This is a genomic window from Lutibacter oceani (assembly GCF_003384935.1).
Classification (GTDB): domain Bacteria; phylum Bacteroidota; class Bacteroidia; order Flavobacteriales; family Flavobacteriaceae; genus Lutibacter; species Lutibacter oceani.
Genome location: NZ_QTTQ01000010.1, coordinates 403700 through 634385 on the forward strand (window position 1 = coordinate 403700; position 230686 = coordinate 634385).

Annotated in this window: 192 protein-coding genes (2 of these 192 cut by a window edge); 85 read left to right on the plus strand and 107 right to left on the minus strand. The window is 29.4% G+C overall.

The window, feature by feature from the left end; translation table 11 throughout:
- On the minus strand, positions 1-426 hold the 5' portion of the coding sequence (locus BX611_RS07260; protein WP_115879673.1) for an ATP-dependent DNA helicase RecQ. The gene continues 1773 nt to the left of window position 1, outside the view; 426 of the gene's 2199 nt are visible here — the first part of the coding sequence; the start codon lies at positions 424-426; the stop codon falls past the left edge of the window.
- Between the two features lie 168 nt (positions 427-594).
- On the opposite strand from BX611_RS07260, the gene BX611_RS07265 reads away from it, so the two are divergent.
- The 4 genes from BX611_RS07265 to lptB are packed head-to-tail and all read left to right on the plus strand — an operon-like array spanning position 595 to position 3484.
- Complete coding sequence (locus BX611_RS07265) at positions 595-1560, plus strand: KpsF/GutQ family sugar-phosphate isomerase (RefSeq protein WP_115879675.1); 966 nt, start codon at positions 595-597, stop codon at positions 1558-1560.
- A 1-nt stretch (position 1561) separates the two neighbouring features.
- Complete coding sequence (gene tatC, locus BX611_RS07270; protein WP_115879677.1) at positions 1562-2380, plus strand: twin-arginine translocase subunit TatC; 819 nt, start codon at positions 1562-1564, stop codon at positions 2378-2380.
- Entirely contained in the window at positions 2373-2735 is a 363-nt protein-coding gene (locus tag BX611_RS07275) for a carboxymuconolactone decarboxylase family protein (protein ID WP_115880475.1), read from the plus strand. Before tatC ends, BX611_RS07275 begins: the two co-directional genes overlap by 8 nt.
- A 14-nt stretch (positions 2736-2749) precedes the next feature.
- Entirely contained in the window at positions 2750-3484 is a 735-nt protein-coding gene (lptB, locus tag BX611_RS07280) for an LPS export ABC transporter ATP-binding protein (protein WP_115879679.1), read from the plus strand.
- 2 nt (positions 3485-3486) lie between these two features.
- Here lptB and BX611_RS07285 read toward each other — a convergent pair whose 3' ends face one another.
- The gene (locus tag BX611_RS07285; RefSeq protein ID WP_115879681.1) at positions 3487-5595 is read right to left on the minus strand and encodes a prolyl oligopeptidase family serine peptidase; all 2109 of its coding nucleotides are present in this window, start codon (positions 5593-5595) and stop codon (positions 3487-3489) included.
- A 125-nt stretch (positions 5596-5720) separates the two neighbouring features.
- Positions 5721-6446, minus strand: coding sequence for a CDP-alcohol phosphatidyltransferase family protein (locus BX611_RS07290; protein WP_115879683.1), 726 nt, complete (start codon positions 6444-6446; stop codon positions 5721-5723).
- A 69-nt stretch (positions 6447-6515) separates the two neighbouring features.
- Between BX611_RS07290 and BX611_RS07295 the strand changes: the two genes are divergently transcribed.
- The 3 genes from BX611_RS07295 to BX611_RS07305 are packed head-to-tail and all read left to right on the plus strand — an operon-like array spanning position 6516 to position 9793.
- The gene (locus BX611_RS07295; protein ID WP_115879685.1) at positions 6516-7484 is read left to right on the plus strand and encodes a YheT family hydrolase; all 969 of its coding nucleotides are present in this window, start codon (positions 6516-6518) and stop codon (positions 7482-7484) included.
- Between the two features lie 54 nt (positions 7485-7538).
- Positions 7539-8603, plus strand: coding sequence for a putative type IX sorting system protein PorV2 (locus tag BX611_RS07300; RefSeq protein WP_115879687.1), 1065 nt, complete (start codon positions 7539-7541; stop codon positions 8601-8603).
- A 2-nt stretch (positions 8604-8605) separates the two neighbouring features.
- Positions 8606-9793 carry a lipoprotein N-acyltransferase Lnb domain-containing protein gene (locus tag BX611_RS07305; RefSeq protein ID WP_115879689.1) on the plus strand — a complete coding sequence of 396 codons (1188 nt, stop codon included), beginning with the start codon at positions 8606-8608 and terminating at the stop codon, positions 9791-9793.
- A gap of 5 nt (positions 9794-9798) precedes the next feature.
- Here BX611_RS07305 and recG read toward each other — a convergent pair whose 3' ends face one another.
- Positions 9799-11904 (minus strand): ATP-dependent DNA helicase RecG, encoded by a 2106-nt coding sequence (gene recG, locus BX611_RS07310; RefSeq protein WP_115879691.1) that lies wholly within the window; start codon positions 11902-11904, stop codon positions 9799-9801.
- 94 nt (positions 11905-11998) lie between these two features.
- Between recG and BX611_RS07315 the strand changes: the two genes are divergently transcribed.
- Positions 11999-13207 (plus strand): RsmB/NOP family class I SAM-dependent RNA methyltransferase, encoded by a 1209-nt coding sequence (locus BX611_RS07315; protein WP_115879693.1) that lies wholly within the window; start codon positions 11999-12001, stop codon positions 13205-13207.
- A 90-nt stretch (positions 13208-13297) separates the two neighbouring features.
- Positions 13298-16120, plus strand: a complete 2823-nt coding sequence (locus tag BX611_RS07320; RefSeq protein ID WP_115879695.1) for an endonuclease — start codon at positions 13298-13300, stop codon at positions 16118-16120.
- Between the two features lie 195 nt (positions 16121-16315).
- Here the strand turns inward: BX611_RS07320 and BX611_RS07325 are convergent, their stop codons facing one another.
- From BX611_RS07325 to hisG, 9 genes are all read right to left on the minus strand, one after another.
- On the minus strand, positions 16316-16987 hold the full coding sequence (locus tag BX611_RS07325; protein ID WP_115879697.1) for a DUF2461 domain-containing protein: 672 nt from the start codon (positions 16985-16987) through the stop codon (positions 16316-16318).
- A gap of 85 nt (positions 16988-17072) precedes the next feature.
- The gene (hisIE, locus tag BX611_RS07330; protein ID WP_317047892.1) at positions 17073-17672 is read right to left on the minus strand and encodes a bifunctional phosphoribosyl-AMP cyclohydrolase/phosphoribosyl-ATP diphosphatase HisIE; all 600 of its coding nucleotides are present in this window, start codon (positions 17670-17672) and stop codon (positions 17073-17075) included.
- 144 nt (positions 17673-17816) lie between these two features.
- Positions 17817-18572, minus strand: a complete 756-nt coding sequence (gene hisF / locus BX611_RS07335; protein WP_115879701.1) for an imidazole glycerol phosphate synthase subunit HisF — start codon at positions 18570-18572, stop codon at positions 17817-17819.
- An 88-nt stretch (positions 18573-18660) separates the two neighbouring features.
- Entirely contained in the window at positions 18661-19386 is a 726-nt protein-coding gene (hisA, locus tag BX611_RS07340) for a 1-(5-phosphoribosyl)-5-[(5-phosphoribosylamino)methylideneamino]imidazole-4-carboxamide isomerase (RefSeq protein WP_115879703.1), read from the minus strand.
- A gap of 121 nt (positions 19387-19507) precedes the next feature.
- Positions 19508-20146 carry an imidazole glycerol phosphate synthase subunit HisH gene (gene hisH, locus BX611_RS07345; RefSeq protein WP_115879705.1) on the minus strand — a complete coding sequence of 213 codons (639 nt, stop codon included), beginning with the start codon at positions 20144-20146 and terminating at the stop codon, positions 19508-19510.
- Between the two features lie 34 nt (positions 20147-20180).
- Positions 20181-21317, minus strand: coding sequence for a bifunctional histidinol-phosphatase/imidazoleglycerol-phosphate dehydratase HisB (hisB, locus tag BX611_RS07350; protein ID WP_115879707.1), 1137 nt, complete (start codon positions 21315-21317; stop codon positions 20181-20183).
- Position 21318: 1 nt separating this feature from the next.
- Positions 21319-22365: a histidinol-phosphate transaminase gene (hisC, locus tag BX611_RS07355; RefSeq protein WP_115880477.1), complete on the minus strand. Its 1047-nt coding sequence runs from the start codon at positions 22363-22365 to the stop codon at positions 21319-21321.
- 106 nt (positions 22366-22471) lie between these two features.
- Positions 22472-23755 (minus strand): histidinol dehydrogenase, encoded by a 1284-nt coding sequence (hisD, locus tag BX611_RS07360; RefSeq protein ID WP_115880479.1) that lies wholly within the window; start codon positions 23753-23755, stop codon positions 22472-22474.
- 1 nt (position 23756) lies between these two features.
- Positions 23757-24614: an ATP phosphoribosyltransferase gene (gene hisG / locus BX611_RS07365; RefSeq protein WP_115879709.1), complete on the minus strand. Its 858-nt coding sequence runs from the start codon at positions 24612-24614 to the stop codon at positions 23757-23759.
- 385 nt (positions 24615-24999) lie between these two features.
- Here hisG and purL point away from each other — a divergent pair, with 385 nt between their 5' ends.
- The gene (gene purL, locus BX611_RS07370) at positions 25000-28737 is read left to right on the plus strand and encodes a phosphoribosylformylglycinamidine synthase (protein ID WP_115879711.1); all 3738 of its coding nucleotides are present in this window, start codon (positions 25000-25002) and stop codon (positions 28735-28737) included.
- Between the two features lie 156 nt (positions 28738-28893).
- On the opposite strand, the gene BX611_RS07375 is transcribed toward purL, so the two are convergent.
- On the minus strand, positions 28894-31761 hold the full coding sequence (locus tag BX611_RS07375) for a M16 family metallopeptidase (RefSeq protein WP_115880481.1): 2868 nt from the start codon (positions 31759-31761) through the stop codon (positions 28894-28896).
- Between the two features lie 123 nt (positions 31762-31884).
- On the opposite strand from BX611_RS07375, the gene BX611_RS07380 reads away from it, so the two are divergent.
- The 6 genes from BX611_RS07380 (at position 31885) to BX611_RS07405 (ending at position 40397) form a co-directional block, all read left to right on the plus strand.
- Complete coding sequence (locus tag BX611_RS07380; protein ID WP_240324924.1) at positions 31885-33660, plus strand: AMP-dependent synthetase/ligase; 1776 nt, start codon at positions 31885-31887, stop codon at positions 33658-33660.
- A gap of 81 nt (positions 33661-33741) precedes the next feature.
- A complete protein-coding gene (locus tag BX611_RS07385) occupies positions 33742-35529 on the plus strand; it encodes an AMP-dependent synthetase/ligase (protein WP_115879713.1) in 1788 nt (595 codons plus the stop codon).
- Positions 35530-35695: 166 nt separating this feature from the next.
- The gene (gene dnaX, locus BX611_RS07390; RefSeq protein ID WP_115879715.1) at positions 35696-37399 is read left to right on the plus strand and encodes a DNA polymerase III subunit gamma/tau; all 1704 of its coding nucleotides are present in this window, start codon (positions 35696-35698) and stop codon (positions 37397-37399) included.
- A gap of 53 nt (positions 37400-37452) precedes the next feature.
- Entirely contained in the window at positions 37453-39372 is a 1920-nt protein-coding gene (locus tag BX611_RS07395) for a monovalent cation:proton antiporter family protein (RefSeq protein WP_115879717.1), read from the plus strand.
- Positions 39373-39374: 2 nt separating this feature from the next.
- A complete protein-coding gene (miaE, locus tag BX611_RS07400; protein WP_115879719.1) occupies positions 39375-39956 on the plus strand; it encodes a tRNA-(ms[2]io[6]A)-hydroxylase in 582 nt (193 codons plus the stop codon).
- Positions 39957-40397 (plus strand): DUF4268 domain-containing protein, encoded by a 441-nt coding sequence (locus tag BX611_RS07405; RefSeq protein ID WP_115879721.1) that lies wholly within the window; start codon positions 39957-39959, stop codon positions 40395-40397.
- A gap of 15 nt (positions 40398-40412) precedes the next feature.
- On the opposite strand, the gene BX611_RS07410 is transcribed toward BX611_RS07405, so the two are convergent.
- From BX611_RS07410 to BX611_RS07495, 18 genes are all read right to left on the minus strand, one after another.
- On the minus strand, positions 40413-41801 hold the full coding sequence (locus BX611_RS07410; protein WP_115879723.1) for an exopolysaccharide biosynthesis polyprenyl glycosylphosphotransferase: 1389 nt from the start codon (positions 41799-41801) through the stop codon (positions 40413-40415).
- Positions 41802-41857: 56 nt separating this feature from the next.
- Complete coding sequence (locus BX611_RS07415; RefSeq protein ID WP_115879725.1) at positions 41858-42607, minus strand: glycosyltransferase family 2 protein; 750 nt, start codon at positions 42605-42607, stop codon at positions 41858-41860.
- Positions 42608-43891, minus strand: coding sequence for a phenylacetate--CoA ligase family protein (locus tag BX611_RS07420; protein ID WP_115880486.1), 1284 nt, complete (start codon positions 43889-43891; stop codon positions 42608-42610).
- Positions 43884-44894, minus strand: a complete 1011-nt coding sequence (locus tag BX611_RS07425; RefSeq protein WP_317047883.1) for a glycosyltransferase family 4 protein — start codon at positions 44892-44894, stop codon at positions 43884-43886. The genes BX611_RS07420 and BX611_RS07425 overlap by 8 nt, the downstream gene beginning before the upstream one ends.
- Before the next feature lie 17 nt (positions 44895-44911).
- Positions 44912-46255 carry an O-antigen ligase family protein gene (locus BX611_RS07430; RefSeq protein WP_147296407.1) on the minus strand — a complete coding sequence of 448 codons (1344 nt, stop codon included), beginning with the start codon at positions 46253-46255 and terminating at the stop codon, positions 44912-44914.
- Positions 46256-46333: 78 nt separating this feature from the next.
- Positions 46334-47455, minus strand: coding sequence for a glycosyltransferase family 4 protein (locus BX611_RS07435; protein WP_115879732.1), 1122 nt, complete (start codon positions 47453-47455; stop codon positions 46334-46336).
- Positions 47448-48548, minus strand: a complete 1101-nt coding sequence (locus BX611_RS07440) for a glycosyltransferase family 4 protein (protein WP_115879734.1) — start codon at positions 48546-48548, stop codon at positions 47448-47450. The genes BX611_RS07435 and BX611_RS07440 overlap by 8 nt, the downstream gene beginning before the upstream one ends.
- A 10-nt stretch (positions 48549-48558) precedes the next feature.
- Positions 48559-49083 carry an LbetaH domain-containing protein gene (locus BX611_RS07445; protein WP_115879736.1) on the minus strand — a complete coding sequence of 175 codons (525 nt, stop codon included), beginning with the start codon at positions 49081-49083 and terminating at the stop codon, positions 48559-48561.
- Positions 49084-49109: 26 nt separating this feature from the next.
- Positions 49110-50441: a glycosyltransferase family 2 protein gene (locus BX611_RS07450; RefSeq protein ID WP_115879738.1), complete on the minus strand. Its 1332-nt coding sequence runs from the start codon at positions 50439-50441 to the stop codon at positions 49110-49112.
- A 132-nt stretch (positions 50442-50573) separates the two neighbouring features.
- Positions 50574-50864: a GIY-YIG nuclease family protein gene (locus BX611_RS07455; protein ID WP_115879740.1), complete on the minus strand. Its 291-nt coding sequence runs from the start codon at positions 50862-50864 to the stop codon at positions 50574-50576.
- A 552-nt stretch (positions 50865-51416) separates the two neighbouring features.
- Positions 51417-51707: a GIY-YIG nuclease family protein gene (locus BX611_RS07460; RefSeq protein ID WP_115879742.1), complete on the minus strand. Its 291-nt coding sequence runs from the start codon at positions 51705-51707 to the stop codon at positions 51417-51419.
- Positions 51708-51813: 106 nt separating this feature from the next.
- Positions 51814-52878, minus strand: a complete 1065-nt coding sequence (locus tag BX611_RS07465; RefSeq protein ID WP_115879744.1) for a hypothetical protein — start codon at positions 52876-52878, stop codon at positions 51814-51816.
- Complete coding sequence (locus tag BX611_RS07470) at positions 52879-53808, minus strand: UDP-glucuronic acid decarboxylase family protein (protein WP_115879746.1); 930 nt, start codon at positions 53806-53808, stop codon at positions 52879-52881.
- A 2-nt stretch (positions 53809-53810) separates the two neighbouring features.
- A complete protein-coding gene (locus BX611_RS07475) occupies positions 53811-54989 on the minus strand; it encodes a glycosyltransferase family 4 protein (protein WP_115879748.1) in 1179 nt (392 codons plus the stop codon).
- Positions 54990-54992: 3 nt separating this feature from the next.
- Positions 54993-56168: a glycosyltransferase family 4 protein gene (locus BX611_RS07480; protein WP_115879750.1), complete on the minus strand. Its 1176-nt coding sequence runs from the start codon at positions 56166-56168 to the stop codon at positions 54993-54995.
- Positions 56169-56213: 45 nt separating this feature from the next.
- Positions 56214-57335 (minus strand): glycosyltransferase, encoded by a 1122-nt coding sequence (locus BX611_RS07485; RefSeq protein ID WP_244923635.1) that lies wholly within the window; start codon positions 57333-57335, stop codon positions 56214-56216.
- A gap of 321 nt (positions 57336-57656) precedes the next feature.
- Entirely contained in the window at positions 57657-59039 is a 1383-nt protein-coding gene (locus BX611_RS07490) for an asparagine synthetase B family protein (RefSeq protein ID WP_115879754.1), read from the minus strand.
- 208 nt (positions 59040-59247) lie between these two features.
- Entirely contained in the window at positions 59248-60177 is a 930-nt protein-coding gene (locus tag BX611_RS07495; RefSeq protein ID WP_115879756.1) for a glycosyltransferase family 2 protein, read from the minus strand.
- A gap of 257 nt (positions 60178-60434) precedes the next feature.
- On the opposite strand from BX611_RS07495, the gene BX611_RS07500 reads away from it, so the two are divergent.
- From BX611_RS07500 to BX611_RS07510, 3 genes are read left to right on the plus strand one after another with little or no spacing between them, the layout of a single operon-like run.
- Positions 60435-61871, plus strand: a complete 1437-nt coding sequence (locus tag BX611_RS07500) for an MBOAT family O-acyltransferase (protein WP_115879758.1) — start codon at positions 60435-60437, stop codon at positions 61869-61871.
- 2 nt (positions 61872-61873) lie between these two features.
- The gene (locus tag BX611_RS07505) at positions 61874-62773 is read left to right on the plus strand and encodes a hypothetical protein (RefSeq protein WP_115879760.1); all 900 of its coding nucleotides are present in this window, start codon (positions 61874-61876) and stop codon (positions 62771-62773) included.
- A 24-nt stretch (positions 62774-62797) separates the two neighbouring features.
- Positions 62798-63601: a sulfotransferase family 2 domain-containing protein gene (locus BX611_RS07510; protein WP_115879762.1), complete on the plus strand. Its 804-nt coding sequence runs from the start codon at positions 62798-62800 to the stop codon at positions 63599-63601.
- 5 nt (positions 63602-63606) lie between these two features.
- On the opposite strand, the gene BX611_RS07515 is transcribed toward BX611_RS07510, so the two are convergent.
- From BX611_RS07515 to BX611_RS07570, 12 genes are all read right to left on the minus strand, one after another.
- A complete protein-coding gene (locus BX611_RS07515; RefSeq protein WP_115879764.1) occupies positions 63607-64857 on the minus strand; it encodes a glycosyltransferase in 1251 nt (416 codons plus the stop codon).
- Between the two features lie 54 nt (positions 64858-64911).
- Positions 64912-65892, minus strand: coding sequence for a glycosyltransferase (locus tag BX611_RS07520; protein WP_115879766.1), 981 nt, complete (start codon positions 65890-65892; stop codon positions 64912-64914).
- Positions 65893-66153: 261 nt separating this feature from the next.
- The gene (locus BX611_RS07525; protein ID WP_115879768.1) at positions 66154-66921 is read right to left on the minus strand and encodes a sulfotransferase family protein; all 768 of its coding nucleotides are present in this window, start codon (positions 66919-66921) and stop codon (positions 66154-66156) included.
- Positions 66912-68006: a glycosyltransferase family 4 protein gene (locus BX611_RS07530; RefSeq protein WP_115879770.1), complete on the minus strand. Its 1095-nt coding sequence runs from the start codon at positions 68004-68006 to the stop codon at positions 66912-66914. The genes BX611_RS07525 and BX611_RS07530 overlap by 10 nt, the downstream gene beginning before the upstream one ends.
- 50 nt (positions 68007-68056) lie before the next feature.
- Entirely contained in the window at positions 68057-68938 is an 882-nt protein-coding gene (locus BX611_RS07535; protein ID WP_115880488.1) for a glycosyltransferase family 2 protein, read from the minus strand.
- A gap of 118 nt (positions 68939-69056) precedes the next feature.
- A complete protein-coding gene (locus BX611_RS07540; RefSeq protein WP_115879772.1) occupies positions 69057-69977 on the minus strand; it encodes a class I SAM-dependent methyltransferase in 921 nt (306 codons plus the stop codon).
- 8 nt (positions 69978-69985) lie between these two features.
- Positions 69986-70753 carry a class I SAM-dependent methyltransferase gene (locus tag BX611_RS07545; RefSeq protein WP_115879774.1) on the minus strand — a complete coding sequence of 256 codons (768 nt, stop codon included), beginning with the start codon at positions 70751-70753 and terminating at the stop codon, positions 69986-69988.
- 7 nt (positions 70754-70760) lie between these two features.
- Complete coding sequence (locus BX611_RS15255; RefSeq protein ID WP_115879776.1) at positions 70761-71360, minus strand: CatB-related O-acetyltransferase; 600 nt, start codon at positions 71358-71360, stop codon at positions 70761-70763.
- Positions 71357-72670: an ABC transporter ATP-binding protein gene (locus BX611_RS07555; RefSeq protein ID WP_115879778.1), complete on the minus strand. Its 1314-nt coding sequence runs from the start codon at positions 72668-72670 to the stop codon at positions 71357-71359. Before BX611_RS07555 ends, BX611_RS15255 begins: the two co-directional genes overlap by 4 nt.
- 355 nt (positions 72671-73025) lie before the next feature.
- The gene (locus BX611_RS07560) at positions 73026-73373 is read right to left on the minus strand and encodes a four helix bundle protein (protein ID WP_115879780.1); all 348 of its coding nucleotides are present in this window, start codon (positions 73371-73373) and stop codon (positions 73026-73028) included.
- Positions 73374-73574: 201 nt separating this feature from the next.
- A complete protein-coding gene (locus tag BX611_RS07565; RefSeq protein ID WP_115879782.1) occupies positions 73575-74444 on the minus strand; it encodes an ABC transporter permease in 870 nt (289 codons plus the stop codon).
- A gap of 430 nt (positions 74445-74874) precedes the next feature.
- On the minus strand, positions 74875-75927 hold the full coding sequence (locus BX611_RS07570) for an NAD-dependent epimerase/dehydratase family protein (RefSeq protein WP_115879784.1): 1053 nt from the start codon (positions 75925-75927) through the stop codon (positions 74875-74877).
- 328 nt (positions 75928-76255) lie between these two features.
- Between BX611_RS07570 and ftcD the strand changes: the two genes are divergently transcribed.
- The gene (gene ftcD / locus BX611_RS07575) at positions 76256-77944 is read left to right on the plus strand and encodes a glutamate formimidoyltransferase (RefSeq protein WP_115879786.1); all 1689 of its coding nucleotides are present in this window, start codon (positions 76256-76258) and stop codon (positions 77942-77944) included.
- Between the two features lie 323 nt (positions 77945-78267).
- Here ftcD and BX611_RS07580 read toward each other — a convergent pair whose 3' ends face one another.
- The 5 genes from BX611_RS07580 to BX611_RS07600 all read right to left on the minus strand — a co-directional run bounded on the left by BX611_RS07580 (position 78268) and on the right by BX611_RS07600 (position 83312).
- The gene (locus BX611_RS07580) at positions 78268-79707 is read right to left on the minus strand and encodes a CCA tRNA nucleotidyltransferase (protein ID WP_115879788.1); all 1440 of its coding nucleotides are present in this window, start codon (positions 79705-79707) and stop codon (positions 78268-78270) included.
- Positions 79708-79916: 209 nt separating this feature from the next.
- Complete coding sequence (locus BX611_RS07585; protein WP_115879790.1) at positions 79917-80480, minus strand: L-threonylcarbamoyladenylate synthase; 564 nt, start codon at positions 80478-80480, stop codon at positions 79917-79919.
- Positions 80481-80482: 2 nt separating this feature from the next.
- Complete coding sequence (locus BX611_RS07590) at positions 80483-81517, minus strand: CDP-glycerol glycerophosphotransferase family protein (RefSeq protein ID WP_115879792.1); 1035 nt, start codon at positions 81515-81517, stop codon at positions 80483-80485.
- Positions 81518-81521: 4 nt separating this feature from the next.
- The gene (locus BX611_RS07595) at positions 81522-82202 is read right to left on the minus strand and encodes a phosphocholine cytidylyltransferase family protein (RefSeq protein ID WP_115879794.1); all 681 of its coding nucleotides are present in this window, start codon (positions 82200-82202) and stop codon (positions 81522-81524) included.
- Between the two features lie 294 nt (positions 82203-82496).
- Positions 82497-83312 carry a 2,3,4,5-tetrahydropyridine-2,6-dicarboxylate N-succinyltransferase gene (locus tag BX611_RS07600; RefSeq protein ID WP_115879796.1) on the minus strand — a complete coding sequence of 272 codons (816 nt, stop codon included), beginning with the start codon at positions 83310-83312 and terminating at the stop codon, positions 82497-82499.
- A gap of 97 nt (positions 83313-83409) precedes the next feature.
- Between BX611_RS07600 and ruvX the strand changes: the two genes are divergently transcribed.
- The 5 genes from ruvX to BX611_RS07625 all read left to right on the plus strand — a co-directional run bounded on the left by ruvX (position 83410) and on the right by BX611_RS07625 (position 86481).
- Positions 83410-83820, plus strand: a complete 411-nt coding sequence (ruvX, locus tag BX611_RS07605) for a Holliday junction resolvase RuvX (protein ID WP_115879798.1) — start codon at positions 83410-83412, stop codon at positions 83818-83820.
- Between the two features lie 77 nt (positions 83821-83897).
- Positions 83898-84485, plus strand: coding sequence for a peptide deformylase (gene def / locus BX611_RS07610; protein WP_115879800.1), 588 nt, complete (start codon positions 83898-83900; stop codon positions 84483-84485).
- Between the two features lie 4 nt (positions 84486-84489).
- Positions 84490-84909 carry a DUF5606 family protein gene (locus BX611_RS07615; RefSeq protein ID WP_115879802.1) on the plus strand — a complete coding sequence of 140 codons (420 nt, stop codon included), beginning with the start codon at positions 84490-84492 and terminating at the stop codon, positions 84907-84909.
- 3 nt (positions 84910-84912) lie between these two features.
- The gene (gene mazG / locus BX611_RS07620; protein ID WP_115879804.1) at positions 84913-85692 is read left to right on the plus strand and encodes a nucleoside triphosphate pyrophosphohydrolase; all 780 of its coding nucleotides are present in this window, start codon (positions 84913-84915) and stop codon (positions 85690-85692) included.
- A 57-nt stretch (positions 85693-85749) separates the two neighbouring features.
- Entirely contained in the window at positions 85750-86481 is a 732-nt protein-coding gene (locus BX611_RS07625; protein ID WP_115879806.1) for an SDR family NAD(P)-dependent oxidoreductase, read from the plus strand.
- Positions 86482-86621: 140 nt separating this feature from the next.
- On the opposite strand, the gene lon is transcribed toward BX611_RS07625, so the two are convergent.
- Positions 86622-89075: an endopeptidase La gene (gene lon / locus BX611_RS07630; RefSeq protein ID WP_115879808.1), complete on the minus strand. Its 2454-nt coding sequence runs from the start codon at positions 89073-89075 to the stop codon at positions 86622-86624.
- Positions 89076-89311: 236 nt separating this feature from the next.
- On the opposite strand from lon, the gene BX611_RS07635 reads away from it, so the two are divergent.
- The 9 genes from BX611_RS07635 (at position 89312) to BX611_RS07675 (ending at position 98193) form a co-directional block, all read left to right on the plus strand.
- Entirely contained in the window at positions 89312-89869 is a 558-nt protein-coding gene (locus BX611_RS07635; protein WP_115879810.1) for an RNA polymerase sigma factor, read from the plus strand.
- Positions 89850-90392, plus strand: a complete 543-nt coding sequence (locus BX611_RS07640) for a hypothetical protein (RefSeq protein ID WP_115879812.1) — start codon at positions 89850-89852, stop codon at positions 90390-90392. The genes BX611_RS07635 and BX611_RS07640 overlap by 20 nt, the downstream gene beginning before the upstream one ends.
- Complete coding sequence (locus BX611_RS07645) at positions 90376-91452, plus strand: hypothetical protein (RefSeq protein WP_115879814.1); 1077 nt, start codon at positions 90376-90378, stop codon at positions 91450-91452. The genes BX611_RS07640 and BX611_RS07645 overlap by 17 nt, the downstream gene beginning before the upstream one ends.
- A 12-nt stretch (positions 91453-91464) precedes the next feature.
- Positions 91465-92214: a head GIN domain-containing protein gene (locus BX611_RS07650; RefSeq protein ID WP_240324925.1), complete on the plus strand. Its 750-nt coding sequence runs from the start codon at positions 91465-91467 to the stop codon at positions 92212-92214.
- Between the two features lie 226 nt (positions 92215-92440).
- Positions 92441-93136, plus strand: a complete 696-nt coding sequence (locus tag BX611_RS07655) for a tetratricopeptide repeat protein (protein ID WP_115879816.1) — start codon at positions 92441-92443, stop codon at positions 93134-93136.
- Positions 93137-93670: a YfiT family bacillithiol transferase gene (locus BX611_RS07660; RefSeq protein ID WP_115879818.1), complete on the plus strand. Its 534-nt coding sequence runs from the start codon at positions 93137-93139 to the stop codon at positions 93668-93670.
- A 274-nt stretch (positions 93671-93944) separates the two neighbouring features.
- On the plus strand, positions 93945-94409 hold the full coding sequence (locus tag BX611_RS07665) for an Mpo1 family 2-hydroxy fatty acid dioxygenase (RefSeq protein WP_115879820.1): 465 nt from the start codon (positions 93945-93947) through the stop codon (positions 94407-94409).
- 10 nt (positions 94410-94419) lie between these two features.
- Entirely contained in the window at positions 94420-97851 is a 3432-nt protein-coding gene (locus tag BX611_RS07670) for an OmpA family protein (RefSeq protein WP_147296408.1), read from the plus strand.
- The gene (locus BX611_RS07675; RefSeq protein ID WP_115879824.1) at positions 97852-98193 is read left to right on the plus strand and encodes a tRNA-binding protein; all 342 of its coding nucleotides are present in this window, start codon (positions 97852-97854) and stop codon (positions 98191-98193) included. It abuts the gene before it with no gap.
- Here the strand turns inward: BX611_RS07675 and BX611_RS07680 are convergent, their stop codons facing one another.
- Positions 98194-100719: a M14 metallopeptidase family protein gene (locus BX611_RS07680; protein ID WP_115879826.1), complete on the minus strand. Its 2526-nt coding sequence runs from the start codon at positions 100717-100719 to the stop codon at positions 98194-98196.
- A gap of 105 nt (positions 100720-100824) precedes the next feature.
- Here BX611_RS07680 and BX611_RS07685 point away from each other — a divergent pair, with 105 nt between their 5' ends.
- Together BX611_RS07685 and mgrA are read left to right on the plus strand one after the other, a co-directional pair.
- Positions 100825-101094, plus strand: coding sequence for a hypothetical protein (locus tag BX611_RS07685; protein ID WP_115879828.1), 270 nt, complete (start codon positions 100825-100827; stop codon positions 101092-101094).
- Between the two features lie 19 nt (positions 101095-101113).
- Positions 101114-102112, plus strand: coding sequence for an L-glyceraldehyde 3-phosphate reductase (gene mgrA, locus BX611_RS07690; RefSeq protein ID WP_115879830.1), 999 nt, complete (start codon positions 101114-101116; stop codon positions 102110-102112).
- Between the two features lie 162 nt (positions 102113-102274).
- Here mgrA and BX611_RS07695 read toward each other — a convergent pair whose 3' ends face one another.
- On the minus strand, positions 102275-104902 hold the full coding sequence (locus BX611_RS07695) for a valine--tRNA ligase (RefSeq protein WP_115879832.1): 2628 nt from the start codon (positions 104900-104902) through the stop codon (positions 102275-102277).
- A 114-nt stretch (positions 104903-105016) separates the two neighbouring features.
- Here BX611_RS07695 and BX611_RS07700 point away from each other — a divergent pair, with 114 nt between their 5' ends.
- Positions 105017-105466, plus strand: a complete 450-nt coding sequence (locus tag BX611_RS07700; RefSeq protein WP_115879834.1) for a DUF1573 domain-containing protein — start codon at positions 105017-105019, stop codon at positions 105464-105466.
- 51 nt (positions 105467-105517) lie between these two features.
- Here the strand turns inward: BX611_RS07700 and BX611_RS07705 are convergent, their stop codons facing one another.
- Positions 105518-106870: an aspartyl protease family protein gene (locus BX611_RS07705; RefSeq protein WP_162879986.1), complete on the minus strand. Its 1353-nt coding sequence runs from the start codon at positions 106868-106870 to the stop codon at positions 105518-105520.
- Between the two features lie 150 nt (positions 106871-107020).
- Between BX611_RS07705 and BX611_RS07710 the strand changes: the two genes are divergently transcribed.
- Complete coding sequence (locus tag BX611_RS07710; protein WP_115879838.1) at positions 107021-108214, plus strand: pyridoxal phosphate-dependent aminotransferase; 1194 nt, start codon at positions 107021-107023, stop codon at positions 108212-108214.
- Positions 108215-109216 carry a UDP-N-acetylmuramate dehydrogenase gene (gene murB, locus BX611_RS07715; RefSeq protein WP_115879840.1) on the plus strand — a complete coding sequence of 334 codons (1002 nt, stop codon included), beginning with the start codon at positions 108215-108217 and terminating at the stop codon, positions 109214-109216.
- Positions 109217-109267: 51 nt separating this feature from the next.
- Here the strand turns inward: murB and BX611_RS07720 are convergent, their stop codons facing one another.
- Positions 109268-110404: a cysteine desulfurase family protein gene (locus BX611_RS07720; protein ID WP_115879842.1), complete on the minus strand. Its 1137-nt coding sequence runs from the start codon at positions 110402-110404 to the stop codon at positions 109268-109270.
- 86 nt (positions 110405-110490) lie between these two features.
- Here BX611_RS07720 and BX611_RS07725 point away from each other — a divergent pair, with 86 nt between their 5' ends.
- Entirely contained in the window at positions 110491-110970 is a 480-nt protein-coding gene (locus tag BX611_RS07725) for a hypothetical protein (protein WP_115879845.1), read from the plus strand.
- Position 110971: 1 nt separating this feature from the next.
- Here BX611_RS07725 and BX611_RS07730 read toward each other — a convergent pair whose 3' ends face one another.
- The gene (locus BX611_RS07730) at positions 110972-111535 is read right to left on the minus strand and encodes a DNA mismatch repair protein MutS (RefSeq protein WP_115879847.1); all 564 of its coding nucleotides are present in this window, start codon (positions 111533-111535) and stop codon (positions 110972-110974) included.
- A gap of 86 nt (positions 111536-111621) precedes the next feature.
- Here BX611_RS07730 and BX611_RS07735 point away from each other — a divergent pair, with 86 nt between their 5' ends.
- The 3 genes from BX611_RS07735 (at position 111622) to BX611_RS07745 (ending at position 113425) form a co-directional block, all read left to right on the plus strand.
- Entirely contained in the window at positions 111622-112242 is a 621-nt protein-coding gene (locus BX611_RS07735; RefSeq protein WP_244923636.1) for a low molecular weight phosphatase family protein, read from the plus strand.
- Between the two features lie 100 nt (positions 112243-112342).
- Positions 112343-112738 carry a DUF2752 domain-containing protein gene (locus BX611_RS07740; RefSeq protein WP_115879851.1) on the plus strand — a complete coding sequence of 132 codons (396 nt, stop codon included), beginning with the start codon at positions 112343-112345 and terminating at the stop codon, positions 112736-112738.
- Positions 112739-112750: 12 nt separating this feature from the next.
- A complete protein-coding gene (locus BX611_RS07745; protein ID WP_115879853.1) occupies positions 112751-113425 on the plus strand; it encodes a PrsW family intramembrane metalloprotease in 675 nt (224 codons plus the stop codon).
- Between the two features lie 13 nt (positions 113426-113438).
- On the opposite strand, the gene BX611_RS07750 is transcribed toward BX611_RS07745, so the two are convergent.
- Both BX611_RS07750 and BX611_RS07755 read right to left on the minus strand, forming a co-directional pair.
- Positions 113439-113852 (minus strand): hypothetical protein, encoded by a 414-nt coding sequence (locus tag BX611_RS07750; RefSeq protein ID WP_115879855.1) that lies wholly within the window; start codon positions 113850-113852, stop codon positions 113439-113441.
- Positions 113849-114424, minus strand: coding sequence for an RNA polymerase sigma factor (locus BX611_RS07755; protein WP_115879857.1), 576 nt, complete (start codon positions 114422-114424; stop codon positions 113849-113851). The genes BX611_RS07750 and BX611_RS07755 overlap by 4 nt, the downstream gene beginning before the upstream one ends.
- A gap of 138 nt (positions 114425-114562) precedes the next feature.
- Here BX611_RS07755 and BX611_RS07760 point away from each other — a divergent pair, with 138 nt between their 5' ends.
- Entirely contained in the window at positions 114563-114922 is a 360-nt protein-coding gene (locus tag BX611_RS07760; RefSeq protein WP_115879859.1) for a DUF6249 domain-containing protein, read from the plus strand.
- Positions 114923-114994: 72 nt separating this feature from the next.
- Here BX611_RS07760 and folE read toward each other — a convergent pair whose 3' ends face one another.
- From folE to nadC, 6 genes are read right to left on the minus strand one after another with little or no spacing between them, the layout of a single operon-like run.
- Positions 114995-115681, minus strand: a complete 687-nt coding sequence (gene folE, locus BX611_RS07765) for a GTP cyclohydrolase I FolE (RefSeq protein WP_240324926.1) — start codon at positions 115679-115681, stop codon at positions 114995-114997.
- A gap of 43 nt (positions 115682-115724) precedes the next feature.
- Positions 115725-117095 (minus strand): histidine--tRNA ligase, encoded by a 1371-nt coding sequence (gene hisS, locus BX611_RS07770; protein WP_115879860.1) that lies wholly within the window; start codon positions 117093-117095, stop codon positions 115725-115727.
- A gap of 43 nt (positions 117096-117138) precedes the next feature.
- Positions 117139-117615: a hypothetical protein gene (locus BX611_RS07775; RefSeq protein WP_115879862.1), complete on the minus strand. Its 477-nt coding sequence runs from the start codon at positions 117613-117615 to the stop codon at positions 117139-117141.
- Between the two features lie 16 nt (positions 117616-117631).
- Positions 117632-118366 (minus strand): 3-deoxy-manno-octulosonate cytidylyltransferase, encoded by a 735-nt coding sequence (kdsB, locus tag BX611_RS07780; protein WP_115879864.1) that lies wholly within the window; start codon positions 118364-118366, stop codon positions 117632-117634.
- A complete protein-coding gene (locus BX611_RS07785) occupies positions 118363-119301 on the minus strand; it encodes a YihY/virulence factor BrkB family protein (protein WP_115879866.1) in 939 nt (312 codons plus the stop codon). Before BX611_RS07785 ends, kdsB begins: the two co-directional genes overlap by 4 nt.
- A complete protein-coding gene (gene nadC, locus BX611_RS07790) occupies positions 119301-120158 on the minus strand; it encodes a carboxylating nicotinate-nucleotide diphosphorylase (protein WP_115879868.1) in 858 nt (285 codons plus the stop codon). Before nadC ends, BX611_RS07785 begins: the two co-directional genes overlap by 1 nt.
- Before the next feature lie 77 nt (positions 120159-120235).
- Between nadC and rlmH the strand changes: the two genes are divergently transcribed.
- From rlmH to BX611_RS07815, 5 genes are read left to right on the plus strand one after another with little or no spacing between them, the layout of a single operon-like run.
- On the plus strand, positions 120236-120709 hold the full coding sequence (rlmH, locus tag BX611_RS07795; RefSeq protein WP_115879870.1) for a 23S rRNA (pseudouridine(1915)-N(3))-methyltransferase RlmH: 474 nt from the start codon (positions 120236-120238) through the stop codon (positions 120707-120709).
- Positions 120702-121286: a non-canonical purine NTP diphosphatase gene (locus BX611_RS07800; protein WP_115879872.1), complete on the plus strand. Its 585-nt coding sequence runs from the start codon at positions 120702-120704 to the stop codon at positions 121284-121286. The genes rlmH and BX611_RS07800 overlap by 8 nt, the downstream gene beginning before the upstream one ends.
- Positions 121286-122317 carry a FecCD family ABC transporter permease gene (locus BX611_RS07805; RefSeq protein WP_115880496.1) on the plus strand — a complete coding sequence of 344 codons (1032 nt, stop codon included), beginning with the start codon at positions 121286-121288 and terminating at the stop codon, positions 122315-122317. Before BX611_RS07800 ends, BX611_RS07805 begins: the two co-directional genes overlap by 1 nt.
- Complete coding sequence (locus tag BX611_RS07810; RefSeq protein WP_115879874.1) at positions 122317-123120, plus strand: ABC transporter ATP-binding protein; 804 nt, start codon at positions 122317-122319, stop codon at positions 123118-123120. The genes BX611_RS07805 and BX611_RS07810 overlap by 1 nt, the downstream gene beginning before the upstream one ends.
- Before the next feature lie 29 nt (positions 123121-123149).
- A complete protein-coding gene (locus BX611_RS07815; protein ID WP_115879876.1) occupies positions 123150-124163 on the plus strand; it encodes a M28 family metallopeptidase in 1014 nt (337 codons plus the stop codon).
- Positions 124164-124211: 48 nt separating this feature from the next.
- On the opposite strand, the gene holA is transcribed toward BX611_RS07815, so the two are convergent.
- Positions 124212-125216 carry a DNA polymerase III subunit delta gene (gene holA / locus BX611_RS07820; protein ID WP_115879879.1) on the minus strand — a complete coding sequence of 335 codons (1005 nt, stop codon included), beginning with the start codon at positions 125214-125216 and terminating at the stop codon, positions 124212-124214.
- Between the two features lie 29 nt (positions 125217-125245).
- On the opposite strand from holA, the gene BX611_RS07825 reads away from it, so the two are divergent.
- Both BX611_RS07825 and BX611_RS07830 read left to right on the plus strand, forming a co-directional pair.
- On the plus strand, positions 125246-125695 hold the full coding sequence (locus BX611_RS07825) for a type I restriction enzyme HsdR N-terminal domain-containing protein (protein WP_115879881.1): 450 nt from the start codon (positions 125246-125248) through the stop codon (positions 125693-125695).
- A gap of 46 nt (positions 125696-125741) precedes the next feature.
- Positions 125742-126743, plus strand: a complete 1002-nt coding sequence (locus tag BX611_RS07830; RefSeq protein ID WP_115879883.1) for a glycosyltransferase family 2 protein — start codon at positions 125742-125744, stop codon at positions 126741-126743.
- On the opposite strand, the gene BX611_RS07835 is transcribed toward BX611_RS07830, so the two are convergent.
- The 8 genes from BX611_RS07835 to nusB all read right to left on the minus strand — a co-directional run bounded on the left by BX611_RS07835 (position 126740) and on the right by nusB (position 133208).
- On the minus strand, positions 126740-127360 hold the full coding sequence (locus BX611_RS07835) for an L-threonylcarbamoyladenylate synthase (RefSeq protein ID WP_115879885.1): 621 nt from the start codon (positions 127358-127360) through the stop codon (positions 126740-126742). The genes BX611_RS07830 and BX611_RS07835 overlap by 4 nt on opposite strands.
- 72 nt (positions 127361-127432) lie before the next feature.
- Complete coding sequence (locus tag BX611_RS07840) at positions 127433-128134, minus strand: response regulator transcription factor (protein WP_115879887.1); 702 nt, start codon at positions 128132-128134, stop codon at positions 127433-127435.
- A gap of 11 nt (positions 128135-128145) precedes the next feature.
- Positions 128146-129678, minus strand: coding sequence for a sensor histidine kinase (locus BX611_RS07845; protein WP_240324927.1), 1533 nt, complete (start codon positions 129676-129678; stop codon positions 128146-128148).
- Positions 129679-129806: 128 nt separating this feature from the next.
- Entirely contained in the window at positions 129807-130394 is a 588-nt protein-coding gene (gene coaE, locus BX611_RS07850) for a dephospho-CoA kinase (RefSeq protein WP_115879891.1), read from the minus strand.
- Positions 130391-131362: a CdaR family protein gene (locus BX611_RS07855; RefSeq protein WP_115879893.1), complete on the minus strand. Its 972-nt coding sequence runs from the start codon at positions 131360-131362 to the stop codon at positions 130391-130393. Before BX611_RS07855 ends, coaE begins: the two co-directional genes overlap by 4 nt.
- Positions 131363-131435: 73 nt before the next feature.
- Entirely contained in the window at positions 131436-131759 is a 324-nt protein-coding gene (gene yajC / locus BX611_RS07860) for a preprotein translocase subunit YajC (protein WP_115879895.1), read from the minus strand.
- Between the two features lie 28 nt (positions 131760-131787).
- Positions 131788-132240 (minus strand): DUF1573 domain-containing protein, encoded by a 453-nt coding sequence (locus BX611_RS07865; RefSeq protein WP_115879897.1) that lies wholly within the window; start codon positions 132238-132240, stop codon positions 131788-131790.
- 29 nt (positions 132241-132269) lie between these two features.
- Positions 132270-133208 carry a transcription antitermination factor NusB gene (gene nusB / locus BX611_RS07870; protein WP_115879899.1) on the minus strand — a complete coding sequence of 313 codons (939 nt, stop codon included), beginning with the start codon at positions 133206-133208 and terminating at the stop codon, positions 132270-132272.
- A 173-nt stretch (positions 133209-133381) separates the two neighbouring features.
- On the opposite strand from nusB, the gene BX611_RS07875 reads away from it, so the two are divergent.
- Complete coding sequence (locus tag BX611_RS07875) at positions 133382-135136, plus strand: ABC transporter ATP-binding protein (RefSeq protein ID WP_115879901.1); 1755 nt, start codon at positions 133382-133384, stop codon at positions 135134-135136.
- A gap of 80 nt (positions 135137-135216) precedes the next feature.
- Positions 135217-135585: a PUR family DNA/RNA-binding protein gene (locus BX611_RS07880; RefSeq protein ID WP_115879903.1), complete on the plus strand. Its 369-nt coding sequence runs from the start codon at positions 135217-135219 to the stop codon at positions 135583-135585.
- 118 nt (positions 135586-135703) lie between these two features.
- On the opposite strand, the gene sucC is transcribed toward BX611_RS07880, so the two are convergent.
- Positions 135704-136897: an ADP-forming succinate--CoA ligase subunit beta gene (gene sucC / locus BX611_RS07885; RefSeq protein ID WP_115879905.1), complete on the minus strand. Its 1194-nt coding sequence runs from the start codon at positions 136895-136897 to the stop codon at positions 135704-135706.
- Between the two features lie 220 nt (positions 136898-137117).
- Between sucC and BX611_RS07890 the strand changes: the two genes are divergently transcribed.
- The 9 genes from BX611_RS07890 to ppgK all read left to right on the plus strand — a co-directional run bounded on the left by BX611_RS07890 (position 137118) and on the right by ppgK (position 147018).
- Positions 137118-139532 carry a DUF5916 domain-containing protein gene (locus BX611_RS07890; protein ID WP_115879907.1) on the plus strand — a complete coding sequence of 805 codons (2415 nt, stop codon included), beginning with the start codon at positions 137118-137120 and terminating at the stop codon, positions 139530-139532.
- A gap of 61 nt (positions 139533-139593) precedes the next feature.
- Complete coding sequence (locus tag BX611_RS07895; RefSeq protein ID WP_115879909.1) at positions 139594-140256, plus strand: ABC transporter ATP-binding protein; 663 nt, start codon at positions 139594-139596, stop codon at positions 140254-140256.
- Positions 140257-140266: 10 nt separating this feature from the next.
- The gene (locus BX611_RS07900) at positions 140267-141001 is read left to right on the plus strand and encodes a 5'-methylthioadenosine/adenosylhomocysteine nucleosidase (protein ID WP_115879911.1); all 735 of its coding nucleotides are present in this window, start codon (positions 140267-140269) and stop codon (positions 140999-141001) included.
- 41 nt (positions 141002-141042) lie between these two features.
- Positions 141043-143001 carry a BatA domain-containing protein gene (locus tag BX611_RS07905; protein WP_115879913.1) on the plus strand — a complete coding sequence of 653 codons (1959 nt, stop codon included), beginning with the start codon at positions 141043-141045 and terminating at the stop codon, positions 142999-143001.
- The gene (locus BX611_RS07910; RefSeq protein ID WP_115879915.1) at positions 142998-144251 is read left to right on the plus strand and encodes a dihydroorotase; all 1254 of its coding nucleotides are present in this window, start codon (positions 142998-143000) and stop codon (positions 144249-144251) included. The genes BX611_RS07905 and BX611_RS07910 overlap by 4 nt, the downstream gene beginning before the upstream one ends.
- Before the next feature lie 32 nt (positions 144252-144283).
- The gene (locus BX611_RS07915) at positions 144284-144610 is read left to right on the plus strand and encodes a DUF4870 domain-containing protein (protein WP_115879917.1); all 327 of its coding nucleotides are present in this window, start codon (positions 144284-144286) and stop codon (positions 144608-144610) included.
- Between the two features lie 55 nt (positions 144611-144665).
- Positions 144666-145319, plus strand: coding sequence for an alpha/beta hydrolase (locus BX611_RS07920; RefSeq protein ID WP_115879919.1), 654 nt, complete (start codon positions 144666-144668; stop codon positions 145317-145319).
- 45 nt (positions 145320-145364) lie between these two features.
- Positions 145365-146225 (plus strand): mechanosensitive ion channel family protein, encoded by an 861-nt coding sequence (locus BX611_RS07925; protein ID WP_115879921.1) that lies wholly within the window; start codon positions 145365-145367, stop codon positions 146223-146225.
- A gap of 49 nt (positions 146226-146274) precedes the next feature.
- Entirely contained in the window at positions 146275-147018 is a 744-nt protein-coding gene (gene ppgK, locus BX611_RS07930) for a polyphosphate--glucose phosphotransferase (protein WP_115879923.1), read from the plus strand.
- Here the strand turns inward: ppgK and BX611_RS07935 are convergent.
- The 6 genes from BX611_RS07935 to BX611_RS07960 form a co-directional block, all read right to left on the minus strand.
- Positions 147011-148342 (minus strand): DUF58 domain-containing protein, encoded by a 1332-nt coding sequence (locus BX611_RS07935; protein ID WP_115880498.1) that lies wholly within the window; start codon positions 148340-148342, stop codon positions 147011-147013. The genes ppgK and BX611_RS07935 overlap by 8 nt on opposite strands.
- 66 nt (positions 148343-148408) lie before the next feature.
- Positions 148409-149392, minus strand: coding sequence for an AAA family ATPase (locus BX611_RS07940; RefSeq protein ID WP_115879925.1), 984 nt, complete (start codon positions 149390-149392; stop codon positions 148409-148411).
- Positions 149382-150587 carry a DUF4350 domain-containing protein gene (locus BX611_RS07945; protein ID WP_162879987.1) on the minus strand — a complete coding sequence of 402 codons (1206 nt, stop codon included), beginning with the start codon at positions 150585-150587 and terminating at the stop codon, positions 149382-149384. Before BX611_RS07945 ends, BX611_RS07940 begins: the two co-directional genes overlap by 11 nt.
- A gap of 1 nt (position 150588) precedes the next feature.
- Entirely contained in the window at positions 150589-151329 is a 741-nt protein-coding gene (locus tag BX611_RS07950; protein ID WP_115879930.1) for a DUF4129 domain-containing protein, read from the minus strand.
- 3 nt (positions 151330-151332) lie between these two features.
- Positions 151333-152235 carry a hypothetical protein gene (locus tag BX611_RS07955; RefSeq protein ID WP_115879932.1) on the minus strand — a complete coding sequence of 301 codons (903 nt, stop codon included), beginning with the start codon at positions 152233-152235 and terminating at the stop codon, positions 151333-151335.
- 8 nt (positions 152236-152243) lie between these two features.
- Complete coding sequence (locus tag BX611_RS07960) at positions 152244-153194, minus strand: stage II sporulation protein M (RefSeq protein WP_115879934.1); 951 nt, start codon at positions 153192-153194, stop codon at positions 152244-152246.
- A 105-nt stretch (positions 153195-153299) separates the two neighbouring features.
- Here BX611_RS07960 and BX611_RS07965 point away from each other — a divergent pair, with 105 nt between their 5' ends.
- From BX611_RS07965 to BX611_RS07980, 4 genes are read left to right on the plus strand one after another with little or no spacing between them, the layout of a single operon-like run.
- A complete protein-coding gene (locus BX611_RS07965; protein ID WP_115879936.1) occupies positions 153300-154019 on the plus strand; it encodes an RDD family protein in 720 nt (239 codons plus the stop codon).
- Complete coding sequence (locus BX611_RS07970; RefSeq protein ID WP_115879938.1) at positions 154019-154630, plus strand: trimeric intracellular cation channel family protein; 612 nt, start codon at positions 154019-154021, stop codon at positions 154628-154630. The genes BX611_RS07965 and BX611_RS07970 overlap by 1 nt, the downstream gene beginning before the upstream one ends.
- A 1-nt stretch (position 154631) precedes the next feature.
- A complete protein-coding gene (locus BX611_RS07975; RefSeq protein WP_115879940.1) occupies positions 154632-155264 on the plus strand; it encodes an NUDIX hydrolase in 633 nt (210 codons plus the stop codon).
- Positions 155265-155303: 39 nt separating this feature from the next.
- Entirely contained in the window at positions 155304-156116 is an 813-nt protein-coding gene (locus BX611_RS07980) for a lysophospholipid acyltransferase family protein (protein ID WP_115879942.1), read from the plus strand.
- A 52-nt stretch (positions 156117-156168) separates the two neighbouring features.
- Here BX611_RS07980 and BX611_RS07985 read toward each other — a convergent pair whose 3' ends face one another.
- The gene (locus BX611_RS07985; protein ID WP_115879944.1) at positions 156169-156639 is read right to left on the minus strand and encodes a Dps family protein; all 471 of its coding nucleotides are present in this window, start codon (positions 156637-156639) and stop codon (positions 156169-156171) included.
- 128 nt (positions 156640-156767) lie between these two features.
- Here BX611_RS07985 and BX611_RS07990 point away from each other — a divergent pair, with 128 nt between their 5' ends.
- Positions 156768-157715, plus strand: coding sequence for a hydrogen peroxide-inducible genes activator (locus BX611_RS07990; protein ID WP_115879946.1), 948 nt, complete (start codon positions 156768-156770; stop codon positions 157713-157715).
- Here BX611_RS07990 and BX611_RS07995 read toward each other — a convergent pair.
- A complete protein-coding gene (locus BX611_RS07995; protein ID WP_115879948.1) occupies positions 157712-157924 on the minus strand; it encodes a hypothetical protein in 213 nt (70 codons plus the stop codon). The genes BX611_RS07990 and BX611_RS07995 overlap by 4 nt on opposite strands.
- 122 nt (positions 157925-158046) lie before the next feature.
- Entirely contained in the window at positions 158047-158313 is a 267-nt protein-coding gene (locus BX611_RS08000) for a hypothetical protein (RefSeq protein WP_115879950.1), read from the minus strand.
- 476 nt (positions 158314-158789) lie between these two features.
- Here BX611_RS08000 and BX611_RS08005 point away from each other — a divergent pair, with 476 nt between their 5' ends.
- A complete protein-coding gene (locus tag BX611_RS08005) occupies positions 158790-159155 on the plus strand; it encodes a hypothetical protein (RefSeq protein ID WP_115879952.1) in 366 nt (121 codons plus the stop codon).
- Between the two features lie 90 nt (positions 159156-159245).
- Here BX611_RS08005 and BX611_RS08010 read toward each other — a convergent pair whose 3' ends face one another.
- Positions 159246-160451 carry a glycoside hydrolase family 27 protein gene (locus BX611_RS08010; RefSeq protein WP_115879954.1) on the minus strand — a complete coding sequence of 402 codons (1206 nt, stop codon included), beginning with the start codon at positions 160449-160451 and terminating at the stop codon, positions 159246-159248.
- Positions 160452-160900: 449 nt separating this feature from the next.
- Between BX611_RS08010 and BX611_RS08015 the strand changes: the two genes are divergently transcribed.
- From BX611_RS08015 to BX611_RS08035, 5 genes are all read left to right on the plus strand, one after another.
- On the plus strand, positions 160901-162052 hold the full coding sequence (locus BX611_RS08015) for a glycoside hydrolase family 26 protein (protein WP_115879956.1): 1152 nt from the start codon (positions 160901-160903) through the stop codon (positions 162050-162052).
- A gap of 9 nt (positions 162053-162061) precedes the next feature.
- A complete protein-coding gene (locus BX611_RS08020; RefSeq protein WP_115879958.1) occupies positions 162062-163900 on the plus strand; it encodes a sodium:solute symporter family protein in 1839 nt (612 codons plus the stop codon).
- Positions 163901-163925: 25 nt separating this feature from the next.
- The gene (locus tag BX611_RS08025) at positions 163926-165095 is read left to right on the plus strand and encodes a glycoside hydrolase family 130 protein (RefSeq protein WP_115879960.1); all 1170 of its coding nucleotides are present in this window, start codon (positions 163926-163928) and stop codon (positions 165093-165095) included.
- Positions 165095-166276 (plus strand): AGE family epimerase/isomerase, encoded by a 1182-nt coding sequence (locus tag BX611_RS08030; RefSeq protein WP_115879962.1) that lies wholly within the window; start codon positions 165095-165097, stop codon positions 166274-166276. The genes BX611_RS08025 and BX611_RS08030 overlap by 1 nt, the downstream gene beginning before the upstream one ends.
- A 103-nt stretch (positions 166277-166379) precedes the next feature.
- Positions 166380-167723, plus strand: coding sequence for a glycoside hydrolase 5 family protein (locus tag BX611_RS08035; RefSeq protein ID WP_205417106.1), 1344 nt, complete (start codon positions 166380-166382; stop codon positions 167721-167723).
- A gap of 148 nt (positions 167724-167871) precedes the next feature.
- Here the strand turns inward: BX611_RS08035 and BX611_RS08040 are convergent, their stop codons facing one another.
- The 4 genes from BX611_RS08040 to BX611_RS08055 form a co-directional block, all read right to left on the minus strand.
- On the minus strand, positions 167872-169251 hold the full coding sequence (locus BX611_RS08040; protein WP_115879964.1) for a sialate O-acetylesterase: 1380 nt from the start codon (positions 169249-169251) through the stop codon (positions 167872-167874).
- Positions 169252-169254: 3 nt separating this feature from the next.
- A complete protein-coding gene (locus BX611_RS08045) occupies positions 169255-170352 on the minus strand; it encodes an SGNH/GDSL hydrolase family protein (protein WP_115879966.1) in 1098 nt (365 codons plus the stop codon).
- Between the two features lie 177 nt (positions 170353-170529).
- Positions 170530-171393 carry an AraC family transcriptional regulator gene (locus BX611_RS08050; RefSeq protein ID WP_115879968.1) on the minus strand — a complete coding sequence of 288 codons (864 nt, stop codon included), beginning with the start codon at positions 171391-171393 and terminating at the stop codon, positions 170530-170532.
- 27 nt (positions 171394-171420) lie between these two features.
- A complete protein-coding gene (locus tag BX611_RS08055; RefSeq protein WP_181897239.1) occupies positions 171421-172293 on the minus strand; it encodes an AraC family transcriptional regulator in 873 nt (290 codons plus the stop codon).
- A gap of 356 nt (positions 172294-172649) precedes the next feature.
- On the opposite strand from BX611_RS08055, the gene BX611_RS08060 reads away from it, so the two are divergent.
- The 11 genes from BX611_RS08060 to BX611_RS08110 all read left to right on the plus strand — a co-directional run bounded on the left by BX611_RS08060 (position 172650) and on the right by BX611_RS08110 (position 195626).
- Positions 172650-173879, plus strand: coding sequence for a glycoside hydrolase family 88 protein (locus BX611_RS08060; protein ID WP_205417107.1), 1230 nt, complete (start codon positions 172650-172652; stop codon positions 173877-173879).
- A 38-nt stretch (positions 173880-173917) separates the two neighbouring features.
- Positions 173918-175855 carry a sialate O-acetylesterase gene (locus BX611_RS08065; RefSeq protein WP_115879972.1) on the plus strand — a complete coding sequence of 646 codons (1938 nt, stop codon included), beginning with the start codon at positions 173918-173920 and terminating at the stop codon, positions 175853-175855.
- A 578-nt stretch (positions 175856-176433) separates the two neighbouring features.
- The gene (galB, locus tag BX611_RS08070) at positions 176434-178899 is read left to right on the plus strand and encodes a beta-galactosidase GalB (RefSeq protein ID WP_115879974.1); all 2466 of its coding nucleotides are present in this window, start codon (positions 176434-176436) and stop codon (positions 178897-178899) included.
- A 15-nt stretch (positions 178900-178914) separates the two neighbouring features.
- Positions 178915-181311 (plus strand): glycoside hydrolase family 31 protein, encoded by a 2397-nt coding sequence (locus BX611_RS08075; RefSeq protein WP_115879976.1) that lies wholly within the window; start codon positions 178915-178917, stop codon positions 181309-181311.
- A 17-nt stretch (positions 181312-181328) separates the two neighbouring features.
- The gene (locus BX611_RS08080) at positions 181329-183329 is read left to right on the plus strand and encodes a glycoside hydrolase family 97 protein (RefSeq protein ID WP_115879978.1); all 2001 of its coding nucleotides are present in this window, start codon (positions 181329-181331) and stop codon (positions 183327-183329) included.
- 15 nt (positions 183330-183344) lie between these two features.
- A complete protein-coding gene (locus BX611_RS08085; protein ID WP_115879980.1) occupies positions 183345-185492 on the plus strand; it encodes a glycoside hydrolase family 3 C-terminal domain-containing protein in 2148 nt (715 codons plus the stop codon).
- A gap of 11 nt (positions 185493-185503) precedes the next feature.
- Entirely contained in the window at positions 185504-187747 is a 2244-nt protein-coding gene (locus BX611_RS08090) for a beta-glucosidase family protein (RefSeq protein ID WP_115879982.1), read from the plus strand.
- Positions 187748-187754: 7 nt separating this feature from the next.
- The gene (locus BX611_RS08095; protein WP_115880504.1) at positions 187755-189272 is read left to right on the plus strand and encodes a cellulase family glycosylhydrolase; all 1518 of its coding nucleotides are present in this window, start codon (positions 187755-187757) and stop codon (positions 189270-189272) included.
- A gap of 28 nt (positions 189273-189300) precedes the next feature.
- On the plus strand, positions 189301-191670 hold the full coding sequence (locus tag BX611_RS08100; protein ID WP_115879984.1) for a glycoside hydrolase family 95 protein: 2370 nt from the start codon (positions 189301-189303) through the stop codon (positions 191668-191670).
- A 9-nt stretch (positions 191671-191679) separates the two neighbouring features.
- Entirely contained in the window at positions 191680-192462 is a 783-nt protein-coding gene (locus BX611_RS08105) for an L-fucose dehydrogenase (RefSeq protein ID WP_115879986.1), read from the plus strand.
- 32 nt (positions 192463-192494) lie between these two features.
- Positions 192495-195626, plus strand: a complete 3132-nt coding sequence (locus BX611_RS08110) for a glycoside hydrolase family 2 TIM barrel-domain containing protein (RefSeq protein WP_115879988.1) — start codon at positions 192495-192497, stop codon at positions 195624-195626.
- 11 nt (positions 195627-195637) lie between these two features.
- On the opposite strand, the gene BX611_RS08115 is transcribed toward BX611_RS08110, so the two are convergent.
- From BX611_RS08115 to BX611_RS08185, 15 genes are all read right to left on the minus strand, one after another.
- Positions 195638-196570, minus strand: a complete 933-nt coding sequence (locus tag BX611_RS08115) for an alpha/beta hydrolase (protein ID WP_115879990.1) — start codon at positions 196568-196570, stop codon at positions 195638-195640.
- A 22-nt stretch (positions 196571-196592) separates the two neighbouring features.
- On the minus strand, positions 196593-197951 hold the full coding sequence (locus BX611_RS08120; RefSeq protein ID WP_115879991.1) for a glycoside hydrolase family 28 protein: 1359 nt from the start codon (positions 197949-197951) through the stop codon (positions 196593-196595).
- 2 nt (positions 197952-197953) lie between these two features.
- Positions 197954-198724 (minus strand): rhamnogalacturonan acetylesterase, encoded by a 771-nt coding sequence (locus BX611_RS08125; protein WP_115880506.1) that lies wholly within the window; start codon positions 198722-198724, stop codon positions 197954-197956.
- A complete protein-coding gene (pelA, locus tag BX611_RS08130) occupies positions 198711-200747 on the minus strand; it encodes a pectate lyase (RefSeq protein WP_115879993.1) in 2037 nt (678 codons plus the stop codon). Before pelA ends, BX611_RS08125 begins: the two co-directional genes overlap by 14 nt.
- Before the next feature lie 7 nt (positions 200748-200754).
- Positions 200755-202383 carry a glycoside hydrolase family 43 protein gene (locus tag BX611_RS08135; RefSeq protein WP_115879995.1) on the minus strand — a complete coding sequence of 543 codons (1629 nt, stop codon included), beginning with the start codon at positions 202381-202383 and terminating at the stop codon, positions 200755-200757.
- A 24-nt stretch (positions 202384-202407) separates the two neighbouring features.
- The gene (locus BX611_RS08140; protein ID WP_115879997.1) at positions 202408-203655 is read right to left on the minus strand and encodes a glycoside hydrolase family 88/105 protein; all 1248 of its coding nucleotides are present in this window, start codon (positions 203653-203655) and stop codon (positions 202408-202410) included.
- 13 nt (positions 203656-203668) lie between these two features.
- Positions 203669-204133, minus strand: a complete 465-nt coding sequence (locus tag BX611_RS08145; RefSeq protein WP_244923637.1) for a cupin domain-containing protein — start codon at positions 204131-204133, stop codon at positions 203669-203671.
- Between the two features lie 5 nt (positions 204134-204138).
- Positions 204139-205134, minus strand: coding sequence for a DUF4861 family protein (locus BX611_RS08150; RefSeq protein WP_115879999.1), 996 nt, complete (start codon positions 205132-205134; stop codon positions 204139-204141).
- Between the two features lie 29 nt (positions 205135-205163).
- Positions 205164-206108, minus strand: a complete 945-nt coding sequence (locus BX611_RS08155) for an alpha/beta hydrolase (protein WP_115880001.1) — start codon at positions 206106-206108, stop codon at positions 205164-205166.
- A gap of 45 nt (positions 206109-206153) precedes the next feature.
- Entirely contained in the window at positions 206154-208007 is a 1854-nt protein-coding gene (locus BX611_RS08160; RefSeq protein WP_115880003.1) for a right-handed parallel beta-helix repeat-containing protein, read from the minus strand.
- A 6-nt stretch (positions 208008-208013) separates the two neighbouring features.
- Positions 208014-214688, minus strand: a complete 6675-nt coding sequence (locus BX611_RS08165; protein ID WP_147296409.1) for a pectinesterase family protein — start codon at positions 214686-214688, stop codon at positions 208014-208016.
- 306 nt (positions 214689-214994) lie between these two features.
- Positions 214995-216542, minus strand: a complete 1548-nt coding sequence (locus tag BX611_RS08170) for a DUF5123 domain-containing protein (protein ID WP_240324928.1) — start codon at positions 216540-216542, stop codon at positions 214995-214997.
- A 42-nt stretch (positions 216543-216584) separates the two neighbouring features.
- Positions 216585-218372 (minus strand): RagB/SusD family nutrient uptake outer membrane protein, encoded by a 1788-nt coding sequence (locus tag BX611_RS08175; RefSeq protein ID WP_115880009.1) that lies wholly within the window; start codon positions 218370-218372, stop codon positions 216585-216587.
- Positions 218373-218391: 19 nt separating this feature from the next.
- On the minus strand, positions 218392-221616 hold the full coding sequence (locus tag BX611_RS08180) for a SusC/RagA family TonB-linked outer membrane protein (protein ID WP_115880011.1): 3225 nt from the start codon (positions 221614-221616) through the stop codon (positions 218392-218394).
- A gap of 28 nt (positions 221617-221644) precedes the next feature.
- The gene (locus BX611_RS08185; RefSeq protein ID WP_115880510.1) at positions 221645-223063 is read right to left on the minus strand and encodes a glycoside hydrolase family 28 protein; all 1419 of its coding nucleotides are present in this window, start codon (positions 223061-223063) and stop codon (positions 221645-221647) included.
- Between the two features lie 477 nt (positions 223064-223540).
- Here BX611_RS08185 and BX611_RS08190 point away from each other — a divergent pair, with 477 nt between their 5' ends.
- On the plus strand, positions 223541-224566 hold the full coding sequence (locus BX611_RS08190; protein WP_115880013.1) for a LacI family DNA-binding transcriptional regulator: 1026 nt from the start codon (positions 223541-223543) through the stop codon (positions 224564-224566).
- 68 nt (positions 224567-224634) lie between these two features.
- Here the strand turns inward: BX611_RS08190 and BX611_RS08195 are convergent, their stop codons facing one another.
- The 5 genes from BX611_RS08195 to BX611_RS08215 all read right to left on the minus strand — a co-directional run.
- Entirely contained in the window at positions 224635-226245 is a 1611-nt protein-coding gene (locus BX611_RS08195) for a UxaA family hydrolase (protein WP_115880015.1), read from the minus strand.
- Positions 226246-226279: 34 nt separating this feature from the next.
- Entirely contained in the window at positions 226280-227725 is a 1446-nt protein-coding gene (locus BX611_RS08200; RefSeq protein WP_115880017.1) for a tagaturonate reductase, read from the minus strand.
- A 42-nt stretch (positions 227726-227767) separates the two neighbouring features.
- Positions 227768-229066: an MFS transporter gene (locus BX611_RS08205; RefSeq protein WP_115880019.1), complete on the minus strand. Its 1299-nt coding sequence runs from the start codon at positions 229064-229066 to the stop codon at positions 227768-227770.
- 79 nt (positions 229067-229145) lie between these two features.
- Positions 229146-229814, minus strand: a complete 669-nt coding sequence (locus BX611_RS08210; RefSeq protein WP_115880021.1) for a bifunctional 4-hydroxy-2-oxoglutarate aldolase/2-dehydro-3-deoxy-phosphogluconate aldolase — start codon at positions 229812-229814, stop codon at positions 229146-229148.
- Positions 229815-229914: 100 nt separating this feature from the next.
- Positions 229915-230686, minus strand: partial view of a sugar kinase gene (locus BX611_RS08215; RefSeq protein WP_115880023.1) — the 3' portion only. 269 nt of this gene lie beyond the right edge of the window; only the last 772 of its 1041 coding nucleotides appear in the window; its start codon lies beyond the right edge, outside the window — the gene reads right to left on this strand; it ends in the stop codon at positions 229915-229917.

Consider the following 230686-nt stretch of genomic DNA (forward strand, 5'->3'; position numbering starts at 1 on the left):
AGCGACAAAAGAAATTTTTTGCGACTTTAAAAAATCTATATATTCTTCCTTTATTAAAGATTCTGGAGCAACATATAATAATTTGGTAATTCCGTTTTCAATATCACTTTTAACTTGATTAACTTCAGATTTATTTAAAGACGAATTTAGAACATGTGCTATACCTCTATGTGAAGAGATTCCCCTAATTGCATCAACCTGATTTTTCATTAAGGCAATTAAAGGAGAAACTACAATAGCCGTTCCTTCTTTAATTAATGCAGGTAATTGATAACAAAGTGATTTACCTCCTCCGGTTGGCATTATTACAAAAGTATCATTACCTTCAATAATACTTTTTATTACTTGCTCTTGTAATCCCTTAAACTTGTTAAATCCGAAAAAAGTTTTTAACTCTTTGTGTAAATCAACACTATTATTACTCATTATTTGTATTAAATTATCATTTTAAAAAAATCTGAATTGAATTTTAAAGCATAAAAAAAACAATCAAATTTTTATTTTTTTAATAGTTTATTCAATTTCTAATTAAATAAATTTATTTTTGTTTGATATTAAAGATATAACTTTTTTTTAATTGTAAAACTTAATCTTTTGAAAAATAAAAATACAATTATTGCCATTGCAAAACAAACTATTATTGAAGAAAGTAAAGCGATTGCGAATTTAATAAATTTTGTGAATGAAGATTTTACCAAAACCGTAAATTTTATTTTAACTTCAAAAGGAAGGGTAATTGTTACAGGAATTGGCAAAAGCGCAAATATTGCAACTAAAATAGTTGCTACATTAAATTCTACCGGAACCCCTGCTATTTTTATGCATGCTGCAGATGCTATACATGGCGATTTAGGAAATATTCAGGAGAATGATGTTGTAATTTGTATTTCAAATAGCGGAAATACACCAGAAATTAAAGTATTAGTACCATTAATAAAAAATTATGGAAATAAAATTGTTGCAATAACCGGTAATACTGAATCCTTTTTAGGTAAAAATGCCGATTTTGTACTCAATTCTTTTGTTGAAAAAGAAGCTTGTCCTAATAACTTAGCACCAACATCTAGCACAACTGCACAACTTGTTATAGGTGATGCTTTGGCGGTTTGCTTATTGGAAAAAAATAATTTTTCAAGTAAGGATTTTGCAAAATACCATCCAGGTGGTGCATTGGGAAAAAAACTATATTTACGAGTTCAAGATTTAATTGATAATAATGAACTTCCAATGGTTGCACCAAATACACCTATAAAAGATGTTATTATAGAAATTTCGAAAAAGCGATTAGGTACAACTGCTGTTGTTGAAAACAATAAAATTGTTGGTATTATTACTGACGGAGATTTAAGAAGAATGTTGAAAGATAATTCCGATATTAGCACTTTATTAGCTAAAGATATTATGGGGAAAAACCCTAAAACAATTTCAGTAGATGCAATGGCAATACAAGCTTTGGAAACTATGGAGAATAATAATATTACTCAAATTTTGGTAGAAGATAACTCAAAATACGTTGGAGTTGTACATTTACACGATTTATTAAAAGAAGGTATTTTTTAAGATGGCTAAAGTAGAAAAAGAAATGTCGTTTTTAGACCATGTTGAAGAACTAAGATGGCATCTGGTAAGATCTAGCATTGCAATATTTTTTTTCGGTATTATTGCATTTCTTATGAAAGATTTTATTTTTAATAAAATCTTATTTGCACCAAAAAATGCAGATTTTTTAACTTATAGAGTTTTCTGTAAAGTTTCACAATTTTTTGGCACTGATGGTCTTTGTATAGATGATATTCCATTTACTTTTCAAAGTTTAGCAATGGCCGAACAATTTAGTGTTCATATTTGGACATCAATTACAGTTGGTTTTATTATTGCATTTCCATTTATTATTTGGGAAGTTTGGAAATTTATTAGCCCGGGTTTATATGAAAAAGAACGAAAAGGAGCTCGTAGCTTTATTATAATTTCTTCAATTTTATTTTTTATTGGAGTTTTATTTGGTTACTATATTGTTACGCCACTTTCTGTAAATTTTTTAGGTAATTATTCAGTAAGTGATTTGGTTGAAAGAAATATTAAAATTGGCTCATACATTTCATTAGTCCGCTCATCTTTATTAGCGTCTGGATTTATTTTTGAATTACCAATTATTATGTTTTTTCTTACAAAAATGGGACTTATTACTCCAGACTTTTTAAAGAAATATAGAAAACATGCATTGGTTATTGTATTAGTTTTAGCTGCTGTTATTACACCACCAGATATTATTAGTCAAATAATTGTTGCAATTCCAATTCTAATACTTTACGAAGTAAGTATTTATATTTCAAAAATTGTTATTAAACGTGAACTTAAAAAAAGTAAACAAAATGGCTAATCAAGTTGAAGAATTTAATGCATATCGTTTAAAAATGAACGATAAAATTTTAGCTGATGACAATAAAGTTATTAAGCGTATTTTTAATTTAGATACAAATGCTTATAAAGAAGGTCATCTTAACGTTAAAACAAAAGAATTATTAGGCTTGGTAGCTTCTGCCGTTTTAAGATGTGACGATTGCATAAAATATCATTTAGAAACATGTTTTAAAGAAGGAGTAACTAAAGAAGAAGTAATGGAAACCCTTTCAATAGCTACCTTGGTTGGCGGTACAATTGTAATTCCACACTTAAGAAGAGCCTATGAGTTTTGGGAAGAACTGGTAAAAAACCAAGTAAAATTAAACGATTAATCCTTGAAATATAAATGAAATTAAGAGCAGAAAATATTAAGAAAAAATACGGAAGCAGGTATGTTGTAAAAGGTATTTCACTGGAAGTTGAACAAGGAGAAATTGTTGGGCTGTTAGGTCCAAATGGTGCTGGTAAAACTACTTCATTTTATATGATTGTTGGTATGATAAAACCAAATGAAGGAGATATTTATCTTGATAACCAAAAGATTACTGATTTTCCTATGTATAAAAGAGCCCAAGAAGGTGTTGGATATTTAGCTCAGGAAGCTTCTGTATTTAGAAAATTATCTGTGGAGGATAATATAATGTCTGTACTTCAATTTACAGAGCTTTCAAAAAAGGAACAAAAACAAAAATTAGAATCTCTTATTGAAGAATTTAGTTTAGGTCATGTGCGTAAAAATCGTGGAGATTTATTGTCTGGTGGTGAACGTAGAAGAACTGAAATTGCTCGTGCCTTGGCTTCTGATCCGAAATTTATTTTATTAGATGAGCCTTTTGCAGGTGTTGATCCTATTGCTGTGGAAGATATTCAAAGTATTGTTGCACACTTAAAAGACAGAAATATTGGTATTTTAATTACCGACCATAATGTACAGGAAACATTGGCAATTACAGATAAAACATACCTTATGTTTGAAGGTGGTATTTTAAAAGAAGGAACTCCTGAAGAATTGGCTGCAGACGAAACCGTAAGACGTGTTTATTTAGGAAAAGACTTTGAGTTAAAAAAGAAGAAATTTTAAACTCAATCTTTTTCTTTTTTTAATTCTTCCATTAAAAATCCATATATAAATGCATTTTCTTTAATAATTGAATTTGCTTCATTTGCTCCAAAATGTCCCGTATTATCTTGCGTCCATAAAAGAATAGGGTTTTTCTGTTCTGGATTACTTTGTAATTTTGCGACAAACTTAAAAGAGTGATATGGAGGAACTCTCGTATCATCACTACCAGTAACAATTAACATTGATGGATAATTTACTTTTGAATCTATATTGTGATATGGAGAATAAGACAATAAGTTATTAAATTCCAACTCATTACTTACTGAACCAAATTCATTAATATTTGTAAAAGTTGAACCTACTGCAGAGTTTTCAAACCTTAACATATCTGTCACTCCAACATCAATAACAGCGGCTCCAAATAAATCAGGTTTTTGAATAATTGCTGCTGCCGTAATTAACCCCCCATGAGACCCACCTGTAATTGCAATCTTTTTGGGTTTTGTGTAGCCCTCATAAATCAAATATTCTGCTGCCATTGTAAAATCTAATATGGAATTTTTCTTATTTAATTTTTTCCCAGCTTCCCGCCACTTTTCTCCTAATTCTCCACCTCCTCTAACATGAATATATGCATAAGCGCCTCCATTTTCAATAAAATAAATTACACCTGGTTTATATGTAGGTTTTGCAATTTGTCCATATCCTCCATAAGTATTTAATAAAAAAGGAGTGTTTCCATTTTTAAGTAATGAATCTTTATAAACAATAAACATTGGAACTTTAGTACCATCGTGTGACGTGAAATTCTTTCTTAAAAACTTATATCTTTTCGCATCAAACCCAACTTCAACTTTTCCTAGATACTCAAAATTATAATTCTCTAAATCTAATTGACAAGTTACTGGTGGCACAGTGTACGAAGATAATTTAAAAAAAAATTTATTAAACTCTTCAGAAAAATTCAAACTACTCACGCTTAACCCCTCTGGTGTAACCACCTCTCCTAAAACTTCTGCATTATAATCTATTATTGAAATGAAAGATGATGTATTTGATTGGTATGCAACTACAATCTTATCTTCCAATAATTCATAATCTGTGAATACTGCATTTTTATATATGGGGCTTAATAGTTTCCACTTTTTAGGTTGTTCTAATGGAAATGAAATAATGTATTTATTCTCTTTAATTTTAGTTAAGGCATAAACTGTATCCGATTTATAACCAATAATGCTAATATTGTATTTTATATCTTCAAACATTGGCTTAAAGTCAAAATGTGATTCCTTTGGATTTAAATAATAAAAACTAAATTTTTCTTCAAACTTATTCGATTTTTTTATAATGAATAAGTTTTGTTTTGGCGTACCATAAATATTTAACTCTTCCTTCTCACTATTTGTATCAAAAATTAATTGGTCTTCCGATTGCTCTGTTCCTAATTTGTGGTAGTAAATACTTGGAAAATTTCTTTTCCCCAATTCTGATGTGTATCTAAATTTTTTATAAAAAAATCCTTGACCAAACCAATATATTTCCGAAGTAATAATATGCTTTATAGTTTCTTTAAAATAATGTCTATTTTTTAATTGTACTATTTTCAATTCTTTCCAATCACTTCCGTTTCTGTTGAATTGATAAGCCAAAAATCTTCCATCTCTGGAAGGGCATAAAGATGTAAAAATTATATCATCTTTTTTTGAAATTGAACTAGGACTAATTAACCTTTCATATCCGCCTTTTAAACCTTTAGAATAATAAATACAAGGTTTGCTATTTGCTCCCGGGTACATTAATGTAAAATATAATTTATCGTTCTTAATTGCCTTTGATTCATTATCGTATTCCATATCGTAATACATGAACCTATTCATTTGCCTATTAGAACCTATTTTTCTATCAATTTTATTTAAATATTTTTCTGATAATTTATTTTGAAGGTCCACCCAGTCTCTAACTTCTGGAGATTCAATTTTTTCTAACCACTGATAATCATCGACAATTTTTGTAGTATGATATTGATTCTCAGTAGGTTTTTTTACAGTTTTTGGATATGTAATTTGGGAATTTACTATGTTAACACTTAAAACTATAAGTGAACTAACAATATATTTAGTAATGTTCATTTTGCAATTTTAATCTAACTAAATTAATCTTATAATCAAGGTATAAAGTTATTGTTAATTACTCAAATTCACCTTGATTTATTATAGTATTTTTCTTATAATAAAAAAGAAATTATTTAAGCTCTTTAAAAAAAAATTGAAAGCAGTATATATAATAGTATTACCAATGGAATTGCTATAAATTGCAAACCAATAACCAAAACAACTGTCAGTATTAAAAACACATATTTAACCTTATTCTTTTTCCAGCTATAATCTTTAAATTTTAATGAAAATAAAGGGATTTCAGCATTCATTAAAATACTTAACACAACAGTTATACCAATTAAAAACCATTTATCTTCAATTAAATTTGTTGCAAAATCAAATGAACTATAATTAATTATTAAAGGTAAAGATAAAACTACTAATGCTGCTGCAGGAGTTGGTAAACCAATAAAAGAACTTGTTTGACGCTCATCAATATTAAACTTTGCTAATCTATAAGCTGCAGCCAATGTAATTAGTAAACCAAAAAAAGGTACTAGTTCAACTTCTTGAGATTTCCAAGAAACTATTTCAGTATTAAATAGTTCAATACTATTTTTGGTTTGTAATAGTTTATACATTACAATTCCAGGTACTACACCACTTGTAACAACATCTGCTAAAGAATCTAATTGTTTCCCTAATTCGCCCTGAACATTTAACAACCGTGCAGCAAATCCATCAAAAAAATCAAAAAAGATACCTAAAAACACTAAATAAGCAGCTAGTTCCAATTCGTTATTTACAGCAAAAATTACGGCTATAGTACCTGATAATAAATTTAATAAGGTTAAAATATTTGGAATTTGCTTTTTAAGAGTCATCATTTTTAAATTTCAGTAAATTTAACAAAATGTTTTTCAGTACGTTTAATTATAATTATTTTTGTTTATATGCCAATAACAAAATCTACTTACAAACCTACTTTTCTATTTAAAAACGCCCATTTAAATACCATTTACAAAACGTTATTTTATTCAAAAAAAAATTCATATACGAGGAAAAGAATTTATACTGAAGACAATGATTTTATAGATTTAGATTTTTCAGTAAATAACTCTGAAACCTTAGTAATTGCAATGCACGGTTTGGAAGGAAGTTCAAATTCTAACTATATAACTTCTGTGGTTAATTACCTTAATTTAAACAATATAGACTGCTTAGCTGTTAATTTTAGAGGTTGTAGCGGTGAGGATAATAAGCAGCCTTATTCCTACAATAGTGGAAAAACAGATGATATTTCACTCATAATTAATTATATTTTAAACAATTATAATTATAAAAATATAGTGCTTTTAGGGTATAGTATGGGAGGAAATATCACCTTAAAATATATGGGTGAATCTTCTAAAATTCCACATCAAATAAAAGGTGCAATTGCAATATCAACACCTTGTGATTTGGAAGGCTCATCAAATGTATTATCAAATTGGAATAATGCAATCTACTTAAATAGATTTATGATTACTTTAAAAGAAAAAGCATTATTAAAATTAAAAAAATTTCCTGATTGCAACATTAATAAAACAGCAATTATAAAAGCTAAAACATTTAGGGATTTTGATAACGCCGTAACAGCCCCGCTTTTTGGTTATAAAAATGCAAGTGATTACTGGACTCAATGCAGTTCTAAACAGTTTTTAAAAAATATTAATATTCCCACGTTATTAATAAATGCATTGGATGATTCTTTTTTATCAGCCAGTTGTCATCCTTTTAACGAAGCTAAAAACCACAAAAAACTATTTTTTGAAGCTTCAAAATATGGAGGTCATGTAGGTTTTAATTCTTCATTTTTTGGAAAAGACACATTATGGAGCGAAAACAGAATTTTACAATTTATAAATCATATTATTTCTTAAAATTTAACGTTTACTTGTAAAGTTTTTTTACTTTCGTTTTTAAAATATTTTGACTTGAAAAAATTTATCCTCATTTTTTTGTTTTCAGCACAAGTAATTTCGGCACAATCTGTTAGAAAATACTCGAATGAATTCTTAAATATTGGTGTAGATGCTGCTGCTTTTGGAATGAGCAAAGCTGTAGTTGCAACAAGTAGTGATGTTAATTCAAATTACTGGAACCCCGCAGGTTTGGTAAATATTAATGATTATCAAGGTGCAATTATGCACGCAAATTACTTTGAGGGAATTGCAAAATATGATTATGTTGCATTTGCAATGCCTGTTGATGACAAAAGTGCTGTTGGAATTTCAATAATAAGATTTGGTGTTGATGATATTTTAAATACCACTCAATTAATTGATAATGAAGGGAATATAGATTATAATAACATTAGTTTGTTTTCAGCAGTTGACTATGCTTTAAATTTATCGTATGCAAGAAAATTGTCTGTTGAAGGATTAAACCTAGGTTTAAACACTAAAATTGTTAGAAGAATTATTGGTGATTTTGCAACATCCTGGGGTTTTGGTTTAGATGCAGCAGTTCAATTTGAAAAAAATGATTGGAAATATGGATTGATGCTTAGAGATATAACCACTACATTTAATTCTTGGAGTATTGATGAAACCGAATTTGAAAAGATTCAGAACTCAATTCCAGATCAAAATCAGGAATTACCAGAAACTAATGAAATAACCTTACCAAAAGCACAATTGGGTATTGCCAGAAAATTCAATATATCAAAACAATTTAATTTACTTTCAGAAATAGATTTAAACATGCGTTTTACCAAAACAAATGATATAATTTCATCAGATTTTGTGAGTATTGATCCTGCCTTAGGATTTCAATTAGATTATACAGATATCGTATATTTAAGAGCTGGAGTTGGTAATTTTCAAAAAGAATTACAATTTGACAATACGGAAGAAACTTCCTTTCAACCAAATTTTGGGGTTGGTTTTAAATATAAAGGAATTCAAGTAGATTATGCCCTAACAAATATAGGAAGCGTTGGTAGTGCGTTATATTCAAATGTTTTTTCAATAAAAGTAGATTTTGAAAATCTTAAATAATTATGAAGTTAAAGCATTATTTTTTTCTTGTTCTTTTCTTGTTTTCAATTAATTTTTATTCACAAATTAATCTTTCACAAAAAGCTTCTATTAGTGTTGTTACTTGTGGTCCTGGAAGTGAACTTTATACAGCATTTGGACATAGTGCATTTAGAGTTTATGATCCTGTAAATAAGGTTGATAAAATTTATAATTACGGTACTTTTAATTTTAATGCACCCAATTTCTATTTAAATTTTGCAAAAGGAAAACTAACCTACCAATTATCAACTACCAGATTTGGGTATTTTTTACAAGTATACAGGTATGAAAACAGGTGGGTTAAAACTCAGGAACTAGATTTAAATCATGAAGAAGTACAGGCAACCTTTAATTTTTTAGAAAATAATGCCAAACCCGAGAACAGAGATTATCAATACGATTTCTTTTATGATAATTGTTCAACTAAAATTGAAGATGTTATTAAAATTATTTTACAAGATAAAGTTACGTTTAACAATAATCATATTACCAGTAATAAATCGCATAGAGATTTAATTGCAGATTATACTAAAAATCAGAAATGGGGAAAATTTGGAATTGATTTAGCCTTAGGTTCTGTAATTGATAAAGAAGCATCAAAAGATGATTATAAGTTTTTACCTGATTATATTTTTTACGCTTTTGAAAATGCTACAATTAAAAACGATAGTGAAACAAAGCCCCTAGTAAAAAATACAATTACAATTTTAAAAGCTCAAAAATTAAATACATTCAAGCCTCTAACATATTTAACTACACCTTTTTTTACAATTCTATTTATAAGTTTAATTATTGCTTTTTTAACTTATAAAAATTTCAAAACAAAAAAAAGATCTAAATGGTTAGATTTTATAGTGTTTTTTATAACAGGAATTATAGGCGTAGCAGTTTTATTGCTTTGGTTTACAACTGACCATACTGCTACTTATAAAAATTTAAACTTTTTGTGGGCTTTTGCACCAAATTTAATTGTTGCATTTTATTTATTAAAAGCTCAACTACCAAAATGGACATTGTACTATTTCCTTTTTTTAATTATCCTAATATTTTTTATGATTGTGGTTTGGATATTAAAAATTCAGGTATTTAATAGTGCACTTTTAACCCTTTTAATTGTTTTAGTTGTACGCTATTTATTTTTAATAAAAACCTCAAAAACACTGGCTTAAAAACATCAACTGATATTAGCCCAAATAGTACTGTTTTTACTTATTTGTTGATACGTGTTTCTTATAGCTAAATTTTCAACTTCTTTTAAAGACGGATCTTTAGTTAATGTTTCAATAGCAACATTTCTGGCAGTTTTCAATAATTGGGCATCTTTTACAATATCTGCAATACGAAGGTTTAAAACCCCACTTTGTTGGGTTCCCATTAAATTACCGGGACCTCTTAGTTTTAAATCCACTTCTGCAATTTTAAATCCATCACTGGTTTCAACCATCGTATTTAAACGAATTTTTGCATCGGCTGATAATTTAAAACTCGTCATTAAAATACAATAACTTTGTTCAGCACCACGTCCTACTCTACCTCTTAATTGATGCAGTTGAGATAATCCGAAGCGCTCGGCACTTTCAATTACCATAACACTTGCATTTGGTATATTTACACCAACCTCAATTACTGTTGTTGCCACCATAATTTGTGTTTCACCTTTTATAAAACGTTGCATTTCATATTCTTTATCAGCAGGTTTCATTTTACCATGTACAATACTTACTTGGTATTTAGGCATTGGAAACTCTCTTGTAACACTTTCATAACCATCCATTAAATCTTTATAGTCCATTGCTTCAGATTCGTTTATTAACGGATAAACAATATAAACTTGTCTGCCTTTTTCAATTTCTTCTTTTAAAAATTTAAATACTGAAAGTCTATTTGCATCATATCTGTGGGCAGTTTTCACTTCCTTACGCCCGGGCGGCAATTCATCAATTACAGAAATATCTAAATCACCATAAACGCTCATTGCCAAAGTTCTTGGAATAGGTGTAGCTGTCATAACTAAAATATGTGGAGGTAAAGTATTTTTTTGCCACATTTTAGAACGTTGTGCTACACCAAATCTATGTTGCTCATCTATAATGGCAATCCCTAAATTTTTAAACTTTACTTTATCTTCAATTAATGCATGAGTACCTATTAAAATATCTAATTCGCCTGATTGTAATTGTTCATGAATTATTTTGCGTTCTTTTGTTTTTGTAGAACCTGTAAGTAACTTTACAGTTACATCCATCTCATGTAAAAGTTCAATTACCGAGTTATAATGCTGGGTTGCTAAAATTTCTGTAGGTGCCATAAATGCAGCCTGAAACCCATTATCCAACGCAATTAAAATAGTTAATAATGCAACTATTGTTTTACCAGAGCCAACATCTCCTTGCAACAACCTATTCATTTGCGCATTTGAACCTAAATCTTTTCGTATTTCTTTTAAAACTCTTTTTTGTGCTTTTGTTAAATCAAAAGGTAAATTATTTTTATAGAAATTATTAAAATTTATTCCAACTGATTCAAAATTAAAACCTTTAATTTTTGCTTTTCTTACTAACTTTTTACGAATTAGTTGTAACTGAATAAAAAAAAGTTCTTCAAATTTTAATCTTTTTTGTGCCTTTGTAAGTAATTCCTGATTTCTTGGAAAATGAATATTTAATAAAGCTTCTCCTTTTGAAATTAAGTTTAATTCTTCAATAATTGAAATAGAAAGTGTTTCTTTAAAATTTCCATTCAATTCTTCAAACAAACTCTGTATCATTTTTGAAACAACCCTGTTTGAAATTCCCTTATTTATTAATTTTTCAGTTGAAGGATACACAGGTTGCATTGCTGATCGTAGATTTTTTTTATAGTCTGCTACTAATTCCATTTCAGGATGTGGCATTGAAAACAGTCCATTAAAATAGGTTGTTTTCCCAAAAATAACATATGGAATATTTACTTTTAATGAATCTTTTATCCATTTTGCACCTCTAAACCAAACTAGTTCCATAAAACCAGTTTCATCTCTAAAAGTAGCTACAAGCCTACTTCCCTTTTTCTGTTGAACAGTTTTAATATTGGTAATTTTACCAACTATCTGAATTTCTGAAGAATTTTGTTGTAACTGATTAATTTTAAAAAACTGAGTTCTGTCAATATACCGATTCGGAAAAAAATTCAATAAATCGCTAAAAGTATAAATTCCAAGCTCCGATTTTAACAAATCAGCTCTACTTGGACCTACTCCTTTTAAGTATGATATTGAGGTATTTAAACTATTTATTGACATTCTTTTTTGATAAAACTACGAAGATAATAATTCAAGAGCAATTAACAATTTGTTATTATCTAATTCCGTATATTTGCAGACTTATTTTTTTAACATGAGATTACATAGAAATTTAGTATTTACAGTAATAGATTCAATAAAACTTATTTTTAATGAAGGAGAATATGCTGATAAAGTTGTTCAAAAAGCCTTAAAAAGAGATTCGCGTTGGGGTGCAAGAGACAGAAAGTTTGTTGCTGAAACTATTTATGAAATGGTTAGATGGAAACGTTTATATAATGAAATTGCTGGAACAAAAGATCATTATTCAACTGAAAATGTTTGGAAAAATTTTGCTGTTTTTGCTATTTTAAAAGGTTATAAATTACCTGATTGGAATCAATTACAAGGAGTTCCTGAAAGAAGAATTAAAGGTAAATTTGACGAACTTCAAAAAATACGTGTTTTTAAAGAATCTATACCAGATTGGTTAGATGAATTAGGTATTAAGGAATTAGGTGAAAAACACTGGAGCAAAGAAATAGATGCTTTAAATATGCAAGCTGAAGTTATTTTACGCACAAATACACTTAGAACCAATAAAGCTTCACTTAGAAAAAAATTAGCCGATGAAGGCATTGAAACGGTTTTTATTGATGGTTATACCGATGCTCTAAAATTAGTTGAACGTACCAATGTATTTAAAACAAAATGTTTTTCTGATGGCTTGTTTGAAGTGCAAGATGCATCTTCACAATTAGTTGCTGAGTTTTTAGATGTTAAACCAGGTATGCGCGTAATTGATACCTGTGCAGGAGCTGGTGGTAAAACATTACACCTTTCAGCATTAATGGAAAACAAAGGTCAGATTATTGCAACAGATATTTATGAAAGTAAATTAAAAAAGTTAAAAATTAGAACACGTAGAGCTGGAGCACATAATATAACTACAAAAGTGCTGGATTCATCAAAAGTAATAAAGAAAATGAAAAATTCTGCCGATAGAGTCCTTATTGATGCACCTTGCAGTGGTATTGGAGTATTAAAAAGAAATCCAGATAGTAAATGGAAGCTACAACCTAAATTTGTTGAAAATATAATTAAAACACAAGCTGAAATTTTAGAGAGTTATTCTCAATTAGTTAAAGTTGGTGGAAAAATGGTATATGCTACTTGTTCCATTTTACCTTCTGAAAATGAAAAACAAGTTAAATTATTCATTAAAAATAACCCAAACTTTGAAATTATTAAGGATCGTAAAGTATCACCTTATAAATCTGGTTTTGATGGTTTTTATATGGCTCAACTAATAAAAAACCATTAAAATTTAACCTAATAATTTATTAAAAAATATTTTTTATGTTTGCAATAAATTAATTAAGTTTTATTTTGATAATTACCCCCATTTTTTTATATGAAAAAATTATTACTCCTATTTTACCTCATTTCAATTACAGTTTACAGTCAAATTCCAGCAGGTTATTACGATACTGCTACTGGTACTGGATACACACTAAAAACACAACTTTATAATATTATCCTTGGGCATACAGACAATGGCTATACACCGGGATTATGGGATACTTACCAAACATCTGATAGAGACATTTACTACGAAAATGACAATACTATCTTAGATATGTATTCTGAAAATCCTACAGCAGTTGACCCATATAATTTTACCTACTCAACGGATCAATGTGGTACATATGCTAATGAAGGAGATTGTTATAACAGGGAACATATAATTCCGCAATCTGTTTTTAATCAACTTTCACCTATGCGTAATGATGCTCATTTTATAACACCAACTGATGGAAAAGTAAATGGTTACAGATCTAACTACCCTCATGGAATGGTTGGTACTGCAACATACACTTCACAAAATGGTTCTAAATTGGGTTCAGGATTAAATTCAGGATACTCGGCAGGATATACAGGGACAGTTTTTGAACCTATTGATGAATTTAAAGGTGATATTGCGCGGATGTATTTTTATTTTGCGACTCGCTATGAAAATGTAATAACAAGTTGGGGAGTTTCCTATGACATGTTTGATGGAACAAGTGATAAAGTATTTGCAGAACCTTTTTTAACAATACTTATGACATGGCATACAAATGATCCTGTTAGTACGCGTGAAATAGACAGAAACAATGCCATTTATGCACGTCAAAATAATAGAAACCCTTTTATTGATCACCCAGAATATGTTTCCCAAATTTGGAGTACAACACCAGATACACAAGCACCAACTGCACCAACAAATTTAATAGCGTCAAATATTACAAATACCACTGCAGATTTAAACTGGACAGCTTCTACAGATGATGTTGGTGTTACTTCTTATGAAATTTTTAAAGATGGTGTTTTTTTAACATCTTCAGCTACAAATTCATATAATATTACAGGATTAACTCAAAATACATCTTATAACTTTACAGTGTATGCTAAAGATGCTTTTGGAAATACTTCAACCGTAAGTAATACAGAAACTTTTACCACAACAAATATTATTGATGTTGATGCGCCAACTGTTCCTACAGCTCTAATTGTTAGTAATGAAACTAGTTCAACTATAGATTTATCTTGGACTGCTTCAACAGATAATGTTGGTGTAACAGGTTATGATATTTATGTTGACGGAATTTACAATGCAACTACAGCTTCTGTAACATATACAATTACCGGGCTCACACCAACAACTACTTATAGTTTTACAGTTTTAGCTAAAGATGGTGCAACTAATGAATCTGCTCAAAGTTCAGCTGTTAATGGTACTACAACTGCAATACCTAGTTTCTGTACTTCTGAAACTTTTACAAATATTGGAGCTAGTAGTTCTTCATATACAACGGTAAATTGGACTGGTGATGACGGAGGTTCTTGGTCATCAACAGATACTAGAACCGACCAAACTCTAACTGGATCAGCGATTACAATTAGAAATGGTATTTTAACAGCTTCAACAACAGCTAATGGAATTGGAGATTTAACTGTTACAACCCAACTTGTTTTTACTGGTTCTTCTGGTACTTTTAACTTAAAAGTTAATGGATCAATTGTTGGCTCAATCCCATATAGTTCTTCAATACAAACTACTACAATAACAGGGATAAACATTTCTGGCAATGTTGCTATTGTTTTTGATGGAAATAGTACTACAAGTAACAGGGTTATTTTTGATGATTTATCCTGGACATGTTATGCATCTCCTGATACGGAAGCTCCTACAGCAATTGTAGATTTAACTAGTAGTAATATAACTAGTAGTTCAGTAGATTTATATTGGAGTGCTGCAACAGATAACGTTGGTGTAACTTCTTATGAAGTATATAAAGATGGTGTATTTTTAGCATCTTCACCTACAAATTCTTATGCAGTTTCTGGTTTAAGTGGAAGTACTTCTTATGATTTTACTATATACGCAAAAGATGCTGCTGGCAATACTTCATTAGTTAGTAATACCGAAACTTTTACAACTTTGGGAGGCTCTTCTGTTGCTTCTGAACTTTTTATTTCAGAATATGTGGAAGGGAGTGGTACAAATAAAGCTATTGAGATTGCTAATTTTACTGGAGGCTCTGTTAATTTAGCAATATACTCTTTAGCAAGACAAAGTGCTGGTGCTGGTGCTTGGAGAACTGTTTTAAATTTATCTGGTACTATAGTAAATAATGATGTTTTTGTTGTTGCAAATTCAAGTGACGGAACAATTGTTGCTGCTGCAGATTACTTAGGAACTGATGATGCTTTACTATTTAACGGTGATGACCCTGTAGGATTATTTAAAAATGGTATTTTGATTGATGTAGTAGGCACATATAATGGAGCTACTGGAAATTTTGCAAAAGATGTAACACTAAGAAGAAAACCAGCTATTTCTTCACCTAATACAACTTATACTTTAAGTGAATGGGATTCTTATCCTATTGATACTTATAGCGGTTTAGGAAGTCATACTCTTAGTTCCTTATCAGTTCAGGAATTTGTTGAAAATTTATTTAATGTTTATCCAAATCCAACCAATACAAAAAGCGTTACTATTTCAGTTAATAATAATGAAACAATTAGTGCTGTGCAATTGTATAATTTAATTGGACAATTAATTATTGATATTAAAAACCCAAATGGTTTTCAAAGTAAAATTGAAGTAACAGATATTCCTTCAGGATTTTATATTGTAAAAGTGTTTAATGAAAAAACATATTCAACAAAGAGGTTAATTGTTGAATAAATAGCAAGAAGGTTGTTTAAAAGTATTTATTCTGTCATTCTGTATTTATTTACTCACCCATTTTTTATTTGACAATATGGAATTCGTGAATCTTCAATTTCAGAATATAATTACTTGATAACCAATCACTATGAGAACCAGAAACAAGTTCAGGTTGACGAAAATTGTAGCTTTTATACTACCTCATTTTTCTATCTATATTATAGATTCTCCATTTAAATCCGTAGTAAGAATCTCACTCATATAATCAAAATAAGGTCTCATTGCTTTATAACTATTGTCAATCTCCTGTAAAAAATTAGGTTTTAAAACCTCTTCATCTGTAAACTGACGCGTTATAATAAACTGTTTCATTTTAATTAAATCCATATCAGGATGCTCTTTATCAAAACCTCTAGGTGCAGTTTTTAATGATTCACCTTCTAATTTTCCAAAATAATTTTTAAAAGTTTTATCATTTATAATTTCTCTAATTTCTGAAGTATCCATTTCAAATTCTTTACGAATTCTCAACAAGTCTTCTTTATTAGGTTCCCAAAATCCACCTGCTAAAAAACTTTCTCCTGGTCGTATTCTCAAATAGTAACCTCCTCTTAATCTTTTGGTAGCTCTTGAAAATGAACCTGCAAAATGAGGTTTGTATGGTGTTTTATCTTTTGAAAAACGAACATCACGATAAATTCGAAATAATTTAAATTTATCAATAACGTCATGTGTTTTTAATTTTTCTTCTAAAGCATTGTAAAAATCTTTTGCCCTTTTTTGTTCAATTTGAAACTCAGGTTTATGTTCATTAAACCAATCACGGTTATTGTTCTTTTTTAGTTTCGTCAAAAATTCTAAAGTAGATTTTGATATTGATGTCATTCTTATTTTTTTAGAATTTGAAAATACAAAAAAAATGCCATTACAAAGAAAGCTGTAATGACATTCACTATAATTTCCTTTTATTTTAATGTCTTCCCTCTAAAACTTTTACTATATCTTTTAAAGTATAGCCTTTTGCTTGTAATAAAATTAAATAATGAAACAATAAATCTGCACCCTCATTTAAAAACAATGCTTCATTGTCATCTTTAGCTTCAATAACAATTTCAACAGCTTCTTCACCAACCTTTTGAGCAATTTTATTAATTCCTTTTTTAAATAATGAGGCTACATAACTCTTCTCGGCATCTGCATTAACACGCCTACTTTTTATAACATTTTCAAGTTCAGATAAAAACCCGAAAGTTTGCTCATTAGATTCATCCCAACAAGTGTCAGTTCCTTTGTGGCAAGTTGGTCCTTCAGGATTTACCTTTATTAACAAGGTATCATTATCGCAATCGTTTTTAATTGAAACTAAATTCAAAAAATTTCCGCTTTCTTCCCCTTTTGTCCAAAGTCTGCTTTTTGTTCTACTAAAAAAAGTTACTTTTCCAGTTTCAATAGTTTTTTCATAAGCTTCTTTATTCATGTAACCTAGCATTAAAACTTGTCTGGTTATAAAATCTTGAATTATTGCGGGTACTAAACCATCACTATTTTTATTAAAATCTATATTCATAATTATATTATTTTTTAGCGTTTAATTGTAACTGTCATTGCGAAGCAAATTTTTCATTTGCTGTGGCAATCTATTTATTAGAAACAGATTACTTCTTCGTTGCTCTCATCGTAATGACGACAAATTTACAATGCGTCGATTCCTAAATTACAATCGAACTGGTAGGTTATTTCTTTTTAATTCGTTTTTTAAATCTATAATTTCAATTTCTTTAAAGTGAAATACACTTGCTGCCAAAGCTGCATCTGCTTTTCCTTCTATAAAAGTATCCGTAAAATGCTGCATATTCCCTGCTCCACCAGAAGCAATAATTGGAATATTTACCAACTCGCTTAAATATGCCAACGCTTGATTAGCAAAGCCATTTTTTGTTCCATCGTGATCCATTGATGTAAATAATATTTCTCCAGCTCCACGTTGCTCAACTTCTTTTGCCCATTCAAATAGCTTAATATCTGTAGGAACTTTTCCCCCAACCAAATGCACCATCCATTCTCCATCAATTTGTTTTGCATCAATAGCAACTACCACACACTGACTCCCAAATTTTGCAGCCAAATCATTTATCAATTGTGGATTTTTAACTGCGGATGAATTTATTGAAACTTTATCTGCTCCAGAATTTAATAATATTTCCACATCTTCAACTGAAGATATTCCTCCTCCAACTGTAAAAGGAATATTAACCTTTTCTGCAACATGGATTACCAATTCTACCAAGGTTTTGCGTTTTTGCTCAGTAGCAGTAATATCTAAAAAAACCAATTCATCAGCTCCTTCATTTGCATAAATTTCTGCCAATTCAACAGGATCACCAGCATCTCGTAAATCTACAAAATTCACGCCTTTAACGGTTCTTCCATTTTTTATATCCAAACAAGGAATTATTCTTTTTGTTAACATTTTCTTCTATTTCGTCATTGCGAATGAAATGAAGCAATCTCTATCTAAAAAACAGATTACCACGTCGCTTCACTCCTCGTAATGACAATTAATTATTTAAAATAAAATTCTCTAATTGCTTCATACTAATTTTATGCTCGTAAATTGCTTTACCAACAATGGTTCCTTCACAACCCATTTCAGCCAATTTTGGCAATTCATCATAGGTTGAAATTCCTCCTGAAGCTATTAACTTAATAGTAGTAGTTTCATTCAATATTTTTTGATATAAATCAAATGAAGGTCCTTGCAACATTCCATCTTTTGAAATATCTGTGCAAATTACATAACTAACTCCTTCTTTTAAATAATTTTGAATAAAAGGAATTAACTCTTTATCACTTTCTTCTAACCAACCACTTACAGCTACTTTTTCATCCATTGCATCTGCGCCTAAAATAATTTTATCTGCACCAAATTTTTGTAACCAGCTTTTAAACGTATCAGGATTTTTAACGGCAATGCTTCCACCAGTTATTTGATTTGCACCACATTCAAAAGCTATTTTTAAATCTTCATCCGACTTTAAACCTCCACCAAAATCAATGGATAAACTTGTGTTTGCAGCAATTGTTTCTAATACTCTATAATTTACAATATGACTAGCTTTTGCACCATCTAAATCAACTAAATGCAAATGTTTTATGCCGTGAGCTTCAAACATTTTTGCGACTTCTAATGGATTTTCATTATATATTTTTTTAGTTGCATAATCACCTTTTGATAAACGTACACATTTTCCACTAATAATATCAATTGCTGGTATAATTCTCATTTTATTAATTTTATTGTCTTTTGAATTATTTTAAATCGTCATGCTGAACTTGTTTCAGCATCTCATCAAATTGAGTCTAATCATTATGTGACCCTAAAATAAATTCAGAGTAACGAAACGATTATAATTCTAAAAAATTCTTTAATATTTGCGCTCCTGCTTTGCTGCTTTTTTCTGGATGAAATTGAACTCCATAAAAGTTCTTTTCTTGTAAGGCTGAGGCATATTTAATTCCATAGGTTGTTGTTGCAATAGCTTCCTCATTAATTGGAACATAAAAACTATGCACTAAATACATATATTCTTTTTCGTTAATTCCTTTAAATAAATCTGATTTTAAATTCTCAATTTGATTCCATCCAATTTGAGGAACTTTTTCTCTATCGTCAAACTTTACAACATCAACATCAAAAATATTTAACCCTTTAGTATCACCTTCTTCGCAATATTTACACATTAACTGCATTCCTAAGCAAATACCTAAAACCGGTTGTTTTAACGTTGGAATTACTTTATCCAATCCTGTAGATTTCAACATTTCCATAGCGCTACTTGCCTCACCAACACCTGGAAAAATTACTTTATCCGCATTTCTTATCTCTTCTTCATCGTGCGATAAAACTGCTTCAAAACCCAAACGTTGAATTGCAAATTTTATAGATTGAATATTTCCTGCTCCGTAATTTATAATTACTACGCCCCCTTTTAATCCCCCTAAAGGGGAAACTTCTTTACTTTTATTAAATTTAATTTCTTCCATATTTTCAATTCCCCCCCTTTGGGGATTAGGGGGCTTATAGCATTCCTTTTGTACTTGGTAAAATCATTTTTTCAGCATCTCTTTTTACAGCTGCTTTTATAGCTTTTGCAAAAGCCTTAAAAATTCCTTCAATTTTGTGATGTTCGTTTGTTCCTTCAGCTTTTATATTTAAATTACAACGTGCACCATCTGTAAAGGACTTAAACAAATGAAAAAACATTTCTGTTGGCATTTCACCAATCTTTTCACGCTTAAAATCTGCATCCCAAACCAACCAGTTTCTTCCTCCAAAATCGATAGCTACTTGCGCCAAACAATCGTCCATTGGTAAACAAAATCCGTAACGTTCAATCCCTAATTTATTTCCTAAAGCTTTGGCAAAAACTTCACCTAAAGCTATCATAGTATCTTCAATTGTGTGATGCTCATCAACTTCCAAATCTCCATTCACTTGTATTATTAAATCCATATTTCCGTGACGCGCAATTTGATCTAACATATGATCAAAAAATGCAATTCCTGTTGAAATGTTGCTTTTTCCTGTTCCGTCTAAATTTAATTTGATATAAATTTTTGTTTCGTTGGTGTTACGAGTTAATTCAGCAGTACGATTTTCAAGTTTTAAAAACTCGTAAATTTTTTGCCAATCGTTACTTTCTAAAGCAATAAACGCATCCAACTCATCTCTTTTAACAGTAATTTCTCCTGTTCCAAGATTTGTATTATCATTAATAAAAATTCCTTTAGCACCTAAATTTTTAGCTAACTGAATGTCTGTCAATCGATCTCCAATAACAAAAGAATTTTCCATATCAAATTCATCAGAAAAATATTCAGTTAACAAACCTGTATTTGGTTTTCTGGTTGGAGCATTATCTTTGGTAAATGTTTTATCTATAAAAATCTTATCAAATTTAACCCCTTCATTTTCAAAACATTGAACAACAAAATTTTGAACTGGCCAAAAATCTTCCTCAGGTAAACTAGCAGTTCCTAACCCATCCTGATTGGTAACCATTACCAATTCAAAATCCAATTCCGTTGCAATTTTACCTAAATAAGTAAATGCTTTTGGATAAAATACTATTTTTTCAAATGCATCAACTTGCTCGTCTGCTGGTTCTTTTATCATTGTACCATCACGATCAATAAATAATACTTTCTTTTTCATTTTAAATATCTTTTAATGCTTTAATCAACTTAATATTTTCAATTTTAGTACCAACAGTTAAACGCAGTGTATTTTCGCACAATGCTTGTGTTGTTCTGTTTCTAATAACTATTCCTTTTTCAAGTAAATTGTTATATCTATCAATTGCATTATCAACTTTTACCAATACAAAATTTGAATCTGTTGGGTAAATTTCTTCAACAAACGAAATTGTTTTTAATTTCTCAATCAACTTTTCTCGTTGTTCTAAAATTTTAGAAATTTCATGTTGAACTTTATTTTTACTTAACAACCTTTTTAATGCTTTTTGCTGGGTTAATTCATTTACATTATAAGGTGGTTTTAGTTTATTTAAAATAGTAATAATTTCTTCGGAAGCATAACATATTCCCAATCTAATACCAGCCATTCCATAAGCTTTTGACAAGGTTTGGGTAATTATTAAATTTGGAAATTCTTTCAATCTTTCCAACCAACTTTTTTGTGAAGAAAAATCTATATACGCTTCATCAATTACCACCAAACCGTTGAAAGAATTTAATAATGTTTCCACACTTTCCTGTGAAAATGAATTGCCTGTTGGATTGTTTGGTGAACACAAAAACAAAATTTTTGAATTAGCATCTGCTTTTTCTAAAATTGAATCAATATTTGGTTCAAAATTTTTGTTTAATAAAACTTCTCTCTCCTCTACATTATTAATAGTAGCCAGCACTTTATACATTCCGTATGTTGGCGGAAGTGTAATTACATTATCTATTTTTGGTTCACAAAAAGCTCTAAAAATTAAATCTAATACTTCATCACTTCCATTTCCAAGTAAAATATTAGTTGCTGGAATTTCTTTTAGTTTTGACAGCTCCTTTTTTACTGTAGTTTGTTGAGGATCCGGATATCTATTAACGCCATTCTCAAAAGGGTTTTCATTGGCATCTAAAAATACCATATCTTTAGTAAACTCTTTAAATTCATCTCTTGCAGAAGAATATGGCTTTAAAGATTTTATGTTTTCCCTAACTAAATTTTCTATATTAAAATTATTTTTCATTTTATAACCCTGAACTTGTTTTCGGAGTCTCATTTATTAATATTTTACATTCCCTGTTTCCTAAACTACACTTCGACAAGCTCAGTGTAACAATACGTAATGACAACTACTTTAAACTATTTAAGCGTAAAGTAACCGCCTTTTTATGAGCATCCAATCCTTCTGCTGCCGCTAAAACCTCAATTGACTTGCCAATATTTTGAATCCCTTTTTCAGAGATTTTTTGAAAAGAAATCGCTTTTAAAAACGAATCTAAATTCACACCTGAATACGCTTTTGTATATCCATTTGTTGGCAAAGTATGATTGGTTCCAGATGCATAATCTCCTGCACTTTCCGGGGTGTAATTTCCAATAAATACAGAACCTGCATTTTCAATACCGGAAACGTAAAAATCGTTATTATTTGTACAAACTATAAAATGCTCTGGGCCATATTCATTAATTAACTCCAATGCTATTTCTTTAGTTTCAACAAAAATAAGTTTTGAATTATCTATAGCTTTTTTCGCAATATTTTTTCTTGACAAACCTTCAATTTGAATGTAAATTTCATTTTCAACCTCTTGCAATTTCTCTTTTGAAGTTGAAACTAAAATTACCTGACTATCAGTACCATGTTCAGCCTGACTTAATAAATCGGAAGCTACAAAACTGGCATTTGCACTAGCATCTGCAACAACTAACAATTCACTTGGTCCAGCAGGCATATCAATAGCCACACCAAATTTTGTAGCTAATTGCTTAGCAACTGTAACATATTGATTTCCAGGTCCGAAAATTTTATAAACCTGTGGAATTGTTTCTGTACCAAAAGTTAATCCTGCAATTGCCTGAATACCACCAGCTTTCACAATTTTGGTAACACCACATTGCTGTGCTGCATAAATAATAGCCGGATTAATTTTTCCTTTTTTATTTGGAGGTGTAGAAAGCACAATTTCTTTACAACCTGCAATTTTTGCTGGAATTGCCAACATTAAAACAGATGAAAACAACGGTGCTGTTCCTCCAGGAATATACAATCCAACTTTTTGAATTGGTCTTTTTTCTTGCCAACATTCAACACCTTCTGAAGTTTCTATTGAAACTTTAGTTGTTTTTTGAGCTGCATGAAAATTTTCAACATTTCTTTTTGCAACAGCAATAGCTTCTTTCAGTTCATTTGAAATTAGTTTTTCTGCTTCAATTATTTCTTCTTCCGAAACAAAAAAATCATCTAATTCAACACCATCAAAAATTGAAGTATAGCGTTTAATTCCATCATTTCCATTTCGCTTTACATCATCAAAAATCGCGGTTACAGTTTCTTCAATAGATTCAATGGTTAATGTTGGTCTTTGCAACAACTCCAACCATTCATTTTTTGGAGGATTTATACTTGTTTTCATTTTATAATACCATTTTTTCAATAGGAACTACTAATAATCCTTCTGCCCCATTTGCTTTTAATTCGTCGATAACTTCCCAAAAAGAATTTTTTTCTACAACCGTGTGAATTGAACTCCAGCCTGGTTCTGCCAATGGCAAAACTGTTGGACTTCTCATTCCCGGCAACAATTTAATAATGCTTTCAACTTTATTATTTGGTGCATTCATTAATACGTATTTTGATTTTCTTCCTTTTAAAACTGCTTGAATTCTGAACTGTAACTTATCTAATATTTTTTGATTTTCAGAAGAAATATTTGGAGAAACTGCCAACACAGCTTCACTGGTTAACATTTTTTCAACCTCTTTTAAATTGTTTTTAAACAACGTGCTACCGCTTGAAACAATATCGCAAATGGCATCTGCCAATCCAATATTTGGCGCAATTTCAACGGAACCATTAATAAGGTGAATATCTGGAGTTACATTAAACTTTTTAAAGTAATTTATAACCGTATTTGGGTAGGAAGTTGCAATGCGCATTCCATCCAAATCTTTAATACTCGTATATTTAACTTCTTTTGGAACAGCAAGAGATACTCTACATTTAGAAAAACCTAAACGTTCCACAATGCTAATATCTTCCCCTTTTTCAATTAAAACATTTTCACCAATAATAGCAATATCAACAACACCATCTCTTAAATACTGGGGAATATCTCCATTTCTAAGATATAAAACTTCTAATGGAAAGTTGCTTGCTGAGGCTTTTAATTGGTCTTTTCCATTGTCTATAGAAATTCCACAATCTTTTAATAGTTGAAGAGAATCTTCGTTTAATCTTCCTGATTTTTGAACTGCAATCTTAATTTTATTCATTTTTTAATTTAATGTGTTTGACAAATTAAAATGAGTTAAATAAAAAACCCGCTTGAATTCATCAAACGGGTTTAAAATATATTTTAACTTTATTCAATACATTTTCAGCTCGCTTGATTGCAAGTATGTAAATGATGATGATGTAATTGAATAAAATTCATTTTTTCTTTTGTTTACTTCAGCAAATATATAAAATTGTTTAAAACACAAAGTTATTAAATCAAAAAAATTCACAAACACGTATTAATTGTTAAATAATTAACAACAATATAAAATTGTTTAAAACTCTTTTAATAAAAGGTTAAATTATAAAAAAAGCAGCTATCAAAATTCTATTTATTTAGTTAAATTTGCGCTTTCTAACATTTCACTAAAAAATCAATATATGATTCTTTTCTTTGGGAACCAAAACAGTAAAGTATTTGCTGTGCAAACGTCAAAAGAACTTTCGCAAGAAACCATTCAAAAACTAAACTGGCTTTTTGGAAATCAACCTAAACTAGCTAAAAAAACAATCGATGCTTTTTTTATTGGTCCTCGTGCTGCAATGATTACTCCTTGGAGTACAAATGCTGTTGAAATAACTCAGAATATGGGGATTGAAGGGATAGTAAGGATTGAAGAATTTTCTGCTTCAAACGAAAAAGAAGACTTTGACCCAATGATTTTTCAAAAATATGAAAATTTACATCAGGATATTTTTGATATTCATATTCAACCAGAAGCTATTTTAAATATTGATAATATAGCGGATTATAACCAGCAAGAAGGACTTTCTTTAAGTGATGAAGAAGTTGATTACTTAAATAATTTAAGTACTAAAATCGGAAGAAAATTAACCGATTCTGAAGTGTTTGGATTTTCACAAGTAAATTCAGAACACTGTCGCCATAAAATATTTAACGGAACTTTTATAATTGATGGAGAAGAAATGCCTTCATCATTATTTAAATTAATTAAAGAAACCTCTAAACAACATCCAAACGATATTGTTTCTGCTTATAAAGATAATGTTGCCTTTGTAAAAGGTCCAACTGTTGAACAGTTTGCACCAAAATCTGCCGACAAACCTGATTTTTATGAGAAAAAAGATTTTAAATCCGTTATTTCACTAAAAGCAGAAACACACAATTTTCCTACAACTGTTGAACCATTTAATGGTGCAGCAACAGGTTCAGGTGGTGAAATTAGAGACCGTTTAGCTGGCGGAAAAGGTTCGTTACCATTAGCAGGAACTGCTGTTTATATGACTGCTTATTCTCGTTTATTAGAAAACCGTCCCTGGGAAAAAGGAATGGAAGAGCGTAAATGGTTGTACCAAACTCCAATGGATATTTTAATAAAAGCATCTAACGGAGCATCAGATTTTGGAAACAAATTTGGACAGCCTTTAATTACTGGTTCTGTTTTAACTTTTGAACACGAAGAACACTTCGACAAGTTCAGTGAGACAAAAGGAAGAAAATTAGGTTTTGATAAAGTTATTATGCAAGCTGGTGGAATTGGATATGGAAAGGAAGACCAAGCTTTAAAAGATACCCCGAAAGAACACGATAAAATTGTGATTTTAGGTGGTGATAATTATAGAATCGGTATGGGAGGAGCTGCTGTTTCCTCTGCTGATACGGGTGCATTTGAAAGCGGTATTGAATTAAATGCTGTGCAACGTTCAAACCCGGAAATGCAAAAAAGAGCTGCCAATGCCATTCGTGGTATGGTAGAAAGTGATGTGAATTCAATTGTTTCAATTCACGATCACGGTGCAGGTGGACATTTAAACTGTTTGTCTGAATTAGTGGAAGAAACTGGTGGATTGATTGATTTGGATAAATTACCTGTTGGTGACCCTACCCTTTCAGCAAAAGAAATTATTGGAAACGAATCTCAGGAACGTATGGGATTGGTTATTGGTGAAAAAGATGCTGATTACTTACATAGAATTGCAGATCGTGAACGTGCTCCTTATTATGAAGTTGGGGAAGTAACCAGCAATAATCGCTTTACTTTTAAATCTAAATCTACCGGTGAAAAACCAATGGATTTAGAATTAGATGATATGTTTGGAAGTTCTCCAAAAACAATTATGACAGACACAACTGTTATAAAAAATTATCCAGAATTAGAATACTCGGTTAAAAATATTTCAACCTATTTAGAAGAAGTACTTCAATTAGAAGCTGTTGCCTGTAAAGATTGGTTAACTAATAAAGTTGACCGTTGTGTTGGTGGTAAAGTTGCAAAACAACAATGTGCTGGCCCCCTACAATTGCCATTAAACAATTGTGGTGTTATGGCTTTGGACTACAATGGTAAAGAAGGAATTACAACCTCTATTGGACATTCACCGATAGCAGCATTGATTGATCCTGCCATAGGTAGTAGAACTGCAATTGCAGAGTCATTATCGAACATTGTTTGGGCGCCAATAAAAAATGGTTTAGATGGGTTGTCTTTATCTGCAAACTGGATGTGGCCTTGTAAAAATGAAGGTGAAGATGCACGTTTATACAAAGCTGTTAAAAGTTGTTCTGATTTCGCTATTGAATTGGGAATCAACATTCCAACTGGGAAAGATTCGCTTTCAATGAAACAAAAATATCCAAATGAGGAAGTAATTGCACCTGGAACGGTTATTATTTCAGCAGCTGGAAATTGCACAGATATTAAAAAAGTTGTAGAACCTGTTTTACAAAAGGATGGTGGTTCTATATACTATATAAATCTTTCACAGGATGATTTTAAATTAGGTGGTTCTTCTTTTGCACAAACTTTAAACAAAATTGGAAACGAAGCTCCAACCATTAAAAATGCTAACTTTTTCAAAAAAGCATTCAATACTATACAAGAATTAATTTTAGAAGAAAACATTCTAGCAGGTCACGATATTGGTAGTGGTGGTTTAATTACTACCCTATTAGAAATGTGTTTTGCTGATGTTAATTTAGGCGCTAAAATTGATTTCTCAGTTTTTGAAGAAAAAGACATTATAAAATATTTATTTGCTGAAAATATTGGTATCGTTTTTCAAGCTAAAGAAGATGCTCTTGTAGAAGCTAAATTAACCGAAAATAATGTTTCTTTTTATAAATTAGGAAATGTAACTACTGAAGAAACATTAGATTTTGGACCTTGTAAATTAGACATTCCTAAATACAGAGATATTTGGTTTAAGACTTCTTATTTGCTAGATAATAAACAAACAGCAAATGGCTTGGCTAAAGATCGTTTTGACAATTACAAAAATCAACCATTAAAATATACTTTTCCAAAACATTTTACTGGAAAACTAAAAGACGTCCTTGCGAACGAAGTGAAGCAATCTCTAACAAATGAAAAGATTGCCACGTCGCCAACTCCTCGCAATGACAACAAGCGACCAAAAGCGGCAATTATTCGTGAAAAAGGAAGTAATAGTGAACGTGAAATGGCAAACGCTATGTACTTAGCCGGTTTTGATGTAAAAGATGTTCATATGACCGATTTAATTAGTGGTCGTGAAACCTTAGAAGATATCCAGTTTGTTGGTGCAGTAGGTGGATTTAGTAATTCGGATGTTTTAGGTTCTGCAAAAGGTTGGGCTGGTGCATTTTTATACAATGAAAAAGCCAATACGGCTTTACAAAATTTCTTTAAAAGAGAAGATACACTTTCAGTTGGAATATGTAATGGTTGTCAGTTATTTATGGAATTAGAAGAAATCAACCCTGAACATAAAGTTCACGGTAAACTAATACATAATGATTCTCACAAACATGAAAGTAATTTTACTTCGGTAACTATTCAAGAAAACAATTCTGTAATGCTTTCTAGCTTAGCTGGAAGCACTTTAGGTGTTTGGATTTCACATGGTGAAGGAAAATTTAACTTACCAATGGAAGAAAGTGCTTATAATATTGTTGCCAAATATAGTTATGAGGGTTATCCTGCAAATCCAAATGGCTCCGATTATAATACCGCAATGATGAGTAGCAAAGATGGTCGCCATTTAGTTATGATGCCACATATTGAACGTTCTATTTTCCAATGGAACTGGGCAAATTATCCTGAAGGTAGAAAAGATGAAGTTTCACCATGGGCTGAAGCTTTTGTAAATGCAAGAAAATGGATTGAGAATAATAACTAATAGTATTATAAAATAAAAAGAGGCTTTCTAAAAAGTAAATCTTCGTCAACCTGAACTTGTTTCAGGTTCTCATAATAATTGATTAACCAGTTTGTTGAGATTCTGAAACAAGTTCAGAATGACGTCTTTAAAGATTTTTTAGAAAGCCTCTTTTATTTATTGTTTCACTTTTTCTAAAGGAATTTCTTCACCTTCTTTATCAATTAATTTAACTTCATCAAAGCCCATATTTTTAAATTGTGCATATTGAGTTGCTGCATCTCCTACAACTAAATACATCATTTTAGATTCATCTAAATATTTATTAGCCAATTCTTTATGCTGCTCTAATGTCATATTATTAATAATTGCCTCTTCACCTTTAATATAGTCAGGAGCTAAATTATAATTACTCATTTCCTGCAACATTCCTAATAATGAAAATTGTGTTTCAAAACGACGTGCATTTGATTTTATCAATGAATTTTTAGTGAATTGTAGATCATCGTCACTAATTCCTTCTTTATACTTTGTGATTTGATCTTTAAAAATTTGAACAGATTCTCCTGTTGTATTTGTTCTAACACTTGAAGATGCTGTAAAAGTACCAGGAGTTTTAGATCCACTAAAATTGGTTCTTGCTCCGTAAGTATAACCTTTTTCTTCTCTTAAAATTAAATTTACATTTCCTGAAAAAGAACCTCCTAATTTGTAATTCATTACTTCAACAGGATAAAAGTCTTTATCGGTTCTTGGTAATGCAATATAACCAATATTAATAACCGATTGTTTTGCATTAGGTATATCAACAAAATATAAAGATGATTTATCTCTGTTATTTACAATAGGATATGTTGGAATAATAACTTCCTTAGCTTTCCATTTCTCTTCTAAACTACTTAGTTTTTCAAGACTTTCTTTTTTATTAATATTACCAACTATATGAAAAGTACTAATTGATGGTGAAAAGTTTTTGGTATAAAAATCTTTTAAATCATCAATTGTAATTGCTTCTACTGAGGCAACTGTTCCACTTGTTGGGTAACTAAATATATGATCTTCACCGTATAAAATTTTATTATAAACTCTTCCTGCAACTGCATTTGGATTGGCATCAGAACGTTTAATTTGATTTATTGTACTTGTTTTAATACGCGCAAATTCTTCTTCGTCCCAACGAGGTTCTAATAAAATTTCTTCAACTAAAGCCAATGTTTTATCTAAATTTCTAACCAATGTATTTCCTCTAACAACAATAGATTCGTTGGTGGTGTACATATTAATACTGGCACCTAACATTTCAATTTCCTCTTCTAATTCTTCAGGAGTTTTATTTACTGTTCCTTCCATTAAAATATCGGTCATTAAATTAGCAACACCATTTTTATTTTTATCATCTAATAAATGACCTCCTTCAATAACTAAACTAAAGTTTACTGTTGGTATTTCATTTTGTTCAATTCCAAAAACTTTAATTCCATTATCTAAAGTAGCAGTCCAACTTTCTGGAATATTTAATTTTGGAGTTTCACCTTGAGCTGGTTCAACTGATCTATCAAAATTTGATGGAGTTTTAACAACTTCGTCATTAGCATCTACAACAGTTTTTTCAACATTTTCTTTTATTTCTTCTTCAACAACTTCTGCTTTTACAGAATTGTCAGTAATTAAATCTAATTGTCCCTTAGGCACAAAACTTGTCATTACAAAAGGTTTACCTTTTATATATTTATCATATACACGTACTACATCTTCTTTTGTAACTTTTTTAATATTTTCAATATCCTGCTCAATAAATTCAGGTGTTCCCGCAAATACATTGTACTGTGCTAATTGAAAAGATTTTCCTAAAACACTACTAATTCCGTTGTAAAAACTTGTTTCTAAACCAGCTTTTATACGTTCAATATCTTTATCTGTAATTCCTTCTTTTTCAAATAAATCGAATGCTTCAAATATTCCGGCTTCAACATCTTTTAAACTTTTGCCACTATTTGCCGTGATAATTATATGAAATTCTCCAGCCAATTCTTGAGATCTATTGTATGCAGTTGTTCTTGATGTTAATTCTTTTTCTTTTACAAGTACTTTATACAATGGTGCTTTTTTACCACTTGATAATATTTCAGATAAAAAATCTAATGCATAAGCATCATCAGTATATTGTTGAAGTGTTGGCCATACCATATGAAGTTGCGGAGCATTTGCAAAATTATCTTCATGATAAAAACGTTTAGTTTCAGTAATAGTAACAGGTTGAGGCTCCATAGGGCTCACTTCTTCTCTTCTTTTTATTTCGCCAAAATATTTTTCAATTAATGCTTTAGCAGCATCCGTTTCAAAATCACCTGCTAAAACCAAGGTTGCATTATTTGGTCCGTAAAACTTATTGTAAAACTCTTTTACATCCTCAACTGTAGCATTTTGAAGATCTTCTAATTCACCTATAACTTGCCAGTTATAAGGGTGACCTTCAGGATAAATATTTTTATCTAACACCCAATTTGTATGTCCGTATGGATTGTTATCTACACGTTGTCTTTTTTCATTTTGAACAACCTCTTGCTGGTTATAAAAAGCAGATTCTGTAACAGTATTAATTAAATACCCCATACGATCACTTTCTAACCATAATACAGTTTCTAACGCATTATTTGGAACAACTTCATAATAAATAGTTCCATCTTTCCAGGTTCCACCGTTCAAAGTTCCACCAGCATCTTGAATTTTTTTGAAAAACTGGTCTTGCGGTACATTTTCAGATTCTTGAAATAACATATGCTCAAACAAATGCGCAAATCCTGTTCTACCAGTTTTTTCCCTATTAGAACCAACTCCATATTGAATTGCTAAAGAAACAATTGGATCACTTTTATCTTGATGAAGTACAACATCAAGTCCATTTTCTAATTCATACTTTTCAAATTCAACAGAAAAATTGGTAGCACTCTTCTCATTTTCATTTAAATTCCCTTTACATGAAATAAACATTAAAGGCAATACCAATAAGGCTAAAAATGAAATCTTTAAATATTTTTTAAACATCATTTAATAATTTTTTAGATTTCAATAAATATACAATACAATTTTTAATAAAAAACCTGAAAGTATTTAGATTTTGTTAATTCTTAATTTTATAACTATTTTGGTACCAACCAAATGTAATTTATGATTAAAAAAGCAACACGTCTGTTTGATTTTGCATACAATCAACTCTCAAATAATCCACAAGAAAAATGTTTCAATTCTAAAACTGATTCTAAATGGGTTGCAACTTCAACAAAACAATATCTTGAACAAGCAAATACTATTAGCAGAGCATTGCTTCGTTTAGGCATAAAACCAAACGATAAAATTGTAGTTGTTACAACAAACAACAGGGTTGAATGGAGTATACTGGATATTGCAATTTTACAAATTGGCGCTGTTAATGTGCCTTTATACCCTACAATATCAAGTGCTGATTACCAATACATTATCAACCATTCTGATGCTGTTTTATGTTTTGTTTCAGATAATGATTTGGCTAAAAAAGTTACCAAAATAAAGGAAAAGACAAATTTAAAAACTATATATTCATTTGATACACTTGAAGGTATTTCCAGTTGGGAATCTCTTTTAGAGCTAGGAGAAAATACTTCAAATCAAAATGATGTTGATGTATTAAAAAAGCAAGTTTTACCAGGTAATCTTGCTACAATTATTTATACTTCAGGAACAACTGGTGTACCAAAAGGCGTTATGCTTTCACATAAAAACATTGTAGAAAATACCATAGTAAGTGCAAAAGCTTTGGATTTTAAACCTGGAAATTATAAAGTTTTAAGCTATTTACCCGTATGTCATATTTTTGAACGTTTTGCTTTATATTATTATCAATTAATGGGTTTTGAAATTTACTTTGCTGAAGCTATTGATAAATTAGGAGATAATTTGAAAGAAGTAAAACCCCATTTCATTCCTGTAGTACCTCGCTTACTAGAAAAAATTTATGATAAAATTGTTGATAAAGGAAGTAATTTAAATGGTATTAAAAAAACACTTTTCTTTTGGTCGTTAGATTTAGCTAAAAAATACAAACCCTATAACCAAAACGGATGGTGGTATCATCTTCAATTAGGAATTGCAAAAAAGTTGGTTTTTAGTAAATGGCAAGAAGCATTAGGTGGAAACATTAAATTTTTGGTTTCTGGAAGTGCTCCATTACAACCTATACTAATTAAAATTTTTACTGCTGCCGGAATTCCAGTTTTTGAAGGTTATGGTATGACAGAGACTTCTCCTGGTATTTCAATAAATGATTTTAGAAATGGTGGTTTTAAAATTGGAACTGTTGGAAAAGTTTTAGAAGACATTGAAGTTAAAATTGCTGAAGATGGTGAAATACTGGTAAAAGGCTCCAATATTATGATGGGCTACTATAAAAATGAAGATTTAACTTCTAAAACTATAATAAACCATTGGTTGCATACTGGGGATATTGGTGAATTAGATAACCAAGGATTTTTAAAAATTACAGACCGCAAAAAGGAAATGTTTAAAACCTCTGGAGGAAAATATATTGCGCCTGCTGTATTAGAAAGTAAATTAAAAGAATCTCGTTTTATTGAACAAGCAATGATAATTGGTGAAAGCGAAAAAATGCCAGCAGCCATTATTCAACCACATTTTGAATTTATAATTGAATGGGCAAAAAGAAAAAATATAAAAAATAATGGCACTTTCGAATCGATCATTTCAAAAAAGAAAGTAAAAAAACGTATTCAAAAAGAAATTAATATCGCAAATGAAACGTTTGGCAAATGGGAACAAATAAAAGCCTTCGAATTAACCCCTGAAATATGGACTGTTGAAAATGGATTATTAACGCCGACTATGAAAATGAAAAGAAGAGAAATTTTGAATAAATATAAAATATTACATCAAAATATTTATAAAAAATAAATTACTACTATTGTTTTTATCATTCTTGTAAATTCATTTTAATTTTTATAATTTGTACCGCACTCAAATATACAATAACAAATGCCAAAAGAAATTACGAGACTGTTCGAATTTGCGTATTACCAACTCGAAAATTTTAACTTAGAAACCGCGTTTTGCACAAAATATGATAACAAATGGGTAGCTACTTCTACGGAAGAATTTATTGCAAAAGGAAATGCAATAAGTAGAGGACTCTTAAAACTTGGCATAAAACCTGGCGATAAAATTGCGGTTATTTCTTCTAATAACAGAACCGAATGGAACATTTTAGATTTAGGAATTTTGCAAATTGGAGCAATTAGTATCCCAATTTATCCAACTATTTCAAAAGAAGATTATGAATATATTTTTAATCATGCTGAAGTAACACATTGCTTTTTATCTGATGAAGAACTTTATAAAAAAGCTATTGCCATTACACAAAATGTTAGCACTTTAAAAGAAATTTATTCGTTTGATAAAGTGGAAGGTTGCAAAAACTGGACTGAAGTTTTGGAACTAGGAAAAGACGAAAGCAGTCAAAATGAAGTAGAAACAATTAAAGAAACTGTTCAATCTAATGATTTGGCAACTATAATTTATACTTCTGGAACAACAGGAAAACCAAAAGGTGTTATGCTTTCTCATAACAATGTAGTTAGTAATGTAATTGATAGTTTACCGCGTTTACCATTGACAATAGGTAATGGCAGAACACTCAGTTTTTTACCCGTTTGTCACATTTTTGAGCGTATGCTTCATTATCTATATCAATACTCAGGAACGTCAATATATTTTGCTGAAAGTATTGAAAAAATTGGAGTAAATATAAAAGAAGTGCATCCAAATTTAATGTCTGTAGTTCCCCGTTTACTCGAAAAAGTTTATGATGGAATTATAGCAAAAGGTTCTGAATTAAAAGGAATTAAAAAGGCATTATTCTTTTGGGCAGTTGATTTAGGCTTAAAATATGAACCTTATGGAAAAAATGGCTTGTGGTATGAGTTTAAACTTGCAATTGCTAATAAATTAATTTTTAACAAATGGCGTGAAGCTTTAGGTGGAGAATTAACTACAATGGTTTCTGGAAGTGCCGCTTTACAACCACGTTTAGCAAGGGTATTTACTGCAGCTAAAATGGCAGTTATGGAAGGTTACGGGCTTACTGAAACTTCTCCTGTAATTTCTGTAAATATGTATAAAGATGGTTTAATGCGTATTGGAACTGTTGGAAAACCAATTGCTAATGTTGAAATTAAAATTGCAGACGACGGTGAAATTTTAGCTAAAGGTCCTAATATTATGCAAGGCTATTATAAAGATCCCGAAAAAACTGCAAGTGTTATGACGGGTGATTATTTTCATACTGGTGATAAAGGTGAAATTGATGCAGATGGTTTTTTAAAAATAACCGGAAGAAAAAAAGAAATTTTTAAAACTTCAGGAGGAAAATATATTGCTCCTGCCCTTATAGAAAATGAAATGAAACAATCTCGATTTATTGAACAGATTTTGGTTATTGGTGAAGGACAAAAAATGCCAGCAGCATTAATTCAACCTAACTTTGATTTTTTAAGAGACTGGGCTAAACTTCATCATGAACCTATTCCCGGCAACAATGAAGATTTAATTGAAAACCCTCATGTTATAGAACGCATTCAGCAGGAAATTGATAAAGGAAATGAAAATTTTGGAAAATGGGAAACTATAAAACGATTTGAGCTTACACCAGATGTTTGGGGAATTGATAATGGTTTACTTACCCCAACAATGAAACCTAAGCGAGAAGAAATTATCAAAAAATATTTAAAGTTATATAATAAAATATATTCAGAAAATCCGAGATAAATTAAAGCTTCAATATAGTAAACTTAAAAAAATACATTTAATTATATTTTTTCAATGCTATAAATTACTATTCTAATTTTTGATAAAAAACTTTCATTTTTTACAAATTAAATACAATATAAATCATTGGTTTTTCTATTTTTGTAAATGAACCTAATTTAACCTTATGGAACAATTTATAGTGTCAGCTCGAAAATACAGACCTCAAACATTTGAGGATGTTGTTGGGCAAAAAGCGATTACAAATACGCTTGAAAATGCTATAAAAAATAATCATTTAGCACAAGCACTTTTATTTACAGGTCCGCGAGGAGTTGGAAAAACAACTTGCGCCAGAATTTTAGCTAAAAAAATTAACGAAAATGCTGGAGAAATAAGTGAAGATGATTTTGCTTTTAACATTTTTGAATTAGATGCAGCATCCAACAATTCTGTAGATGATATTAGGAGTTTAACTGATCAGGTTAGAATTCCTCCTCAAACAGGAAAATACAAAGTGTATATTATTGATGAGGTACATATGCTATCTCAAGCAGCTTTTAATGCCTTTTTAAAAACATTAGAAGAACCACCTGCACACGCAATATTTATTTTAGCAACTACCGAGAAACATAAAATAATACCAACCATACTTTCACGCTGTCAAATATTTGATTTTAAACGTATTGGAGTACTGGATGCTAAAGAATATTTAGTAAAAATAGCAGCAAAAGAAAATATAAATGCTGATGATGATGCGCTTCATATTATAGCACAAAAAGCTGATGGAGCAATGCGTGATGCCTTATCTATTTTTGATAGAGTTGTAAGTTTTTCAGGTAGTGAATTAACACGCAGAGCAGTTACAGAAAACTTAAATGTACTGGATTATGATGAGTATTTTAAAACCACTGATTTACTGTTAGAAAATAAAATTCCCGAAGTGTTGGTTCATTTTAATACTATTTTATCAAAAGGATTTGAAGGGCACCATTTTATTAGTGGTCTGGCTTCTCATTTTAGAGATTTATTGGTAACAAAAGATAAAATTACGCTTGATTTATTAGAAGTTGGTGATAATGCTAAAAAGAAATATTTAGCACAATCACAAAAAAGCGATATTCGTTTTTTACTGCAAGCAATTGAGTTGGCAAATGATTGCGATTTAAAATATAAAAGCAGTAAAAACCAACGCTTGTTAGTTGAACTAACACTTATGCAATTAGCCTCTATCACTTTTGATGGAGAAAAAAAAAATAATAAACCATACATAATTGCTGCAATACATTTTCAAAGTAAGGTAAAACGAAAAACATTTTCCAAACCCATTATATCAAAACACATTGCCGAACAAAAAAAAGAGGTTCCTATAATAAATGAAACAAAAATTGATGTTTCATTAGAAAAAACTCCACCAGTTTTAGAAACAACTACAAGAAGACGGTCTGCACTTTCCTTAACTAGTATCAATAGAAAAAAGGAATTAGAAAAAATTGAAGTTGAATACGATCAGGTTGAAGGACTACCAACTGATAGTTTTAAAGAAAATGAAGCTATAATTTTATGGGAAAAATATACCGAACAGCTTTTAGATAAAGGGAAAAAAAGTGTTGCATCTATTATGAAAGCAAACAAACCTTTCTTAAAAGATGAAAATATTCATTTTGAACTTCCTAACAATTTAATGAAGGATCAATTAGACAGGGCTAAACATTCATTATTAAAATATTTAAGAGAAGGTTTAAATAATTATAAGGTAGATTTAATAATTGATGTAAATGAAAAAGAGACAAAAAAATACGCCTACACTCCTCAGGAAAAATATCAAAAACTAAAAGAAAAAAATAAAGCTATGGAATTATTAAGAAAAACTTTTGATTTAGACTTGTAATCATTAATAATTAAAAGATCAATTAGTTATATTAGCAATTAAAATTTTATAATTTGGACATTAAATTATTACTCACATTTTTAGTAGGTTTTTTAATTGTTGCGATTGCTTCTAATGAAATAGCAAAAATTTTTCAAAAAATCAAATTTCCTTTAATTACTGGTTTAATAATTACCGGGATAATCGCTGGTTCATCAGTCCTAAATTTTATCTCTCCAAAAGCTGTTGATGAACTTTTTTTTCTAAATGAAATTGCTTTAGCAATTATAGCTTTTTCAGCAGGTTCAGAACTATACCTAAATGAATTAAGAAGCCGTGTTAATAGTATTAAATGGATGACTATTGGTCAGTTAGTTATTACTTTTGTAATGAGTTCGGTAGTAATTTATTTTGGTGCATCATATATCCCTTTTATGGCTGAAATGCCTTCAACTCATAAAATTGCAGTAGCTATTTTATTTGCTACAATTTTTGTTGCACGATCCCCTTCTTCAGCAATTGCCGTTATTAATGAAATGCGAGCCAATGGTCCGTTTACAAAAACGGTAATGGGTGTTACAGTTGTAAAAGATGTATTGGTAATAGTTTTATTTGCCATTTGTTTAGCGGTTGCAAAAGCGCTAATAAATGATGAAACAACTAATTTAATGTTTTTTGTCATTTTATTTTTTGAAATATTAACCTCATTCGGATTGGGTTATGTAGTTGGAAAAATTTTACAAATACCATTTTCAACAAAAATGGACACAAAATTAAAAGGTTTTTCAGTATTAATTATTGGATATAGCATTTACTTGTTCGCTCATTATATACAAATAAAATCTCTTGAATTATTTCACCATGAATTTATTTTAGAGCCTTTACTAATATGTATTATTGGAAGTTTTGTACTTACAAATTATAGCAAACACCGTATTGAGTTTTCAGAAGCTTTAGACGAAATTAGCCCCGTAATTTATATAATTTTCTTTACGCTCACAGGTGCCTCATTATCAATTCAAACATTAATGAGTGTTTTTGGAATTGCTGTTGGATTGTTCTTTTTACGTTTAATTACTATGTTTTTTGGAGGAATTTTTGGTGTTTATGCAGCACAAGACCCCAAAAAATATGCTTTAATTGCCTGGATGCCTTATTTAACACAAGCTGGTGTGGCATTAGGTTTGGCAACCATTATTTCAAATATATTTCCTGCTTGGGGTCATCAGTTTGAAACTATTATAATTGCCATTATTGTTTTAAATCAATTAATTGGTCCTCCACTTTTTAAATGGTCATTAAACTTTGTAAAAGAAAGTCATTTACGCGCAAAAATGCCTGCATTGGATAGCACAAGAGATGCTGTAATATTTGGTTTAGAAGATCAATCAATTGCTTTAGCTACTCAATTACAAAAAAACAAATGGGAAGCAAGAATTATAAATGTTGATAGAAAACAAGAAAAAGTTGTAAATGATTTTAAAGTACTTCAATTAACTTCAATTAGTTTTACAGGAATTAAACAATTAGCTTTAGATAAAACAGAAGCAATAATTTTAATGCTTTCTGATGAAGATAATTACAAAATTGCAGAACTTATATACGAACATATTGGTACTAAAGATGTTATAGTACGTTTAAATAATAGAGATAATTTTGAGAAATTTCACAAACTTGGAGTTTTAATAATTGAACCTGCCACTGCAATGGTTAGTTTGTTAGATCATTTTGTACGTTCACCAAATGCAACTTCATTACTACTTGGTATGGATGAAGGGCAAGATTCTATGGATGTTGAAATTAGAAATGAAGATATACACGGTATGCGTTTACGTGATTTACGCTTACCTGCTGATGTACTGGTACTTTCAATAAAAAGAAAAGGTCAACTGTTAGTTTCTCACGGATATACACGTATGCGTTTAGGAGATGTTATAACCTTAGTTGGTGGAGAAACCAGTTTAGAAGAACTTAAATTTAAATTTGACACATAATTATGTTAGGCTTAAAACTTCCAACCGATCCGCGTTGGGTAAATATTGCAGAAAAAAATATTGACGAAATATTAATTGACCATGCTCATTGTGAGTTAAAAGCAGCATCAACTGCTAATTCGCTAATAATGAGTTTCCCAGAGTATTCTGAATTGGTTACAGAAATGGTTTCATTAGTAAAAGAAGAAATGAGCCATTTTAAGTTAGTACATGAAAAACTACTTGCACGAAACATAAAATTAGGCCAAGACAGAAAGGATTTATACGTAAATAAATTGCTGAAATTCTTTCCAAAAGGTGGTAGCAGAACTACTCAACTAGTACACAGGTTGTTGTATGCGGCATTAATTGAAGCCAGAAGTTGTGAGCGTTTCAGGCTACTTTCTGAAGGGATTAAAGATCAAGAATTAGCCAAATTTTATAGAGATTTAATGGTTTCAGAAGCAAATCATTATGTTTTATTTTTGAATTTTGCACGTACTTTTGGAGAACGAAAAGAAGTAGACAAAAAATGGAATGATTTGTTGGAATTTGAAGCTGAAATTATGAAGGACTTAGGAACTACAGAAACCATACACGGATAAATGTTTAGCAAAGAAGCATCTGCAAAACTCAGAAAAGAATTTTGGACAAGTTTTGGGAAATCATTTCCAAGAAAATGGTTATTGTATAATACAAAAATTAAAGATTTCAGTTTTAAATTTGTTGCCGATAAAAAACAAGCATTGGTTTGTTTAGATATTGAATCTTTTGATAGAACTAAAAATGAATTACTTTTTGATCAACTTTTAGAAGTAAAAAGCAATTTAACAGAAGATTATTTACCCGATGTTATATTTGATGAAATTTATCCATTAGATACTGGTAAAATTATTCATAGAGTTTATGTAAAATACAACGGAGCATTTAATATTCATGATAAAAACACTTGGCAAGGAGCATTTGAGTTTTTTTATGAAGCAATGCATCAATTTGAAGAATTTTACGAAGACTTTGAAGATTTTATAAAACGTGCTATTTATTAAATTTAACTATTAAAATTACGTCCCTCTATAAAATAACACGGTACTAATTGTTTTAATTATAATTTTAAAATCCAACAATAAATTCCGTTCTTTTATATAATATAAATCATATCTTAATTTAGTATATTGCTCTTCTTTAGTACTTGCATAAGGATATTCTACTTGTGCCCAGCCTGTTAATCCAGGCTTAATAACATTTCTAATGGTATAAAACGGATAGTTTTCGCTTAATTCTGCAACAAATTCCGTTCTTTCAGGTCTGGGACCTATTATACTCATATCTCCTTTTAATATATTTATAAATTGAGGTACTTCATCAAGTCTTGTTCTTCTTAAAAACTTACCAAACTTAGTTATTCTTTCATCATCTTTTTGTGCCCAAACCGCACCTGATTTTTCAGCATTTTCAACCATTGTTCTCAATTTTACAATCTTAAACAACTTCCCTCCTTTTCCAACTCTTTCCTGGTAATAAAACAATGCTCCTTTATTCCAAATTAAATTACCTAAAAATACAAAAGGCAATAAACCAATTAAAAATACTATTCCAATTATGGAACCAATTATATCAAATACCCGGTGAAAAATTAAATAAACCCTATTTTGCTGGCTTGTACTAAAATTTAAATGATTATAAAAACTCTCATTAAGATGTGTTTCAGGGACTTTCTTTGAAATTGATTCAATAAATTTTTCTGAACTGGTAATTTTATTACCTCTTTTAAAAAGTGAAATTAGTTGTGGCGTAAACTGGTTGGTAAATTCACTTTTATGAAAGTTATCAACTACAACTTCTGAAATTTGACTATTTAAAACAAACTCTTTTAACATTACTTTGTTAGCGTCAAGAAATTTAGCCGGCTGATTTAAAATCTCTTTTGGACTTATATACCCAATAATGTTATTATTTGGAGCTTTCGTGTTTATTAAATTAATTAACTTAATTATTTCATTATTATCAGAACCAAGAATTATTATTCTATTAAAAAATATCGGTTTAAAAATAAACTGAATATAAGCATACCTCCAAATATAAATTGATACAGTTATTGCTAAAAAAAGATATAAAATTTGCAACCTGTTTTCTGGTAAAATTGGCGTAACTACCGGTGTAAAAACATAAAAAAGCGTGGTTGAAAAACCTGTTAAAATTGTACTTCTTAATATTAAATATTTATCGTTTGCAACCTCTAAATTATACATTTCAAATATTTGCCCAAACAAAAGTACATAAGCACTTAAAATAAACATATAACTATAAACAGTGTTATTTTCAAATTTAAAGTAATGAAAATTAAATAAAAAAGATACTAAAACCAATCCTCCAATGGTAAACACAATATCAAAAACGCGCAATAACAGCTTTCGTTCAGAAATTGAAAATGGAACATTTTTTTGGGGCATGATAATTTTTATTTAATAATTTCAAAGATACATACTAGAATTTATAGTACAACCTTTTAAAAATAATATTTACGTACACCATAAAACATCCAACTGAAAAGATAATAAACCGATAACCAAGCAGAAAGTTCAGCAACATTTCTATAAAAATTCCATTGGTGTTTTATTAGGTTGAATTTATTTCTGGAATGTGATTTTTTTCTAATTCGGTAGATTGCCAATGGCTGTTGAATTCCAATTGCATAGTCAATTTTTTTAAGGTATTTTAACCATAAACCCATATCTTGCCTATAAAGTATTGTAGGCATATACAGCTTGTCCAGCTTTTCAATATTTATAAAAGCTGTTAAACAACTAATAGAATTAGATTTTAAAATATCAGAATAATTAACTTTTAAAGGAACAATAAAATCTTTGTATTTTGGTTCTAAAGCCTCATTAAACCTGTGATAAGAAGCAAAAACAAAACCATCAGAATTCATTATATTTTTTTTTGAAATTTCAATAAACTCAGGTAACCAAATATCATCGGAGTCTATAAAAGTAAGATATTTACCTTTTGCAATATTAATTCCTTCATTTCTTACAATTGCAGGACCAACATTTTCTTTTAATTCAATTAATTTTATTCTAGCATCCTTTTTTTGAAATTCTTTAATAATCGTTACCGAATTATCAGTAGAACAATCATCAACAATTATTAATTCCCAATTTTTATAAGTTTGTTTCTGTACACTATGGATTGTTTCTGCAATATACTGCGAAGCATTATAATTTGGCGTTATTATAGAAACTAGTTGGTTCATTTATAAAATGTTTGATATAAAACTTTTATGCTTTCCTTCTCTTGTTTTAAACTCAAAATTAGTATTTATTTTAATTTTTAAATCCTTTTTAAAATAACGTTCAATTTCGTTTTCTAAAAGCTTTTTATGCTCCATACTTAAATCTTGTTCTATAAAAAAATTGAGTTTACCTTTTATATTTTGCACAATTTGATAATTTAAAAACACACCTTGCTTTGCTAAATTTTTAAAAATATAATAAAAATACAAACTTGGATACGTTAATTTTTCTCCATAAACAATAGCTCCTATTCTACCTGTAACTTCTTCAATTATTAAATGTTTTAAACCACAGGCGCATTCTTTATTTTCGGGTGCTAATTTCACATAATCTCCTAAACGATAACGAATTACAGGAAACGATTGCATTTGTAAATTTGTAATAATAATTTCTTCATTTATTTCTTCAACAATTACACCTTCCATATTAATATGCATATTTCCACTTGGGCATTCAAATGCAATAATACCTGTTTCTGCTGCACCATATTCACTTATCATTTTTTGTCCAAAAGCCTTTTTAATTTCATCTTGATAACGCTCATAAATTTTTTCTGAAGTGCCTTTAACCATTTTTAAATTTAATGGTTTATTAAAATGTTGCCTATTTATTTTTTTTGCAGTTTCATAAATAGCAGAAGAATATCCGTGTACATATACTGAATCATGAAGTTTGTTTGAAAATAACTTTAATTGTTTATCATTAAAGTTAAATATTCTAAACCTGTTTTGTAAGACATCTAAACCCCTTGTTTTCAATTTTTCTTTACTTGAAAAATTATAACCCCAAAAATAACCGTTTTTATCCCAAGGGTTTACTTTGTACCAAGAATACCCTCTAAACATGGAGGCTCTATTAAATGAATCTGAAAACTCATCCTTTAAAAAATTTAAAGCTTGTCCCGTGGTTCCTGAAGTACTTGCTTTAAAAAACTTTGTAGCTTTTAATGTAACCTGAATATCTTTATTTTTTGTAATTAAATCTTCTTTTGAAATAATTGGAATCTTCTTTAAATCGGCTAACGAATTAATATCTGAAGGAGATAGTCCATTTTCTTCAAACAAGTTTCTGTAAAATTTCGAATTATTATAAGCAACTGAAACGAGTTCCTTCAGTTTTAATAATTGATAATTTTCAAGTTCTTTTAAAGTCCAAGATTCAGATTTTTTTAAGAAACTAAACCAATTATTTAAAGATGGATTTCTTAATTTCTGACCGAGTTTAAAAATTACTTTTTTAAGCATTTTCCAATAATTTTCTCCATTCTTCTTTAACAACAACGCTATCAAAATTAGCTACTTTTTGCCTTGCATTGTTTGCAATATTAACCGCTTTAATTGGATTTTCAATTAAATTAATAATTGCATTCGCCATTTCAGTTTCATTATTTTTTTCAACTAAAATACCATCAATCTTAGCATCAATTAAATAAGAGATTCCTCCAACATTTGTTGAAATTACAGGTAAACCCAATGCCATAGCTTCAATTACACTAACGGGTGTATTATCAATATTTGTAGTATTTATAAACACATCAAATTCCTCCGATTTTTTAATCCATTTTTTTTTATCAAGTAAGCCTGTAAACTCTATAGAATTCTGTACTCCTAATTCTTTTGCCAACATTTTTGCGTTTGTTAAAGAACCATCCTTATCGGGTCCAACCATACATAAACTTGCATTTGGATACGTTTCTTTAAGCAAAGCTACTACTTTAATTGCCATTTGCGGGTTGTATATTTCATCAAAAGCACGTACCCATAATAATTTAGGACTTATAGTTTTACGTAATTTAAAAGGATAATTTTTAAGTTCAATTCCATTTGGAATAAATACCGTTTTAAAACCATTGCTTTTAAAATGTTGCAACAAATAATTTGAAGGAGCTACACTTAACTCAGCATTTTTAAATATTAATTCTGATAAATACAAACTATTTTTCAATCTTATTGGTAAATTTCCACCATGTAAAATTGGTAGGTATTTTAAATTAAATAATCTGGCTAATTGTGATACTACCAATGCATAATAAAAATTTGAAGTACTGTACGTATCAATTAAAAGAAAACTTGCTTTCCTGTATTTAAAAACACCTAAACACATTGCTAACAAACGAAGTAACTTATTTTTTTTATTTGAATATATGTTTACCTCAAAACCAATTTCTTGCAACAATGTTGAGAGTAACACAATTGTAGTTGGATTCTTTGCATCTAAATTATTTCCTATGTATAGTATTTTTTTCAAATTAATATCCAGCTCAATTATTCCGTTAATGTTTCCTTTTTATTAAAACTTATAATTGTAACACTTAAACCATAAATAAATGCAGGAAAAGCAATCCGCATTGCGGAGTGGTTAATGGTTAAAAACCAAAACATTAAAAACGCAGCTAAAAAAGCACGCGCTAAGTAAGGTTGTTTTAAAATATGACCAACTGGAATTACTAATAACAAAATCAATACAACCAATCCAATCATTCCATGTTCACTTAACAATCTACTAACCTCATTATGGGAGGCTGCTAAAGTATCAGTTTCTTCAAAACGCTCATATTTAGATCCTCCTACACCAATTCCAAAAAAAGGGTGTTCATAAAAATTTTCCAATTCACTCTTAAATAAATCAATTCTACCAGTACTAAAATCGTCTTTTACTATTCCCGCCGCATTTCTATTCGTATACCTATTAATTAACATTCCTCCTGTTAACTCAGCAGTATATAGCAATAATGCTGTTCCAACTAACAAAATAATACCCGTATATTTAAATAATTGCTGTATTTTATCTTTTCTGGCTAGTATATAAAAAAATAGAAAAATGCTTAACGCAAAAAAAGCAGTTACCATGCCTCCTCTTGAAAATGTAATTAGCCCTCTGTAAATAAAGTATATAAATAAAAATACATCCAATACATAAAACGGAAAAATACGTTTTCTAAAAAACAAAAGACTCACAATAATAAAACTTCCCATGCCAATAATTGTTGCTACCTGATTGGGACCATAGCCCCCAGATGTTGCAAAATTGGCATTACTGCTAAACCTTATATTATTAAAATCTGGTGTTTTAAGGTATAGGAGAATTACGATAGATATTATTGGTAATAACATATAAAACAACATATTTAATAATGTTGAAATAGATAATTCTCTTTTGTAAAAATACAATGCAGAAACGCATAACAATATAGGGCCGCTTAAATTAAATGCAATTGCTTTGCGTATAGATGCGTTAAAAGGTATATCGGTAAAAGCAATGCCTATTAATAATAATAAAATTATTATTAAATAGGATATGGAAACATGATGTCTTTTTTTTTCAAAATACAATCCCAATGCTAAAAATAATAAGACTGAATATTTTGGTAATTCATATAAAAAAGTACCTCCAGACATCCTGTACAATACCTCTGAACCAACAATATATGCACTCCAATAAATTGCCTGGTTGTTATCATTTTTTGACTTTATAATGAATATAACTCCGAAAATAACAATTGCCAACGACACTATTTTTGATACAAAACCAAACAGACTTAATGCGCCCAATACTAAATGCAGCAGCACTAAAATAAATTCGAAATTAAATCTTTTATTGTATTCCAAGGGTTTGTTATATTAATTCTGTAACTAAAACAATACATCACAAATTCAAATTTACTGAAATAAGTTTTTATGAAACGTTTAACAAACTATTTCTTTTTGAATCCTTTTTAAATAATAGTTAAAAGTGAATTTTTCAGCCATTTTATAATTAATATCAATGTATTTTATAAAATCAACATTTGAAAGTAATAAACTTTGTTGTATTACATTCCTTAAATTTTCTTCAATTAAAGGTTTAATCAAGTATCCATTGTAGTTATTTTGAACGTATTGATTGATACAGGAAACCTCTGAAACAATAGGAACACAACCAAAATTCATTGCTTCCCCAATTACTTTTGGAAAACCTTCGCTTTTTGAAGGCAACACAATAAAATGACACTTTTTATAAATTTCTACAATACTTTCTTTTGACGAATACCCATGAAAAACAATAGTATTGGTTGCTTTTTTTGCTTCAACTTCCAATCGATTTCTTAAAACTCCATCTCCAACAATGTGTAAGGTTCCTAAATTATTAGCATTTAATTTCGAAAAAACATTAACTAGCATTTCAATACCTTTATTGGCATTTAAACCACCTATAAAACAAAAATTAATTTTATCTTCTAATACTTTTTTAGCTATTATTTCTGCCCCAATAACTCTATCATTAGAATCTAAACAAGGATTTTCAAAAGAAATTATGTTTTTTGGTTGATTTTGCCAATTTCCATTAACTGTAATAGTGGTTTTTGGTGAAATTTTATGTTGAAGCCACCATCGTTGTAATTTATTTCCCAAAGGCAATTCTTTGGCTACCCAATTACCCGCATATTTAACCCAATATGGTTTTTTATTAAAATATTTTAAATATGGAAGTATATACAATCCAATCCCCGTTGGAGCTCTAAATTGAATAATAGTTGCTTCGTTACAATACTTTTTAACAATGGCTAAATTATGAGGCGCATATAAAAAGATGTTCAATTTCATAAATCCTTTTCCTCCAGATGGCTTTAGTGGAACGTATGTAACATTATTTTGATACCGAATTGCACTTTTTGGAGCGGTTTCCTTGTGTAAAGGTGCTAAATGGATTACCTCTTCAAAAAGTGTAGCCAAATAATTGAGTTCTCTAACAGTAGATCCTAACCCAACAATTTCATTATTTTTTAGAGAGTAATGTTCTGTATGTGAAATAATTAATAGCTTATTCAAAGGTGTTTAAATATTTTTTAATAATAATTTTCCAGTCAAATTGCTTTGACCATTCTTTCGCATTGTTTGAATAATTAGTATAGTCCTTTAAAATAGTATTAATGGCTTCAAGAAAAGCATTTGCATCTATAGGATTGATCAATTTACCAGAACAATTATTTTTTATTGCATCAGCTATACCACTATTTCCAGAGCCAATAGCTGGTAAACCCATAAAATTTGCCTCAATTACAGCAATTCCAAAGCCTTCAACATCTCCGGTATTGGTTTTATTACTCAGCATCACAAATATATCACTTTCTTTCAATAGTTGATGCTTCCTTTCCCCTGTAACTTCACCATGAAAAATTATGGAATTGTGAACTCCAAGTTTAAAAGCAACTTCTTTAAACATTTCTTTCATTGTTGGAATCCCCACGATATGATACTGTATTTTTGGGTATTTCTCTTTTAATAAAGGCAATGCCTTTATTACATTTAACTGCCCTTTTCTATCAGTTACATTTCCAACTGTAATTAGAATCGGGTAATTAGCATCTCTATTAATTTTCGGTTCACTTAATTTTGCTGTTTTAAAAGTTTTAAAACCGTTAGGTATTACCTCAATATTTTTCAATTTTAATGAAAAAACCAGGGATTTAGTATATTTTGAAACAGCAATTATTTTATTAAATTTTGGAAGCGATTTATTGATTAATATTTTGGGAATTCCTTTTAAGTTTAATTCAGTTCCATGAATAACAGCATTTTTTTTAGACAGGCTTAAAAAAGGATCTAAACCAACCATCCATAACGAAAATTTACCTGAGGCAATTACCAAATCTCTTTTAGTAACCAAACTTCTATATTTTAATATCCGCTGTATATAGGTAAACCAGCTAATTTTGTTGGGTATAATTCTTACAACCTTAAAAAGTAATGTAGCATCAAATTGTTGTTCTTCTGCTCCATCTTTAGAACGCAGGTCAGCTAATACTGTAACCTTATAACCTTTTAATTGTAACTGTGTAGCTAAATTATAGGCGTGATTTCCTATCCCTCCAGGTTGTGGGGGGAATTCTGAGGTTACTAGTAGCATTTTTTTAGAGTTCATTAATTAAATTTTAAACCTCTTTTGCTGGAATTCCAACTAAAATACTGTTTTTTTGAAGGCAATTATTTATAACACAGGCAGAAGCACCAATAGTAATGTTATCACTTAAAATTAAAGGACCTATTAAAGTTGCATTGCCCCCAAACGTACAATGATCACCAATTATAAAAGAATCTTTTTCACAGTTTTTTTTTGTACCGATTAAATTACCTCCTGTTAAAGTCAAATTTTCCCCTATACTCACTTGACCTGAAATTACAATTCCTAATGAAGGATGTAAAATTAATAATCCTCCTTTAATATTTGCTTTATAATGGATATCAATATTTGAATATGCTTGAAAAAGATAAAATAGAGGCAAAAATGGTATTCTCAAAATTCCATAAAAATTATTGAAAATTAAAAATAAACTTCTTTCAAATCTGTATAAAAATATTCCAACAAAAATTCTACTTAACCAAATATGAATAATTCTAATTTTTCTCTTACCCAGCAGCCTATTTATATCGGAAATAAAATATTTAAATTGTGTCATTCTAAAATATTTTTTTATAATGCAAATTAAATTAACTTTTCAATTAAACTTCCTTCTTCTAACTTTTTACTTGCCAACTTCCAAGATTTAAATACTTGAAATAAAACCAACGGCAATAATAGTACTGAAAGTAAATAACCAATTAACATCATTTTTGGTTGATTCTTATACTTATAAGGTATTAATGAAGGAGGTACTGCTTTTAGTAAGGCAAATCGAGTTAACTTATTTCCAAAATATTTTCTAAATAAATATACCACACTTGGAATAGGTCTGGGAGAAAACCACTTTTTAGGTCTAAAGCCATCCCAACTTCCCATTTGTCGTAACCCTCCTGTTGCTACTTTTAAATGCAACCGTTCCGATGTTGGATTGGATATATTTAAAAAGCCTGCCAAATAGGCTCTTAAGCCAAATTCACCATCGCCCATACGTTGCTTTTCAAATTGCCGGTCAAATAACCCTATTTGTTCAAATACCTTTCTTTTAATAAGTACATTTCCTGTATCAATTTGATCTGATAATTTGAAATAACGATACGATTCCGGGACTTTTGCTCCAACAACAGATATTGAAGTTCCAGAAGATATTTCAGCATTAAAAAAGTCGATACATTTTAAATGGTTTGTAATCCAATCGGTAGCTACCCTACTATCATCATCAAATAACAAAAAATAAGATGCATTGGAAGATTTAATTGCTGTATTTCTTGCCAGCCACAAAGCTTTTTCTTGTTGATAAATCAACTTTAAATTCAATTTAAATTGTTTGTAAAACGATTCTTGAAAAGGTTCTGATTGATCAACTACAATTACTTCAAAATTTTGATAGTCCTGTTTTTCAAGATCTTTTAAAACATCTATTAAATAGTTGTACCTGTTTAAGGTTGGAATAATTACACTTACTTTTGGCTGTTGTTGTAATAGTTCACTTTTAAAATTATCCCATTCCGGGTAACTTATAGGCTCTTTAAATACATTTATTTGTATTATTTTACGCGTTTTAAAAAAAGCTTTAAACTCTTTTAATGGGTTGTGAAAGGTTATTAAACGCAGTAATAAGGTGTAATACACCCATAATTTATTAAAATAAGTTCTTATAAAACGGTATTCATCCTCAATTGGAATTTGTGCTTTAAAATTAATCGTTTTTACATTTCCAATATACCCTTTTTGAATGGCTTGGTAAGCTCCATCCAATTTACTTATTTCTAAATTACTATAAGCTTTATTCAATTTTATTTGCGCTTGTATATTTTTAGGCAAAGCATCCCAATCTGGAAAAACAGTAGTATTGTTATTTCTTTCTAAATTGAAATAATTTGTTGGATTTATATATTTTAAAAATTTGAAGAGCATTTAGTTTGATAATATATTTTAGGCAAATATAAAAGAACCATTAAGTTTAATTAGTTTTTTAGGATAATTTTCGTCAGTTCGAGTGGTTTTAACAAGAACTAAGGTTCTTTTTAAAATTGTATCGAGAACCTCCTACTCAAATTTCTTCTTAGCCAAATTGACCAAATCATCATAACAACCATTAATTAAAGCCTCTTTTTTAACTCTTGACCATTTTTTTAATTGTTTCTCTTTTTCAATTGCTAAATTTATATCTGTAAATTCTGCATAGAAAACCATTGTTACAGGCCTTCTTTTATTGGTATAACAATTTTTATAAAAACCTGATGAATGTTGAAATAGTCTTTTTTCTAAATTACTTGTAACTCCAGTATAATAGGTGTTATCTGAACATTTTAATATATACACAAAACTCTTTTTCATTTTTGAAAGTTAATAATTTTGTTTTTAATTATCGACTTTCTTCTCGATACTATTTCCATACGTTACACTTCTGAAAATCACTCGAAGTGACGTACTTGAATCTTCGTCAGTTCGAGTGACCGAGTGCGCGAGGTTGTATCGAGAACCCGCACGTAATACTTCTAAATACACTATTTCTCCATTGTATTACAAAACACCACTCACAGTGACGTACTTGAATTTTCGTCAGTTCGAGTGGTTTTAACAAGAACCTTAGTTTTTTTTAAAATTGTATCGAGAACCATAAACAAAATTTGATTTACAACTACTTCTCGATACTATTTCCCTCCGTTTCACTTCTGAAAATCACTCGAAGTGACGTACTTAAATCTTCGTCAGTTCGAGTGACCGAGTGCGCGAGGTTGTACCGAGAACCCGCACGTAATACTTCTCGATACACTATTTCTCCATTGCATTACAAAATACCACTCGAAGTGACGTACTTGAATCTTCGTCAGTTCGAGTGGTTTTAAAAAGAACCCTAGTTCTTTTTAAAATTGTATCGAGAACCTCCTACTCAAATTTCTTCTTAGCCAAATTGACCAAATCATCATAACCACCATTAATTAAAGCCTCTTTTTTAACTCTTGACCATTTATTTAATTGTTTCTCTTTTTCAATTGCTAAATTTATATCTGTAAATTCTGCGTAGAAAACCATTGTGACTGGTCTCTTTTTATAAGTATAACAATTTTTATAAAAACCTGATGAATGTTGAAATAGTCTTTTCTCTAAATTACTTGTAACTCCAGTATAATAGGTGTTATCTGAACATTTTAATATATACACAAAACTCTTTTTCATTTTTGAAAGTTAATAATTTTGTTTTTAATTATTGACTTTCTTCTCGATACTATTTCCCTCCGTTTCACTTCTGAAAATCACTCGAAGTGACGTACTTGAATCTTCACTATAACTCTATATTTTCAAACAAAATTTTAAAATACCCACCAAAACATAAATGCGTTTCCCAAAGTAACCTGTTTTGCTCCATAAGCTGTTCCTTTTCCTTAAATGAACGATTCGAATGAAATTCTAAAACTTTATCTGGTAATGTATTTAATTCGTTTTCTTCAACCCAAACTACATGATTTTTCCAATTTATTGTATCAGCTAATGGCATAAAACCCTCAGTGTTAATTAATATTGGAATACGTCCCATTGCCAGAGTTTCATACAATCGCACAGAAAAATTTCCACCACCACGCACACAAACAGTGTACATTGTGTTGTAAATATTATTATAAAATTCATTGGTGGTTTTGGTTCTTTCTTCTGAAGTTTTTACTCCTGCCCTGTATTTTTTTCGTTCAATAAAATTAGTGCTTAATAAGTTACTTTTTTTAATGATTTTTAAGGTTTGTCCTCTTAAATAAGAAGATGACATAATTTTTTGAGGACTGTGAATCGATAACTTTAAATAGTATTTTAAATTCCGATAAAATACACGTCCTATTTCTTTAAAAGCATTCAATAAAGATGCATTTGTTTGTCCACAAAAACCAATTAAAGGCATATTAATACTTTCTTCAAATAGCGGCTTACTTTCAAATTTATTGTTTTTTAAAGGATCTCCTATAAAAATGGGAATTCCAACATGGTTTTCTGGTAATTTAGAAACATATCCATTTGGACGTACAACAATGCAATTTTTATAATATGGAATGGCAACTCCAAAATCACCAGTGGTATGCGTAAACACTTTTTTATTGAATTTTTCGACCTCCTTTATAAAATTTTCGGCTAATAAAAGTTGCTTTGAACGTTGGTAATAATTCCAAGACATCGTTAAAATTGCAAGATCACATTCTGCAATAGTATTCACAAACTGATACTCGTTTTCAGAAACCCCATACATAGCTATTCTATCAATATCTGCAAACAAACTTCCTTTAACAAATGCTTTTAACAAGGGAAATAATTCACCCCTGTGTTTTTTATTATAATGATTTTTAGGGTAAAAAATACGAATCACTTAAATTGATTTAAAATAGTGTATTGTTTTTAACAAGCCTTCTTCTAACTGAATAGTTGGATTCCAGTTTAAAGTTTTTTTAGCAAAGCTAATATCTGGTTTACGCTGCATAGGATCGTCTTGAGGTAAGGGCTCAAAGCGTATTTTAGATTGACTATTAGTTAATTTAATAACTGCTTTTGCCAATTCTAAAATGGTAAATTCTGTTGGGTTACCCATATTCATAGGTCCTGTAATTTCCTTTGGTGAATTCATAAAGGCAATCATTCCATCAATTAAATCATCTACATAGCAAAAACTCCGGGTTTGCTCACCATTTCCATAAATAGTTATGTCTGTATTATTTAAGGCTTGTACTATAAAATTACTCACCACCCTGCCATCATTTGGGTGCATATTAGGCCCATAGGTATTAAAAATGCGCATCACCTTAATTTCTAGTTGATGTTGTCTGTAATAATCAAAAAACAATGTTTCCGCAGCTCTTTTACCCTCATCGTAACAGGCTCTTGGTCCAATAGGATTTACATTACCCCAATAATCTTCCTTTTGAGGATGTACCACAGGATCACCATAAACTTCACTTGTAGATGCCTGTAAAATTTTTATTTTTAATCGCTTTGCCAAACCCAACATGTTAATAGCACCATGTACACTCGTTTTCGTGGTTTGAACAGGGTCGTTCTGATAATGAACGGGGCTTGCAGGACAGGCTAAATTATAAATTTCATCTACTTCAATATATAATGGAAATGTAACATCATGACGTATCAACTCAAAATAAGGATTGCTTAATAAATGTAAAATATTGGATTTCCCTCCTGTATAAAAATTATCCACACATATTACTTCATTCCCTTGCTTTAATAAGCGTTCACACAAATGTGAACCTAAAAAACCTGCACCTCCTGTTACTAAAATTTTTTTCATTTTTAATCTTTTATTTTATAAAAATCCACAAATTCTTGTTGTTGTTTTTGTAAATTAAACTCCCTTTTAATTCTTTCCTTAGCTCTTATAATTATTCTATTTTTTTCAATTTCATTTAAATTAATCACTTCTTTTATTTTATTGGCTAGGTATTTTGGATTACTCGATGAAACCACCCAACCTGTTTCACCATCGAGCACATTTTCTGATAATCCTTCTGCATCTGATACCACACATAATAAACCCATTGCTTGAGCTTCTAATACCGCATTACAAAATCCTTCCTGTATACTGTATTGAAGGTATAAATCTGCATTATTCAATTTATCTTTAACCAATTCAGGTGAAATTTTACCCGTAAAGGTAACTTCATTAATTATATCCAATTGATGTACTGCAAATTTTAATCTTTCATACGCATCGCCTTCACCAATTATTGTATAATGAAAAGAAACACCTTCTTTTTTTAATAAAGATAATGCTTCCAAAGTATCAACTAAACCTTTTTTCCAGTGCAACCTGGCAATTGTAATAAAATTATTTTTTAACGACGTAAATGATTGTTCATTGTTTTTAAAGAATGAGGTATCTATTGCCGGCGTTATTTTAATAATCTCAGCTTTTCCTTTAAAACCATTTTTTAAAACCAATTCCTTAATATCATTTGAGATTACATGAATTTTATCCACTTTTCCCCATAGCTTTAAATAGCAATTTGGATTTTTTAAAGGATAGATACCAATATCAAAACCCCTAAAACTAACTGCCATTTTTGCTCCAATTGCCTGTGCAACATGCTCTCTGTTAAATACCATGGTTCCAAAGCCAAAATGCAGCCAATCCAATGATTCTGATAATATATGAGCATTGGCTATAATATTTTTAATACTTTGTGAAAAACTTAAACCATCTTGTCGTTCCAACTTATATAAACGAATACTTACTTTAAAATGAAACAAAAAAGAATACATCAAGTTAAAAAAACTGACAAATGCTACACGTATTATATTGCCTGAGAGTGTTGGAGCTATTTTAACTTTTGAGGCTATATAGTTGCTTTTTTCAGTGCTATTTGCAAAAACGATTACGGTATGTCCATTTTTTTGTAAACCTTTAATTTTATTTAAAAAAAAAGTTTCTGAATAGGCAGGAACTTTAGGCAACACTAATCCTATTTTCATAACCTAATTTTTTAAAACTTTTAAGTATAGCTCATTCATTTCATGTATCATTTTTTCATGACTATGCTGTTTTTCAATAGTTTTTCTGGCAGCACAAGTTATATTCTGATAGTTTTTTAAAGATAAATCTGAAACTTTAAACAATGTACTCGCCATAGATTCAGGATCTCTAATTGGAATTAAATAACCATTCTCATTATTTATTATTACTTCATTCATCCCCCCACAATCCGTTGATACAACCAAGGTTCCCAAAGCCATAGCTTCAAGTACCACATTGGCAATTCCTTCTTCAACACTTGATAATACTAAAACATCTGCTGATTTTATATTTTTTAATACCTCTTCAAAAGGCATTTTCCCTATAAATGTAACTTCATTTTCTAATCCAAATTGGGAGCGTTTGTATAGTAACTCTTCATTATTTTCAACCCCAACTATCGTATAATGAAAATCTATTTTCATTTCTTTTAAGATTTTCATACTGTTTAAAGCATAGGAGTATCCTTTTTTCCAATGTTCTCGACCAATTGAGATAATTTTTAAACCACATTTTTTATCAATTTCCTTTAATTGAAAAGACATTTGTTCTAAATCTAATCCACTATAAACTACTTTAGTTTTTTGCAATGCTGCATTATATTTCATAGCTTCACTTGCAATGGATTTAGACACTGCATGAAATCCATCTAACTTTGGAAATAAATTAACATATTTATTAGCTAACCTGCTATCTGCTATTGGTGAATAATTAATATGTGCCCCTCTAAGACTTAAAATTAACTTCATTCCAAACTCTTGAACCCATATCCAATCTTCTACACCTTTTCCCCATTGAAGATGAAAAATATCCGGGCAATGATATAAAACAGGATAGTACTTTACTTTTAGCAATCTAGAGTTTTTTTTGGTATTGAATATAATGTTATCTAACCTTTTTTTTTCGTTAGTTTTATAAAGGCTCAATAAAAAACTGTATTTAATTAAAAGTAAAAATTTGCTTATTTTATTTACATAACTAATAATATGGATATTTTTTCTTGAAGCTATTTTTTTATTTTGAACACCAAAAAGGTAAATTTTATGATCCTTTTTTGCCAAACCATCAATCAATCGTTCTATAAAAGTTGTGCTTGGAACTACACCTGAATAAATTGCTATTTTAATAGGGTTTTTCAATATGTTAGTTTTTTTATAAAAATAGTATTTTAAAAAGTGAAACCGCTATTTTCTTCGTATGATATTCTTATAAAGTTCCGTATGCATTTTAATAAATTGTTCCATTGAATATTCATTTTCAACACGTATTCTCATTTCTTGAGCTAATTGGGCACGTTCTTCATAGTTCATATTCATAATAGTTGAAATACTTGTTTTTAAACAATCAACATTATTTGGTTCAAATAAGCACTTCGGAAAAGGTTTTAGAATATCCTTAACTCCACATACATTTGAACCAATCACAATTTTTCCTGAAGCCATTGCTTCTAATGGTGCTACTGGTAATCCTTCCCCTAAAGCTAACGTTGGAATCACAAATAAATCGGCAATTGAATGGTAAGGCCTAACGTCTGTTTTTTTTCCTAAAAAATAAATAGTTGAAGTTTTATTTGCCATTTTTTTCAAGCTTTCTGCATACGCTCCCTGGTCATTTCCTACTATGTAAAGCTTAATATTTGGATTGTTTAATTCAATAAACGCATTTATTAATACTTCAATTCCTTTTACTGGGATTAAATTTACAACTGATACAATTACAAAATCATTTTTGTTACCGGTAAATTCTTCCAAAAATTCATCACTATTTTTAAATTGAGGCGAGTAATAATCGGTATCAACTCCCAAAGGAATCTCTTCAACCTTTTCTAATATTTCTTTTGAAAAGAAGGACTTCATATCCGAATTAATGGTAATTATCTTTGAACTTAAAGAACTCCTCCACTTCCAAGCCTTGTTTCCCCAACCCATAGATTTTTTAGTGAATATCCAAGGAATACCGGCTATTTTTGCAGCCAGCCCTTCAGAAAAATCTGAACTCCAATGCCAGGAATGAATGATATCAAATTGCTGCTTCTTAAAAAAACGAATTATTTTTAGAAGTCGAAATGGAAATGTAAAAAAAGGTCTGTAATTTATAGCAAAAGGAACTAAATGCACTTTAACATTTAACTTTTTAATTTCGTCCATAAAAGCACCTCTCTCGTGGAAACAGCAAATCTCAGGTTCAAAAATTGTGCGATCTAAATTTTTCACCAAATCATACACTACTTTTCCACTTCCAGCTGTATCAAAATTAGGAATTGTATATACTATTTTAATTTTCTTTTGGGTCATATCTATGGGCATAAATATAAGATTATTTTAAAATTTGTAAAATGTAAACTTAAATTGTTTTCAAAGATTATCTTCAATCCAAAAAAATATGATGGCAAAACTTTTAGAATAGGTTTTGTAAAACCCTAAATTCCCCTCTTGAGAGGGGTTAGGGGTGTGTTTTTCAAACTTATAAATATCATCTAGTATCGGTCAGCGTATAATTTCAGGCTTTGTGGAATTATTTCTTATTTTATTAGCAATTCTGTTTATTTTTAATAGAAAGAAATGAACTTTATTTTTATCAAAGTAATCCATAATTTACACACCCCTGCCCCTCTCAAGAGGGGAATTTTATTTATTAAACTTCTTTTGAAACAATGCCAATGTTAACAACATACTCACAGGATGAGAGTATTTTACAGCATTCTTTTCTTTAAAATTATCATAAAATTGTTGAATGAGAACGTTTGGAACAAGTTCTTTTAAATCTGATTCAAATAACCATTTCCTTAACTGCTTGTCATTTTCTTTACCAACAAATTGCAATTCCCAATTTCTTGATACAAATGGTTTTCCTAATAAACTATTCAATTCTCTTTTAAGTTTATTAGTTACTCTATAAGGTAAATTATAAGGAACCTTATTTAAATGAAAATTAGTTAAATTAAAAGGTTTATTTCCTTGCCATGTAATTTTTGCCAAATCTGGTGCTTTTTGTTGAATATAAGCTATTTGTAATTGTCGGTTTGCAAGGTACTCCTCAGGAATTGTACAAATAAATTCACACATTCTATTGTCATAATAAGGCAATGTAATAGGCAACACTTTTTCAAAAACTGCTAAATTATTTGAAGACCAGCTTACAACTGAATATTGGGTTTTAAATGCACGTAATTTTGCATTTGTATTTTCAATTTTAAAACCCTTTAACAAATCTCTTATTCGAGATTCAAAATAATTTTCAAATATACCTTCTAAACCCCAGGAATTCCATAATGAAGTTGCCAATTCTAATCCGCCTTTTTTTAGTAACATTTTAATGATCACTTGCACCTCTTCATCAAAAGATAGCTGATCTAATCCAAAGGAATCAAACATTAAATCTCCCATATGTCCTAAAGAAAAGATGTTACCCAAATCTTTAAATTCATCTATAAATGCCATTTGACGCGGATGTGTAAACTCTGAATAACAAGTATTAATTACTGCTAATTCTTCAATGCAACTCCATAAATAGCCTTTTTTAACAGAAAATGATTGAAATGGAAAATCACATTTTTCTGCTATTTTTTTTCCTATTTTATCCTCAGCATACCCACCTTCAAATGCATAACTATATGATTTTACCTGTGGATGCTCTCTTAAAGCCACAGCTTGCGTTCTACTATCCAATCCTCCGGATAAAGGTAAAATCACTTTTTTACCAACCGTTTGTTCTTCAATAATTGTTTCTAACAATTTTGTAAATTCTCTTAGAGCGTCCTCAAAACTAATTGCTCTTGGTGAATAGTGCCATTGAAACCATTTTTTAGATTCAAGTAAATAAGAATCTTTATCCAAAACATACTTTGTTCCTGGTGCAAGTGTTATTTCATCCCTCCAATAAGTATCAGTATCCAAAAAAAAACCAATGGCTGAAAAAACACAGATAGCCTCTAAGTTTAATTCGTGGCTACCTTCAACCTTAGCAAAAGTTTTTTTAATTGGAATTATTGGAGTTTTAATTGTATTCATTATGTGTTTAATTTTAAGTAATTTACACCCGTTGTATATTTCAATTCGAGTTAATTTCGGCCTTTTTAGGCTTAAAATTAGTATCGAAAATATTTTTTTAAAAATACAAATGTTCTCGATACAATTTTTTATCAAAAATCACTCGAACGGACGGTGCATTCAACTAAATAGTCAAAATGCACAACGGCTTAATTCACCTCGATTATTATTATTTAAAAAATTTCCTATTTAACCTAATAAATAAATCGTTTGAAATAATATTGTATTTTAATAATTTTAGAAATAATAAACCTGCTGTATAACCAAAAAAGGTTATGTATTTTTTTGAATAAAACAGTTGTAAACTATTTTTTACATACTTGATATCTTCTTTTAATTTTGATTTATACAAATATCTAACACAAACAAAATAATATCCTTTTAATAAGCTTTGTTGCTGTTTATTTAACTTATAATTATTGTAAATATTTGTAATTAAATAATTTACAGAATCACATATTAATTTAACAGGTCTTTTTTTTATATCAATGGGTGCTACACAATAAAAGAAATCTACTTTATTATCAATTACTCTATAATTGGTTCCCAATAAAAGTGCTCTAATTGATAATTCTATATCTTGTAAACGTTTTAAGTCAGGATTGAATTTTCCAATCTTAATTAAAAATTCTTTATTCCATAAAATTGCTGTTATAGGCCAAATAAATTTTGCTTGTAAAAAATGATCTAAAAAATTGGAGGATACATTTGAAGCGGGTTTGTTATTTCCATGTTCATCTAAAACATTTGAATTTTTAAAGACTACAAAATCTTCCACTTCAACTGCCCTATTACTCACAAAATCTTCTGAAATAATATCATCTGAATCTAAAAAAACAAGGTGTTCATTTGAAGCGTAATCAACTCCAATATTTCGGCATACCGAACCGTTTGTTTTTGTATCGTTAAAAATTAACTTCACGTTATCACTGGCAAGATTTTCAATATATTCTTTAAGTAGTAATTTTACATTTCCATCTGAAAAATCATCAACTATAACCCATTCCCACTGATCTGAATCTTGATTTTTTAAACAATTATATGTTTGTTTTATACCCTCAAAATCATTAAAATGTGGGGTAACAATACTAATTTTCATTTTGGAATTCAATTTGTAATTTTATGATTCGACTTTAATTCGAGGATTTCATTTTATGATTGTTTAACAGCCTCTACCTATGCAGTTTTATTATTGCAATATACTAAAAACAAAACCAATTGATGACTTATAAATTGAACGATTTTTTGTTTATTTTCAATTTTAAAAGATTTTTTTTATAAACTTGCACAAACAACTAATTTTTCATTTAATTTTTAGTGTATCTAAACTAACAATCAATATTTTTAATTCTATAAATGTTATTTAATTCCATTGATTTTGCTATTTTTCTCCCTATTGTATTTTTGTTCTATTGGTTTGTCTTCAAAAAAAATCTTAAACAACAGAACATTTTTTTGATTATTGCCAGTTATGTATTTTATGGTTGGTGGGACTGGAGATTTTTATTCTTAATAGTAATCAGTACTTTAATAGATTATTTTATAGGGAAGCTATTAGCCAACGAAAACAATCCTAACAAACGTAAATTTCTACTTTGGCTAAGCATTATTGTAAATTTAGGATTTTTAGGTTTTTTTAAATATTACAATTTCTTTTTAGAAAACTTTATTGAGGCTTTTTCTTGGTTAGGATCACCAATTTCACTTCGTTCATTAAACATTATTTTACCTGTTGGTATTAGCTTTTATACTTTTCAAACTTTAAGTTATAGTATTGATGTTTATCGAAAAAAAATGAAACCTACAAACGATATTATAGCTTTTGCTGCCTTTGTAAGTTTTTTCCCACAATTGGTTGCCGGTCCTATTGAAAGAGCTACCAACCTCCTTCCTCAGTTTTATAAAAATAGAGTATTTAATTATAGTAAAGCAGTTGATGGTTTACGCCAAATTTTATGGGGATTATTTAAAAAGGTTGTAATTGCAGACAACTGTGCGTATTATGTAAATACCATATTTGAAAACCATGAGGACTATTCAGGGAGTACGTTATTTTTAGGAGCTGTATTTTTTGCAATTCAAATTTATGGAGATTTTTCAGGATATTCTGATATTGCTATTGGCACAGGTAGGTTATTTGGATTTAAACTTAAACAGAACTTTGCCTTTCCGTATTTTTCAAGAGATATTGCTGAATTTTGGAGACGTTGGCATATTTCACTATCTACTTGGTTTAGAGACTATTTATACATTCCATTAGGTGGTTCTAGGGGGGCAAAAAAACAGCAAATAAGAAATGTGTTTATTATTTTTTTAGTGAGTGGTTTTTGGCATGGTGCTAACTGGACATTTATTATTTGGGGAGCATTAAACGCTTTGTATTTTTTACCTTTATTATTAAGCAATAAAAATCGTACCCATATAGAAATTGTTGCCACTAATAAAAACTGGCCTTCAATAAATGAACTCTTACGTATACTCATCACATTTATTTTAACAACTTTTGCTTGGATATTTTTTAGATCTGAAAGCATTACAGATGCTTTTAACTATATAATTGGAATTATAAACTGGTCAATATTTACTATTCCACAAATCCGTCCAACAGATTTACTTATTCTAATTCTAATATTTATTGGTATAGAATGGATAGGCAGACAAGGTAAATATGCTATTGAAAACTTGGGTTTTACATGGAAAAGACCAATTCGACTGCTTTTTTACTATATGCTTATTATTTTAGTATTTTGGTTTAGTAGAAACGATCAGGAATTTATTTATTTTCAATTTTAGGTATGAAACAGTTTATAAAAAAAAGTAGTTTGTTTATTTTTTTATGTGCTTTAAGTATAGGCTTGACAAGTAGTTTATTTAATAATTATATTGGTGAAAAAGCTTCCTTTAAACTTCCTAAAAACGTTAAAAATGTTGTTTTTGGACATTCCCATCCAGAAGTAGCTTTTAATGACTCACTAATTGCCAATTTTAAAAATTTAGCACAATCTGGAGAATCTTATTTTTATACTTATTTAAAAGCAAAACTAGTTTTAAATCAGAACCCTCAGATTAAAAACATATTTATTGAATTTTCAAACATAGATGTTACCAAAAATAGAGATCTTGAAATATGGAATGACAAATATATAAATTGGAGATATCCAATTTATGCTGCATTAATGAATACTAACGAACGGTTTTTTTTAGCAACTAAAAACCCTTCAAAATTTCTAAATACATTACCAAAAACCTTTAAAAAGCAACTTAAAAGAATACACACTGGGCAGTATAATTATGAATTAAAAACTAGTGGATACCTATTCATAAAAGAAAGTAAACTAGATTCTTTATTGAGTGTAAATACAAATAATATTATTCCTAAATTGGATTATTATAAAGCTTCAACTTATAATATATTATATCTAGAAAAGCTTGTTTCACTCTGTAAATCTAAAAACCTTAATATTTATTTTATTAGAAGTCCTCTTTATAAAGACTCTTATTTCTTATCTAACAATAAATTATTTTATAAAATAAAAAGTGAAAAATTTTCAAATATAACTTTTATTGATTTTGTCGATTTCCCTTTAGAAAATAATGAATATAGAGATTTTCATCATTTAAATAATAAAGGAGCTAGAAAATTTTCCTTGTGGTTTAACGACTGGCTCTATAAAAATATTAACTATAAAAATTAATTTCTCAAAAAACAACTATACCACATGAATAATAATTTAATTTTTTTACACTTAGCAAAAAATGGAGGCACAACTTTTCATTCAATTCTAAATCGAATGTATTTACCACAAGAAACGTTTACAATCAAAACAGTTACACAACCAAAAACCAATTTAGATGTTTTTTTGAGTTTAGATCAAAAAGAGAAAAATAAGATAAGGTTAGTAAAAGGACATGCTCCATTTGGTTTACATAAACATCTACAAGGGACCACAGATTATTTAACATTTCTTAGAAAACCAGAAGAAAGACTTGTTTCTTTTTACTATTATGTTTTAAGGAAACCTAATAATAAATTATTTAATACAATAACTAAAAATAATATGTCTTTGTATGATTTTGTAACACAAGTTAAAAGTGCTGATGTAAATAATTCTCAAGTAAGATCTATTAGTGGAATTGATGATAAAGAAGAATTTATGTTAGAAAAAGCATTAGAAAATATTGAAAATCATTTTTCATTTGTTGGGCTAACTGAAAAATATGACGAATCTCTAATAATGTTAAAAACATTATATAATTGGTCAATGCCTTATTATGAAATAAGAAATAAAACTAAAAAAAGACCAACTTTAAATCAAATTAATAAAAAAACTATAGAAGCCATTAATCATTTTAACCAAGCCGATACCATTTTATATAATACAATAGAAACTAAATTAAATCAAGAATTTAAAACTTTCAAAAACCTTAGGCAAAATGTATTGAAACTTAAACTATATAATAAAATTTATTCTAACCAAATTTCAAGAAACATAGCAGGAAAAATAAAAAGAATAATTTATTAGCTATTCTAGATTTCATCATTATAAATTTTTTTTATTTTTTTAACTAAAATTTTGTGATCATAGTTTTTTACAACCAGTAATCGACCTGCTTCACCCATTTCAAACTTTAATTTTGGGTTTAATATTAACTTTTCTACAGCCTCAACAAACTCCTTTATATTACCTTCAGTTATAACAAAACCACTTTCATTTGGTAACAAACCATATTTCATTCCTCCAACATCTGAAACTATAACGGGTAGGCTCATAGCTTGTGCCTCTTGAATAACTAAACCCTGAGTTTCTGCACGACCAGTTTCCAGATCATACCTTCCCGGTAAAATAAATGCATCTGATTTTTCAAAACATTTAATTAGATTTTCTTGTGAAAGCGCTCCATAAAAAATCACATTTTTCTGTAAATTATTATACGTAACTTGTTTTTTTAATTGATTACGTAAATTACCTTCACCTACCATATGAAGACGAGTATTGGTGTATCCCAAATCATGAAGACTTTTCAAAATAGCTATAGCCATGTCTGGGCCTTTTAAACTAATTAACTTGCCACAAAACACCAAGTCAAAATATACTGTATTATTTTTTATGGGTTTCTGCCTAAAAAAATTAGTATCCAATCCTACTGGCAGTATATAACATGGCTTATGGCAACTATTCACTTTATGAAGCAACCCTTCTAAATAAGGTGTGTTCACTGTAAATGCCGCAGCTTCTTTAAATAAATATTGATACTCTTTTTTATAGGTCTCTAACTTAGTAGGCATTAAATCATAGCCATGAAAAGTAGTTATTAACTTTACTTGTTTAGGAATAATTCCACAAGCTTTTAAATAGGCAATTCTATTACCATTCATACCAAAATGCGCATGAATTAACTCAAATTCAAAGGGAACTAAAAACCATTGCGCTTCAAAAAATAATTTTAAGGTATATGCATCTTTACCATATTTAAACACGTTTAAACTTTTAAAAAATAATCGCCACTTTAATTTAAATACGTTTTTAAGAGTCCACTTAAAAAACACTATTAACCGGCTTAATTTTGAAACAGGAGGCTTTATAAAATAATTCACTTTTTGAAGTAAATTATATTTCTTTAAACTTTCATGTATAATTTTACTTTCAACCTTATTATAAGCATATAAACAAACATTGTAACCACCACTATCCATCAATCCATTAATCTGATTTACAATAAAAGTTTCTGATACTGTTGGAAAGTATGTTACAATAAATGCTACTTGTTTAACTGGCATAAAAGAAATAGTGTTGTTTTGTGTTAAATATACTTATCATAATTTACAATAAGATTAAAATTTCAAAGACTTTAAAAATTCTATATTTCGTTTATAAATTGCATAATTAAAAAGTTGATAACCTAAGTTTCTAAAATAACGTTTTGCTATTTCTTTCTGCTCATAGGTACCTACTAACAAAGCTCCCACCTTTTTTATAGGTATAATAGGCATTCCTTTTAAAGCAGCTTTCAAAAAGTCTTGTTTAGTTTTAGGTTTTTTATTTAAAATATCTAAATATGGCCAAAGTATAAAATTAGAGTATGCCATCGCTTTTCGTAACCGCGATACATAATCTAAACTTAACCGCCCATCTGTCATAAAATGTTTAAAATACAATCGTTCATCAAACCACATCTTTTTACCTAACAAGCGAAGTGCATAACAATATTCGGTATCTTCCCCAGAGCTTAAACTTTTACCAACTCTACCTTTTAATAATTGTTGAAAACCAAGGGATTTTAATTTAAAATAATGTGATTTTCTCAGCACCATTCCTGCACCATAAACACAACCTTTATTATAAGTTATATCACCACTTTGTTTACCTTGTTTAGAAACCGCAAAATATTTGGCATAATTATCAAACCATTTGGGTTTTTCAGTTTCAAAAGTTGCTTCACACCAGCCACCTAAAGCTCCTATTTGTGTATTTTGCTCCATAATATCAAAAGCTGTTTTCATATACGTATCACATAACCAGTTATCATCATCACACCATAACAAAACATCATATATAGCCTGATTTATGCCTTTTACCCTGGCAAAAGCCAAGCCTGGCTGAACTTCATCTACTACAATTAAAGGTGCAGGAGTTCCTAAATTATCCCAAATCGCTTTTGCTAATGAAACTGTATTATCTGATGAGTTGTTGTTAACAATAATCAATTCCCAATTAAAAGAACCATTAACTTGTTGGTTGGCCAAATGTGCTAAAGTTTCTGGCAACCGCTTGGCACTGTTATAGCAACAAATAATTATACTTACACCTTTCATTATTTTATAGTTATTTTCAATCAACAATTATATATATTAATAATTTTTAAAAATTTGTTAAACCCTACCTATTGGAAGCAATTCTTTTTTTATGTGAATTTTTCGTCAATTCGAGTGATTTTCAGAAGAAAATTGTATCGAGAATAGAAAAATTAACATTAAAAACTATTCTCGATACATTTTTTCCCTCATTTCATTCCTCAAAAAATACTCGAACTGACGTTTTTAATATTTATACCCAAAGAGTTAAATCTTCAAAAATTATAAAGAATTTTCATTACTCATTAAAGTAGCTTTACATTTTATATATGATTCATTAGCTTTACTTAATAAATGTTCTGGTACACTAATATTTGGATAACTTTTGGTTGGTTTCAATATACCTGACTTGATATTTTCTAAAGGGTCACCAAAACCTATAACACCCGTATCCTTAAATGTAGCATATGTTTTTTTTAATGGTACCTCTAGATTTAACCAATTGCTAATCTTTTTTAAAGTTGCATCTGAGTTTTCTACTAAATATTTGGATTCAACAAATAAATACTCGTCATCTAATCTATACGATAATTGCTCCATATTATGCAATCTTTTACAATAATATTCAGTTACTTTTAATGGATCTTTATACCAATCAACACCTGTTTTATATCCCATGTTCATGATACTTTTAATAGTTTCTTCAGGTTCTCTTAACAAAAAAAGAATCTTTGGTTGTTTCTTAAATAGTACCTCATCTGAAATAGTAAAATTATTTAGAATTTTGTCTAAAAGGTATTTATTTTTAAGGGAACACTTTAAGTCTTTCACCAATTCTATTTGCATATTAATTAATGACATTCGCCCCTTATACGAGAGATGTAATTCCTTATATCCACAAACTTCAGGATTATTTCCCAAAATATGACTCAAAACACTAGACCTACTTCTCATATGACTCACCACAAACAAATATTTTTTCTTAGAAAATAGTATGTCAGGATTTGTGGCTAATACCACCAATTTTGTAGCCTTCGTTTTTATTGACATTTTTTTTTAATTATTAACCTTTTATATAATCCAACTAACTTTTCAACTTCAGTAGTAGTTGTGAAATTTTCATTTACATATTCAATAGCATTTTTTGAGAATAAATGATATTTTTTAGAATCTTGGAATAACTCTTTTATATAATTTGCAGCTGAATCAACATTATATGTATTAATGCAATATCCAGTTTTTCCATGAATAATAGCCTCTGGGAGTCCTCCACTATTTGAAACAATACACGGTATTCCTTGTGATTGCGCTTCAATTACTGAACCTCCAAAAGATTCTGAATGACTTAACTGTAAATAGAAATCATAAAGTTTTAATTTTTGTTTAAAAATAGTATTTTCAATTTTACCGTAACAATTAACTTCCTTTTCTAATCCATACTTATCTACTAAATAATAAACCTGACCTAAATCTGATCCATTACCAAAAATATCATATTGAACATTAATTCCTTTTTCTTTTAAAATTTTAACCGTTCTTAAATTACCTTCAATATTCTTCTCCCAACACATTCTAAAAGCTGAGATAATTTTTACAATTCCCTTATTGGGATACTTTGGTTCTGCAATAGATTTTACACCAAAAGATATTGGTATGACATGTATTTTATTCTTTGAAACTCCCCATCTTTGTAAATATTCTTTTTGGTGATTACTAACTGTTATAAAAGCATCCACTTTATCACCGTAATTTTTATAAAAATCTTGCCACCTTTTATCTATCCATGGCTTCACATAAGTATCTCCTCCACGTAATGTAATAATTACTTTGGTTTTATTTTTATAATCTTTAAATAAAGGAATTAATTTAGCAAAAAGAAAACTATGTTGCAGATGTACTAAATCAAACTTACTCATTATTTTAACATCCAATGAAGAAAATCTACTAAGCTTCAACTTATATAATAGTCTAAGTATAAAATCTTTAAATCCGTAAGATTCAATAGAGTAATCAGCATCTTCTTTAGAATATGATAACGTTTTTACATTAATTTTCTTTTTTAATGAATCTACCAAAAACAACATGTATTTTTGATATGTTTTTGGTAATTCATCGTATATATAAAGTAGTTTCATTATAAGATATTAAATATATGGATTATTAAAAAATATACTTTTAATTATTGTTACAAATTAATAATCATTTGTTTTTTTAATCTTAAAAAAATAACAAAAAAATCATACGATAGCTTTTCATTAAATGTTGTTCGGTTCTTTATTTTTTTATACCTTCTTATAATATATTGCTTTCTAACTGTATTAGAAAACAAACTATTTTCTTTAAACACCTTATTTATAAAATTTACATTTTCATTAAAGTATATCTTATAATATTGCAAGGATTTTGTCTTGATTGATGAAACTCCTTTATCATGTTCTCTATAGTAGTTAATTGTCTCTTCATTATATATTATTTTTTTATTTAAAAAAAATTCATAATAAAAAACCATATCCCCAATTATACTATATTTAGAAAAGGATGCATCTTCTATTTTCTTATTTTTATTTTTTTTGAACACCATTGAACTAACATTAAAAAGAGGACAATTATAACTGAAATTTTCACTACTTAGAACAACCCTATTTTGATCTCTAAAAGCACTATGGCGCAAAATTCTTTCACTCTTTATAAAATTTTCCAATACAATAGTTTTTGCGACACTTATATCATTTTCTTTTAAATAATTTAAATGAGTTTCTAAAAAATTAAGCTCACAACTGTCATCACTTTCTGCTATCCAAATATAATCACCTTTCGCTAAATCTAATCCTTTTTTCCATTGTTTAAAGGGTGATCCAGAATTGTTTTTATTAATTACAATATGTGAAACTCTTTTATCTCTTGAATAATCTTTAATTATTTCTACACTATTATCTGTTGAAGCATCATCTAATAATATTACCTCAAAGTCTTTGAAGGTTTGATTAAAAATAGAATCCAACCGTTCTTTTAAGAAAAAAGCATGATTGTAATTTGGTATAATAACTGAAACTAATGGGGTTTGCATCAATTTTGGTTTTTGGTAAAAATAAGTATTTAATTTAAAAAACAACTAACACAGTATAAGTTTCAAAATACTACATTCCCTTATTATTGCAAATATTAAAGGGATTATTTTTTTTTTATTATATTATTTTTTTTAACCATAGATTACCTCCTCTATTATTATAGCAAAGAGGCATATTTTTAAACGCTTCTTCATAATTAGTATGCAAATAGTTAGAAAAAATTTCTATTTGAAAATCATTATTATACATTAAAAATGCTTTTAAAAAATAATTTTCATTCCAATTTCTACCTTTATAAACCCATTCTTTAGGATATTCAAAAGGATAAAATATATCATGAAAATGTATATAAACCCCTTCTTTTAATTTAGGTAATATTTCAAATAAAATAAAATGAACATCACTACCTGTTTTAACTACATGGGAACTATCAATAAAAAGTATATCGCCTTTATCCAATTGTTTAAAAACTTCAATGTCAATATTTTGAACAAAATCAACAATTATATTTGATGAATCTTTATCATCTTCTTTCAATAGTGAATATATTCTTTCTGGATAAGGCTCTATAAATGTAAGTTTGATTTGATTGTCAAAGAAAAACTGATTTGTATCTAACATAACAGATGAAGAAAAACCTGACCCAACTTCGATAATTTGTTTAGGTTTAATATATCTAATCATTGAATAAAGGATAATGCCATCAGTGTATGAATATAATCCATTTTCAAAAAAATATCGTGTTTCTTTATTTCTTGTTTTTTTGAATGGAATATCTGAGTAAAACTTATTAAAATGTGAAATCAATTTAATCTGTTCTTTTGTTCTCAAATTAATTCCATCAATACTATCTATTCTCTCACAATTCCAAATTTCATTCTCTCTTTTCTTTATTTCTTCAATTGAAACAATTGGAGAATAATAATGTCCAGGTCTATAACAACTATGTTTTTTAAAATTTTGACTTTCTTTATATAATCCTTTTATGTAAGGTAATCTGTTTAATACTTCTTTAGTATATCTTTTTAAATTCAACATAAATTTATTTATGATTTTGTATTAATCTCCAAAATTCTCATAAAATTTTCAAATGAAATAAGATTTAAACTTTTCACTCTATTCTTATCAAATATTTGAAACTCAAAAAAAGGATTATTAATTTTTGTTGGCTCTCCTAATTTTATTTTCTTAGAAATAATTCCAATTCCCCAATCTGAATCAATACAACAAGAAAAAAAAGTTGTGCTTTTTCTAAACTTATAGAATGCTTTCCATGTTGTACCATTCCAACTACCTCCTGATGGGGATAATACATATTCATAAGTTTCTCTAGCATGGGATTCTGTAGGTGGGTTGCAATCATGTACTATAATAAAGCCATCTTCACTTAAAAATTCTAATGAATTTAGAATATCTCTTTCCACTTGATTTGCTTGGTGTAAACCATCAATAAAAATTATATCAAATTTATTATTTGTAATTAAAATTTTATTACTTTTTAACTCACTAAAAAATTCATCACTAGTCAGTTTAAATTTTACAGGATTTGCTTTGTTTTCTACTCCAGGATCAACACTATATTTAAATTTAGCATTAATTTTATTAAAATTATGATCTGGATACCTTACACCAATTTCAAGATAATGAACCTCTCTATTAAATTTACTTACTAAATAATTTATTACATCTGTTCTTGAAGGGGTTTTGCCTTTTTCAATTACATTTTTATTATAGGCATCTGTATGAAAAAAGTCATTCAAATATCGCTTACCCAATTGATAAGTATTATTGATTTTTTTTAATTTATATCTCATTATAAATCTATTTTTTAAGGCGTTCAAAATCTCCAGAACAAAGAATATCTATGTTATCATTAATTCTTTTGGTTTCCCATTTCCACCATTCAATTTCTAAAAGAGTTTTTATAATCTCTTCGTTAAATCTAAATCTAATCAATTTCGCAGGGTTTCCTCCTACTATTGCATAATCAGGAACATCTTTAGTAACAACACTGCCAGCTCCAATAATAGCACCATTTCCAATTGTAACACCAGAAAGAATTATTGAACTATAACCAATCCATACATCGTTTTTAATAATCACATCTCCTTTTGATTTATGCTCATTATAATTAATAGAAATATCAAAACTAGAAATTGTTTTAAAAGGATATGATGATATCCATTCACTTTGATGTTCACCCCCTAACAGAATTGAGACATTTGGTGCAATTGAACAATAATTACCTATTTTTAAAGTAGTTCCTTCTTTCCATTCTAAAATTTTTGGTGTTCCATAGGTTCCTGCACCTACAGAATATTTTTTAAAATTTTTATCTTGAGAAAGAAAAAAAGGTTGTTTTTTAATTTCTTTATTTTTAATACCTAAAATTTGTTTTAATATGCTTTTAACTGTTTTCATATTTCTTTAGTAATTTCCCATTTTAAAAGTGGTCTAATAATTCCTGGCCAATTTCCTCCAATATTTTTCTTAACTGTCTCAACTCCTTCTATAAAATTATCTCTAACCGAAAATGTTAGCGCATTTTCAATTTTTATATGAATCCTATTTGGATTGTAATTGCCAATTGCCACAAGAACAGAATATTTACCTTCAGTTAAAAAATTTGATGGTATTTTACATTTAGTTTTTATTACAGCTTTATTTCCGTTATGGATAGTTTCCCATATTGGAGAATTAAATTCATTTGATGAAAATAATAAAACGTCATATTCATTAAAAACTTGAATAATTGCAGTGTTTTTATTCTCTATATTGAAATCCCAATAGTCAATTAAAATAAAAATATCCTCTGAAACATCAAAATCATAGTTTGGTATATTCGCATTATTTAATACACTTATTTTTTTAAGTCTAGCAAAAAGGTTACCTGGTGCTTCATTTATAGCATCCCAATTTTTATTAATCTTTATTGAATTCTTTAAAGAAATATAATTTTTAACAGCTTCATCAGTAGATCCTGTAAATACAACTTTTCCATTTTCTAATACTATCGCTCTAGTTGTTAATTTTAATATAGCATCCATATTATGACTTACAAACAACACTGTACGTCCTTCTCCTTTGCTAATATCCTGCATTTTTCCAATAGCTTTCTTTTGGAATTCTGCATCACCTACTGCTAATACTTCATCAATTACTAAAATATCAGGCTCTAAAAAAGCAGCGACAGCAAATGCCAAACGTACTCTCATACCACTGCTATAGCGTTTTACAGGTGTATCAATATAACGTTCACATCCGGAAAACTCAACTATTTCATCATATTTAGCATTTATTTCGGTTTTGGTCATTCCTAAAATAGCACCGTTTAAAAAGATGTTTTCTCTACCTGTAAGTTCTGGATGAAAACCCGTACCTACTTCCAATAAAGAAGCAATACGTCCCCTGGATTTTATACTTCCTGTTGTGGGGCCTGTAACCTTAGAGAGTATTTTTAATAAGGTAGATTTACCTGCTCCGTTTTTACCAATAATACCTAAAACTTCTCCTTTTTTTACTTCAATATTAATATCCTTTAAGGCCCAAACATACTCTGAAGTTCCTTTGGTTGCTCTATTATTTACATCACCTATTTTTAAAAAAGGATCTTCTTTTCCACGCACTTTATGCCACCACCTGTTTAAGTCGTGACTTAGCGTACCTGTGCCTACCGTTCCAAGGCGGTATTGTTTACTTAGATTTTCTATTTTTAATATTATCTCGCTCATTTTAATCGCTCTATAAAGTCAGACGTATTTTAGTCAGGCGTAAGACGGTTGTTCGTGAGACGGTTGTTCGTGAGACGGTTGTTCGTGAGACGTATTTTCGTGAGACGGTTGTTCGTGAGACGTATTTTCGTGAGACGGTTGTTCGTGAGACGGTTGTTCGTGAGACGTATTTTCGTGAGACGACTTCTCACTATTCACTTCTCACTTCTGACTTCTCACTATTCACTTCTCACTATTCACTTCTCACTATTCACTTCTCACTATTCACTTCTCACTTCTCACGTTTGACTTCTCACTATTCACTTCTCACTTCTGACGTTTGACTTCTGACGTTTGACTTCTCACTTTTGACTTTTCACGTTTTTCTTAAATAATTTCTAAATCCTAATATTAATCTTTTAACATCGTTTATTAATACTTCAATATTATTATTTTTCTCAGTATAATTTAACCTAACTGCAATTAGATATTGAGTTTCTAATTCAGATACAGAACCAAGTGCAATATGAAGAAACTGAACAAATTCTTTATCTCCTTTTCTTCCTGCACCTTCTGCAATATTTGAAGGAACTGAAACAGCAGCTCTTCTAATCTGACTTGTTAAACCAAACTTCTCATCATCAGGAAATGAACTTGAAAGTTTATAAATTAAAGCAACCAAATCCATACTCTTCTTCCAAACATCTAACTCTTTATGATTCATTTTTCTTTTTTTTATTCGTGAGATGTATTTTAGTGAGACGGTTGTTCGTGAGACGTATTTTCGTGAGAAGACTTCTCACTTCTGACTTCTCACTATTGACTTCTCAATATAGACTTTTCACTATTCACTTCTCACTTTTGACGTTTGACGTTTGACTTCTCACTTTTGACTTCTCACTTTTGACGTTTGACTTCTCACGTTTTATACCGTATCAATAAAACTCTTTTCCGTCTTGTTAAAAATTACTAAACCTATTAAAAATATAAAAATTGTAAAAACTATTGAAAATAAAATTCCTTTTATATTTAGTTCTCCTTCGTTTAATAGCATATACCTGGATGTTTCAATAATATGTGCCATTGGGTTGTATTCAACTATCCACGATATATTTCCAAGTTTTTCTTTTACTATCGACATTGGATACATTACTGCCGATACGTACATTAATAATTGTACACCAAAGGTTACCAAAAATGATAAATCTCTGTATTTTGTTACCATAGATGAAATAATCATTCCTAATCCAAGCCCTAATAATGCCATAATAATTACCAAAACAGGTAAAAATAATATGGAAATATTAGGATAAATTGCCAACCCTTTAAAAATAAAATAAATATAAAACCCAATAAAAATGAGTAGTTGAATTCCAAATTTCAATAAATTTGAAATCACATTAGATAAGGGCATAATAATTCTTGGAAAATATACTTTTCCAAAAATTCCTGCATTTTTTTTAAAAGTATCTGATGTAGAAGTTAAACACTCTCTAAAATAGTTCCAAGAGGTTACTCCTGCTAAATTGAATAAAAAAGGTGGAATTCCTCCAGTTTTTATCCCCGCAATATTATTAAAAATAATGGTAAAAATAATTGATGTAAATAAAGGTTGAATTAAGTACCATAAAGGTCCTAAAATAGTTTGCTTATATACAGTTATTACATCGCGCTTTACAAAAAGCATTAATAGATCGCGGTAGTGCCAAACTTCTTTTAAATTTAAACTAAGTAGCTTATTTTTAGGGGTTATTTCAAATAACCAATCGTTTGGCTCTGTAATTTGTTCTTTCATTAAATGACTTAGAATCAGTTTTAATTGGGGTTACTTTTTCTATTGGCGTAAATATACTTTATTCAATGGTAAACTAAAAATAAGATTTTGATTTTATACTTCAACAAGCTCAGACTGACTGTATATTTTTTATAAAACGGATTGCAAGATTGTATCACAATGTCAAAGCATACGTCATTGCGAGGAGTGATAATGACGAAGTAATCTTTTAATTTATAATTGCTTTAAATAATATTCGTACTAACTAAAAAGTATTCAACAGACTCAGACTGACCGTGCAACTCTAATCAAGCGAATAACCATACAGTATCACAATATCAAAGCTTACGTCATTACGAGGAGGATACTACGAAGTAATCTTTTAATTTATAATTGCTTTAAATAATATTCGAACTAACTAAAAAGTCTTCGACAGGCTCAGACTGACTTTTTAACTTCCTTTATTCAATTCTAAATACTTTTCTACAAAAGCTTTCACCCCATCTTCAAGCCTGGTTTCAGGTTTAAAATTTATATACTTAAATAAACTTTCAACATTTGCATAGGTAGATTGCACATCTCCAGGTTGCATTGGTTTAAATACAATTTTTCCCTTTTTATTTAATGCTTTTTCAATTGCCTTAATAAAATCCATTAAAGCAATTGGACTATTATTTCCGATATTAAATAGTTGATAGGGCTTGCTACTTTTTGATGACGTAGGCTTTTTGGGATTAAATGCCGGGTTATTCTCTTTTGGTGCCAATGGTAATAAACGTTTTACACTTTCAACAATATCACCCACATAGGTAAAATCTCTACTCATATCACCATTGTTAAACACTTCAAATTCTTTATCTTCAACCATTGCTTTGGTAAAAATATGTAACGCCATATCTGGTCTTCCCCAAGGTCCATACACAGTAAAAAAGCGTAATCCTGTACACGGAATGTTATATAAATTGGCATACGAATGTGCCATCATTTCATTTGCTTTTTTACTTGCCGCATACATTGCTAATGGATGGTCGGTACAATTGTCTTCGTGAAAAGGAATTTCTTCACTTAATCCATAAACAGAACTTGAAGATGCAAAAACCAAATGTTCAACAGGGTATGCTCTGCAACTTTCTAAAATATTTAAAAAACCTGTAATATTACTATCTACATACGATTGTGGATTTTCAAGTGAGTATCGCACTCCTGCTTGAGCCGCCAAATTCACTACATAATTAAATTGTTGTTCTTTAAAAAGTTGTTTTATATTTTCTAAATCGGTTAAATCTAATTTAATGAATGAATTATTTTCAACTTTTAATAGCTTATTATATTCAATGTCTGAAGTATTAAAACCAAGATCCTTTAATCGTGCTAATTTTAAATTTACATCGTAATAATCGTTAATGCTATCCAGTCCAACTACCTCATATCCAGATGCTACTAATAATTTAGCCAAATGATGACCAATAAAACCAGCCATACCTGTAATTAATACTTTTTTCATAAAAATTATTTATTATAAAATAAATTTAATAATTAAAATTAAACCGTCATTGCAGGATGGAGGGTTAAGAAAATGTTCTGTGAACATTTTTACCGTTCAGGCCAGCCGGCACAAGGCAAAATATAAATGAAGTAATCTGTTCCTTAGATGCAGATTACCACGTCGTTTTACCAAACTCCTCGTAATGACATTAAATTTCTTCATCCATCATCAACAAAAATAAAACTAAATACTACAAACAGTTAATATAAGCTGTATTTATTTTGATATAGTAACAATATTTATCAAATTAACTTTCTAAATTTGAACAACCAAATTAATAATAACAATGAATAAACAATTAATAGAATGTGTTCCTAATATTAGTGAGGGAAGAGATTCAATAAAAATAAATACGATAGCTGCTATAGTTGAAACTGTTGAAGGTGTAAAATTATTAGATATTGATCCCGGAAAAGCAACCAATAGAACGGTTATTACTTTTGTTGGTGAACCAGAAAATGTGATTGAAGCTGCTTTTAGATTGATTAAAAAAGCTGCCGAATTAATTGATATGAGTAAACATTCCGGTGAACACCCTCGTTTTGGAGCTACCGATGTTTGTCCGTTAGTTCCTATTTCTAATATAACACTAGAAGAAGCTGCTGTTTATGCACATAAATTAGGTGAACGTGTTGGTAAAGAATTAGGAATTCCCGGTTATTTTTATGAAAATGCTGCTAAAGAAGACAAAAGAAAAAACTTGGCAAATTGTAGATCGGGAGAATATGAAGGTTTAAACCAGAAATTGGTAAATCCTGAATGGAAACCTGATTTTGGCCCTGCAGAATTTAATGATTCTGTTAAAAAAAGTGGTGCTACTGCCATTTCAGCACGCGATTTTTTAATTGCTTATAATGTAAATTTAAATACAACTTCAACACGAAGAGCCAATGCAATTGCATTTGATATTCGTGAAGCTGGTAGAGTAAAATATGAAAATGGTGTTTCAGGAAAAAAAGTCTTGGATAAAAATGGAAATCCTGTTCGTATTCCTGGTAAATTAAAAGCGGTTAAAGGAATTGGTTGGTATATTGAAGAATATGGAATTGCTCAAATTTCTTACAATTTAACAAACATTAGCATAACTTCTATGCATGTTGCTTTTGACGAAACCGTTAAAGCTGCAACAGAAAGAGGGCTGCGAGTTACGGGTTCAGAATTAATTGGACTTATTCCTTTAAAAGCAATGTTAGATGCCGGTGACTACTTTTTAAAAAAACAACAACGTTCTTTAGGAATTTCTGAAGCTGAAAAAATTAAAATTGCAGTTAAATCTTTAGGTTTAGACGATTTAAAACCTTTCAATCCGAAGGAAAAAATTATTGAATATTTATTAGAAGATGACACTAAAAAACTAATAGATTTAACTGTTTCTGAATTTGCTGAAGAAACTGCCGGAGAATCTATGGCTCCTGGTGGTGGATCTATTGCTGCCTATGTGGGATCATTGGGAGTATCTTTGGGAACTATGGTTGCAAATCTTTCAGCTCATAAAGCTGGTTGGGATGATAAATGGGAATTTTATTCAGAATGGGCAGTAAAAGGACAAGCCTATAAGAATAAATTATTGTTTTTAGTTGATGAAGATACCAATGCTTTTAATAAAATAATTGATGGTTTTAGAATGCCTAAATCCAACCCTGAAGAAATGGAAGCCAGAAAAGAGGCTATTGAAAACGCAACAAAATACGCTACAGAAATTCCTTTTCAAGTAATGGAAACTGCTTTTAATTCTATGGAAGTAATGCAGGCAATGCTAAAAGAAGGTTTACAAAGTTCGTTATCTGATGCTGGTGTTGGAGTTTTATGTGCTAGAACAGCGGTAGTTGGAGCATATTTTAATGTTAGAATCAATGCTAAAGACATAAAAGACAGGGTATTTGCCGATAAAATAGTAGCTAAAGCAAATGCAATTTATCAAAATACTATGGCTCTTGAAAAAGAAGTAATTGCTTTTATTGATACAAAAATGTAGTATTTAGAAGAATTGCCAAACTATAACAAAGCAAACGTCATTACGAGGAGGAAACGACGAAGTAATCTTTTTATTAATTAACGGATTGTCACACTGAGTTAAGCCTGTCCTGAGCTTTGTCGAAGGGTTAAAGTGTTCATTTTAATCTAAATAAAATTTGAACTAACAAAAAAGTCTTCGACAGGCTCAGACTGACTGTAAAACTCTAATCAAAAAAACACGCATGTCACACTGAGCTTGTCGAAGTGCTCGTTTTAATCTAAATAAAATTTGAACTAACAAAAAAGTCTTCGACAGGCTCAGACTGACAAAACAAATAATTTCTATAATTTAGAGGAATTCCCAATTTTAACACCTAATTTCTCAGCTTGTTTTAACATAAAATCATAGGCTTCATCATAATCATTTGCAATTTTACCGTCTAAAATAGCTTCTTTAATGGCATCTTTTATCAGGCCTATTTCTCGGCAAGGTTTTAAATTAAAAGTTTCCATAATTAATTCACCCGAAATAGGTGGTTGAAAATTACGTACGTGGTCACGTTCTTCAACTTCTTTTATTTTTTCACGAACAATTTTAAAATTGTTATGATATCTTTCAAATTTAGTTGGATTTTTAGTTGTAATGTCAGCTTCACACAAAGTCATTAAGCTATCAATATCTTCCCCTGTATCAAACACCAAACGTCTAACAGCAGCATCTGTAACGTCAGATGCTAATATTATAGGACGAGAACTTAAAAACACCATTTTCTGAACAAATTTCATTTTATTATTCAAAGGCATTTTTAAACGCTTAAATAATTTGTAAACCATTTTAGAACCTACAAATTCGTGTGAGTGAAATGTCCAGCCAACTTTTTTATCAAATTTTTTGGTGGGTGCTTTTCCAATATCGTGCAATAATGCAGCCCAACGCAACCATAAATCTTCAGTATTTCTAGATATATTATCAACCACTTCTAAAGTATGGTAAAAATTATCTTTATGCTTCTGCCCTTCAACTTCATCCACACCTTGTAAATTAGTTAATTCAGGTAAAAACCGTTCTAATAATTTTGTTTTATGAAGTAATAATATACCCACAGAAGGCACTTCTGAAAGCATTATTTTGTTAAATTCATCTATAATACGTTCCCTGGTAATAATGTCTAAACGTTCAGCATTTTTTGTAATTGCGTTTAATGAATCTGTTTCAATTGTAAAGTTTAATTGTGTTGCAAAACGAATGGCTCTCATCATTCTTAATGGATCATCCGAATACGTAATATCGGGATTTAGAGGCGTTCTAATAATTTTATTTTCTAAATCTTTAATTCCCTCAAAAGGATCCAGTAATGCTCCAAAATCAGCTTTATTTAAACTTAAAGCTAAAGCGTTTATTGTAAAATCACGTCTGTTTTGATCATCTTCCAACGTTCCATTTTCTACTACTGGATTTCTACTATTTTCAGTATAAGATTCTTTTCTTGCTCCTACAAATTCAATTTCAATATCGTTATAACGTAACATTGCTGTTCCGTATGTTTTAAAAACTTGCACTTTTGGTTTATTTGGTAATAATTTAGCCACTTCTTGAGCCAGTTCAATACCACTGCCAATTGCCACAATATCAATATCTTTTGGAGTTCCTCTTTTTAAAAAATAATCACGCACAAAACCTCCAATAACATAAGTATCTAGCTTTAAATTAGTAGCTGCTTTTGAAATGTATTCAAAAATGGGATGCGATAATGCGTCTTTATAAGTATTGTTTTCTGACATATTTTCTAATAACCAAGTCTATAAAATATAAAAACCGTCATTCTGAACTTGTTTACTTATTCCTTACTTATTTTAACATATGGAATTCGTGAATCTTCGATTTCAGAATCTCATCAAACTGATAGACTATTACGATGTGAACCTGAAACAAGTTCAGGTTGACGAAACTTAATATTTTAAATAACTCCTGTTTTTTGCTTTAAAATTTATTAATCGCGAATTACAATTATTTCACCATTTTCAGCTACTTTTAAAATAGTAGATGATTTGTCATTCACTTCTTCGCGCTGCAAATTTACAATATAGTCAACGCTATCCAAAATTGCTTTGTCTATTTCTTTAAAACATTTTGGTGTTGAATTCCCACTAACATTTGCAGAAGTAGAAACTATTGGTTTTCCAAAAGCCGAAATCAACTGCTTGCAAAACTCATTTTGAACAATTCTAATAGCCACCGTGTTATCTGAAGCAACAACATTTTTTGCCAATCCTACTGGATTATTATAAATAATTGATGTTGGATTTGAAGTATTATTTAACAGATCAATAACTGTATTTGGTATTTTTGAAATATATTTTTGAAGCATTTCAATACCATCAACTAAAATTATTAAACTCTTACTTTCTGACCGATTTTTAATTTTAAAAATGGTATTTACAGCTACTTCAGAAGTTGCATCACAACCAATTCCCCAAACTGTATCTGTTGGGTATAAAATAACTTGTTCATTTTTTAGCACCTTTAATGCTTTATTTATTTCAGAAGTGAACATTCTTATTTACCAAATATTTTATGAATTTTTAAACGTCGTAAAAAAGACAAATTTCTTTTTTCAGGAATGCCATTTTTAGTTATATAACTTTCAACAGCCTCAACCATTCTTAATGCTGAATTTCCATCGTTAAAAGGATGGTATTCTGAAACAATATGCTGCCGTTGCTTTTTAAATAGATCCTTTTCTAAATTAGCACAAATTTTTTCTTCAAGGTTGGTATATTCCAAAGAATTATCCCATTGAATATTTTTAGAACTACATTTAAACGTAATTACTGGTTTATCTAACAGTAAAAACTCGTAAACAACCGAAGATGTGTCACTGATCATAATATCGGCCAGTAACAAAAATTTAATAATATTTCGTTCTTCTTCAAAAATAATATTGGCAGTTTCTTTGGCTAATTTCTTATAGGCTTCAACTAATTCCTCAGCCATTAAATCGTGAAATTTAACCAATATTAAATAATCCTTATTTTTTGAAAGTTGTTTAAACTCTTCAATTAAAAATGATGCCGATGTTAGTGATGGTGAAAACGTTGGTGCATAAAGCACAATTTTTTCAGCCTGATATTTTTTTAATAATGCTGTTTTATAATCATCATATTTATGTAATTCTTTTCCATAAATATCAATTTTAGGCCAACCGGTTTCAATTACATCAAAATTTTTATGCTTGGCTTTTAGTTCTAAAAATTTTCGTGTAAAAAAAGGTCCTTGAGTTAAGTATAAATCAAAATAATGTCGAATTCTAAAATGCCCTTTTTTTTCACCTGCAAAACCGTGAAAAACCTGTACTTTTAAGCCTCTTAAATAATATGGAACTTCATTACCAGGAACAAAAATAGCATCGCTTTTAAATGCTTTTACTTCGTTCATATTAGAAGTAAAAGGCTCATTTTTAAAAGGAAATTTCTCTTTTATTGGTTCCTTTACAAACCACAAATACTCATGTTTTTTTTCTTTTAAAACCTGCATAATAGGTTCTAAAATTCCAAAAGCATAAGGATTTTGACAAAAAAGTATTGTTTTCAAGGTATTAAACTATTTTGTTGGCATTTTGTAAATCTTCCGCAAAATCAACCTCTATACAGTTGTATTTTGAAATATCTATAGCTTTAACTTTTAAGTTATTTTCTGCTATTGCAGTTTCTAAACCTTTCTCAAAGTAATCGTTCGCATCACATTTTTCCAATTGAGAAATAAACGTATCTAAATCGTTAGAAGCAATAAAATTAATTCCAACAGCTTCCCCTAAACCATTTTTAACTTCTTTGGAAAGTTCATTTACAAAGCCATCTTTAAGCGTGTATTTTACTTCTTCATCAGCAACGCTTAATGTGTTTACTGAAATAAATGAATTATTTTTTTCAATATCATTTAACAGTACAGAAAGTAATTTTTCATCAAAAACAACATCACCATTAAACCATAACACTGATTTACCTCTATGTTTTTTTAATGCCTGTAATAAACTTTTTGAAGTATTTGTTTGATCGAAAAACGGGTTGTACACATAATTAACTTCAGGAAAACGCTCCATAATTAAGTCCTTTTTAAACCCAACAACCGTTGTTACATCATTAATATCAAAATATTTTGAAATATTTTTAAGTTGTTTCGCCATTATACTTTCTCCATCTTTTAATGGTGTTAATGGTTTTGGAAAGGGATTTCCAAGTCTAGAACCTATACCTGCTGCTAAAATGACAATTTTCAATGTACTTACGCTTTAAATTTAATTAATTGATGACAAAAATATAACTTTAAATTTTAATTGTGTTAACATTTGCAAATCGTTAAGTAAAAGACAAAAAAAGAAGCCTTCAAAAAAGTATTAAAACCCGTCATTCTAAACTTGTTTACTCATCCATTTCTTATTTTATAATAAGGAATTCGTGAATCTTCAATTTCAGGTTTGTATATTAATTGATAATCAATATGATGAGATTCTGAAATAAATTCAGAATGACGTTTTTCAAAAATTTATACAGCCTTTATGTGGTATTCTTTATTAAACGGCTACATCATTCTCACGAAGTGCATCATTTAAACTCGTCTTTTTATTAGTACTTTCTTTTCTTTTACCAATAATTAAAGCACAAGGAACATTGTAAGTTCCGGCTTTAAATTTTTTAGGATAACTTCCCGGAATTACAACAGAACGTTCAGGAACTTCTCCTCTCATTTCAATAGGTTCATCACCTGTAATATCTATAATTTTAGTACTCATAGTTAAAACAACATTGGCACCCAAAACAGCTTCTTTTCTAACTCTAACCCCCTCAACAACAATACATCTAGAACCTACAAATACGTTGTCTTCTATAATTACCGGGGCTGCTTGTAAAGGTTCCAAAACACCACCAATACCTACTCCTCCACTTAAATGCACATTTTTTCCAATTTGAGCACAACTACCTACAGTTGCCCAAGTATCCACCATTGTTCCTTCATCAACATAAGCGCCAATATTTACGTAACTCGGCATTAAAATAGTTCCTGCAGAAATATAAGAACCGTGACGCGCAACTGCATGAGGAACAACTCTAATCCCTTTTTCTTTGTAGCCAGTTTTTAAAGGAATTTTATCGTGATACTCAAAAATACCAACTTCAATAGTTTCCATTTTTTGAATTGGAAAATAAAGCACAACCGCTTTTTTTACCCATTCATTCACTTGCCACCCACCTTCAATAGGCTCTGCAACACGTAAAGTTCCAGCATCTAATAAATTTACAACTTCACGAATGGTATTTTGTGTAATTTCTTCTTTTAATAATTCTCTATTTTCCCAAGCTTTTTCAATAATCTCTCTAATTGCTTTCATCTTTAAATAATTCTTTAAGAAAGCAAATATAAAACTTAAAATAGTATTTGGTTCAAAATGCGTAAATTTGCACAACTTTATAAATATTGTTAACGAATTGGCACGAATTTTAGCTATTGATTATGGTGAAAAAAGAACTGGAATTGCAGTAACTGATGAACTTCAGATTATTGCTTCTGGACTTACAACTATTGAAACTAAAAATATATTTTCATTTTTAACTGAGTATCTTAAAAAAGAAAAGGTTGAATTATTTATTGTAGGAGAACCTAAACAAATGAATAATGCAGCAAGTGAAAGTGAACAATTTATAAAACCATTTGTAGCAAAATTAAGCTTGACATTTCCTAAAATTCCAATAAAAAGAATTGATGAACGTTTTACTTCTAAAATGGCTTTTCAAAGTATGATTGATAGTGGATTAAAGAAAAAACAACGCCAAAACAAAGCGTTAATTGATGAAATAAGTGCTACTTTAATTTTGCAAACTTACTTGCATAATAAATAAACATTTTGTTAATTATTATATAAACTTTTGACATATACCCTGATTATTTGTAATTTCGCAAACCAAAAAAATAGAATATGATATTACCTATAATAGCTTATGGAGATCCTGTTTTAAGAAAAGTAGGTGTTGATATTGATAAAGAGTATCCAGATTTAGATACCCTTATTGAAAACATGAGAGAAACCATGGTAAATGCAAGTGGGGTTGGCTTGGCTGCACCTCAAATTGGCAAAGCTATCAGGTTATTTATAATAAATGCAACTCCATTTAGTGAAGATGAAGATCTTGAAAAAGAAGAACGAGAATTTTTATCTAACTTTAATAAAGTATTTATTAATGCTAAAATTCTTAAAGAAGAAGGTGATGAATGGGTATTTAATGAAGGCTGTTTAAGTATTCCTGATATTAGAGAAGATGTTTTTAGACAAGAAAAAATTACCATAGAATATTTGGATGAAAATTTTGAAAAACATACTGATGTAATTGAAGGTATTGCAGCAAGAATTGTGCAACACGAATACGATCATATTGAAGGAATTTTATTTACTGATAAAATTTCATCTTTAAAAAAACGATTAATTAAAAAGAAATTAGAAAATATTTCAAAAGGGAAAATACAAGCTGAGTATAGAATGAAATTTCCCTTATTAAAAAGAAAATAACTATATGGAATTAAAAGATATTGTATCTGTAAATGGTAAACCGGGATTGTTTGAAATTAAAGCACAGTCTAAAGGTGGAATTATTGTTGAATCTTTATTAGATGGTAAAAAATTTCCTGTTACTGTTACACATAATATTAGCGCTTTAAATGAAATTGCTATATATACCTATGAAGAAGAAGTACCGCTTCGTATGGTTTTTAAAAGTATTGGAGAAAAAGAAGCTGGAAAAGAAGCAATTAGCCACAAAGAAAACGGTAAAGTTTTAACTTCTTATTTCAGAGAAATTTTACCAAATTTTGATGAAGAACGAGTTTACACTTCCAATATTAAAAAAGTATTACAATGGTATAATTTACTAGCTTCAAAAAATTTCGATTTCACTGCTATTAAAGAAGAGGAAGAAGAAACAGAAGAAGCATAAATTATGAATTCCCGAGAAAAGCAACTACAAGCCTTTGGTAGATTACTGGATATTATGGACGAGTTGCGTTTAAAATGTCCTTGGGATAAAAAACAAACTTTTCAATCGCTTCGTCATTTAACTATTGAAGAAACCTATGAATTAGGCGATGCCATTCTTAATAATGATTTAGAAGAAATTAAAAAAGAATTAGGCGATGTTTTACTGCATATTGTTTTTTATGCAAAAATTGGTTCGGAAAGCGATGCTTTTGATATTGCCGATGTTGCTAATTCAATTTCTGAAAAATTGATTCACAGACATCCTCATATTTATGGAGATGTTCAAGTAAAAAATGAAGAGGAAGTTAAACAAAACTGGGAAAAACTTAAACTAAAGGAAGGAAAAGAGTCTGTTTTGGAAGGCGTTCCCAAATCTTTACCAGCTATGGTAAAAGCTAACAGAATTCAAGACAAAGTTGCTGGTGTTGGTTTTGATTGGGAAAAACCTGAACAAGTTTGGGAAAAAGTTCAGGAAGAATTGGCTGAATTAAATGCTGAAATTGAAAAAGGAAATATTAGCAACATTGAATCTGAATTTGGTGATGTCTTATTTTCAATGATTAATTATGCTCGATTTATTAAGGTAAATCCTGAAAATGCCTTAGAACGTACCAATAAAAAATTTATTAACCGTTTTCAATATTTAGAAACAGCAGCCAAAAAAGTTAATAAATCACTTCACGATATGTCTTTAGATGAAATGGATGTTTTTTGGAATGCTTCAAAAAAATTCTACAAATAATTAATTGGTCTTTTTTCTTAAATATATTTTCATAAATTAGATTACAAATTAATTTCCATGGATAACGTTTTAATAATAACCGGTGGCAATAAAGGTTTAGGCTTTGGTTTATCTAAAGAATATCACAAAAATGGCTATAGAGTAATTTCAATTGCACGCAGTAAAATAGAAAAATTATACACACTGGAACAATATCAATGCGATTTAAGTAAAAGTGAAACTATTGAAAGTGTTGTGAATGAAATTTTTTCTCATTTAGATAAAAACACAACTAAAGTGTTAACTTTAATCAATAATGCCGGTGATTTAGGTACTGTTAATAAGATTGAAAATATTTCTCCGGAAGAAATTAGTTATACCATAAAAGTAAATTTAATAGCTCCTTTAATTCTAAATTCATTATTTATAAAATTATCTAAAGGTTGGGAATGCAAAAAGAAAATTATAAATATTTCTTCAGGTGCAGCCATTAATCCTTATGAAAGCTGGTCTATGTATTGTGCATCAAAAGCTGGTGTAGATATGATGACAAAAGTACTTTCAAAAGAGCAAAAGGAAATTAAAAACGGTGTAAAAATAGTTTCAATTTACCCAGGTATTGTGGATACAGATATGCAAGCTAAAGCCAGAAACACACCTAAAGAGCAGTTTAAATCCGTACAACGTTTTATAGACTTTTATGAACACGGAGAATTATTTACACCTAAACAAGTGGCAGAAAAAATTTACAAACTTGATATAAAAGGAAAACTAAAAAATGGTCGTATTTTAGATATAAGAAATGTATAAAAAAAGACTGTCTTAAAAGTGAACTTTTCGTCAGCCTGAACTTGATTCAGGTTCTCATATTAATTGATTATTAGTATGAAGAGATTCTCAATCAAGTTCAGAATGACGGATTTCAATATTTTTAAGACAGCCTCTTTTTTTTATAATTTCTTAGCTTTTTTTACTTTTTGCTTTGTAAGTGCTATTTTAATTACTTCGCTCATATCCGAAACATAATGAAATGTAAGTCCTTTTAAATAGGACTCTTTAATTTCTGCTATGTCCTTTTCATTGTCTTTACACAAAATAATTTCTTTAATATTTGCACGTTTTGCAGCCAATATTTTTTCTTTAATACCACCAACCGGCAATACTTTTCCTCTTAAAGTAATTTCACCCGTCATAGCCAATCTAGATTTAACTCTACGTTGTGTAAATACCGAAACCAAAGATGTTAACATAGCAACACCTGCACTTGGTCCGTCTTTTGGAGTTGCTCCTTCCGGAACGTGAATATGAACTTTATATTCATCTAAAATTTTAGGATCAATATCAAAATCTTGCGCATTTGCTCTTATGTATTCCATTGCAATAGTAGCAGATTCTTTCATTACTTTTCCAATATTACCAGTAATTGAAAGTCCTTTTCCTTTGGAAACAATAGATTCAATAAATAAAATATCACCACCAACACTTGTCCAAGCCAATCCTGTAACTACACCAGCAACATCATTGCTTTCATATTTATCGCGCTCTAAATGAGATGGGCCTAATACTTTTTCAATAATTTCATTGGTTATTTTTACATCATAAGCTTCTTCCATTGCAATAGATTTTGCTGCAAAGCGCACCATTTTTGCAATTTGCTTTTCCAATCCTCTAACACCAGACTCACGTGTATAAGCAACAACAATTTTTTCTAATTGCTTTTTACCTATTTGAACATGTTCACTTGTTAACCCGTGTTCTTTTAATTGCTTAGGTAATAAGTGACGTTTTGCAATCTCTACTTTTTCTTCAATAGTATAACCAGAAACGTTAATTATTTCCATTCTATCTCGTAAAGCCCAAGGAATGGTAGACAAACTATTTGCTGTAGCAACAAATAAAACTTTTGAAAGATCGTAATCTATTTCTAAATAATTATCGTAAAAAGTAGTATTTTGCTCAGGGTCAAGCACTTCTAACATTGCTGAAGAAGGATCTCCACTATGGCTTGACGATGCCAGTTTATCTATTTCATCCAATACAAAAACCGGGTTTGAAGTCCCTGCTTTTTTAATATCTTTAATAATTCTTCCCGGCATTGCACCAATATATGTTTTTCTATGTCCTCTAATTTCAGCTTCATCTCTTACACCACCTAAAGACATACGCACATATTTTCTACCCAAAGATTCTGCAATAGATTTTCCTAAAGATGTTTTACCAACACCTGGAGGACCATACAAACAAATTATAGGAGATTTCATATCACCTTTTAACTTTAAAACAGCTAAATGCTCTATAATCCTTTCTTTCACTTTCTCTAAACCAAAGTGATCGCGGTCTAATATTTTTTGAGCACGCTTTAAATCAAACTTATCTTCAGAAAATTCATTCCATGGTAAATCTAATAATAAATCCAGGTAATTACGTTGTACCGAGTATTCAGCTACTTGTGGGTTCATACGTTGTAAACGCCCTAATTCTTTATCAAATGTTTCCTGAACTTCTTTGCTCCACTTTTTTGTTTTTGCCCTTTCGCGCATTTCATCCAGCTCTTCATCGTAAGAAACACCACCTAATTCTTCTTGAATTGTTTTTAATTGCTGGTGTAAATAATACTCACGTTGTTGCTGATCCATATCAGAACGTGTTTTAGATTGAATTACGTTTCGCAACTCTAAACGCTGCAACTCTTCATCCATCTTTTTTAAAGTAAGTAATGCCCTATCTTTTAAGTTTTCAGTTTCTAATAACTCTTGTTTTTCTGTAACATTTAAGTTCATATTAGAAGAAACAAAATTGATTAAAAACGGCTTACTTTCAATGTTTTTTATAGCAAATGAGGCTTCAGAAGGCAAATTAGGATTCTCTTTAATAATACGAATTGCCATTTCCTTAATTGAATCTATAATAGCATCAAATTCAGGCTCTTTTTCTTCAGATCGGTCCTCTTTTCTTGGTTTTGTAATTGCCTGTAAATAAGGCTCTTCCTGTACAAAACTTTCAATTTCAAAAGGTTTTTTACCTTGAATTATAACCGTTGTATTACCATCAGGCATTTTTAACATACGCAAAATACGGGCTACAGTACCAACTTTATAAACATCATTTATAGTTGGATCTTCAATGCCTTCATTTTTTTGAGCAACAACACCAATTATTTTATTTCCCTTATTTGCCTCTTTAATTAATTGAATAGATTTATCTCTACCAGCTGTAATTGGAATAACTACACCCGGAAAAAGTACTGTATTACGCAATGGTAGTATTGGTAATACTTCAGGCACATCTTCTTTATTTATTTCCTCTTCATCTTCAGGAGTCATTAAAGGTATTAAATCAGCATCTTCATCTAAAATATGCTGTAATGACAGATTGTCCATTTTTAAAAATTTCGAATTACTCATAGTTTATTTTTGGTCATTTTGTCATTTAAAAATTTCTTATATCAAAAATTCTAATCCACAAAATTATATTATTATTCTGATTATCAGTACATTAAAGTATTTTTATTTGTACTTTCATAATATAAATTTCAATTGTTATGCCAAAATTAGATTAATTAGGTGTAATATATTTTTGTAATTTTAAATAAAAGTGTAACAGTTAAATAAAACAAATGTCTTTTTAATAGAAAGCAGTTTTGAAAGTAACAAATCAACATAGTAACCAGCTAATTGAAAAATGCAAAAACGGCGATAAATCGGCCCAGTTTGCAGTGTATAAACAATACTATAAAGCTATGTATAATGCTTCTTTAAGAATTGTGAATGATAGTTTTGAAGCTGAAGATATTATGCAGGAATCATTTTTAGCAGCTTTTACAAAATTAGATTCGTTTAGTGGAAATGTAACTTTTGGAGCTTGGTTAAAAAGAATAGTAATTAATAACAGTTTAACTGCTTTAAAAAAGAATAATAGAATAAATACAGTGCCCATTGACAAAGTGACTATAATTGAAAATGAAGAGGAACAATTAGATGCCAGTGCATTTAATTCAAGCATTATATTAAACGCATTAAAACAACTGAAAAGTAATTATAAAGTAGCCTTAACCTTAAATTTAATTGAAGGATACGATGCTGAAGAAATAGCTCAAATAATGGAAATTTCATACGAAAATAGCAGAACAACCATTTCAAGAGCTAAAAATAAATTAAGACACCTTTTATCTCAACATTATGAAAGACAACTTAGATAAAATATTTAAAAACTTAGAAGGCTCATTCGATATAGAAGAACCAACAATTGGCCATTTTAACAGGTTTGAAGCTAAACTTAATAAAACAGTAGCAGCTCCACCTAAAAAAGGAACTAATTTATTCACATTTATTGCTATTGCTGCTTCAATTGTGTTGTTTTTTGGAATTTGGATTGGGTCTAGCTTTTCAAACTCTGGAATGGAATTAGCTGCTATTTCTCCGGAAATGCAAGAAACAGAAAGTTACTTTGTAACAGTTATAGAAAAAGAACTTCAAATTATTGAAAAAGAGAGAAATCCAGAAACTGAGCAACTAATTAAAGATGCTCTTAACCAAATTAAAAAGCTTGAAAAAGAATACCAAGTACTTACTTTAGAGCTCAAAGAAAGTACTGAAGACCAACGAATTATTTACGCAATGATTTCTAATTTTCAACAACGTGTTGATGTATTACAAAGTTTATTAATTCAAATTGAAGATTTTAAAGAACTAAAAACCCAAAACAATGAAAAATTTATATAAAATTATAGTACTTCTTTTACTGATACCATTTATTTCAAATGCCACCGAAAGAGATGGTAAATACACTAAAAATAAAGTGATTACAAAAGAATTTAATGTTAATAAAAATGCACAATTAACCATTTCCAATAAATATGGAAATATTGGAATAGCAACCTGGGATGAAAACCGAATTGTTATAAAAGTGAGTATTACTACTAATGGAAATGATGAAGAAAAAGTAGAGAAACGCCTTGAACAAATTTATATTGAATTTGATGGAAATGCAAATGATGTTTCAGCAAAAACTATTATTGAAAAAAATTCCAGCTCATGGAGTCTTTGGGGTAGAAACAATAATGTGAGTATGGAAATAAATTACCTTATTCAAATGCCTGTTACAAACCATGTAGATTTAAATAACGATTATGGTGCTATAAGTATTGATAAACTTGAAGGTAGCTCTAAAATAAATTGTGATTACGGAAAATTAACTATTGGTGAGTTATTGAATTCAAAAAACTCAATAAACATAGATTACACTAATAAATCTACTATAGATTTTATGCAGGATGGCGATATTGATGCCGACTATTCGACACTGGTTGTTGAAAGAACGAACACTGTAAATTTAAATGCCGATTATTCTCATTTAACTTTTGGTGAAATCGACTTTTTAGATTACAACTGCGATTATGGTAGTTTAAAAATAGGGACTTCAGGTAATTTAATTGGAAATAGTGACTATATGCATACTACCATAGAAAAACTAGATGGATCTGGTGATTTTGATATGGATTATGGTTCATTAAAAATTAATGAATTAGGTGATAACATAAAAGATATTCATGTAAAATCATCTTATACCAATACTAAAATTGGGGTAAAACCAAGTAATAATTTTAAAATAAATGCAACCTTAAGTTATGGAAGTTTAAAATATGGGAATAACTTTACTTTTAATAAAGAAATTGTAAAATCATCTTCAAAATATTATGAAGGTTATTATAATTCTTCTAATACAAATGGAACTATTACCATAAAATCCAGTTACGGAACAATATCATTTTTCACCAACTAAAAAATATTAATTATGAACTTTTCAATACTAAATTTTAAAATAAAAACAATAGCGAGTATCCTATTATTAAGTATTATTAGTACAAGTGTACACGCACAATTTTTCACTAAAAAAATAAAAGGAAACGGAGATATAACAACTATAACAAGAAATGTTTCTGATTATGACGCAATTGGAATAGCTGGCTCATTTGATGTAAAATTATTTAAAGGCAACGAAGGAACAATTACCATAAAAGCTGATGAAAACTTATTGGAATATATTGTTACTGAAGTAGAAAATGGCAATTTAAAAATTAAGCCTAAAAAAGGCTACAACCTTGTATCTCGCAAAACTATTGAAATTACAGTTCCTTTTGAGTCTATTGATGGGGTTTCACTTGCAGGATCAGGTGATGTGTTTACTAATGATATTATAAAATCTAATAATTTAAAAATAAGTTTAGCCGGTTCTGGAAATATGGATTTAAACGTTTCAACTGGAGATTTAGATTCAAATATTGCAGGTTCAGGAAACATTAAATTAACTGGAGAATCTGATAATTTTAATTGCAGTATTGCTGGTTCTGGAAACTTAAACGGCTATAATCTTAAAGCAACTATTGCTAATGCATCTATTGCTGGTTCTGGAAATGTTAAAGTAAACGCAGTAAACGAAATTCATGCTAAAATAGCTGGTTCGGGAAATATAGTATATTCTGGTGATCCTGAAATTATAAAATCAAAATCCGCAGGTTCTGGTTCAGTTAAAAAGAAAAACTAAACTTCATTTTATTAATAGAAAAACTGTCTAAAAAATCTTAGTTGTTCTGTTTGTCAGGTTAAGTTTGTGGAAATCAATTTTAATTTATTTATAATTAGTAATAGGTTTCCACAAGCTCAAGATGATTACAAAATTTACTTTTTAGACAGTTTCTTTTATTTATCAAAACTATTTACGAAAAGAATTTCAGATGTTTTTTTATATTTACAATTATAAAAACTTCATTATGAAAATTAAAAATATTAGTATCTTTTTTTTAATAATAGTAGCTATAAGTTGCTCTTCACCCACAAATAGTCCTGAATTTATTGAAAGTGCCTCTGGAAGATATCTTTATAATTCAGATGAAATAATTGATGTTTACTTTAATGAAAACGAATTATATTTAAAATGGCGTGGAGCTGATAATATTAAACCGTTAAAAGTAGGTGATGAAACTTTCTTTGTTAAGGAAATGAATGAAAAAATTCAGTTTTTAACAAATCCCCAGGATAAAAGTATGTACTTGGTTTTAGTTCCAAAAGCAGCAAAAGATACACTTCAATATAATTTTAGAAAATTAAAATCTGATGAAAAAATTCCAAGTGAATATTTAAAAGATCAAAATTTTGAAAAAGCACTAGAAGGCTATTTAAATATTAAAAAAATAGATTCTTTAGATCCTTCAATTGATGAAAATAATTTTAATAAATTAGGATATAAGGAGTTACGCAACAAAAATTACAATCAAGCACTTACCATTTTTAAAATAAATATAGAACTTTACCCTAATAGCTCTAATGTTTATGATAGTTATGCGGACGCTTTAAAACAACGTGGAGATACCTTACAAGCTATAGAGTATTATAAAAAATCGTTGGCAATTGATTCAGGAAACAAAAGAGCAAAAAGATTTATTGAAAAATATGAAACAAAGGAATAAATGTTAGAAAAACTTAAATATCCCATAGGAAAACTAACAATTCCAACATCCATTACAAATAAAACCATTGAAGAATGGATTTTAGTTATTGAAAATTTCCCTGTTAAACTTGAAAATTTAGTTAAAAACCTTTCTGATTCACAACTGGATACAGTATACAGAGAAAATGGTTGGACTATTAAACAAGTAATTCACCATTGTGCAGATAGCCACATAAATAGTTATATCCGTTTTAAATGGTCTTTAACAGAAAATACACCACTAATTAAAGCATATTATGAAGATAAGTGGGCAGAGTTATTTGATAGTAAATCAGCTCCAATTTCACTATCATTAAATCAATTAAAAGCATTACACGAAAAGTGGGTATTTCTTTTAAAAGGTTTATCAATAAATGATTTACAAAAAGAATTTATTCATCCTGAAGGAAATAAAAGTGTTTCATTAGCTGAAAATATTGGAATTTATGCCTGGCATTGCAACCATCATTATGCACATATTAATAATTTAATTGTAACTAAAGGCTGGCACTAATTTTCTATTTTAACTTCCGTTTCTATAACAAATTTAAAAAGTACATCTCATTATTTTAATAAGTTTCTTAGCTACTTTATATAAGTAGCTATACCAAAGTCAGCTTAAATTAAGTTTTATAAACCAATTGCTTTTGCAAACAATAATTAATCCTTTTAAGTCGTTTTTAGTAATTATAACAAACAATGATATTTTTATATCTTTAACATCTCAAAGCACTCAAAATTTTACTGTATTAATAACACGCTTTAATAAATGTTAACGATTATTATTTATGAAAACACAACAACAATGGTTCGATGAATATGCCGTAAGTCATCAAAATAAAACAAACCAATCAATACATTTTATCTGTGTTCCAGCAATTTTCTTTAGCATAGTTGGGCTGTTAATGAGTATTCCTTCAAATACTCTTTCAAATCTATTAAATATTAACAATCCATTTATTGAAAACTGGGCTGCAATCATTTTAATAATATTATTGCTTTTTTACTTAAAACTTTCCTATTCTACTTTTGTTAAAATGCTTGCATTTTCAATAGTTTGCTTAATGGGAAATTATTTTTTATCAACTTTTCTTCCTTTGTTTTATACATCTTTAGCTATTTTTGTAGTAGCTTGGATTGGACAATTTTATGGACATAAATTAGAAGGAAAAAAACCTTCTTTTTTTAAAGATTTACAATTTTTATTAATTGGACCCGCCTGGGTATTTGAAAAACTTTCAAAAAAAGCATAACATTCTAAAAATGAAAAAATTAGCCCTTATATTCTTTTTATCAATTTCAACCCTAGTATTCGCACAGAAATATGAATACGAAATTTTTAATACATCTATAAACTCCAAAGATGCGGAATTAGGAGTTACTTATTTAAATTCAGAAACTGTAATATTTGCTTCTTCAAAAAAAACAGCTGAAGACAAATTATTTAGTAAAAACAGAAGACAAAATAACCGACAATTTTTTATTGAACTTTACAAAGGGATTATAAATGAAAATGGTGATATTATACAAACAGGGAAATTTAGTAATGAAACAAATAATATGTTTTATGTATCTGACATTACTTTTACAAAAGACTTAAAAACCACCTATTTTACTTGGAACAATTATTACAACACCACTAGTAGAAAAGATTCTACAAAATGGAAAACTTTACATATTGTTAAAGCTTCAATAAATCAAAATTATGAAGTTTCACATATTACTGAACTCCCTTTTAGCAGCGAATATTATTCAATTATGCAACCCGAATTAAGTAAAGATGGAAAGCAACTTTACTTTGTTTCAGATATGCCAAAGGGTTATGGAAATACTGATATTTATGTTGTAGATATTAACAACGATGGCACATTTGGAATCCCAAAAAATTTAGGGCCAAACGTAAATACTTCAGCTTCAGAGGCGTTTCCTTTTATAACTGAAAATGCACTTTACTTTTCTTCTTACGGTCATAATTCAAAAGGTGGTTATGATACTTTTAAAAGTGAAATAAAAAATGGTGAATTTCAAAAAGCAATAGGTTTACCCGATCCAATAAACACAAAATATGACGATTTTGCTTTTGTAATTGATAACAGCACAAACACTGGTTTCTTTAGTTCTGATAGAAAAAAAGGAAAAGGAGATGCCGATATTTATGGATTTTCAATGACTGAAAAAGAAATAGAATGTGTGCAATTAATTACAGGTGTAATTTTAAATAATTCCAGTAAAAAACCTATAAGTAATACCGTTGTTTCTATCTACCAAAATAATGAGTTAATTAACGCTGTTACAACAAGTAAAACTGGAAATTATTCTTTTGAATTAAGTTGTAATGAAACTTATAAAATTACTGCTGAAAAAGAACATTTTATGAGTGTTGAGTTTGATTTTGAAACAGATGAAATATTAGATTTTGAAGTTAAAAAAGATATAAATTTAACGGAAATTGAATGCAATCAAACAGTTAGTGGAACAATAACCAACTCTTTAACAAACGAACTATTAGAAAATATTACGCTAAAACTTTACCAAAATGGCGAAGTTATTGCAACCAAAACAACACGAAGTGATGGCTTATTTAGTTTTAATGTAAATTGTAATGGTAATTATACTTTAATAGCTGATAAAGATGATTTTACACCTTCTGAAATTAAAATAAAAACAACTAATGAATATGATAAAGAAGTAACTAAAAATATAAATTTATCACCTTTAGACTGCAACCAATTAATTACCGGAACTGTTACAGATAAAGAAACCGGTGAACAATTAATTAATGTGAATGTAAAATTATTTCAAAACAATAATTTAATTACAACCGGAAAATTAAATAACGATTCAAAATTCAGGCTGGATTTAAAATGTAATGAAACTTATAAAATTATTGCAGAAAAAGATGGTTATCAACCTTCCCAAATTGAAGTGAGTACAGATGGGCAATTTGATACTAATTTAACAACTAATATTGAACTAATTCCAGTTGCATGTAATCAACTAATTTCTGGTGTAATTACAAATGAAACAACCGGAGAACCAATCAGTAATACTCATATTAAACTATTTAAAAAAAATGATTTAATTGATGATTTATCCGTTGCTGTTTCTGATTATTCATTGGAAGTTGACTGTAATTCAGTGTATAAAATTGTGGTTGAAAAAGATGGTTTCAATAATTTTGAATTTGAGCTACAAACAGATTCAAGAAATAAATACAACCAGGAAAATAACATACAATTAATTCCTATTGAATGTAACCAGCTGCTTACCGGAACTGTTACAAATAAAGAAACCGGTGAACAATTAATTAATGTGAATGTAAAATTATTTCAAAACAATAATTTAATTACAACCGGAAAATTAAATAACGATTCAAAATTCAGGCTGGATTTAAAATGTAATGAAACTTATAAAATTATTGCAGAGAAAGATGGTTATCAACCTTCTCAAATTGAAGTGAGTACAGATGGGCAATTTGATACTAATTTAACAACTAATATTGAACTAATTCCAGTTGCATGTAATCAACTAATTTCTGGTGTAATTACAAATGAAACAACCGGAGAACCAATCAGTAATACTCATATTAAACTATTTAAAAAAAATGATTTAATTGATGATTTATCCGTTGCTGTTTCTAATTATTCTTTGGAAACTGACTGTAATTCAGCGTATAAAATTGTGGTTGAAAAAGATGGTTTCAATAATTTTGAATTTGAGCTACAAACAGATTCAAGAAATAAATACAATCAGGAATATAACATACAATTAATTCCTATTGAATGTAACCAGTTAATCAAAGGCATTATTGTGGATGATAGTTCAGGAAACCAGTTAAATAATGTAGATTTAGTAGTATTTGAAAATGCAATTTTAAAAGAAGAAATTTCGTTAAGAAATCTTGAATTTCAATTGAATGTAACCTGCAACAAATCCTATAAAATTGTAGTTAAAAAAACGAATTACAAAAGTACAGAACTTGAAATTACAACCAATAACATTGCTGATTTTATAACAGAGAAAATTATAAAATTAACACCTTTAAAATGTACTCAAATTGTTTCAGGAATAATAAAAGATAAAAATACAAATCAACTTTTACCAAATGCAACCATTTTAGTATTTAAAGATGATGTTCTTTTTAAAAATATTTCATTAGATAGTACAGCTATGTTTAATTTTGAATTGGATTGTAATCAAACTCATAAAATAATAGCTTCAACTAGTAAACACCAAAATAAAGAATGGCTCATTAACCCAACTTTAAATTATAATGAGTCATTTAATAAAACCATTTATTTAAGTCCTAAAGAAATTTTTGAAAAAATTGGCAATAACAAAATAATAAAAACGGAACCAATTTATTTTGACCTCGATAGATCGGATATTTTGCCAATTGCTATTATAGAATTGGATAAAGTAATTGAAATTATGAATAAATATCCAAAGCTTAAGATTAATATAAAAACACATACAGATAGCAGGGCTCCAGACGATTACAATTTAAAACTTTCTGAAGACAGGGCACAATCTATTATAAATTATATAACTTCAAAAGGCATTGACACCAATCGTGTTTCAGGTAAAGGTTACGGAGAAACTGAACTTTTAAATAAGTGTTCAAATGGAGTAAAGTGTACTGATGAAGAGCATAGAATTAATAGAAGAACTGAGTTTGTAATTATTGAAGAATAAATGAAAACAACAATAAATTTTGAAGATTTTAGTAAAGTTGACATTAGAATAGGGACAATTATAGAAGTTTCTGATTTCCCAAAAGCACGCAAACCTGCCTATCAGTTAACTATTAACTTTGGTGCATTAGGAATAAAAAAATCTAGTGCCCAAATCACAGATTTGTATTCTAAAAAAGAACTTTTGAACAAACAAGTATTGGCAATTGTTAACTTTAAAAAGAAACAAATTGCCAATTTTTTAAGTGAATGTTTGGTATTGGGTATTGCTAATAACAACAATAAAATTGTACTATTACAAGCTTCAAAAACCAATATTAAAAATGGAGAACAGGTAAGTTAATTACATTGTTTTTCCAAAAAATATTGCATTCATTAATAATTTATTTGTTCCATACCAAAAAGCTCTAAAGTTGGTATTATCTGTAAATACTGCAACTCTCCCAGCTCCCATTCTCTTAATTTGAAAAGGAACAGTTCCCTTTAATGCGTTTAGATTTGGTTTAGAAATATAGCCGCTTAACAAAGGATTTTGAGTATATAATATTGGATTGTTAAAACTGCTGCTATCTGGTTTTATAAATATTTTGGTTCTTCTAAACATTGGTAATTTTGTTGAAGTATAACCAAAATTAATAGGGTGAGTTCTATCTAATTTCGTTTCAAAAATTGCTCCACCAATTACTTGTGCTCCTGAAAAATCACTTTTTTGTTCAAAAGAAATATTTTTGGCGTCAACTTTAACATTTTCAAAATTTAAATCAATAAATTTATTTGAATTTAACCATTTTACAGCATTTTTATAACCAATAAGAATTCCTCCACTTTGCACCCAGGCTTTTAATTTATTTAAAGTTTTAGCATCCAATTTTAAATTTGAACTTGGAATAATAATACTTGTATATTTAGAAATATTAGCTCTTTGCAAAAAATCCACATCCAATTTTGTAAGGTTCATTTCATAACGTTGATCAAATAAATGCCATATTTCTCCAGCATCACTTGGTGAAATTCCGTTACCAACTAACATTGCAACTTTAGGTTTTTCTAAAATTCTAAAATCTCCACTACCTAAATCAATTCCTTCACTTGTTAATCCTGAAGTTACCCCTGTAATTAATATATTGCTTTTAGCTGCCACATTTTGTAAAAATGCAAACAACTCATTTTCATTTAATTGTTGGTTTTGAACAGGAATTAAAATGGTTCCATAATCATAATTTACACCGTTTAAGGTAAATTGTTTCATACCAACTTTTGCTCTAATTCCATTTTGAAGAATCCTATTTAAAGCCTTTGGCGAATAATATTCGTGCCATTCCATTAAATATGCATAGCTGCTTTTTTCGGAAACATTACCCGATTCTAACTTTAAATCGGCAACCAATTCACCTATATTTTCTTCAGATTTTAGTTCGGAATACTCTAAATTGAATGCCAATGGAAACGTCCATCCTGAAATGTCATAAAACAAACTATCAGTAAAAGATGTTCTTTTTTCAAACATTGCAGTTATTAACTTTTCTTTTTTCTGATTTGTTGGAATTATATAACTAGTTTCTTTTTTAAAGTTTGCACCACCTGAATTAAAGTCTGATTTTATTTTATGAAATTTAATTTTATGACGTTTTAAAATGGCTGCTAAATGATAGGTTTTAGCTTTATCTTTTTCACTTCCAAAAACAATTGCTTTTATAGTATTCTTCTCCTTTTTAGATGAATTTGATGTGTAAAAATCACGCTGATAATTTAGCAGTTTAATACGCATTTCTTTTGCCGCTTCTAAAGTTGACAAAGCAGTTGTAAATTGATTTCTAATTGTAAAAGGAAACGTTAATACACCATTTATGGTTTCTTGCGCATGACCTCTTGAACTTCCTTGTTCAAACAAAATTCCAATACCTCCATTTACATCTGGATAGGTTGAACCTTTTCCATAATAAAAATCATCATACCGTTCTTCTGTAAAATATAAAGAACCTATTTTATTTAATGCTTTTGCATGGTAATTTCCAATTTCTTTAGTCAATTCTTGATTTAACAAAGGCGTTAAAGGATGCACTCTGGATTGAATTCCAGGTTGAAAAAAGAAGGTAGAATTACTACCCATTTCATGATGATCAGTTAAAATATTAGGCATCCAATTTGTAAAAGTTTCAATTCTTGCTCTTGATTCCGGTAATTGTCCTGGTAACCAATCTCTATTTAAATCAAAATAATAATGATTAAACCTTCCTCCCGGCCAAACTTCATGAAATTCTCTATCGTTAGAATCTATGTTTAAGTGTTCACTTTTATTAATATTTGCCCAATATGCAAAACGTTGCAAACCATCAGGATTTAATGATGGATCTAATAAAATTATGGTATTTGTTAATAATTCTTCTATTTCAGAACCTTCTGCAGCTGCTAAATAATACGCTAACAGCATACTAGCATTTGCACCACTGGGTTCATTTCCATGAATTGAAAAACCTTGATAAACAACTAGTGGCATTTCAGAAGTATTTAAGCTTTTATTTTCTTTTGAATCAGTTATTTTCAAATGATTTAACCTAATTTCTTCTAAGTTTTTTTGATTTTTTGGAGATGTAATAGTTAATAATAACAGAGGTCTGTCTTCAAAAGTTTCACCTCTATCTTCAACAGAAATTCTATCGGAAGCAGCTGCTACAGCCTTCATATACGCAACTAATTTATCATGTGTTACATGCCATGCTCCAACTTTGTGTCCAATAATACTTTCTGGAGTAGGAATTTTCGCATTATAACTTACATCTTGCGGCAAATGATACGATAATTTTAAATTATCTTGGGCTACTAAATTAACTGATGAAATAACAAATAATAAAAGAATAATTTTTTTCATTTTAAGAAGTTTAAAACAAATATATTAAATTCCATTTAGGTAATTAGTAACTATTATTTTAGTAATTTTAATTTTTATTAAAACTAGAATAAATTCCATTTTTAGATGTTTGAAAGTTTATTAAAATCACTTTCCGGTGAATTACTTTTTGATGAATTACATAATAGTACTTATGCAGCAGGAACTTCATTAGCGGGTCAATGTGTAGGTGATGGAATTATTGCTGCTATTTCAATACAAGTTGGGGAAAATACCTTATTTACAAAAATAAGAAATACCAGAAATCAATTGAAATTACTGCCTCAGGAAGAAGTTGGAGCCATCAAATTAAAGATGTTACAAACAGGAAAATTAAACCCCCTATTACATTATTAAAAGAAGCTATAATATAATTATGAGTAAAAAACAAAAATACGAAGCAAATGCTTCAAGATATGAAGACATGAACTACAGAAGAACAGGAAACAGTGGATTGCTACTTCCTGAACTTTCATTAGGATTATGGCATAACTTTGGAAAAAATGATGATTTTGAAAATGCAAGAAACTTATTAAAATGTGCTTTCGATAACGGTATTACACATTTTGATTTAGCCAATAATTACGGTCCACCTTATGGTTCTGCAGAAACTACTTTTGGAAAAATTTTAAAGAAAGATTTCAAAAAGTATAGAGATGAATTAATTATATCATCAAAAGCTGGTTACGATATGTGGCCTGGGCCTTATGGAGAATGGGGTTCAAAAAAATATTTAATGGCTAGTTTAGATCAAAGTTTAAAACGTATGGGTTTAGATTATGTTGATATTTTCTATTCACATCGACCAGATCCTGAAACACCCTTAGAAGAAACTATGGGAACATTAGATTTAATGGTGCGTCAAGGAAAAGCATTGTATGTTGGAATCTCAAGTTATAGTGCAGAATATACTACAAAAGCTGCTAAAATTTTAAAAGATTTAGGAACCCCTTGCTTAATTCATCAGCCACGTTATAATATGTTTGACCGCTGGGTTGAAAATGGGTTATTAGATGTTTTAGCACATGAAGGTATTGGCTCCATTGCTTTTTCACCATTATCACAAGGTATGCTTACCGATAAATATTTAAATGGTTTTCCGGACGATTCCAGGGCGGTAAAAGATGGACGCTATTTAAATACAGATCAAATTAATGAGCACCTTTCAAAAATTAGAAGCCTGAATGAAATTGCACAAGAAAGAAATCAAAGTTTAGCCCAAATGGCAATTTCCTGGATTTTAAAAGATGATAGAATTACATCTGTATTAATTGGTGCCAGTAAAACTGAACAAATTTTAGATAGTTTAAAGGCAATTAAAAACACTTCATTTTCAAAAGAGGAATTGGTGAAAATTGATAAAATTCTAAAATAAAGAAATCTCATTCAGAAAATAATGCAGCGCCTATTGTGTTAGAGGAAACTATAAGTATTCGATAAGCTTATACTGACAATTTTTAAAAACAAAAAGGGATTCCAAATAAATGGAATCCCTTTTCTAAAGTACATTCGCCAGCCATAGCTTGTGTACCGTTTTTTACAAGCTATTTAAACTAGCTTTTATAGTTTCAATTTTAGATAAAGCATCTGCTTCTTTTTGACGTTCAATTAAAATTACTTTTTCAGGAGCATTATTTACAAAACGCTCATTACTTAACTTCTTTTGAACCGATTTTAAGAAACCTTCTGTGTATTTTAACTCTTCTTCTAATTTTGTTTTTTCCGCTTCAATATCAATAGCATCACCCATTGGAATAAAATACTCGTTAGATTTTACTCTAAAACTCAAAGCTCCATCAACTTTTTCAGTTACGTAATTAATATACGACAAGTTACCTAATTTTTCAATAACTGCATCAAAATCTGTATTTACTTTGTCGTTATTTAAAACAGCAAAATCAATTTGATCTTTAAAAGCAATATTTTTTTCTTTTCTAATATTTCTAATTCCTGAAATTACTTCTGAAGCTATTTTAAACTCATTAATTAAGTTTTCATTTACTTTAAGTATTTTTGGATATTCGGCAATTATTAATGCTTCTTCTGGAGTTCTTTCTGTAATTTCTTGCCATATTTCTTCTGATAAAAATGGCATAAAAGGATGTAAAATCTTTAAATTATCTTCTAAAAATGAAATTACTGCTTTTAATGTTTTTGCATCAATTGGCTGTTGGTATGCAGGTTTAACCATCTCCAAGAACCAAGAAGAAAAATCATCCCAAATTAACTTATAAATACTCATTAAAGCCTCACTAATTCTATATTGGTCGAAAGATTTTTCTAAGTCTGCTAACGTTTGTTGAAATTTTGCTTGATACCAATCAATCGCAATTTTAGCCGATTGTGGTTGGTCAATTTCTTCAGAAACTTCCCAGCCTTTTATTAAACGAAAAGCATTCCATATTTTATTTGAGAAATTACGCCCTTGAGCACACAAATCTTCATCAAATAATAAATCGTTTCCTGCCGCAGAACATAATAACATTCCAACACGTACACCATCCGCTCCGTATTTTTCCATCAATTCAATTGGATCTGGAGAATTTCCTAACGATTTTGACATTTTTCTACCTTTATTGTCACGCACAATTCCAGTAAAATATACATTTGAAAAAGGTTTTTCATTTCTAAACTCATAACCCGCAAAAATCATACGAGCTACCCAAAAGAAAATAATATCTGGTCCGGTTACTAAATCGTTGGTTGGATAATAATATTCAATTTCTTCATTAGTTGGATTTCTAATTCCATCAAAAACCGAAATTGGCCATAACCAAGATGAAAACCAAGTATCTAAAGCATCTGGATCTTGAAATACTTCCGACTCAGATAATTGCTTTCCTGATTTTTCCGAAGCTAATTTAACGGCTTCTTCTAAAGAATTTGCAACTACATAATCTTCCACTCCATCACCATAAAAATAAGCAGGTATTTGATGTCCCCACCATAATTGACGTGAAATATTCCAATCTCTAATATTTTCTAACCAATGGCGGTAAGTATTGTTATAATGTTTTGGGAAGAATTTTATTTCTTCATCTTCTAACACAGCTTTTAAAGCAGGTTTTACAATGGTATCCATTTTTAAAAACCATTGTGCTGAAATTTTTGGTTCAATTACTTCTTTAGTTCTTTCAGAAGTTCCAACTTTATGCAAATGTTGTTCAACCTTTATCAAGCAACCTAAACTTTCTAATTCTTTGGTTATTTCTTTTCTTACAACAAACCTGTCTTTACCTTCATAATGCAATCCGAAAGAATTTAATGTAGCATCATCATTAAAAATATCAATAACTTCTAGGTTGTGTTTTTCACCTAAAACTTTATCGTTTTGATCGTGTGCTGGTGTTACTTTTAAACAACCTGTACCAAACTCAATATCTACATATTCATCTTCAATAATAGGAATAACCCTTCCAACAATAGGAACAATTGCTCTCTTTCCTTTTAAATGTTTAAAACGCGCATCGTTAGGATTTATGCAAATTGCAGTATCTCCTAAAATTGTTTCAGGACGCGTAGTTGCTATAGTTAATACATCATCACTTCCTTCAATTTTATAATTTAAGTAATATAAATTCCCTTGTTTTTCTTCAAAAATAACTTCTTCATCAGAAAGTGTCGTTTTAGCAGAAGGATCCCAATTTACCATTCTATACCCACGGTAAATAAGTCCTTTGTTATATAAATCGATGAAAACTTTGGTTACAGCTTCACTTAACTCTTTGTCCATTGTAAACTTTGTACGTTTCCAATCACAAGAAGCTCCTAATTTTTTAAGTTGCTCTAAAATTATTCCACCATGTTCATCGGTCCAATTCCAAGCGTGTTTTAAAAATTCATCACGTGTTAAATCACTTTTATTTATACCTTGCTCTTTTAATTTCGCTACCACTTTAGCTTCAGTTGCAATTGAAGCGTGATCAGTTCCAGGTACCCAACATGCATTAAATCCTTTTAAACGGGCACGTCTAATTAATACATCTTGTATTGTATTATTTAACATATGCCCCATATGTAAAACTCCTGTTACATTTGGTGGTGGAATTACTATGGTATAGGGTTCTTTTTCATTTGGAGTTGAATAAAAATAATTATTATTCATCCAATAGTTATACCATTTGTCTTCTATATCTTGAGGGTTATATTTTGTTGCTAAACTCATTTTGGTCTGATCTTTGTAATATAATTTGCAAATGTACAATTATTAAGTATTAACATAAAATATTTTGAAAGCATAAAAAATTAACTAAATTTACATTTTAAATTAAGAAATATTATGAAAAAAATAATGACGCTTTTATTTATTGGACTTATATCAATGTCAATAAATGCACAAGAAAAAACGGTTTCAGAAACTGCTGCAGATCCGAATGCTCCAGTATTTGAATTTGAAAATGATGTAATTGATTATGGTAAAATAGCACAAAATGCAGATGGACTTCGTGTTTTTAAATTTAAAAACGTTGGAAAATCTCCGTTAGTTATTGAAAGAATTCAATCTAGTTGTGGATGTACGGTTCCTAAAAAACCAACTGATCCAATTATGCCTGGTGCAACTGGTGAAATAGAAGTAAAATATGCAACTAATAGAGTTGGTGGATTTAATAAAACCATTACTATTTTTTCGAATGCAACAGAGCCTACTAAAACTGTACGTATTAAAGGAATTGTTTTAAAACCAGAATCTCCTGTTGTTAAGAATAAATCAACCGTTTCTTCAAAGTAAAACACTATAAATAATTATATAAAAAAAGGGTTTCAAATTTGAAACCCTTTTTTATTTTAACATATCCTTTAGGTTAAAATAATATTCGTAATTCTGATTATTTCTTTCCACAACTATACTTATTCTTTTATTTTCTTTTTGATAAAATTTTCCAATAATTTCATCCATATCCATATTAAAAGTATATTTATTATCAATTTTAATTACAATATCTCCTTCCTTTAAACCTGCATTATATGCGGGAGAATTAACCCTTAATTTATATATTTTATACGAAGGTTTAAATGTAAATTTATATTTATAGTCTAAAATAACTTTATTATTTGTTGACATACTTGCTTCATTAACTAATGCAAATCCAGTATTAGAATTATCATGTTCTTTTACCAAAACTTTTCCATTATGAACCAACTCTATTCCACTCATATTATATCTGAACGGATCTTTAAAATGGCTTCCTTTTTTTAAAGTTATTTTTTCGTTTTTGTAATCCAAAATAACGGTAAAACGTTTTAAAATACTTGCACCAATGCTTCCATTTCTTTTATTAAACTTACGAGCGTGCGCAATTGAAAGTGAATCGGGATAAGATACTGTTGGGTTTTTCAACTCAAAATCGCCAAGTATTAATGATTTAATTTTTGCTCTTTTCCCATAAATGGTTCCACTTAACCCTTCACCTAAAAAATCATCAAAATAGTTAGTTGGAGATAAAATATTTGGATGACTTCCTTCAAATAACCACATAGCATCACTCCCACCAGAATCTATTAAGAGTTTAATTGGTGTTATTTTATCGTTTTCTTGAGATAATTTTGCACCAATATTCATATAGGGTTTATACTTATAAAATTCTAAATCAAAAGATTCACATTTTCTACATTTATCATAATTAAAGTCATTTGGTCTATAAAAAGTAATTTTTTTTGAACTGTAGTTAATTTTAACCTGAAAATCTTTAATTAATTCATACCCAATAATTCCATTTACAGTTAAACCTAATTTTGAAGATAAATCAAAATTATCATTGTCAACTACATATAATTTTTGACTATTGCTGATTATATTATTTAATTTAAATTCATTTCCATCAGATAAAATTGCATCTACAGGTTCCTCACTACCGAGACCTTGTAATTTTATTTTTTTTACATTATTTAATTGAACAGAATCTCTGGCATTTAAATTAAATAATATCGTATTTCCAACACCTGAATCGAGAATAAAATTTAACTTTTTCCCATTTACTTCAATAGGAAATACAATTAAATTACTTAAAAGTTGAAATGGAATTGTTTGTCTTTTAACATTACTGTTAAACTGAAAATTATTTTGCGCAAAACTATCTGCTATTATAAATAATAACAACAATAGAACGGATACTTGTTTTAGTTTACTTTTCAACAGTTAAAAATTAAATGTTAAGCTACAAAAAGGTTAATTTAATACATAACTTTTGGCAAAACTTTAACCTTTAACAATTTCCTTAAAAAATTGTCTATTTCAAAAATAATTTCGCAATTTTGTTGTATAATTTTTATTAAAAATAAAAACATGCCTTCTATATCAATTAAAGGAAAAAGTATGCCTGAATCACCAATTAGAAAATTGGTTCCATATGCTGAAAACGCTAAAAAAAAGGGAATAGAAGTTTTTCATTTAAATATTGGTCAACCTGATATTAAAACACCTGACTGTGCGCTAAAAGCTATAAAAAATAATACTATTGAAGTACTTTCTTACAGCCGTTCTGAAGGCTCAGAAGAATACAGACAAAAAATAGCTGATTATTACTCGAAAAAAAATATAAATGTAACTGCTAATGATATAATAGTTACTACCGGAGGCTCTGAAGCTTTATTATTTGCTTTGGGAAGCATTACAGATCCTGGTGATGAAATTATTATTCCAGAGCCTTTTTACGCTAATTACAACGGTTTTTCAACTGCTTCTGGTGTAAATATAGTGCCTGTAATTTCAAAAATTGAAGACAACTTTGCCTTGCCTCCAATTGAAGCGTTTGAAAAACTAATTTCACCTAAAACAAAAGCAATTTTAATTTGTAATCCAGGAAACCCAACGGGTTACTTATATTCAAAAGAAGAAATCCAAAAATTAGCTGCAATTGTAAAAAAACATGACATTTTTTTAATTGCTGATGAAGTTTATAGAGAGTTTGTGTATGACAATGCACAACATCAATCTGTTTTAAGTGATTTTGGATTAGAAAATAATGCAATTATTATAGACTCTGTTTCAAAACGTTACAGTATGTGTGGAGCACGTATTGGTTGTTTAGTTTCTAAAAATAAAGATGTAATTGCTACTGCATTAAAATTTGCTCAAGCTCGGTTAAGTCCACCAACATTTGCGCAAATTGCCAGTGAAGCTGCTTTGGAAACACCACAAAGTTATTTTGATGAAGTTATTGTTGAATATAAAGATAGAAGAGATACTTTAATTAACGAATTAGCAAAAATTGAAGGTGTAAAAGTTGCTGTTCCAAAAGGTGCATTTTATTGTGTTGCAGAGCTACCAGTTGATAATGCTGATACATTTGCACAATGGATGCTGGAAGATTTTAGTTTAGATAATAAAACTGTAATGGTTGCACCTGCTGCCGGATTTTATTCAACAAAAGGTTTTGGTACAAATCAAGTACGGATTGCTTATGTGCTTAAAAAGGAAGATTTAATAAAATCTGTTGAAATTTTAAAAGCTGCAATTAAAAAATACAATACTATTTAATTGAATATTCAAAAAAACATATCTTTAAAAAATTACAATACTTTTGGTATTAATGTAACTGCAAAGCGCTTTATTTCAGTTAATTCTTTACATGAATTAAAAGAAGTACTTGCAATTGAAAAAGAAATTTTTCTGTATGGTGGCGGTAGTAATATGTTGTTAACCGCTGATATTACTAAACTTGTAGTGCATTTAAATTTAAAAGGAATTATTGTTAATGATACTGATGAAAATGATGTTTTTGTTACCGCAGAAGCAGGTGAGAATTGGCACGATTTTGTAATTTGGTGTATTTCTCAAAATTACGGTGGATTAGAAAACTTATCTCTTATTCCTGGTAATGTTGGCACCTCACCTATTCAAAATATTGGAGCTTATGGAGTTGAAATTAAAGATACTTTTCATCAATTAGAAGCTATTGAAATTGAAACTGGAAAAGTAAAAATCTTTACAAAAGAAGCTTGTAATTTTGGGTATCGAAATTCTGTTTTTAAAAATGAGTTAAAAGGAAAATATATTATTGTAAATGTTACTTTTAAACTTACAAAAAATAAGCATCATTTAAATATTTCTTACGGGGCAATTAAAAATTATTTAAGCAATATTGAGCACCCAACATTAAAAGAAATTTCTGATGCTGTAATTTACATACGTAAAAGCAAACTACCCGATCCTAAGGAAATTGGAAATAGTGGAAGTTTTTTTAAAAACCCAGTAATTTCAAAAATTGATTTTGACAAATTACAAAAAAAATACCCGGAAATTCCAAACTATATTGTTGCTGAAAATGAAATAAAAATACCCGCAGGTTGGCTAATTGAACAATGTGGATTTAAAGGGAAACGTTATGGAGATACTGGTGTACATAAAAACCAAGCACTGGTTTTAGTAAATTATGGAAATGCAACTGGAAAAGAAATTTTTGAATTGGCACAAAAAATTCAACAAACAGTTAAAAATACTTTTAATATTAATCTTGAAATTGAAGTAAATATAATTTAACTTCATTTTACAAATAGTTAGACAAACTTATTGTCGGTTTTTTAAATTTCTCTAAATAATAAATCCTTTTAAAACTGTTATTACATAATCAAGATCACCTTTTGTAATAAATTTACTAAATGAAAAACGTATAGATGTTTTTTTAGCTTCCTCTTCATTTAAAATAGTATTTAACACGTGAGAGCCTTTGTTACTTCCGCTTTGACAAGCACTTCCTCCAGATACAGCAATCCCTTTTAAATCTAAATTAAAAAGCAACATTGCATATTCCTTTGGAAAACGAACATTTAAAATTATATAACTGCTTCCTATTTCATTTTCAGACAAACCATTAAATGCAATGCCTTTAAAATTATTTTTCAAAGCTGAAATAAAATAACTTTTTAAAGATTGAATATATTTTGCTTCATTTTCTAAGTTACTATAAGCAATAGTTAAGGCTTTTTCCATTCCTAAAATACTGTGTACATTTTCGGTTCCTGCTCTTGCTCCTCGCTCTTGTTCTCCACCATGTAAAATAGGAAATATTCCATATCCTTTTTTAATATATGCAAACCCTACTCCTTTTGGTCCGTGAAATTTATGTGCACTAGCAACAAAAAAATCAATTGGAGTTTCTTGCACATCAAATTTAAAATGTCCCACAGCTTGCACAGCATCTGAATGAAACAACGCGTTATTTTCAATACATAAATCTGAAACTTTTTTTACATTAAGTAAGTTTCCAATTTCATTATTTACATACATTAAACTTACCAGTTTTTTAGAATTATCTTCTTGAAGTAATTGTTCTAAATGTTGGTAATTTATAACTCCGTTTTCATCTAAATCAACCCATTTTACAATAATTTCAAAGTTTTTTTCAAGATTTTCAATGGTATGCAACACTGCATGGTGTTCTATTTTTGAAGAAATTATTGTTGTAACTCCTAAATTAGTTACTGCATTTTTTATTATTAGGTTGTCAGCTTCACTTCCACCAGCTGTAAAAATAATTTCACTTGCAGTAGCATTAAAATATTTTGCAATGTTTTTTCGGGCAGTTTCAACCAAAGATTTTGCTTTTCTTCCAATATTGTGTGTTGATGATGGATTCCCATAAACACTAACCATATGCTGTGAAATTGTATCAATTACTTCTGGTAAAATTGGTGTTGTTGCAGCGTTATCTAAATAAATATTTTTCATCAAATACAAAATTAACTAAAATAGTTGGTTTCATTTACCGTTAGATTACTTAAAACAATTATTTTTGTTTCCAATTAAATTATAAAATGAAAAAATTAATTACCCTTTTTGTGGCATTCACTTTGTTTTCTTGTAATGATGGTGATTTTGATGTTCCAGCTTTTGAATTTACTGATACTGTTAATAGTTGTGGAGAATACCTATTATATAAATTAAATACTGAAAAGACAGAAGCTATTATAATTTCGCTGTCTCCAACCCAATTAGGTACTATAGCGGGCGAAAAAACCTATACCATTTCTTCAACTCTAAAAGTAACTTATCGATTATTTGACGAAGCTATTGGAACTGATTATTTCTGTCAGGAAATACCACCTTCAACTCCAATTGTTTTAAAAGAGCTTGATGCAGAAAGTGGAACTCTAATTATAAACACTATAGAAGTTGTTGAAGATGAAGTAATTACAGGGTATGAATATGAGATTAGCATTTCAAATTTACTGTTTTTAGATAATAACGAGCGTATTTTCTTTGAAACGTTTTCTTTTGGAGTTTTTGATAATTAAATTATTTTTTCGGGTTTTGGTAAATATAAACTTCTGTTGCGCCTAAACCATACTTTTTAAACGAAGCTGCATAAGAATCAATATGATAGTTTTTAAATAAAAAATCCAATTCTGTTTTTAAAACTCCTGCTCCAACTCCGTGAATAAATACAATTTTAGGAATTCTATTTCTTATCGCGAATTCAATTTTATGTTTGGCAGTTTCAATTTGTAAATTCAACATATCATAATTATCCATTCCTCGGGTAGATTCTGTAAGTTGATGAATATGCAAATCAACTTCCATTGGTTGTAATTTTTCTTCTTTTAGTGATGATTTAAATTTTGGAGCATTTTTTTTATTTGAACTTTCATCAATTTTTTCTAACAAACTCTCATTTGAAATATCGCTATATTTTGAAAGTTCAGACTGACTTTCTTTAATTACAACCAATTCATTTGGTAAAAAATCAAAAGAAAACCCATCTGTAGTTTCTATAACAATTTTGTTTTGATAAACTGCAGTTACCTTACCTTTTATAATATCATCCAAAACCGCTACCATATCTCCAACTTTAAAACTCATTTCTTAACTTTTAAATAATTATTTGTAAATAATAAAACAACGCTATTAATTATATATTTGTACAAAAATAGAATATGATTAAAACTGTGGCTACAAATACGGAACAATTTTTTAAAAAATCTTTTAACGATTTAAATATTGATGCAAATAGAATGGAATTATTAAATGAAATTGCATTATTTATTTCAAATGAATTAAAAAATAAAACAAAGGTTAATTTAAATTTTATTTGTACCCACAATAGTAGAAGAAGTCAATTATCTCAGGTATGGGCTAGTTATGCGGCTTTTTACTATAAATTAAAAAATATTGATAGTTTTTCAGGTGGAACTGCAGTTACTGCATTTTATAGAAATACCGTTAAAACACTGCAAGAAGTAGGTTTTAATTTTCAAATATTAGAATTCTCTCACCAAAACCCAGAGTATTTAATTAGTTATGAAAATTGTACAAAACCAATAATTGGATTCTCAAAATTGTATGATGACGAGCACAATAAAAAACCTTTTATAGCAATTACAACCTGCTCTAATGCTGATGAAAATTGCCCATTTATTTCAGATGCTATAAAACGTTTTCATTTACCCTTTAACGATCCTAAAAGTTCAGACGGCACTCCTCAGCAAGCTGAAAAATATAAAGAAGCGAGTAAACAAATTGCTGGTGAAATTCATTTTATCTTTAAAAGGGTAAAAGAACTTATTTAAATTTTATATTTTTAAAAAATAAATGCTGTATTTGGCATAATTTGAGAATAGCAAATGAAAATATGTTAAAATATTTTAGAACAAACCAACTAATAAATTAATGAAATTAAAATATATAGTAATGTTATTGCTTTTTATGGTAATTGCATTATTATACTTTTTTATTAATCCAAGTGAAGTAAATTTTCTTCCAAAATGCCCTTTATATGTTTCTACAGGCATTTATTGTCCAGGATGTGGAAGCCAAAGAGCTACACATAATTTATTAAATTTTAATTTTTTAGGTATCTTACAACAAAATGTATTGTACGCATTTGGTTTAGTGCTAATTACATACCATTTAATAGTAATAAGTTTAAATACATTTTTAAATAAGAATTTTAAAAATTATTTATTCTACAAAAAAGTTCCTTTATTTATTTTAGCTATTATTATATTATTTTGGATTTTAAGAAACATCCCGTATTATCCTTTTAATTTATTAGCGCCTCATTAAAAATAAAAAAATATGAATTTATTAATTACTTCCTTGGCACCAGTTTTAATAGTAATAGTTTATATAAATGCCAAAGATAAATTTGAAAAAGAGTCGAAAAAAGCACTTTTTAAAAATTTTTTATTAGGTGCAATTGTGAGTGTTATCATAAGTTTTATTCTTTATAACATTTACAATTCATATTTACCACAACCTGATGAATTTAGTGTACTAGACCAATTTATAAAAGCTTTTTTTGTAGTTGCTTTAATTGAAGAGTTTAGCAAATATTTAATTGTACGCTATTATGCTCAGCCAAAAAAGGGTTTTAACGAACCTTTTGATGGAATTATTTATGCTGTTATGGTTTCAATGGGTTTTGCAGCAGTCGAAAATATTTTTTATGTAATTGAAGGCGGATTACCAACTGCACTTTTAAGAGCTTTTACTGCTATACCTGCACACGCCACATTTGCAGTAATAATGGGTTACTTTATGGGAAAAGCTAAATTTTCAAACAACAAAACTACATGGAATTTAATTGGATTAGGAGGTGCAATTTTATTTCACGGAGCTTATGACTTTTTTTTATTTATTAATTTTATTCCAGGAATTACAATAGGTGCATTTATTTCTTTAATTGTTGGAATTATTTTATCTAGAAAAGCAATTAAAATTCATCAGGATAACTCATATTTTAAACCATAATAGCTTTTTGTCTTTAGTAATTATTATAAATATTTTTATTGAAGTATTTTTTAATATAAAGAAGTTGAAAGAGTACCATAACTGAAAATAATACACAACTAAAAGTGAAAACAGTTGAAATTTTCACTTTTTCAAAGATGTTTATACCACTAAATTTATTAAGGTAAGAAATATCAATTTTTGAAAATATAGCTGAACTTTCCATATTTACTGTTAACAAAATTCCAAACAGCACAATTAAAGAAATTGCCATAATAAACCAACTTGATTTTGAAATTAATGGTTTATAAATAATCGCTTTGCTTTTACTATTTTCAAGTGCTATTGCATCCATTATATTACTAACAAATTTTTCTGAAGGAGACTCTAAACTTGCCTCTTTCAAAATATATTTTGCAAATTCCTCTGTATTTTTATCTTGCTTCATCTTAAATTTATTGTTCTTGGTTCAATAACATTTTTTAACAGCGTAAATAATTTTTTTCTAGATCTAAACAACTTCACTTTAATATTGTCTAAACTTAAATTTACAACTTTTGAAATTTCTTTTAAAGGTAATTCCTCAAAATAATAAAGTGTTAATATTACTTGTTCGTCTTCATTAAGCCTCAATAATGCATCGTTAATTACTTTTCTTCTCTCCTTTTCTTCTAAATATTTTAATACATCTTGTATACTTCCCATATCTCCCTCATTAAATTCATCAATATTTTCCGAATTAATTTGTCTTTTATTTCTTTTAACAACATCTAAACTAGCATAATAACCTATTTTATATATCCAAGTTGAAAATTTAGATTCACCTTTAAAATTTTTTAAATTCGTATAGGCCTTCACAAAAACATCTTGCGAAATTTCTTCTGCTTCTTCTCTATTTTTTACAATCCTAATAATTAATGTAAACACCATATGTTTATACCTTTCAACAAGAAAGGCAAAAGCGTTCACGTTTCCGTTCAACGTTTCATTTATATAGTACTCGTCAGGTTTGGTGTTCATTTTAAAGGTTTGACGATTTTTTTTCTAAGTTGGTTACAAATTAGTGTATTTAAATTTAATTATTATTTTTTGTAACCAAGCATAAACATTCATCGTCCTACTATTTGAAACACATTAAAAACTAAAATTTAATTTAATATGGAAGCAGTACTTGTATTTATATCACTATTTGTAGTGGTTTTCGGAATTTTTTATTTACACTATTCAACTAGAAACAAAGAGCGATTGGCATTAATTGACAAAGGTGCAGATGCCAGTATATTTTTTAGTGCTAAAGCTGCACAAAAAAAATCTACTGTACCATTATGGAAAGTGCTAATTTTAAACTTAGCAGTTTTATTAATGGGTATTGGATCTGGAATCTTTATTGGCTCAATATTAGAGGCTTACACTTTAATTGAAAATGGAGTTGCGTATGCTGGTTCAATATTTTTATTCGCAGGAATTGGTTTATTTGTAGGATTTACATTGTCTAAAAAATTAGTAGAAAAAGAATAATACATTTAATTATTCAACATAAAAAAAGCACCTAAATTAGGTGCTTTTTTTATGTTTTTTAAATACTATTTTCTATTCAAAATCAGTATCCATTTTTATATAATCTAAAAACTCTCTTCTAACTTCTTTATCTTTGAATTTACCTCCAAACTCAGAAGTTACTGTACTACTTTCAATATCACGAACTCCACGAGAATTTACACATAAATGTTTAGCGTCTATAACACAAGCAACATCTTCAGTTCCTAATGCTTTTTGTAAAGCTTGTACAACTTGCATTGTTAAACGCTCTTGAACTTGTGGGCGTTTTGCAAAATAGTCAACAATTCTGTTCATTTTAGACAAACCAATAACGTTACCATTTGATATATAAGCTACGTGAGCTCTACCAACAATTGGCAATAAGTGATGTTCGCAAGTAGAATAAACCGTAATGTTTTTTTCTACTAGCATTTCACCATATTTATAGTTATTATCAAACGTTGATAATTTTGGTTTATTTGCAGGATTTAAACCGCTAAATAACTCATTTACAAACGCTTTAGCAACTCTACGAGGTGTACCTTTTATACTATCATCCTCCAAATCCATTCCTAAAGCATCTAAAATATCTCTTATATTTGCTTCAATTCTGTCCCTTTTTTCTGCATCAGAAATATCAAAAGCATCAGCTCTTAAAGGTGTTTTAGCAGAAGACCCAACGTGGTCATCTCCTATTTCATCAATTTTATTTGTCATTATGTCTTTACCTTCAAACATTATCTAATCTTTAGCCCGCAAAATTACAACTTTGTTTTTAAAATTATAGTGTGATTTCAAGTAATTCTTGTAAACTACATACTTGTTGATCACCAGTTTGCATATTTTTTAATGTATAATTATTTTTTTCTATTTCATTTGAACCAACAATTACAACAAAAGGAATCTCTCTCCTATTTGCATAATTCATCTGTTTTTTCATTTTCGCACTATCTGGATATAATTCAGATTTAATATTATTTTTCCTTAATTCAGTCAAAGCTTTCATACAAAATGCAGCTTCTTTTTCACCAAAATTGATGAATAACACTTTAGGTTTAGGTAACTCTACTACATCAAATAAATTTAATTCTTCTAAAACCAAATAAATACGATCTAAACCAAATGAAATACCAACACCACTTACATCTTTTAAACCAAAAATACCAGTTAAGTCGTCATATCTTCCACCACCACCAATGGAACCCATTGCAACTCCTTTTGGTGCAGAAACTTCATAAATAGCTCCTGTATAATAGTTTAAACCACGTGCTAAGGTTACATCTAAATCTAAATTAGCTGACGCTAATCCTAACGCTTCAATATTATTTACTACAAAACGTAAATCTTCAACACCTTTTAAACCCTCTTCAGATTCCACTAATAATGCTTCAAGTTGATTTAATTTTTCCTGATTACTACCATTAAAATTAAAAAGTGGCTGCACTTTTTTTATAGCTTCTTCAGAAATTCCTTTACTCAACATTTCTTTAGTCACTCCTTCTGCTCCAATTTTATCTAACTTATCAAGTGCAACAGTAAAATCAATTAATTTGTCTTTTGCACCAATAATTTCAGCAATCCCTGCTAAAATTTTTCGATTATTAAGTTTTATAGTCGTACCAACTAACTTTAACTTACTAAAAACAGCATCATATAATTGTACAAATTCAACTTCCTGCCATAATCCTTTACTCCCAACAACATCTGCATCGCATTGATAAAATTCTCTAAAACGACCTTTTTGTGGTCGGTCTGCACGCCAAACCGGTTGCATTTGGTAGCGCTTAAAAGGAAATTCAATTTCATTTTGATGTTGTACTACATAACGTGCAAAAGGTACTGTGAGGTCGTAACGAAGGGCTTTTTCAGATATTTTTGCAGTTACTTTTAAACTGTCTTTTGAAGTCAATAAACTATCATCAACTTTGTTTAAATAATCCCCCGAATTCAATATTTTAAAAATTAAGCGATCACCTTCTTCACCATATTTCCCCATTAAAGTTGAAGAATTTTCGAATGATGGTGTTTCAATTGGTTGAAATCCATACACTTCAAAAACTTCTTTTATGGTTGAAAAAATATAGTTTCTTTTAGCTACTTCGGTAGGTGAAAAATCACGAGTTCCTTTTGGTATGCTTGGTTTTTGTGCCATTTTTAAAAATTAGTTTGCAAATATCTAAAAATTATAAAACTAATTAAAGCTTTTCTAACATTGATTTTTCTTTAGATGTAAGAGGTACGTCATTTTCAAACTTACTTTTGGTAGGAAATATTACTAACATCATAAAAACTAAAATACCTACTAAAATAAAATAAAAGCTATTATTTGACTGCATTGCGAAGAAAATACACATAAAAGCAGGAAATTCTAACATAGCCAATCTAAAAATATGCGCGGTACTAAATTTTATTGATTTTTGCATTAAATCTGCATTATCAGAAATTTGTTTTAAAAGACTTGAATATAAATATTTACTTGCCATATTACCTGCAAAAGCAATTATTATTGCTAAAAACAAGAAAGGTTTATCATCTTCATAAGAAAAAAACATCACATCTTTTGCCTTAAAAGCAACGTAAGCAGCAAATATTAAAAGTCCGGCTAACAAAGCAATGTGTATAATTTGTAACGATTTTATAAAATCTTTTGGTTGTTGGTTAGTATAACTCATTTGTATTATTTATAAATTAATTATTACTTTGAAAAATTGCTCTGGCTTTTTCTAAATCTTCCGGAGTATCAATTCCAATTGCAATTTGATTGGTTTCTACCATTTTTACATTAAAGCCATGTGCCAAAAAACGAAGATTTTCTAATTTTTCTGCAGCTTCCAATTGATTAACAGGTAATTTAGTAAACTTTAGCAACGCCTCTTTTCTAAATGCATAAATTCCAATATGTTTATAATAAACTGCTTTAGATAAGTCTCTCGCATAAGGAATTGGAGAACGCGAAAAATACATTGCAAAATTATTTTCGTTACAAACTACTTTAACATTGTTTGGATTGTTGACCTCATCCAAATCATCTATTTTTATTTTTAATGAAGCAATAGCTATTTGCTTATTAACATCCAATTTAAAAACGTTTAAAAGGTTTTTAAGAGGTTCTGTTTGTGTAAAAGGTTCATCACCTTGAACATTTACAACAATATCTACCTCCAAATTTTCAACTGCTTCAGCAATTCTATCACTTCCAGATTCGTGTTCTTTTATACTTTTTATTGCTTTACCTCCATTTGATATAATTTCATTAAAAATAATATCGCTATCTGTAACCACGTATACCTCATCAAATAAATTAGCATTTTTTGTTGCTTCATAGGTTCTTAAAATAACCGATTTACCGGCTAAATCTTTCATTAATTTACCTGGAAATCGACTTGCTTCATACCTGGCAGGTATCATTGCTATAATTTTCATAAATTTTCTTCTTTATAATAATGAAATCTTCTTAGACGACTTATACTGGCATTTAATTCAAAACCTAACAATAAAATTATGGAATTTAACCAAACAAAAAGCATTAGGATTAGTAAGGTACCGATGGAGCCATACAACTCGTTATAAGTTGCAAACTTTAATACATAAATAGCAAACAATTTAAACATAAGTATTGTTAATAATGTAGTTAAAATTGAACCTGGTGTAAAAAAGGAATAGTGCTTAACCTCCTTAGTTCCATATTTATATAAGAATGAAACTGAAACAAAAACAAGTATTACAAAAAATAAAAACTGACCTTTTTCAATCCAAAAAAGATCATCTTTTAACCACCCTTTAGATTTTAAATTTTCAATTCCTATTTCAAAATAAACAATTATTGCAACAGTTACAATTAACGTTATTGCCAATAAAATAGACATTCCCATTGATATAAAATACTGTCGTAAAATATTACGCATTTCTGTTACATGATACGAATATTCGAAGCCTCCTAAAATTGCGTTAACTCCGTTAGTCATTAAAAAAATTGAGGCTATAAATCCAAATGAAAGTAAACCGCTGTATTTAGTATTTGCTATATCATTTATAACTTCGTGAACCGTTTCCGCTGTATTTGGAGGTAATAATTGTTCAATCATAACTAAAAAATCATCTTGAAAACCTTCAATTGGAACATATGGAATAAGTGTTAAAATAAATAAAATAAATGGAAATAATGCCATAAAAAAACTAAAAGCAATCCCTCCAGCTCTTGATGTTAAGGCTCCTTTTACAATACCAATAATATACATTTCAATAATATCATAGAGTGACATCCCTTGTAAACCTGGTATTTTAATTTTTTTACCAAGTTTAACCAACCAATTAATTATTGGTATTTTTTCAAGGCTATCTTCTATTGGTTTGGTCATTAAACAGCTTTTAAGCTTAAATCCATATTATAAACAGAATGTGTTAACGCACCTGAAGAAATATAATTAACACCACATTCAGCATATTTTTTGGCTGTTTCTAAATTTATACCTCCTGAAGATTCAGTTTGACATTGATCTCCAATTAATTTAACGGCTTCTTTGGTTTCATCATAATCAAAATTGTCAATTAAAATACGATGAACTCCTCCAACAGCTAAAATTTCTTCAATCTCTTCCATACTTCTGGCTTCAACAATTATCTTTAAATCTAAGTTATTATCTATTAAATATTGCTGTGTTTTTAATATTGCTTTCTTAACTCCACCACAAAAGTCTATATGATTGTCTTTTAACATAATCATATCATACAAAGCAAATCGATGGTTTTCTCCGCCACCAATTACAACAGCCCATTTTTCAATAGCTCTAATTCCCGGAGTGGTTTTTCTGGTATCCAATACTTTTGTTCCTGTTCCTTCCAATAACCTTGCAAATTGGTTGGTTTTTGTTGCAATAGCACTCATACGTTGCATTACATTTAAAACCAAACGCTCCGCTTTTAAAATTGACTGTGATTTTCCTGAAACATAAAAAACAATATCGCCATAACTTACAAATTCTCCATCATTTATTAATGTTTCAACCTCCATATCGGCGTCTACATACTCAAAAATTTTCTTTGCCATTTCCACCCCCGCAATAATTCCATCTTCTTTAACTAACAATTTAGCTTTTCCCATAGCATCTTCAGGAATACAGGCTAATGAACTATGATCTCCCTCTCCAACATCTTCTCTAATTGCATTTGAAATAATAATTTCAAGTTCTTTTTTAAATTGTTTTTTACTTATCATTGTATGCTTTATTTTCAAACAAAAATAACTTTTTTATTTTCAAAAAATTCATCTTTAATTCTTTTTATATTTGCTGAATGAAAATTAAGTTATTGGCCATAGGTAAAACTGATGCTGAAAATTTACAATCCTTAATTGAAACCTATCAAGGTAGGTTAAAACATTATATTGGTTTTAAATTAGAAGTAATTCCTGATATTAAAAATGCAAAAAACCTAAGTGAGCAACAGCAGAAAGAAAAGGAAGGTGAACTAATTTTAAAAAATTTAGCGGCTACGGATCAATTAATTTTATTAGATGAAAAAGGAAAGGAATTTAGATCTATTGAATTTTCTAATTACCTTCAAAAAAAAATGAACTCAGGAATAAAACAATTAGTTTTTGTAATTGGAGGTCCATATGGTTTTTCTGATGCAGTTTATAAAAAAGCTCAAGGTAAAATTTCATTATCAAAAATGACGTTTTCACACCAAATGATTCGCTTATTTATTGTTGAACAGGTTTACAGAGCATTTACTATTTTAAAAAATGAACCGTACCATCATGAATAAACTAAAACTTGTTTTTGCAACAAACAATAAAAACAAATTAAAAGAAGTTCAGGCTATGCTAACTAATTTTGAAATAGTTAGTTTAGCAGACATTAATTGTTTTGATGACATTCCTGAAACTGCTGATACCTTAGAAGGAAATGCTATTTTAAAAGCTAATTATATAACTGAAAAATTTGGTTTAAACTGTTTTGCAGATGATACAGGTTTAGAAGTTGAAGCTTTAAATAATGCTCCTGGAGTTTATTCTGCCAGGTATGCTGGTGAAGAAAATAGTGCTGAAAATAATATGCATAAATTATTAAATGAACTTAACAAAGAAGCCAATAGAAAAGCACAATTTAGAACTGCAATTGCATTAAATTTAGAAGGTAATCAATATATTTTTGAGGGCATTTGTAAAGGTGAAATATTAAAACAAAAACAAGGCGACAGTGGTTTTGGCTACGATCCTATTTTTATGCCAAATGGCTATAATAAATCCTTCGCAGAAATGGATATGATTGAAAAAGGAAAAATTAGCCATAGAGGAAAGGCAATAGAAAAATTAGTAACTTTTTTAAACAAAAATTCTTGATTAGCCCAATAAAATCATATAGTAATACTTTTATAATTCTAATTTTAGTATTAGTTTTCATATTCTTTATTAATCTTAGTTTGGGGTCTGTTTACATTCCTTTAAAACAGTTATTTTTCACATTAATTAACGGTGAAGTTGATAAAGAATCCTGGAGATCAATTATTTTAAGCTACCGTTTACCTAAAGCAATTACAGCAATAATTGTTGGATCTGGCTTATCCATAAGTGGATTATTAATGCAAACTTTATTTAGAAATCCTTTAGCAGGCCCATTTGTATTAGGAATAAGTTCTGGTGCAAGTTTAGGAGTTGCAGTTTTAATTTTGGGAGCTTCTTTTTTAGGTGCAAATATTACCAGTTATGCTTTTAATAATTTTGGCTTGGCAATAGCTGCAAGTTTAGGTGCATTTTTAGTGCTTTCAGCAGTAATGCTGGCAGCTTTAAAGGTTAGAAATACCATGTCCATACTAATAATTGGGTTAATGTTTGGGAGTTTAACTGCAGCTGTTATAAGTATATTAGCCTATTTTAGTAGTGCTAGCCAACTTCAACAATATATGTTTTGGAGTTTTGGAAGTTTAGGCAATTTAAGTTGGAAAGAAATTATTGCATTATTGATTGTATTTTTAATTGGAATATCTTTTGTTATATTTATAATAAAACCCTTAAATAGCTTATTATTGGGTGAAAATTATGCCAAAAGTATGGGTGTAAATGTAAAACGCACTCGTAATTTTGTGTTAATTGCAACCAGTTTGTTAACTGGAGTAATTACAGCATTTTCAGGTCCAATTGCTTTTATAGGTTTAGCCGTTCCTCATTTAACAAAACTCCTTTTTAACACATCAAACCATAGAATTTTATTACCCGCAGTTGCAGTTTGTGGAGCTATAATCATGTTAATTTGCGATAGTATTGCCCAATTACCAACAAGTGAATACACCTTACCAATAAATGCTATTACATCATTATTTGGAGCACCAATTATCATTTGGTTATTGGTTAGAAAACGTAAGATTTATTATTAATGAAACAAACCTCTAAACATATTATAAAAGTTTCAAATTTAAGTATTGGGTATACTTCAAAAAAGAATGTATCTACCATAGCCTCTAATCTTAATATAAATTTAAGCTCAGGCAATATGGTTTGTTTATTGGGTAAAAACGGAATTGGTAAATCTACTTTACTTAGAACATTAACAAAAGTACAACCTGCTTTATCTGGTGAAATATTTATAAATAACATTAAATTAGAAGTTTTAGCCAATAATGAATTAGCTAAAATAGTAAGTTTAGTACTTACCGAAAGATTACCGGATAGCAGTTTAACCGTTTTTGAACTTGTTGCATTAGGTAGGCAACCGTTTACAAATTGGATTGGATATTTAACCAATGAAGATATGGAAATAATTCAATCTGCATTTGAAAAAACCAACACCAAACATTTAATGAACTCTAAATGTTATGAATTAAGCGATGGTCAATTACAAAAAGTTCTAATTGCCCGGGCACTTGCTCAAAACACACCAATAATTGTTTTAGATGAACCTACTGCACATTTAGATTTACACCACACTATAAATACGTTTTCTTTACTAAAAAACCTTGCTTCTGAATTTAATAAAACAATCATTATTTCAACACACGAAGCTAACTTAGCAATGCAACTTGCTGATGAATTATGGCTAATGTCGCCTTCAAAATTTATAAGTGGAAAAACTGATGACCTAATTGCTGAAAATGAATTAAATCAGCTTTTTGATTCTAAGCTAATTAGTTTTAATAAAACTTTAAAGCAATTCACCATAACCGACTCAAAATTATTTTAATATATTTGAAATTCCCGTAAATTATTCAAATGAAAAAAACACTGCTTTTTATATTAACACTTGCTGCTATAAGCTGTGGGAGTAACAATCATATTTCAGAAACTTCTGAGGTTACAATTACAAATGTTACAAAATATGCCAATACCATAACTCCAACCGATTTAAAAAACCATTTATACATTTTTGCTTCTGATGAATTTGAAGGTAGAAATACTGGTACACCTGGTCAAAAAAAGGCATCCGAATACTTAAAATACTTTTATATAAATAATAATATTCAGTCTCCACTAGGTGGAAATAACTATTTTCAGGATATTCCAACTGAACATTTGAATCCTAATTTAAATCCTTCAGAAAATGTTTTGGCATTTATTGAAGGCTCAGAAAAACCAAATGAAATTATTGTAATTTCAGCACATTTAGATCATTTAGGTACAAATAATGAAGAAATTTATAACGGAGCTGATGATGATGGTTCTGGAAATGTAGCAATTTTAGAAATTGCTGAAGCTTTTAAAAAAGCGGTTGAAGATGGAAATGGTCCAAAACGATCTATCTTGTTTTTACATGTAACGGGTGAAGAAAAAGGTTTATTGGGCTCAAAATATTATGTTAACAATCCTATTTTTCCACTTAAAAACACCATTACTAATTTAAATATTGATATGATTGGTAGAGTTGATGAAATTCATGAAGATGGAAATCCAAATTATATATATTTGATTGGTTCAGATAAATTAAGTAGTGAATTACACAATTTATCTGAAGAAATCAACGAAAAATTTACTCAAATTGATTTAGATTACAAATACAACGATGAAGAAGATCCAAATCGTTTTTATTACAGATCAGACCATTATAATTTTGCTAAAAATAACATTCCAATCATTTTTTACTTTAATGGAACTCATCAAGATTATCACCGACCATCAGATACTCCTGATAAAATTAATTATGAATTGCTACAAAAGCGCACCCAATTGGTTTTTTATACTGCCTGGGAAATAGCTAACAGAGAAAACAGAATTGTTGTTGATAAATAGCAAGCTGAGTTCACAACTTTAACTATAGTATTTAGACTTTTACTTAAATTAATGGATAATTTTAAACAATAATTCTTTTAAAATATCACTAGCTGGCAATGCATTTGCTCCAACACCCTTACTCTTAACATCTGCATCTCTTAAAAAAGCAATTACCTGAGAAACTTTTCGCATTGGATAGTTTTTTGCGGCTACTGAATAATCTGAAACAAAAAATGGATTTACACCTAAGGCTTTGGCAACACTATTTTTAGATTTATCCTTTAAACTATGAAATATAAGCAATTGTGTAAAAAAGCTATTTAATAATGAAATAGTAACTACCATTGGATTTGCTTTTTGATTTTGAGCAAAATGATTAATTATTCTATTTACTTTTAGAACATTTCGCTCGCCAACTGCTTTTCTAAGTTCAAAATTATTGTAGTCTTTACTAATACCAATATTTTCTTCAATAGCACTTGGTGTAATTATTGATTCAACAGGTAAAACAACCATTAATTTATCAAGTTCATTACTAATTTTACTTAAATCGGTTCCTAAAAACTCGACCAACATTAAAGTTGCTTTTGTATCAATTTTATACTTTTTACCAGCTAAAACTCTTCGTATCCAATCTGCAACCTGATTTTCATATAATTTTTTGCTTTCATAAACCAAACCACTTTTTTGAATTGCCTTATAAAGTGCTTTTCTTTTGTCAATTTTTTTATACTTATAACATAAAACTAGCACTGTTGAAGGTTGTGGATTTTGAGCGTAAGAAACTAACTTTTCAATAGTTCTTGATAAATCCTGAGCTTCTTTAACAATTACAACTTGCCTGTCTGCCATCATTGGATATCTTTTGGCATTATCTACTATATCTTCAATAGTAACATCTCTACCATACAAAACCATTTGATTAAACCCTTTTTCTTCTTCAGCAAGTATATTATTTTCAATAAATTCGGATATTTTATCTATATAATAAGGCTCCTCACCCATTAAAAAATAAATTGGTTTTATATTTCCAACTTGTATATCTGAAACTATTTTGGTAACGTCACTCATTTATTAAAAAAAATTAGCATTTTTGTTGTATGCAGCCATTGAATTTGCCAACATATAAATTCAGAATCAAAAGTAGTGAAAATAAGCATTTTATTTTTGATATTATTAGAAAAAAATATATGATTCTTACTCCAGAGGAGTGGGTACGCCAGCATTTTATTCATTATTTAATTGAAGAAAAAAAATATCCAATTTCATTAATTGCTGTTGAAAAAAAACTTACTATTAACAAGTTAACAAAACGGACAGATATTTTAGTTTTTAATAATAAGGGGGTACCAAATATTATTGTTGAATGCAAAGCTCCTTCTGTAAAAATAACCCAAGAAACGTTTGATCAAATTGCCAGGTATAATCTAAAATTAGATGCTAATTACTTAATTACCACAAATGGATTAGAGCATTTTTACTGTAAAATGGATACAAAAAATGAGCAATATATTTTTTTGAAAAACATACCTGCTTATTCAGATAATTAAGAAAATATTAATTTGTAATTGTTAATTTTAAAGTAAGTTTGCATTTGTGAAAATAGCTATTGTAATATTAAACTGGAACGGAAAACAATTACTGGAAAAATTTCTACCTACTGTTGTAAAACAGAGTCAACTTAGTACTGTTGAAATATACGTTGCTGACAATGCTTCAACCGATGATTCTATTCATTTTATTAAACAAAATTATCCTAGTGTAAAAATTGTCCAAAATAAAGAAAATGGAGGTTTTGCAAAAGGCTATAACGATGCTTTACAATTTATTGATGCAGATATTTATGGTTTAATTAATTCTGATATTGAAGTTACCGAAAACTGGTTAGATCCAATAATTTCAACTTTTGAAAAAGAACCAACTACAGCTATAATTCAACCAAAAATTTTAGATTATAAAAACAAATATTTTTTTGAATATGCAGGTGCAGCAGGAGGTTTTATTGATAAATATGGTTATCCGTTTTGCAGAGGTCGTATTTTTTCCGAACTCGAAAAAGACAATCAACAATTTAATGATATAAAAGAGATTTTCTGGGCCTCAGGGGCTTGTTTTTTTATTCGTACCACTATTTTTAAAAACTTAAATGGTTTTGATGAAGATTATTTTGCGCATCAAGAAGAAATAGATTTATGCTGGAGAGCACAAAATTTAAATCATACTATTAAATATGTTGGAACATCTACAGTTTACCACGTTGGTGGTGCAACGTTAAAAGAAGAAAGTCCAAAAAAAACTTTTTTAAATTTTAGAAACAGTCTGTTTTCTTTAGTTAAAAATTTACCAAAAAAAGACTTGTTTGGCATTATATTTATGCGTTTAGTTTTAGATGGAATAGCAGGTTTGAAATTTTTATTTGAATTTAGACCAAAACATATTTTAGCTATTTTAAAAGCACATATTAGTTTTTATAAACAACTTTCTAAAATGCTTGCTAAAAGAGGAAACCATAAAAAAAGGAATGATTACTTTACTATTAAAAGTATTGTTTGGCAACATTTTATTTTAGGGAAGAAAAAATATAAGGATCTTTTTTAAAAGTTTTCTAAACTTCCTTTTCCTTCACGTAAAATAGTTATCTCATTATCTGACAAATCTACAACAGTTGAAGGATTGTTATCACCATAACCACCATCAATTACAACATCAACAATATTCCCCCATTTTTCATAAATTAATTCGGGATCTGTTGTATATTCTAATAAATCATCTTCATCATAAATTGAAGTTGAAACAATTGGATTCCCTAATTTTTTAACCAATTCTCTTATAATATTGTTATCAGGAATACGAATACCAACCGTTTTTTTATTTTTAAAGGCTTTTGGTAAATTATTATTACTCGGTAAAACAAATGTGTAGGGACCTGGCAAATGTTTTTTAAGAATCTTATATGTTGCCGTATCAATTTGTTTTATATAATCGGATAAATTACTTAAATCGTAACAAATAAAAGAAAAATTAGCTTTATCTAATTTAACACCTTTAATTTTAGCTACTTTTTCCATAGCTTTCATATTTGTTATATCACAACCTAAGCCATAAACAGTATCTGTTGGATAAATAATTAACCCTCCTTTTTTTAAAATTTCTACAACTTTTTCAAGTTCCCTTTCATTTGGGTTCTCTTCATATATTTTTATTAATTCAGCCATATAAAATTAAAATTCTACACAAATGTAAACTATTTTATAATTAAAAAAACCTGCAAAAAGCAGGTTTTAATTTTATTCATTTTTATCAATTAATCTAAATCCTTCACCATGAATATTTAAAATTTCAACATTTTCATCTTCTTTTAAATACTTACGTAATTTGGCAATATAAACATCCATACTTCTTGATGTAAAATAATTATCATCTCTCCAAATTTTTGTTAAAGCCAATTCTCTTGGCATTAAATCGTTTTTATGCATTGCCAGCATTTTTAACAATTTACTTTCTTTAGGCGAAAGCTTTTGAATTTCTCCACCGTTAAAAGATAAATGTCTTAATTTTGAATTAAAATCAAATTTACCAATTTTAAATTCAAAAGTATCTTCTTCAGTATTTTGTTCAGTTTCTTTACGCTGTAATATTGCTTTTATTTTATACAATAAAACTTCAGAATCAAAAGGTTTATTTAAGTAATCATCTGCTCCTGCCTGATAACCTTTTAAAACATCCTCCTTCATAGTTTTGGCTGTTAAAAATATAATAGGCACTTCTGAGTTGGTTGCTCTAATATCTTTTGCCAAAGAAAATCCATCTTTACGAGGCATCATTACATCTAAAATACATAAATCGTAATCATCGTTTTTAAACATAATTAAACCTTCTAAACCATCTTTTGCATGTGTAACATTATAATCGTTTAACGATAAATAATCTTTTAAAACGGTACCAAAATTGGGATCGTCTTCTACTAATAAAATCCTGTTATTTTCCATATTTCTTTAATTTATATCAAAGGTAATTTAACTGTGAAAGTACTACCAACTCCTTTTTCACTTTCAACAAAAATTTCACCTTGATGAATTTCGACTATTTTTTTAACATATGAAAGTCCTAAACCATGTCCTTTCACATTATGAATATTTCCTGTTTCTTCTCTATAAAACTTTTTGAAGACATTTTTTTGAACATTTTTATTCATTCCTATGCCCTTATCTTTTATTTTTAATATGATATATTTTGCCGTATTTTCGGTTATAATATCAATTTTTGGAGCATTTTCCGAATATTTTATTGCATTATCAAGCATATTTACAATAATATTGGTAAGGTGAAATTGATTTCCCAAAATTTCTGTAAAACCTGCTTTTAAATTCGTTTTTATATAACCTCCTTTATCACGTACTAATAATTCAACATGTGTTATTGCCTCCTCTATAATTTCATGAACATCAACTGCTTCCTTACTTACATCTAACTGATTCTTTTCTAACTTAGAGATTCTGAGCACATTTTCAACTTGTGCGTGCATGCGCTTATTTTCATCACGAATCATTTTTACATAACGTATTACTTTTTCTTGATCTCCAATTATTTTTGGATTTTTAATTGCATCTAAAGCTAAATTAATAGTTGCAATGGGCGTTTTAAATTCGTGCGTCATATTATTTATAAAATCTGTTTTTATTTCAGAAATCTGCTTTTGTTTAATTAACTGATATAAAGCAGTTACAAATGCCAAAATTATAATTAGAATAAAAAATGCTGACAATACTAATATTTTAAATATTGATGATAATATAAAATCCTTTTTTGAAGGAAACGTTACAAATAATTGATAATCACTTTTACCTTCAGCATCTGCAAACATAGGAACCATATAACTTTTACCAGCTTCTTTTCTAAAATAACCAGATTTTACCTGAGTTGCTAATCCGTTACTATAAATTCCATATTTAAAATCGGTATCAATTCCTTTACTTTTAAGTTCTCGATCTAACCTGTATGTTATTTCTCTATTACTAACTCTTTGATGAACTGGCATTTTACTTCTTGAAACATCAAAAGATTGTACTAAAAGTGATTTTTCAGCTTCTTTTAACCTACCCATTTTAGTAATACGTTCTTCGGGTAAGTTATCTTTTCCAAATACCTCATCTAATACATTGTTTTCAACAATAGATATTTCCTCTTTGCTAAATATTTCCCTAAAATTTATAGAATCATTGTCAAAGAACTCTGCTGGTACCTTATAATTTTGTTCAATTATACTTTGAGAATACGTAAAACGCTCATTATTAATGGTATCAATTTTTTCAAAAATAAAATTTCTAACATCAGATCCTTTTACTAAATCACCTTCTTTATAATTAGCTGCATATTTTTCATAAAATTCATCAAACTCACGCTGTCTTATATCTTCTGATACTTTTGCTAAGGCAAACCTAACATTAGATGTAAATTGCTGCTCTGTAATTTGTATGGTATTTTTTATCCAAAAAACCTGCACTGTAATAATACCTATCAGCGAAATACTCATTAAAATGATGATAAGTAGAAATATCCTCTTTCTCATTGTTCAAAATTAAACTTTTAACAGTAAAATTATCTTTATTTAACTTTAGTTAACAATATATACATTTTTTTAACACTATTTTAAGAATATATTTATTTTTTAGAGTGCTTCAAAAGAATATTGTAAACTGTTAATACTTGTTTTTCAGTAGTATTTAAAGTGTTATTTACAATTACAAAATGTGATTTTCTTATTTTTTCTTCGTCATTTAGTTGATGTTGAATTCTATCTAATACCTGACTTTTGGTTACACCATCTCTTTTTTTAACTCGGCGAATTCTATCTTCTAAATTTGCAGTTACTGTAATAACAAAATCGCATAATTTATTACTGCCACTTTCAAATAAAATTGCTGCTTCATAAATTATAAATTTAGCAGGTGATTTTTTTACAAAATTTTTAAAATCCTCACGAACTTTTGGATGCACAAGTGCATTTAATGCTGCTAATTTTTTTTTGTCCTTAAAAACTATTTCAGCAATATAAGTTTTATTTAATTCGTTGTTTTTATATGCTTCTTTACCAAAAAGGTTCGTTATATCCTGTACTAACGCTGCATTAGTGTTCATTAAATTTTTAGCCTTAATATCTGCCACATAAGTTTCAAAGCCAAGTTTTTTAAACATATTTAACACTGTAGATTTTCCACTACCAATTCCACCAGTTAAGCCTATAATCATTCTTTTTGTATTAAAAATTCTATTTGATTTGGAATAATTTTTAATGAAGAGATATATTCACTTTTTTGTTTGATTACTGGGGTTAAAAACTGAGTTGTAGAATCTTTTTCATACTGTTTATAATCAAAAATAATTAACAAACTATTGTCGTTTATTTTATTAAAATGTGTTATACTCGCTTGGTATACAACTTCTATTTGCTTAGGAAAAGGATTTACTTTAACACCATCGGGCTCGTTTATAATTGAAACTGGTATTGTAAACTTCCCTTCAGTAAATTTATCAACCTTACCTGTTATTCTCACCTTATTACTTGAAAATATTAAGTTTTTACTTTTTTTAGGAATTATTAAATCCAACTCACTATCAATACTTTCATAAATATCATTCAGTTTTAATAAAACCGTTGAAATTTCTTTAATTGAATCTATGTACTTTTCGGATCCTGTAATAATAATAGAATCTGGAAGCACACTTAATTTTTCAATAAAATTATATCCCAACTTAAACTTAATCTCAGTTTTAGGAACAACTGGAACTTTTTTTGAAACGTTTTTTCCAATTTCAATAAAAATAGTGTCTTTTAAAATACTTAATATTTCAGTTTCACCAACTAATTTAGTGTTTAAATTAGAGAGTTGTGAATTTGGTAAAAGGTAGTATAAATCGCCTTTTTTTGATAAATTATTTAAATTAAAACTAACTTTTGGTGCTTTAAATTTATATTTTAATAAATTAAAACCTGGGGCTTTAATTGCCACATCAAGCTTAGCAACCGGTTTTGTTTGCAATAATTTATCATTAGGCAAATTTTTATATTCCACATTAAAAACTGTTGAACTTGTATATGTTTTAGACAATTCTATTAACAACCATATTATTGATGTTAATACCAAAAAAAATAAAAAAACCTTAAATTTGCGGTTATTTTTTATGGATATACCTGAAGTGCTTACAACTGTTTTCATTACTTGAAATAAAAAATAAATATACAAAAAAAGTGAGCCTTTCAGCTCACTTTTATAGATATGAAATCTTAAATTATTTTTTATCAGCTGGAGCTGAATATTTTTTACTTAAATCCATTGAAATAGCTGAACGCTCAAATTTTATTTTACCAGCACCTGTTTCAACAATTACGGTATTATCGCTATCCACAATATCAACAATTTTTCCGTGAATACCACTTGAAGTAACTATTTTATTGCCTTTTGCAATAGAGCTTTGAAACGCTTTTTCATTTTTTGCTTTTTTCATTTGTGGTCTAATCATAAAAAAATAGATAACCACAAACATTAACAAAAATGGTAACATACTTGTTAATGAACTTCCTCCTCCTGTTTGTAATAAAATTGTTGTATACATTTTTTAATTTGTGTTTTTTATAAAATTTTTAACTTTTTTTAACTACTGTTCCTTTAATTCTAATAGTTTCTGTAACTTTTTCTGAATTGGTTTGTAAAGTTATAGATTTACTTTGTTTACCTACTCTTCCTCTTGAGTTAAATGTAAACTTTAACGGTGCAGACTCACCTGGTTTAATAGCTTCTTTTGGCCATTCTGGCACTGTACAACCACAAGTTGCTTTAGCACTTGTAATTATTAAATCTACTTTTCCTTTGTTAATAATTTCAAAAGAACCTTCTACTAACTCACCTTCAGTTACTTCTCCAAAATCGTATTCTCTTTTATCAAAATCAATAATTGCAGATCCTAAACCAATAACTGCATCTCTTTCTTTAGCTGTTTCTAAGTTAGATGTGTTAATTTTTGAAGTTGCTTTTTCCTTACAAGAAAATAGCGCAACACTTAACATTAAAACATAAACAATTGTAAAATTTTTCATAATATGTAAGTTTTTGTAAAAATATAAAATTATAATAATCCTCTTCCTATTTTATTAATTCTTTTTGAAGCAGTAAAATCTTTTAAAATTTTATCTAACACTCCATTTATAAAGAAACTACTTTTGTGTGTTGAATAATCTTTTGAAATTTCAATATATTCGTTTATGGTAACCCTTGATGGTATTGATGGGAATTTTAAGAATTCACAAATTGCCATTTTAATTAAAATCATATCAATATCTGCAATTCGCTCTGCATCCCAATTTGGTGTTTTATCTTTTACATCCTTTTCAAATTCAGTATGATTTAAAATAACTTTTCTAAATAAATCAACTACAAACTTTTTATCATCATCATCTTTATATAACAATCCTAAAGTAAAAGGCTTATTAATTTTCATTTGATTGATAGATTTTAAAACCCACGTATTTACAAACGGAATATCATCTACCCAGCTAATATTTTTATCTTCAAAATAATCGGCCAATTTATCATTTGGAGCAATAACTTCTTTAAATAAAGCTGCAATAAATTCTTTATCTTCTTGAAATGAAGATAATGTAGATTTCATATATGTTTTATATAGCGGAGATTCTTTGGTTACCCTCCAAATTTCTTTTACATACTCATCATCTAAAATCCAGTAATTCAATTTATTTTCCTCTAAATAGTTATTTAAAGAAACACTATCTTCCAATAGTTTAAAAATTGCATTATCAATAAATTTGGTATTTGGGTTTAACTCTTCTGAAGTTGCTAAATACTTTTTTTGAGAAATTTTAATATGGTTTTTTTCCATATTTTTTACTTCAACAAATAGACGCAATACCAAGACGTACAAATCAAACATTTTATCTATACTAGCATATAGAAATTTTTCTTCCTTATCAAGGATATCACTTTTAGATTGAAGCATTGCATAAACAGATTGCATTACCTTTACTCTAATATGTCTTCTATTTATCATTTAAAGAACTTTAAACATTTATTGTTTTAAAAGCGCAAAAATACTATTATTTTTTTGAAAAATAATTTGTTTTTGTTTTTTTATTCAAAGTTAATTGTATCTTAAAATTACTTCAATAAATTAATATTCATGTATATTCGTACATTAAAATTGAAATGCCGTTTTTTCCCTTTATGAAAGCCTTAAAATATTTAAATAAATACTTTTCAAAATACAAATATCGTCTCTTAATAGGAATATTTATTACGTTTTGCTCCAAATATTTAGCACTTCAAATTCCTCAACTTATCAGCAAATCTTTAGATGCTGCACAAGATTATAAAAATGGAATTATTACTGATTTAACAATTGTTAAATCTGATTTATTAAACAATATTTTATTAATTATTGGTGCCGCTTTACTCTCAGGTTTTTTTACTTTTTTAATGCGACAAACAATAATTGTAACTTCTAGGCTTATTGAGTTTGATTTAAAAAATGAAATTTATCAACAATACCAACGTTTGTCTTTAAATTTTTACAAAAAAAATAAGACAGGAGATTTAATGAATAGAATTAGTGAAGATGTAAGTAAGGTACGTATGTACTTTGGGCCAGCCATTATGTACACTATGAATATGCTGGTACTTTTTATTGTTGCAATTATAAAAATGTATAATATTGATACTACTTTAACAAATTATACACTTTTACCACTACCTGTTTTATCAATTTCAATTTATCTTTTAAGTAGAGTTATAAATAAACGAAGTATGATTGTTCAACAGTATTTATCAAAACTTACTGCAAATGCGCAAGAAACTTTTTCGGGAATTAGTATTTTAAAATCTTACGGAATTGAAAAAAATGCAATAGTTGAATTTGGGAATCTTTCAGAAACTTCAAAAGAAAAAAATATTGATTTATTTAAAGCCCAGGCATTGTTTTTTCCATTAATGATTCTATTAATAGGCTTAAGTAATATTTTAGTAATTTACATTGGAGGACTTAGATATATTGCTGGTGAAATTTCCATTGGTGTTATTGCTGAATTTATAATGTATGTAAATATGTTAACTTGGCCAGTTGCTGTTGTTGGTTGGGTTACATCCATTGTTCAACAAGCTGAAGCCTCCCAGGAACGTATTAACGAATTTTTAAAACACGAACCTGAAATTAAAAATTTAATTGAAACCCCTTCAACCATACATGGAGCCATTGAATTTAAAAATGTGACTTTTACGTATGATGACACTAACATTACAGCACTAAAAAATTTAAGTTTTAAAATAAAACAAGGTGAAACTTTAGCCATTTTAGGTAATACTGGTTCTGGAAAATCAACAATACTTAATTTAATTGCCCGGTTGTATGATGTAGATTCTGGCGAAGTATTAATTGATGGAAAAAATATAAAAAGTATAAATTTAGATGATTTAAGACAAAGCATTGGTTTTGTACCTCAAGAAGCATTCTTATTTTCCGATACCATAAAAAACAATATAAAATTTGGAGATGATAATGCGTCTGATGACAAAATTGTACAAGCTGCAAAAGATGCATATATTCATCATAATATTATTGACTTTAATAAAGGTTACGACACGTATGTAGGTGAACGAGGTGTTACATTATCTGGTGGTCAAAAACAACGAATTTCTATAGCACGCGCTTTAATTAAAGAACCTAAAATATTAATTTTTGATGATTGTTTGTCTGCTGTTGATACTGAAACCGAAGAAATTATTTTAAATAATTTATATAAAGTAAGTCTTAATAAAACCACAATAATAGTAAGCCATAGGGTGTCATCTGTTAAAAATGCTGATAAAATTATAGTTATTGAAAATGGAACAATTATACAACAAGGTTCACACAATGAGCTAGTTAATAAACCCGGATATTACAAAGAATTATACAATCAACAACTTTTAGAAAAAGAATTATAAAAATTACGTTTTAAGTAAATTAATTTTATAGATTTGTGTAGAAATCTAAAAAAAAGATTAATAAAAATAGAAAGTTAATTATGAGTGACAAAGAACATTTAGAACAAGAGGAGATATTCTCTCAGGTTCTTAGAGCAGGAAGAAGAACTTACTTTTTTGATGTAAGAGCTACAAAAGCTGACGATTATTACTTGACTGTAACTGAGAGTAAAAAATTTACACATGACGATGGATCTTTCCATTACAAAAAACACAAAATTTATTTATACAAAGAAGATTTTGCAGAATTTAATGAAATGTTAAAAGCTGCTACTGATTACATTTTAGATGAAAAAGGTGAAGAAGTTATATCTGAACGTCACCAAAAAGACTTTAAAAAACCATCAGAATTAAATGAAGAAACTTCTGGATCTGAAAGTTTCACTGATTTAAATTTTGAAGATATTTAATAGTAATTTTTACTATTTAAAAGCACCTCAATTGAGGTGCTTTTTTTATATTAATTATTGAGCATAAAAAAACCGACTTAAAGTCGGTTTTTTTATGCTATATTATTTAACTTAAAGTTTAAGCTAGAACTTGTTGAACTTTATCTGCGGCTTCTTGAAACTCAGTAGCAGAAATTACATCTAAACCACTATCATCAATTAACTGCTTAGCTTCAATTGCATTTGTACCTTGTAACCTAACAATAATAGGAACTTTAATTGCATCTCCCATATTTTTGTATGCATCAATTACACCTTGTGCAACTCTATCACAACGCACAATACCACCAAATATATTTACTAAAATAGCCTTTACATTAGGATCTTTTAAAATAATTCTAAAAGCAGTTTCAACCCTTTTAGCATCTGCTGTACCGCCAACATCTAAAAAGTTAGCAGGTTCTCCACCAGATTGTTTAATTAAATCCATTGTACTCATAGCCAAACCAGCACCATTCACCATACAACCTACATTTCCATCTAAATCTACATAATTTAAACCAGCAGCATTTGCTTCCACTTCAATTTCATTTTCTTCACGTAAATCTCTTAAAACTGCCAAATCTTTATGCCTAAATAAAGCATTATCATCTAAAGTAACTTTAGAATCTACTGCTAATATTTTATCATCAGAAGTTTTTAATACTGGGTTAATTTCAAATAATGATGCGTCTGATTTTACAAAAGCAGTATATAAAGAAGTAACAAATTTTATCATTTCTTTTAAGGCTCCACCTGACAATCCTAAATTAAAAGCAACTTTTCGCGCTTGAAAAGGTAGTAACCCTAATAAAGGATCAATATCTTCTGTAAAGATTAAATGTGGTGTTTTTTCCGCAACAGCTTCAATATCCATACCACCTTCAGTAGAATACATAATCATATTTCTACCAGTACTTCTGTTTAAAAGCACAGACATATAATATTCATCCGGTTCATTGGCTCCTGGATAATATACATCTTCAGCAATTAATACTTGACTTACTTTTTTTCCTTGAGGAGGTGTTTGAGGCGTTTTTAGCATCATTCCAATAATATCTTCTGAAATACTTTCTACTTCAGCCAAACTTTTTGCAAGCTTCACTCCACCACCTTTACCACGACCACCTGCGTGAATTTGAGCTTTTACAACCCACCAACCCGTTCCGGTTTCTGTTGCTAATTGTTTAGCAGCCTCAACTGCTTTTTTATGGTTATCGGCAACAATTCCACGTTGAATTCTTACTCCAAAACTATTTAATAATTCTTTTCCTTGATATTCGTGTAAATTCATTAGAAATAATGGTTTTAAAAAATATATACAAATGTAATAATCTAAAACTTAAATTTTAGTTTCAACCAAAAAAAGATTGTAACAAATATATTTTTTTGAAGTCTTTATCATATTTAACAATTAAAACAGATTTTATTATTAACATTTATTTAAGAACGTTTAGAAAATATGTTAAATATTTTAGCATTATATTTTTTGGACAATCAAACTATTTCATTTCATGAAAAATTTTTTTTTAATTCTTTCCTTATTTTGTATTGTAACAATCACAGCCCAAGAAACCAAAAAAAAACTACTAGCAAAAAGAGTTTCAAATCCTCCAAAAATTGATGGCATACTTAATGATGACGTCTGGAAAGATGCAGATGTAGCTAAAGATTTTGTAATGTTCAGACCTTCTTCAGGTACACCAGAAGAAAAAAATAAAAGAACCGAAGTTAAGGTTGTTTATGATGATGATGCCATTTATTTTGGAGCCTATTTATATGATGATAAGCCAAACGAAATACCTAAAGAATTTGCAAATAGGGATAATTTTGCCTCGGTTGATTGGTTTGGAGTAATGATAAACCCAAATAATGATTCGCAAAATGATACTGAATTTTTTGTTCAAGTTACAGGTAATCAAGCAGATGCTAAATCAAATGCTTTTAATGAGGATTTTAGTTGGAGTGCAGTTTGGGACAGTGAAGTTTCGGTACTTAGAGATGGATGGGTTGTTGAGATAAAAATTCCTTATTCAGCATTGCGTTTTTCAAATCAGGAAGTACAAACTTGGGGGCTAAATTTCCATAGACATTTTAGAAATACAAGAGAGCAATTTACCTGGAATTATATTGACAGAACTAAAGGAATTATTCAACAATATGCAGGAACACTTAGCGGTATTGAAAATATTCAACCTCCTACCCGCTTAAGCTTTTCCCCATATGCTTCTTCTGCTTTTAATTCATACGATGGTGAAAATTCATTTAACAATAGTATTGGTTTAGATGTAAAATATGGAATCAGTGAAAGTTTTACTTTAGACGCTACATTAATTCCAGATTTTGGACAAACTGCTTTTGACGATATTGTACTAAATTTAGGTCCCTTTGAAGAACAATATCAAGAACAACGCCCATTTTTTACTGAAGGGACTGAACTTTTTAGCAAAGGAGATATGTTTTATTCCAGAAGAATTGGAAATGCTCCCGTAAACTATTTTGATGAAGCTACGCTAACCGAAAATGAAGAAATTGTTGATAATCCTTATAAAGTTAATATGCTAAACGCTGTTAAAGTTTCAGGAAGAACTAAAGGCGGACTTGGAATTGGGGTATTTAATGCAATTACTGAAAAAACCGAGGCTAAAATTAAAGATCTTTCAACGGAAGAAATTAAAAGAATAGTTACGGAACCTTTAGCTAATTATAATGTTATAATTTTAGATCAACAATTTAATAAAAACTCATCAGTTTCTTTAATAAATACTAGTGTTTTAAGAGAAGGTAAAGTTAGAGATGCAAATGCTACCGGACTTTTATACACATTAGTGAATAAAAAAAATACGCATTATATAGATGGAAGTGTTAAAACCAGTAGTATTATAGAAAATAATGAAAAAACCAATGGCTATTTTTTTGATACAAGTATGGGAAAATTTGCTGGTAAAATTCAATATGAAGCTGGCTATAGAATGGTGGATGAAAAATTTGAAATTAATGATTTAGGATTTCAAAATAGAAATAACTACCAACGTTATTATGGTAATTTTTCTTATAGAATTTTTGAACCTACAAAAAATTTCATTCGTTACAGATTTAATACTTGGGGAAATATTAGTTACAGAAAAAGTGATGGCGCTTATATGGATAATAGAATTGGAATAAACTTTAATGCAACCACTTTAAAACAATTATCTTTTGGAGTTAATATTAATGGAAATATTGGCAAAACTTATGATTACTACGAACCTAGAGTTGAAGACAGGTATTATACAGACAGTCCAAGATTAAATTTTAATGGATGGCTGTCAACAGATTTTAGCAAAAAATTTGCTTTTGAAACGAGCGTTTTTCACGGAATAAGAATTGGAGAATCTAGAATTTATACTGAATTTGATTTTTCTCCTCGTTATCGTTTTAACGATAAGTTTAATGTTTCTTACGGTTTAAATATGGGTGCTGGAAAAAACAGTAAAGGTTGGGTAAATGAATTAGAAGATGGTACAATTATATTTGGCAATAGAACTGTAAAAAACATAACAAATTCGATTTCAGGAAGATATAATTTTAGCGTAAAATCTGGACTTGCATTAACTTTCAGGCATTATTGGTCGCCAATTGAATATGATAACGAATTTTATAATTTAGAACAAAACGGAGAGCTTTCGCCAAATACTTATTCAGAAAATCATGACATTAATTTTAATAGCTGGAATTTAGATTTAAGTTACTCTTGGCAATTTGCTCCTGGTAGTCAATTAGTTGCTTTATATAGAAATGCTATTTTTAACGAGGATACTAATTCTGACTTAAATTTTAATGAAAACCTAACAAACCTGTTTGAACAACCAAAACAACACAACGTTTCACTTAAGTTAATTTATTATATAGATTATAATAACATGAAAGGTTGGCTTGGAAAAAGTTAACAGAAAACTATTTTTATTTTAATTTTCACTTTTTACTCTATAATTTAACTATTTTTGAATTATGATAAAAGCAAAAAATATTCATAAATTTTATGGTGATTTAGAGGTTTTAAAAGGCGTAAACCTATCCATAAAAAAAGGAGAAGTTGTTGCTATTGTTGGTCCATCAGGTGCTGGAAAAACTACACTCCTTCAAATACTGGGAACATTAGACAAACCTACCCAAAATAAAGAATCTGATCTTACAATAAACACTATAAATTTATTAACTTTAAATGATAAAACGCTATCAAAATTTAGAAATAAACATATAGGATTTATTTTTCAATTTCATCAATTGCTTCCTGAATTTACTGCTTTAGAAAATGTATGTATTCCTGCGTTTATAGCAAATAACACCAAAAGTGAAGCGGAATCCAAAGCCAAAGAATTACTGGAATTTTTAGGCCTTTCAAACAGAATAAATCATAAGCCAAATGAACTTTCTGGTGGAGAGCAACAACGGGTTGCTGTTGCACGTGCTTTAATAAATAATCCTGATGTTATTTTTGCAGATGAACCAAGTGGAAATTTAGATTCTGCTTCTGCTAAAAATTTACACGAACTATTTTTTACACTACGCAAAAAATTCAATCAAACCTTTGTAATTGTAACTCATAACCAAGAATTGGCAAATATGGCAGACAGAAAACTGGAAATGAAAGATGGAAAAATTATCAATTAAACTTGAATAAATGATTGGAATTATAAGTGCAATGCAAGAAGAAATTCAAGCATTATTAAATGAACTTAAAAATGTTACAACTACAGAAAAAGGAATGCGCACCTATTATTCTGGCAAATTATTTAATAAAAAAGTTGTACTTGTTTTTTCACGCTGGGGTAAAGTTGCATCTGCTGCCACTACCACACAGCTCATAAACGATTTTAACGTAGAGGAAATTATATTTACTGGAGTTGCAGGTGCAATTAATAAAGATTTAAATATAGGTGACGTAGTAATTGGAAAAAATTTATTTCAACACGATTTAAATGCCAGCCCATTTTATAAAAAGTTCGAAATTCCAATTCTAAAAAAGGAGTTTTTAGAAACTAAAAATTCACAAAAAATAATTAATTCAACTAATTTATTTATAGATAGTTACAATAAATATATTAAAGATTCTGAAGCGGCTGTTTTTAATATAACAGCTCCAAAAATAGTGTTTGGAGATATTGCAAGTGGAGATCAATTTATTTCAAGTATTAAAAAAATAAAAAAACTAAATAAAGCGTTGCCAACAGCTATTTGTGTTGAAATGGAGGGTGCTGCTGTTGCCCAAATTTGTTACGAATATAACATTCCATTCTCAATAATTAGAATTATCTCAGATAAAGCAAACGACAATGCAACCATAGATTTTTCAAGATTTGCAAATACAATTGCCAGTAACTATGCATTAGGAATTTTAAAAAACTATTTTGCATAAGTCTGTTTGAATTTAATATCTTTGAAAAACTATTATGAACAATGCAGTTTAAGCATCCTGAAATTTTATACGCACTTCTGCTTCTTATCATTCCGATAATAGTTCATTTATTTCAGTTACAACGCTTCATAAAAGTCCCTTTTACCAATGTAAAATTTTTAAAAAATATAGAGCAACAAACTCGCAAAAGTGCACGCCTGAAAAAGTGGCTAGTTTTAGCCTCCAGATTACTTGCATTTACAACTTTAATAATTGCATTTGCACAACCTTATTTTTCTAAATTTAATACTACCTTAAATTACAATACAACATTTTATTTAGACAACTCTTTTAGTATGCAGGCAAAAGGAGCAAATGGAGAATTGTTGAAAAATGCTGCTCAAAATATTATTGAAAATAACACTTTTAAAAACAGTACATTTTCCATATTAACAAATAATGATTTTTTCCCAAAATTAGATGCTAAAAACCTAAAATCTACACTTATAAATTTAAAATATTACCCTATCAAAGTAGATTTTAACACTGTTTTATTAAAATTAAACTCAATAAATAACAATAAAATAAACACTTTATATAAAAACATATTAATATCTGATTTTCAAAATATTAATTTTAAAAATAAAAGTGATTTTACAAATGTAAACTCACCAATCCAACTACTAAAAGTAATTCCTAAAACGCAAAACAATATTTATATTGATAGCGTTTTTATAAACAACAATACTTCATCAGATATTAGTATTACTGCACTTGTAAAAAGCACAAAGAAAATTACTGAAAATGTTCCTGTTTCATTGTTTAGCAATTCTATTTTAATTGGAAAAGCAACCTCAAAATTTGACAATTCAAAGTATACCAGTGTACAATTTACAATTCCAAATGCTACTGATTTTAATGGAAAAATATCATTAAATGATGCCGTTCTTGAATTTGATAACGACTTCTTTTTTACCCTATCTAAACCAGAAAAAATAAATGTTTTATCTATTGAAAATTCAGCTGGTTTTTTACCTAAAATTTATACTGAAAATGAATTTAATTTCACATCTTTTTCATTGCAAAATTTAAATTACAATACTATTCAAAATCAGCAATTAATTGTTTTAAATGAAATTGAAAAATTTCCTATTGAATTAATAATTGCTTTAAAAGAATATTTTATAAATGGGGGTAATTTGGTTTTAATTCCTTCTGAAAAAACAGATATTTTAACTTACAATAACTTGCTAAACCAACTAGGAATTGGGTTAATTAAATCAAAAGAAAACAAAGACCATAAAATAACTTCAATAAATTATAACCATCCATTGGTAAATGATGTTTTTGAGAAAAGAGTTCAAAATTTTCAGTACCCAAAAACAAATCAATATTTTAAAAGCAATTTTAAAAATGCTGCTTCCATTATAAATTTTGATAATAATGATGCGTTTATCTCATCTGCAAACTTTAAAAACAATAATTTTTATTGGGTCGCATCACCTTTAAATTATGAGGTTTCAGATTTTACCCAATCTCCACTTATAGTTCCTGTTTTCTATAATTTCGCAAAAAATAGTTCAAAATTTTCTGAGCTTTATTATACTATTTCACAAAATACAAACATTGATGTTAAAATAGCCATTGGAAAAGAGCAAGTGTTAAAAATTTCTGATGAATTAAATGAATTTATACCACTTCAACAAATTGGACCAAACAAAGTAACTCTTAAAATTGAAGATAATATATTAAAAAGTGGTTTTTATAATATTACTAACGGTAATGAAATAATTAAAAAAGTAGCTTTTAATTATAATAGAAATGAAAGCGATTTAACATACACCAATATAAAAGAACTTAGTAAAAACAACAAAGACATTATAGTTTCATCCTCAATAGATGAAATTTTTAAAGAAATTAATAATCAACAAAAAAACAATTGGCTTTTTAAGTGGTTTTTAGCTTTTTCTGTCCTATTTTTGTTAATTGAAATGCTTCTATTAAAATATTTCAAAATATGAATCTACTCATAAAATCTGCAACAATCATTGATCCATCTAGTCCGTTTCACAAACAAGAAAATGATATTTTAATTGAAAACGGTTGTATTAAAAAAATTTCAAAAAAAATAAAAAATCCAAATAACCTAAAAGAAATTAAATTAGATAATTTACATATTTCTCAAGGTTGGTTTGATACTAGCGTTAGTTTTGGAGAGCCTGGTTTTGAAGAACGAGAAACTATTAAAAATGGTTTAGAAACAGCGGCAAAAAGTGGATTTACTAAGGTTGCAGTAAATCCAAATACATATCCGGTTGCTGATAACAAATCAGCAATAGAATTTATTAAAAACAAAGCAAATAATACAGCTACATCACTATTTCCTATTGGATGTTTAACTAAAAATGCTGAAAGTAAAGACCTTGCAGAACTATTTGATATGCAAAATTCAGGAGCTATTGCATTTGGAGATTATAACAATCCAATAGTAAACGCCAATTTATTAAAAATTGCTTTGCAATATGCTCAAAATTTCGATGCCTTAATTTTAAGTTTCCCTCAAGATAATTCTATTGCAGGATATGGTTTAGCAAATGAACATATAAACAGTACAAAACTTGGCTTAAAAGGGATCCCTTCTTTAGCAGAAGAAATGCAAGTTGCAAGAGATTTATTTATTTTAGAATATACCAATGGAAAATTACATATTCCAACAATATCTACTGCAAAATCTGTAAAACTAATTAAGGAAGCAAAAAATAAGGGTTTAAATGTAAGCTGTAGTGTTGCTGCGCATCATTTGGTTTTAACAGATGATGAACTTGCAAGTTTTGACGGAAACACAAAGGTTTTGCCACCTTTAAGAACAGCTAAAGATGTAAAAGCACTTATAAAAGGGATAAACGATGGTGTTATAGATATGATTACCAGTGATCATAACCCAATTGATATTGAGCACAAAAAAGTGGAGTACAATAATGCCAAATTTGGAACAATTGGTATGGAAAGTTTATTTGGATCTTTAAATAAAGTAATTCCTTTAGAAACATTAGTAACTTGTTTAACCACAAATCCAAGAAACAGATTTAATATTGAAAATTCATTTATAAATGAAGGAGAAAAAGCCAATATAACACTTTTTAACCCAGATTTTGAGTATGAGTTTTCATTAAATAATATTTATTCAACATCCAAAAATTCAATATTTTTAAATAAAAAATTAAACGGAAAAGTATACGGTATAATTTCAAATAATAAAATAGTTTTATAATTTTATATATTTACGCAACTAAAAATTTAAAAATGGAAAATCAAACAGTTAATGAAGGAAAAACAATGGCTATTATATCCTATTTTTGGTGGCTAGGGTTAATTATTGCTTTTATTATGAATAACAGTAAAAAAAATACTTTTGCTTCATTTCATATTCGTCAAATGATTGGCTTACTACTACTTAATGTAGGTGTAAGTTTAATTTACAAATATGTAGGTTCTTCAATAGGTATGCTATTAGGCCTTGGTACTTTTGTGCTTTGGGTAATTGGCTTAATTGGAGCATTTCAAGGAGAAGAAAAAAGAGTTCCTTTGCTAGGCGATTTGTTTCAAGACTGGTTTAAAAGCATTGGATAATACTATAAAATCATATTTTTGAAGTCGCGCCTAAAGCGCGACTTTTATTTTATCAATGGAAAAATTATCACTACAATATATTGTAAGAGAACCTAACAATCGAACAGAAAAAACTTCATTACTAATTCTATTACATGGTTATGGAAGTAATGAAGAAGATTTATTTTCATTCGCAACAGAATTACCTGAAGATTTAATTATTATAAGTGCTAGAGCGCCTCAAAGCTTAGGTTTTGGAAGCTACTCTTGGTACACAATTAATTTTACAGCTTCACAAGGCAAATTTTCTGATATTCCTGAAGCCATTGCTGCAAGAGATTTAATTGCTGATTTTATAGATGAAATTCAAGAAAGCTATAAAATAGCACCAACAAAAACATTTTTATTAGGTTTTAGCCAAGGAACAATTTTAAGTTACGCAGTTGCTTTAAGTTATCCTGAAAAAGTTCAAAAAATTATTGCTTTAAGTGGGTATATTAATGCCGAACTATTACCAAAAAACATAGATACAAAAGATTATACTAAATTAGATTTCTTTATCTCTCACGGTTCAGCAGATCAAGTAATACCTGTTGAATGGGCTAACAAAGCACCAAAATTTTTAAATGAATTGCACATTAAAAATTGTTATCAAGAATATCCCGTAGGTCACGGTGTTGCACCTAAAAACTTCTTTGATTTTAAAAATTGGATTGAAGAGCGATTATAGTTTAGTTGATTTTTAGTAGTAAATATTTTAACACAAAATATAAAAATGGAGACACTAAATAATATATTAAATTTTGAAATTTTTAGTTTAGGCGATTATACTGTGAAAGTATCAAAATTGGTAATTATTATATTAATTATTGTATTTACTAAAATAATTTTATGGATTATTCAGAAGGCATTATCTCGTAAAAATAAATTTACAACACTTGATACCGGAACCTCATATGCCATTTTTCAAATAATTAAATATGTTCTTTACGTAATCGCTATTGGATTTATTTTAGAAAATATAGGAATTAAAGTTACATTATTATTAGCTGGTTCTGCCGCTTTATTGGTTGGTGTTGGGTTAGGATTACAACAAACATTTAACGATATAATTTCAGGCCTTATATTGCTTACTGAGAGGTCTATTAAAATAAATGACGTTTTAGAAATTGATGGTGATGTTGTTAAAATTCAAAGCATTGGTTTACGTACTTCAAAAGCTTTAAACAGAGATGATATATCTATTATTATTCCAAACTCCTTAATTACTACAAGCAAAGTAATTAATTGGAGCCATCAATCTCAAAAAACAAGATTTAAAATAGATGTTGGTGTTGCCTATGGAAGTGATGTAGATTTAGTAATAAAAATTTTAGAAGAAAGTGCTTTTGAGCATCCCGATGTTTTTAACAGAGAACTTGTTGAAGGCAGACTAATGAATTTTGGTAACTCATCGTTAGATTTTCAGCTCATATTTTTTAGTAAAAATATTTTTAGAATAAATAAAGCCAAAAGTGATATTCGAAGAATTATCAATAAAAAATTTGCTGAACATAAAATTACAATACCATTTCCTCAAATGGATGTGCATTTTAAATCAAATAACTCTGAAATAGGTAATAATAAATTTATATAAAATATTATATTCAAAAATTATTGAATAAATTACAGTAAAATAATAAAATATGGAAATTTTAGGAATTGATATCGGTGGAACAGGAATAAAAGGTGCTTTAGTTGATACAAAAACAGGAAATTTAACAACCGAGAGACATAGAATTGCTACCCCTAAACCAGCAACTCCAGAAAAAGTAGCTAACACAATTCAAAAAATGGTAAACCATTTTAATTGGAAAGGATTAGTTGGATGTGGTTTTCCAACACCATTACAACACGGAAAATGCCTAACTGGAGGAAATTTACATGAAACCTGGAAAGGTGTTCAAGTTGATGAACTTTTTTCAAAAAAAACAGGAAACGAATATTCAGTTGTTAATGATGCAGATGCTGCTGGACTTGCTGAAATAAGTTTTGGAGCAGGCAGAAATAAAAAAGGTACTGTAATTATGATAACTTTAGGTACTGGAATAGGCTCTGGTGTATTTTTAGATGGAAAATTATTACCAAACACTGAATTAGGACATGTTTTATATAAAAATGGAGAAATTTTTGAAAAATATGCTGCCGATTCTGTAAGGAAAAGTGAAAATTTAAACAGAAAAGAATGGGGAAAAAGGTTGCATAAATATTTTAAACATATTAATTTAATATTATCCCCAGATTTGTTTATTGTTGGTGGTGGAGCCAGTAAAAAATTAGAAAAATTTGTTAATCACATTAAAATAGACACTCCAATTGTAGCAGCTGAAGCTGGAAATGAAGCTGGAATTATTGGTGCTGCAATGGCAGCAAATTTTCATATTAAATAAATCCTTTAGCTTTAAATTCTAAATATTTATTTATTACATTAACGGTAAGGTTTTTAGGTTTTGTTAAAATTCCATAAATACCATGACTTTCCAATTCTTTAACTATTAGTCTTTTTTCAAAAGCGAATTTTTCAGCTATTGTTTTATGATAAATTGTTTGTATATCTGCTGCATTTTCAGTTATTAAATTATCTAGTTCGGTATTTTCAAAAAAAACAACTACTAATAAATGGTATTTTGAAATAGCTTGTAAAAATGGCAACTGACGTTTTAATGATGAAATATGCTCAAAATTTGTATACAAAATTAACAAGCTTCGTTGTGTAATTTTACGCTTTATTAATGCATACAAATAACCAAAATCTGAATCGGTATACTTTGTAGTTATATTATACAAAGCTTCATTAATTGTATTTAAATGCGTTTTTTTATTACTTGCAGCTATAATAGTATCCACTTTTTTAGCAAAAGTTAGCAATCCTGCTTTATCATTTTTCCGAAGTGCAATATTTGAAAATGCTAACGTGGAATTTATGGCATAATCCAATAATTTTAATTTTTCAAAAGGCATTTTCATTACCCTTCCCAAATCTATAATTGAATAAATTGGTTGTGATTTTTCATCCTGAAATTGATTTACCATTAATTGAGAGCGCTTTGCAGTAGCTTTCCAATTTATGGTTCTTACATCGTCTCCTGCTATATAATTTTTAATCTGTTCAAATTCTAGCGTATGCCCAATTCTTCTAATTTTTTTTAAACCAAATTCCGTTAACCGATTACTCATAGCTAAAAATTCATACTTTTTCATTTGAATGTATGAAGGATAAACTGCTACCATTTCATGCTCCTGAAATTTGAATCGCCTTGCAACAATTCTTAAAGGTGAAGAAACATATATATTTAATTTTCCAAAATGATATTCTCCCCTTTCAACTGGCTTCACTTCATATTCAAAATTGTAGTTTTCAAAAGGATTTAAATTAGCAATATGTACAAAATCTCTTTTTTGAAATTGACTTGGAAGCTCATCAATTATTTTTACTTCAATAGTAAACTTATAATTGTTTTTTACAGTAATTGGTACTGGGTTTTCATCTGAGTTTGAAAACTTTTCAGTTAAAATTCTACGAGCATTTACACCTTTTTTTACACTAAAAAGCACATAAATATCACCAACAAACAGCACTGCTAAAATGGTTACTAAAAACCACGCAACATTATATACAATTGGAAACCAAAAAGAAACCAAAAATAATGCTGCAATAACGCTTATATAAATGAAAAAGCGTTGGTGAACGTAGGTATTTTTAATCAGGTTCAATATCATATTATTTTACAGACACTTCAACAAGTTCAGTGTGACAATTGTTTTTTTATTCGCTATTAATTATCTAGGAACTTCAACAGATTGTATAATCATTTCAATAACTTTATCGGTAGTCATTCCTTCCATTTCACGCTCTGGAGTTAAAATTAATCTGTGACGTAAAACTGGGTAAATTACTTTTTTAATATCTTCTGGAATCACAAAATCACGTCCGTTTATTGCGGCATACGCTTTTGATGCATTTAAAACCGCAATACTTGCTCTTGGTGAACCTCCTAAATATAAATGAGGATGATTACGCGTTTTTGTAATTAATTGAGCAATATATCTCATAATTTTTTCTTCAACCAAAATTTCAAAAATCTTGTTTCTGTACTCTAACAAGTCAGCTTCAGAAAGTAAAGATGAAACTAATGTTTGTGGCAGGGCTCCCTTTCTATCCTGATGTGTTTTAATAATTAAAATCTCCTCATCTAAATTTGGGTAACCAACATCAATTTTAAATAAAAAACGGTCTAGTTGAGCCTCTGGCAAAGCATAAGTTCCCTCCTGCTCTATTGGGTTTTGTGTTGCCAAAACCATAAATGGAGGTTTCATTTTATACGTATTTCCATCAATAGAAATTTGGCGTTCTTCCATAACTTCAAACAAAGCTGCTTGTGTTTTTGCAGGTGCTCTATTTATTTCATCAATTAAAACTAAATTAGAAAAAATTGGACCTTCTTTAAATTCAAATTCTGATGTTTTCATATTTAAAACAGAAGTTCCCAATACATCACTTGGCATTAAATCAGGAGTAAACTGCAATCTGCTAAAGCCTGTATCTATAGTTTTTGCAAGTAACTTAGCAGTAATTGTTTTTGCAACACCCGGAACACCTTCTATTAAAACGTGCCCATCAGCTAAAAGCGCAACAATCAATAAATCGACAAATTGTTCTTGACCAACAATAATTTTACCTAATTCAGCTTTAATTTGAATTACGGCATTCTTTAACTTTTCTAAATCTATCCTATTTTCAAAATTCAAATCGTTATTTTCCATATTGAATTGTTTTTTTAAATTTTTCTATCATTTTATTTAGCTTTATCAACTCTTCATCTGTAATTTCATTTCTTAAATGAATTTCATCACAAAATTTGAAAAGTTTTTCAACTTCTTCTATTGAATTTCCACTTCGAGAAGCAACATATTCATAAAAAGTAGCATCTATTGTTGTTGTTGGTATATGTAATTTTGTTCTAATAAATTCTAACAAATAATTGATTTTATGTTCTGCAATATTTTTATGTTCTTGTTTTTCAAAATACATATTTGCAATTGTACGTGTAAAAGCAAGGGTTTGATTTTTTAAAGGTGTAATTATTGGAATACTTCGTTGTTTACGTTTTCCTTCAAAAATAATAAAAAACAAAACCCCAATTAATACCATATAATAAGCCCATTTTAAATACTTTGAACTCAACAAATATTTTATGGGTGAAGTAATTCTGCTTTTCCCGGTTTTATAGTATTCATCCCATAATATCGGAATATCTTCCCTTAAATATGATAAAATATTTGCAGCATGTTGCTGGTTCGGATCATTTAAAATTGTATAGTTTGTAAAAACTTCAGGAAAAGTGTGTAAATAGAAATTTCCTTTCCCAAAATTAAATTTCACAAAATTAATTCCTTCTTCAGTACGTTCTTCATTTTCATTCACATAGCCAGTTATTCCCAGTACTGTTGTATTTATGGTGTCTATTTTTGTAAAAACCTGATTTTCAAATGGACGATCAAAAGAATACTCTTTTCCTTTAAATGCTTTATTAATTAGTTTAAAAAATACCTTTTCATCTAAATTTTTACTAACCAATCTTTCTGTTTCAAAATTTAGTGTATCTATATTCATTCCGTGCGTTGAAATAAATACATCATTCCCTTTATCAACAAATTTCATTAAACGAAAAAATTCTGCATCCCCAAAATTTAGAGTTTCATCAACAAAAAAATAAGTACCAACTTTTGTGGTGTCTTCCAAATAAATATATGGAGGAATTTTAATAGTTTTAATTTCTGTTGCAGGAAATAAATTATTTAATTCCTTACTTAAAACATAAGTTCCATAAGGGATTTTATGCTTTGCCGCATAACTAGGAAACCAATTAATAGGTTGTTTTTTTGTACTTTCAAGATATAAGTATCCTACAATTAAAAGCACAAATAATACAACATATATTTTAGTTTTTTTATCCAAACTACTTATTGTTTATTAGGTTATTTGTATGTTCAAAATCTGCTTCAACACGCGCAAACTCAATTTCACTAATATCAAAATTTCCATACCAAACAAAATCGTACAATCTTGTAAGTTTTTCAAAAGATGATTTTATAGCTTCTTTTGAAATTTCTTTAATGTAATCTTCATTTGTTTTTTGCTGCTCCCAGGCTATTAAATCTTTATTTTCAAGCTGTTTTAATATGTTTAAATAATAATAACGCACTGCTAACCGATAGTTTTTGAGCGCAATTGCTTGATTTATTAATTTAGGAAGGTCTTTGTTTTTTATTAATGCTTCATCATCCGTTATTGAAACAATAGACTTATTAGAGGCGTTTGAAACTATAGTATTTGATTTAACTTTTAAAAAGAATTTAATTAATAAAAATAGTAATAAACCCACAATAATGTAGGGCAAAGCCTTTAAAATACCACCAAAAATACCCTTTGCGTATTTTACTCCAAAAATCCACTCTAAAAACCTTAAAAACTGTCTTCCTAACCAATTAAAAAAACGTTCAATAAACGTTGGTTCTGTCTCGACTTTATCTACTAAATAATCAAAATCGGGATTGGATTTATAATTATCTAAATTCTTTTCATTAAACTTTTTTTGAACAATACTGCTTGTATCATTTTTCACTGAAAGCGAATCCGCTTGCGCGTAAACACTAAATGAAAACAGTAACGTAAGTATAAAAAAAAGTGATTTATTCATTAATTATTCTTCAGAATTTGTACCTCCTAAACTATCAATTTTTTCATATGTACCCGTAAAATTCTTTTGTTCATTTAAATCGAAATAAATAAAAGCAGAAGCTATTAATGTAATGGAATAAAACAAAAACTTTCCAAAATAAGCCAAAAATGTTAGTGCCATATAAATTGGATCATCAAAAAGTCCAAGTACAGCTGTAGGATCTTCAGAATTCATAAAAATACCTGTAGAAATTAATTGATAAATCATAGAAGGAATTGTAAATGCTATCCCAAGAATACCTACTAATATACTTAATACTATAAGTACACCAAATGTATTCCACCATTCATTTTTAATCAATTTGAAACAATGAGAAATAGTATCACCTACACTTTTGTTTTCAAAAACCATAATAGAAAACCCTAAAAATAAAACCACTGAAAAATAAATTGAAGGTAAAAAACAAAGCACATAACCAACAAATATTATTAAAATTGAAACTATACCTAGTCCAATAAATTTCCAAATATTTTTATAGGTATTTTGTTTTACTTCATCAAAATTGGCAACACCATTATTAGCTATGTATGATTTTACATAATAAAGAGATACTTCAGCTAATAAAGTATAAACCAAGCCCCAAACTATCATCATAATAAATGCCCACCCTAAAATTCCAGAGAATCCACTAAAAAATAATGAAGGATCACCCTGATCTAAAGTTAAAAGTCCTTTTGCAGCACTTGAATAAGATATTACGGCAAACATTAATAATGCCGCACCAATTAATAATATAGGTCCAATTATTTTAATCATAAACTTAAAATATTCTTTCCAATTTTCACGAATGAATTTAAAAGTATCGGTAATAATTGCACCTAAATCTCGCTCTTTTTTAAATTCTAAAAAGTTACTATTTTCCATGTTAATTTTTATTGTTTAGTTAATTTTATAGGATATATTACGTAGTAATAAAGTATTGTTATAAATGAAATTAAAATTATAAATATTGCCAACCAATCAGGCATTTCTGTATGTCGTGTTACAAAACCTTCTAAAAAACCGGCTACTATAAAAAATGGAATTGTACTTACCATTATTTTAAGTCCAGCTTTAAAACTTTGCTTAAAAGATGCCAACCTAGTATATGTTTTGGGAAAAAGTAAACCATTTCCTAAAACCAAACCTGCGCAACCAGCAATTATAATTACAGAAATTTCAATTGTCCCGTGTATCCAAATTGTTCGTGAAGACTCCCAAAGTAAGTCTTTTTCATAAAAAAAGTATAAAAAAGAGCCCAGCATAATACCGTTTTGCATCATAATATATAAGGTGCCCACTGAAAATAACATTCCAAATACAAAAGCCATCATAGCAACTTTAATGTTATTCAGCGTAATTTGAATAAACATATTACTTTCTCCCATTTTTTTATAAACAGCCATTGGATCACCTTTTTCAATATTTTCCAATGTCATATTTACATAATTATCACCTAACATCAGGCGAACAAAATCACCATCATTAGCAGCAGAATATGCTCCAACTATTGCAAAAAATAAAAATGTAGTAAATGCTATTAGTAATTGTTTGTGATATTTTACAAATTCCAGTGGAAATTCAAACTTAAAAAAATTGACTAATCTGTTTTTACTTTCTTTTTTAGTTTTATAAATTTTTTGATGTGCTTTTGAAGCAATTGAATTTAAATATTTTGCAGTATTACTTTGCGGATAAAAAGTTTTTGCATAACTCAAATCATCTGTAATTTCAACATATAAATCCGACAACTTATCTGGTGAAATTTGCTCTTTATTATCAAGAACATTTTCAAATAAGAGCCATTTATTTTTATTTCTTTTTACAAATGATGCTTCACGCATTTTTTATACTTTTGCTTTTTCAATATAGCAATTATTCATATTGAATATTAAGTTAACGAATGTAAAAAATACAATTGTATCATCCAAAAAGATTAATCACTAAAAATGGATAATTTTCAAATTGAAACAGCACAAAATATTACAATTCAACATAATGTTGCGCCGTTAAGTACAAGAATAGGCGCTTTTCTTATTGATATGTTAATTATTGGTGCCTATTATACACTAATTTTACTTGTTTTAAATGCTTTAGGCTATATGCCAACTGAAAATATTTATGTTTTTTATACATTATTAAGCTTACCCGTATTTTTTTATAGTTTGCTTTTTGAAACACTTATGAATGGACAAACTCCTGGGAAATTTTTTAACAAAATTAGAGTTGTTAAAATTGATGGTTCAAAACCAACCTTTGGAAGTTTTTTAATTAGATGGGTTTTACGTATAATTGACATAACACTTGCCTCAGGCTCCATTGCATTATTAACTATTTTATTGAATGGAAAAGGACAAAGATTGGGTGATATTGCAGCTGGAACTGCTGTAATTTCTGAAAGAAAAACAGTTTCAATAAATAGCACGTTGGCTGTAGATATTCCAGAAGAATATATACCAACTTTTCCACAAGTTACAATGCTTTCTGATAAAGATATTCAAACAATTAAAGAACTTTATTTAAAGGCTAAAAGAAAAGGTAACCATAATACAATTATTAAATTACATAAAAAGATTATCGAAATTACTGGAATTAATTCTGAATTAAAACCTATTGATTTAATTGACATAGTAATAAAAGATTATAACTATTTTACACAACAGATGTAATGACACTTTTTCACGTTTTAGATATTTTAGGAATCATTTCCTTTGCAATTTCGGGATCCCTTGTGGCAATGCGAAAAAAATTAGATCCGTTTGGAGTATTTATAATTGCTTTTGCAACTTCAGTAGGTGGAGGAACTTTAAGAGATGTATTGATTGGTGCAAAACCTGTTTTTTGGATGAAAAACACAGAAGTAATTTTTTTAATTATTGCTTCATATTTTTTTGCAATTATATTCAGAAAAAAATTAAAGTACTTAAATAAATCACTTTTTTTATTCGATACAATTGGGCTTGGATTGTATACAATTATGGGAACTGAAATTGGATTAAACTATAACTTTCACCCTATTGTAATTATTTCAATAGCAACAATGTCTGCCTCTTTTGGTGGAGTTATAAGAGATATTTTATGTAACGAAATTCCTGTAATTTTCAGAAAAGAAATATATGCAACAGCCTGTGTTTTTGGTTCAATTACATTTTTAATTTTACATCATTTTAATGTTAATGAGTCTATTATTTATGCTTCTACATCATTTATAATTATTTCCATTAGATTGGTTGCGGTAAGGTTTCATTTATCTTTACCAACTTTTTACACAAAAAAATAACATGGACTATTCTAATTTTAAAAAGCACATTCAAAAACTATCAAACTCAGAAATTGGTGGATTGGAAGCTCAATTTAAATTAGCCCCAAAACTAAGAAAACAGTTTTCCGAAGAGAAAATTAAAGCAAATAACCCTAAAAAAGCAGCAGTATTAGTTATATTTTATCCAAATAATAGCGGGAAAATAAATTTTTTATTAACCCTTAGGGCAAGTTATAATGGCACACATTCTGCTCAAATTAGTTTTCCAGGTGGAAAGTTCGATTTAAAAGACACTTCACTTGAACAAACTGCTTTAAGAGAGGCTTTTGAAGAAGTTGGAATTATTAAAAAAGACATTTCAATTTTTAAACAAATGACAGACGTTTTTATACCCCCAAGTAATTTTATAGTAACTCCTTATTTAAGCTATATAGATTATACTCCAATATTTACAAAAAATCACGAAGTTGAGGACTTAATAGAAATAAATGTTTCCGATTTTTTATGTGATTCTGCAATAAGTTCTACAACGCTTTCCACTTCATACGCTAAAAATATTGAGGTACCTTGCTTTAAATTAAACAATTATATTGTTTGGGGAGCAACTGCAATGATGCTAAGTGAGATTAAAGAACTAATAAAAATTATCTAATTAATTTTTGCTAAATTTGTATTAACCAAAACCAACTAAATGCCAATTTTCAAAAGAAATCCGTTCGGGCATATTTTATTTATAAAAAAATGGCTGATTCGTATTTTTGGAGTTGTTTCTCACGGCAGATACCGTAGATTTAACAGTCTTCAAATTGAAGGGTCCGAAATTATAAGAGATCTTCCTGAAACAAATGTTTTATTTGTTTCAAACCACCAAACTTATTTTGCTGATGTTGCTGCAATGCTTCACGTTTTTAACGCTTCCTTAAAAGGTAGAGTTGACACCTTAAAAAATGTTGGATACATTTGGCATCCAAAATTAAATATATATTACATTGCCGCTTCAGAGACTATGAAATCTGGTTTTTTACCAAAAGTATTTGCTTATACCGGTTCCATATCAATTGAAAGAACTTGGAGAAGTGCAGGTAAAGAAGTAAATAGGCAAGTTAAAATGTCTGATATTAGTAATATTAAAAAAGCCTTAGATGATGGTTGGGTTATAACGTTTCCACAAGGAACTACAAAACCTTTTAGACCAATAAGACGTGGAACAGCCCATATAATTAAAACATACAAACCAGTTGTAATTCCTATAGTTATTGATGGATTTAGACGTTCTTTTGATAAAAAAGGTTTATTGATTAAAAAACGTAATATTTTGCAATCGATGGTAATTAAACCTCCTATGGAAATTGATTATGAAAATGAAACCGTTGAAGAAATAGTAAAGAGAATTGAATTTGAAATAGAACAAGACCCTTCATTTTTAAAAGTAATTCCGGCAGATGAATATAAACGTCAGGAAGAAGAATTAGATAAAAAACGTAAGTTTTGGGATATGTATTAAAAAAAAGCCGTTTTAAATACTTTAAAACGGCTTTTTTTTAATATTTAGTTTTTTAATTTAACCAAGCATTTAACATCCAAATAGTTTTTTCTTGCTCAGCTATAAAATCACTCATCATAGAATTTGTTCCTTCATCGTTAGCTTCATCAGATTCATTCAATATATTTCTTTCAATTTTTAATAACTCTGATAAAGAATTTACAACTAAACTTACTGCTTCAACATCATTTGTAACATTTTTTCCAACAGGTACTTTTGCTAACTTTGAATAATCGCCAAACGTGTGTAATGGAGTTCCTCCTAAGGTTAAAATTCTTTCAGCTATTAAATCAATTTTCTCTTGTGAATCTGTATAAAACTCCTCGAATTTCACATGCAATTCAAAAAATGATTTTCCTTTTATATTCCAATGCAAGCCTCTTAAACTTTGGTAATAAACTTGAAAATTTGCTAATAAATCATTTAAACTAACAGTTAAGTTTTCAGTTTCTTTTTTGTCTAATCCAATAATTGTAGTATTCATATTGTATAATATTTAAAATTTAATCTTTATTTATTCTTATATCTATCACAAATTTACCCAAAAAAAGATGCTTATTATTATAATCATTATCGATAGTTTTAATATCTTTATCATAAATTTTTATAGTAATGACAATAACACAATTAAAATATGTATTAGCTGTAGCTGAATATCAAAATTTCACTATTGCTTCAGAACATTGCTTTGTAACGCAACCTACTTTAAGTATGCAAATACAAAAATTAGAAGATGAGCTCGAAACAAAAGTATTTAACAGAAATAAAAAACCCATTCAGCTAACTGAAATTGGTAAAAAAATTGTTGAACAAGCAAAAATAATTGTTGATGAGAGCAATAGAATAAATGATATTGTAGATCAACAGAAAGGTTTTATTGGAGGGGATTTTAAACTAGGAATTATACCTACAGTTATGCCAACTCTACTACCAATATTTTTAAAAACATTTATAAAAAAATATCCAAAAATTAATTTAAAAATAGAAGAGCTCACTACTGAAGAAATTGTAAACAAATTAACTGAAGGACACATTGATGTTGCAATAGCAGCTACTCCACTTGAAAATGAAAATATAAAAGAACGTGTTTTGTATTATGAACCTTTTGTAGGCTTTGTTCCTAGTGAACACCGCTTATTTAACAAAACTACTTTAGACGTTGAAAATTTAGATATTGATGATATTTTATTGCTTGAAGATGGGCATTGCTTTAAAGAAAATATCATAAATCTATGCAGTACTTTTGGGCATAAAAATCAGCATTTTCAATTGCATAGTGGTAGTTTTGACACCTTAATAAAATTGTCAAAAGAAGGATTAGGAATGACTTTATTGCCTTATTTACAAACTTTAGATTTAAATGATAGTGATAAAAAGTACTTGAGAGAATTTGAAAAACCAGTACCGGCAAGGGAAGTAAGTATTATTTATCATAAATCACATTTAAAAATTCATTTAATTGAAGCGCTAAAAAACGTAATTGATGGATTAATTAGGGGGGTTATTGCTTTTAATAATGTTAAAATAGTTAGTCCTATACAACAAAAAAAAGGAGCCTAAAGGCTCCTTTTTTTAGATTCAACTAAAGCTAGACATTTATGAAGATCTGGTTTATTATAAGTGAATTCTTGTAACCAAAAATACAACTCTTTTACTTCATAAGGTAACAGTCTATTTACTGCTTTTTCTAATTCTTTTTTAAACAATTCTAAATTAAAGCTTACTTTTTCGAGTACTGTTTTAGTATACTCAAACATTGCTCTTGCCATAAATTAAAAATTTTTTAGTTGGTAAAATTAAGAACGTATTTGTTATATTAATTATTATACTAATTTAAACAAAAAAAACCGCATTTTAAAATTAAAAATGTATATAATTGAAAATCAAAAAACTACAAATTATTAACTTTTTCAATTAATTTATTGGCAGTTTCTTCAAGTTCACTTGTAATTGATTTAAAATGAGCTTTCGAGTTATCAACTTTTTTCAAATTTACTTTCTCAATTAAGGTATCAAATGCTTCAATAGCCTCATCAATTATTTTTTCTGTTGCTTTTTTATCAGCTTTAGGGTTTAATATTTCCCACGTGTAACATTCTTCAATAATATCTCCTAAAACGTAATTAATATCTTTTTTTAAATTTTTTATACTTGCCATAATTATTGTATTTATTTATTAATGCAAATTTACATGAAAAGCGGCATTAACTATAAATTAATATTAATTTTCTTTTGTATCTAAAATATTTTTTTAATTTTGATACATATTATGAAAGTTATTACAACAACATATTCAGTTTTATCATCCATTCTAATGAATGTAAAGTCGGTTTCCAAATCGATTTGCACTGTATATGTTATGCGTAATTTTAAGCAACAACATGTATTCGTTACAAAAAGCACTTTCAATATAAATTGAAAATAAATTTAAATATATAAATTTTTAAAAGGTGCTTTTTCAAAAAGCACCTTTTTTTATACAATAAATTAATACTTAAAAACAACTATTATGAAACATTCCATTATTTTACAGCAGGTCTATTCCACAATTATTATGCTTTGTAAGCAACTAATTTCAAACACTAAAATGCCAATTCCCATACCAATTAATATAAATACATAAATAAATTACATATGAAAACTCTAGAAAATTTAATTGCAACCCCAAAAAAAAGATTTACGGTTACACCAAATACAACCAACAATAATAACGCCCTTTTATCTAATATTTTATACAGTGAAATGGAACATTTTTCAAAAGAAGTAATTTTAAAGAAAACAGTTTTAGCACATCCAACTCCTCGGTTATACAAATTACAAATTTTAAAAAATGCGTATTTAAATGATAATTTATCATTAACGTCGCAAATTAAAAAATTAAATCAGTCTGAATTACAACTTTTGATTGTAGTTGAAATTGAAAATAATGATGAAGATGCAATTATTTGTAAAGCTATTTTTAAGTTTCCCCTTAAAAATCAAGTTTCTGAAGCTTGCTAAATTGTATTTTTTATAATTATCATATAAAAAAACAAAAATCCTTTTAGTAAAGGATTTTTGTTTTTTTATGCATTTATATTTTAAGTCAGTCTATTTTTTTACCATTTTTATCATTAAAACATCATGAGAACCAATTTCAGCTTTTAAATTTGATGAGGTATCACCTAAATTTTTATGATTATATAAATCTCTAATACTAAATTTTTGTTGTTTTAAATCAACCCATTTTCCATTAAGATCATCACCAAATCCGTGTTTTATCCAATCAAAATCAATACTTTTTGTTTCATCACTCATATTAACAAATGTCATTGCCCAAGCATCCTTTTCTAATGGTTTTAACCAAATTTCAAAATTATTTTCATTTGAAAAACGAAATCCTTGAATTCCTAATTTATCTTGGTTCACAGCAATAACTTCTTTATTAGCCAATGTTTTAACTGTTTCTTTGGAAGCAGTTCTTAAATCATTCCCCATAATTAATGGCGATGCTAACATACTCCACATAGCAAAATGGCTCCTATCTTCTGCGTCAGTCATTCCATTACCAACTTCCATCATATCATAGTCATTCCAATGTCCTGGCCCAGCAAACTTTCTAATATCCTCGCGTAAATTTATAATTTTCCATACTCCACGAGATGACCATGATCCGTGTCCAATTTCACAATCCCAACAATTAATAATATCACCAGTAACTCTCCAAGCGTGACCAACATCTTTTGCCCACTTCCAAGGTTCATTATCTCCCCACTCACAAATACTAAATACAATTGGTCTTCCTGCTTTTTTTAATGCATCGCGCATTGTCATATAAGCTCCTTCCGCATTTAATTTTTCTGTATTACACCAATCATATTTTAAATAATCAACATCCCAAGAAGCATATAAACGCGCATCTTGATACTCAAAACCACGAGAACCTGGATAACCTCCACAAGTTTTAGAACCCGCACAATTATAAATGCCAAACTTTAATCCTTTTGAATGAATATAGTCAGCCAAGGCTTTCATTCCATTAGGAAATTTAACAGGATCTGCAATCAAATTACCATTTGCATCTCTTTCTTTAGCCATCCATCCATCGTCTAAAACAATATATTCATAACCTGCGTCCTTTAAACCTAATTCTATAAATTTATCTGCAATACCTTTTACTAATTCTTCATTAATATCTGTTGCAAACGTGTTCCAACTATTCCATCCTAATGGTGGAGTTTCTGCTAACCCTTCAAACTTTTGTGAAAACGTATTAATAGAAACTAAAACTAAAAATACTACTACCAATTTTTTCATATCTTACATATTAATTAAAAGCTCTGAAAAAATAAAAAATATTTGACAGCGCTTTTCTGTATAAAATTAATCTAAATTATTATATCAGTAAAAAACATTGTAATTTTTACTACTTTCAAAATTATATGAAATGTTATGCTATTGTTAATATTATTTTGTCATATATCAATAAAATAATTTCAACCAACTACTTTTTTACTTAAATATTTGTTACAAACTGATTTTATAGATTAACCTTAAACACCTATAAATAACTATAATAAAGCAAGTTAAAACAGTGTTATTACACTAAAAATTTATTTACACATAAAATAAAATGTAATTATATTTTAGCGTTTTGATAAAATAATATCAACCTATAGTTAAGCATATACTTAAATTTGAAAATTATTATCTATGCGTAAACAAAATAGATTTACATTTAATTAATTATTTCTAAACCAGCTAAAATGAAACATAATTTAAAGTTTTACAGAAACCAGAAATTTTACAATATATTTTCAGTTTTAATCATTGTTAGTTTTTTGTATTCTTGTAATGGTGAAAAAAAAGAGGAACTTAAAAAACCTGTTTTGGTTGATAAAAGAGCTTCTAAAAAAACAATAGCATTACATAACAGGTTGTTAGAAATTTCAAAAAAAGGTTTTGCAATTGGCCATCAAGATGATACTTCGTATGGTTTAGGTTGGAATTATAAGAATGATACTACAAGTATAAAAAGTGATGTTAAAAAAGTAACTGGTGATTTTCCCGCTGTTTTTGGCTTTGATTTAGGTTGGATTGAAATTGACAAGCCTTATAATTTGGATACTGTTCCTTTTAAAGCAATGACAAAATTAATTATTGATGCCTATAAAAAAGGAGGAATTATCACAATTAGCTGGCATTCAAATAACCCTGTAACAGAAGGCAGTTCCTGGGATCAAACAAAAGCTGTCACAAATATTATAAAAGGTGGAAACCAAAGAGAAAAATATGAATTATGGGTCTCACGCGTTGCAAATTTTATAAAAACATTACAGGTTAATGGTGAAGCCATTCCAGTAATTTTTAGACCTTTTCACGAAATGAACGGTTCATGGTTTTGGTGGGGAGGTGCAAATTGTGAGGCTGAAGATTACATTACTTTATGGAAAGAAACTGTTGAATTACTTAAAAACAAACACAATTTACATAATATTTTATACGCTTATTCACCTAATAAATTAAATCCCTCTGATACCTATTTAGAATATTATCCCGGTGATGATTATGTTGATATTTTAGGAATTGACATTTATGATTTTAACAATGCTGAAGAATATCAAAAAGCAGTTATTCACGATTTAGAAATTGTTAAAAAAATAGCAACTGAAAAAAATAAATTATATGCTTTTTCAGAAACAGGTTTAGAATCTCTAAAAACTGAAAAATGGTTTACAAAAGTTTTGTATCCTGCAATTGAAAACTCAGGAATTTCTTGGGTTTTAACCTGGAGAAATTACGATACAAAACATCATTATATGCCTTATAACGGACAATTAAATGAGGCTGATTTTATTGAATTTGAAAAATTTCCAAAAACCTTATTCTTAAAAGATATAAACTCTAATTTAAACTAACCAAAATTTATGGAATTATTACATACGGTAGATATTTTAATTATAGCATTGTATTTAATTACAATTGTTGTAATTGGTCTTGTACTTAGAAAACGAGCACAAAGAAGTAAAGATGATTATTTATTAGGAGGAAAATCTATTCCCTGGTATATGTTAGGTCTTTCAAATGCCTCCGGAATGTTCGATATTTCAGGCACAATATGGCTAGTAACATTAATGTTTGTTTATGGTATAAAAAGTGCTTGGATACCTTGGTTATGGCCTGTTTTTAATCAAATATTTTTAATGGTCTACCTTTCTAAATGGCTAAGACGTTCAAACGCAACAACTGGTGCTGAATGGATAGGAACTAGGTTTGGGTTTGGAAAAGGTGCTAAAATGTCTCATATTATTGTTGTAGTTTTTGCACTAGTAGTATGCCTTGGATATTTGGCTTATGGATTTATAGGCTTAGGTAAATTTGTAGAAATATTTGTTCCTTGGGAGGTAGTAAGTAATTATATTCCTTTCAATATTGCACCTGAATATGTACCTCATTTTTATGGTACAATGTTTACAATTTTTGCAGTATTTTATTCATTACTTGGCGGAATGTCTGGTATTGTATGGGCAGATGTTGTACAATTTGCAATTATGACTGTTGCAGCATTAGTAATTGGTTATTTAGGATTTCAAGCTATTGGAACCGGGGGTTTAAATGTCCCTGAAGGTTGGATGAGTCCTTTTAAAGGTGGTTTAGATATGGATTGGAATAGCATTATTCCTGAAGTAACTGAAAAAATTGAAAGTGATGGATACGGATTATTTACATACTTAATTTTAATGATGCTGTTTAAAGGAGTACTTGTAAGTATTGCCGGCCCTGCGCCTACCTATGATATGCAAAAAATATTATCCACAAAATCACCTGCTGAAGCAGCCAAAATGAGCGGTTTTGTATCGGTAATTTTAATGCCTATCAGGTATTTAATGATTGCAGGTTTTGCCGCTTTAGCATTAGTTTATTATGAAAAATTAGATTTATTAAATTCAACTGGAAATATTGATTTTGAATTAATATTACCAACCGCAATTAAAGAATTTGTTCCTGTAGGATTATTAGGATTATTATTAGCTGGATTAATTGCCGCATTTATGTCAACATTTGCAGGAACCTTAAATGCCGCTCAAGCTTATTTAGTAAATGATATTTATTTAAAATATACAAAACCAGAAGCTACAACAAACCAGATTAAAAATATGAATTACTTAACTGGAATAATTGTAGTTATTGTAAGTATTGTTTTAGGTTTTTATGCTGAAAATGTAAATGCAATTTTAAATATAATTGTTTCTGTATTATATGGAAGTTATGTAGGAGCAAATATTTTAAAATGGCACTGGTGGAGGTTTAATGGTGAAGGATTTTTCTGGGGAATGGTTGCAGGATTAGCTTCAGCTTACATAGTTCCAACTTTTATATTTCCAGATGTAAATGAATTGTATTTATTCCCAATTTTATTAATCGTTTCTTTAATAGGAAGCATAATAGGCACATACGCTGCACCTCCTACTGAAGAAGCTGTTTTAAAAGATTTTTACAAAAACGTAAGACCTTGGGGATTCTGGAAACCTGTTTACGACAAACTAGTTGCGGAAGATTCAAACTTTAAGAAAAATAAAGATTTTGGTATGGATATGTTTAACGTATTTATAGGAATTATAGCGCAAACTGCGTTGGTAATTTTACCAATGTATATTATTTTTAGACAAAGTACACCTATATATGTTTCAATTGCAGTATTAGTAGTATGTATCTTTTTACTGAAAAAATTCTGGTGGAATAAATTAGAAGAAGAATTAGATTAATCAACAATTTATTATTGAATTAAGCATGAGTTTAAAAACCTTAAATAAAGAAAAAAAGCGTCACGCTAAATTACTTAGCAAAAAAAATAAACCTGTTTCTAAAACAAATGGAATTTATAAAAGGTACAAAAACCCTGTATTAACAGCAGATCATACACCTATTCATTGGAGGTATGATTTAAATCCAGAAACTAATCCCTACGGATTAGAAAGAATAGGAATTAATGCTGCTTTTAATTCAGGTGCAATAAAATTAAATGGAAAATTTATTTTATGTGTAAGAGTTGAAGGAAATGATAGAAAATCATTTTTTGCAATTGCGGAAAGTCCTAATGGTATTGATAACTTTAAATTCTGGGACAAACCATGTGTAATTCCTCAAATTGAAGGAAATCCAGATACAAACGTATACGATATGCGTTTAACACTGCATGAAGATGGTTGGATTTATGGTATATTTTGTACCGAAAGAAAAGATCCAAAAGCTCCTGTTGGAGATACCAGCTCCGCTATAGCAAATGCAGGAATTGTTCGCACAAAAGATTTATTAACTTGGGAAAGATTACCTGATTTAATATCCAATACCGGGCAACAACGTAATGTTGTTTTACATCCCGAATTTGTAAATGGACACTACGGACTTTATACTAGACCACAAGATGGGTTTATTGATATTGGAAAAGGTGGCGGAATTGGATTCGGTTATGTAAAAGATATGACCAACCCAATTGTAACAGAAGAAAAAATATTTACAAATAAAGTATATCACACTGTTTATGAATTGAAAAATGGCCAGGGACCAGCACCAATAAAAACATCAAAAGGGTGGTTACATTTAGCACATGGAGTTAGAAATACAGCAGCAGGTTTAAGATATACTTTATACATGTTCATGACTTCATTAGATGATGTTACAAAAGTAATTCATCATCCTGCAGGATATTTTATGGCTCCAAACTATAAAGAAACATTAGGTGATGTTTCAAATGTTTTATTTACTAATGGGTGGATTGAAAATGAAGATGGCTCCATATATATTTATTATGCTTCTTCTGATACTAGAATGCATGTAGCTACTACTTCCGTTGAAATTTTAGTAGATTATGTAACTAATAGTCCTGAAGATAAGCTTACTTCGGCAGGTTCTGTTGAAACAATTTTAGAATTAATTGAAAAAAATAAAGGATTGTATTAATGCATAAATTAGCAAAAGAAGTTTCGGTTTCATTAGCCAATGAACTTCAAAATATACTTAATTATTGGAGTGAAAATACTGTTGATGAAATAAATGGTGGTTTTGTAGGCGAAAGAGATCATTATAACAATTTAGTTCCAAATGCTTCAAAAGGAATTATTTTAAATTCTCGGATATTATGGTCATTTTCAGCTGCATCAAATCACTTAAAAACTGATAAATACAATGCATTGTGCGAACGCTCATATAATTATTTAAAAACAAACTTTAATGATGAAAAGTTTGGAGGAGTTTATTGGGAATTAGATGTGAAAGGAAATCCTATAAACACAAGAAAACAGGTTTATGCACAAGCTTTTATGATTTATGCTTTATCTGAATATTATATTTTATCAAATAATAAGGAAGCTCTTAATTGGGCAGTTGAACTTTACGAATTAGTAGAAAAGTATGCTAAAGACAATATATTTAGAGGGTATATTGAAGCATTTAATGAAGATTGGTCACCAATTGCTGATATGAGATTAAGCGATAAAGATGCAAATGAGGCCAAAACTATGAATACGCATTTACACGTTTTAGAGGCCTATACAAATCTTTATAAAGTATATAAAAATGAAGGTTTAAAAAATAACTTAACAGAACTTATCAACTTGTTTTTGACTAAATTTTTAAACTCAAACAATAATTTAAACCTATTTTTTGATGAACAATGGAATTTGAAAAGTAGTGTTGTTTCGTTTGGACATGATATTGAAACTGCCTGGCTTTTAATTGAAGCTGCCAAAGTTTTAGAAAACAAAACATTAATTACTGAAACAGAAAGAGTTGCAGTGTTAATTGCGGATGTTTTTATACAAACTGGAATTGATACAGATGGTGGTGTTATGAATGATTATGAACCAAAAACTGGTAAGTTAGATGGTGACAAACATTGGTGGCCTCAAGCAGAAGCACTTGTTGGGCTTCGCTATGCATATAATATTACAAAAGATGAAAAATACCTTTCAATATCAACCAAGATTTTAAATTTTATTCAAACTAAAATAATTGATAAAACAAATGGTGAATGGTTTTGGAGAGTTGATAAAAAAGGAAAATTATATACCTCAGATTACAAAATAGGAATGTGGAAAGCACCCTATCACACTTCTAGAGCTTGTATTGTATTAAACAAATAATAATCTTTTTTATAACTATAATTACAATTCACTAACAAAGTAGAAGCTGTTTTAGAAAATGACTTACCAGAAATGTATAATTTACCAAATTAATATTTAATTTATGAAAACTTATAAATCACTTTTTTTTGTATCAATACTATTTTTACTTTTTTCGTGCAAAAATAAAATTCAAGATGCTGAACAAAAAACAGCTATTGAATCAAAAGATACTATTGCCTTAATTTCAGTTAAAAATTTTAAGTTTTATAAAGGTGAAAATCCTTATTATTTTGTTGGTACTAATTATTGGTACGGACCATTAATTGCGGCTAAAAATATTGGAGACAGAGAACGACTTATTAAAGAATTAGATTTAATGAAAGAAGTTGGTATTGACAACTTGAGAATTTTAGTAGGTGCTGAAGGTGATGGTGGAGATTCAAGAGTGCATCCAGCTTTACAATACGAACAAGGCGTTTATAACGAGGATTTATTGGATGGTTTAGATTTTTTAATGGCGGAAATGCGCAAAAGAAATATGTATGCTGTTTTATATTTAAACAATAACTGGATTTGGTCTGGGGGGATGTCTCAATACCTTGAATGGAATGGTTATGGAAAAGTTCCTAATCCTTTTTTAGAAGAGTATACTTGGGATGAATATATGAATTACACAAAACAATTTCATTCTTGCGAACCTTGTAAAGAAGCGTTTTACAAACACTTAAAATTTATTATTGGTAGAACAAATGCTTATACTGGAAAAAAATATTCTGAAGATAATGTAATTATGTCATGGCAAGTTGCAAATGAACCAAGAGTATTAATGACTCCTGACCACGAAAAGACATTTGCAAATTGGCTAAATGAAACCGTAACTACTATAGAATCTTTAGACGCTACACATTTAATTTCAACAGGTGCAGAAGGAAAAGCCAGTTATTTACAGGATATTGATATGTACGAAAGACTACATAAAAATAAAAATGTTGATTACTTAACTATGCATATGTGGCCAAAAAATTGGGGTTGGTATGATATAAATAATGAAAAAGAAACTACCCAATTATCAATTGAAAATGCAAATAAATATATGAATGAACACATTATAGTGGCCAAAAAACTTCAAAAGCCAATTGTAATGTCTGAATTTGGTTTTCCAAGAGAAAAAGAAAGTTTATCACTTGATGCACCTATTGAAAACAGAAATACTTTTTACAAAGCAATTTTTGAAAGAATTGTAGAAAGTAAAAAAGAGCAAGGTGTTTTGGCTGGTTTAAACTTTTGGGGGTTTGCTGGTTATGCTAAAACTAATGACGAAAGTGGGAAATGGCTACATGGCGATGATTTTAGTGCAGATCCACCACAAGAACCTCAGGGATTAAACTCAGTATTTGCATCAGATACTTCAACATTAGAATTGATTACAATAGCAAATAAAAAACTTACTGATAAAGAAAAATAATCTGTTTAAACTAAGGTTACCATTTCAATTTAATTAAAAAAAGGCTGTCTGAAAAGTGAATTTTTCGTCAACCTGAACTTGTTTCAGGTTGACGATTTTAAATATTTTTTACAGCCTTATTTATTCAAACTAATTTTATACTCACCAATTATTCAGAAGTAAAACTTGAAGCTGGCAAATTAGCTTTATTAAAAAGGTTAGAAATACTTGTATTTCCCCAAGCAAATCTTACGTATTTTGGTGATTTAACTTCTTTTGATGAGAGCGTAATTATATTATTTTTTAATTTCACTTTTGCTAAATGAAAAATTTTATTTTCACCTGCAATTTCAAATAAAGCTATTTTTTTATCAGAAAAATATAATCCTTCATCATTATCAAAATGAACAGTAATTGATTTATTATTTATTGTAATTCCATTAAATAAAGGTCCGTTTACAATATCAAAATAGGTTTTATAATGCTTTACCAACGCTAAATTAGCCAATCTTTCACCAACTGGTTTTTTATCTTTAGGGTGAATATCGTCCGTTGGTGAAACATCACTAATTACAACCATTCCTGCTTTAGAAACATTTTCTAATACTTTACGCTGCGCATCTCTTATTTCAACACCTCCAAAATGATCTTTGCCATAATTATAAGGCGCAATTTGAACATAGTAAAAAGGAAAATCTTTTTCCCATTTTTTTCTCCATGAATTTATTAATGCCTCAAGAGTTTTATCGTAATTAACTGCTCCAACATTAGCTTCACCCTGATACCAAAGGGCTCCAGCAATATTATAGCCAACAAACGGATGAATCATTGAGTTATAGGCTCTTGCTGGTTCAGTTGGTCCCCACTCTACTGGTTGTAACTTATTTGCAGCATTATTTAAAATTTCATTTTCCTTTATTACATTTTCTGGCATCCAAATTTCAGCAGGTGTTCCGCCCCAAGCAGCAACCATTAATCCAATTGGTACATCTTTTAAATCCTCTTGTAATCTTCTTCCAAAAAAATAAGCAACTGCACTTGAATTCTTCATAACTTCTGACGTGCAAACTTGCCAATTTCCTTTTAGATCATTTTGCGGTGAAGTTGCTGAAGTTTTTGAAATATTAAAAAAACGAATGTTTGAATAATTGGCATTTTTTATTTCCTCAACTCCATTTTTTATCCCCCATGCAGCAGACATTTCCATATTAGATTGCCCTGAACATAACCAAACTTCCCCAATTAAAACATCGTTTAAAACAATTTCATTATAACCTGTAATTTTTATATTAAAAGGGCCTCCCGCTTTTGGAGTTGAAATTTTAATTTCCCAATATGCTTGATTATTTGCTTTAACTTTATAATTTTTGTCACTCCAAGATGGAACAATTACAACTTCTTCATTTGGATTTGCCCATCCCCAAAATTTCACATCATCATTTTGCTGTAAAACCATATGATCTGAAAACACTGAAGGCAAAGTAATATTTGCAAATGAAATGTTTGTAATCAAAACTATTAAATAGGTTATTTTTTTAAACATTTTCATAAATTATTCATTTAAAAGATTTTTATAATAAGGTATTAATTTTTGACTTATTGCTCCATGTTCTTCAACATTTGGATGCGTTGTGCAACCCTTATTATAAACAGCGTCCAATTCATATAATTCTATTGATTTATTTTTTTCTGCATAAAAAGATTGTACTTCTTTTAAGCAATCCATTAGAAGATTATTTGTTTCGCCACCAATCATTGGGCTATTCATTAAAACTATTTTTGTTTCTGGATAATGGTTATAAACCATTTTTACAAAACTTATATAGTTTTCTACAAACTTTTCTTTATTAAAAGGTAAACGCGGTTTTACTCCATCTCCATTTGATAAATCATTTGTACCTAAACAAATACTTACAATAGCTGGTTTTATTAAAAAGTTATATTTTTTTGAACTATCTAAATTCAAATATAAATTTTCATAAACTTGAGGCATTATAGGTTCTTCAATATTTTCATCATTCCAATTTCTATAAATTCCAATTCCTGAAACTGAACTCAACATAAAGTTTACATTTAAGGCTCTTGCAACTCTTGGTCCAAATGCTAAGTATGCATTATGCTGATCTAAATATTCACCTGTACCACAAGGCACATCACTTGGGTCAGCAGCTGCACCACAGGTAACAGAATCTCCAATAAACTCAATAAAAAATTCTTTATCATTTATAATTGGACTTATTTCTTCTGCATTAACACCGTAAAAAATTAAATTTCCACTTGCTGCTTCTGTCGCCTTAAATATCCCTATTTTATTTTGTTCTTTTTTAGGTAAAACCAATGGAATTTTGGTAATTGAATTTGCACTTATCTTATAACGCTTTTGATATTTGTCATTTATAGTAATTACAGTATAATTATGAGTATTATTACCAGATTGTACAAACAAATTTATTGAATCGCCTTTCACAAAAAATTCGACTGAAGCTGCCGAACTTATTAAAACTGCACTACTATCTTTAAGACTTTCTGTTCTTCCTTGATAACTAAATGCATTATTACTTGCATTGTAAAATGTAATATTAGATGTTGTTTTTTCTTTACAACCAATACACAGTATTATAACTATTAAAAATATAAATTTTGTATTCATTTTTATTTTATTTGAATTTATAAAATTAAAATATACAAGTTAAGTATCATTAGCTTAATTAATCATTCAATGATATTATTTAACCAATTTAATATTTAAAATAAGAGATTTTTAGTAAGCCCTAACTGTGTAATTACAAAAAAAATGTAAAAATATAAGTCAAATTTACCCCCCCTTTTAGTTAATATTTTCAAACCTCATTCTATATTCGTTTGGGGTACAATTTTTAATCTTTTTAAAAATTCTATTAAAATTAGCTATGTTATTAAAACCACTTTTAAAGCCAATTTCACCAATATTTAAATCGGTTTCAATTAACAATTTTGTAGCATTACTCAAGCGAGTATGGTTAACATAATCAATAAACGTTTTTCCTGTTCGTTTTTTTATAAATCTATTGAATGATACAGGTGTCATATTTACAATTTCTGAAATTTCAGGCAATGTTATTTTTCTATTATAATTTTCCTGAACAAATTCATAAACAATTTTAATTCTTCTACTTTGCTCGTATTCATTTTTATTTGATAGTGTAGTTGAAAGCAAACGTTGTTCTTTTGAATTTGCCAATTCCTGAAGAATTTCTAACAGTTTAATAAATTCTTCAATAGTTTCTATTTTTGAAAATTCTTTGATTCTTGGCATTATTTCCAAAGAAGTTTTTTTAGAAAAAAGTATTCCATGTTTAGAACGTTCTAACATATCTCTAATGGATTTAAACATTCTAAGAGAAAGTAATTTGTAATCAAAAATGTTATTATTGAATTGAATTGTCATTTCATAAATACTATCACTTTTACAATTATGGGTTTCCCATCCGTGAACTACATAAGGCCCAACTAAAACAAGTTCTATTTCATCTAATTCTTCAATACTATTGCCTACTACTCTTCTAACACCTTTACCATTTTGTATAAAGTTAAGTTCATATTCTGGGTGAAAATGAATTGGAAAATCGAATTTTTTCTTTAATCTGTTTATAACTAAAAAACCATTTTCAGGTTCTAGTTGAGTAATTTCTCGATTTATTATTCTGCTCATATAAATAATTAAAAGGTTATAGTAGGCTTATAACACTCTCTTAATGCCTTCAAATTTTTCTCTATATTCCGTTGGTGTAGCGTTTTTGCATTTCTTAAAAACTCTATTAAAATTAGCTATATTGTTAAATCCACATTTAAAGCTTATTTCACTAACACTTAAATCTGTTTCAATTAACCACCTTGTTGCATAGCTAATTCTGGTATCATTTGTATATTCAACAAAAGTTTTCCCAGTACGTTTTTTTATAAATCTATTAAACGTAACTGTACTCATATTTACAATTTCCGAAATTTCTGACAGTAAAATTTTTCGACTAAAATTCTCTTGAATATACTCATAAACTTTTTTTATTTTATCACTATTTTCAAATGTTTTATTTTGGGAAGTATATGTAGAAAGCAGTCTTTGATTTCTGGAATTAGCTAAATCCTGAAGAATTGAAATAAGTTCCATTAAATAATCTATACTATCTATTTTAGATAAAGCTTGAATTCTTTCTTTTAATTCAAGGGATATTTTTCTTGAAAAAAGTATTCCATAATTAGACCTATCAAACATATCTTTAATAGGTTTAAATATTCTTCGAGATAGCATTTTTTCATCAAATAAATCATTATGAAATTGAATAGTAATTTCATTAATTTTTTTACTTGTACAATTATGCAACTCCCAACAATGCTCTAAATTAGGACCTATTAAAACCAATTCAACATCATTTATCTCCTCCATACTATCTCCTATAACACGACGCACACCTTTACCGTTAAATATAAAATTTAACTCGTATTCTGGATGAAAATGTATTGGAAAATCAAAATCATCCTTTATACGGTCAAAAACCTGAAAGCTATCTTCAGGTGCAATGGGAGTAATTTCTCTATGAAAATTTTTATCCATATAAATTTTAAAACAATCTGATTTATAATGTTAAAATAACATTATTTAATTACCAATATAGCATTGCAAATTAGTTATTTTTTTTGTCAAAAAAGTACTAATTAACTATATTTTTGAATTAAAACTATCACTTTAAATCAAATAAATTCAATCCACATCAATTCATTAAAATAAGGAATGAAACATTATTTTTTTTACGAATATTTGAAAAAGTGATAAAATAAGTTTAAATAAAGACAATAAATGTATATAAAAACCAATCTTAAGTTTTTATATTTGATACGCACAAACTTCTACCTAAAAACGGATAAAATTCTAATTAATAAAACAGTTAACAAAGTACTTCAACTTAAAATATGAAAATAATAAATAAAAAAAATACCTTTTTTTTAATAATTGGAATACTTTTTATGGTTTTTGGATGCCGTAAAAACGCTGTTAAAACAATTGAACAACCAATTGAAACAATTGTAAACGAATCTTTGGAATTCTCTTTGCAACAAAGTTTAAAAATGGCAGAATCTTTAAAAGACAAGCCTAATTTATTACCAAAAACTACCGATCGTTTTGGTAACCTAGAAACCTGCAATTCAAGCTGGTGGGTAAGTGGATTTTTTCCAGGCACATTATGGTATTTATATGAATATTCTAACAATAAAGAAGTTGAAAAATGGGCTAATAAATATACATTACGTGTTAAAGACCAACAGTTTACAACCGACAATCATGATGTTGGTTTTATGATTTTTTGCAGTTTTGGAAACGCATATAGATTAACAAAAGATGAAGCCTATTTAGAAGCTATTCACAATGCTTCAAAATCATTATCAACACGCTTCAACACTACAACAAAAACAATTAAATCTTGGGATAGTGGAGGTCCAAACAATAATTGGCAATACCCGGTTATAATAGATAATATGATGAATTTAGAATTGTTAATGTGGTCAGCTGAAAAATTTAATAGCCCTGAATTTAAAAATATTGCAAATACACACGCAAATACAACTTTAGAAAATCATTTCAGAAAAGACAATAGTTCCTACCACGTAATAAGTTACGATACTATAACAGGTAAAGCAGCACTTAAACAAACAGCACAAGGTTACAATAACGAATCTGCCTGGGCAAGAGGTCAGGCTTGGGGACTCTATGGTTATACTATAATGTACCGATTTACAAAAAGCCCGGAATATTTAAAACAAGCTGAAAATATTGCTTCATTTATATTAAATCATCCTAATTTACCTGAAGATAAAATTCCGTTTTGGGATTTTAATGCGCCAAATATTCCCGATACCTATAAAGATGCTTCTGCTGCCTCAATTATGTGTGCTGCTCTTATTGAGTTAAGTACGTATACAAATAGTGCCAATTCAGCTAAATATTTAAAAACAGCAGAAACTCAAATTCGTTCGTTAAGTTCACCTCAATATCGTAATGCTTTAGGAAATAATGCCAATTTTATACTTAAACACGGAGTTGGTCATTTGCCTGCAAACAGCGAAGTTGATGTTCCTTTATCGTATGCCGATTATTATTTTGTAGAAGCATTAATGAGATATAAAAAATTAAAAGGATTTTAAATCATCCTTGAAATCAATAATAAAATATTAGTAAAAAAATGAAATTCAAAGCAACAAAACTCATACTAGTTGTAGTAGCGCTATTAGTTAGTTCAAGTATGTTTTCTCAATTAAAAGTTTCTAAACTTTTTAACAACCATATGGTTATTCAAAGAAATCAGAATATCAATGTTTGGGGAACACACAAAAAAGGTAAAAAGGTAACAGTAACATTTAACAATAAAGCCTACAAAACCAAAACAAATTCAAACGGTGCATGGAAAATTATTTTACCTGAAATGAAAGAAGGAGGCCCTTTTGAAATGACTATTAAATCGGGTAAAGAATCAATTAAAATTAGTGATATTTTAATTGGAGATGTGTGGGTTTGTTCTGGCCAATCCAACATGGAATGGCTTGTAAAAAATTCCAACAATGCTATTGTAGAAATTACGAATGCACATGATTCAAATATCAGACATTTTAAAGTTCCTTTATCCTCTGCCAATGCACCTGAAAATGAATTAGCTGGTGGCGAATGGACTGTTACAAACTCAAAAAATGTTGGAGACTTTACAGCAGTCGGTTATTTTTTTGCTAAAAACTTAAGAAACAATAACAACAATGTACCTATTGGATTAATAAACACATCTTGGGGAGGAAGTAGAATTGAACCTTGGATGAGTGCTGAAGTTCTGGGAATTGAAAATGCAAAGGAATTTTTTGATCAAGTTCAAAAAAAATCTGATGCAGAATTTAACAAACAGACCGCTATTTATAAAAAAGTATTTCCATATTTAACAGAAGAAGATCAAGGTTTTAAAAATAACGAACCTCTTTGGGCCAAACCAGATTTAGATGAAAGTGATTGGATTCAAATAAAGGTACCTTCAATGTGGGAAAATGAAGGTTTTGAAGGTTTAGATGGTTTTGCTTGGTACAGAACATCCTTTAATTTAACTGAAGAAGAAGCTTCTAAACCTATTACACTTGGTTTAGGAAAAATTGATGATTCAGATTATGTTTGGTTAAATGGAAATAAAGTTGGTGAAACAATTCAAGAGTACGGTAAAACACGTGTTTATAATGTAGATGCTAAAAACTTAAAAGAAGGAATTAATGTAATTGCTATTAGAGTTGACGACACAGGTGGTGGCGGTGGAATTTATGGAGATGCTAAAGATTTATTTCTTAAAACTTCAAACGGAACTGTTTCATTAGCAAAAAAATGGAGTTTTAAAGTTGGCTCATTCAGAAAACCTTTTATGGGTGTAAATCAAATTTCAACTCTGCTTTATAATAAAATGATTTATCCTTTATTAAATTTCCCTATTAAAGGAACAATTTGGTATCAAGGCGAGTCCAATGCAAATAGTTTGGAAGAAGCTGAAAAATACAGCGAACTTTTCCCAACCATGATAAAACAATGGCGTAAAGATTGGAAGATTGGAGATTTTCCTTTTTTATGGGTGCAATTAGCAAATTATATGGCACCACAAGATGCTTCAGTTGAAAGTAATTGGGCGCTTTTAAGAGAATCTCAATCCAAAACTTTAAACATTCCAAATACAGGTGAAGCTGTAATTATTGATTTAGGCGAAGCTACAGATATTCACCCAAAAAACAAACAAGATGTAGGTTATAGATTGGCTTTAGCTGCAAAAAAAATTGCATACAATCAGGATTTAATTTATTCCGGACCAACATTTAAAAGTCAGGAAATAAAAGGCAATAAAATTGTGGTTAGTTTTAACCATTTAGGTTCCGGACTTATAACTAAAGATAAATACGGATACGTAAAAGGATTCTCTATTGCTGGAGCTGACAAGAAATTTGTTTGGTCAAAAGCAACTATTGAAAACAACAAAGTTGTTGTTTGGAATGATGCAATAGAAAAACCATTATATGTTCGCTATGCCTGGGCTGATAATCCAGATGATGCTAATTTATATAATATTGAAAATTTACCGACTTCGCCATTTAGAACAGACAACTAACTAATTAATTATGAATGATCTGAAACTTAAATCTTACTGTCTCATGTAAATTTATTAATCTTTTACAATCAGAAAAACGATTTTAAAAGTTTTAAACCAAAATTAAGAAGTAAACACATACTTTGGAATAACAAAGCAGCATCTAAAAAATGCTGCTTTTCATTTATTAAAAAACACTCTTTTATAGTACTATTTTTACTTTTAAATCCATATTGAAGTAAAAGTAAAAATAGTACCACAAAATGAACATTTTAAGTTACTTATAACTATTAATAAAATATACTTTTGATAAATAAACGTGTATTATACATTTATTAACCCAATTATTAAAGTATTATAAATTTTAACCTTATGAGGTTTTAAAAAAAGTAGAGTTTTGCTTTTTACAAGCAGAAAGAGATACTGTACTATTAGGTGAAAAAGCATTCAAGAACACATGGATTTCTTTACCTGAAAATTAACTATAATTTAAAAAATGATAGTATCTTTTTATTGATATAATGATTTTTTTCATAAAACATATAGAATAACTTTCTTATTTTTATACAAACTGACTTAGGTCAAAAACTAACCTTCAAATGAAAGCTAAATTACTTTGGTACTTTCTTATTTTAATTCTAACCTTTGGATGCAATAAACCGCAGAAAACAAGAACAGTTGAAAATTTTAATTCCAACTGGCTTTTCAGTTTAGAACCTAAAAAAGACAATTCTAATTTTAAACAAATTGATACCGTATGGCGCGAATTAAATTTACCACACGATTGGAGCATTGAAGGTGATTTTAATGAAACCAATCCTGCAACCTATAATGGTGGGGCCTTACCTGGTGGAACTGGATGGTACAAAAAAACTTTTAAAATTGAAGAAAGTGACAAACTCAAAGAATTTTATATAGATTTTGATGGTGTTTATATGAATAGTGAAGTTTGGATTAACAATCATTATTTAGGAAAAAGACCCAACGGATATATAGGATTTAGATATAACCTGACTCCTTATTTAAATTTTGGAGAAAATGAAAATGAAATAAAAGTAAAAGTAGATAATTCTCAACAACCAAATTCACGTTGGTATTCTGGTTCTGGAATATACAGAAATGTTTGGTTGGTAAAAACTAACAAACTTCACATAAACAATTGGGGAACTTTTGTAACAACCCCTATTGTAACTTTAGACAGTGCAACTGTTAATCTTGAAACTTCAATAACAAACAATTATAAAGAAGCAAAAAACATTTTATTAAAAACAATAGTGCTTTTTAATAATGAAAAAATCACAGAAAACAGCAATCATTTAAATATCACAACTAAAAATGAGCTCACATTTTCTGAAAAATTAAATGTTAAAAGCCCAAAATTATGGTCTATTGAAAACCCACAATTATACAAAATACTTTCTGAAATATATATTGACAATCAGTTAGTTGACACTTATGAAACTCCATTTGGAATTAGAACATTCAAATTTGATTTAGATAAAGGTTTTATGTTAAACAACAAATCTGTAAAAATAAAAGGAGTTTGTAACCATCACGATTTAGGTGCATTGGGAGCTGCAGTTAACAAAAGAGCTCTAGAACGTCAATTAGAAATTTTAAAAGAAATGGGAGTTAATGGCATTAGAACTTCTCATAATCCGCCTGCACCTGAACTTTTGGATTTATGCGATAAAATGGGATTTATTGTTATGGATGAGTCTTTTGATGTTTGGAACAATACAAAAGCAAAATATGACTATGCTATAAATTGGAAAGAATGGCACAAAAAGGATCTAGAAGATTTTATAAAAAGAGACCGAAATCATCCTAGTGTTTTTATTTGGAGTATTGGTAATGAAATTCAGGAACAATGGAATGAGCAAGGGGTAACGACCGCTAAAGAATTAAAAGCAATTGTTAGAAATTTAGACACTACACGATTAATTACTGCCGGAATGAATCCTCCAGTAAATATGGAGAATCAAGAAGTTACCTTACAGTTTGACAAGGCAAATGTAACTTATAATGCATTAGCCGCTTCTGGTGTTTTGGATTTAATTGGTTATAATTATGCACACCAAACATATGAATACCACAAACAAAATTTTCCTAATACACCTTTTATAGCTACCGAAACAACTTCAGGATTGCAAACAAGAGGTTATTATGATCAAAAATCAGATACATTAAAAAGATGGCCCGTTCGTTGGGATATTCCTTTTGATGGCGGTAATTCTGACAATACAATTTCTTCTTACGATCAGGTGAGCACACCCTGGGGTTCAACCCATGAAGAAACCTGGAAAGTTATTAAAAAACACGATTTCCTTTCAGGTATGTTTATTTGGACTGGTTTTGATTATTTAGGCGAACCTACTCCTTATGTTTGGCCTTCAAGAAGTTCTTATTTTGGCGTAATTGATTTGGCTGGTTTTCCAAAAGATGTTTATTATATGTATCAAAGTGAATGGACAGATAAACCAGTACTTCACATATTTCCACATTGGAATTGGGAAATTGGAAAAGACGTAGATATTTGGGCATATTATTCTCAAGCTGATGAAGTTGAATTATTTTTAAATAATAAATCTTTAGGAGCAAAGAAAAAAGAAGGAGATGATTTACATATAATGTGGAGAGTTCCTTTTCAGCCAGGAACCCTTAAAGCTATTTCAAGAAAAGACGGTAAAGAAATACTTGTAAAAGAAATAAAAACTGCTGAAAAACCAGCTCAAATAAGTTTTAATGCAGATAGAAATACTATCAAATCGGATAGTGTTGATCTTTCATATATAACCGTTTCAATTTTAGATAAAAATGGTACACTAGTACCAAATGCAACAAATAATATTCAGTTTAAAATTGAAGGTCCAGGAAAAATTGTAGGCGTGGATAATGGAGACCCAACAAGTCATGCTTCTTTTAAAGCTTCAGACAGAAATGCTTTTTATGGTAAATGCCTCGTAATTGTGCAATCTCTAAATTCAGAAGGAATTATAAAACTTTCAGCTCAATCACAAGGGCTGGAAGATTCATCAATAAATATTAATGTAAATAATAAATAAAATTCATCTCAAATAATGAAAAATACATTCAACAAACAACTCTTGCTAACGTTTTTAACGATAGGGTGTTTTATTAGTATTACATCGGCTCAAATTCAAAATACAAACGTTTTAAATGAACCACCAGATATTAGCAAAGATTTTGAGGATTTTAGAAATACTTATTATTTAGCTGATGAATTAGCTTCTTTTAACCCGGAAACTGGAGAAGGAACTATAAAATATTTACGTCATAATTTTGCAACAAGACAGGCTTTTAACAATATGTTAAGCAGACTTGTGCCAGCTCCGGCAAATGAATTTCCTACCACTGAATATGCTGATTCTCCGGAATTACCATTTTCAATTGAATTTATTTCTGACAGAACTATTAGAATAAAAACCTCCTCTGGTCCGCAATTTAAAAATCAAGAAGCTTCTTTAATGCTTGTTAATGGTGTGGCAAAAGATGCCAGAAATTTATGGAACTATTCTAAAACTTCCGAAGGTCATAAATATACAAGTAGCAAAGGTTCTGTTGTAATTACTGAAAAACCTTGGCACGTTTCTATTTACAATGCCGAAGGAAAATTATTAACCAGTACGTTACATTTAGATGATGTTAAAAGCACGTACACGCCAGTAACTCCATTCTCATTTGTTCGCAGAGCTGATGATTATTCAAGAAGTATGGACGCTGTTTTTTCTATGTCTCCTGAAGAAAAAATATTTGGCTGTGGTGAATCTTTTACGCAATTTAATAAACGTGGTCAAAAAGTTATTTTATGGACAGATGATGCAAATGGCGTACAAAATGAAACGATGTACAAACCAATTCCTTTTTATATGAGTAGCAGAGGTTACGGTGTTTTTATGCATCACTCCACTCCTATTACTGTTGATTTTGGAAAATATTTTAACGGTGCCAATTCTATGATGATTGGTGATGATGAAGCTGATTTATTTGTATTTATAGGTGAACCAAAAGAAATATTAGATGAATATACCGATTTAACAGGAAAAGCGGAAATGCCTCCACTTTGGTCGTTTGGCTTTTGGATGAGTCGTATCACTTATTTCTCTGAAACGGAAGGAAGAGAAATCGCAAAAAATTTAAGAAAACATAAAATTCCAAGTGATGTAATTCATTTTGACACTGGTTGGTTTGAAGTAGATTGGAGAAATAATTATGAGTTTTCAAAGAATAGATTTAACAATCCTATTGATATGATTGCTGATATGAAAGAAGACGGGTTTAATGTTTGTTTATGGCAATTACCTTATTTTACACCAAGAAATACCCTGTTTAACGAAATTATTGAAAAAGGATTGGCCGTAAAAGACAAAAAAGGAAATATTCCTTATGAAGATGCTACATTAGATTTTACAAATCCTGAAACGGTAACCTGGTATCAAAATAAAATAGCATCACTTTTAAAACAAGGTGTTGGAGTTATAAAAGTTGATTTTGGTGAAGCAGGACCAGCTTCAGGAATTTATAACAACGGTAAAACCGGTTTTTACGAACACAATTTATACCCTTTAAGATATAACAAAGCTGTTTCTGAAATTACGAAAGAAGTTACAGGAAACTCTATTATTTGGGCTAGAAGTGCTTGGTCTGGAAGTCAGAAATATCCTTTACATTGGGGTGGAGATGCTGCAACTACAAATACTGCAATGGCAGCAACTTTAAGAGGAGGTTTATCCTTTGGTTTATCCGGATTTACTTTTTGGAGTCACGATGTAGGTGGTTTTGTTACAAAATCTCCAGAAGATTTGTATAGAAGATGGACTCCTTTTGGAATGCTGACTTCACACGTTCGTAGCCATGGTGAACCACCAACTGAGCCTTGGGAATACAGCAAAGAATTTTTAGTGGATTTTAGAAATGCAGATAATTTACGTTACCAGCTAATGCCTTATATTTATGGGCAAGCGAAGCATTCTTCAGAAAATGGTTTACCAATGTTAAGAGCCATGTTTGTTGAATTTCCAAACGATCCAGGTTCTTGGTTAATTGATGATCAGTACTTGTTTGGATCTGATATTTTAGTTGCTCCATTGTTTGAAAATGTTACTGAAAGAAATGTGTATTTACCAAAAGGAAAATGGATAGACTATCAAACTAATAAAGTATATGAAGGTGGTTGGCACACTATAAAAGCAGGTAATATTCCAATTATTATGTTGGTTAAGGATGGAACTATTTTACCGCATATTAAACTGGCGCAATCAACAAAAGATATGGATTGGAGCTCTTTAGAATTAAAAGTATTTGCTGCTGATGCAACCACTGCTAGTTGTAAATTGTTCGTTCCAAACGATCCAAACCTATATAATTTACAAGTTGTTAAAAAAGGAAATTCTTTTGAGTTGATAAACAATCCACTTGAAGACAACACTAAATTTAAAATTTCAACCATTAAATAATTTTTATTTTGAATAAAATGTTAAAACAATTATCTACTGCATTTTTGCTCTTATTTTTTATCTCTTGTAACCAACAATCTAAAAAGGTTTCACAAGAATTAAATTCACCAAATTCAAAAAACAACATCACTTTTGAATTAATTAATGGTGTTCCTTATTACTCTGTTTTACATGGTGACACGTCTGTTCTTACTCCTTCAAAATTAGGATTTGTATTTAAAAATAATGATTCTCTAAGTTCAAACTTTGAAGTTGTTAAAATGGAAAATACTTCTTTTGATGAAACTTGGGAACCTGTTTGGGGTGAGAAAATTCATATCCAAAACAACTACAATCAATTGTCTGTTTTATTACAAGAAAAAGCTGAAAGCAAACGAAATTTAGAAGTTCAATTTAGAGCTTTTGATGATGGTATTGCGCTTAGATATATTTTCCCGGAACAAGGAAAAGACAGCATTTTTATAATGGATGAATTAACTCAATTCAATTTAAAAGACGATGGAGATGCTTGGTGGATTGGTGCATATCAAGATAATAGGTATGAATATTTAACTACAAAATCACCGGTAAGTACTTTAGATACTGTACACACCCCGCTAACTATAAAAAGTAACAGCGGATTGTCTTTAAGTTTTCACGAAGCAAATTTAAAAGATTTTGCAAGTATGACTTTAGCCAGAACTAATGGAACTCATTTAAAATGTGATTTAGTGCCTTGGGCAGATGGTGATAAAGTAAAAACAAACGGAAGTTTTACAACACCATGGAGAACATTACAAATTGCTGATAAACCAGCAGATTTAATAACTTCTGCACTAATTTTAAATTTAAATGACCCAAATAAAATTGAAGATACAAGTTGGATTAAACCTCATAAATATTTAGGTATTTGGTGGGGAATGCATATTGGTAAATATTCTTTTTGGGAAAGTCCAATACAAGGTGCAACAACCAAAAATGCTTTTGAATATATTGATTATTGCAAAAAATTTGGAATTGATCATTTATTAATTGAAGGTTGGAATAAAGGATGGACACCGGCTTGGTATGAAAACGCAATGCATCAATTTAGTTTTACACAAGAAGCAGATAATTTCGACCTTAAAAAAGTAACTGATTATGCTAAAGAAAATGGAGTTAGTATTATTGGTTATCACGAAACAGGTTCAAATATTATCAATTATTTAGCTCAAATTGATGAAGGAATGGGACTATACGAAAAAGTTGGAATTCACGATGTAAAAATTGGTCAGGTTGGTTCTCGCTTAAACATGAAAGAATGGCATCACGGTCAGTTTGGTGTAAATTATTACAGAGCTGTTCTAGACAATGCTGTAAAACACCATTTAACTGTTAATTTCCACGAACCGATAAAAGATACCGGAGAACGCAGAACATACCCAAATATGATGGCTCGTGAAGGTGCTCGCGGACAAGAATACAATGCCTGGAGTGATGGAAATCCGCCAAGTCATACAGCTACATTACCATTTACCCGGTTACTTGCTGGTCCTATGGACTTTACTCCTGGAGTTTTAGATGTTGAAATTAAGCAAGGTTATGAAGGTAGAGATGTGCATACAACGGCAGCAAAACAATTGGCTTTATATGTTGTTTTCTACTCTCCTATTCAAATGTTGGCAGATTTACCTGAGAATTATGATGGAAATCCAGCGTTCAAATTTTTACAAGATGTACCTGTAGATTGGCAAGATACCAAAGTTTTAAATGCTGAAATTGCCGAATATATTACTACTGTTCGTAAAGATAAATTTAGTGAAGACTGGTATTTAGGAAGTTTAACAAATGAAGAAAGCAGATCTTTTGACATTGATTTATCATTCTTAGATCCTGATGCTACTTATGAAGCTCAAATTTATGCTGATGAAGTTGGAACAACCTGGAAAAAAAATGCAACAAAAGTAGCCATAACAACAAAAGAAGTAAAATCAACCGATACTCTAAAACTTAATCTTGGTGAAGGTGGAGGAACCGCAATCCGTTTTGTGAAAAAATAGTTTAAAATACAAATTATGAAATCACTCAGATATTTATTCTTTTTAGTTACCATTATAAAACTATCAGCGCAAAATGTTGAACATCCATTTCAAAATCAAGAATTGGATGTTGAAACACGCATAACTAGTTTATTATCATTAATGAGTATTGATGAAAAAGTAAAAGCGCTAAGTACAAATCCAAGTATCGAACGTTTAGGCGTAAAAGGAACAGGACATGTTGAGGGATTGCATGGGTTGGCTTTAGGTGGTTCTCCAGGATTTTGGGGAGGAAAAGATAAAGAAATAATACCTACAACTACATTTCCACAAGCTTATGGATTGGGAGAAACTTGGGATACCGAACTTATACAAAAAGTGGCAGAAGTTGAAGGGTATGAAACTCGGTATGCATTTCAAAAATATAATAGAGGTGGCCTAGTTGTTAGAGCTCCAAATGCCGATTTAGCAAGAGATCCACGTTGGGGACGCACTGAAGAAAGTTATGGAGAAGATGCTTTTTTAACAGGAAGTTTAACTGTTGCTTTTATAAAAGGATTACAAGGTAATGATCCTAATTATTGGCAGACAGCTTCGTTAATGAAACATTTTTTAGCGAATAGTAACGAAGATGGACGAACTTATACTTCTTCAAATTTTAATGAACGCCTTTGGAGAGAGTACTATTCTTTCCCCTTTAAAATGGGTGTTACAAAGGGAGGTTCAAGAGCATATATGGCGGCCTATAATAAAGTAAACGGAATTCCGGCAATGGTACATCCAATGCTAAAAGAAATTACTCAAAAAGAATGGGGGCAAAACGGAATTATTTGTACCGATGGTGGTGCCTATATGTTGTTACTAAGAGATCATAAATATTATGCCGATAAATATCTTGGAGCAGCTGCAACAATTAAAGCTGGAATCAATCAGTTTTTAGATGATTATACTGAAGGTGTTTACGGTGCCTTGGCAAATGGTTATTTAACCGAATCTGATATTGATACGGAATTAAGAGGTGTTTTTAGAGTGATGATAAAACTTGGAATGTTAGATTCCGAAGAAAAAAATCCATACAGCCAAATTGGTAAAAATGAAAAAATAGATCCTTGGTTAACACAAAAACATAAAAATTTAGCACTTTTAGCTACTCAAAAATCAATTGTTTTATTAAAGAATAATCAAAATTTATTACCTCTACATAAAGAAAAACTTAAAACCATTGCGGTTATTGGAAACAATGCAAATGATGTCTTTTTAGATTGGTATAGTGGTACTCCTCCGTATGCAATTTCAGCTCTTGAAGGAATAAAAAACAAAGTTGGAGAAAATATTGAAATCGTATTCACTCCAAATAATACCGATGGAAAAGCTGTTGAATATGCAAAAAAGGCTGATGTTGTAATTGTTTTAGTTGGCAACCATCCTACTTGTGATGCTGGTTGGGCAAAATGTCCAAAACCAAGTAACGGAAAAGAAGCTGTAGATCGTGAATCTTTAACTTTGGAAGAAGAAGATTTGATAAAATTAGTATATCAAGCAAACAACAATACAATTGTGGGTTTAATAAGTAGTTTCCCTTATGCTATAAACTGGACCCAAGAAAATGTTCCTGCTATTGTGCACTTAACACATAACAGTCAGGAATTAGGAAATGCATTGGCTGATGTACTTTTTGGAGATTACAATCCGGCAGGAAGATTAACCCAAACCTGGGTAAAATCTATTACCGATTTACCTGATTTTTTGAATTATGATATTACAAAAGGACGAACTTATATGTATGCTAAAAATAAACCACTTTATGCTTTTGGGTATGGTTTAAGTTATACCTCTTTTGAGTATTCAAATTTAAAAACAAGTAAAAATGCTATTTCTGAAAATGATACAATACTTGTTAGTGTAGATATTAAAAATACTGGAGAGTTTAATGGAGAAGAAGTTATACAATTATATGTAAATCATCCTTTTTCAAAAGTACAACGACCTATAAAAGAATTAAAAGGTTTTAAAAGAGTTTTTGTTGCGGCAGGAAAAAAAGCAACTGTAACTATTCCTTTAATAGCAGCTGATTTAAAATACTGGAATACTAAAAAGCAACAATTCGAATTAGAAAAAGAGTCCGTAGAAATTCAAATTGGAAGTGCATCAAACAATATAAAATTGAAAAAAATATTAAAATAAAAATAATTCAAATGAAAACAGCCTTTAAAAATAGTACGTATTTAATTGTTTTTCTATTCCTAATTTCTTGTTCAAAAGAAGTGAAAAACACTAATGAGTCAGAAATCTCTAATTCTACTGAAATTTACAAATCAAATAAAATTTCTTTAGAAAATGACACAAAAATTGATAGTCTAATTTCTTTGATGACCGTTGAAGAAAAAATAGGAATGCTTCACGGAAATAGTATGTTTACTTCTGGTGGTGTTGAACGTTTAGGAATCCCTGAACTAAAAATGGCTGATGGTCCATTGGGAATACGAGAAGAAATCTCTAGAAACAGTTGGGCAAATGCCGGTTGGGATAACGATTTTGCAACGTATTATCCAGCTGCTGGTGCAGTTGCTGCTACTTGGAATCCTGAATTATCATATACTTTTGGTAATAGTGTTGGACAAGAAGCACGTGCTCGTGATAAAGATATGCTACTTTCTCCTGCTATAAATATTATTAGAACACCACTTGGAGGACGTACTTATGAGTATTTTACGGAAGATCCTTTTTTAAACAAAAAACTAGCAGTTCCTTTTATTATTGGTCTACAAGATAATGATGTTATGGCTTGTGTTAAACACTTTGCAGTAAACAACCAAGAAACCAATCGTGGTACTGTAGATGTATTAGTTGATGAACGCACCTTGCAAGAAATATATTTACCTGCTTTTAAAGCAGCCGTTACAGAAGCAAATGCTTACAGTTTAATGGGTGCTTACAATAAATTTAGAGGAGATTATTTATGTGAAAATGATTTAATGCTTAACAAAATACTAAGAGACCAATGGGGCTTTAAAGGAATTGTTGTTTCTGATTGGGCTGCCGTTCATACTACAGTTAAATCGTTAGAAAACGGTTTAGATATTGAAATGGGAACTCCAAAACCATTTAACGAATTCTTTTTAGCCGACAAATTAATTGAAGCAGCTAAAGCTGGTGAAATCTCCGAAGAAGAAATAAACAAACACGTTAAACGTATTTTAAGAGTCCTTTTTCAAGTAAAAGCTATTGACAACAAAAATAGAACTAAAGGAAGTTTAGCAACTGAAGAACACTACAAAGACTCTTATAATATTGCAGCTGAATCCGTTGTTTTATTGAAGAATGAAAAAGAGATATTACCTTTAAAATTGAAAGGTGTTACATCTATTGCTGTTATTGGAAATAATGCTACAAAAAAAAATGCCTTAGGCGGATTTGGAGCTGGTGTTAAAACAAAAAGAGAAATTACACCTTTGGAAGGACTTCAAAATAGGTTGCCGGAAGGTATTAAAATTAATTATGCTGAAGGTTATTTAGAACGATATTCTAAAAACGAAAATGACCAAAAAGAAGAAGTTACTTTAAACGGTCCAACAACAGTAAATGAATTAGACGGTGTAAAATTAGAAGAAGCTATAAAAGCTGCTAAAAATTCTGATGTTACTATCATTTTTGCAGGTTCAAACAGAGATTACGAAACAGAAGCATCAGACAGAAGAGATTTATCATTACCATTCGGACAAGAAGCTTTAATTGAAAAGGTTTTAGAAGTAAATCCAAATACAATTGTGGTAATGATTGGTGGTGCACCATTTGATCTTAACAACATTAAAGAAAAGTCATCTGCTTTAGTTTGGAGTTGGTTTAATGGCTCTGAAGGTGGAAACGTTTTAGCTGATGCCATTTTAGGAAATATAAATCCTTCAGGTAAATTACCTTGGACAATGCCAAAAAATTTAATGGATTCTCCAGCACATGCTACTAACAGTTTTCCAGGTGATGAAACTGTTGAATATAAAGAAGGTATTTTAGTTGGATATAGATGGTTTGACACCAAAAACATAGAACCTTTATATCCATTTGGATATGGATTATCTTATACTAATTTTGAATATTCAGATTTAAAAACAAATAAAGATACTTACTCAGAAGATGAAATAATTGAAGTTACATTTAACATAAAAAACACAGGAAAAGTTGATGGTAAAGAAGTTGCTCAATTATATGTTTCTAACCCAAAATCATCCGTTGAAAAAGCAGCTCAAGAATTAAAAGGATTTCAAAAAACATTTATTAAAAGTGGAGATTCCAAAAACATTACCATTCGTTTAAATACAAAAGATTTAGCATATTATAATGAAACTAAAAAAGATTGGATTGTAGAAAAAGGATCTTATTTATTAAAGATAGGAAAATCTTCAAGAGAAATTATAGAAGAAATAACAATAAATATTGAATAATATTAAAATGAAAAGAATAAATTATAAACTTATCCTTAGCATTTTAACTATTGCTCTTTTTGGCTTTTTAGCATGTAGTAATAACAGTTCTCCAGAGAATGAAATAATTCAAGAAGAAGTTACAAAATCTTTAATCTCAAATACGAGTAGTATTGAATTTGAAAATAAAGAAAGTAGTTATGATATTATTATTACTACCAATGTAGATTCCTGGGTAATAAGCAGTTCGAGTACAAGTTGGATACAATTGAGCCAAACAACAGGAACTTCAGGAAGTACTGAAGTTAAAATTACCGCATTGCAAAACACAAGTATTTCAGAACGATCTGCTACTATTACCATTAATGCAAATGAAGTTTCTGCTGTAAAAATTACTATTAATCAAGCAGGTACACCTTCAACTTCAGGAATTTATCCTGATTACAATACAAATCCTATTCCTGCCGATGCTACAGGTATGAGTAGTTCAGCCACAGAACTTGCAGCAAAAATATCTTTAGGTTGGAATATTGGAAATACTTTAGAAGCTATTGGCAGTGAAACAGCCTGGGGAAATCCGAAGGTTACAAAAGAATTAATAGCTTTAGTGAAAGAAAATGGTTTTAATGCAATTCGAATTCCTTGTTCCTGGAATCAGTATTTATCCAATAGTTCTACTGCAGAAATTAAACTGGATTGGTTAAATAGAGTAAAAGAAGTAATCCAATATTGTGTTGATAATGAAATGTACATACTCGTTAACATTCACTGGGATGGCGGATGGCTTGAAAATAATGTTACCGAGGCTAAACAAGAAGAAAACAATGCCAAACAAAAAGCTTTTTGGGAACAAATAGCAACTCATTTTAGAGATTTTGACGAGCATTTGCTATTTGCTAGTGCCAATGAACCTAATGTTGAAGATGCTACGCAAATGAATGTATTAAAATCTTATCATCAAACTTTTATAGATGCTGTTCGTTCTACTGGTGGTAAAAATGCCTATCGTACTTTAGTCGTACAGGGACCTTCTACTGATATAGAAAAAACAAATAATTTAATGACAACTTTACCAACTGATACTGCAGAAAACCGTATGATGGTTGAAGTACATTACTATACTCCGTATCAATTTGCTTTAATGACAGAAGATGCAACCTGGGGAAAAATGTTCTATTATTGGGGAGCCAATTACCATTCATTAACGGATACCACGCGTAACGCAACTTGGGGTGAAGAATCTGATTTAGAAAATTATTTTGAAATGATGAAAACCCAATTTGTTGATAAGGGTATTCCTGTAGTTTTAGGAGAGTTTGCCGCTATTAGACGCACCAATCTCACAGGAGATAATTTACAGTTGCATTTAGATTCTAGAGCTTACTATTTAAATTATGTTGTAAAAGGAGCTAAAGCAAATGGTTTATTACCTTTTTATTGGGATGCAGGCGGTTTGGATAACCATGGTTCTGGGTTATTTGATAGAAGTAACAATACCGTTTTTGATAATCAAGCTTTAAATGCAATGATAGAAGGATTAAATTAAAAATTAGATTACTATAATTTTCAAAAACATGAAAAAAACTTTTCAACTGTTAATTCTTTGTCCATTTATACTATTTTTTAGTTGCAAAACAACAACTAAAGAACAAGAAAATTTAATTCCTGAACAAGTTTTATGGTACACCTCACCTGCTGAAAACTGGGACAATGCATTACCAGTTGGAAATGGTCGTTTAGGAGCGATGGTTTTTGGAAATCCAATAAATGAACGCATTCAGTTAAATGAAGATTCAATGTGGTCGGGTGGTCCAGAATGGGGAAATTCTAAAGGAACACCAAAAGATTTAGCTGAAATAAGAAACTTAATAAAAACTGGAAATGTTCATTTGGCAGACAGTTTAATAGTTGAACGTTTTTCATATAAATGGGTTGCTAGGTCGCATCAAACAATGGGAGATTTATTTATCAATTTTGATACAAAAGAACCTACAAATTATAAAAGAGAATTAAACTTAAACAATGCGTTTACAGAAGCAAGTTATAAAATAGATGGTTTTGATGTTTCTCAAAAAATATTTTCCTCTGCTGCAGATGATGTTTTAGTGGTAAAAATTAGCACAACAAACCCTAACGGATTGAACTACAAGCTATTATTGAGCAGACCGGATGACAACGGACATAAAACCGTTGTAGTTTCCACTCCAACAGATAATACCATTAAAATGAACGGAATGGTAACTCAATATGCAGGAATGGTGCATTCCATTCCTGTTGAAGTTGCTCATGGAGTTAAATTTGAAACCGTTTTACAAGTTCAAAATAACTCGGGAACTATTCAACAAATTGAAGGTGGTTTATCTTTGAAAAATGTAAGTGATACTACCATTTATATTGTTTGCAACACTTCTTTTTACTTTGATAATTATGAAGAAAAAAATAGTGAAGCTCTTCAAAAGTTAAATGCAACCACTTATAAAGCAATTTTAAACAATCATATTAAAGATTATCAAAATTTATTTAACAGAACAACACTGGATTTAGGAAATCACGAACTGGATTCTTTACCTACAAATGAGCGATTAACTTTAGTTAAAGAAGGTAAAGAAGACATCGATTTATCTAAAAAACTATTTGATTATGGACGGTATTTATTAATTTCAAGTTCCAGATATGGTACAAATCCAGCTAATTTACAAGGTATTTGGAATGAACATATAAATGCTCCATGGAATGCTGATTATCATTTAAATATCAATTTACAAATGAATTATTGGTTGGCAGATGTTACCAATTTAAGTGAATGCCACGAACCCTTATTTGATTTAACTGACAGGTTGATTGAAAGAGGTAAAATTTTAGCAAAAGAACAATATGGAATGAACGGAACAGTTGCCCACCAAACTACAGATATTTGGGGAGCACCATGGATGCGAGCTGCAAAACCTTATTGGGGTTCCTGGATACATGGCGGTGGCTGGATTGCACAACATTATTGGGAACATTTCAGGTTTACTCAAGACACCGTTTTTTTACGCGAAAGAGCCTATCCTGCAATAAAAGCCTATGCTGAATTTTATGCCGATTGGTTGGTTTTAGATGAAAGAGATCAAACATTAATTTCAACCCCTGAAACATCCCCTGAAAATTCATATTTGGCCGCAGATGGCAAACCTGCTGCCGTTTCAAATGGAAATGCAATGGGACATCAAATTATTGGTGAAGTATTTGACAATGCACTAGCATCTGCTAAAATACTAGGTATCGATGATGATTTCACCAAAAACATCAAAGAAAAAAGAGCACAATTACACGCTGGAATTAAAATAGGTTCAGACGGCAGATTAATGGAATGGGATAGAGAATACGACGAACCGGAAAAAGGACATCGTCATATTTCGCATTTATATGCCTTACATCCAGGAGATGATATCACAAGTGAAAATCCTGAATTATTTGAAGCTGCAAAAAAAACAATTCAATATAGATTAGATAATGGTGGTGCTGGTCCTGGCTGGAGCCGGGCTTGGATCATCAACTTTTTTGCGCGATTGTTAGATAAAAATGCAGTTGAAGAAAATATTAACTTATTTATGCAACGTTCTCTTTATGGTAACTTACTAGACGTGCATCCTCCTTTTCAAATTGATGGAAATTTTGGCTTTACAGCAGGAGTTGCCGAAGCATTATTGCAATCACATGAAGGTTTCTTAAGAATTTTACCTGCTTTACCTGACAATTGGAAAAACGGCACAATAAAAGGACTAAAAGCACGTGGAAATATTACTGTAGATATCGTTTGGAAAGATGGCAAATTACTAAAATTAACTTTAACTTCTATAACTGATGAAAGTGTTAAAGTTAAATATGATGCTATTGAAACTGATGTTTTACTCGTAAAAAATGTGCCCTACATTCTTAACCTTCATCTAAAAAAAATATAAACTTAGGGTATGGATTTAAAGCTAAAAAATAAAGTTATTATTGTTACTGGTGGTACAAAAGGTATTGGTGAAGCCATTTCCAGAGAAGTTGCAAATGAAGGTGCTGTTCCTGTTTTTATTGGTAGAAATAAAGAAAATGGGGCACTTCTTTTAAATGATTTAAAAAAACAACATAAAGAAGCGCATTATATTCAAGCTAACTTAAATGATACTAAAAGCTGTAAAAAAGCTGTAAAAGAAGTAATAAAGAAATACGGACGAATTGATGGATTGGTTAATAATGCCGGAAAAAATGATAGTATAGGCTTAGAATCTGGTTCACCTGAAACATTTTCAAAATCAATTTCAAACAATTTAAACCATTATTATGATATGGCTCATTTTTGTTTAGATGCTCTAAAGAAAACAAAAGGATCTATTATAAATATAAGCTCAAAAACAGCTATAACTGGCCAAGGTGGCACCTCAGGCTATGCCGCAGCAAAAGGTGCTCAGCTTGCTTTAACACGAGAATGGGCAGTTGAATTGTTAAAATATGAAATACGTGTTAACGCCGTTATTCCTGCTGAAGTAATGACTCCTTTATACGAAAATTGGTTAAATAGTTTTAGTAATCCTAAAGAAAAACTAAATGCTATTGTTGAAAAAATACCATTAGGAAAAAGGATGACTACAAAAGAGGAAATTGCTTCTATGGTTTTATTTTTACTTTCAGAAAAAGCAAACCATATAACAGGGCAACATTTATTTGTAGATGGAGGATATACACATTTAGACAGAGGCTTATCCTAATAAAATATATAATTTTCAACAAGTTTTTACCCATGAAAAAAGCTATTTTAATTCTTACTTTAATATTTTCAATACATTTTGCAAACAGCCAAAATGAAAAACCATATTGGTTAAATGAAACTAAAAATGAAGAAAACAGGGAGCCAATGCATACCTCCTATTTTGTTTTTGAAAATGAAGCATTGGCAATAAAAAATGACTGGAAAAAATCTGAAAATTACAAAAGTTTAAATGGTGATTGTAAATTTAAATGGGTTGAAAATCCAGCAAATTTACCAAAAGATTTTTTTGAGACAAGTTATAATGATAGCAATTGGGACACATTTACAATTCCTGCAAACTGGGAAATTAACGGTTATGGTTACCCAATTTATACAAATATCCCTTATGAGTTTAATAATTTAATATCTATAAATCCACCTCAAGTTCCAACTTCTTACAATCCAACAGGTGTTTACAGAAAAACAATAACAATAGATGAAAGCTGGCTTAAAAAGGATGTTTTTTTACATGTTGGAGCAGCAAAATCTAATTTAGAAGTTTGGGTAAATGGAAACTATGTTGGTTATGGTGAGGATAGTAAACTTCCTCAGGAATTTAAACTAAATAACCATTTACAAAAAGGAGAAAACACACTTGTTCTAAAATTAATGAGATGGAGTGATGGTTCTTATTTAGAATGTCAGGATTTTTGGAGAATGAGTGGAATTACAAGAGATTCATATTTGTACGCTCGTAATAAAACACATTTAAAAAATATTGAAATTATTCCAGATTTAGATGAAGATTATAAACATGGAAAATTGAAAATTACTACTTTATTTACTTCAGAAAAAAATAAAAAATACAACATAAAATTTACTCTAAAAAACAATGAAATAGTTGTTTCAGAAAAGCAATTTTCTTTAAATGAACTACTTAAAAATCCTGTTGTTAAGTTTTCTATAAATAACCCTAAAAAGTGGAGTGCTGAAATTCCAAACTTATATGTTTTAACTTATAAATTAATTGATAAGAAAGGAAATGTAATTGAAATAATTAATGAAAATGTTGGCTTTAGAAAAGTAGAAATTAAAGAAGGGCATTTATTAGTAAATGGAAAAGCAATTTATATAAAAGGTGTTAACCGACATGAAACAGATCCAATAACCTGGCAAACAATTTCTAGAGAAGCTATGGAAAATGATATTAAAATTCTAAAAGAATTTAATATCAATGCAGTTAGAACTTCTCACTACCCCAACGATCCTTATTTTTATGAATTATGTGATAAGTATGGAATATACGTTGTTGATGAAGCCAATATTGAATCGCACGGAATAGGTTACGACACCGATAAAACTTTAGGAAACAAACCTTCATGGGAATTAGCTCATTTACAACGAATGCAACGTATGATTGAACGAGATATTAATCACCCTTCAATTATAATTTGGAGTATGGGAAATGAAGCTGGTAATGGCTATAACTTTTATAGAGGTTATTTATGGATGAAAAACCGTGATTCTTCAAGACCTGTTCAATACGAAAGAGCACACCTTAACTATTATAATGTAGATTTTGACTGGAATTCTGATATTATTGACCCAATGTATGCTTCGCCTGATATGATGATTAATTATGCAGAAAAAAACAAAACCCAAACGCGCCCGTTTATACAATGTGAATATGCACATGCAATGGGGAATTCAGTTGGAAATTTTAAAGATTATTGGGATATTATAAGAAAATATCACAATTTTCAAGGAGGATTTATTTGGGATATGGTAGATCAATCACTGGTAAAAACAAAAGAAGACGGCACCAAAATATTTGCATACGGAGGAGATTACGGCCCTAAAGATGTTCCTAGTGATAATAACTTTTTAAATAATGGCGTTTTTTCACCAGATAGAAAACCAAACCCACATGCATTTGAAGTGAAAAAAGTGCAGCAAAACATTTGGACAACATGGGCAGATAAAGAGAATAAAACTATAGCAATATTTAATGAGTTTTTCTTTAAAAATTTAGACAATGTTTTATTGAATTGGGAGCTTATTATTGATGGTGAAAAATTTGACACGGGAACAATAGAAACTTTAGAAATTAATCCACAAGAAAAGAAGGTTTACAAGTTAAATTTAAAACTTCCCAAAAATAATTATAAAGAAGCTTTTGTAAATATTAGCTATCATCTTAAAAAAACAGAACCTTTTTTAGCAAAAGATTATAAAATTGCTTCAGAACAATTAACATTGGTAAATAATTGGAGTAATCCTACTATAGTTGAAGGAAATGGAAAAATAAAAATTTCAAAAAGCGAAAAAGAGTTGAAATTTTTTGACGAGAAAAGTGAACTAATTTTCAATTTAAAAACAGGATTTATCAGTTCATATTTATACAAAAATCAAAATTTAATTAAACAGGGTTTTGAATTAAAACCAAATTTTTGGAGAGCCCCTACAGATAATGATATGGGAGCCAATTTACAATTAAAGTTACGCGCCTGGAAAAATGCAGTTGATAGTATATCTCTAAAAGAATTTATTTATAAAGTTGATTCACAAAATAAATTAATTGCGAAAGCTACTTATAGACTTCCACAAGTTTTTGCTGACTTAAATATTGATTATGAATTTTCAAGCAGTGGTGAATTAACAGTTCATCAGGAAATTATAATTGATGAAGATACAGAAGTTCCAATGTTACCAAGATTTGGAATGGAACTGGTTTTACCAAAGGATTTCAACAATGTTAAATACTATGGAAAAGGACCTCATGAAAATTATATTGATAGAAATTTTGCATCAGAAATTGGGATATTTGAACAAACAGTATCAGAACAGTATTATCCATATATTCGTCCACAAGAAACAGGAAATAAAACTGCTATTCGCTGGTATTCAATTTTAAATGATAGTCTAAAAATAACAATTGAAGGAAGTAGCTTATTAGGTATAACAGCCTTACACTACTTAAATGAAGATTTAGATGATGGTTTACAAAAAGAACAACGACATGCTAGTGAAATTTCAGAAAGAGACCTTACAAGAGTTTTAATTGATTTTAAACAAATGGGAGTCGGTAGCATAAATTCTTGGGGTGCATTACCCCTGGAAAAATACAGGTTAACCGATAAAAAATATTCACTAAAATATAAGCTAATACCAAAAATTAAGTAAACTAGTTTTAACTAATCCATTAAATTATTAATCTTTAACCAGTTTTCACAGTCTTTGGCCCAAAATTGGCTGGTACTTTTTACTCCTAATCCAAAACCGTGACCACCTTGTTGATATAAATGTATTTCCGCAAAAACCCCATTATTTTTTAAAGCTAAATAATAATTTATACTATTTTCAACTGGAACTGAACCATCATCGGTTGCGTGAACTAAAAATGTTTTTGGAGTTTCAGCATTTACCTGCTTTTCATTTGAATATTTTACCGTTATTTCTTTTGAAGCATCTTCACCTAATAAATTATTTTTAGAACCATTATGGGTAGTTCCTTCTTCCATTGAGATTACTGGATAAATTAATATTGAAAAATTTGGCTTTGCACTGGTGCTATCGGAAACCTTATACACATTTTGGTTGTAATGTGTTGCTAATGTTGAGGCTAAATGTCCACCAGCTGAAAATCCCATAATACCAATTTTATCTGAATCAATACTATATTTTTTAGCATTTCGTCTTACAAATCGTAAGGCTTCTTGTGCATCTTGTAAAGGTCCAATTGTTTTATCTTGCATAATTAAATCGCTAGGTAATCTGTATTTTAAAACAAATGCTGTTATTCCTAAAGTATTAAACCATTGTGCAACTTTATAACCTTCTTTATTTATTGCTAAATGAGAATATCCTCCACCCGGACAAATTACAACGGCTGTTCCAGTTGCAATTGTTTCTTTAGGTAAAAAAACCGAAAGTGTTGGATTTGAAACTTTACTTGTGTTATTTAGGATTCCCTCTTTAAAAATCTCAACTTCTTTATAATCATCATTTATTATTGAACCTGGAATTGTTGTTTTCCATAACGGAACTACTACATTTTGTGCATTTAACATATTATTAAACCCAATACTTAAAACTAAAACCCAACAATATTTTTTTAAATTTCTCATAATTTATTTTATAATAATGTATTTAATGCACTGAACTTGGAACTCCTTGCTTTTCTCCAATTACAACTTCATTAAATAACACATTTTTGGTATTTATTAAGGTCATACCATTTTTTGCAGATTTAATTGTAATGTTGTCTAATGTAATATTTTCAACTTTACTAGTTGGATTTCCTTCAATTACTATTCCTGCATTTGAAGCTGCTATACACGAAATGTTAGAAATTGAAATATCAGTTATTTTTGAAGGAAACAAACCACTACCTTCTCCATGGTAATTTGAGGTCATATAAATACAATCTTCCACTTCTCCAAAATCTATATTTGTTACATAAATATCTTTTATATAGCCTCCTCTATCAGAATTGGTTTTAATATAAATACCACGCTTTAAATATCCTATCGCCCTGCAATTATTTACATATACATTTCTAACTCCTGCAGACATTTCACTACCAATTACCAACGCATGCAAACCTTTAAATTCACAATTTTTAATTACTATATTTTCTGAAGGCATTGTAGTATTACTTCTACCCTCAGTATCTCTTCCTGCTTTAATTGCAATATTATCATCACTATTATTAAACTGTATATTTTCAATTAAAACATCACTGGAATATTCAATATCCAAACCGTCGTTATTATTATTTTGTGCATTGTATCTAATTCCACGTAATGTAATACTTTTAGATTTTAATAAATGTACGCACCAAAAAGGTGAATCTTCTATTTTAACACCTTCAATAAGTATGTTTTTTGAGTTTACAAATTGAATAAGTTGTGGACGTAAAAAATGCCCTTCCCCAAAAACCCTCTCTTTTATTGGAGTACTTTTATGATTCATTTCTCTACTTAATTGCTTGTCGTTTTCTTCAAATGGCTTCCATTGTATCCAGGTATCTTTTGCTTCACCATCAATAATACCACTTCCTGTAATTGCTATATTTTTAAGACTATTTCCATAAATTAAAGGACTGTAATTGTAAAGCATGGTTCCTTCCCAACTAGTTAAAACAAGCGGGTAATCTTTTGGGTTTGAACCAAATCTAATTTTAGCACCCTCTTCTAAATGTAATTCTACATTACTTACAAAATGAATTGGACCGTTAATTGTATAAACACCTTTTGGGACAATTATTTTACCTCCATTTCTTTTTTCACACGCTTTCATTGCTTTATCAAACGCACGTTTACAATTTGTAAGCGAATCTCCTTTAGCTCCAAATTGTGTAACACTTACTTTATAAGATGGAATTTGAGGCAAACTAATATTATTAATTATTTGCTGTATGTTAAAATCATTATTGTTTACTTTTTTTTGAGAAAACAATACATTGAAAAATAAAATTGTTACAATATAAAGAAGACTGTTTTTCATACTTATTTAATGTATTCTTTCAATTTTAAATTAGATTTTTTTATTGCTTCTATAACTAGTTTAGAAACTTCTGTTGCTCCTAATTCAGACAAATGTGTATCATCATGTTTTGCCTCATTATAATACGAATTTTCACCAGCTTCAAAGTGCAAATGCAACTTTTTTGAGTTTTCTACTCCGTACGATTCCTCTAATTGCTCAGTTAAATATTGAAGATCTACAAATGTTACATTAAATTCATTTGCAACTAAACGTACTTCTAAAGGATAAACTCCATGTGTGTCTACCAAAGTTCCATATTCATTAAATTTTCTTCTAACTATTGATGAAAATAATACTGGAATTGCACCTTTTTTTCGAGTTTCTGAAACAAATTTTATTAAATTATTTCTGTACGCCGTATGTGGATTTGTATAACGCTTTGGATCTTTTTCTTTTTGATCATTATGACCAAACTGAATTAAAACATAATCGCCTTTTTTTAGTGTTTTTAGCACGGCTTCCCACTTATTTTCAGCAATAAAACTTCGGGTACTTCTTCCGTTTACAGCTCTATTATCAATACTCACATTTGAATTAAAAAATTGAGGTAAAACTTGTACCCAACCATGTTCTGGATTTTCTGATGGATTTTTTTTATTTGCCATTGTTGAATCTCCAATGGCATAAATAGTTATTTGCTGCTGAGCTTTAATTTTTTGTTGATTTTCTTGTATTTTACAAGATTGAAAAACAACTAAAAAAATAATAACAGAAAGTTTAAAATGCTTCATACCATTCCTTTTTTGAAGTTTTTTTGTATTCACCTAAAATATTGTTTAAAGTATATTTTTTTGCTGCCGATTTTTTTAATTGATGCGACCAACTTACTCTTTTAGTATTATTTGCTCCTTCACCCTGTGAATTATATTCAGCGTAAAATGATTTTTTTTCAGCTTCATTTTTATTCCAATTATGCCAACCTTCTGGTAAAATATGTGTACTCATTTCACAGTTTATATAAACTGTTTTAGCATAAATTCGCCAAGGTCTTCCTAAATAAACTTTAGTTACATTTTCATCAGCAGTAAGTTTGCAGTTTTTAAATACAAACCCAAAGCTTTGATTTTCAGGAGTTGAAGCGGCTGTAATGTATGAATCTGATTTAGAATTGATAGTGCAATTTTTAAATAGTACTGTTGCTTCGCCAAAAATAAAATCGGTAGTCCCTTCAATGTAGCAATTGTTAAAATATTGTTTAAAACCTTCTCCAGTAGTGTAAAGCGTATCTTGATTTCCTAAAATATTACAATTATTAATATAACTGCGATTTGCATTTACCGACAATGCAACCGCTTGTCCTACTGCTCCAGCTGTATTTTTTATGGTTAAATTAGTTGCGTAAAAATCATCTCCTTCAACCAACATTGTTGAAGTATGGAAAGTACTGTTTCTACCTAAGTTAATTTTATCGAAATAATTATTATACGTTATAATGGTTTTTTCTTTACTTTCACCAATTAAAGATACTTTTGTATTCCAATCATATACGTGAATTTTTTCATTATAAACACCATTTTTTATGTTAATAATTACTCTTTTATATGGAAAAGATTTTGAATTATTAATTGCTTCTTGAATACTTAAATAATCTCCAGTTCCATCTTTAGAAACAACTACGTTATATTCATTATTTAGTTTTTTTTTTACTGTTTCCTTTTTAGCTGTTGAAACTAAATATTTTTTTTCCCATCTCGCATATTTTTTAAAAACCTCTTTTGGTTCATTGGTGTACCAAGCATAACCATTTCTACGTTCAGCACCAATTTCGGCTAAAGAATATTTTTTAATTCCATCACGATCACAAAAAAATGGTTTATTAGTATCCAATTCCATAAAACGCGCCCAAATTGGTTTTGCATTTTTATCTGGAACCATAATTTTATTAATAATTTTACCTTTTTCATTGTAAACTCGGTCTTCGCGAAGTCCATTAATTTGAACTTTTTCAAACCATTTTACAGCACTTACAATAGCAGTTTTAATTTCCTCAGATGGATTTTCAATAGTCATTAACAACAAAACTATTTTTGCTGATTCTTTTCCACTTAATGAAGGAAGTTCATAAGCTCTTGCTTTAGCAGGTAACAATGTTTCCTTATCATGTTGCGCGCACCAACTTGTTAAAACACCATGCTGTTTGTATTGCGTTTTCACAATACAATCAATCCCTTTCTCAAAAGCTATTTCAGCTCTTTTAACTATTACTTCTGTTGGTTTTATTGAAAAATAATCTGTTTTATTTTTTATTTCTTCAAGTACTTGAAGAATGTTCACCATAGAATTATCATTGTAAGTAATATGGGTATAATATCCTTTTTTTAATGGATAAAACTGAGGCCAACCTCCATTTTCATATTGCGCTTGTAAAATATAATCTAAACCTAACAAAAAAGCATTTTTATAGCGTTCGTCTGGAACTTGCCTATACATTTTAGATAAAAAAAGCATTTCCTGATAAGTTGCACCATTATCTGTTGTACATCCTTTTGTTGAACTTTTTAGTGCTAATAATTTTTGTTTTTCATCATTAGAAAGCGGTTGTTGCATTTGAATATTTTTTGGCCATCCGCCAATATTTCTTTGGTATAACAAAACATTTTCAGCTATTTCCTTGGCTTCATTTGAAGCAAACCAGGAACCTTCTTCCATATTTGTTATACTTTCCCACTTTTTGTCGTGAACTTGAGAATAAAAATTTGAACTTGCAATACAAGTAACAAATAATAATATTATATTTCTTTTTAAATAATTCATTTTTTATTTATTTAATTATCTTAAAATAATCTACATCAGCATATCCTCCGCGTTTTGCTTCTTGGGTACTTACACTAAACAAGCCAACTTTTGCTCCAATCCATTTACCTGGTTGTGCTTTAAAAGGTTTTCCAATTTTTTGAAAATTTTTACCGGTTTCTGAATAGCTAAATTGACATATAGCATCTGGAGCAGAAACCTCTACCTTAAAATAGGCTGTATTTGATTTTAACCTTTTTGTTTTATTTACTATTTCTTCAGCACCATTAATAGCATTAATAGCTTCGGTTTGCTTAATAAAATAGCCATTTTCATCATGAGAAATACTTAAAGTAGCATAATCCATACCCATAATTATTAGTCCCGCTGTTTTACCACTTTTAGCTTCTTCAGAAAATATTGAAATTTTAGTTAAAGCTGTAAAATTAGGAGCCGGAAATTTTTGAAGTAATAAATTAGGAACCATCCAAAGATTTTCTGAGTCTTCAACAGACTTAATAGAAAATAATCTCAAGTAATTATTTCCTGGTAATTTAGCATGCCACAAAACATTAGGATTTGCATTCCACTGCCACTGTAATCCAATATTAAAACCTTCAAAATTATCTGTTTCGGTTGGTGTTACAATTGGATAGGTTTTTCCTACATAAGGTTTTTTATGAGAAAAAACAGGTTCTCCAATACCATTTCCGTCAAAATCTTGTCCCATTACTGGCCAATCATTTTTCCAAACCATAGGTTGTAAATGTACTATACGTCCGTATGCTTCAATATCTTGAAAGTGATAAAACCAAGATTCGCCATTTGGAGTATCAACCCAAGCACCTTGATGTGGTCCATTTATAGTTGTACTTCCTTGCTCTAAAACAACTTTTTCTTCATAAGGTCCATATATTTTTTTTGACCTTAAAACAAGTTGCCAACCAGTTGCAACACCACCTGCAGGAGCAAAAATATAGTAATATCCATTTCGTTTATAAAATTTTGCACCTTCAACCGTATCGTTATTTCCGTGACCATCAAACACATGAATTCCGCTATCTATTACTTTAGTTCCTTCAGAGTTCATTTTATTAACCGTTAATAAACTTTTAACACCTGCTCTACTTCCTGCATAGGCATGTACTAAATATGCATCACCATTAGCATCCCAAAGCGGAGAAGGATCTATAAGTCCTTTTCCTTCCATAACCAAAATAGGACTATCCCAATTTCCATAAGGATCTTTAGTTTTCACCATATAAATACCAAAGTCTGGATCACCCCAATATATATAAATTTCATTGTTATGATATCTAATACTTGGTGCCCAAACACCGTTACCATGTTGAGGAGTTTTAAACGTTTCAATAGGTACTTGTTGCTTTAATGCGTGGTTAATTAATTTCCAGTTTACCATATCTTTTGAATGTAATATTGGTAATCCTGGAGTTGCATTAAAGCTTGAAGCTGTCATATAATAATCGTCTTCAATTCTCACAACATCAGGGTCGGAATAATCTGCATATAAAATTGGATTTTTATATGTACCATCTCCATTGTCTGCAACCCATACCTTTGAAAAATAAGGTTTGTTTTGCGCAAACATTAAAGATGTACTAAAAAGTATTGTAATTAAGAATGAATGAAATTTCATTTAATATTACTTTGTTATTTGTGTTTATTTATTTAACTCTAAACTAGCCATGATAAAAGGACCTGTTCCTTTTGGATCATTAGATCTTATAATTTCGTTTATATAATAATCAAAAGATCCATCTCTGTAAGGATTACCTCCTAAACCAGCAACACCACAACATTTATTAAGGTTTACAACACCATTTTCTTCAACAGAAATTAAATTATCTAAAAGTCCTTGATATCCATTTTTTGCAACTTCTAAATATTTTTTATCTAAATAGCCTTTTCTAACACCTTTTGCCAGTGCATATGTAAACATAGACGTACCTGTAGCTTCTAAATAATTCCCTTCTCTATCTCCCTGATCCAATACCTGATACCACAAACCTGATTCATGTTGTACTTTAGTAATTGCCTCAGCAAATTGATTTAAATAACTAATAATTCTTTCTCTTCCGGGATGATTTTCAGGTAAAAAATCTAAAACATCTACCATTGCCATTCCGTACCAGCCCATTCCTCTTGACCAAAAATGTTGAGAATTTCCTGTTTCTTTATTTGCCCATCTTTGTTCTTTGCTTTCGTCCCAACCATGGTAAAGAAGTCCGGATTTTTCATCACGACTATGTTTTTGAATTAAATCAAATTGTAGCACAACATCCTCAAATATTTTTTGAGCTTTATCTTTATCTTCAACAAAATCTAAGGCATATTTGGTGTGAAATGGTTCTGCCATATACAATCCATCTAACCACATTTGGTACGGGTATACTTTTTTATGCCAATAGCCACCATCTGATGTTTTTGGCTGTGTTTCCATTTGACTATTTAAAGTTTCCATGGCTTTTAAGAAACGTTCTTCTTTTGTTTTTGGATACAAATACAACAATACATCTCCTGATTTAATCATATCCAGATTTTGGTTTGATAATTTGTAGGTTTTTATAGTTCCAGTACTATCAATCATCTCATCAGCATAAGTATAGATGTAATCATAAATTTTCTGATTTTTAGTTTGTTCAAAAACTCGTGCAGCAGCACTTAAAACCAGCCCATTGGTATAACTCCATCTAGGTTTTTCTCTAAAATCTAATAATGATGCTTTTGGAAAACGTTCAATTTCTGAAAGTATCATTCTTTCAGACCATTTTAAGGTATCCGAAACAACCATCCCTTTAACTAACAGATTGTTAATGTTTTCTTTTTTCACTTCTTTACAGCTTGTAAAAGCCATTAAAACAAAAAATAGTCCTAATAAAATGTGAAGTGCTTTTTTATAATTATTCATAAATAATAACTTTTTATTTTTTTTGATATTTTTTTATAACTAAATATTTTAATTCTGTATCCCCTGCATTGCTAATACCGTGCATCATATTTGAAGGACAATATAAACTAGTATAAGCTTCAACAATAGTACTTTTTCCATCCAAATAAAATTTAGCAGTTCCTTCCAAAACAAAAAAGAATTCATCTTCAATATGTTTATGTGGTGCATGTGTAGATTTATGTGGAGCAACAACACTCATTTTTAGAGTTCTACCATCTAAAAAATCTTTATCCGCAAACCAATATTGATATCCAACTCTGGTATTTACAGTTTTATCTGTTGAAAATTTATTAACACAATTTTCTATGGTATAGGTTTTATTTGAATTGCTATTATCATCATTTTTAACTTGAGCATTTATGCTTAAATTCATTAATAAACCTAAACAAATAAGTATGTAAAAAACAACATTTCTTTTATTTGAATTCGAAAACATCGTATTTATAAATTGTTATTAGTATTTAATTCTTTCAATTTATCATCCAAATATGTTAAAAATTCTGCTTCAGTTTTTATTCCATTTTTCTCTTGTTCCCAGGCACCTAAAAAGTAGAATGAAATTTCACTTGTAGTTGGTTTAAATATTAATAAATGGTCATGTTCCCATTCTGTAACTTCTTTAACCGTTTCAACTTCATAAAATATTGCCATACCTAAGTTATCAGGTTCTAATGCCAACGTTTGTATGCCATATGTTGCAATATATCCCCATTTTTTATTTTCACTTTCTTTAGTAAAATAGTTTACACCGTGTTTTACAATACCGGTACAAATTCCTTCAATTTCTTTTGAAGGTTTTATGGTATGTTGTGTGTATCTTTTATCTGGTTTAATTGATAAAACCTGGTGTAAATCGATAACATCATTTGCTGTTTTCCATCCATAATAATCAGTTATAACAGATGATTTATCAATAGTATTTTCAACTTTAGCAATTGTTGAATCTACTTTAATAAAATGTAAAACTTCATTATTATAAAACCTTCCAATGGAACCAATTCCTAAACCTTTACCAGCTTTTAATATATCTTGCCCCCAGGATTGCATTTCATGATAAGAATCAAAACCATCTAAACCAACTTTAGAAAGCACCATGGTATCTGTTACTTTTCCAAAAATATCAATAGCATTTCTCCAATCTAAATACATTCTGTATCCTACTTTACTACTTTCCCACCCTGGTCCTTCATATCTAATAAACCAAGAATGATCTGTGTGTTCAGCAGGAACTTTTAGTTCAGAAACATTTTTAAAAGTACCATCAATATATTCTCTTCCTTCCCAATGGCCTCCTTCTTTTATGGAGATTTCAGCATATGTTTTTATAACTTCTTGTTCTTTAATAACTTCTGGCTCAACAGTTGTTTTTTTATTTTGATTTTTACAGGCTACAGTACTAATTAATAGTAATACTACAATAATTTTTAATGTTTTCATTTATTAAAATTTATAAAATGTTTCTATTTTTATTTTAAAGTTTTCTCTAAAAAATTGATGATGTATTCAGCTGTTTTATTAAACCAAGGATGAAATAACCAAAAAGTATGTGGGCTTTCAGGAATAGTTTCAACTTGACTGTAAATACCATATCCATCTAATATTTTTATCATATCATCTCTTCCTGCATGAAAACGTTCATATTGACTATTTATGAATAAAATTGGTGGTGTATTTTTATTTGTATGTGTTAATGCTGAAGCTTGCAACCAAGTTTCTAACTTTTCTTCAGAATTTCCACCTAACCATTCACCTGCCATTGCACCTTCGGAAGACTTTGGGTGAATAAATGCGATAACACCATCTAAATCAATAATTACTTGTACAGAAGAAGACTGGTTATAAACATTTTCTAAATCTTCAAAAGTTAGATTGTTGTTTGTTGTACCAATTAAAGCAGCCATTTGTCCGCCTGAAGAACAACCTAAAATTGCAACCTTTTCAGCATCAATCTTAAATTCAGCAGCATTTGCCTTTATAAACTGTATAGCCCTTTTTATATCAAAAATTCCTTCGGGATAAATAGCTTCTAATGACAACCTGTATTCTACCGTAAAACAAGCATATCCATTAGAAGCTATTTTTTGAGCCAATGGCTCCATATGAGATTTATTACCAGATTTCCATCCGCCACCATGAACCAATATAACCGCCGGTTTTAATTGTTCACTTTTGTTGTAAAATACATCTAAATGTAATCTACGCGTTCCTATTTCTTTGTAAACAATCTCTTTTTTTTCAATTACATTTTCAAATAATTGGGGTTTTACAATTTTTATTTCAGGAAAATTCTTTTTATATTTTTCAAAAGAATTTTGTACCGTGTAACTTGTATCAATAGGTATTATTTCTTGAGAAAAAAGAATACTTGAAACCAACATAAAAACTATAAAAAAACCCTTTTTTATTTTCATTATTTAAATTTAAACAAATCTTGAATAACTTATTGTGTTAAATTATTAAAATTCAAAAGCTCCTAAATCTGGTGCACTTCCATTAAAAGATAAACCTACATCTATCCCTTTATCTATTAAATCACTTCCAGCATTTAAATTAAAGAAAGTAACATCTGGCAAACTACCATCTGCTTTTCTAGCGTTTAATAATTGACTATAATCTATACTTTTAAAATCATCTGTAGTTACTGAAATGCCATCTTGCCAACTGTTGTTTGTAACATCAAGTGTTGTTGCATTTATACTTCCAAAGTCACCTAAAACATTGCTATTTTTAATAGTCAATTTTTCAAGCGGATTAGTGTTGCTAAATGAGTAATTTTTTCCATTATCAAAAGCAGCACAATTATAAATAGTAACATTTCCTCTATTGCTGTTATGATCAAAACCATCAAATCCATTTCCTACGGCTATGCAGTTTGTAAAAATAGCATTGTGTTTAAGATCTTTATTATCACTACCACCAGTTTTAAACCCATTTCCATCTCCTCCACTTACGCTGCCATCTTTTAAGAAACCATTTTCTATTGCCCAACAGTTTTCATAAGTTGTAGTGATATTATCATTACCTCTTAAATAGCCATCCCATCCATCATCTAAATTTTTCCAGGCTCTGCAACCAATAAATTTATTATCAGTACCTGCGTCTAATTTACAAGCAAATCCATCAGCATTTTCTAAACTTGAATCAGCATTATAAAATGAATCACAATTTAAAATAGTATTTTTTGATGCTCCATTACCAATTTGAAGTCCCGTATCTGAATTTTCACTGAATGTACAAAATTCAATCAAATTATTGCTTCCTTGTATAAACATACCGTTATCTCCAGCCCCATAAACGTCAATCCCTTGAATATACCAATAATTACCGTTTAGTTGAATTCCTCTGTTTGAAGAATTTTCAGACATTGAAGAAAAATCGAATTTTGGTCTTGTAGCATCTCCCGGGTGGGCTAATAACGAAATTACATTTGCATCGCTTCCATTATTACCAATTTCTATGGTTGAATCAAACACATAGTCACCGCCATGAATGTAAATTTTTTCACCAGGAACTGCATTTGCTATTGCTGTTAAAATTTCTTGTGAAGTACTTACAATAGTACCTTGAACGGAAGCTATATTATCACCCGTTTTAAATGTATAAGTTGCACTAATTGAAGAATTAATACCATCACTCGTTTCAATATGCCAATAATAAATAGTATTAGGCTCAACAGAAATTTCAAAATTAGTATCGGTAATACCTTTCCATTCTTCTGGAGTTGCTTGGTTGCCGTCAACTGTATCTATAAAAACATCAAATGTTAGCGCTTCGCCATCTGTATCTATATTTGAACTTTCCCATTCAAGCATTACTTTACCATCAACAGGTGCAATTGTAATTCCAGAAAGTGGACTTAAAAGTGAAGCCGGAAAAGGCACGTTATTAGAACCTGCTTCACCTGCTAAATAAAATTTAGAAATATCTGAAACAGTAACAAGTTCTCCAGAATTTTTAGATGTAACTATCCAAGAATACGGAAACCCTCTTTCAAGTTTTACCTCTTTTGATGTACTTACAAGATTAGGTCTTCGAGTAACTTCCCTAGTTACTAAATTAGTGATTTCTAGGTCATAACTTTCTGTAGCTTCTGACGCATTCCATTCAAAAATTACAGTTGCTTTATTTGCTATAATTTCACCTACTTCACATTCTGTATTATTTATTGGTAATACCAATACCGACTTTCCAGGTTCAGTAACAATTTGCGGTTCAATAACATCATCGTCACTTGAACAAGCAATAATTTGAACGCTCACAATAAAAACCAAAAGTGCTTTTATAAAATATATATATTTTGTTGTTTTCATAATTAACTATTCTTTTATAAGTTTAATTGATTCACGAACTGTTTTAGAATTTAATACAAGGAAATAAATACCTTTAGGATAGTTAGTTAAATCAAGATTTATTATTCTATTTCCAGGAACTTCCTTCTCTGTTGAAATATGTTGATTTCCACTTAAATCTGATAAAGAAACATTAACAGATGTATCTTGACCTTTTACATAAACTTGTACAAACCCTTTTGTTGGATTTGGATATACTACAATTTCTTCTGAAACAAATATTTCTTCTGAAAATTTACCTTGACATTCTGAATCTGTTGAAATTTTCACTGTATTTAACCCTTTATTTAGAACTAAATCTACTTGCGATTTACTAGACGTAATTAACTTGCCATTATGCTCAATATTATAACTTGTTGCTCCAGATAATGAATACGAAACAATATTAGTTGTTCTGTTTATTGAAGAATATGCATCAAGAGGAGTTAACCCTTCAATTACCACATTAAAACACTGTTCAAAATTATCTCGTCCTTCAATTGAAATACAAACTTTATAATTTCCAGCTGATAAATTTTCAATAATATCTGAGAATCCATTTGATGAAGAAAGAGTTGCGGTACCAGTTCCAGAACCAGATACTGAAACAATATAAGTGTAATCTGTACTTTTTGCACTTATACTAATACTTCCATCATTTACACCATTACAGCTAACAGCAGTAAGTGTTATACTGAAATTATCAGCAGGAAGGTCAAATACTTCACAACCAAAAACATCTATTGTAACGCCTTCTGGTGAATTCGGACAACTATCTTCACTATCAACCAAACCATCTCCATCACTATCGTCGCATATATCTCCAATACCATCATTATCCATATCTGCCTGATCAGGATTATATCCATAAATACAGTTATCATTTGAATCTAATATTCCGTCACTATCTGAATCGTCTGAAGCAATTAAACCTGGTAATGGATCCCAATCATCATTACCTTTAGTAAAATTAAAAGTAGTAATCTCTGTACCGTCGGTAAGTATTGGTGCAGTTAACACTGTTGACCAAGAAGCACGGCTAGCTAAATTATTTTCACCAGAAGCTTCATTGGTTCCATATTCATACATTAGTTCGGATTCGCCACCTAATGTATTTTTCCAACCTTCTGGATCAATTAAAGATTTTCCTTCATATCCACCATAAGTTGATGTAGCTATATTTGTATTATAAAACACCACTTCACTAGTTGTTGCTTGCCAAGGTCTTCCATAAAATCCTGGCTTAGCTCCCTGATTTGAAGCTGTATTAACTCCTGGTAGGGTTGAAATTATATTACATTCATACATTAAAAATCCTCTTCCACTACCTTGTTGAGCGGCAGTAATATAAGCAGCATCACCACTTGTATCGCTGGTGTTTAAAACAAAATCCGATTTATAAAAAACAGCCGTCATACCTCCAAATATGTAATCAACGGCTCCCATCATAGCTCCTTTAAAAGCTACTAATCTAGAGTTTGAACCACCATAGAAAGAATCTTGTCTACCAACAATTCTACATTTGTTTAAAATAACTTTATCAGTTCCATTGGCTACACCTATTGCTGCAGCGCGTTCAACAAATGTTCTTTGCTGAACATCCGTATTACCAAAATTAGTTGGTCTTACTCCTTTATTTCCATTTCCAAGTAAAACAACATCTTCTGATTCTTTTTTAGAAATATATTGATTGAAAGAGTTTTCAATAATAAGATCTTCTGCAATAAAACCATTACTACTTACAACAAGTGTTGCATTCCAATAAGAAGCATTGGTTGTTCCAGAAACGTTGGTATATGGCTGGTACCCATTCGCTTTATTTACTTCTAAAGTTTTGGCATTCCATTTATTATCCATTCCTTGACTAAAGTAGTTATAACCATATCCGTAATAAGATGTAATACGCACAGCACTATCATCAATATCAACTCCACTATTTTTCAACTCAATACTTGGTATTGCTGCAGCGTTTTTTAAAGTAACATTTTCACTATTAATCACTACCATCTCTTCATAATTTCCAGGATCAATTAAAACAGTTACACGTTCATTATTTGGCCTATCCATTTGTGCAATTGCATAAAGTGCTCCGTTAATTGTTTGAAAATCCTTGTCAACTCCTACTTTTAATTCCGCTGCATAGTCAACTACAGTTGCAACTGCAATATTTGTAATATAAGTTGTTGCTCCAATAGTAATTGTAGCTGTACCAGCTTCACTTCCACCGTATACATATTCAACTGTTTCCAATTGAGAGGTGCTTCCACTATTACTTGTTATTGCTTCACCTCCATTAATAGAGAAATTTGCCGCGTAATAATAAGTTACAATCATCTTTTCCCCTGGATTAAGAGGTACTATAATTTCAGCATCTGTTCCACAAGAAAGATGCCCTTTAGCAATTTCATTTTTAATAGCACCTGAAAATGCAAGACCTTTATAATATTGAGTCTCATTTGTAATTACACTATCATTAAAAGGCCAATTTGTAACTGCATTAAATGTTAACGTTTTTGCTAATGAAGCACCTGCAACTTCTAAATTAGATGTAAGTGCTAATTCAATCGGATATTCATCTAATCCTTCAACAGTAATTTTATAAACACCATCTCTTAATGCTACCGAAGTAATATCACTAAATGTATAGGTATAACCCGTTTCATTTAAATTAGCAAATGTTATTGACAGTTTACTTTGCTGTTCCGTGTCTAATCCTGGTGTATTAATTGTTATATCATAAACTGGCTTACTGTCAAATATAATATCTGATGAAGTATCACTATTTGAAATTGTAATTGTATTTTCTGCAATATAAAAATCGTTTATTCCTTCAGCCGAAATTGTGTACTCTAAATTTGGTTCTAATTGAACTGTATAAGTTCCAGCTTCAGCATCAATTACAGGAAGCGGACTAAAAACAGTATTTACAGATTCATCTGGTGTATAAATTAAATTTAAGTTATTTATATTAGAACCTAATCCTACAATTGAACCTGTTAATGTGTATAGTTCAACTTTTTGAATAGAAATATCATATGTTGTTGTTGAAGAATCTATTTCTAAGGTAGTTCCATTTGAAATTACGTATCCGTTTGCATTTAATAAACTAAGTTCATAGCTATATCCAATTGGTAAATTTATTTGATAAGTTCCACTAGATGGAGAAACTTCCCAAGTTTTACCAGCTTCATTCATAAATTGAATAGTATATCCATCAGGAATATCAGTAGCTTCAGTAATATCTAAATTACCCGTTAAATTTAAATATGATGCATCTTTTCTTATTACTCTATAATAACTAGGTTTATCTACTGCATCATAAATATGATAGGTACCTGATTTTTTTGCAACAAAATTAAACGTTGTTAATGTCCCTGGTACATCTACAATATCATCTTGATAATTTAGATCTGGAACATATTCAAAATGAACTTTTCCACCACCCGACTGTGTTAATGCATAAAGCGTAACTTCATCATCTTCACTTAATGCCAAACTAATATAACGTCCTGTAGCACCCGAAGCATTCACATAAATTCTTCCTGTAAAATCGGTTTCTCCTGAAGTATTCTCATCGTATCTTGTAAGATTTGTATTTAAAGTTCTCAATCTATCATTAGATCCTCCAACCCAGCTAAGGACACCTGCAGAAAATGAAGGTAAAACTTGCCCTGGTGAACCAGGACTGATGGAAGCATCATACCAAGCATTAATTTCATCTTCAGTTAGTTTGTTATTAAATTCATTTTCATCAAATTGTTGTGCACCAAAATCCCAAACGTCAGCTAATCCGTTTGAAGGATCAATAGCTGCAGCATTTTCAATTGTTAATCCGTGCATATAAATTTCTGCAGTTGGAAAGTTTTCACTTTTTAACGTTGCAGTAATAATACCTGCAGGACCTGTATAAGAAAAACTTGAAGCAAATGCATCTCCTTGTCCAATATTTTGAGCTGCAGAAGTACCTACAACATTTAAATTCTCATCAGTAAATTCAAAAATACCATCAACAGCACTTCCATAAGTACACACAATAAAACTTATTGTTGCATTTCCTGCTACTGCAATATCGAATGAATTACCTGGAAATAGCACCAAACCATGAGAAGCATCATGGTATCCAAATTTTCCAGCTTCATCAGTATTATTGCTATTTATAGTAACAATACCATCACTTGTTAAAAAAGTATCATATCTAAGTGATGAATAAGATGTTTGTGGAACTTCAGATCCGTCTGCAAAATTATAAGTATATACAACACCTGGCTCAGCAGCTATAGAATTACTACTATCTCCAATAGTTATAGGGTATGATATTGGATCTGTTGATTGATCTGTAAAACTAATAGTCAAAATGTCTTCTGAAATAGAAGCCGAAGCTATATCACCTGAAACTGTTGGTGAATATGTACTAAGGTCTTCACCAGCTAAATCAATAAGTATTGAAGCACCTTCATTTGTTGCACTTATAACAGTACCTTCACTAACACTAACCGTAGCATTACTACTTGCATCAACTCCCGATGTAAAATTGATTTCAGTTCCATTTATTGTAACTGTTCCTGTTTTTTGAACCCAAGATGTTAAAGAAACATCATAAGGAATTGGTGAAATCTCTATATAAGGTACATAATTTGTTCCTGTAAAATCTAAAGTTACTGTTCCTGCACTTCCTACATACGTAAAATCTACGGTGTCACCATCATTACCAAAATTACCTGCTGTTGTTGATGATTGTGAAGGTAAATCAAAAGAACCTGTAGCACTTGATACTGCAATAGTACCATTTGAATAAATACTTCCTCCAATTTTAACCATTGAATTTCCAGCAACTTGAAGAATTATTTGGTTTCCAGTTTTTAGTATAGAACCGTGTTGAGTACCATTATATCCATAAGCATTACTTGACCCAACAACAATATCAACTAAACCTTTTGAAATTCCTACATTACCAGTTGTTGAATTTGGGATAATGCTTCCATCTCTAAAATCAAAATAATATGGCACATTTTCTTCTGCTGTTTGATAAGCAGCTCCTAACTGAGCAGGGATTACATCTAATTTTGGTAAATATATATCACTACCTGGTGCTAAAGCTTTAAAGTTTAAATTGGCTGCACCAGATTTTCTTGGTTCAGAATACACAAAATTATATGTATCAACCAAATCATTATCCATTTTTGTTGCCTGTGTACCTAAATCATCTGCAATTGTTTGTGTTCCTTGCATACTTAATGAAGAGTATGCAGATCCTAAGAAACTAATTGCACTACTTCCGTTTACTTGTAAATTTATTTCAGCATCAACTTTCATATTTAATCCATAAGTACCTCCATGAAGACTATAAGATCCACTTAATGTTAAAAGACCATCTGAACTTTGACCATTTCCAACAATACTTCCATCTCTAAAATCATAAGTAACAATATTATGCAAATAACTATTATCATATATGTCTAAAATAAATGTTTTTGGGTCAGAACTACTATCATTAAATGTAATTTCTAATGTATCTCCATTAACAACAGCTGAAGCAATATCGCCTGAAACAGCTGGTGTAAATGTTGTTAAGGCATTGCCTCCAAGATTTAGTGCTATGTTTCCATTATCTTTTGCATTACTTAAAACTACTCCTTGACTTATTTCAATAGTTGCAACATCTGATGAAGTTGCTCCTGACGTAATAGAAATAGTTTCTCCATTTATAGTTATAGTACCTGATTTTTGTAAATAAGAACTAAGAGAAACATCAAAAGGAATTGGTGAAATTTCAATAAATGGAAGGTAACTTGTTCCTCCAGTATTTTCAAAAACTACTGTTCCAGCAGTTCCTACATAAACAAAATCTACCCAAGGTCCACCATCAGCTCCTTGTGGGTAAGTTGTTGAAGTTGCATGACTTTGAGATGCAATATCCAATTGTCCTGTTGTAGAAGATGCATTAATTGTACCTCCTGAATATTGATCTCCAGCGAGTCTAATTTTGGTGTTACCGGCAACTTGAAGTGTAATAATGTTCCCATCCTTATATGTAATACCATGTTGAGTACCATGATAGCCATAAGCATTACAACAGCCTGCTTCTATCTTAAAAAGTCCTTTTTCAATTATAGCATTTCCAGGATCTGTAGATGCTACAATTGTTTCGTCACGTAAATCAAAACTATATGATATATTTTTTTCAGGTGATGTGAAATTTATACCTAACTGAGAAGGAATCACTTCTATTGAAGGAAGATAAGTATCACCACCAGTTCCTTCAACTGTTTTAAAATTTAATGTAGTTGCAATCCCTGAATATACAAAATCATAAGTATCAACCCTGTCATTTACAACTTTTGTAATGTGCTCACCTAAACTAAGCCCCGAATTAATATCAGTTGCTACCATATTCAAACTTGAATATTGTGAACCTATAAATCTTAAGGTACAACTACCATCAACTTGAATATTAATTTCTTGATCGATTTTAAGATTAAGACCATAGTTAGTTGAATGATAACTATAATCACCCGCTAAAGTAAGTTTACCATCAGTACTTTGCTTATTTGTAATAATGGTTCCATCGGTAAAATCATAATTTATGGTATTTTGATTTTGCGAATAAGATTCCAATACTCCTAATGAAAGGAAAAGAATTAAAAAGAGTAATTTTTTCATCATGTTTTGGCAGTTTTACTATTGATTAAAATTTGGTTTTAATTTTCGATGTTTGGATAAATGTAATCGATTACATAAAATTATAAAAAAAAATGACACTAACAAAGTTTTTAGTCTTTTTAACAAAAAGTAGTTTGGTAATTATTCTAGTATTAACCTTTTAACTAAAATTTTTATAAAACAGTAAAAATATTTAATTAGTGTTCATTGAGTGATTGTATTTTTTTATAATTAATAAAGAGGTATACAAAAATATATATACCTCTTTACTAATATTAACAAATAAACAATTTTATATAATTTTACTTATTAAGGTCTCCAACGTGGGTCTCCTACTTGATTATCTAATAATGTTTGATTAGTAACTGTAAAATCACCCGCAGATGCATCAACAAATCCAGGATCTAATTCTGTATAGTTGTTAGCATCGAAGATATATTGTGAGGAGTTAACAAATCCAGGTGCATTAAAATAATTATTATTATCAAATATAGGAGTTTCATCTATACCAGATCTGTCAGCATATCCTTCTGATGCAGTTTCTGCAATTAAATTATTAGTAGAAGTTATCTCATTTGAATCAAATCTTACATAAAAAATTCTTCTACTACTAGAGTTAGAACATGCATATAAAGTATTTCTATCTAATAATATATTAGAAGTACTACTACCATTTGATGTACCAGCAGCATCCATTCTTATAAAATCACGACCAGGAGCACAGTTATTAAATGTACTTGTAGTAACATTTAAATTTAATACATCTCCATTTCTAAAATCAATAAAGTCTCCTCCATCTGTAAGTATGTTTGTTACTATACAATTTTCAACAGTTAGCGTTTGTAAGATTGCATCTGTAACGCTACCTTGAACAAACGTTCTAGTAAAATCGTGAACATTACATCCACTAATTAATACTGAATTATAATTACCTGCCGAACTAAATTTAACAACATCCGTCATAGTAGAAGCTCCATCTAAATCTAAATCGATTAGACTAACATCCGTTGCACCAGCATTTAATTCAAAATTAATATTTAATAATGGTTTGTTATAACTTCTTAAACCTTGAATAGTAATTGATTTATCTAAAGAAACTGTCCCAGTTTGTGCTGTGTAGTCACCGGCTTCTAATAGTAAAATATCTCCATCAGCAGCATCAGCAATCATTTGAAATAAATCATCAGTAACTAAAACCAAGGTATTATCTCCAACATCTATTCCTGTTGAAAAAGACGAAGAACCTCTAACTTTAGTATTATTATATAACACAGCTGAATAATCAGTTTCACTATTTAATCCAGTAACTGTAGCAACTCCATCAATTTTTTCTTGAGCTGTAATAGCATGTATAATATTACCAGGATTGATAACAATTTGTGTAACACTAATATTAGGCACCCATCTAAAAGTAGCTTCCAATGCCTTAATATCACCAGGCTCTGAGGCAAGCATAAGCTGTTCCGTTAGCGTTTGAGCAGATATTAATGCCCAGGTAGAGTCTTCTAATCCTCTAGCACTTATTGCTTGAACTCTAATTGAATAAAGAGTTTCTCCTTCCATTGCAACCTGAACTGGTAATTGATCACCCGTAACTTCTATAGTTTTTACTATATTACCAAAATTTGGATCATCTGCACTAAATTCAACTACATAACTATTTATTTCTTCGTTTACTGTCCAATTTAATTCTACAGTTGTTTGATTTCTAACTCTTGCTGTTAGTGCAACTGGAGCAAATTCTCTATCCACAGCTAACTCCTCAATTACATCAACGTCGTATCCACTACAATTAGTGAATGTTAATGCAAGGAGTAAGGTGATAACTAATCCTTTTAATATATTTTTTGTTTTCATAATCATAATAAAGTATTATTTCGTTTAAATTGTTGTTAGTTTTTAATATCCATAATCATTAACTAACTTACCATTACTTCCATCAATAAACACTTGCCAAATTGGCCAAAACTGTCTATCATCAGGGTTAACTCCCGTTTTGTAAATTGAATTTATCATCTCATCAAATACAGGATTCCACGTAAAAGCAGAATATTCTACTCCAGGGTCTTGATTCTCACCTCTATTTAAACCATAAATATTTAAAGTTTCGTTGTCATCTTCATATTTATAATATAAAGTGCTTGGTACATCAGCATAATCTCCAGTACGATTTTGTAAATCTATCATTTTAGCTTTTGCTTCATCTAAATTTGCTTTTAGCATATTCCAACGAATAAGTGATTGCTTACGCTCCATTTCTCCTGTGAATTCATATTTATGCTCTTTTACCAGTGCATTAAACATTGCTTCCTTACTAGATAATGCATTTACATAAACATCTACTTTTTCAGCTTGAAATTCAGGGCTAAATGCTCTCATACGAATTTCTTTTAAGTAAGGTGCAGCAGCAGCTGGACCTTCTAATTCATTCGCAGCTTCAGCGGCAATAAAAAGAATTTCTGCATAACGCATAAATATTTTATTTACTCCATCATCATTTGTTGAAGTAACATATCTATTCATCCATTCGTAACGATATTTTCCAAAATACCAAGTATCTAATCCAACTAATTCTTGTTGAGCAACACCATTAGCAGGGGTACCCCATCCATAAGGAACACAACTCACATCTCTACGACTATCAGCTTCATCAAAATCATAAAATACAGTAGGTAACGGACCTGCGATACCTCCTCTAGGCTGACCAGTATATTGGTCAACACCTCTGTGTCTCACTGCAAAAGAGAATAATACACGTCCACGACCTGCAGCAAAAGGAATTTCCCAAAGAGATTCACTACCTGCATTTGTATTTTCCTCATTATAATTTCTCCAGAATGTTTCAAATGAAGGCTCTAAATGAGCAGTTCCACTACTTATAATTGAACGACATTCATCAAGTGCAATTTTGTACATTTTTTCAACTGAAAGTTCTGGGTCATTACTTCTTCTAATACCATCAGGATATTGCATATAACCACTGGCAACCATTGCTAAACGAGCTCTTAACCCTTTTACAAAAGCTTTGTTTATTCTTTCAACTGATGTTGTAGCAGCAGTTTCATTAGGCCATGCTACTAATGTAGATGCTTCTTCTAAATCTTGAATAATTTGTTTATAAATTATATCACGACTTGATTTTTCTAAATAAATAGTTTCCGAATTAATAGGTTCAAAACGTGCAGGAACATCTCCCCAAGTTTTCATTAAATCAGTATAATAAATTGCACGCAATGTTAAAGCCTCACCTAATAACTGCCCAAGTTCAGTTTCTGGCTGTGGATTTCCAAAACTACGTAATCCTCTAATACAAATATTTGCACGCTCTATACCTGAATACATCATAGCCCAAGCATTATTTGTACTATTCATTTGTGAATTATTAGGTTTAGCATCATAAATCATAAGTTCACCTTGAGAACTACCTGCATCATCTGAGCTATAATTCCATTCTGTATCCGTATTAAATCCATAAAAAGGAATAAATCGTCCTCTATATGAATTTGTTTGTCCCATCGGTTCTAATATTCCGTCTACTGCTCCTCTAGCTAATCCAGCATTCGAAAAAATGATAGATTCATCTAGTGTTGATTTCGCTGGTGCATCTAAGAAATCTTCATTCATTTCCTGACACGAACTAAAAAGTCCAGCTATTATTATTGCAAAAATTAATATAAAATTTTTCATCTTTAAATAAATGTTTTAATTAAAAATTAAGGTTTAACCCAAAAACTATTGATCTACTACGTGGAAAAGGAGAATAATCTACTCCTGGTGTAAGAGGAGTCTTTCTTCTTGTTGACACCTCAGGATCAAGACCTGTATAGTTTGTAATAATGAAAACATTATTAGCTGTAGCATAAAATCTCAGTTTAGAAACACCAATTTTTGAAACTATTGATTCTGGTGCTGTATACCCTAATGTAATTGTGTTTAATCTTAAAAAAGAACCATCTTCAACTGCCCAGTCGCTAAAAACAAAACGAGACATATATGGCGACCACATTGTAGTATTAGCATTAAGTGCTGTTAATTGTGCTGGATCTGTAACTAATTGACCAGAAGCTGGATCTAAATTTGTCCATCTACTTCCATCAGCCATAATTGTACTTAAATTTCTGTATTGTCCGTTTTGATTAGATGTAGTAAATTCAATTTTATTTGCATTGTACACATCATTTCCTACACTCCAGTTAAAAGCTGCAGAAAGATCAAAACCATAAGCATTCGCATTAATAACAAAACCACCTGTATGTGTTGGATTAGAATCTCCAATAATAGTATTATCATCTACAGTTACTAAACCATCACCATCTATATCTTTTAATTTCATAGAACCAGGCATAACAGCACCTATAACTGCTGCATTATCAACAACTCCAGATTTCAATGTATAAGTTCCTGTTCCTGAATCAAAATCAAAGTCTGATACTTCGTAACGCCCATCACTTTCATATCCATACATTAAACCTATAGGTTGACCAACATTTATAACATAATCATTTCCTATTTGAGTTGAAGCCCAATTCGTATTTTGACCAAAATCATCCATAACTCCAAGTGAGTTTATACGATTTTTGTTAAATCCAATGTTAAAAGAAAAATTTAAACCATAATCTTCTTTTTCAATTGCTCTTACATTTAAAGAAGCTTCAATACCTGTATTTTGAGTTTCCCCCATATTTCTATACTGACTTACATAACCTGTTCCCGGTGTAGGAAAATTGATTAATAAGTCTTGAGTAACATTTTTATAAGCTTCTAATGAACCGCTTATACGACGATCTAATAAATCAAAATCAATACCCAAGTTTTGAGTAATGGTTGTTTCCCATTTTAAATCTGGATTAGCTAAAGTATTAGAGGCTGCCCAATAATTAGAAACTCCATTTATATATGTTGTAGTTTTTGACTCAAAATTTTGAACTGTTTGTCCAGATGGGATATTATTATTTCCAGCCTGTCCGTAACTTAACCTAAGTTTCAATGAATTAACCCAAGAAACATCTTTTAAAAAATCTTCTTCTTTCATCTTCCAAGCTAAAGCCGCTGATGGAAAATATCCCCAACGATTGTCACCTAAAAATTTACTTGAACCATCCGCACGGTATGTTGCAGTTAAAAGATAACGATCTTTATAACTATAATTTACACGACCAAAAAACGATAATAATTTATCATCTGGACTGTAATAGTTATCAACTGATATTGGTACACCTTGGCTTGTTAAATTTCTAGAAGTATCAAAGTCAAAAAACTTCGGAAAACCTTGAATTTCGGTAGTAACATCATTGGTTTTAGAAACTATCATTTCCTCACCTAAAAGAACTTTTAAGCTATGTTTTTCATCCAATATTTTATTAAAATCAAAATTAAATGTATTAGCATTTCTAAATCGCTCTCTTTTTTCATCACTAAATAACAAAGAAGGTAATCCTTGATTTTCAGCAGCTGGTCTATTACTTGCATAATATGTAGAGCGTCCATAAAAACGGTAATCTAAATTACTATAATTATCTAAACCTAAATCAGTTTTAAATTGAAGGTTTTCAATTATTTTCCAAGAAAAACTTCCAAGTACATTGTAATTTTTTCTGAGTTTTTTACGTTGATTATCATCAACAGCAACAAAAGGATTAACTAAATAACTAGAAAGTGCTTCATCTGTATTTGTAGTTGTTAAACCTGGTAATGGAATTGGTGAATAACCAACACTATGTCTAAGACGTGCATCTGCCGAAGAAACTTCATTTTGTTCATTCGCTCCACCTCCATTAATTTCTGTATCTGAGTAACGTATTGTAAATGATAAATCAATTTTTTCGCTGGCTTTACTTTTTAAGGCTAAAGACAAGTTATCTCTTTTAAAATCTGAACCCAACATAATGGTTTTTGCATCATAACGTGCGTAGTTAAAATTGAAATTAATTTTTTCAGAACCACCACGAATTCCTAAATCATTACTCAACACTTCACCCATTTCTCCATAAATCTGTTTCTGCCAGTTATTTCCTATCATACCTGCATATTGATCATAATCTTGCCATTGCCCAAAATATTTTTCATAAGAATCTAAATCATCTGGATTATCAAGTAATGCATATTCATATTGCCATTTAACAAAATCTTCTGGCTCTTGCACATCAATAGTTTTTGCGATTTTACTTACTCCGTAGAAAGTGTTAAAATTTACTTGTATTTTACCATCTATACCACTTTTAGTAGTTATAATAATTACACCATTTGCACCTCTTGAACCATAAATAGCTGTAGATGAAGCATCTTTTAAAACTGTAATATTTTCAATATCTGCAGGCGAAACATCGCTCATGCTGTTTACAGGAAATCCATCAACAATTATTAATGGAGAGCTATCTTGTGTTAAAGAACCTCCTCCTCGAATTCTAATTTTAATTTCTGCATCTGGAGAACCTTCTGAAGAAGTCACTTGTACCCCAGCCATACGACCTTGCAAAGCCTCTGCAACATTTGAAACAGATTGCTTTTTTAAATCATCACCTCCAACAGAAACAACAGAACCTGTTAAATCCGACTTACGTGTTGATCCATAACCTATTACAACAATCTCGTCTAATGCTTCTAAATTTGCTTTTAGCACAACATTAAGAGAAGTTTTACCTGCCACATTTATTTCCTGTGTCTCAAAACCAAGGTAGCTAATAACTAAAATTGCATTAGAGTTTGATACTTTGATAGTAAAATTACCATCAAAATCAGTTGAAGCTCCATTATTTGTTCCTTTTTCTAAAATATTTACTCCAGGCAATGGTCCCCCAGATGCCTCAGTAACAACTCCACTTATAGTAGATCCTCCTTGGGCATATAGAGTATTTCCCAAAAACAAGGTCATAAAAACTAAAAATGTAAAACTACATTTTAATAATTTTTTTAATAAAGGTTTGATATTCATAATTTGTTTCTATTTGGTTATTGTTTAATTAATTAATGTTTGTCATTAGTTTTCCATTTATATATGTATCTGTAAAATTTATATTATTCACATTTTCAAGTGAATATGGCTTTTCAACTTTTTCTATTTTCACATTTTTTAAAGTAATATTTTGAATAGGTAATTCTTTATATCCGTTAGCTAAAATTCCAAATTTACCACCGTTTTTAACAGTTATATTTTCTAAATATATATTTCTTACTTCAGGAATATAACCTCCTTCTTGCACTCCATATATACCGTAAAACATATTAATCTTTAAAACTGCTTCTTTAACTTGACCAACTTCAATATTTCTCACAAAAATGTTTTCAACAAGGCCACCTCTTTTTGAATTTGATTTAATTCTAATAGCTCTATCAAGATTAGGGCTATCCATTACACAATTTTCAACAAAAACATTTTTAACTCCTGCAGAAATCTCACTTCCCATAACAACACCACCATGACCATCAATCATTTTACAATTTTGAACTACAATATTTTCACTTTTTATAGCTACTCTTCTTCCATCACCATTTCTACCTGATTTTATTGCAATACAATCATCTCCAGTATTGAAAGTGCAATTTTTAATAATTACATTTTTAGAATATTCCGGATCACACCCATCGTTATTCGGACCATGACTTTCAACTGTAACACCATCAACAATTACATTTACACATTTTATAGGGTGCATTACCCAAAACGGAGCATTAATAATCTTAACACCTTCAATCATAACATTTGTACATTCAAATGGCTGAAAAAAACTTGGACGCAAAAAATGGTTTTCACCAAAAACACGTTCATTTAAAGGAGTATTATTCTCTCCCATATCCATTAACACTGGCAGGTTTAAACTATCTTTTTGCTGTCCCATTCCTGGTTTCCATCCGTAAGAATCTTTCCCGCACCAAGGCCACCAGAATTCATTACTCGCCTGTCCATTAAGTATTCCTTTACCTGTAACCGCTATATTATTTTTTTTGTAAGCATATATTAATGGTGAATAATTCATCAATTCTGTTCCTTCATAAGAAGTATGTACTAAAGGATAATAATCTGCAGGATTTGTACTAAATAAAATCTCCGAACCTTCTTCTAAATGAAGGTTCACATTATTTTCTAAATGAATAGGACCTGTTAAATATTTACCTGACGGAATTAAAACAATTCCACCACCATTATTTGTGCATTCATTTATAGCTTTTTTAAAAGCCTCTGTATTGCTTTCTATTCCATTAGGAACTGCACCAAAATCAAGAATATTAAAGGTTTTATCAGGAAAGGTAGGTTCAGCAGCACTATCAATTATTTGCTGCATTTTATCCCAAGGACTTATAGTAACAATCTTATCTTTTTTCTCGTTGCAAGAAACTACAAATACAAACATTACTAATACCAAAAATATTTTTTTATACATATTGGATAATTTTTTACTATACATTAATAAATAAAAATAATGTAATCGATTACACAAATGTAAAAAAAGACAACAAGAAAACCAAATTATTTGTTAAAATAATATTGAGCTTTAACTTTGAATAAGTTAGGCCTATATATTTAGTTTTTAAACATCAGTTACTACAAGGGTTTTATCTTGTTTCAGTTTTATATTAATATATTTTTATATAATTTAAACGATACATTTTTAATATATATAATTGTCTTACAATGCTTTAAACTTCATAATTTTAATAAATTTCCTATTTAAAATAAAATTCTTTTTAAAAGTATTTTTTTCATTAGAACTTATATAAATATATAAAGTATAATTAAAGGAAAATCTCAGATTCAATTGTATTATTAATTGTAAAACCATACATTTATGTAATCGATAACATTTTATATTTTTAAATAAATAAAAAACTGTATTTTTACAAAATAATTTTAACCTTACATGAGCGGAAAAACTACTATTTATGATATTGCAAAAGAACTAAATATAACTGCAGCTACAGTATCTAGAGCTTTAAATAACAATCCGAAAATAAGTAAAGCCACCCGTAAACTTGTTTTAGAAACAGCCGCTAAAATGAATTATGAGCAAAACAAACTTGCTTTAGCTCTTAAAAGTGGTAAAAGCTATAATATTGGTGTTATTGTACCTAGAATAGATAGTAATTTTTTTGCATCCATAATTAGAGGAATAGAAGAAGAATTATATCCTAAGGGATACCATGTAATAATTTGCCAAACCCACGATCAGGAAGACTTAGAAATAGGAAACATTAATTCGTTACTAAATGCACAAGTTGATGGTATTTTAATGTCGATATCAAATGCTAAATTAGAAGACAACCAAAGTTTTCAAAAACTACTTAAAAAAAATATACCGTTAATATTCTTTGACAGAAAAAAAGATATTAAAGGTGTAAGTTCAGTAACTATTGATGACTTTAAAGGTGCTTATGATGCTACTAAACATTTAATAGATCAAGGCTATAAGCGTATTGCTCATTTATCAAATGACCGCTTACTTTTAATATTTAAAAACAGGTATTTAGGTTATAAACAAGCGATTATTGATAATGGCCTTGAGTTTGATGAAAGCCTTGTAATTGAAACTCAGAGTAAAGTACATGAAGGTAAAAAAACAACTAAAATACTTTTGGATATGGAAAGACCTCCTGATGCCATATTCTCATCCAGTGATTTTACAGCTCTTGGTGCAATTCAAGAAATAAAAGAACGTGGACTTAGAATTCCTGAAGACATAGGCATTATAGGCTTTAGTAATGAACCATTTACAAAATTTATGGAGCTTTCGATAACATCTGTGGATCAGTCTCCTACAGAAATGGGTAGAATAACCGCTCAAGTATTTTTGGAAGAAGTTAATAATGGAAAAAAAATTAAGTCTGAAAAACATGTGGTGCTTTCCCCAGAATTAATGGTTAGAAAATCTTCACGAAGAGAAAATTAATACAAAAAAAATCAGTTTAAAAAAAAGCCAAGAATTAAAATTCTTGGCTTTTTTTTTAAACAAACAAATTATAATGATACCCCTCTACGCCAAGGAATAAAATCGTTTTGATTTAATAATTTCGCTTTAGTTTGTATATTACCACTAGCAACCGCTATCATAAATTCTAACATTTCTTCTGCCATTTGTTCTATTGATTTTTCACCACGTATAACCGCACCGGTTTCAATATCAATAATATCAGGCATTTTTTCTGCTAATTCTGTATTTGAAGATACTTTAATTATAGGAGCAATTGGATTTCCTGTTGGTGTACCTAACCCTGTTGTAAATAAAACCATATTAACTCCAGATCCTACCAAAGCTGTGGTACTTTCTACATCATTTCCAGGTGTACATAACAAATTAAGGCCTGGCTTATAAATATATTCACCATAATCTAATACACTTTGTACAGGTGAAGTTCCTCCTTTTTTAGCAGCTCCAGCCGATTTCATAGCGTCAGTAATTAATCCGTCTTTTATATTTCCAGGCGAAGGATTCATATCAAACCCTGAACCTGCATCTACTACAGATTTTTCAAAAGCTTTCATTAGGGCTAAAAATTTTTCACCATCACTATCATTTACACATCTATTAACCAATTCCTGCTCAACCCCACAAAGTTCAGGAAATTCAGCTAAAACAGCAGTGCCATTTAACGCTACTAATAAATCTGAAACTGCTCCTAAAGTTGGATTTGCTGATATTCCTGAAAAACCGTCTGATCCTCCACATTCTAAACCAACTTTCAATTTAGATAAAGGCGCTGGCTTCCGTTCTGTGTTGTTCGCTTTTTTAATGGCTTCAAAAGAATCTTTTACAATAGCTGATAACATCTCGTCAACTGTACCCATTTGTTGCTGTTCATAAATTAAAACAGGCTTTTTTAAGTCTGGATTAATAGCTTTTAAGGCTTCTTTAAAAATGCTTATTTGTAGATTTTGACACCCTAAACTTAAAACTGTTGCCCCAGCTACATTTGGATTATTAACATAACCTGCTAACAATTTTGCTAAACTTTCTGAATCCTGCCTAATACCTCCGCAACCACCGGGATGAGTAATAAACTTAACATCAATATTATCAAATACATTTTTAGAAGTTTCTGTTTTAACTTCATTTTCACCTTCACCACTTACTAAAGAACGTAATAATAGTTGATGTGAACTCTCTTTTTGTTTTAAAAGTTCTTTTTCGAAAACTTCTTTTAAAATTTCAATATTTCTGTTTTCACAAAATACTAGCGGAAAAAATAACCAAACATTTTCAATACCAACTTGACCGTCTTCTCTGTGATAGCCTAAGAATGTTTTATTTTTCCATTTTTCAACATCAGGAGCAGTCCAACTAAATGATTCCGTTTTTCCAAAAACTTTATCACTTTGGTGCTTTACATTATTAATTGTTAAAACATCACCTTTTTCTATTGTTTCATTGGCAGTTCCCACAAGAACGCTGTACATAATAATTCTGTCACCAGGTTCAAACTTTTTTAAAGCTATTTTATGTTTTGATTTTGTATCTGATAAAATAGTAATATTTTCACCTTCAAAAGCAACAACTTCTCCTGCTTTTAAATTTATCAAAGCAACTGCAACGTTATCTGATGAATTTACTTTTATAATTTTGTTTTGCATTCTATTATTCTGTTATATTTTAGGTGATTATTTCTTAATATGTTTTGCTGTAATTTGCAAAACCTTTTTCAATACCATTAACTTCAATTTCTTTTAAAGCTAATGCAATTGCTTCTGGTAAATGTTCAACTTTTGTTAAATCTTCTCCCCAAAATGATTCATTACTTAAAACAGCTTTCGCTATTTGATTGTAATCATTAGATTTCCAAATTTTTTCAAAATTAGAAACAATCGCTTCACTATCTTGTACTGGCAAGGTTTTACCATTAAAAGTGCCTTTATAAAAACGTATTAACGATGCAAATGCAAATGTTAAATTTGTTGGTATTTTGTTATGAATTTTTACATATCCCAGTAAACTTGGCAATACACGCACTTTAAATTTTGAAACTGTATTTAAAGCAATACTTGATAAATTATGAATAATGAATGGATTTCTAAAACGGTCAAAAACTTCTTCAGCAAAACTATTTAACTCATTTTTATCCATATCCAATGTATCTATAATTTCTTCAAAAACAGCCTTGTTTATAAAAGGACCTGTAAAAGCATCATCAACAGATTGTTTAACCGTTTTATTTCCATATAAAATTGAAAAAGGAACCATTGCTGTATGCGCACCATTTAAAATTCGAACTTTTCTTGTTCTGTATGGTTGCATATCGCTAACAATTTTAACATCTAAATTTGTTTTATCAAATGGTAATTTTGCTTTTAAATCGTCTCCTCCTTCAATAACCCATAACAAAAAAGCTTCGGCGGCTACTATTAAATTATCTGAATAATCTAACTGAGCATTGTATGCTTCTATTTCATCTTTTGGATAACCCGGAACAATTCTGTCAACTAATGTACTGTGAAATGAATTACTTTTTAATATCCAATTTTTAAACTCATCTCCTAATTTCCAGTCATTTATATATTGAAGAATAATTTCCTTTAATGTTTCTGAATTATGGTTTATTAATTCACAAGGAATAATTGTAAGCCCTTTTTTTGAATCACCATTAAAATGTTTAAATCGTTCATATAAAAGCACTGTTAATTTAGCAGGAAACGAACTTGGTGGCTGCATTTCCGGTGTATCAGAAGCCACATAAGCAATTCCTGCTTCGGTTGTATTAGAAATTACAAATTCCAATTCTTCTTCTTTAGCCAAACTTAAGTAATCGTTAAAATTAGCATACGGATTTACACCTTTTACAATGTTTGAAATTAATTCAATATCTTGAATTTCCTTTCCTTTTTTAACACCTTTCATAAAAAGTGTGTACAAACCATCTTGCTCATTAAGTAAATCTACCAACCCTTTATCTATTGGTTGCACTACGGCAATTCCCGCATTAAAATTTACTGCTTTATTCAATTCTTGAAATGCGTAATCTATAAAAGCTCTTAAAAAATTACCCTCTCCAAATTGTACTATTTTTATTGGGAGTTTATTTTCTAAACCTGTATTTTTTCTATTTAGTTTTTTCATTTATTTACTATAAATTAGTAATAGCTATAATTTGTAAATATTTTAATTTTCAACTGGGTTTAAATTTTCATCTAAAGGTGTCATTTTCGGCATTAATAAATGAACTAAGCCAAGAATAATAAGGTAACATGAGCCTGCAATTAAAAAGGCCCAAAAATAGCCACTATTTCCAGCCTGATCCAGTACCGAACCCAATGCTTTATCTGCAACTATACCTGCAACAGCTCCAATCATACCTCCAATTCCTACAACTGAAGCTGTAGCTTTTCTTGGAAAAACATCGGAAACTAACGTAAATATATTAGCGGACCAAGCTTGATGACCAGCTGCTCCTAATCCAATTAGTATAATTGCTATCCATTTACTTTCTGTAACGGCCACAAAACTTACTGGAAGGATAATTAAAGCGCAAATTAACAACGTAATTTTTCGAGCCTTATTTACTGTCCATCCCTTTCTCATTAATGCTCCTGAAAGATATCCTCCAAAAATACTTCCTCCATCTGCTAAAATATAAATAACAAAAAATGGTAATGCGATGTTTTTAATATTTACATCAAAGGTTTCTGCCAAAAATTTTGCTCCCCAGAAAAGGTAAAACCACCATACTGCATCTGTAACTTTAGCTAAACCAAAAGCCCAAGTTTGACGCTTATCCAATACACTTTTCCAAGGTAATTTTTCTTCATTTTCTGTTTCTGAATCACTTTGAATATATGCTAATTCTTCTTTTGATACTTTGGGATGAACTTCTGGTTTTTTATACATTTTAAACCATAGAAATACCCACAATGCACTTAAAGCACCTGTAATTAAGAATGGTACTTGCCAGTTTTTTCCATCTTCATGCACTATCCAACCAATTACAAATGGAGCTGCAATTGCTCCAATACTTGTTGCTGCATTAAAAAGACCTGTTGCAAATGCACGGTCTTTTTTTGGAAACCATTCTGCAGTTGTTTTAATTGCAGCCGGAAAGTTTCCTGCTTCACCAAAACCCAAACCAAATCGAGCTGCAGCAAAACCAATTACACTAAATCCAGGGCGAACCAATGCGTGTAACATCCCAAAGAAACTCCAAATTGCAATAGAAAGCGTATACCCTTTTTTAGTTCCCAAACGGTCTATTAATCCTCCCATTGATAACATCCCTACCGCATAGGCAACTTTAAATGAAATCATAATATTGGCATAATCACTGTTTGTCCAACCAAACATTTTTTCTAAAGTTGGAGCCATTACACCAATAATACTCCTATCAAAATAGTTGATAGTTGTAGCAAACATTAAAAGTGCTAAAATTCTGTAGCGATAGTTTCCTATCTTTTGAGTTTCATCCATAATTATTTTTATTTATTTGGTTAGTAATCAACAGGCATTAAACTTTTAATACAAATGTTGAATTATAAATGGTTTAAATTTATTTTCTTACTTGTTTTATAATTTCTAAGGCTTCTTTTACTTTATTTTTTAACGTATTAAAATCTTTATTCGCTAAAATTTCTTTTGAAATTAATTGTGATCCCATTCCAACACAAGTAACTCCTGCATTAAACCATCCTTCTATATTTTCTTTTGTTGGTGAAACTCCACCAGTAGGCATAACACTTGTCCAAGGTTGAGGACCTTTTATTCCTTTTACAAATTGTGGTCCGTAAATATCTCCAGGGAATAATTTTACAATTTCACATCCTAACTCTTCAGCTCTAGCTATTTCTGTTAAAGTTCCACAGCCTGGTGACCATAAAACTTTTCTTCTATTACAAGCAATGGCAATATCTTCTCTTAAAACTGGAGTTACAATAAAATTAGCACCCAAAGCTATATATAATGAAGCGGCAGCACCATCGGTAACTGAACCAACTCCCATTATCATTCCTGGTAATTCTGCAATAGCGTATTTAGTTAATTCTCCAAAAACTTCGTGAGCAAAATCTCCTCGAGCAGTAAACTCCATTAATCGAGCTCCACCATCATAACATGCTTTTAATACTTGTTTACTTAATTCTAAATCGTTACTAAAAAATAAAGGAACCATTCCCGTTTCTTTCATTACTGATGCAACTTCTATTCTTGTAAATTGTGCCATTTTATTTTATAATTTAAATATTGATAATGTGGAGAGTTGACTTATACCTAACAATTTACAACTCCCCAACAAAATCAATTCTAATTAAAACATTTATATTTTATCTTGCTACTCTTCCTGAAGCGTCACCGCCCATTAATTTATTAACTTCATCAACTGTTACTAAATTGGCATCACCTTTAATAGTATGTTTTAAGCAAGACGCTGCAACTGCAAAGTCTAATGCATTTTGATCGTCTTCTGGATACGTTAACAATCCGTAGATTAAACCACCCATAAATGAATCTCCTCCACCTACTCTATCTACAATATCAGTAATTTGGTATTGACGCGTTTCAAACATTTTTGTACCATCATACAAAACTCCTGCCCATGTGTTATGTGATGCTGAAATGGAACCTCTTAAAGTTGTAATTACTTTTTTAGCTCTTGGGAATTTTTCCATCATTTGTTGACAAACAGATAAAAACGCTTCTGCTTTTACATCATGTCCATGCGTTGTAATATCTAATCCTTCTGGTTTTATGTTGAAGTGTTTTTCAGCATCTTCTTCATTTCCTAAAATAACATCGCAATACGATGTTAATTCAGTCATAATAGCTTCTCTGTCTCCGCCATAATTCCATAATTTTGCACGGTAGTTTAAATCTGTTGAAATAGTTAAACCTAATTTACTTGCTGCTTTAACTGCCTCTAAACAAACATCAGCTGCTCCTTGTGAAATTGCAGGAGTAATACCTGTCCAGTGAAACCATTCTGCACCTTCAAAGACTTCTTCCCAATTGATCATTCCTGATTCAATTTCAGCAATTGCTGAATGCGCTCTATCATAAACCACTTTAGAACCTCTAGATACTGCTCCTGTTTCTAAG

What these genes read in the sequence shown, in the direction of transcription:
- tatC (WP_115879677.1), top strand. Translation starts at nt 1,562, where the DNA reads ATGGCTAAAGTAGAAAAAGAAATGTCGTTTTTAGACCATGTTGAAGAA.
- BX611_RS07275 (WP_115880475.1), top strand. Translation starts at nt 2,373, where the DNA reads ATGGCTAATCAAGTTGAAGAATTTAATGCATATCGTTTAAAAATGAAC.
- lptB (WP_115879679.1), top strand. Translation starts at nt 2,750, where the DNA reads ATGAAATTAAGAGCAGAAAATATTAAGAAAAAATACGGAAGCAGGTAT.
- BX611_RS07285 (WP_115879681.1), bottom strand. Translation starts at nt 5,595, where the DNA reads ATGAACATTACTAAATATATTGTTAGTTCACTTATAGTTTTAAGTGTT.
- BX611_RS07290 (WP_115879683.1), bottom strand. Translation starts at nt 6,446, where the DNA reads ATGACTCTTAAAAAGCAAATTCCAAATATTTTAACCTTATTAAATTTA.
- BX611_RS07295 (WP_115879685.1), top strand. Translation starts at nt 6,516, where the DNA reads ATGCCAATAACAAAATCTACTTACAAACCTACTTTTCTATTTAAAAAC.
- BX611_RS07305 (WP_115879689.1), top strand. Translation starts at nt 8,606, where the DNA reads ATGAAGTTAAAGCATTATTTTTTTCTTGTTCTTTTCTTGTTTTCAATT.
- recG (WP_115879691.1), bottom strand. Translation starts at nt 11,904, where the DNA reads ATGTCAATAAATAGTTTAAATACCTCAATATCATACTTAAAAGGAGTA.
- BX611_RS07315 (WP_115879693.1), top strand. Translation starts at nt 11,999, where the DNA reads ATGAGATTACATAGAAATTTAGTATTTACAGTAATAGATTCAATAAAA.
- BX611_RS07320 (WP_115879695.1), top strand. Translation starts at nt 13,298, where the DNA reads ATGAAAAAATTATTACTCCTATTTTACCTCATTTCAATTACAGTTTAC.
- BX611_RS07325 (WP_115879697.1), bottom strand. Translation starts at nt 16,987, where the DNA reads ATGACATCAATATCAAAATCTACTTTAGAATTTTTGACGAAACTAAAA.
- hisF (WP_115879701.1), bottom strand. Translation starts at nt 18,572, where the DNA reads ATGTTAACAAAAAGAATAATTCCTTGTTTGGATATAAAAAATGGAAGA.
- hisA (WP_115879703.1), bottom strand. Translation starts at nt 19,386, where the DNA reads ATGAGAATTATACCAGCAATTGATATTATTAGTGGAAAATGTGTACGT.
- hisH (WP_115879705.1), bottom strand. Translation starts at nt 20,146, where the DNA reads ATGGAAGAAATTAAATTTAATAAAAGTAAAGAAGTTTCCCCTTTAGGG.
- hisB (WP_115879707.1), bottom strand. Translation starts at nt 21,317, where the DNA reads ATGAAAAAGAAAGTATTATTTATTGATCGTGATGGTACAATGATAAAA.
- hisC (WP_115880477.1), bottom strand. Translation starts at nt 22,365, where the DNA reads ATGAAAAATAATTTTAATATAGAAAATTTAGTTAGGGAAAACATAAAA.
- hisD (WP_115880479.1), bottom strand. Translation starts at nt 23,755, where the DNA reads ATGAAAACAAGTATAAATCCTCCAAAAAATGAATGGTTGGAGTTGTTG.
- hisG (WP_115879709.1), bottom strand. Translation starts at nt 24,614, where the DNA reads ATGAATAAAATTAAGATTGCAGTTCAAAAATCAGGAAGATTAAACGAA.
- purL (WP_115879711.1), top strand. Translation starts at nt 25,000, where the DNA reads ATGATTCTTTTCTTTGGGAACCAAAACAGTAAAGTATTTGCTGTGCAA.
- BX611_RS07375 (WP_115880481.1), bottom strand. Translation starts at nt 31,761, where the DNA reads ATGTTTAAAAAATATTTAAAGATTTCATTTTTAGCCTTATTGGTATTG.
- BX611_RS07380 (WP_240324924.1), top strand. Translation starts at nt 31,885, where the DNA reads ATGATTAAAAAAGCAACACGTCTGTTTGATTTTGCATACAATCAACTC.
- BX611_RS07385 (WP_115879713.1), top strand. Translation starts at nt 33,742, where the DNA reads ATGCCAAAAGAAATTACGAGACTGTTCGAATTTGCGTATTACCAACTC.
- dnaX (WP_115879715.1), top strand. Translation starts at nt 35,696, where the DNA reads ATGGAACAATTTATAGTGTCAGCTCGAAAATACAGACCTCAAACATTT.
- miaE (WP_115879719.1), top strand. Translation starts at nt 39,375, where the DNA reads ATGTTAGGCTTAAAACTTCCAACCGATCCGCGTTGGGTAAATATTGCA.
- BX611_RS07405 (WP_115879721.1), top strand. Translation starts at nt 39,957, where the DNA reads ATGTTTAGCAAAGAAGCATCTGCAAAACTCAGAAAAGAATTTTGGACA.
- BX611_RS07410 (WP_115879723.1), bottom strand. Translation starts at nt 41,801, where the DNA reads ATGCCCCAAAAAAATGTTCCATTTTCAATTTCTGAACGAAAGCTGTTA.
- BX611_RS07415 (WP_115879725.1), bottom strand. Translation starts at nt 42,607, where the DNA reads ATGAACCAACTAGTTTCTATAATAACGCCAAATTATAATGCTTCGCAG.
- BX611_RS07420 (WP_115880486.1), bottom strand. Translation starts at nt 43,891, where the DNA reads ATGCTTAAAAAAGTAATTTTTAAACTCGGTCAGAAATTAAGAAATCCA.
- BX611_RS07440 (WP_115879734.1), bottom strand. Translation starts at nt 48,548, where the DNA reads ATGAACTCTAAAAAAATGCTACTAGTAACCTCAGAATTCCCCCCACAA.
- BX611_RS07445 (WP_115879736.1), bottom strand. Translation starts at nt 49,083, where the DNA reads ATGACACAATTTAAATATTTTATTTCCGATATAAATAGGCTGCTGGGT.
- BX611_RS07450 (WP_115879738.1), bottom strand. Translation starts at nt 50,441, where the DNA reads ATGCTCTTCAAATTTTTAAAATATATAAATCCAACAAATTATTTCAAT.
- BX611_RS07455 (WP_115879740.1), bottom strand. Translation starts at nt 50,864, where the DNA reads ATGAAAAAGAGTTTTGTGTATATATTAAAATGTTCAGATAACACCTAT.
- BX611_RS07460 (WP_115879742.1), bottom strand. Translation starts at nt 51,707, where the DNA reads ATGAAAAAGAGTTTTGTGTATATATTAAAATGTTCAGATAACACCTAT.
- BX611_RS07470 (WP_115879746.1), bottom strand. Translation starts at nt 53,808, where the DNA reads ATGAAAAAAATTTTAGTAACAGGAGGTGCAGGTTTTTTAGGTTCACAT.
- BX611_RS07475 (WP_115879748.1), bottom strand. Translation starts at nt 54,989, where the DNA reads ATGAAAATAGGATTAGTGTTGCCTAAAGTTCCTGCCTATTCAGAAACT.
- BX611_RS07485 (WP_244923635.1), bottom strand. Translation starts at nt 57,335, where the DNA reads ATGCCCATAGATATGACCCAAAAGAAAATTAAAATAGTATATACAATT.
- BX611_RS07490 (WP_115879754.1), bottom strand. Translation starts at nt 59,039, where the DNA reads ATGAATACAATTAAAACTCCAATAATTCCAATTAAAAAAACTTTTGCT.
- BX611_RS07495 (WP_115879756.1), bottom strand. Translation starts at nt 60,177, where the DNA reads ATGAAAATTAGTATTGTTACCCCACATTTTAATGATTTTGAGGGTATA.
- BX611_RS07500 (WP_115879758.1), top strand. Translation starts at nt 60,435, where the DNA reads ATGTTATTTAATTCCATTGATTTTGCTATTTTTCTCCCTATTGTATTT.
- BX611_RS07505 (WP_115879760.1), top strand. Translation starts at nt 61,874, where the DNA reads ATGAAACAGTTTATAAAAAAAAGTAGTTTGTTTATTTTTTTATGTGCT.
- BX611_RS07510 (WP_115879762.1), top strand. Translation starts at nt 62,798, where the DNA reads ATGAATAATAATTTAATTTTTTTACACTTAGCAAAAAATGGAGGCACA.
- BX611_RS07515 (WP_115879764.1), bottom strand. Translation starts at nt 64,857, where the DNA reads ATGCCAGTTAAACAAGTAGCATTTATTGTAACATACTTTCCAACAGTA.
- BX611_RS07520 (WP_115879766.1), bottom strand. Translation starts at nt 65,892, where the DNA reads ATGAAAGGTGTAAGTATAATTATTTGTTGCTATAACAGTGCCAAGCGG.
- BX611_RS07525 (WP_115879768.1), bottom strand. Translation starts at nt 66,921, where the DNA reads ATGTCAATAAAAACGAAGGCTACAAAATTGGTGGTATTAGCCACAAAT.
- BX611_RS07530 (WP_115879770.1), bottom strand. Translation starts at nt 68,006, where the DNA reads ATGAAACTACTTTATATATACGATGAATTACCAAAAACATATCAAAAA.
- BX611_RS07535 (WP_115880488.1), bottom strand. Translation starts at nt 68,938, where the DNA reads ATGCAAACCCCATTAGTTTCAGTTATTATACCAAATTACAATCATGCT.
- BX611_RS07540 (WP_115879772.1), bottom strand. Translation starts at nt 69,977, where the DNA reads ATGTTGAATTTAAAAAGATATACTAAAGAAGTATTAAACAGATTACCT.
- BX611_RS07545 (WP_115879774.1), bottom strand. Translation starts at nt 70,753, where the DNA reads ATGAGATATAAATTAAAAAAAATCAATAATACTTATCAATTGGGTAAG.
- BX611_RS15255 (WP_115879776.1), bottom strand. Translation starts at nt 71,360, where the DNA reads ATGAAAACAGTTAAAAGCATATTAAAACAAATTTTAGGTATTAAAAAT.
- BX611_RS07555 (WP_115879778.1), bottom strand. Translation starts at nt 72,670, where the DNA reads ATGAGCGAGATAATATTAAAAATAGAAAATCTAAGTAAACAATACCGC.
- BX611_RS07560 (WP_115879780.1), bottom strand. Translation starts at nt 73,373, where the DNA reads ATGAATCATAAAGAGTTAGATGTTTGGAAGAAGAGTATGGATTTGGTT.
- BX611_RS07565 (WP_115879782.1), bottom strand. Translation starts at nt 74,444, where the DNA reads ATGAAAGAACAAATTACAGAGCCAAACGATTGGTTATTTGAAATAACC.
- BX611_RS07570 (WP_115879784.1), bottom strand. Translation starts at nt 75,927, where the DNA reads ATGAAAAAAGTATTAATTACAGGTATGGCTGGTTTTATTGGTCATCAT.
- ftcD (WP_115879786.1), top strand. Translation starts at nt 76,256, where the DNA reads ATGAATAAACAATTAATAGAATGTGTTCCTAATATTAGTGAGGGAAGA.
- BX611_RS07580 (WP_115879788.1), bottom strand. Translation starts at nt 79,707, where the DNA reads ATGTCAGAAAACAATACTTATAAAGACGCATTATCGCATCCCATTTTT.
- BX611_RS07585 (WP_115879790.1), bottom strand. Translation starts at nt 80,480, where the DNA reads ATGTTCACTTCTGAAATAAATAAAGCATTAAAGGTGCTAAAAAATGAA.
- BX611_RS07600 (WP_115879796.1), bottom strand. Translation starts at nt 83,312, where the DNA reads ATGAAAGCAATTAGAGAGATTATTGAAAAAGCTTGGGAAAATAGAGAA.
- def (WP_115879800.1), top strand. Translation starts at nt 83,898, where the DNA reads ATGATATTACCTATAATAGCTTATGGAGATCCTGTTTTAAGAAAAGTA.
- BX611_RS07615 (WP_115879802.1), top strand. Translation starts at nt 84,490, where the DNA reads ATGGAATTAAAAGATATTGTATCTGTAAATGGTAAACCGGGATTGTTT.
- mazG (WP_115879804.1), top strand. Translation starts at nt 84,913, where the DNA reads ATGAATTCCCGAGAAAAGCAACTACAAGCCTTTGGTAGATTACTGGAT.
- BX611_RS07625 (WP_115879806.1), top strand. Translation starts at nt 85,750, where the DNA reads ATGGATAACGTTTTAATAATAACCGGTGGCAATAAAGGTTTAGGCTTT.
- lon (WP_115879808.1), bottom strand. Translation starts at nt 89,075, where the DNA reads ATGAGTAATTCGAAATTTTTAAAAATGGACAATCTGTCATTACAGCAT.
- BX611_RS07640 (WP_115879812.1), top strand. Translation starts at nt 89,850, where the DNA reads ATGAAAGACAACTTAGATAAAATATTTAAAAACTTAGAAGGCTCATTC.
- BX611_RS07645 (WP_115879814.1), top strand. Translation starts at nt 90,376, where the DNA reads ATGAAAAATTTATATAAAATTATAGTACTTCTTTTACTGATACCATTT.
- BX611_RS07650 (WP_240324925.1), top strand. Translation starts at nt 91,465, where the DNA reads ATGAACTTTTCAATACTAAATTTTAAAATAAAAACAATAGCGAGTATC.
- BX611_RS07655 (WP_115879816.1), top strand. Translation starts at nt 92,441, where the DNA reads ATGAAAATTAAAAATATTAGTATCTTTTTTTTAATAATAGTAGCTATA.
- BX611_RS07660 (WP_115879818.1), top strand. Translation starts at nt 93,137, where the DNA reads ATGTTAGAAAAACTTAAATATCCCATAGGAAAACTAACAATTCCAACA.
- BX611_RS07665 (WP_115879820.1), top strand. Translation starts at nt 93,945, where the DNA reads ATGAAAACACAACAACAATGGTTCGATGAATATGCCGTAAGTCATCAA.
- BX611_RS07670 (WP_147296408.1), top strand. Translation starts at nt 94,420, where the DNA reads ATGAAAAAATTAGCCCTTATATTCTTTTTATCAATTTCAACCCTAGTA.
- BX611_RS07675 (WP_115879824.1), top strand. Translation starts at nt 97,852, where the DNA reads ATGAAAACAACAATAAATTTTGAAGATTTTAGTAAAGTTGACATTAGA.
- BX611_RS07680 (WP_115879826.1), bottom strand. Translation starts at nt 100,719, where the DNA reads ATGAAAAAAATTATTCTTTTATTATTTGTTATTTCATCAGTTAATTTA.
- BX611_RS07685 (WP_115879828.1), top strand. Translation starts at nt 100,825, where the DNA reads ATGTTTGAAAGTTTATTAAAATCACTTTCCGGTGAATTACTTTTTGAT.
- mgrA (WP_115879830.1), top strand. Translation starts at nt 101,114, where the DNA reads ATGAGTAAAAAACAAAAATACGAAGCAAATGCTTCAAGATATGAAGAC.
- BX611_RS07695 (WP_115879832.1), bottom strand. Translation starts at nt 104,902, where the DNA reads ATGAGTTTAGCAACAAAATATAACCCTCAAGATATAGAAGACAAATGG.
- BX611_RS07700 (WP_115879834.1), top strand. Translation starts at nt 105,017, where the DNA reads ATGAAAAAAATAATGACGCTTTTATTTATTGGACTTATATCAATGTCA.
- BX611_RS07710 (WP_115879838.1), top strand. Translation starts at nt 107,021, where the DNA reads ATGCCTTCTATATCAATTAAAGGAAAAAGTATGCCTGAATCACCAATT.
- BX611_RS07720 (WP_115879842.1), bottom strand. Translation starts at nt 110,404, where the DNA reads ATGAAAAATATTTATTTAGATAACGCTGCAACAACACCAATTTTACCA.
- BX611_RS07725 (WP_115879845.1), top strand. Translation starts at nt 110,491, where the DNA reads ATGAAAAAATTAATTACCCTTTTTGTGGCATTCACTTTGTTTTCTTGT.
- BX611_RS07730 (WP_115879847.1), bottom strand. Translation starts at nt 111,535, where the DNA reads ATGAGTTTTAAAGTTGGAGATATGGTAGCGGTTTTGGATGATATTATA.
- BX611_RS07740 (WP_115879851.1), top strand. Translation starts at nt 112,343, where the DNA reads ATGAAATTAAAATATATAGTAATGTTATTGCTTTTTATGGTAATTGCA.
- BX611_RS07745 (WP_115879853.1), top strand. Translation starts at nt 112,751, where the DNA reads ATGAATTTATTAATTACTTCCTTGGCACCAGTTTTAATAGTAATAGTT.
- BX611_RS07750 (WP_115879855.1), bottom strand. Translation starts at nt 113,852, where the DNA reads ATGAAGCAAGATAAAAATACAGAGGAATTTGCAAAATATATTTTGAAA.
- BX611_RS07755 (WP_115879857.1), bottom strand. Translation starts at nt 114,424, where the DNA reads ATGAACACCAAACCTGACGAGTACTATATAAATGAAACGTTGAACGGA.
- BX611_RS07760 (WP_115879859.1), top strand. Translation starts at nt 114,563, where the DNA reads ATGGAAGCAGTACTTGTATTTATATCACTATTTGTAGTGGTTTTCGGA.
- folE (WP_240324926.1), bottom strand. Translation starts at nt 115,681, where the DNA reads ATGTTTGAAGGTAAAGACATAATGACAAATAAAATTGATGAAATAGGA.
- hisS (WP_115879860.1), bottom strand. Translation starts at nt 117,095, where the DNA reads ATGGCACAAAAACCAAGCATACCAAAAGGAACTCGTGATTTTTCACCT.
- BX611_RS07775 (WP_115879862.1), bottom strand. Translation starts at nt 117,615, where the DNA reads ATGAGTTATACTAACCAACAACCAAAAGATTTTATAAAATCGTTACAA.
- kdsB (WP_115879864.1), bottom strand. Translation starts at nt 118,366, where the DNA reads ATGAAAATTATAGCAATGATACCTGCCAGGTATGAAGCAAGTCGATTT.
- BX611_RS07785 (WP_115879866.1), bottom strand. Translation starts at nt 119,301, where the DNA reads ATGACCAAACCAATAGAAGATAGCCTTGAAAAAATACCAATAATTAAT.
- nadC (WP_115879868.1), bottom strand. Translation starts at nt 120,158, where the DNA reads ATGATAAGTAAAAAACAATTTAAAAAAGAACTTGAAATTATTATTTCA.
- rlmH (WP_115879870.1), top strand. Translation starts at nt 120,236, where the DNA reads ATGAAAATTAAGTTATTGGCCATAGGTAAAACTGATGCTGAAAATTTA.
- BX611_RS07800 (WP_115879872.1), top strand. Translation starts at nt 120,702, where the DNA reads ATGAATAAACTAAAACTTGTTTTTGCAACAAACAATAAAAACAAATTA.
- BX611_RS07810 (WP_115879874.1), top strand. Translation starts at nt 122,317, where the DNA reads ATGAAACAAACCTCTAAACATATTATAAAAGTTTCAAATTTAAGTATT.
- BX611_RS07815 (WP_115879876.1), top strand. Translation starts at nt 123,150, where the DNA reads ATGAAAAAAACACTGCTTTTTATATTAACACTTGCTGCTATAAGCTGT.
- holA (WP_115879879.1), bottom strand. Translation starts at nt 125,216, where the DNA reads ATGAGTGACGTTACCAAAATAGTTTCAGATATACAAGTTGGAAATATA.
- BX611_RS07825 (WP_115879881.1), top strand. Translation starts at nt 125,246, where the DNA reads ATGCAGCCATTGAATTTGCCAACATATAAATTCAGAATCAAAAGTAGT.
- BX611_RS07835 (WP_115879885.1), bottom strand. Translation starts at nt 127,360, where the DNA reads ATGGCTGAATTAATAAAAATATATGAAGAGAACCCAAATGAAAGGGAA.
- BX611_RS07840 (WP_115879887.1), bottom strand. Translation starts at nt 128,134, where the DNA reads ATGGAAAATAACAGGATTTTATTAGTAGAAGACGATCCCAATTTTGGT.
- BX611_RS07845 (WP_240324927.1), bottom strand. Translation starts at nt 129,678, where the DNA reads ATGAGTATTTCGCTGATAGGTATTATTACAGTGCAGGTTTTTTGGATA.
- coaE (WP_115879891.1), bottom strand. Translation starts at nt 130,394, where the DNA reads ATGATTATAGGCTTAACTGGTGGAATTGGTAGTGGAAAATCTACAGTG.
- BX611_RS07855 (WP_115879893.1), bottom strand. Translation starts at nt 131,362, where the DNA reads ATGAAAACAGTTGTAAGCACTTCAGGTATATCCATAAAAAATAACCGC.
- yajC (WP_115879895.1), bottom strand. Translation starts at nt 131,759, where the DNA reads ATGTATACAACAATTTTATTACAAACAGGAGGAGGAAGTTCATTAACA.
- BX611_RS07865 (WP_115879897.1), bottom strand. Translation starts at nt 132,240, where the DNA reads ATGAAAAATTTTACAATTGTTTATGTTTTAATGTTAAGTGTTGCGCTA.
- nusB (WP_115879899.1), bottom strand. Translation starts at nt 133,208, where the DNA reads ATGATAAATAGAAGACATATTAGAGTAAAGGTAATGCAATCTGTTTAT.
- BX611_RS07875 (WP_115879901.1), top strand. Translation starts at nt 133,382, where the DNA reads ATGAAAGCCTTAAAATATTTAAATAAATACTTTTCAAAATACAAATAT.
- BX611_RS07880 (WP_115879903.1), top strand. Translation starts at nt 135,217, where the DNA reads ATGAGTGACAAAGAACATTTAGAACAAGAGGAGATATTCTCTCAGGTT.
- sucC (WP_115879905.1), bottom strand. Translation starts at nt 136,897, where the DNA reads ATGAATTTACACGAATATCAAGGAAAAGAATTATTAAATAGTTTTGGA.
- BX611_RS07890 (WP_115879907.1), top strand. Translation starts at nt 137,118, where the DNA reads ATGAAAAATTTTTTTTTAATTCTTTCCTTATTTTGTATTGTAACAATC.
- BX611_RS07895 (WP_115879909.1), top strand. Translation starts at nt 139,594, where the DNA reads ATGATAAAAGCAAAAAATATTCATAAATTTTATGGTGATTTAGAGGTT.
- BX611_RS07900 (WP_115879911.1), top strand. Translation starts at nt 140,267, where the DNA reads ATGATTGGAATTATAAGTGCAATGCAAGAAGAAATTCAAGCATTATTA.
- BX611_RS07905 (WP_115879913.1), top strand. Translation starts at nt 141,043, where the DNA reads ATGCAGTTTAAGCATCCTGAAATTTTATACGCACTTCTGCTTCTTATC.
- BX611_RS07910 (WP_115879915.1), top strand. Translation starts at nt 142,998, where the DNA reads ATGAATCTACTCATAAAATCTGCAACAATCATTGATCCATCTAGTCCG.
- BX611_RS07915 (WP_115879917.1), top strand. Translation starts at nt 144,284, where the DNA reads ATGGAAAATCAAACAGTTAATGAAGGAAAAACAATGGCTATTATATCC.
- BX611_RS07920 (WP_115879919.1), top strand. Translation starts at nt 144,666, where the DNA reads ATGGAAAAATTATCACTACAATATATTGTAAGAGAACCTAACAATCGA.
- BX611_RS07925 (WP_115879921.1), top strand. Translation starts at nt 145,365, where the DNA reads ATGGAGACACTAAATAATATATTAAATTTTGAAATTTTTAGTTTAGGC.
- ppgK (WP_115879923.1), top strand. Translation starts at nt 146,275, where the DNA reads ATGGAAATTTTAGGAATTGATATCGGTGGAACAGGAATAAAAGGTGCT.
- BX611_RS07940 (WP_115879925.1), bottom strand. Translation starts at nt 149,392, where the DNA reads ATGGAAAATAACGATTTGAATTTTGAAAATAGGATAGATTTAGAAAAG.
- BX611_RS07950 (WP_115879930.1), bottom strand. Translation starts at nt 151,329, where the DNA reads ATGAATAAATCACTTTTTTTTATACTTACGTTACTGTTTTCATTTAGT.
- BX611_RS07955 (WP_115879932.1), bottom strand. Translation starts at nt 152,235, where the DNA reads ATGGAAAATAGTAACTTTTTAGAATTTAAAAAAGAGCGAGATTTAGGT.
- BX611_RS07960 (WP_115879934.1), bottom strand. Translation starts at nt 153,194, where the DNA reads ATGCGTGAAGCATCATTTGTAAAAAGAAATAAAAATAAATGGCTCTTA.
- BX611_RS07965 (WP_115879936.1), top strand. Translation starts at nt 153,300, where the DNA reads ATGGATAATTTTCAAATTGAAACAGCACAAAATATTACAATTCAACAT.
- BX611_RS07970 (WP_115879938.1), top strand. Translation starts at nt 154,019, where the DNA reads ATGACACTTTTTCACGTTTTAGATATTTTAGGAATCATTTCCTTTGCA.
- BX611_RS07975 (WP_115879940.1), top strand. Translation starts at nt 154,632, where the DNA reads ATGGACTATTCTAATTTTAAAAAGCACATTCAAAAACTATCAAACTCA.
- BX611_RS07980 (WP_115879942.1), top strand. Translation starts at nt 155,304, where the DNA reads ATGCCAATTTTCAAAAGAAATCCGTTCGGGCATATTTTATTTATAAAA.
- BX611_RS07985 (WP_115879944.1), bottom strand. Translation starts at nt 156,639, where the DNA reads ATGAATACTACAATTATTGGATTAGACAAAAAAGAAACTGAAAACTTA.
- BX611_RS07990 (WP_115879946.1), top strand. Translation starts at nt 156,768, where the DNA reads ATGACAATAACACAATTAAAATATGTATTAGCTGTAGCTGAATATCAA.
- BX611_RS07995 (WP_115879948.1), bottom strand. Translation starts at nt 157,924, where the DNA reads ATGGCAAGAGCAATGTTTGAGTATACTAAAACAGTACTCGAAAAAGTA.
- BX611_RS08000 (WP_115879950.1), bottom strand. Translation starts at nt 158,313, where the DNA reads ATGGCAAGTATAAAAAATTTAAAAAAAGATATTAATTACGTTTTAGGA.
- BX611_RS08005 (WP_115879952.1), top strand. Translation starts at nt 158,790, where the DNA reads ATGAAAACTCTAGAAAATTTAATTGCAACCCCAAAAAAAAGATTTACG.
- BX611_RS08010 (WP_115879954.1), bottom strand. Translation starts at nt 160,451, where the DNA reads ATGAAAAAATTGGTAGTAGTATTTTTAGTTTTAGTTTCTATTAATACG.
- BX611_RS08015 (WP_115879956.1), top strand. Translation starts at nt 160,901, where the DNA reads ATGAAACATAATTTAAAGTTTTACAGAAACCAGAAATTTTACAATATA.
- BX611_RS08020 (WP_115879958.1), top strand. Translation starts at nt 162,062, where the DNA reads ATGGAATTATTACATACGGTAGATATTTTAATTATAGCATTGTATTTA.
- BX611_RS08025 (WP_115879960.1), top strand. Translation starts at nt 163,926, where the DNA reads ATGAGTTTAAAAACCTTAAATAAAGAAAAAAAGCGTCACGCTAAATTA.
- BX611_RS08030 (WP_115879962.1), top strand. Translation starts at nt 165,095, where the DNA reads ATGCATAAATTAGCAAAAGAAGTTTCGGTTTCATTAGCCAATGAACTT.
- BX611_RS08035 (WP_205417106.1), top strand. Translation starts at nt 166,380, where the DNA reads ATGAAAACTTATAAATCACTTTTTTTTGTATCAATACTATTTTTACTT.
- BX611_RS08040 (WP_115879964.1), bottom strand. Translation starts at nt 169,251, where the DNA reads ATGAAAATGTTTAAAAAAATAACCTATTTAATAGTTTTGATTACAAAC.
- BX611_RS08045 (WP_115879966.1), bottom strand. Translation starts at nt 170,352, where the DNA reads ATGAATACAAAATTTATATTTTTAATAGTTATAATACTGTGTATTGGT.
- BX611_RS08050 (WP_115879968.1), bottom strand. Translation starts at nt 171,393, where the DNA reads ATGAGCAGAATAATAAATCGAGAAATTACTCAACTAGAACCTGAAAAT.
- BX611_RS08055 (WP_181897239.1), bottom strand. Translation starts at nt 172,293, where the DNA reads ATGGATAAAAATTTTCATAGAGAAATTACTCCCATTGCACCTGAAGAT.
- BX611_RS08060 (WP_205417107.1), top strand. Translation starts at nt 172,650, where the DNA reads ATGAAAATAATAAATAAAAAAAATACCTTTTTTTTAATAATTGGAATA.
- BX611_RS08065 (WP_115879972.1), top strand. Translation starts at nt 173,918, where the DNA reads ATGAAATTCAAAGCAACAAAACTCATACTAGTTGTAGTAGCGCTATTA.
- galB (WP_115879974.1), top strand. Translation starts at nt 176,434, where the DNA reads ATGAAAGCTAAATTACTTTGGTACTTTCTTATTTTAATTCTAACCTTT.
- BX611_RS08075 (WP_115879976.1), top strand. Translation starts at nt 178,915, where the DNA reads ATGAAAAATACATTCAACAAACAACTCTTGCTAACGTTTTTAACGATA.
- BX611_RS08080 (WP_115879978.1), top strand. Translation starts at nt 181,329, where the DNA reads ATGTTAAAACAATTATCTACTGCATTTTTGCTCTTATTTTTTATCTCT.
- BX611_RS08085 (WP_115879980.1), top strand. Translation starts at nt 183,345, where the DNA reads ATGAAATCACTCAGATATTTATTCTTTTTAGTTACCATTATAAAACTA.
- BX611_RS08090 (WP_115879982.1), top strand. Translation starts at nt 185,504, where the DNA reads ATGAAAACAGCCTTTAAAAATAGTACGTATTTAATTGTTTTTCTATTC.
- BX611_RS08095 (WP_115880504.1), top strand. Translation starts at nt 187,755, where the DNA reads ATGAAAAGAATAAATTATAAACTTATCCTTAGCATTTTAACTATTGCT.
- BX611_RS08100 (WP_115879984.1), top strand. Translation starts at nt 189,301, where the DNA reads ATGAAAAAAACTTTTCAACTGTTAATTCTTTGTCCATTTATACTATTT.
- BX611_RS08105 (WP_115879986.1), top strand. Translation starts at nt 191,680, where the DNA reads ATGGATTTAAAGCTAAAAAATAAAGTTATTATTGTTACTGGTGGTACA.
- BX611_RS08110 (WP_115879988.1), top strand. Translation starts at nt 192,495, where the DNA reads ATGAAAAAAGCTATTTTAATTCTTACTTTAATATTTTCAATACATTTT.
- BX611_RS08115 (WP_115879990.1), bottom strand. Translation starts at nt 196,570, where the DNA reads ATGAGAAATTTAAAAAAATATTGTTGGGTTTTAGTTTTAAGTATTGGG.
- BX611_RS08120 (WP_115879991.1), bottom strand. Translation starts at nt 197,951, where the DNA reads ATGAAAAACAGTCTTCTTTATATTGTAACAATTTTATTTTTCAATGTA.
- BX611_RS08125 (WP_115880506.1), bottom strand. Translation starts at nt 198,724, where the DNA reads ATGAAGCATTTTAAACTTTCTGTTATTATTTTTTTAGTTGTTTTTCAA.
- pelA (WP_115879993.1), bottom strand. Translation starts at nt 200,747, where the DNA reads ATGAATTATTTAAAAAGAAATATAATATTATTATTTGTTACTTGTATT.
- BX611_RS08135 (WP_115879995.1), bottom strand. Translation starts at nt 202,383, where the DNA reads ATGAAATTTCATTCATTCTTAATTACAATACTTTTTAGTACATCTTTA.
- BX611_RS08140 (WP_115879997.1), bottom strand. Translation starts at nt 203,655, where the DNA reads ATGAATAATTATAAAAAAGCACTTCACATTTTATTAGGACTATTTTTT.
- BX611_RS08145 (WP_244923637.1), bottom strand. Translation starts at nt 204,133, where the DNA reads ATGTTTTCGAATTCAAATAAAAGAAATGTTGTTTTTTACATACTTATT.
- BX611_RS08150 (WP_115879999.1), bottom strand. Translation starts at nt 205,134, where the DNA reads ATGAAAACATTAAAAATTATTGTAGTATTACTATTAATTAGTACTGTA.
- BX611_RS08155 (WP_115880001.1), bottom strand. Translation starts at nt 206,108, where the DNA reads ATGAAAATAAAAAAGGGTTTTTTTATAGTTTTTATGTTGGTTTCAAGT.
- BX611_RS08160 (WP_115880003.1), bottom strand. Translation starts at nt 208,007, where the DNA reads ATGAAAACAACAAAATATATATATTTTATAAAAGCACTTTTGGTTTTT.
- BX611_RS08165 (WP_147296409.1), bottom strand. Translation starts at nt 214,688, where the DNA reads ATGATGAAAAAATTACTCTTTTTAATTCTTTTCCTTTCATTAGGAGTA.
- BX611_RS08170 (WP_240324928.1), bottom strand. Translation starts at nt 216,542, where the DNA reads ATGAAAACAAAAAATATATTAAAAGGATTAGTTATCACCTTACTCCTT.
- BX611_RS08175 (WP_115880009.1), bottom strand. Translation starts at nt 218,372, where the DNA reads ATGAAAAATTTTATATTAATTTTTGCAATAATAATAGCTGGACTTTTT.
- BX611_RS08180 (WP_115880011.1), bottom strand. Translation starts at nt 221,616, where the DNA reads ATGAATATCAAACCTTTATTAAAAAAATTATTAAAATGTAGTTTTACA.
- BX611_RS08185 (WP_115880510.1), bottom strand. Translation starts at nt 223,063, where the DNA reads ATGTATAAAAAAATATTTTTGGTATTAGTAATGTTTGTATTTGTAGTT.
- BX611_RS08190 (WP_115880013.1), top strand. Translation starts at nt 223,541, where the DNA reads ATGAGCGGAAAAACTACTATTTATGATATTGCAAAAGAACTAAATATA.
- BX611_RS08195 (WP_115880015.1), bottom strand. Translation starts at nt 226,245, where the DNA reads ATGCAAAACAAAATTATAAAAGTAAATTCATCAGATAACGTTGCAGTT.
- BX611_RS08200 (WP_115880017.1), bottom strand. Translation starts at nt 227,725, where the DNA reads ATGAAAAAACTAAATAGAAAAAATACAGGTTTAGAAAATAAACTCCCA.
- BX611_RS08205 (WP_115880019.1), bottom strand. Translation starts at nt 229,066, where the DNA reads ATGGATGAAACTCAAAAGATAGGAAACTATCGCTACAGAATTTTAGCA.
- BX611_RS08210 (WP_115880021.1), bottom strand. Translation starts at nt 229,814, where the DNA reads ATGGCACAATTTACAAGAATAGAAGTTGCATCAGTAATGAAAGAAACG.